The following is a 227,722-nucleotide window of genomic DNA, read 5'->3' on the forward strand; positions in this document are numbered from 1 at the left end:
TGTTGATGACGCCGCTCAAGGGTATCGACGGCAATGTCTACGCCATCGCCCAGGGCAACCTGGTGGTCGGCGGTTTCGACGCCGAGGGTCGCGACGGTTCGAAGATCACCGTCAACGTTCCGTCGGCCGGACGGATTCCCGGCGGTGCCAGCGTCGAGCGCGCCGTGCCCAGCGGTTTCAACCAGGGCAACAGCCTGACCCTGAACCTCAATCGTCCGGACTTCACCACCGCCAAGCGCATCGTCGACAAGGTCAACGAACTGCTCGGCCCGGGTGTCGCCCAGGCTGTCGATGGCGGTTCGGTACGGGTGACCGCGCCGCTCGATCCGGGCCAGCGGGTCGACTACCTGTCGATCCTGGAAAACCTCGAGATCGATCCGGGCCAGGCGGTGGCCAAGGTCATCATCAACTCGCGCACCGGGACCATCGTCATCGGCCAGAACGTCAAGGTGTCGCCGGCAGCGGTGACCCACGGCAGTCTGACCGTGACCATCACCGAAGACCCGATCGTCAGCCAGCCCGGCGCTTTCTCCAACGGCCAGACCGCCGTGGTCCCGCGCTCGCGGGTCAACGCCGAGCAGGAAGCCAAGCCGATGTTCAAGTTCGGTCCGGGCACCACGCTCGACGAGATCGTCCGTGCCGTCAACCAGGTGGGCGCCGCGCCCAGTGACCTGATGGCCATCCTCGAAGCCCTGAAGCAGGCCGGTGCGTTGCAGGCCGACCTGATCGTGATCTGAGGACGCGCGCCCATGGACATGCCGAAAAGCACGACGTTCAGCACCGCCGACAGCGGTGCCTACACCGACCTCAATCGCCTCAACTCGCTGAAGGTCGGTGACCGCGACAGCGAAGGCAACCTGCGCAAGGTGGCCCAGGAGTTCGAGTCGCTGTTCCTCAACGAAATGCTCAAGTCGGTGCGTTCGGCCACCGACGTGCTGGCCAAGGACAACCCGCTCAACACCGAGACCACCAAGCAGTACCAGTCGATGTACGACCAGCAGTTGGCGGTGAGCCTGTCCCGCGAGGGCGGTGGCATCGGCCTGCAGGACGTGCTGATGCGCCAGTTGTCCAAGCAGAAGGCCAGTGCCCCGAACACCAGTCCGTTCCCGCGGGTCGACACCCAGCAGCGCGCGCTGTGGGCGAGCAAGGTGGCCGAGCCGGCGCGCAGCGGCGACGACTCGACCAGTACGCGCAACGACGTCGCCGCGCTCAACTCGCGGCGCCTGGCCCTGCCGGGCAAGCTCACCGATCGCCTGCTGGCCGGTATCGTGCCATCGACGGGCGCGGCGGCGGCCACCACCAACACCGCGGCGATTCCGGGGCGGACCACGGCCATGACCGACGCGGTGGTCAAGGGCGACTGGGAACCGGCACAGACCTTCGCCGCCCCGGGCGCATCGATGCGCATCTACGGCCGTGCCGTGGCCCAGCCGCCACTGGCGCCGGCGAAGAAGGCCTTCGACTCCAGCGACGACTTCGTCGCCACCATGCTGCCGATGGCCGAGCAGGCGGCGAAGCGCATCGGCATCGATCCGCGCTACCTGGTGGCCCAGGCCGCGCTGGAAACCGGCTGGGGCAAGTCGGTCATGCGCGCCGCCGACGGCGGCAGCAGCCACAACCTGTTCGGCATCAAGGCCAGCGGCAACTGGCAGGGCGATTCGGCGCGGGCGATCACCAGCGAGTTCCGCGATGGCAAGTTCGTCAAGGAAACCGCGGCGTTCCGTTCCTACGACTCGTACCAGGACAGCTTCCACGACCTGGTCAGCCTGCTGCAGAACAACGCGCGCTATCAAGATGCGGTGAAGGCTGCCGATAACCCAGAACAATTCGTGCGAGAGCTGCAGAAAGCCGGGTACGCAACCGACCCGGACTACGCCAGCAAGATCTCGCAGATCGCAAAACAGATGAAGTCGTACGAAAGCTACGCGGCGCTCAGCCCAACGACGAAACTATAAGGTTTGAACCATGGCGAGTTTGATCAGCATCGGGATGTCGGGACTTGGGGCCGCTCAGTCGGGCCTGCATACCACAGGTAACAACATTGCCAATGCCGACGTGGCCGGCTATTCGCGCCAGCAGAACGTCCAGACCACGACCGGTTCGATCCGCTATGGCCAGGTCTACATCGGCTCCGGGACCACCCTGGCCGACGTGCGCCGGGTGTACAACGCCTTTCTCGACAACCAGTTGCAGGCCAGCACCTCGCTGAACAGCGATGCCGCCGCGTACCTGAACCAGATCACCTCGGTGGACAACCTGCTGTCGGACGCCAACACCGGCGTCACCGGTGCCCTGAAGAGCTTCTTCAGCGCGCTCCAGGGCCTCTCCGCCAAGCCCAACGACGATGCCTCGCGCCAGCTGCTGCTGACCAACGCCGAATCGCTGGCCAACCGCTTCAACACCATCAGCGCGCAGTTCAAGGAACAGAACAGCAATATCAACGGCAACCTCAAATCGATGACCGAACAGGTCAACAACCTGGCCAAGACCGTTGCCTCGCTCAACGAACAGATCGCCAAGGTCGCCGCGGTCAACGGCCAGCCCAACGACCTGATGGACCAGCGCGATGAAACCATTCGCCAGCTGAACGAGCTGGTCGGGGTGCAGACCACCAACCGCAACGGCAATATCGACGTCACCCTGGCCAACGGTCAGTCGCTGGTCCTGGGTACCAGCGTCAATGCCCTGAGCGTGGTCACCAGCACCACCGACCCGAGCCAGGTCTCGATCAAGCTGGCTTACAACAACTCCACCGTGGACGTGACCAACTCCCTCACCGGTGGCGAGATCGGCGGCCTGCTGCGCTATCGCAAGGACACCCTGATCCCGGCGCAGAACGAGATCGGCCGTCTGGCCCTGGTCATGGCCGACAAGGTCAACTCCCAGCTGGCCCAGGGCATCGACAAGAACGGCGAGTTCGGCGCGGCCCTGTTCAACGACATCAACAGCGCGCTGTCGATGGCCGGGCGCAGCCTCGCCATGAGCGGCAACAGCGCCGGCTCCGGCAACCTCGATGTGGTGATCAAGGACACCAGCCTGCTGAGTACCAGCGACTACCAGGTGACCTTCACCAGCGCCACCGGCTACACCGTGCGCAAGCTGCCGGACAACACCAGCATGGGCAGCTTCGACCTCAACACCACGCCGCAGCCGGTGATCGACGGTTTCAGCCTCAACCTCAGAGGCGGGGCACTCAGCGCCGGCGACAGCTTCAAGATCACCCCGACCCGCAATGGCGCGGCCAACCTCGACGTGGTCATGACCGACTCGAAGAAGCTGGCCATGGCCGCTCCACTGAGCGCCACCGCCGGCGGCAGCAACACCGGTACCGGCGTGATCGGTCAGCCGGTGCTGAAATCGGTGCTCGACATCGCCGATCCGGCCCAGCGCCTGGAACTGCAGAACGGCATCAAGCACTCGACACCGGTGCGCCTGGTCTTCGGTGACGAAAGCGTGACCCCGCAGACCTACCAGATGGTCAACGCCAAGGGCGATCCGATCGGTGCGCCCGGCACCTTCATTCCCGGCCAGGGCAACACCCTGCAGTTGAACATCCCGATGGTGGATGCCAGCGGCGCGCCGGTGCTCGACGGCAGTGGCGTGCAGAAGACCATCGCCGTGCAGATGGATGTCAGCGGCGCGCCGAAGAAGGGGGATAGCTACAGCATCGCCCTGACCGGCGCCTCGTCCTCGGACAACCGCAACGGCCTGAGCCTGCTGGAGCTGCAGAACAAGCAGACCGTCGATGTCGGCAGCGCGACCAAGGGCGTCAGCCTCACCGATGCCTACGGCAAGCTGGTGGAGAGTGTCGGTGCCAAGACCCAGCAGGCCAAGATGGACAGCTCGGCGACCGGGGCGATCCTGACCCAGGCCAAGGCGTCGCGTGACTCCCTGTCCGGCGTGCAGCTGGATGAAGAGGCCGGCAACCTGGTCAAGTACCAGCAGTACTACACCGCTTCGTCGCAGATCATCAAGGCGGCGCAGGAAGTCTTCAACACGTTGATCAGTGCGCTTTAAGGAGTCGTAGACCATGCGTATTTCCACCTCCCAGTACTACGAATCCAGCGCGGCCAACTACCAGCGCAACTACTCCAACGTGGTCAAGAGCGGCGAGGAAGCCAGCGACCTGATCCGCGTGCGCACTGCCGCCGACGATCCGGTGGGCGCCGCGCGCCTGCTGCAGCTCGACCACCAGAGCTCGATGCTGGAGCAGTACGCCACCAACACCACCTCGGTGCGCAACAGCCTGAGCCAGGCCGAGACCGCCCTGAACTCGATCAATACCCTGCTGCAGCGGGTCAACGAGCTGGCCCTCGGCGCGGGCAACGCCACCTTCACCGACACCGAGCGCAAGGCCACCGCCACCGAGCTGGGCAAGCTCGAAGAGCAGTTGCTGAGCCTGATGAACACCCGCGACGAGAACGGCCAGTACCTGTTCTCCGGGTCCCGGGGCGATACCCAGCCGTTCGTGCGCAACGCCGATGGCACCTACGCCTACATGGGTGACGAGGGCGAGCTGCAACTGCAGGTCGGCGACATGCTCACCATGGCGGCCGGCAACAGCGGCGCCACGGCGTTCCAGCAGGCGCTGAACACCAACCGCACGCAGACCACCCTGACCGCGCCGACCCCGGATGACGGCCGCGTGCGCCTGACGGACGGGCAGATGTCCAGTGCCGTGGGCTACAACGACCAGTTCCGCAGTGGCCAGCCGTACACCGTGACCCTGCTCAGCAGCACCCAGTTCAAGATCACCGACAGCGCCGGCAACGACGTCACCACCGAAGCGACCAACTCCGGCACCTTCGACCCGGGCACCATCGGTGGCAGTTCGGTCAGCTTCCGCGGCGTCGACCTGCGCCTGAACATCAACCTGCAGCCGGGCGATACCAACCCCGATGCGGTGGTCGCCGGCCACAGCTTCACCCTGCAGAGCAAGCCGGACACCATCACCGGCATCCGCAGCCCGGGCAACGGCTCCAGCACCCAGGTCAGCTCGACCCAGGTAGTTGACGCCGACAAGTACGCCAAGGCCTTTCCGTCCGGCGGCGCGGTGATCAAGTTCACCAGTGCCACCGACTTCGAGCTGTATGCCCAGCCGCTGACTGCCGACAGCCGTCCGGTCGGCAACGGTACCTTGTCCGGCACACCGCCGACCGCTACCGCGGCCGGTGTGCAGTTCACCTTCAGCGCGGCGCCGGGTGCCAACGACCAGTACAGCGTGCAGGTGAACAAGCACCAGACACAGAACATCCTCGATACCGTCAGCCAGCTGCGCAAGGCCCTGGAAAAACCGATCGACGGCAGCACCGCCGGCCAGCAGCAGTTGCGCGAAGACCTCGATGCGGCCATCTCCAATATCAGCAGCGGGCAGAACCAGCTGGCCTACACCGTCACCTCGATCGGTGCCCGCGGCAAGGCCCTGGACCTGCAGGAGCTGGCCAACGAAAGCCTGAGCATCGCCAACTCCACCACCCAGTCGTCGATCCGCGACTCGGATCCGGCCGAGGTGATGACCCGCCTGACCCTGCAGCAGACCATGCTCCAGGCCTCGCAGATGGCCTTCAGCAAGATCAGCCAGCTGAGCCTGTTCAACCGTCTGTAATACCGCGTTTCCCGCCGCGTCGTCGCTCTGACGCGCGGCGGTTCCATCCGTCATTCCCCGGGCTCCAGGCTGTTCCGATTCACCCGAGAGCAGTCTCCGGCCGAGAGTCTTCGTCGTGAATCCAGCGCCTCTTGTCAGTCTCGTCATTCCCGCCAACAGCGCGCGTTTCTTCCGTGCGACGCTGGTCAGCGCCTTGGCCCAGAACTACGAAAACCTCGAAGTCATCGTCTGCGACGAAGGGCGCGACGACGAGATCAAGGCCATCGTCGACGAACTCGAGCCGCTGTCCCGTTGCCCCCTGTACTACCAGCGCAATCCCCAGCCGCTGGGTCTGCCGCGCAACCTGCTGGCCGGGCTGGAGCTGGCCCGGGGCGACTACGTGCGCTTTCTCTGCGATGACGACCGGCTGCTGGCGGGCTGCATCGACAGCGAGATGCAGCTGTTCCTCGGCAACGATGACGTCAGCCTGGTCGCCACCCGCCGCAACCTGGTGGACGGCGATGATTTCGCCCTGTCCCAGCGTCTGGAGAACAGCTGGTTCACCTGGGGCGACACGGTCTATCACGGCAATGACCTGCTGGATTTCTTCGAGAGCAACCCGCTCAACTTCATCGGTGGTTTCAGCAACACGCTGATGCGCGCCAGCGACCTCGGCGAGCTGTTGCCGGCCCTGGTCGAGGCGGGTTTCCACGCCCATATCGATTTTGCCCTGTTCGTCTGCCTGCTGCGGCGCGGCAACCTGGCGGTCACCGCCCAGGTGCACTGCATCGAGCGCGTCCATGCGCAGCAGTTGCGCCGGCAGGCCGAACTGCAGGGCGCCCGCGCCACCGAACTGCAGTGGCTGCGCAATATGTTCGCCGCGCGTCCGCCGGCCACCGAGACCTTTTCCGGCTGGGTGCGCATCCATGTGCTGCCGGTGGATGGCAGCCGCGTTGCGCGGGTCTGGGAAAACCTGTTCCTGGTCCACGTCCTGCGCAGCCTGCAGGCGATCCAGGAGTCCCACGTCGGCGACGACAGCGACACCTTTGCCGACCTCTACGGCAAGTGGCTCGGTTGTCGCCAGGACCCGCTGGTGCTGCGCCGCCTGATGCGCCTGAGCGAGCACTGGGACTGGCAGCCGCGGATCGCCGTGGTGGTGATCGACGAGGAGGGTGACAGCCCGGCGCGCCAGCGCACCCTGGAGAGCATCGGTCGTCAATGCTATGGCGCCGCGACGACCCTGCTGCTGGCGGCGGGAAAGCTGCCCGCCAGTCTCGACGAAGGCCTCATCAGCCGGGCGCTGCAAGGCGACTGGGCGCAGCAGCTCAACGAGCTGTTGCCCGAGCTGGAAGGCATCGACTGGTTCTGGCTGGTGCGTGCCGGCGACCGCCTCAGCGAGTTCAGCCTGATGCTGCTGGCCGAGCGCGTCGTGCGCCTGGCCGAGATCGCCTGCGTCTACGGTGACGAGGGCGGCCTGGATGACGAGGCGTCGAGCGAGCCGGTATTCAAGCCGGACTTCAACCTCGACCTGCAGCGTGCCTACCCCTTCACCGGGCGGGTCCTGGCTTTCTCCCGCACGGCCTGTCTGGCGGCGGGCGGTTTCGCCGGCGGTTACCAGGAGCTGGCGCCCCATGACCTGCTCTGGCGTCTGCTGGAGAGCCATGGCCCGCAGGCCATCGAACATATCCCCGAGGTGCTGGTGGAGTCCGCGCTCGGCTTCGCCGCCTGGGTTTCCTCGGCCAGGGTGGTCGCGGAAAACCCGCGGGTGCTGGACGCGCACCTGCGCCGTCTGGGGGTGGACTACCGCCTGCACAACGAAGCGGGCGCGGCGATCAACCAGATCCGCTACCTGCATGCCGCGCAGCCGCTGGTGACCCTGGTGGTCAGCTTCCGCGATCAGGTGGCGGTGCTGGAGCGCTGCCTGGAGAGCGTGCTGGGGCGCACCGCCTATCCCCATTACGAAATCCTGGTGATCGACAACGCCAGCGAGGGCGAGGCGTCCCGCGCCTGGCTGGCGGCCATGGCGCAGATGGGCGAGCGCCTGCGCGTGCTGTCGCTGCAGGAACAGTCGTCGTTCCCGCGCCAGGTCAACCTGGCGGCGCAACAGGCACGCGGCGACTACCTGCTGCTGCTCGACCCGTGCACGGTGGTCACCGAGGCCGACTGGCTGGACGAGCTGGTCGCCCATGGCCAGCGCGCGGAAGTCGGCATGGTCGGCGCCGAGCTGTGCAATGCCCAGGGCCTGGTGGTCAACGCCGGCGGCATCCTGGGCCTGCGCGGCGCGGTGTATTCGCCGTTCGTTGGCGAGATGGTCCAGGCCGGTGGCTACATGCAGCGTTTGCAGGTGGCGCAGAACTATTCCGCCCTCGGCGCCGACTGCCTGCTGCTGCGCAAGCAGCTGTACCTCGAGCTGGGCGGGCTGAACGAGGAAGGCTTCAGTGCCGCGTTCAGCGATGTCGACCTGGGACTGCGCATGCGCCAGGCCGGTTACCTCTGCGTGTGGACGCCACGGGCGCGCCTGGTCCTGGATCGTCCGCCCGGTCCGGCGCTGGATGCGGAGCAGGAAGCGCAGCGGCAGACAGTCCTGGTGCAGCAGCACGAGAACTTCCAGCAGGCCTGGATGCCGCTGATCGCCCGCGACCCGGCCTACAACCTCAACCTGGCCCTCAAGGAGTCGGCGTTCCGCCTGGAGCCGGGGCTCAAGGACGGCTGGCTGCCCTTCGTCGGGCGTTCGCTGCCGCACGTCCTGGCCTTGCCGATGAACAAGACCGCGGTGGGGCATTACCGTGTGATCAAGCCGCTGACCGAGCTGGAAGCGGCGGGCTGGGTCACCCAGCAGCAGTATTTCGAGATCCCCAGCAACGTCGAGCTGGCGCGCAGCGCGCCGGACGTGGCGATCCTCCAGGGCCGCTACACCGAGGGGTTCATCAAGGAAATCGAGCGCCTGAAGACCTATTCCAAGGGCTTCGTCATCTACGAGCTGGACGACTACGTGATCAAGGTGCCGAAGAAGAACGGCCACCTCAAGCACACCCCGCGCGACCTCGAGGGCTCGCTGCGCCGCGGCATCGCCCGCTGCGATCGCCTGGTGGTGTCCACCGAGCCGCTGGCCGATGCCCTGAGCGATACCCACCACGACATCCGCGTGCTGCCCAACATGCTCGCCGAGGAACTGTGGGTCGGGCGTCGGGCCCAGCGCCGCACGTCGAGCAAGCCGCGGGTAGGGTGGGGCGGTGGCACCAGCCATACCGGCGACCTGGAAGTGATCGCCGAGGTGATCAAGACCCTGGCCAACGAGGTCGAGTGGATCTTCTTCGGCATGTGCCCGCCGGCGCTGCGCCCGTACATCCACGAATTCCATCCGCCGGTGGGCCTGGGCGCCTATCCGGCCAAGCTGTCCAGCCTCAACCTGGACCTGGCCCTGGCGCCGCTGGAGTTCCACATCTTCAACGACTGCAAGAGCAACCTGCGCCTGCTCGAGTACGGCGCCTGCGGCTACCCGGTGATCGTCACCGACACCGCGGCCTACCGCGGCTACCTGCCCTGCACCCGGGTCAAGAGCAACTCCACCGAGGAATGGCTGGAGGCGATCCGCATGCACCTGGCCGACCCCGAGGCCAGCTACCGCATGGGTGACCAGTTGCATGACGAGGTGATGCGCAACTATGTGCTGCGGCCGGAGCATGTGCAGGTCTGGTATGACGGGTGGATGCCGAGCTGAATTTCTCGAAGCTGCCCACGATCCTGTAGGAGCTGGCTTGCCTGCGAAGGACCGCGTAGCGGTCCCGGTTCCCGATCCGAAGTCGTATAGAGATCATTGGCCTGACTTTAGATCAGGAACCGGGACCGCTACGCGGTCCTTCGCAGGCAAGCCAGCTCCTACAGGCAAGCGGCCTGAACAATCTGGCGCGTTTCCTGCAAGTCCCCCTCCCATCGCCATAAATCCCGCGCCTGCGCGATTTATCAGTACGAGAGGGAAGGACATGAAGGCAGTAATACTGGCCGGTGGACTGGGCACTCGCATCAGCGAAGAGTCGCACCTCAAGCCGAAGCCGATGATCGAGATCGGCGGCAAGCCAATTCTCTGGCACATCATGAAGCAGTACTCGGCCCACGGTATCCACGACTTCGTGATCTGCCTCGGCTACAAGGGCTACGCGATCAAGGATTTCTTCGCCAACTACTTCCTGCACACCTCCGACGTCACCTTCGACATGCGCGCCAACCGCATGGACGTGCATCAGAACTACAGCGAGCCATGGCGCGTGACCCTGATCGACACCGGTGAGGAAACCATGACCGGTGGCCGCCTGCGCCGCGCCGCGCGCTACCTGGAAGACGAGAAGGCGTTCTGCTTCACCTACGGTGATGGCGTTTCCGACCTGAACATCGGGGCCCTGGTGGATTTCCACCTGGGCCACGGCAAGCTCGCCACCGTCACCGCGGTCCAGCCGCCCGGACGCTACGGCGCGCTGGAACGCGACGGCGACGCCGTGCGCGGCTTCGTCGAGAAGCCCCGCGGTGACGGCGGCTGGATCAACGGCGGCTTCTTCGTCCTTTCGCCGAAAGTGCTGCCCTACATCAGCGACGACCACTGCTCCTGGGAATCCGAGCCCCTCGCGCAACTGGCCGCCGAAGGCCAGTTGCAGGCCTTCCAGCACGATGGCTTCTGGCATCCGATGGACACCCTGCGCGACAAGAACCATCTCGAACACCTCTGGCAGAGCGGGGAGGCCCCATGGAAACAGTGGGCCTGAGCGCCGATTTCTGGCAGGGCAAGCGCGTCCTGCTGACCGGCCACACCGGTTTCAAGGGCAGCTGGCTGGCACTGTGGCTGCGTGAGCTGGGCGCCGAAGTCACCGGCTTCGCCCTCGATCCGCAGCCGGGTCCCAACCTCTACGACCTGGCCGCGGTCGGCCGCGACATCAAGGACGCCCGCGGCGACCTGCGCGACCTTGGCGCGCTGCTCGAAGTGGTGGCCGAGGCGCAGCCGGAGATCGTCCTGCACCTGGCCGCGCAACCGCTGGTGCGCGAGGCCTATCGCGATCCGCTGGGTACCTATTCCAGCAACGTCATGGGCACCCTCAACCTGCTCGAAGCGATCCGCCAGGTCGGCGGCGTGCGTTCGGTGGTGCTGGTCACCACCGACAAGGTCTACGCCAACCAGGAATGGCCATGGCCCTACCGCGAGAACGAAGCGCTGGGCGGCCACGATCCGTACAGCAGCAGCAAGGCCTGCTGCGAGCTGCTGGCGCAGTCCTATACGGCTTCCTTCTTCCCGCCGGACAAGCATGCCGAGCACGGCCTGGCCCTGGCCACCGCGCGCGCCGGCAACGTCCTCGGCGGTGGCGACTTCGCCGCCGAACGGCTGATTCCCGATGTACTCAAGGCCTGGGATGCCGGGCACCCGGTGACCCTGCGTTATCCACAGGCGGTACGCCCGTGGCAGCACGCCCTGGAGCCGCTGGCCGGCTACCTGCTGCTGGCCCATCGGCTCTACACCCAGGGCCCGGCATTCTCCGGGGCGTGGAACTTCGGGCCCAACGAGGGCGACATGTGCAGCGTCGGCGAAGTGGTCGCCCACCTGTCCCGGCAGTGGCCGGAGTCGCCGGGAATCCGCGTCGAGCCGAGCGAACTGCATGAGGCCGGCGTGCTGCGCCTGGACAGCGGCCGCGCGCGCCAGCTGCTTGGCTGGCGTACCCGCTGGTCGTTGCGCGAGTGCCTGGAGCACACCCTGCAATGGCACCTGGCCTGGAAGCGCGGCGGCGACCTGCGCGCGGTGACCCTCGACCAGCTCAACCTGTACGCGGAGCTGTCGTGAGCGACCTGCAGCTGCAAGCCCTGCCGCTCGCCGGCCTGTACAGCGTCGTGCACAAGCGCCACGGCGACGCCCGCGGGCAGTTCGCCCGGCTGTTCTGCGAAGGCAGCCTGGCCGGGCTGGGCGTGCCGTTCCCTATCCGCCAGATCAACCATTCGCACACCCTCGGCGCAGGCTCCGTGCGCGGCCTGCACTACCAGCAGGGCGACCAGCCGGAAGCCAAGCTGATCACCTGCCTGCGCGGTGCGGTGTGGGACGTGGCGGTGGATCTGCGCCAGGGCTCGCCGACCTTCCTGCACTGGCACGCCGAACGCCTCGAAGCCGGCGACGGCCGCAGCCTGCTGATCCCCGCCGGTTTCGCCCATGGCTTCCAGGTGCTGGGCGAAGAAGCCGAGCTGCTCTACCTGCACAGCGCCGACTACGCGCCGGGCCGCGAGGGCGGGCTGTCGGTGCACGACCCGCGCCTGGCGATCGACTGGCCGCTGCCTGTCAAGAATCTGTCGGCCCGGGATGAAGCCCATCCCTGGCTGGATCATCATTTCACCGGAGTGTCCGCATGAATTGCCGTGGCTGTGGCGCAGCGCTGAGCCTGCCGCTGATCGACCTGGGCACCGCGCCGCCTTCCAACGCCTACCTGCGCGCCGGGCAACTGGCCCAGGCCGAGGCCTGGGTACCGCTGAAGGTCGGCGTCTGCCAGCAGTGCTGGCTGGTGCAGACCGAGGACTACACCCGCGCCGACGCGCTGTTCGATGCCGACTACGCCTATTTCAGCTCCTACTCCAGTTCCTGGCTGGCCCATGCCCGCCAGTACGTCGAGGACATGAGCGCGCGTTTCGACCTGGCTGAACACAGCCGCGTGGTGGAGATCGCCGCCAACGATGGCTACCTGCTGCAGTACGTCGCCGCCCGCGGCATTCCCTGCCTCGGCGTCGAGCCGACCCGCAGCACGGCCCAGGCGGCGCGGGAAAAAGGCCTGGAGATCCGCGAGCTGTTCTTCGGCGAAGCGAGCGCGCGGGCCCTGGTGGAAGAGGGCTGGGCCGCCGACCTGATGGCGGCCAACAACGTCCTGGCGCATGTACCGGACATCAACGATTTCCTCCGCGGTTTCGCCACCCTGCTCAAGCCGGCGGGTGTTGCCACCTTCGAGTTTCCGCACCTGCTCAGCCTGATGGCCGAGCACCAGTTCGACACCCTGTACCACGAGCACTATTCCTACCTGTCGCTGACCGCGGTGCGCACCCTGTGCCAGCGCAATGGCCTGGAGATCTTCGACGTCGAGGAACTGCCGACCCACGGCGGTTCGCTGCGGGTCTTCGTGCAGCGCGCGGGTGGTCCGCAGGCCGTCTTGCCGGCGGTGCAGGCACTGCTGGAAACGGAAGACAAGGTCGGCGTGACCAGCGCGGACTTCTACGCGACCCTGGCCCCCGCCGCCGAACGCATCAAGCACCAGTTGCTGCGCTTCCTGCTCCAGGCGAAGGCCGAGGGCAAGCGCGTGGTCGGCTACGGCGCCGCGGCCAAGGGCAACACCCTGCTCAACTACGCCGGGGTGCGTGGCGACCTGCTGGCCTGGGTCGCCGACGCCAACCCGCACAAGCAGGGCAAGTTCCTCCCGGGCAGTCGCATCCCGGTGGTGGCGCCGGAGCGCCTGGCCATCGAGCAGCCGGACTACGTGCTGGTGTTGCCGTGGAACCTGCTCAAGGAAGTCAGCGAACAACAGGCGCTGGTGCGTGAATGGGGCGGTCGCTTCGTCATCGCCGTGCCGGAGCTGACCGTCCTGTGATGAAGGTATTGCTCACCGGCGCCAGCGGTTTCGTTGGCCAGCACCTGGTCGCGGCGCTGCTGGAGCGCGGCTGCCAGGTTCGCGCGGTGGCCCGGCGCGAAGAGCCGGCGCGAGCGCTGCCCTGGTTCGACCAGGTCGAATTCGTCAGCGCCGACATCCACAGCCCGGACACCGACGTCGCCGCCCTCTGCGAGGGGGTCGATGCGCTGGTCCATCTGGCCTGGCCGGGGCTGCCGAACTACCAGGGCCTGTTTCACCTCGAACACAACCTCATGGCCGACTATGGCTTCATCAAGCGCGCGGTCGAGGCCGGGGTCGGGCAGGTGCAGGTCACCGGCACCTGCTTCGAATACGGCCTGCAGAGTGGCCCGCTGGCTGAAACGGTGGAGTGCCGCCCGGCCAATGCCTATGGCCTGGCCAAGCACAGCCTGCGCCTGTTCCTCGACACCCTGCGCCAGCAACGGCCGTTCACCCTGCAGTGGGCGCGACTGTTCTACCTGTACGGTCCGGGGCAGAACCCCAACAGCCTGCTGGCGGCACTGGACCGGGCGATCGATGCCGGGCAGGCGCGTTTCGACATGTCCGCGGGCGAGCAACTGCGCGACTTCCTGCCGATCGAGACGGCCACCGCGCACCTCGCGGATCTGCTGCTGCGCCGTGATTTCAGCGGCGTGGTCAATGTCTGCAGCGGCCAGCCGGTGTCGGTCCGCAGCCTGGTGGAACGCCACTGCGCCGCGCGCGCTGCGCGCATCGCCCTGAACCTCGGTCACTACCCTTACCCGACGCACGAGCCCATGGCCTTCTGGGGCGATGCCCGGCGCCTGCGCGCCTTGCTGGGAGCACAACATGAAGCATGAGCTGTACCGCGCCAGCGCCCTGCCGGTGCTGCAGAACCGTACCTTCGCCGATGCCGCCAGCGCCCGCGCCAGTGCCAGCGCCGACATGCGCCTGGTGCAGGACAGCCGCACCGGCCTGGTCTTCAACGACGCCTTCGATGCCGACAAGCTCAGCTACGACAGCGACTACCAGAACGAGCAGGCGCACTCGGGCCAGTTCCAGCGCCACTTGAACGATGTCGAGGCCATCGTCGCCCGGCATTTCAAAGGGCGCAGCCTGATCGAGGTCGGGTGCGGCAAAGGGTACTTCCTTGAGCTGCTGCGCGAGCGCGGCTACGCCGTGACCGGCATCGACCCGGCCTACGAAGGCGACAACGCCGACGTGATCAAGGCGCCGTTCACCCCCGCGCTGGACCTGCGCGCCGAGGCCATCGTCCTGCGCCATGTGCTGGAGCACATCGCCGACCCGGTGAGCTTCCTCCACGAGATCGCCCGGGCCAATGGCGACAGCGGCCTGATCTACATCGAAGTGCCGTGCCTGGACTGGATCATCGAGCACAAGGCCTGGTTCGACCTGTTCTACGAGCACGTCAACTATTTCCGCCTCGCCGACCTGCAGCGTCTGTTCGGTCGCGTGCTGGAAGGCGGTCGCCTGTTCGGCGGGCAGTACCTGTACGTGGTCGCCGACCTCGCCAGCCTGCGTCGTCCGGACGCTGACGGGAGCGAACCGCTGCGCCTGCCCGACGATTTCAGTGCCAGCCTGGAGCACGCGGTGGCCATCGTCCGCCGCGACGCCGACAAGGGCTCGGCGATCTGGGGCGCCTCGTCCAAGGGCGTGATCTATTCGCTGTTCCTGCAGCGCGCCGGGGTGGCGGTCGACCAGGTGGTCGACATCAACCCGGCCAAACAGGGCCGCTACCTGCCGCTCAGCGGCGCGCGCGTGTCGTCGCCGCAGGAGGCCATGGCCGCCTTGCCCGACGGCGCCAACCTGTTCGTGATGAATTCCAACTACCTCGAAGAAATCCGTCGCATGACCGCCGACCGCTTCGTCTACCACGCCGTCGACAGCGCCGCATTTCAATGACTTCCCAGAGAGACAGCACCATGACCGACGTTATCAAAGCCTTCGAAGCCGAATGCGCAGCCGGCATCCAGGCCCAGGGCCAGGACGAGCAACTCAAGGGCCTGGCCCGGGACTTCTTCAACGAGTCGGCCAAGCACAAGTACAGCTACCACTTCTCCTGGATGGGCCGGCCGATCATCCAGCTGCCCCAGGACATGCTGGCGATGCAGGAGATCATCTGGCGGGTCAAGCCGGACCTGATCATCGAGTGCGGCATCGCCCACGGCGGCTCGATCATCTACTACGCCTCGCTGCTGGAGCTGCAGGGCCATGGCGAGGTGCTGGGCATCGACCTGGACATCCGCCCGCACAACCGCGAAGCCATCGAAAGCCATCAGATGGCCAGGCGCATCTCGATGATCGAGGGTTCGAGCATCGATCCGGCCGTGGTCGAGCAGGTGCGCGCCATCGCCGAGGGCAAGAAGGTCATCCTCGTGCTGGATTCCAACCACACCCATGAGCACGTGCTCGAAGAGCTGCGCGCCTATGCGCCGCTGGTGGCGCTGGGCAGCTACTGCGTGGTGATGGACACCGTGGTCGAGGACATGCCGCCGGAATTCTTCCCGGACCGTCCATGGGGACCGGGGGACAACCCGAAGACCGCGGTCTGGGCCTACCTGAAGGAAAACAGCGACTTCGAGATCGACCAGCAGATGCAGGACAAGCTGCTGATCAGCGTCGCCCCGGACGGCTATCTGCGCCGGGTGCGCTGAAACCGTTCATTTGATTGGCCTCATCGCCACCTGATCGGTGGGAGCGGGCGTTGCCCGCGATGAGGCCCTGAAGATCACCGCCGATTTGCCGTCAGGTACCGACATGCCAAGCCCCATCCTGAACACCCAGTTCACCCTGGTCATGCTGACCCACAAGCGCCCGGGCTTCCTGCGTCGTGCCCTGCAGTACTACAAGGACTTCCCGGGGACCCTGCTGGTCCTGGACTCCTCGCCGGAGCCGGCCGCCGGTATCGCCGAACGCTACCCGCGGGTCGACTACCGGCACCTGCCGCAGTTCGACTACCAGGGCTTCCAGGCCAAGATCCAGCACGGCCTGGGCCTGGTGACCACGCCCTACATGGCCCTGGTGGCGGATGACGATTTCATCCTGCCGCAGGCCATCGCCGAGTCGCTGGACTTCCTCGAAGCCCACCCGGACTACGGTATCTGCCAGGGCTACAGCATGATGTACCTGGCCGAAGCCGGGCACATCAACTACTACCGCCGCGACAAGAAGCTCGGCCAGGAAGACTACGCCAGCGACGATCCGCGCCAGCGCATCCTCGATTACCTGTACGCCTTCATCCCGCCGTTCTATGCGGTGACCCGCACCGCGCTGCTGCAGGACTGGATTGCGCAGATTCCGCCGAAACTGCGCTTCGAATGGCTGGAGATCAGCCATGTCTGGTTCCTCCTGGCCAGTGCCAAGGCGCGCCTGCTGCCGATTCCCTACGCGCTGCGCGAAGCCAACTACGGCGCCTCCGAGCACAACACCGAAGTCACCTACGCCCTGGCCCTGCCGGACCCGGTATCGGTGGCCAGCCGTGAGGAGTTCACCGAGGTCCTGGCCGGCCTGGACACGCCGCTCAAGGGTGAGCGCGAGCAACTGCGCGCCTTTGCCCGGCAGAGTTTCGCGCTGACGTACGAGGGCCTGGCGGGCGGACGCTCGCTGACTATCGAGGCGATCTTCTCGTCCATCGTCAACGGTCCGGGTGAGGCACCGACCCGCTCGTTCCTGCCGACGCAGTACGTCAACTTGCCGTTCTACAACCAGGCCTTCTTCGAGCAACTGGACGAGATCGAATTCCTCCTCCACGCCATGCCCGCCGGGCGCCTGCAACAGGAACAACTGGAACCGCTGTGGCTGCAGCAGGAGCGCCTGCTCGCCGAGCGCGGCGACGACCACGCGCACAGCCGCATCGTGCGTGCTCGCCACGCGCTGGAGCTTGCGCCGTACAACCTGACGGTGGTCAGGCATCTTGCCGAACTGCTGCACGACAACGGCGAAACCGAGGAAGCCGACAAACTGCGCGGCTGGGCGCGGCGCCTGGAAGCGGTGGCCAGTGATGGCGGTCGCGCGCTGCTCAGTGCCCAGCCCTCCGGGCGTCTGCTCGACTGGCTGCAAGCGCGTGAGCCCGAGCAGAGTGTGCGCGAGGCGGTCAGCGCATACCTCGGGCAGCATCAGGGTGGGCCGCAGATCGGCATTCTCCTGCTCAACCTGGACCACGACGAAGTCAAATTGCAGGCGACCTTCGACAGCCTGCTCGGCGGGGTCAGCCGCGCCTTCCGCATCGTCGTGTTCACCACCGGCGCGCTGCCGGCGATGACCACCCTGCAGCAGACCCTGCACTTCGTGCGGGTGAGCAAGGACGACTATATCGACAAGATCAACCAGATTGCCGGGCAGATGTCCTGCGACTGGCTGATGCTGGCCGAGGCGGGTGACGAGTTCACCGGCGCCGGTCTGCTGCGTGCCGGCCTGGAGCTGCTCGACGCGCCGGACTGCCGTGCGGTGGCGGTGGACGAGATCCAGCAACTGGGCGGCGGCGCCTGGCGCGAGGTGCTGCGCCCGGGGATCAACCTCGACCTGCTGCAGAGCCTGCCGGTGCTGATGGCGCGGCACTGGCTGGTGCGCCGCGAAGTGCTCCTGGAGGCGGGCGGCTATGCCAGCGAATTCAGCGATGCGCTGGAATACGAACTGCTCCTGCGCCTGATCGAGAAAGGCGGCCTGAGCGGCCTGGCCCACCTCGACGAGCCGCTGCTGATCAGCCGTGCGCCGGAACTCAAGCACAACGAGCATGCCCGCCAGGCCCTGGCCCGGCACCTGTCCGGACGTGGCTACAAGGCCCAGGTCAGTTCGGCGCAGCCGGGTGCCCTGCGCATCGACTACCGCCATCTGGAGCGGCCGCAGGTGTCGATCATCCTGCGCAGCGAGGACAATCAGCAAGCGCTGCAGCGCTGCCTGGAAAGCATCCTCCAGCGCACCCGCTACATGCGCTACGAGGTGCTGATCGCCGACAACGCCAGCCAGTCGCCAGAGCACCTGCAATGGCTGGAGCAACTGCAGAAGCTCGGCGGGCGCGTGCGCGTGCTGCAGAGCACGCAGCGCCTGAGTGGCGCGGCGCTGATCAACGCCGCCAGCGCCGAAGCCACGGGTGAATACCTGGTGCTGTTGGCCGCCGATGCCGAGGTGGTCAACGCCAACTGGCTGGAACTGCTGCTCAACCAGGCGCAGCGTCCGGAAGTCGGTGTGGTCGGCGCCAAGCTGGTGGACGAGCACGGCAAGGTCACCCAGGGCGGCCTGATGCTCGCGGCCGAAGGCGTGCGCGCGGCCCATGTCGGCCTGGCCAAGGGTGACAGCGGCTACCTCGGCCAGGCCGCGGTGGAGCAGAACTACCCGGCGGTCTCGGCGGCCTGCCTGATGGTGCGCAGCGAAGTGTTCCGTGCCCTCGGCGGGCTGGACGAAGCGCTCTTCGCCGACAGCTATGCCGATGTCGACCTGTGCCTGAAAGTCGCCGATGCCGGTCTGCTGACCGTGTGGACGCCACAGGTCCAGGTGGTCCATCCGGGCCTGCTGCCGGACGATGCCGTGGCGCTCGCCGCCCTGCGCCAGAAGTGGAGCGGCCTGTGGCACAGCGCTGCCCACGGGCGCAGCCTGACGCCGGCCAACGCCGCGTTCGACTGGAACGCCCTGATCGGCTGAACCCGCGCGATGGCCAGGGAGTGGCCTGACTCTTGCTTCGGGCTTGGGTAAACAGGGCAGAGGTCAGAAAAACGTTGGTTTTCCGCCCTCCGCCCACTGCGAGTTCCGGTCGTCGCCCCGTCCCCCGGGGCGGCGACCCTGCCAGGATTCAGGCATGTTCGACGACAAGTCCCTCTTTACTTCCAGCGTCATCGGCGCGTTCGGCCGCACGCTGTCCGGCGCGCCGGTGGAACTGGCCGGCAGCCTGGCCGCGGCATTGCCGTCGGCAAGCGTGAGCCGGATGCCGTTGACCGAGAGGTGCCTGCCGGTGGAGCCGGCCACGAACATTCCCTATGGCCGGCAGAACCTCGACCAGGCCGATATCGACGCCGTGGTCGAGGTGCTGCGTTCCGACTGGCTGACCCAGGGCCCGACCCTGGAACGTTTCGAGCAGGCGGTGGCCGAACGCTGCCGCGCCGCCCATGCGGTGGCGGTCAGCAATGCCACCGCCGGCCTGCACCTGGCCTGCCTGGCCGCCGGGCTCGGCGCCGGCGACTGGCTGTGGACCAGTCCCAACAGTTTCGTCGCCTCGGCCAACTGCGCGCGCTACTGCGGCGCCGAGGTGGATTTCGTCGACATCGACCCGCTGACCTGGAACCTCGACGTCCGTGCCCTGGCGCGCAAGCTGGAGCAGGCCCGCGGTGCCGGGCGGTTGCCCAGGGTGCTGGTGGCGGTGGCGTTCTCCGGGCAGAGCTGCGACATGGCCGAGATCGCCCGCCTGGGCCGTGAATACGGTTTCCGCGTGATCGAGGATGCCGCCCATGCCTTTGGCGCCGACTATGCCGGCGAGCCGGTGGGCTGCGGTCGCCATGCCGACATGACGGTGTTCAGCTTCCACCCGGTGAAGATCATTACCAGCGGCGAAGGCGGCATGGTCCTGTGCAACGATCCCGAGCTGGCCCGGCACCTGCGCGGCCTGCGCAGCCACGGCATCACCCGCGATCCGGCGCAGATGAGCGAAGCCACCCATGGCGGCTGGTACTACCAGCAGACCGAGCTGGGTTTCAATTACCGCATGTGCGACATCCAGGCCGCCCTTGGCCTGTCGCAGCTGCGCCGCCTCGACACCTTCCTCGAGCGCCGCCGCCAGCTGGCCGCGCGCTACCAGCGCCAGCTGGCCGGCCTGCCGCTGCAGTTGCCGACGGCGCAGGCCGAGGCGCACTCGGCCTGGCATCTCTACGTGGTGCGCCTGCACGAACACCTCGAAGGTCATCATCGCGCGGTGTTCGACGGCCTGCGCGCGGCGGGCATCAACGTCAACCTGCACTACATCCCGATTCACCTGCAGCCGTACTACCGTGACCTCGGCTTCGCCCCCGGCGACTTCCCCGAGGCGGAGCGCTACTACCGCCAGGCCATCACCCTGCCGTTGTATCCGGACCTCAGCGAGGCCCAGCAGGATCGCGTGGTGGCGATGCTGGCCGGGCTGTTGTCGGAGCTGCGGGCATGAGCGGTGCGGTAGCGATCATCCCGGCGCGCGGCGACAGCAAGCGGATTCCCGGCAAGAACCGCAAGCTGTTCCAGGGCGAGCCGATCATGGCCTACTCGATCCGTGCGGCGCTGGGCAGCGGCCTGTTCGAGCGGGTGGTGGTCAGCACCGACGATCCGCTGATCGCCGACGTGGCCCGCGAGCTGGGGGCCGAGGTGCCGTTCATGCGCCCGGCGAACCTGGCCGACGATCATGCCAGTACCCTTGCGGTGATCGTGCATGCCCTGCGGACCCTGGAAGAACAGGGCTACTGGGCCGAACTGGCGTGCTGCGTGTATGCCACCGCGCCCCTGCTGCAGAAGCGCTACCTGCGCGCGGGCTACGAGACCCTGGTGGCGCAGCCGCACAAGGACTATGCGTTTTCCGTCTGCAGCGTCGGCTTCCCGGTGCAGCGGGCGCTGACCCTGACCGATGACGGCGCCCTGACGCCGCTGTATCCGCAGTACCGCGACACCCGCTCGCAGGACCTGCCCCATGCCTACCAGGATGCCGCCCAGTTCTACTGGGGCCGCAGCGAGGCCTGGGTGCGTGGCGAGCCGCTGTTTTCCGAGCGCAGCCTGCCGGTGATGGTGCCGCGGCACCTGGTCCAGGACATCGATACCGAGGACGACTGGGTACGTGCCGAATACCTGTACAGCGTGCTGCGCGCCGCCGGGGAACTGGACGATTGAACCTGCTGTTTCGCGTGGATGCTGGCAGTTCCCTGGGCATCGGCCATGTCGCCCGCTGCCTGACCCTGGCGGCGGAGCTGGTGGCCGGCGGGGCGAAAGTGGCCTTCGCCTGCCGGGAACTGGCCGGACACCAGATGGCCCGTATCGCCGCGGCGGGGCACGAGGTCTTCGCCCTGCCGCTGGACACAGTGGACGAGATGCTGGCGCTGCGCGCGGTGTTGTCGCCCGGGGCGTTTTTCGACTGGATCGTGGTCGACCACTACCAGCTCGATGCGACCTGGGAAACCGCAGCGCGCCAATGGGCGCGGCGGATCATGGCGATCGACGACCTGGCCGATCGCCCCCACGCCTGCGACCTGCTGCTGGACCAGAACTTCACCGCCAGCGCTGCGCGCTACCAGGCGCTGCTGCCGCCGACGTGCCGCCTGCTCGCCGGACCGCGCTACGCCTTGCTGCGCCCGGCGTTTCGCCGCGAGCGCGAGGCGTCGGCCGAGACCGCCCGGCGCGTGCTGGTCAGCTTCGGCGGTTTCGACCAGGCCGGGATGACCCTGAAAACCCTGCAGGCCCTGGCCGGCATCGAGCAGGTCGCGGTGCAGTGCATCGCCGGCCAGGCCAGTGCCGACCTGGCGGCGCTGCGAGCCCTGGTCGAGCAGCAGCCGGGCTGGCAACTGCTGGCCTTCGTCGACGACCTGGCCGAGCGTATGGGCGCCGCCACGCTGTTCATCGGTGCCGGTGGCGGGACGACCTGGGAGCGTGCGGCCATGGGCCTGCCGAGCCTGTGCGTCAGCGTCGCCGACAATCAGGTGGGCAATGCCGAGGCCCTGGCCCGGGCCGGCGTGCACCTGTACCTGGGCGATGCCGGGCAGGTCACGGTGGACGGGCTGCGCCAGGCCATCGCGGTGCTGCTGGACAATGCGCCGCTGCGTCAACATTTCGCCGCGCGCAGTCGGCAACTGGTCGATGGCCTGGGCGCGCGCCGGGTCGCGGTGGCCTTGCTCGCCCACAGCCTGCGCCTGCGCGCTGCCGAGGTCGCAGACGCGCGCCTGCTGTTCGACGGGCGCAATGCCGAGTCGGTACGGCGCGCCTCGCTGCAGCAGGGCACGCTGGACTGGGGCAGTCATTGCCGCTGGCTGCAGGCGAGCCTGGACAACGACCAGCGCCTGCTGCTGATCGGCGAGGACGCGCAGGGGCCGCTGGGCATGCTGCGCTACGACCTGCTGCAGCCCTCTCGGGCGCGGGTGTCGCTGTACCTGTTCGGCGGGCGTTGCGGCCTGGGCTGGGGCAGGGCGCTGCTCGCTGCCGGGGAGCGTGCCGCGCGCAGCCGCTGGCCGCGCCTGCAGGTCATCGAGGCGCAGGTGCTGGCGGACAATCCGGCATCGCTGACGCTGTTCCGCAGCGCGGGTTACTTACAGGCCGAGTGCCATTTCGAACGGGTATTGAAGGATTCGCAAGATGAGCAGTTTTGACATCGGCCAGCGCCGTATCGGCGTCGAAGTCGCGCCGCTGGTGATCGCCGAGATGAGCGGCAATCACAACCAGTCGCTGGAGCGTGCGCTGCAGATCGTCGAGGCCGCGGCGAAAGCCGGTGCCCATGCGCTGAAACTGCAGACCTACACCGCCGATACCATGACCCTCGACCTGCGCCACGGCGAGTTCTTCATCGAGGACCCCAACAGCCTGTGGGCCGGCTCCTCGCTGTACGAGCTGTACCAGAAGGCCTATACGCCATGGGAATGGCACGAGCCGATTTTCCGGCGCGCCCGCGAGCTGGGCATGCTGGCCTTCTCCACGCCGTTCGACGAGACCGCCGTGGACTTCCTCGAAAGCCTCGATGTCCCGGCCTACAAGATCGCCAGCTTCGAGAACACCGACCTGCCGCTGATCCGCAAGGTGGCCGCCACCGGCAAGCCGATGATCATCTCCACCGGCATGGCCAGCCTCGCCGAACTGGACGAAACCGTGCGCGCCGCGCGTGAGGCGGGTTGTCGCGATCTGGTCCTGCTCAAATGCACCAGCACCTATCCGGCCAGTCCGGAGAACAGCAACGTGCGGACCATTCCGCACCTGCGCGAACTGTTCGGCTGCGAGGTCGGCCTGTCCGATCACACCCTCGGCGTCGGTGGCGCGGTGGCGGCCGTGGCGCTGGGGGCCAGTGTGGTGGAAAAGCATTTCACCCTGGATCGCGCCGAGGGCGGCGTGGATGCGGCGTTTTCCCTGGAGCCGGCGGAAATGGCTGGGCTGGTGCAGGAAACCGAGCGCGCCTGGCTGGCCCTGGGTCAGGTCAACTACGGCGCCAGCCAGGCCGAACAGGCCTCGAAACGCTTCCGCCGCTCGCTCTACGTGGTCCGCGACATGGCGGCCGGCGAGGTGTTCGACCGCAGCAATGTGCGCGCCATTCGCCCGGGGCTGGGACTTGCGCCCAAACACCTGGATTCCCTGCTCGGGCGCAAGGCCCGGCAGCCGCTGAAACGCGGCACGGCACTCGACTGGGCCCTCGTCGAATAGGGCTTGCGCCCCTCTGGCGCGCGCTCTGACTGGGCGCGCCCTAGGAAAATATGCCATTGTCTGGGAAAATCCGTGACCTATCGGTCAGAACGGACATCTGTGTCTCTATCGTTGATGGAAGTAGCGGGCCGTGTCACCGCCATTTCCACTGCCGCCCAGTTCAGCGGGCGGTGGGAATCCCTGTTTTCTGGCGCCTCTCGAATCATGCGAGCGGTGATCTTCAGCAGTTTTTCATTGGGAAGCCATGATGATTGGCATAAAAAGCATTGCGAGCTACGTTCCGGCCGCCGGCCTGGACAACTACGCACAAGGCGCCAAGTTCGGCAAGGATGAAGAGTTCATCCTCGGCAAGATCGGCTCGGCCTTCCTGCCGCGCAAAGGCGACGAGCAGGAAACCTCGGACCTCTGCGTCGAGGCGGTCAACGCGCTGTTCGCCGCCAACCCCGCGCTGTCGCGCGATGCCATCGACGCCCTGATCGTCGTCACCCAGAACGGTGACGCCGAAGGCCTGCCGCACACCGCCGCCATCGTCCAGGACAAGCTCGGCCTGCCGACGCATGTCGCCGCCTTCGACATCTCCCTGGGGTGCTCCGGCTACGTCTACGGCATCTACGCGCTGAAGGGCTTCATGGAGGCCGCGGGCCTGAAGAACGGTCTGCTGGTCACCGCCGACCCGTACTCGAAGATCGTCGACCCGGAAGATCGCAATACCGTCATGCTGTTCGGTGACGCCGCCACCGCCACCTGGATGGGCGAGGATCCGGTCTGGGCCCTCGGCAAGTCGGCGTTCGGCACCGACGGTTCCGGCGCGCCGCACCTGAAGGTGACGGACGGGGTGTTCTTCATGAATGGCCGCCAGGTGTTCAACTTCGCCCTGCTCAAGGTCCCGGCGCACCTGCACGAGCTGCTCGAGCAGTCGCAGCTGACCGCGGACGATATCGATGCCTTCTGCATTCACCAGGGCAGCGCGGCGATCGTCGATGCCGTGGCGCGACGCTTCGAGGACAAGCCGGAGAAGTTCGTCAAGGACATGGTCGAGACCGGCAACACCGTGTCGTCGAGCATCCCGCTGCTGCTGGAAAAGCACGCCCTGGACACCACCTGGAAGCGCGTCGCGATCAGCGGTTTCGGCGTTGGCCTGTCGTGGGGTTCGGCGATTCTTCATCGGCCGTGACCTGAAGCCTTTGCCGAGGTAATCTCGGGCGTTTCGCAGGCACAGGGATGCTCATCGATGAGCGAGTTTTTCCAGGACAACGCCCGGATTCTCCAGGCGCGCTGGCCGGCGCTGTTCGAACGCCTCGCGCGTGAGGACAGCGAGCGGGTCAACGCCGTGCTGGTCGAGGGGCAGGGCTCGACCCTGAGCATCGACGGCATCCAGCTGAGCAGTCGCCATGACCGCGTCGCCGAGGCGCGTTTCCAGGCCGCGAGCCTGCCCGACAGCGCCGTGCTGCATGTCTATGGCAGCGGCCTCGGTGACCTGCAGACGATCCTCCTGGAGCGTCCCGGGCTGCAGCGTCTGCACGTTCATGTGCTCAACGGCGCGTTGTTCGCCCTGGTCCTGCACCTGCTCGACCAGCGCCAGTGGCTGGCCGATCCGCGTATCGAGCTCGACTACGCCGGCGACAGCGCAGAAATCGCCCTGCCGTATTTCGCCCTGCCGGCGGAGCTGGTCCTGGCCGACGATTTCAACGCGAAGATCCGCGACCGCCTGATCAGCGAAACCCACCTGACTTTCAACAACACCCACTTCGACGTGGCCGACCCGCATCTGGTCGAGCTGCTGGAGCGCAGCCTGCCGTTGCTGCGCGCCGATCGCGATGTCGCGCAACTGTTCGGTAGCCGGGCCGGGGAGAGCGCTTTCGTGATCGCCACCGGGCCGACCCTGCAGGGTCACCTGGCGGCCTTGAAGCGCATTCGCGAGCAGGCGCAGCGGCCGCTGTTCATTGCCGTCGACACGGCCTACAAGCCGCTGCTGGCGGCGGGCGTGAAGCCGGACATCGTGGTCAGCGTCGATCACAAGATCCGCCTGCAGCACCTGCCGCCGGAGGCTTCGGCGAGCACCGCGCTGGTCTACATGCCGATGCTCGATGTCGATACCGTGGCGGGCTGGCGTGGTCCGCGCTATGCCGGCTACTCCGACAGCGCGCTGTACGACCCGGTGCGCGAAGCGCTGCCGCGGGGGCACCTGTTCGTCGGTGGCAGCGTCATTCATCCGGCGGCGGACCTGGCGGTGAAGATGGGCGTCAGCCGCATCACCCTGTTCGGCGCCGATTTCGCCTTTCCCGGCAACCGCACCCACACCGGCTGGGACGACGGCGTGCTCGGCCCGCAGGTGTCGATGGCCAGGCACTGGGTGCTCGATGGTCATGGCCAGCGGGTACGTACCCAGCTCAACTTCCGTGGCTACCTGATCGAGCTCGAGCGTTTCATCGCCCGTCATCCACAGGTGGCGTTCTTCAATACCAGTCGTGCCGGCGCCGCGATCGCTGGCACGACCTTCGACGGGGAGTTCTGCCAATGAGCGCTGTGCAGGAGCATCTTCGCCGCTGTGCCGGCCTGTTCCGCCTGGGGCGCGATGTCGAGGCGGCGGTGGCGATGGTCGAGCCGCTGGAGAGCGCCGCGTGCCAGTTCGCCGCGGCGCCGCCGGCCGTGCAGGCGCAGTTCGCGACGCTGTTCGCACAGATGCTGGCGGCCCAGCAGCGCCAGGACTGGATCGCGCTGGCCGACAGCCTGGAGTACGAACTGGTGAATTTGATCGAGCAGGCAGTTTCCGTCTGAAAGCGTGATGCCCGTCACATCGTGCTGACCGTTTGCGCTGCTGGCCATTCCCGGCAAGTGCCTGATTTACAAGGGGTGGCGGTGTGATGGCATTTTTTTTCGAAAAACCCCTAAAGCAACCCGCCAAGCCGACGATAAACATTACGAAGGTTCTCTAGGCCACACCCGGCGGATGCCAGGGCCGGAAGCCGCAGTATCCATCCAACGAGGAATTCGTCATGGCATTAACCGTTAACACCAACACCACTTCGCTGGGCGTGCAGAAGAACCTGAACAAAGCTTCCGACGCTCTGAGCAACTCGATGACCCGTCTGTCGTCCGGCCTGCGCATCAACAGCGCCAAAGACGACGCCGCTGGTCAGCAGATCGCCAACAAGCTGCAGACCATGGTCACCGGCACCACCGTTGCGATCAAGAACGCCAACGACGGTAACTCGATCACCCAGACCGCTGAAGGCGCTCTGTCGGAAATCACCAACATCCTGCAGCGTATGCGTGAGCTGGCTCTGCAAGCACGTAACGACTCGAACGGCACCACTGAACGTGCGGCGCTGAACAAAGAGTTCGCGGCCAAGTCTGACGAAATCACCCGTATCGCCACCTCCACCACCTACGGCACCAGCAAGCAACTGCTGAACGGTTCCGCTGGCACCATGGAGTTCCAGGTCGGTGCGATGACCGGTACCAGCCAGATCCTGAGCGTTTCGATGACCTCCAGCTTCGCGGCTACCGCCCTGGCTGTTGGTACCGGCGCCCTGGCGATCTCCGGTACTTCCGACTCCGCAGTGCACACCGCTGTTGACGGCGCGATCACCGCCATCGACGCCGCCCTGCAGAAAGTTGACGACAAGAAGTCGGAGCTGGGTGCTATCCAGAACCGCTTCCAGAGCACCATCAACAACCTGCAGAGCATGAACGAGAACTCGGCTTCCGCCCTGGGTCGCGTTCAGGACACCGACTTCGCCGCAGAAACCGCTCAGCTGACCAAGCAGCAAACCCTGCAGCAAGCGTCCACCGCAGTTCTGGCCCAGGCCAACCAACTGCCATCCGCTGTACTGAAACTGCTTCAGTAATAGCTACGATGAAGAGCGAGGGGGTGCGCGAGCATTCCCTCGCTTTTTACTTTGGAGGTGATGGGCGATGGACATGAGCGTCAGATTGAGCGCGTCTTACCCGGCTCCAGCGGCAGCTGCGGCCCAGCAGGATAAAACGGCTGACCAGGGTGCGTCCGACAAGGTCAACAACAAGCCGGCCCTCACGGCGGTAGACAAGAGCGAAGAGCGCCCCGCATCCGATCTGCAGTCGGCGGTGAAAGCGCTACAGGATTACGTCCAGTCGTTGCAGCGCAACCTGGAATTTTCGATGGATGATTCCACCGGAACGGTTGTCGTCAAGGTGGTTGCCCGTGACAGCGGCGAAGTGATTCGGCAGATTCCGTCCGAAACCGCGCTGGAACTCGCAAAGAGCCTGCAAGACGTCAACAGCCTGCTTTTCAACGAGAAAGTCTGAAAGCGGTACGAAAATTGATACATCCCTGGTTCGTGCAGTGATGGTCAAGCGTTTGGCGTGAACCAACAAGGAGAGAACAATGGCAAGTCCAATTCTACCGGCCCTCGGTCTGGGCAGTGGTCTGGATACCACCGCGATCGTCAAAGCCCTGGTTAACGCCGAGAAAACGCCCAAGCAGAACCAGCTCGATCGGCAGACCAAGGCCAATACCGCGTCGATTTCCGCCATCGGCAGCCTGAAGAGCGCCCTGGCGACCTACAAGACCGCGCTGGAGAAGCTTGGCAGCTCGACCACGCCGCAGTTCATCGCCTACTCGGCGACCACGTCCGACGACAAGACCGTCAAGGCCACGGCCGGTGCCACGGCGGTGAATGGCAGCTACAGCGTCATCGTCAAAGAACTGGCGACGGCATCCAAGGTGGCCAGCCAGCGTTTCGCCAGCAGCAGCGATGCGATCAGCCAGGGCACCCTGGTGGTGTCGCAGAATGGCACCAACTACAACGTCGAGATCGGTGCCGGTGCCACCCTGCAGTCGGTACGCGACTCGATCAACGGCTCGCTCACCGCCAAGGGCATCACCGCCAACATCATCAACGATGGTACCGGTTCGCGCCTGGTCCTGACCTCGACCACCACCGGTGCGGGTTCGGACATCTCCGTCAGCGGTATCAGCGAGCTGGCGATCAACGGCACGACGGCGATGTCGGGTGCCGGTGCCGGGTTCATTTCGGCGAAGGCGCAGGATGCCTCGTTCTCCGTGGACGGCATGGACCTGACCAGCAAATCGAACAAGATCGACAATGCCGTCAGTGGCCTGACCTTCGAGCTGGTCGCCAAGAGTGCGACGCCGACCACCGCGACCACGGTGACCGTGGGTACCAACAACGATGGCCTGAAGAAGTCGGTGCAGGGCTTCGTCGATGCCTACAACGCCCTGGTGAACACCATCAACGGCATGAGCCAGACGCCGAAGAATGCGGACGGTACGATGGGTACCGCGCCTGCGCTGGCGGGTGACTCCATGGTTCGCGGCATGCTCTCGGCGCTGCGCAACGAGCTGGTGGTGCCCAATGGCAACGGCAATGGTACGTTGAAGGTGCTTTCGCAGCTCGGTATCAACACCGTGCAGAGCACCGGTCTGCTGGAGTTCGACAGCACCAAGTTCACCGCGGCGATCGATACCCAGAAGCTGGGCGGCGAGATTCAGGGCATGTTCTCTGGCGAAAATGGCCTGGCCAATCGCATGACCAAGGCTCTCGAGCCGTTCACCGCGACCGACGGTCTGCTGGCCGACCGCTCGAAGATCCTCGAGAGCGCCAAGAAGAAGCTGTCGTTGCAGCAGTCGAACCTGGATGCGCGGATCGAGGCGATGACCACTTCGCTGACCAAGAAGTACAACACCATGGACACCCTGGTCGGCAGGCTCAATGCCCAGCGTGATAACATCACGTCCATCTTCGACGCGATGTCGGCGCGGCAGAAAAACTCCTGATTCGCCGCGTGACGCCAAAAGCCCGGCAGTGCCATTCCAGCATGTCGGGCTTTTTGCATTTTCCCTAAAGTTTTTTGACGCGGGGCCGATAGCCCTGTCATAGAGACAATCGAGTTTTGGTGAGGTACACGCAATGAATCCGATGTTGGCCCTTCGGCAGTATCAGAAAATCAGTGCACAGGCGCAGACGTCCGAAGCCAGCCCGCACCGTTTGGTGCAGATGCTGATGGAAGGCGGTCTGGACCGTATCGCCCAGGCCAAGGGCTCCCTCGAGCGTAGCGATATCGCCGGCAAGGGTATTGCCATCGGCAAGGCCATCGGCATCGTCGGTGGTCTGCGCGAGGGTCTGGATCGCGACAACATGACGCCGGAACTGGAGCGTCTGGACAACCTCTATCTCTACATGACCCGTCGTCTGACCGACGCCAACCTGAAAAACGATATCGCCGCGCTCGACGAAGTGAGCGATTTGTTGACCACGGTCAAGGAAGGCTGGGACGCGGTTGCCCCACAATAACCAGTTGCGATAGAGGGTATCGTGATGAGTGCTGTGCTCAAGCGAATCGAGGAAACCCGGGAGGCGCTGGTCGGTGCATTGGCCAAGCGCGACTGGGAAGCGGTAGGTGAGCTGGACCAGGCTTGCCGTGCCTGCATGGACGAGGTGATGAGCGCGGAAGTGGTCGACGAGGAAGCCCTGCGGGACAATCTGCAGGATCTGCTCGGGGTCTATCGGCAGTTGATCGATGTGGCGACGGAAGAGCGTCAGGCGATTGCCGACGAGATGTCAAAGATCAAGCAGGCGCAGCAGGCGACAAAGGTATACCATCTGTACCGCTGACGGTTGATCGAAAATCAGTTACGCGCCATAAATTTGACTGTGAAAGGTTTTTTGACTTAACTAGTGGCTGTTTTCTAATTTCAGACGTCGGAACACTGACCGTTCAGTCGGAATGATGTCGAGCATGCCCTTCGAAGGGTCTCGAGTTGACTAGGGAAGTTGCTATTGCATGTGGCGTGAAACCAAAATTCTCCTGATCGATGACGATGCTGCTCGCCGCCGTCACCTGGCGGTGGTGTTGAATTTTCTTGGGGAAGAAAATCTGCCGTGCTCCAGCCATGACTGGGAGCAGGTGGTCGAGTCGTTGTCGTCCAGTCGCGAAGTTCTCTGTGTGCTCGTCGGGACCGTGAATGCCCCGGCCAGTCTTCTGGGCTTGCTTAAGACAGTGGCTGCCTGGGATGAGTTCCTTCCGGTTTTGCTTTTAGGCGAATTTTCTTCGCTGGAGCTGCCGGAAGAGCTGCGCCGTCGCGTCCTCTCCAACCTCGAAATGCCGCCGAGCTACAGCAACCTGCTCGATTCGCTGCATCGTGCCCAGGTCTATCGCGAGATGTACGACCAGGCGCGTGAGCGCGGTCGCCAGCGCGAGCCGAACCTGTTCCGCAGCCTGGTCGGCACCAGCCGGGCGATCCAGCATGTGCGGCAGATGATGCAGCAGGTGGCCGACACCGACGCCAGCGTGCTGATCCTCGGCGAGTCGGGTACCGGCAAGGAAGTGGTCGCGCGCAACCTGCACTATCACTCCAAGCGCCGCGAAGCGCCGTTCGTCCCGGTCAACTGCGGGGCGATCCCCGCCGAGTTGCTGGAGAGCGAGCTGTTCGGTCACGAGAAGGGCGCCTTCACCGGGGCGATCACCAGCCGCGCCGGGCGTTTCGAGCTGGCCAACGGCGGCACCCTGTTTCTCGACGAGATCGGCGACATGCCGCTGCCGATGCAGGTCAAGCTGCTGCGCGTGCTGCAGGAGCGCACGTTCGAGCGGGTCGGCAGCAACAAGACCCAGAGCATCGATGTGCGCATCATCGCCGCGACCCACAAGAACCTCGAAAGCATGATCGAGGTCGGTTCGTTCCGCGAGGACCTGTACTACCGCCTCAATGTCTTCCCCATCGAGATGGCCCCGCTGCGCGAGCGCGTGGAGGACATCCCGCTGCTGATGAACGAGCTGATTTCGCGGATGGAGCACGAGAAGCGCGGCTCGATCCGTTTCAACTCGGCGGCGATCATGTCGCTGTGCCGCCATGGCTGGCCGGGCAACGTCCGCGAGCTGGCCAATCTGGTGGAGCGCATGGCGATCATGCATCCCTATGGCGTGATCGGCGTTGCCGAGCTGCCGAAGAAATTCCGCTACGTCGATGACGAAGACGAGCAACTGGTCGACAGCCTGCGCAACGATCTGGAAGAGCGCGTGGCGATCAACGGTCATTCGCCGAGCTTCCCGACCAGCGCCATGCTGCCGCCGGAAGGCCTGGACCTGAAGGACTATCTCGGCAGCCTGGAGCAGGGCCTGATCCAGCAGGCACTGGACGACGCCAACGGTATCGTCGCGCGCGCCGCGGAGCGCCTGCGGATTCGCCGGACCACGCTGGTGGAAAAAATGCGCAAGTACGGCATGAGTCGTCGCGACGGAGACGAACAGGCGGAGGATTGACGCCTGTTCGGCACTCGCCGTCTTCATCGGCGGCCGATAGACCTTTCTATTTGTACGGTCAAGGCCCATGCCTGCGGGCCTTGACCGGCATTTCCTGCTGATCGTCCGAGATGACGGAAAAATTTCCGGCATGGCTATTGCTATATCGCTCCCAACATACCGTTTTATGACGGTAAGCCATGCGAGAGAGCACGATGCCCCACGCCGCCACTTCTTCCCTTGAGCCGCAACGCGCGGAAGCTGCCGAGCAGCAGAGTCGCGTCGGTCTCGAGCAGGCGTTTGCCCTGTTCGACCAGATGTCCACCCAGCTCAGCCAGTCCTACGACCTGCTCGAAGCGCGGGTCACCGAGCTCAAGGGCGAGCTGGCGGTGGTCAGTGCCCAGCGCATGGCCGAGCTGGCGGAAAAGGAGCGTCTGGCCAACCGCCTGCAGAACCTGCTGGACCTGTTGCCTGGCGGCGTGATCGTCATCGACGGCCATGGCCTGGTGCATGAAGCCAACCCGGCGGCGTGCGAGCTGCTTGGCGAGCCGCTGGTGGGGGAGTTGTGGCGCCAGGTGATCGCCCGCTGCTTTGCCCCGCGCGAAGACGATGGCCATGAAATTTCCCTGCGCGATGGCCGTCGTCTGTCCATCGCCACCCGTTCGCTGGATGCCGAGCCGGGCCAACTGGTGCTGCTCAACGACCTCACCGAAACCCGCCATCTGCAGGATCAGCTCGCCCGCCACGAACGGCTGTCGACCCTCGGACGCATGGTCGCCTCGCTCGCCCATCAGATCCGCACGCCGCTGTCGGCGGCCTTGCTCTACGCCAGTCACCTGGCCGAGCAGGACCTGCCGCTGCAGACCCGGCAGCGTTTCGCCGGCAATCTCAAGGAGCGCCTGCACGAACTGGAACACCAGGTGCGCGACATGCTGGTGTTCGCCCGCGGCGAACTGCCGCTGACCGACCGCCTGACCCCGAAGGCGCTGTTCCAGGCCCTGCAGCAGGCGGCGCAGACCCAGGTCCACGGCCATGCGGTGCGCTGGCAGTGCGACAGCCACCTGGGCGAGCTGCTGTGCAACCGTGACACCCTGGTCGGTGCGCTGCTCAACCTGATCGAAAATGCACTGCAGGCCAGCGACGGTTGCGCCCGCCTGAAGGTTCATCTGTACCGGCGCGACAACAGCCTTCGGCTGTGCGTCAGCGATGCCGGTTCGGGTATCGACGGCGATCTGCTGCAGCGCCTGGGCGAACCCTTCGTCACCACCAAATCCACCGGCACCGGCCTCGGCCTGGCGGTGGTCAAGGCGGTTGCACGGGCGCACCAGGGCGAGTTGCACCTGCGTTCGCGCAAGGGCCGTGGCACCTGCGCCGTGGTCAGCCTGCCGCTGATCGGCGCGGCGCCGGAGGGTGTGGCATGAGCGTGATCAAGGTACTTCTGGTCGAGGACGATCGCGCCCTGCGCCAGGCCCTGGGTGACACCCTGGAGCTGGGCGGTTTCGCCTGGCGTGCCGCCGGCTGCGCGGAAGAGGCGCTGGACATGGTCGGCGCCGAAGGCTTCAGCCTGGTGGTCAGCGACGTCAACATGCCCGGCATGGACGGTCACCAGTTGCTCGCCCGCCTGCGCGCCGTGCAGCCGCAACTGCCGGTGCTGCTGATGACCGCCCACGCCGCGGTGGAGCGCGCGGTGGATGCCATGCGCCAGGGCGCCGCGGATTATCTGGTCAAGCCCTTCGAGCCGCGTGCCCTGCTCGACCTGGTCGCGCGCCACGCCCTCGGTGCCGCCAGCGCCGTCGATGCCGAAGGCCCGGTGGCCTGCGAGCCGGCCAGTGCGCAATTGCTCGAACTGGCCGCGCGGGTCGCGCGCAGCGAGTCCACCGTGCTGATTTCCGGCGAGTCGGGGACCGGCAAGGAAGTGCTGGCGCGCTACATCCACCAGCAATCGCCCCGGGCCAGCCAGCCGTTCGTGGCAATCAACTGCGCGGCGATTCCCGACAACATGCTCGAGGCCACCCTCTTCGGCCACGAGAAGGGTTCGTTCACCGGCGCCATCGCGGCGCAGGCGGGCAAGTTCGAGCAGGCCGATGGCGGCACGCTGCTGCTCGACGAGATTTCCGAGATGCCCCTGGCGCTGCAGGCCAAGCTGCTGCGCGTGCTGCAGGAGCGTGAAGTGGAGCGGGTCGGTGGGCGCAAGCCGATTGCCCTGGATATCCGCGTGGTCGCCACCACCAACCGCGACCTGGCGGGGGAGGTGGCGGCGGGGCGCTTCCGTGAGGACCTGTTCTATCGCCTGTCGGTGTTCCCGCTGGCGTGGCGTCCGCTGAGAGAACGGAGCGCCGATATTCTGCCATTGGCCGAGCGTCTGCTCTTGCGCCACGTCAATAAAATGAAGCACGCCCCGGTCAGGCTCTCGGAGGAGGCCAAGGCCTGCCTGCAGGGCTATCCGTGGCCTGGCAATGTGCGCGAGCTGGACAACGCCATCCAGCGTGCGCTGATCCTGCAGCAGGGTGGGCTGATCGCCGCGGCGGACTTCTGCCTGGCCGGCGTGCTGCCGGTGCTGGCGCCACGACCCGCGCTGCCGCTGGCGCCGCCGTCGCTGGCGGAAAACCAGGAGCCGGGCGGGCTGGGCGACGACTTGCGCCGGCATGAATTCCAGATGATCATCGACACCCTTCGCGCCGAGCGCGGCCGCCGCAAGGAAGCCGCCGAGCGCCTGGGCATCAGTCCGCGGACCCTGCGCTACAAACTGGCGCAGATGCGCGACGCAGGCATGGATGTCGAGGCCAGCCTTTACGCCACGGGGCTTTGAGGACGGCGGGTGAGCGTTTTGCAACATCGTCGGGGCTAGCTGGCACTCTTGTTGCTAAGTCCTGTTCATCCGCTGCAAGAGTGTCAAAAATCTGCGGGCCGTCGGAGAGAGAAGTTCATGAGCCAAGGTGTTGAATTCAATCGGTTGATGCTGGACATGCGCGCCATGCAGGCGGAAGCCATGTCGGCGCCGAAGGCCGTGCAGTCGCCTGCCGAACTGGGGCAGAGCAGTTTCGCCGACATGCTGGGTCAGGCCATCAACAAGGTCAACGACACCCAGCAGGCCTCCTCGCAACTGGCCAATGCCTTCGAGATCGGCAAGAGCGGGGTCGACCTGACCGACGTGATGATCGCTTCGCAGAAGGCCAGCGTGTCGTTCCAGGCGCTGACTCAGGTGCGCAACAAACTGGTCCAGTCGTATCAAGACATCATGCAGATGCCGGTTTAAGGCGGGATTTGATTCATGGCCGATGCAGTCGTCGATAACGTGCCCGCCAAGGGCACCCCGCCAGCGCCCAAGCCGCCGCTGTTCGGCATGTCGTTCCTGGAAAACCTCTCGCAGATGCCGATGCTGCGGCAGATCGGCCTGCTGGTCGGCCTGGCCGCCAGCGTCGCCATCGGTTTCGCCGTGGTCCTCTGGTCGCAGCAGCCGGACTACCGTCCGCTGTACGGCAGCCTCAACGGCATGGACACCAAGCAGGTCATGGAAACCCTGGCCGCCGCTGACATTCCCTACAACGTCGAGCCCAATTCCGGTGCGCTGTTGGTCAAGGCCGACGACATCTCCCGCGCGCGCCTGAAGCTCGCCGCCGCCGGCGTGGCGCCGAGCGACGGCAACGTCGGTTTCGAGATCCTCGACAAGGAGCAGGGCCTCGGCACCAGCCAGTTCATGGAAGCCACCCGCTACCGTCGCGGCCTTGAAGGCGAGCTGGCGCGGACCATCTCGGCCCTGAGCAACGTCAAGGCCGCCCGCGTGCACTTGGCGATCCCGAAAAGCTCGGTGTTCGTGCGCGACGAGCGCAAGCCGAGCGCTTCGGTGCTGGTCGAGCTGTACCCGGGCCGTGCCCTGGAAGCCGGTCAGGTCATGGCCATCGTCAACCTGGTGGCCACCAGCGTGCCGGAACTGGACAAGTCCCAGGTCACGGTGGTCGACCAGAAGGGCAACCTGCTCTCCAGCCAGCTGGAAAACACCGAGCTCACCGTCGCCGGCAAGCAGTTCGACTACTCCCGGCGCATGGAAGGCCTGATGACCCAGCGGGTGCACAACATCCTGCAACCGGTGCTGGGCAACGACCGCTACAAGGCCGAAGTCTCCGCCGACGTCGATTTCAGCGCCGTCGAATCCACTTCCGAACAGTTCAACCCGGACCAGCCGGCGCTGCGCAGCGAGCAGTCGGTCAACGAACAGCGCTCCAGCAGCTCGGGCCCGCAAGGCGTTCCGGGGGCATTGAGCAACCAGCCGCCGGGCCCGGCCTCCGCGCCGCAGACCACCGGTGGCGGCGCCGCCGGCGCGGCCGCGGCGATCCAGCCCGGTCAACCGCTGCTCGATGCCAACGGCCAGCAGGTCATGGATCCGGCCACCGGCCAGCCGATGCTCGCGCCGTATCCGGCGGACAAGCGTCAGCAATCGACCAAGAACTTCGAACTGGACCGCTCCATCAGCCACACCCGCCAGCAGCAGGGTCGCCTGACCCGCCTGTCGGTCGCGGTGGTGGTGGACGACCAGATCAAGATCGACCCGGCCAACGGCAACACCACCACCGCGCCGTGGAGTGCCGAGGACCTGGCGCGCTTCACCCGCCTGGTGCAGGACGCGGTGGGCTTCGACGCCAGCCGCGGCGACAGCGTCAGCGTGATCAACGTGCCGTTCGCCGCCGACCGCGGCGAGGCCATCGCCGAGATTCCGTTCTACTCGCAGCCGTGGTTCTGGGACATCGTCAAGCAGGTGCTCGGCGTGTTGTTCATCCTCGTGCTGGTGTTCGGGGTCCTGCGTCCGGTGCTCAACAACATCACCGGCAACGGCAAGCAGTCGAGCAGCGACAGCGACATGGAACTGGGCGGCATGATCGGTCTGGATGGCGAACTGGCCAACGACCGGGTGAGCCTGGGTGGTCCGCAAAGCATCCTCTTGCCTAGTCCGAGCGAGGGTTACGACGCCCAGCTCAACGCTATCAAGAGTCTGGTGGCAGAAGACCCGGGTCGCGTGGCCCAGGTCGTGAAAGAGTGGATCAACGCCGATGAGTGACAATCGAGCCCTGACTTCCAAGCTCACCCGCGTCGACAAGGCAGCCATCCTGCTGCTGTCGCTGGGCGAGACCGACGCCGCGCAGGTACTGCGGCACATGGGGCCGAAAGAGGTCCAGCGGGTGGGCGTGGCCATGGCGCAGATGGGCAACGTCCATCGCGAGCAGGTCGAGCAGGTCATGAGCGAGTTCGTCGAGATCGTCGGCGACCAGACCAGCCTGGGTGTCGGCTCCGATGGCTACATCCGCAAGATGCTCACCCAGGCCCTCGGCGAGGACAAGGCCAACGGCCTGATCGACCGCATTCTCCTGGGCGGCAACACCAGCGGCCTGGACAGCCTGAAGTGGATGGAGCCGCGCGCCGTCGCCGACGTCATTCGCTACGAGCACCCGCAGATCCAGGCGATCGTCGTGGCCTACCTCGACCCCGACCAGGCCGGCGAGGTGCTGGGCAACTTCGACCACAAGGTGCGCCTCGACATTATCCTCCGCGTGTCGTCGCTGAACACCGTGCAGCCGGCGGCGCTGAAGGAACTCAACCAGATCCTCGAGAAGCAGTTCTCCGGCAACTCGAATGCCGCGCGCACCACCCTGGGCGGCATCAAGCGTGCCGCGGACATCATGAACTTCCTCGACAGTTCGGTGGAAGGCCAGCTCATGGACGCGATCCGCGATATCGACGGCGACTTGTCCGAGCAGATCGAAGACCTCATGTTCGTCTTCAACAACCTGGCCGACGTCGACGATCGCGGTATCCAGGCGCTGCTGCGCGAGGTGTCCTCCGACGTCCTGGTGGTGTCGCTCAAGGGCGCCGACGAGAAGGTCAAGGACAAGATCTTCAAGAACATGTCCAAGCGGGCTTCCGAGCTGCTGCGCGACGACCTCGAGGCCAAGGGCCCGGTGCGTGTCAGCGACGTCGAAACCGCGCAGAAGGAAATCCTCACCATCGCCCGCCGCATGGCCGAAGCCGGCGAAATCGTGCTGGGCGGCAAAGGTGCCGAAGAGATGATCTGACGTGTCGGCGCCGCACCTTCGGGGCGSCCCCGGCCAGGCTTGGCCAGGCAGCCCGCGGTGCGGGACAGCCTGGGCCCGATCATCCGCAACCCGACTTTTGAGCGCATGGAATCATGTCGACCAACGAGCATTTGAGTGAACTGATCCGCGCCCGCGACCTCGAGGGATTCGACCGCTGGGCGCTGCCCAGTTTCGACCCGGAACCCGAACCCGAGCCGGAGCCTGAGCCGGAACCCGAGGAGACCGTCGAGGAAGTGCCGCTGGAGGAAGTCCAGCCGCTGACCCTCGAAGAGCTCGAGAGCATTCGCCAGGAGGCCTACAACGAAGGCTTCGCCACCGGCGAGCGCGAAGGTTTCCACAGCACCCAGCTCAAGGTCCGCCAGGAAGCCGAGGTGGCCCTGAGTGCCCGCCTGGAAAGCCTGGAGCAGTTGATGGGCCATCTGCTCGAGCCCATCGCCGAGCAGGACGCGCAGATCGAGAAGCAACTGGTGCACCTGGTCAGCCACATCGCCCGGGAGGTGATCGGTCGCGAGCTGAAGACCGACTCCAGCCAGATCACCCATGTCCTGCGTGAAGCCCTCAAGCTGCTGCCCATGGGCGCCGAAAACATCCGCATCCACATCAATCCCCAGGATTTCGCCCTGGCCAAGGCCCTGCGCGAACGCCACGAGGAAAACTGGCGCCTGCTCGAAGATGACAGCCTGCAGCCGGGTGGCTGCTGGATCGAAACGGCCCACAGCCGTATCGATGCGACCGTGGAAACCCGTACCGAGAAAGCCATCCAGCAACTGTTCGACCAGTTGCACGACCAGAGCCTGCACCCGGCGACGCCGGACCTGCATGTCGACCTGCAGGACAAGCAGGCTGTCGCGGTCGAGGAAGCGGAAACCAGCGATGCACCTTGACCGCACCAGTTTCGCCAAGCGCCTGGGCAGCTACGCCGAAGCCGTGCGCCTGCCGGGCCAGCCCGTGGTGGAAGGGCGCCTGCTGCGCATGGTCGGCCTCACCCTCGAGGCCGAAGGCCTGCGCGCCGCCGTCGGCAGTCGCTGCAAGGTGATCAACGACGACAGTTATCACCCGGTCGAGGTCGAAGCCGAAGTCATGGGTTTCTCGGGTGGCAAGGTCTTCCTCATGCCGGTCGGCAGCGTTGCCGGCATCGCCCCGGGCGCGCGCGTGGTGCCGCTGGATGACAGCGGCCGCCTGCCCATGGGCATGAGCATGCTCGGCCGGGTGCTGGACGGCGCCGGTCGCGCGCTGGACGGCAAGGGCGGGATGAAGGCCGAGGACTGGGTGCCGATGGACGGTCCGACGATCAACCCGCTGAATCGCGACCCCATCAGCCAGCCGCTGGACGTCGGCATCCGCAGCATCAACGGCCTGCTCACCGTGGGGCGCGGCCAGCGTCTCGGCCTGTTCGCCGGTACCGGTGTGGGCAAGTCGGTGTTGCTGGGCATGATGACCCGCTTCACCGAGGCCGACATCATCGTGGTCGGGCTGATCGGCGAACGGGGGCGCGAGGTGAAGGAATTCATCGAGCACATTCTCGGCAGCGAAGGCCTCAAGCGCTCGGTGGTGGTCGCTTCGCCGGCGGACGACGCGCCGCTGATGCGTCTGCGCGCGGCGATGTACTGCACGCGGATCGCCGAGTATTTCCGCGACAAGGGCAAGAACGTCCTGCTGCTGATGGACTCGCTGACCCGTTTCGCCCAGGCCCAGCGGGAAATCGCCCTGGCCATCGGCGAGCCGCCGGCGACCAAGGGGTATCCGCCTTCGGTGTTCGCCAGGCTGCCCAAGCTGGTGGAACGTGCCGGTAATGGCGAGGCGGGCGGGGGCTCGATCACCGCGTTCTATACCGTGCTCTCCGAGGGCGACGACCAGCAGGACCCGATCGCTGACTCGGCGCGCGGCGTGCTCGACGGCCACATCGTCCTGTCGCGGCGCCTGGCCGAGGAAGGGCATTACCCGGCCATCGACATCGAGGCGTCCATCAGCCGGGTCATGCCGCAGGTGGTCACGCCCGAGCAGATGACCCAGGCCCAGCAGTTCAAGCAACTGTGGTCGCGCCTGTCGCAGAGCCGCGACCTGATCAGCGTGGGGGCCTACGTCGCCGGCGGTGACAAGGAAACCGACCTGGCCATTGCCCTGCAACCGCGACTCGTTGGATTCCTGCGCCAGGGGCTGAACGACAACGTCAGCCAGGAGCAGAGCCGCGAGCAGTTGGCGGGGGTCTTCGCCCCTGTCGCGCCGGGCTGATAGACCATGGCCCAGCTCAGTCGCGCCGCCCGCCTGGCCCCGGTGGTGGAGATGGCCGAGGATGCCGAGCGCAAGGCCGCGCAGCGTCTCGGTCACTTCCAGCAGCAGGTCAACCTGGCCCAGGCCAAGCTCGCCGAGCTCGACCAGTTTCGCGCCGATTACCAGCAGCAGTGGATGCAGCGCGGCAGCCAGGGGGTGTCGGGCAAATGGCTGGTGGGCTTCCAGCGTTTTCTCGGCCAGCTCGATACCGCGGTGGCCCAGCAGCACCAGAGCCTGACCTGGCACCAGAACAACCTCGACAGCGCTCGTGGCACCTGGCAGCAGGCCTATGCCCGGGTCGAGGGCCTGCGCAAGCTGGTGCAGCGCTACATCGAGGAGGCCCGCCTGCTCGAAGACAAACGCGAGCAGAAGCTGCTCGACGAGCTGTCCCAGCGCCTGCCGCGTCATCATCAGTTCTGAGTATCGAGCGCCGGTCGGCGTGCCTTGCCGGTCTGCTGGCCGACTGCTACACCTGTAGGATCCGCCCCCGCGATCTTCGAAGGAAGCGCTAACATGGCCGTTGATACAGAAGTTTCTCAGGATGGGAAAAAGCTGACGATCCGGATCAAGGGTCGTTTCGACTTCGGCAAGCATCAGGAATTCCGCGAGTCCTACGAACGCAGGAACCGTCCCGATTCCGTGGTGATCGACTTGAAAGACGCGACCTACATGGACAGCTCGGCGCTGGGCATGTTGCTGCTGTTGCGTGACCACGCCGGTGGCGATCAGGCGCAGATCAGCGTGATCAACACCAATTCCGACGTGCGCAAGATCCTGGCGATCTCCAATTTCGAAAAACTCTTCGAAATCAGTTGAGTGATCTCATGAACGACCCGCGAGCCCTGACGGTCCTGATCGTCGAGGACGGTGCGACAGACCGTCTGCTCCTGGCGACCATCGTGCGCAAGCAGGGCCACCGCGTGCTGACCGCCGAGAACGGCAAGCTGGCGGTGGCGCTGTTCGCCGAGCAGCGCCCGCAGCTGGTCCTGCTCGATGCGGTGATGCCGGTGATGGATGGCTTCGAGGCGGCGCGACGGATCAAGGCGCTGGCGGGCGAGGAGCTGGTGCCGATCATCTTCCTCACCTCCCTGACCGAAGACGAGGCGCTGGTGCGCTGCCTGGAGGCGGGCGGCGACGATTTTCTCGCCAAACCCTACAGCCCGGCGGTGCTGGCGGCGAAGATCCGCGCCATGGACCGCCTGCGCCGTCTGCAGGCCACGGTGCTGGAGCAGCGCAACGAAATCGCCCGGCACCACGATCACCTGCTCAACGAGCAACGGGTGGCCAAGGCGGTGTTCGACCAGGTGGCGCATGGTGGCTGCCTGAGCGCTTCGAACATCCGTTACCTGCAGTCGCCCTATGCGCTGTTCAATGGCGATCTGCTGCTGGCCGCGTTCACCCCCACCGGCGAGATGCATGTGCTGCTCGGTGATTTCACCGGCCATGGCCTGCCGGCAGCGGTGGGGGCCATGCCGCTGGCCGAGGTGTTCTACGGCATGACTGCCAAGGGCTACGGCCTGACTGAAACCCTGCGCGAGATGAATGCCAAGCTCAAGCGCATCCTGCCGGTCGACATGTTCTGCTGCGCGCTGCTGCTCAACCTGAGTTTCGAGCGGCGCGTGGTCGAGGTGTGGAACGGCGGCATGCCCGATGGCTACTTGCTGCCCGTCGCTGGCGGCGATCCGGTTCCCATGGTGTCCCGGCACCTGCCCCTGGGGGTGTTGCCGCCCGCGCAGTTCGACGAGAGTACCGAGGTCCTGCCGCTGGCGCTGGGCGATCGCCTGTTCCTGTTGTCCGACGGGGTGGTGGAGACCTGTGACGACCACGAGCAGTTGTTCGGGGTCGCTCGGCTGCAGCAGGTATTCGCCGACAATCGCCAGCCGGAAAACCTGTTCGAGGACGTACTGGCGGCCCTGGAGCGCTTTCGTGGGCGCTCGCGGGATGACGTGAGCATGCTGGAAGTCACCGTGGTGCCCCCGGATCACCTGGCGCCGCCGCCGCTGGTGTATTCCGACAGCGGCCAGTCGAGTCCGCTGGACTGGTCGGCGTCGTTCGAGTTTCGCGCACGGACGCTCAAACGCTTCAACCCGCTGCCCTGGTTGATGCAGCTGCTGCAGGAGGTGCATGGCCTGCGCGCGCAGAGCGGGGCCTTGTACAGCGTGCTCAATGAACTCTATGCCAACGCCCTGGAGCATGGCGTACTTGGCCTGGACTCGGCGCTCAAGCGTGATGCCCACGGTTTTGCCGCCTATTATGAAGAACGCAACCGGCGCCTGCTGGCGCTGGACAGTGGCCATATCCGTCTTCACCTGCAGGTGGAACCTCGGGAAGGAGGCGGGCGTCTCATTATTGAAGTCGAAGACAGCGGTCATGGCTTCGATGTGAGTAAGGTACAGGCACCGCCGCTTGTCGAGCAGCGCCTGTGCGGACGCGGCCTGAACCTGGTACGCCGCTTGAGCCGGCATGCCGAATGGACTGACGGTGGACGCCGGGCGCGCGTGGAGTTTGCCTGGGGCGCTCTGGCATAATCCGCCTTGATCAAGGAGTGAACACGTGTCCGATATTCATATTGACCGCAAGGTGTTGAGTGACCTTCAGGAAGTCATGGAAGGCGAGTACCTGAACCTGCTGGAAACCTTCCTCAAGGATTCCGAAGACCGCCTGCGCCAGCTCTACAAGGCCCGGACCGTCGAAGAACTGAGATTGGTGGCGCATAGCTTCAAGGGCAGCAGCAGCAACATGGGTGCGCTCGGCCTGGCCGAGCTGTGCCGGCAGGTGGAGGAGCAACTCAAGCAGGGACCTCCCTGCGGCATCGAGCACCTCATCAACCAGATCGACCGTGAGTACTCCGTGGTGAAACAGCTCTACCGCGCCGAGCGCGAGCGGGTGTTGGTCGGTTGAGGCATCTTTCCCCAGCGCGCCAGGCGCAACCTGGCGCGACTTTTGCGTAGGCTTCGCTATTCGTGATGACGAGCTTCTGTAGCGGAGACCTTTTTCATGCCCGTCGCATCAAACACCTTGCTGCAATCCGGCGTTGCCGCGAAGACCGCGCGCACCCAGAACAGCGCCCTGGACAAAGCCCAGCAGAGCCTCAACGACAAGGGTTCGGACTTTTCCCGGGTGTATGCGCAGCATTCCCGGGACAAGGCCGACAACAAGATCGAGGCGCCGGCGCGGGAGCGTGACGGAGTCGACAAACCGGCGGCAAACAACGGCAAGGCCGATGGCCCGGAAGGCGGCAAGGTTGCCGATGGCGGCAATGATTTGCCTGACGAGCGCGATGTCCAGGCGACGGACGCCGATCAGGGCGGCGACAGTGCCACTGCCGATGCCGACAGCCAGTCCCTCGATGCCAATCTGGTCGCGGGGCAATTGACCGACGCGCCAGAGGGCGCACAACTGCTCCAGGCCCAGGCCGAAGCGGTGGCGCCGGTGCTCCAGGCCGCCAGCCAGCAGGCAGCGCTGGTGACGCCGCCGGCCAGCGAGGAACAGGCCTTCGACCCGGACAGCGACCCGCTGGCCGATCTGCCGGTGCTGCGCCTGGCCCTGGAACAGAACGCCCAGGCCCAGGGCGCCACCTCCACTCATGCCAAGGCTTCCACCACGGACACCGCGCAGGGCCAGCAGCCCGCTGTCAATCCACTGGCGCAGATGCTCGAAGGCGCCGAGGCCGAGGCCGGACAGAGCGAAGGCGGCGACAAGGCCTTCGCCAGCCTGATCGACGACGGTCTCAAGGACACCAAGCGCGCCGGCAGCGATACCCGTGTCGACGACTTCGCCAACCGCCTCGCCAACCTGACCCAGGCCGTCACCGCCAAGACTGCCAATGCCGTGGCGCCCGCGCCGCTGCACCAGCCGCTGGCGATGAACCAGAGCGGCTGGAGCGAAGGCCTGGTCAACCGGGTCATGTACCTGTCCAGCCAGAACCTCAAGTCCGCCGATATCCAGCTGGAACCGAAGGAGCTGGGGCGCCTCGATATCCGCGTGAACATGAGTGCCGACGCCACGCAGATCACCTTCGCCAGCGGCCATGCCGGCGTGCGCGACAGCCTCGAAAGCCAGGTGCCGCGCCTGCGCGAGCTGTTCAGCCAGCAGGGCTTGGCGCAGCCGGACGTGAACGTCGCCGACCAGTCGCGCCAGCAGCACAACGGCAACCAGGATGACACGCCGAAGATGAGCGGCGTTGCCGGACGGCGCAACGCCGAGGGCGGGGAGGGCGATATCGCCGCTGCCGCTGCGGTGGAAACCGTCATTGGCAACAGCACGGTCGACTACGTGGTCTGATCCGCGGACTCCGTAGGAGCTGGCTTGTCGTGTGACGAACCACTGCGAAAGGAGCGCGCAGCGGTCCCAACGGGTTCCGCCAACACGACCCAGGGACCGCTTTGCGGTCCTTTCGCAGGCAAGCCAGCTCCTACGGAAGTCCGTGCAAGAACTGGCATAACACTTGCTCGCCCACTCGCCATAGTGGAACAAACCTCCTGTGAGTGACGGATTATTGGCATGGCGAAGAGCGAAGCAGTCAAAGACCCCGCCGTTAAAGGCAAACTCAAGCTGATCCTGCTGTTGGTGCTGGCCCTGTTGCTGGCCATCGGCCTGTCGGTGGGCGCGACCTGGTTTTTCCTGCACAAGTCCGACAGCAAGCCGGCGGCCGAGCCCGCGGTGGCGGCCGCCAACGTCAAGCAACCGGCCATCTACGAATCGATGTCGCCGGCCTTCGTGGTCAACTTCAACCAGAACGGCCGCCAGCGCTACATGCAGGTGAGCATCACCATGCAGGCCCGCGACCAGGCCGCCCTGGAAGCCCTGAAAGTGCACATGCCGGTGATTCGCAACAACCTGGTCATGCTCTTCTCCGGCCAGGCGTTCGAGTCGCTGGCGACCCCGGTCGGCCAGGAAATGCTGCGTCAGAAGGCCACCGCCAGTGTCCAGGAAGTGGCGCAGAAGGAAGTCGGCAAGCTGGTCGTCGACCAGTTGCTGTTCACCAATTTCGTATTGCAGTAGGAGCCGAAGATGGCCGTGCAGGACCTGCTGTCCCAGGATGAGATCGATGCCCTCTTGCACGGCGTCGACGATGGCCTGGTGCAAACCGAAGCCAGTGCCGATCCCGGCAGCGTCAAGAGCTATGACCTGACCAGTCAGGATCGCATCGTCCGCGGTCGCATGCCGACCCTGGAAATGATCAACGAGCGTTTCGCCCGCTACACCCGCGTCAGCATGTTCAACCTGCTGCGGCGCTCCGCCGACGTGGCGGTGGGCGGGGTGCAGGTGATGAAGTTCGGCGAATACGTGCACTCGCTGTACGTGCCGACCAGCCTCAACCTGGTGAAGATCAAGCCGCTGCGCGGCACCTCGCTGTTCATCCTCGACGCCAAGCTGGTGTTCAAGCTGGTGGACAACTTCTTCGGCGGCGACGGCCGTCACGCCAAGATCGAGGGGCGCGAATTCACCCCGACCGAGCTGCGCGTGGTGCGCATGGTCCTCGACCAGGCCTTCGTCGACCTCAAGGAAGCCTGGCAGGCGATCATGCCGGTCAACTTCGAGTACATAAACTCCGAGGTCAACCCGGCCATGGCCAACATCGTCGGCCCCAGCGAGGCGGTGGTGGTCTCGACCTTCCACATCGAACTCGACGGCGGCGGCGGCGACCTGCACGTGACCATGCCGTACTCGATGATCGAGCCGGTGCGGGAAATGCTCGATGCCGGTTTCCAGTCCGACCTGGACGACCAGGACGAGCGCTGGGTCAAGGCCCTGCGCGAAGACGTGCTGGACGTCAGCGTACCGCTCAGCGCCACCGTGGCCCGCCGCCAGCTCAAGCTGCGCGACATCCTGCACATGCAGCCGGGCGACGTGATTCCCGTGGAACTGCCGGAAGACCTGATCCTGCGCGCCAACGGCGTGCCGGCGTTCAAGGCCAGGCTTGGCTCGCACAAGGGCACCCTGTCCCTGCAGATCCAGTCGCCGGTCGAGCGCCGCTAACCCTTTAACCGAATTGAGTGCCCGTCGAGGACAACATGGCGAACGAAAACGACATTACTTCCCTGGAAGAGCAGGCCCTGGCCGATGAATGGGCGGCAGCCCTGAGCGAAACCGGCGATGGCGGCCAGGCCGATATCGATGCGCTGATGGCGGGCGGCAACTCGGCCTCCTCGGGTGGCGCCAATCGTCTGCCGATGGAAGAGTTCGGCAGCTCGCCGCGGCCCAGCGACCAGGTCAGCCTGGAAGGTCCGAACCTGGACGTGATCCTGGACATTCCGGTGAACATCTCCATGGAAGTGGGCAGCACCGAAATCAGCATCCGCAACCTGCTGCAGCTCAACCAGGGCTCGGTGATCGAACTCGACCGCCTGGCCGGCGAGCCGCTGGACGTGCTGGTCAACGGCACGCTGATCGCCCATGGCGAAGTGGTGGTGGTCAACGAGAAGTTCGGCATCCGCCTGACCGACGTGATCAGCCCGAGCGAACGTATCAAGAAGCTGCGCTGAGTGAAGCGCTTCCTTTCCCGGCTGCTGGCCGCGGCCAGCCTGTGCTGGCTGCCCCTGGCCCTGTCGGCGCAGGTCGGTGCGACGCCCGCGGCCAGCGTGGCGGCGCCGGCCACCTCCGGCAGCGTGGCCGGTCAACTGACCCAACTGGTCCTCGGCCTGCTGCTGGTACTGGGGCTGATCTTCTTCCTCGCCTGGTTGCTGCGCCGCGTGCAGAACGCCGCGCCCAACGCCAACCAGGTGATCCAGGTGGTCGGCAGTCGCCAGGTCGGTCCCCGTGATCGCCTGCTGCTGGTGCAGGTCGGCGACGAACAGGTCCTCATTGGCCACACCCCCGGCAGCCTGACCACCCTGCATGTCATGACCCAGCCCGTCGCGGCGCCGGCCAGCCCCCGCGCGGCCACGCCGGAATTCGCCCAGCGCCTGATGGAGCTGCTGGGCAAGGACCAGAAGGACAAGCCGTGATGGCTGCATTGCGAACACTGTTGACGCTGCTGTTGCTGCTCGCCGCACCGCTGGCGCTGGCCGCCGACCCGCTGTCGATCCCGGCGATCACCCTGTCCAACGGGGCGAACGGCCAGCAGGAGTATTCGGTCAGCCTGCAGATCCTGCTGATCATGACCGCGCTGAGCTTCATCCCGGCGTTCGTCATCCTCATGACCAGCTTCACCCGGATCATCATCGTCTTCTCGATCCTGCGTCAGGCCCTGGGCCTGCAGCAGACCCCGTCGAACCAGATCCTCATCGGCCTGGCACTGTTCCTGACGATGTTCATCATGGCGCCGGTGTTCGACCGGGTGAACAAGGACGCCCTGCAGCCGTACCTGGCCGAGACCCTGAACGCGCAGCAGGCACTGGACAAGGCCCAGGTGCCGCTGAAGGACTTCATGCTGGCGCAGACCCGGCAGAGCGACCTCGACCTGTTCATGCGCCTGTCCAAGCGTACCGACATCGCCGGGCCCGACCAGGCGCCGCTGACCATCCTGGTCCCGGCCTTCGTCACCTCGGAGCTGAAGACCGCGTTCCAGATCGGCTTCATGATCTTCATCCCGTTCCTGATCATCGACCTGGTGGTTGCCAGTGTGCTGATGGCCATGGGCATGATGATGCTGTCGCCGCTGATCATTTCCCTGCCGTTCAAGATCATGCTGTTCGTCCTGGTGGACGGCTGGGCGTTGATCATCGGCACGCTCGCCGGCAGTTTCGGCGGCGTATAGCCCCGGGAGACCCACATGACCCCAGAAGTCGCCGTCGACCTGTTCCGCGATGCCCTGTGGCTGACCACCCTGATGGTCGCCGTGCTGGTGATCCCGAGCCTGCTGGTGGGCCTGCTGGTGGCGATGTTCCAGGCCGCCACGCAGATCAACGAACAGACCCTGAGCTTCCTGCCGCGCCTGCTGGTGATGCTGGTCACCCTGATCGTCGCCGGACCGTGGCTGGTGCAGAAGTTCATGGAGTACATCCTGTCGTTGTACGGCAGCATCCCGCAGCTGATCGGCTGAGCGCGGCATGCTCGAACTGACCGACACGCAGATCTCCACATGGGTGGCCAGCTTCATGCTGCCGCTGTTTCGCGTGGCGGCGGTGCTGATGACCATGCCGGTCTTCGGCACCTCGCTGGTACCGCAGCGCATCCGCCTGTATTTCGCCGTGGCCATCACCGTGGTCATCGCCCCCGGCCTGCCGGCCATGCCGCCGGTCGAGGCGCTGGACCTCAGCGCCCTGCTGCTGGTCGGCGAGCAGATCATCATCGGCGCCCTGTTCGGCCTGTCCCTGCAGTTGCTGTTCCAGGCGTTCGTGATTGCCGGGCAGATCGTCGCGATCCAGATGGGCCTGGCTTTCGCCTCCATGGTCGATCCGGCCAACGGCGTCAACACCACGGTGATCAGCCAGTTCCTGACCATGCTGGTGACCTTGCTGTTCCTGGCGATGAACGGCCACCTGGTGGTGTTCGAGGTGCTCAGCGAGAGCTTCACCACCTTGCCGGTGGGCGGCGGCCTGATGGTCAATCACTTCTGGGACCTGGCCGGGCGCCTGGGCTGGGTGCTGGGTGCGGCGCTGCTGCTGGTGCTGCCGGCAATCACCGCGCTGCTGGTGATCAACATCGCCTTCGGCGTGATGACCCGCGCCGCGCCGCAACTGAACATCTTCTCCATCGGCTTCCCCATGACCCTGGTGCTGGGCATGGGCATCTTCTGGATCGGCCTGGCCGATATTCTTTCCCACTACCAGTCGTTGGCGTCCGAAGCGCTGCAATGGCTGCGTGAACTGGCACGGGCGCGCTGAGCATGGCAGAGAGCGAAAGCGGTCAGGACAAGACAGAAGACCCCACGGAAAAGCGCAAGAACGACGCCCGCGAAAAGGGCGAGATCGCCCGTTCCAAGGAGCTCAACACCGTCGCCGTGATGCTCGCCGGGGCGCTCGGCCTGCTGAGTTTCGGCGGCTTCCTGGCCGGTGCGCTGATGGAGATCATGCGCAGCAACTTCAGCCTGTCGCGGGACGTGCTGATGGACGAGCGCTACATGGGCATCTTCCTGTTGTCCTCGGGCAAGCTGGCCATTCTCGCCACCCAGCCGGTGCTGCTGGTGCTGCTGCTGGCCGCGCTGATCGGGCCGATTGCGCTGGGCGGCTGGCTGTTCGCCGCGGGCACCATGGCGCCCAAGTTCAGCCGGATGAACCCGTTGGCCGGGATCAAGCGGATGTTCTCCATGCACTCGCTGGCCGAGCTGCTCAAGGCCCTGGCCAAATTCTTCGTGATCCTGCTGGTGGCCCTGGCGGTGTTGTCGGCCGATCGCGACGACCTGCTGGCGATCGCCAACGAGCCGCTGGACCAGGCGATCATCCACAGCGTCCAGGTGGTGGCCTGGAGCGCCTTGTGGATGGCGTGCGGGCTGCTGATCATCGCTGCGGTGGACGTGCCGATCCAGCTCTACCAGGCCAAGCAGAAGCTGATGATGACCAAGCAGGAGGTGCGCGACGAATACAAGGACACCGAGGGCAAGCCGGAGGTCAAGCAGCGTATCCGCCAGGTCCAGCGCGAGATCTCGCAGCGGCGGATGATGGCCGCGGTGCCCGAGGCCGATGTGATCATCACCAACCCGACCCACTACGCGGTGGCCTTGAAGTACGACCCGGAGAAGGGCGCGGCGCCGTTGCTGCTGGCCAAGGGCACGGACTTCATTGCCTTGAAGATTCGCGAGATCGCCGTACAGCACAATATCCAGTTGCTCGAGTCGCCGGCGCTGGCGCGCTCGATCTACTACTCCACGGAGCTGGAGGAGGAGATTCCCGCCGGGTTGTACCTGGCGGTGGCGCAGGTGCTGGCCTATGTCTACCAGATTCGCCAGTACCAGGCGGGCAAGGGCAAGGCGCCGGAGCCGCTCAAGGACCTGCCGATTCCGCCGGATCTGCGTCGGGATTCCTGATCCTTCATTGCTTTGAGGGCCCCATCGCAGGCTTCGCCAGCTCCCACAGGTTTCGTGGTGCACGCGATCCTTGTGGGAGCTGGCGAAGCCTGCGATGAGGCCCTTGAACCCCGCGCAAATCCCTTGTTTGAAAAGTTGGAAAGCTTCTTGCACAGGCAGCGCCACACGTCCGTGTGGCGTCAAAAGTTTGCTTGAAGAGGAAGACCGGTGGATCGCTCTCAGTTGATCAATAGCGCGCGCAGCAACCTGACCAGCCTCGGCCGGGGCAATATCGGGGTGCCGGTGCTGCTGCTGGTGATGCTGGCAATGATGATGTTGCCGATCCCGCCGTTCCTGCTCGACGTGTTCTTTACCTTCAACATCGCCCTGTCCATCGTGGTCCTGCTGGTCTGCGTGTACGCCCTGCGGCCGCTGGACTTCGCCGCTTTCCCGACCATCCTGCTGGTGGCCACGCTGTTGCGCCTGGCGCTGAACGTCGCTTCGACGCGGGTGGTCCTGCTCCACGGCCACGACGGCCACGGCGCCGCCGGTAAAGTGATCCAGGCCTTCGGTGACGTGGTCATCGGCGGCAACTACGTGGTCGGTATCGTCGTCTTCGCCATCCTCATGATCATCAACTTCGTCGTGGTGACCAAGGGTGCCGGACGGATCTCCGAGGTGAGTGCGCGCTTCACCCTCGACGCCATGCCCGGCAAGCAGATGGCCATCGACGCCGACCTCAACGCCGGCCTGATCAACCAGGACCAGGCCAAGGCCCGCCGCGCCGAAGTGGCCCAGGAAGCCGAGTTCTACGGCTCCATGGACGGTGCCAGCAAGTTCGTCCGCGGTGACGCCATCGCCGGCCTGCTGATCCTCTTCATCAACCTGATCGGCGGCATGGCCATCGGCATGGCCCAGCACGGCATGACCTTCGGCGACGCCGGCCGGGTCTACGCCCTGCTGACCATCGGTGACGGTTTGGTGGCGCAGCTGCCATCGCTGCTGCTGTCCACCGCGGCGGCGATCATGGTCACCCGGGCGTCCGGCTCGGAAGACATGGGCAAGCAGATCAACCGGCAGATGTTCGACTCGCCGAAGGCGCTGGCGGTCTCCGCGGCGCTGATGATCGTCATGGGCCTGGTCCCGGGCATGCCGCACATCGCCTTCCTCAGCCTCGGCCTGCTGGCCGCCGGTGGCGCCTACCTGGTGTGGAAGAAGCAGAACCAGGGCAAGCTCAAGGCCGCCCAGGAACTCCAGCGCCAGCAGGACCTGCTGCCGTCGCCACAGCGCAGCGCCGAGACCAAGGAGCTGGGCTGGGACGACGTCACCCCGATCGACATGATCGGCCTGGAAGTGGGCTACCGCCTGATTCCGCTGGTGGACCGCAACCAGGGCGGGCAATTGCTGGCGCGGATCAAGGGGGTGCGCAAGAAGCTGTCGCAGGACCTCGGTTTCCTCATGCCTACTGTGCATATCCGCGACAACCTCGACCTGGCGCCGAGCACCTACCGCCTGACCCTGATGGGGGTGATCCTGGCCGAGGCGGAAATCTTCCCCGAGCGGGAAATGGCGATCAACCCGGGCCAGGTGTTCGGCACCCTCAACGGCATCGCCGCGCGCGACCCGGCGTTCGGCCTGGAAGCGGTGTGGATCGATGTCGGTCAGCGCAGCCAGGCGCAGTCGCTGGGCTACACCGTGGTCGATGCCAGTACCGTGGTGGCGACCCACCTCAACCAGATTCTCTACAAGCACTGCCACGAGCTGATCGGCCACGAGGAGGTCCAGCAACTGCTGGCGGTGCTGGCCAAGGGCTCGCCGAAACTGGCCGAGGAGATCGTCCCTGGCGTGCTGTCGCTCTCCGGCCTGCTGAAAGTGCTCCAGGCCCTGCTGGCGGAACAGGTTCCCGTCAGGGATATCCGTAGCATTGCCGAGGCGATCGCCAACAATGCGAGCAAGAGTCAAGATACCGCCGCCCTGGTTGCCGCAGTCCGCGTCGGATTGTGTCGCGCCATCGTGCAAAGCATTGTCGGCACTGAGTCCGAGCTGCCTGTGATCACCCTTGAGCCAAGGTTGGAACAGATTTTGCTCAATAGTCTGCAAAGGGCCGGGCAAGGTCAGGAAGACGGTGTTCTTCTTGAGCCGAGCATGGCTGAAAAGCTTCAGCGTTCGTTGATCGAGGCTGCCCAGCGTCAGGAGATGCAAGGTCAGCCGGCCATCCTGCTGGTTGCAGGGCCGATCCGTCAGATGCTGTCGCGCTTCGGTCGCCTGGCTGTACCGAATTTGCATGTTTTGGCGTATCAGGAAATACCTGACAACAAGCAAGTCACCATCGTTGCCACAGTGGGCCCCAACGGCTGAGGTAGTGGGTTATGCAAGTTAAGCGTTTTTTCGCCGCCGATATGCGTCAGGCCATGAAGCTGGTTCGCGATGAGCTGGGGGCTGATGCCGCCATCATCGGCAACCGACGGATTGCTGGCGGTGTCGAGCTGACGGCTGCGCTGGACTACAAGCTGTCCGCTCTCGCGCCGCGGGTGCCCAACGTCGAGCTGGAAGACGAGCTGCGCAAGACCGAATCGCGCATCGCCACCGCCCAGGCCGAGCTGAGCAGCCGCAACGACACCGATACCGGCAACCGCCAGCTGTTCGCCGGCCTGCCGCTGACCGCCTCCGAGCCGCTGGTCGAGCCCCGTCTCGAAGAGCTGGCGCCGGCCCCGGTCGCCGCCCCGGCGGCCCCGGCCATCGACCAGCGCCTGTTCGATTCGATGCGCTCCGAGCTGTCCGGCCTGCGCGAGCTGCTGGAAGTCCAGCTCGGCTCGCTGGCCTGGAACCAGCTGCAGGGCGCCAAGCCGCACCAGGCCAACCTCTGGCGTCGCCTGCAGCGCATCGGCCTGTCCGGGCCGCTGTCGCGCGACCTGCTCGACCTCACCCAGGACATCGTCGACCCGCGCCACGCCTGGCGCATGCTGCTGGCGCACCTGGCGCGGATGATCCATGTGCCGGAAGCCGAGCCGATCGAGGAGGGCGGGGTGATCGCCATGGTCGGTCCGGCCGGCATGGGCAAGACCACCACCCTGGCCAAGCTGGCCGCGCGCTACGTGCTCAAGTACGGCGCGCAGAACCTGGCCCTGGTGAGCATGGACAGTTTCCGCATCGGCGCCCAGGAGCAGCTGAAGACCCTCGGGCGCATCCTCAATGTCTCGGTGACCCATGTCGATCCCGGCCAGTCCCTGGCCCAGGCGCTGGACCCGCTGCTGCGCAAGCGCGTGGTGCTGATCGATACCGCTGGCCTGCAGGCCAGCGACCCGGCCCTGCGCATGCAACTGGAAACCCTGGCCGGTCGCGGCATCCAGGCGAAGAACTACCTGGTCCTGGCCACCACCAGCCAGAAGCAGGTGCTGACCGCCGCCTACCACAGCTACAAGCGCTGCGGCCTGGCCGGCTGCATCCTGACCAAACTCGATGAAACCGCCAGCCTGGGCGAAGTCCTCAGCCTGGCCATCAGTCACGAATTGCCGGTGGCCTATCTCACCGATGGCCCGCGCATTCCTGACGACCTGCACCTGCCACGGCGGCACCAGTTGGTGAGCCGCGCGGTGAGTGTGCAGATGCAGGACGAGCCGAGCGAAGAGGCCATGGCCGACATGTTCGCCGACCTGTACCACAGTGACGGCAAGCGAGTCGGCTGAGGTGGATATGTATCAGTTGCAAAGTACCTGCATCACAGGGTCCGCGTGGCAGTTCGCGGTTGTAGCCAGCGCGGCCCGTCATGTGGCCTCGGTCTAAGCAAGACAAGGTAAAGAACAAATATGGGTAGCATGCATCCCGTACAGGTGATCGCCGTGACCGGCGGCAAAGGTGGCGTTGGCAAGACCAACGTGTCGGTGAACCTCTCGCTGGCACTGGCCGAGCTCGGTCGTCGCGTCATGCTGCTGGACGCCGACCTTGGCCTGGCCAATGTCGACGTACTGCTCGGGCTCACCCCCAAGCGCACGTTGGCCGACGTCATCGAAGGCCGTTGCGAGCTGCGCGACGTCCTCCTCCAGGGCCCCGGCGGTGTGCGCATCGTCCCGGCGGCCTCGGGCACCCAGAGCATGGTGCACCTGGCTCCGGCGCAGCACGCCGGGCTGATCCAGGCCTTCAGCGAAATCGGCGACAACCTCGACGTGCTGGTGATCGACACCGCCGCGGGTATCGGTGACTCGGTGGTCAGCTTCGTCCGCGCCGCCCAGGAAGTCCTGCTGGTGGTCTGCGACGAACCGACCTCGATCACCGACGCCTACGCCCTGATCAAGCTGCTCAACCGCGACTACGGCATGAGCCGCTTCCGCGTGCTCGCCAACATGGCGCAAAGCCCGCAGGAAGGGCGCAATCTGTTCGCCAAGTTGACCAAGGTCACGGATCGCTTCCTCGACGTCGCCCTACAATACGTCGGTGCGGTGCCCTACGACGAGTGCGTGCGCAAGGCGGTGCAGAAGCAGCGAGCGGTCTATGAAGCCTTCCCGCGTTCCAAGTGCGCGCTGGCTTTCAAGGCGATCGCCCAGAAGGTCGATAGCTGGCCGCTGCCGGCCAACCCGCGCGGACACCTGGAATTTTTCGTCGAACGTCTGGTGCAACCTACCAGCGCGGGACCTGTGCTATGAGCGCGAGCGGCTACCGTATGTACAGCAAGGCCTCCCGTGACGCCCAGTACGAACTGATCGAGCGTTACGCCCCATTGGTCAAGCGGATCGCCTATCACCTGCTGGCGCGGCTGCCGGCCAGCGTGCAGGTGGAGGATCTGATCCAGGCCGGGATGATCGGTCTGCTCGAAGTCGCCAACAAATACGACTCGAGCAAGGGCGCCAGTTTCGAGACCTATGCCGGTATCCGCATCCGTGGCGCCATGCTCGACGAAGTGCGCAAGGGCGACTGGGCGCCGCGCTCGGTACACCGCAATACCCGCATGGTCAGCGACGCGATTCGTGCAATTGAAGCAAAAACCGGCCGTGACGCTAAAGATCACGAGGTTGCTGCCGAACTTCAATTGAGTCTCGATGATTACTACGGGATTTTGAACGATACCTTGGGCAGTCGCCTGTTCAGCTTCGACGACCTGTTGCAGGACGGCGAGCATGAAGGTCTGCACGAGGATGGCGCCAGTGCCCAGCTCGAGCCCTCGCGCGATCTGGAGGACGAACGCTTTCAGGCAGCCCTGGCCGATGCCATCGCCAACCTGCCGGAACGCGAGCGTCTGGTCCTGGCGCTGTACTACGACGAAGAGCTGAACCTCAAGGAAATCGGTGAGGTCCTGGGGGTCAGCGAGTCGCGCGTCAGCCAGTTGCATAGCCAGTGCGCGGCCCGTCTGCGCAGTCGGCTGGGGGAATGGCGGGCGCGTTGAACGCAGGTTCGATGCAGTCGTGACAACGTGGTAGCCGGAATTGATTGAACGCGCGTTCAGCGCTGAGCGCGTTAAAGACTGCTTGGAGGTCTAATTGAACAAAGAAATGAAAATCCTCATCGTTGACGACTTTTCGACGATGCGGCGGATCATCAAGAACCTGTTGCGTGATCTGGGCTTCACCAACACGCACGAGGCCGACGACGGCACTACCGCGCTGCCCATGCTGGAAACCGGCAACTTCGACTTCCTGGTCACCGACTGGAACATGCCTGGCATGACCGGTATCGACCTGCTGCGCAAGGTGCGCGCCGAAGAGCGTCTGAAACACCTGCCCGTGCTGATGGTGACTGCCGAAGCCAAGCGCGAGCAGATCATCGAAGCGGCCCAGGCTGGCGTCAACGGCTATGTGGTCAAGCCTTTCACCGCCCAGGTGCTGAAAGAGAAAATCGACAAGATCTTCGAACGCGTCAACGGCTGAGGCGTGCAACGGGGGCGCTATGGACCATAAAGAATCATCTTTGGGCGACTTCGAGTCGACCCTGAAGAAACATGCCCAGGAGCTGGTCGCGAGCCTCGAACGAGGCCAGTTCGGCGACGCGGTGCAACTGATCCATCAGCTGAACCAGACCCGTGACCGCGGCCTGTACCAGGAAGTCGGCAAACTCACGCGCGAACTGCACAGTGCGATCGTCAGCTTCCAGATCGACACCAACGGCCCGCAGGCCGAGGAAATGTCCCAGATCACCGACGCCACCGAGCGCCTGGCCTATGTGGTCAAGCTCACCGAGGCGGCGGCCAATCGCACCATGGACCTGGTCGAGCAAGGCACCCCGGTGCTCCACGAGCTGGGCGACGAAGCCCGCGCGCTGCAGATCGACTGGCAGCGCTTCATGCGCAAGGAAGTGGCGGCGCCGGAGTTTCGCGAGCTGGTCCAGCGTGTCGACAGGTTCCTCGCACGCAGTGCCGAGGACAGCCACAAGGTCGGCGGTTACCTCAACGACATTCTTCTGGCCCAGGACTATCAGGACCTGACCGGCCAGGTGATCAAGCGCGTGACTTCGCTGGTCACTGAAGTCGAAAAGAATCTGCTCAAGCTCGTGTTGATGGCCAGTCAGGTCGACCGCTTCGCCGGTATCGAGCATGACCGCCAGGAAATGCTTGCCGAGAGTGACCAATACAAAAATCCGACTCGGGGTGAAGGACCACAGATTCATGCCGATAAACGGGAAGACGTCGTGTCCGGTCAGGACGATGTCGATGATCTGCTGTCCAGCCTGGGTTTTTAGGGAGCACGTTTGATGAGCTTCGGCGCCGATGAAGAAATCCTGCAGGATTTCCTGGTAGAGGCCGGCGAAATTCTTGAGCAACTGTCCGAACAACTGGTCGAGCTGGAAAGCCGTCCGGATGATGCCGACCTGCTCAATGCAATCTTTCGCGGTTTTCACACTGTAAAAGGGGGCGCCGGCTTCCTCCAGCTCAACGAGCTGGTGGAGTGCTGCCATATCGCCGAGAACGTCTTCGACATCCTGCGCAAGGGAGAGCGCCGGGTCGATGCCGAACTGATGGACGTGGTCCTGGAAGCCCTGGACACGGTCAACAGCATGTTCGGCCAGGTTCGCGAGCGCAGCGATATCACCCCGGCCACGCCGGAACTGCTCGGTGCCCTGGCGCGCCTGGCCGAGCCTGCCGGCGCCGAAGCGGCCGCCGCACCCGCGCCTGTCGCGGCGGAGCCGGAGCCCGAACCCGCCGCCAGTGCCGCCGGTGACATCACCGACAGCGAATTCGAGCAGTTGCTCGACTCGCTGAGCGCCGTGCATGACGCCGCGCAGGCGCAGGACGAAAACGTCGCCAGCGACGAAATCACCGACGCTGAATTCGAATCCCTGCTCGACCAGTTGCATGGCAAGGGCCAGTTCGCCGCCGACGGCCTGCCGGGTGTCAGCGCCGCCGCTCCGGTGGCCGAGGTGGGCGCCGAACCGAGCGACGAAATCACCGACGCCGAGTTCGAAGCGCTGCTCGACCAGTTGCATGGCAAGGGCTCCTTCGTCGTCGACGGGCTGCCCGCTGCCGGGGCGGCTGCCGTGGTCAGCGAAGCGCCGGTTGCCGCCGGTGATAGCGATCACATCACCGAACACGAGTTCGAAGCGCTGCTGGATCAACTGCACGGCAAGGGCAAGTTCGCCGCCGATGCCGTGGCGAGCGCCGCTCCAGCCGCCGCGGCCGCGCCGGCTGCTGCCGCTGCTGTCGCCAAACCGGTGGCCCGGCCCGCACCGGCTGCCGCGAGCAAACCCGCTGCTGCCGCGCCCGCGCGCCAGGCCGCTGCACCCGCCGCTGCTGGCGACAAGCACCCGCCGGCCAGCGAGGCGGAAACCACGGTGCGCGTCGATACCGCGCGCCTGGACGAAATCATGAACATGGTCGGCGAACTGGTGCTGGTGCGTAACCGCCTGGTGCGCCTGGGCCTGAACAGCGGTGACGAGGCCATGTCCAAGGCCGTGTCCAACCTCGACGTGGTCACCGCCGACCTGCAGACCGCGGTCATGAAGACCCGCATGCAGCCGATCAAGAAGGTCTTCGGGCGCTTCCCGCGCCTGGTTCGCGACCTGGCCCGGCAACTGAAGAAAGAGATCAACCTGGAGCTGGTCGGCGAAGAGACCGACCTCGACAAGAACCTCGTCGAGGCCCTGGCCGACCCGCTGGTCCACCTGGTGCGCAACGCCGTCGACCACGGCGTGGAAACCCCGGAAGAGCGCGAGGCTTCGGGCAAGTCGCGGGGCGGCAAGGTGGTCTTGGCGGCGGAGCAGGAGGGCGACCATATCCTCCTGTCCATCTCCGACGACGGCAAGGGCATGGACCCCGCGGTGCTGCGCGCCAAGGCCGTGGAAAAGGGCCTGATGGACAAGGACGCGGCCGATCGCCTGAGCGAGTCGGACTGCTACAACCTGATCTTCGCCCCGGGCTTCTCGACCAAGACCGAGATTTCCGACGTGTCCGGCCGCGGCGTCGGCATGGACGTGGTCAAGACCAAGATTTCCCAGCTCAACGGCTCGATCAACATCTACTCGGCCAAGGGCCAGGGTTCGAAGATCGTCATCAAGGTGCCGCTGACCCTGGCGATCATGCCGACCCTGATGGTGATGCTGGGCAACCAGGCCTTCGCCTTCCCGCTGGTCAACGTCAACGAGATCTTCCACCTCGACCTGTCGCGGACCAACGTGGTCGACGGCCAGGAAGTGGTGATCGTGCGCGACAAGGCGCTGCCGTTGTTCTACCTCAAGCGCTGGCTGGTCAGTTCCGCCGCTCACGAAGAGCAGCATGAAGGCCATGTGGTGATCCTTTCGGTGGGCACCCAGCGCATCGGCTTCGTCGTCGACCAGCTGGTGGGCCAGGAAGAAGTGGTCATCAAGCCGCTGGGCAAGATGCTCCAGGGCACCCCGGGCATGTCGGGCGCCACCATCACCGGTGACGGGCGCATCGCGCTGATCCTCGACGTGCCGAGCATGCTCAAGCGTTACGCCGCACGGCGAATCTGATCCCGGTGGCGCGGCCTCGCGGCTGCGCCCCGTAATGGAGTGTTTATGTCAGTCAAGGTCCTGGTGGTGGATGATTCAGGTTTCTTCCGCCGCCGTGTCTCGGAAATTCTCTCGGCGGACCCGACCATCCAGGTCGTCGGTACCGCGACCAACGGCAAGGAAGCGATCGACCAGGCACTGGCGCTCAAGCCCGACGTCATCACCATGGACTACGAGATGCCGACCATGGACGGCATCACCGCGGTTCGTCACATCATGCAGCGCTGCCCGACCCCGGTGCTGATGTTCTCCTCGCTGACCCACGAAGGCGCCCGGGTGACCCTGGATGCGCTGGATGCCGGCGCGGTGGACTACCTGCCGAAGAACTTCGAGGACATCTCGCGCAACCCGGACAAGGTCAAGCAACTGCTGTGCGAGAAGGTCCACACCATTTCCCGCAGCAACCGCCGCTTCAGCAGCTATGCCAGCGCGCTGCCGGCGGTGAGCACCACCTCGTCCAGCCCGGTGTCGTCGCTGGGCGCGGCCCGTGCGCCGTCCGCGCTGCCGACGCGCAGCGCCGCCCCGGCAGCGACGCCGGCGGCAAGCCATTCGCCGGCGCCAAAGCGCAAGGCCTACAAACTGCTCGCCATCGGTACTTCCACCGGTGGTCCGGTGGCCCTGCAACGGGTCCTGACCCAGTTGCCGGCCGGCTTCCCGGCGCCGATCGTGCTGATCCAGCACATGCCGGCGGCCTTCACCAAGGCCTTCGCCGAACGCCTCGACAAGCTGTGCAAGATCAACGTCAAGGAAGCCGAGGACGGCGACATGCTGCGTCCCGGCCTGGCCCTGCTGGCCCCGGGCGGCAAGCAGATGATGGTCGACGGTCGCGGCATGGTGAAGATCCTGCCGGGCGACGAGCGCCTCAACTACAAGCCGTGCGTGGACATCACCTTCGGCTCGGCGGCCAAGTCCTTCGGCGACAAGGTGCTGGCCGTGGTCCTCACCGGCATGGGCGCCGACGGCCGCGAAGGCGCGCGCCTGCTCAAGCAGGGCGGTAGCCAGGTCTGGGCGCAGGACGAGGCGAGCTGCGTGATCTACGGCATGCCCATGGCCATCGTCAAGGCCAACCTGGCCGACGCGGTCTACGGCCTCGACGATATCGGTCGGCACCTGGTCGAGGCGTGCATCTGATGGATGTCCTCAGCCTCCTCGGCATCATTCTCGCCTTTGTCGCAATCGTTGGCGGCAACCTGCTCGAAGGCGGTCACGTCGGTGCGCTGCTCAACGGTCCGGCGGCGCTGATCGTGCTCGGCGGGACCCTCGCCGCCGCGCTGTTGCAGTCGCCGCTGAGCGCATTCAAGCGCGCTTTGCAGATCTTCGGCTGGATCCTGTTCCCGCCGCGGGTCGATCTCGCCGGCGGCATCGACCGGGTGGTCAACTGGAGCCTCACCGCGCGCAAGGAAGGCCTGCTGGGCCTGGAAGGCGTGGCCGATGCCGAGCCCGATCCCTATGCGCGCAAAGGCCTGCAACTGCTGGTGGACGGTGCCGAACCCGAAGCCATCCGCAGCATCCTCGAAGTCGACTTCCTGACCCAGGAAGCCCGCGATATCCAGGCCGCCAAGGTCTTCGAAAGCATGGGTGGCTATGCGCCGACCATCGGCATCATCGGTGCGGTGATGGGCCTGATCCACGTCATGGGCAACCTGGCCGACCCGTCGCAGCTGGGCAACGGCATCGCCGTGGCCTTCGTCGCCACCATCTACGGCGTGGCCAGTGCCAACCTGATCCTGCTGCCGGTGGCCAACAAGCTGAAGGCCCAGGTCATGCGCCAGTCGCGTTACCGGGAAATGCTCCTTGAAGGCCTGCTGTCGATCGCCGAAGGCGAGAACCCGCGTTCGATCGAACTGAAGCTTCAGGGCTTCATGGAGTAAGCATGGCCCGTCGTCGCAAGGTCGAGGAACACGAGAATCACGAACGCTGGCTGGTGTCCTACGCGGACTTCATCACCCTGCTGTTCGCCTTTTTCGTGGTGATGTACTCGATTTCCTCGATCAACGAGGGCAAGTACAAGATTATGTCGCAGGCGCTGATCGGCGTGTTCAGCGAGTCCGAGCGCAGCACCCGGCCGATTCCCATCGGCGAGGAGCGCCCGCTCAGCACGCGCCCGGCGCAGCCGCTGGTCAAGGACAGCGAACAGACCGACGCCGGTCTCGCCCAGTCCAGCGCCGATCCGCTGAAGAGCATCACCGACCAGGTGATGGAAGCCTTCGGCGACCTGATCAAGAGCGACCAGATGACCGTGCGCGGCAACGAGCTGTGGATCGAGATCGAGCTGAGCTCGTCGCTGCTGTTCGGCAGCGGCGATGCGATGCCCAGCGACATCGCGTTCAACCTGATCGACAAGGTGGCGAGCATCATCAAGCCGTTCGCCAACCCGGTGCACGTCGAGGGCTTCACCGACGACCAGCCGATCCGCACCGCGCAGTATCCGACCAACTGGGAGCTGTCTTCGGCGCGGGCGGCGAGTATCGTCCGCCTGCTGGCCATGGAAGGGGTCAACCCGGCGCGGCTGGCCTCGGTGGGCTACGGTGAGTTCCAGCCGATCGCCAGCAATGCCACCGCTGACGGCCGGGCGAAGAACCGCCGGGTGGTGCTGGTGATCTCGCGCAACCTGGATGTACGCCGCAGCCTGACCGGCACCGGAACCGCCAACGCGCAGCCGGATGCGGCACTCAAGCGGGCTGGCACACAATCTGCACCGCCTGTGGTAACACCGACGGCCGGGAGCAATCCCGTCAAAACTCCGTCGTCGTCGACCTTTTAATCGATCCCGGCTGACGACCGTCTGACCGGGAGGAAGCAGCGCATGAGAGTCTGGGCAGTAGCCAATCAAAAAGGTGGCGTAGGCAAGACCACCACGTCCATCGCTCTGGCAGGCCTGCTGGCCGACGCCGGCAAGCGCGTGGTCGTCGTCGACCTCGACCCGCACGGGTCGATGACCAGCTATTTCGGGCACAACCCCGATACCCTGGAGCACAGCAGCTTCGACCTGTTCCAGCACAAGGGCACGGTCCCCGACGGCTTGCCCGGGCAACTGCTGCTGCCCACCAGCAATGAAAAGATCTCGCTGTTGCCCTCCAGCACCGCGCTGGCCGTGCTCGAGCGCCAGTCGCCGGGGCAGAACGGCCTCGGCCTGGTGATCGCCAAGAGTCTGGCGCAGCTGTGGCAGGACTTCGACTACGCCCTGATCGACAGCCCGCCGCTGCTCGGCGTGCTGATGGTCAATGCCCTGGCCGCCAGCCAGCAACTGGTGATCCCGGTACAGACCGAGTACCTCGCGGTGAAGGGCCTGGAGCGCATGGTCAGCACCCTGGCCATGGTCAACCGCTCGCGCCGCCAGGCGTTGCCGTACCACATCGTGCCGACCCTGTTCGACCGCCGCACCCAGGCCTCGATGGGCACCCTCAAGGTGCTGCGCGACAGTTATCCCGACAACATCTGGCATGGCTACATTCCGGTCGATACGCGCCTGCGCGATGCCAGCCGGGCCGGGGTCACGCCGTCGCAGTACGACGCCAAGAGCCGTGGCGTGGTGGCCTACCGCGCGCTGCTCAAGCACCTGCTGATGCAGAAATCCGTGGCGCAGGTGGCTTGATGAACCGTCCGCAGATCGCCACCAAGCCGCAGATGGCCCTGCAGTCCTACCTCGATGGACTGCTGCAGGAGGCCACCGAAGAACTCGACGTGAGCGAACCGCTGCCCGTCGCGGCGCCCGCGTCGGTTGCCGTGGTGAGCGTGGTTGCCGAGGTACCGGCGGCGCTCGACAGCGAAGCGCTGGACGAATTCCAGGCCGCGGTCCTCGAAGAGCAGGCCCGTGATGCCCGACGTGACGCCGTGGCCGCGCGCGGCGTGACCACCACCTTCGCCGAACCGTCGCCGATCCGCATGCCGCTGGCGCCGCCGCCGCTGCAGGTCGTGCCGGTGGTCGAAGCGCCGCCGGAGGAAAAGCCGGCCGCAGCGCCGCTGGCCGAGGTCGCAGCGAAGGTCGAGACGCCACCGCGCCTGGAACCGCTGGTCGAGGTTCATCTGCCGGCCTCGCCACCGCCGCCGCGCACCGTCGATGGCCGCCCGGAATGGGCCGCCGAGCCGTTCGAGTGCCTGCTGTTCGATGTCGCCGGCCTGACCCTGGCGGTGCCGCTGGTCTGCCTCGGGTCGATCTACCCGCTGGCCGGCCAGGAGCTGACGCCGCTGTTCGGCCAGCCGGAATGGTTCCTCGGCATCCTGCCGTGCCAGGCGGGCAACCTGAAGGTCCTGGATACCGCGCGCTGGGTCATGCCCGAGCGTTATCGCGACGATTTCCGCGACGGTCTGCAGTACGTGATTTCGGTGCAGGGCTACGAGTGGGGGCTGGCGGTGCATCAGGTCAGCCGCTCGTTGCGCCTGGACCCGAGCGAGATCAAGTGGCGCTCCCAGCGCGGCCAGCGGCCGTGGCTGGCCGGCACGGTGATCGAACACATGTGTGCCTTGCTGGATGTCGCCGAACTGGCCGAGCTGATCGCCAGTGGTGCCGTCAGGAAGATGCAGCTGGGAAACAAATGATCGGTCGCGCCGACTGGCGCGATCGCACTGAGCACTCCGCCGACGGCGGTTTTTGAGGGTTAGGGGAATGAAAAAGACGTCTGGACAAGGTTCTGAAGATCCGATCCTGCAGTGGGTTACCTTCCGCCTGGACAACGAGTCCTACGGCATCAACGTGATGCAGGTCCAGGAAGTGCTGCGCTACACCGAGATCGCTCCGGTACCGGGCGCGCCGAGCTATGTGCTGGGCATCATCAACCTGCGCGGCAACGTGGTCACCGTGATCGACACCCGCCAGCGTTTCGGCCTGGTGCCGAGCGATGTCACCGACAACACCCGCATCGTCATCATCGAGGCGGACAAGCAGGTGGTGGGCATCCTGGTCGACAGCGTGGCCGAAGTGGTCTACCTGCGTCAGTCCGAAGTGGAAACCGCGCCGAACGTCGGCAACGAGGAATCGGCCAAGTTCATCCAGGGCGTGTGCAACAAGAATGGCGAGCTGCTGATCCTGGTCGAGCTGGACAAGATGATGACCGAGGAAGAGTGGTCCGAGCTGGAGAACATCTGAGTTGATCCTGGAGGTAGCGGTTGTATTCCTGGCGTTGCTGTGGGCGCTGAGTGCCTGGCTGTTCGTCGGCTACAGCAAGCGCCAGCGCGAGCTGGCCTCGCAGCAGGCCCAGGGCGATGCGCTGCGTGATCAGCGCATCAAGGACCTGCACAAGCGTCTGGACGATTACCAGAACATGTCGGTGTCCATGGGCGAGGCCTTGCACGAGTTGCGTGCGACGGTCGCGCCGTTGCCGGAAAAACTGCTCCAGCTGGAACAGCGCGACCCCAACAGCCTGTCGTTCGCCCAGGCGGCGCGGTTGGTGGGGATGGGTGCCAGCGTCGACGAACTGACCCAGACCTGCGGCCTGACCCAGGCCGAGGCGGAGTTGATGAGCAAACTGCACAAGAGCTGATCAAGTCTTGCGCCGTCAGTGTGGGAGCGGATTTATCCGCGATCGGCGGCGCAGCCGTCGTAAATCCTGAGTCCCAGGTTTTTCTGACACACCGCGGATACAGGTTTTATGGCCGCTGCGCGGCCAATCGCGGATGAATCCGCTCCCACACGTCCGTGGTCGCCCTCACGAGCGGCTTCACTTCGGCCCTGGCAACCGCTTCAGGTCCGGCGTGACATCCCGCTCCACCGGCCCCTCGTCGCAGAACCCCACCGGCACCTTGCCCTTCAACTGCCAGGCAAAGGCGATGATCTCCGCAATGGTCAGGTACAGCGCCTCGGGAATGCTGTCGCCCAGTTCCATGCGGGCCAGCAGGCGAACCAGTTCGGCGTTCTCGTAGATCGGCACTTCATGCTCGCGGGCGAGGGCGAGGATGGCTTCGGCCAGTTCCTCGTCGCCTTTCGCCGTCAGGGTCGGGGCCTGGGCGCCGTCGTAGCTGAGGGCGATGGCCTGGCGGGGTGTCTTCCTGGTCATGCGTTTTCATCCACCCAGCGTTGTTCGAGATGCGTACGCGAGCCTTGCGGCGGTACGCCCTGATGGCAATGCAGCTCGCCGACATTCACCCCACGGGCCACCAGGCGCGCGCGCAGGTCGCCCAGCTCGCGCTCGATCAGCGCCGCGGTTTCCGGGCGTTCTGCCCACAGCTGGCTGGTCAGGCTGCCCTGGCTGATCTGCGCCTGGACCTGCAGCGGCCCCAGCGGATGCAGGTCGAAGGCCAGTTCCACACGCCACAGCATCTCCAGCGGATCGCGCCGCTGACGCTCCGGGTCGGCCTGCTGCTCGCGGGTTTCCTCACGCTGCACCTTGACCTGCAAGGGCATGAATTCCGGCCCGGTACGCAGGGGAATCTCCGTCTGCCAGGTGGTTTGCAGATTGCCATCCGGGGTCTTGCCGGTCTGCTCCAGGCTGGCCAGTTGATGACTCTGCACCCGCGAGATCGCCGCCGCAGCAAGACGCAGCAGGTGTTGCAGATCGTCCTCGCCGTCGCCGCTCTGCAGCAGGCGCGGCGCCAGGGGAAAGCTGCCGGGCGGGGTGCGCGGCGCCACCTGGCCCAGGGCGCCGAGGGCGCTGCGCAGCATGCCGGGTAGCGCCTGGGCCAGGGTCGCCGCGTTGTTCGGGGTGAACAGGGTGCCACCCGGCACGTTCGGCAGCAGTTGCGCGATCAGGCGCACCACCTGGGCCTTGAGGTCCGGCGCCAACTGCGCGGTGGCGCCATTGAACAGGCGGGCTTCGAGAAAGGCGCCACTGTTGCCCAGGGCCTGGGCCGTCTGGCGCGCATCGCCGAACTGGCGGATATCCGGCAGGCTGCCCAGCAGCTTGTCGAGACTGGCGCGCACCTCCGCCGGCTGGCTGTCGTCGCGGGCAATCCGCTGCATGGCGCTCAACAGGCCTTGCAACGAGGCCTGGCGGTTCTGCTGGGCGCTGAGGTTCTGGGCGATGGCCATCTGGTCCTGGCGCCCGCTCAGCGGCACGAAGTTCAGTTGCTGGTCACCCATCACCCGGGCGCTGAGCAGGCTGCCCAGGGGCAGCGGGCGAGGGGAGTCGATGGCCAGGGTGGCGCCGGCCTGCGCGGTATTCAGCAGGCTGACCAGCGAGCGGTACAGCGGCGGCAGACCGGCACCCTGCGCCTGCAGCTGGGTGGTCAGGACCTTGCCCTGGACCAGCGTGCCCAGCGGCAGCTCGCGGGTATCGAGGCGGGTGAGGGTGGCGACAGTGCTGGCGATGGCCTGCTGCAGGGTGAGGCTGAGCTGGTTGGCGCTGGGCTGGCTGACCAGTACCTGGGTGCCCTGGGCCAGGGGCAGGTTGGCGCTGGTCGCGACCATGGTCTCTCGGCCATTCTGCTGCAGCAGCTTGATCAAAAGTTGAATGTCCTGGCCGACCTGGCGCAGCGAGACTACTTCACCCTTGGCCGTTTCCCCCGGCGCCAGCAGGTCGGGCTGTTCCTGCAGCAGTTGCACCAGCTCGCCGGTCATGGCTGCGCCGCGGGCCTGCTGGGCGGCGGCGACCTGTGGGCCGAGGCTGTTTATTTCGCCTGTCATGGCTGTTGCGACCTGTTCAAATAGCCCTCTTTACCGTAGGACATGGCATGTATAATGCCGGCCGATTTCTTCCAGACCGGTCGGCCAGGTTCCGTTGTCTCTATAACGGCCAGGTCCGTACCGACTTGAGACAGTCCCGAACCAACAAGGCGAATCTGTGACTCCTCATCTCCAAGCCGTGGGCCTGGCCTGCGAGCGCGACTGGCGAATGCTCTTCGAACACCTCGAACTGCGCGTGTGCCCCGGCGACATGCTGCAGATCAGCGGCCCCAACGGCAGCGGCAAGACCAGCCTGCTGCGCCTGCTCGCCGGCCTGATGCAGCCGACCCAGGGCGAGATCCTGCTCGACGGCAAGCCGCTGCGCGAGCAGGGCAGCGAACTGGCGCGCAGCCTGGTGTGGATCGGTCACGCCGCCGGGATCAAGGACCTGCTCACCCCGGAAGAAAACCTCACCTGGCTCTGCGCCCTGCACCGTCCGGCGACCCGCGCGGCGATCTGGCAGGCCCTGGAGGCCGTGGGCCTGCGCGGTTTCGAGGACGTCGCCTGCCACACCCTGTCCGCCGGCCAGCAACGCCGCGTGGCCCTGGCCCGGCTGTACCTGGACAGCCCGCCGCTGTGGATCCTCGACGAACCCTTCACCGCCCTCGACAAACAGGGCGTGGCCCAGCTCGAAGCGCACCTGGCGCGGCATTGCGAGCAGGGCGGCATGGTGGTCCTGACCACCCACCACACGCTGGAGTGCAAGCCCTCCGGTTACCGCGATCTCAACCTGGGGCAGTGGGCGGCATGAGCGTATTCGTCCTGTTGTTGCGCCGCGAAGCGCGCCTGTTGTGCCGGCGTCCGGCGGAGCTGGCCAACCCGCTGGTGTTTTTCGCGATCGTCATCGCATTGTTTCCACTTGCGGTCGGTCCCGAGACACAATTGTTGCAAATTTTGTCTCCAGGATTAGTCTGGGTAGCCGCACTTTTATCCGTGCTGCTCTCGCTGGACGGGCTTTTCCGCAGTGATTTCGAGGATGGATCGCTCGAGCAGTGGGTCCTTTCGCCACACCCCCTGCCACTACTGGTACTGGCAAAGGTGCTGGCACACTGGATGTTTTCCGGGCTGGCACTGGTATTGTTGTCGCCGCTGCTGGCGGTGATGCTCGGATTGCCAGTGGAATGCCTGCCGGTCCTGCTGGCATCGCTCTTGCTCGGTACTCCGGTACTGAGCCTGTTGGGCGCCGTGGGTGCGGCCCTGACGGTCGGTTTGAAACGTGGTGGCCTGCTGCTGGCGCTGCTGATTCTGCCGCTATACATCCCGGTGTTGATCCTGGGCAGTGGCGCGCTACAAGCAGCAGTGCAAGCTATGCCGGCAACCGGATACCTGCTCTGGCTCGGCAGCCTGGCCGCCCTGGCAGTCACCCTTGCACCTTTTGCAATTGCCGCCGGCCTGAAAATCAGCGTCGGCGAATAACGAGGTCTGGGCCACGCCCAGCAAAGACCCTGGATGTACCGTGATGAAAAGCAGCGCAATAAGCTGGACATGGTTTCACAAGCTCGGTTCCCCCAAATGGTTCTACACCATCAGCGGCCGCCTGCTGCCCTGGCTGGCCGTCGCCGCGATCCTGCTGATCGGCAGCGGCGTGGTCTGGGGCCTGGCCTTCGCCCCGCAGGACTACCAGCAGGGCAACAGCTTCCGGATCATCTACATCCATGTGCCGGCAGCGATGCTGGCGCAGTCCTGCTACGTCATGCTCGCGGTGTGCGGGGTGGTCGGGCTGGTGTGGAAGATGAAGATCGCCGACGTCGCCCTGCAGAGCGCCGCGCCGATCGGCGCCTGGATGACCGCGGTGGCGCTGGTCACCGGGGCCATCTGGGGCAAGCCGACCTGGGGCAGTTGGTGGGTCTGGGATGCCCGCCTTACGTCCATGCTCATCCTGCTTTTCCTGTACTTCGGTCTGATTGCCCTCGGCCACGCCATCAGCAATCGTGACAGCGCGGCCAAGGCCTGCGCGGTGCTGGCCATCGTCGGGGTGATCAACATCCCGATCATCAAGTACTCGGTGGAGTGGTGGAACACCCTGCACCAGGGCTCGACCTTCACCCTCACGGAAAAACCGGCGATGCCGGCGGAAATGTGGTTGCCGCTGCTGCTCACGGTGCTCGGCTTCTACTGCTTCTTCGGCGCCGTGCTGCTGCTGCGCATGCGCCTCGAAGTGCTCAAGCGCGAAGCCCGCGCCAGCTGGGTCCGCGAAGAAGTGCTGAACAGCCTGGGAGGCGCACGATGAGCTTCGCATCCTTCGGCGAGTTTCTCGCCATGGGCCATCACGGCCTGTATGTCTGGTCGGCCTACGGCATCTGCCTGGCGGTGCTGGCCATCAACGTCGCGGCGCCCCTGCTGGCGCGCCGGCGTTACCTGCAAGCTGAGGCGCGCCGTCTGCGCCGGGAGAACGCCAAGTGAATCCGCAACGCAAGAAGCGCCTGTTCATCATCCTCGGCCTGCTCGCGGGCGTCGGTGTCGCCGTCGGTCTGGCCCTCAGCGCGCTGCAGGAAAACATCAACCTGTTCTACACCCCGACCCAGATCGCCAACGGCGAAGCACCGCTGGATACCCGCATCCGCGCCGGCGGCATGGTGGAGAAGGGCTCGGTGCAGCGTTCCAGCGACTCCCTGGACGTGCGTTTCGTGGTCACCGACTTCAACAAGTCGGTGCCGATCACCTACCGCGGCATCCTTCCCGACCTGTTCCGCGAAGGCCAGGGCATCGTCGCCCTCGGCAAGCTGAACGGCGAAGGCGTGGTGGTGGCCGATGAAGTGCTGGCCAAGCACGACGAGAAATACATGCCGCCGGAAGTCACCAAGGCCCTCAAGGAAAGCGGGCAGACGGCCTCTGGAGAACCCGCGCAATGAACGCCTCGCTGATCATTCCCGAACTCGGCCAGCTGTCGATGATCCTGGCCATCTGCTTCGCCTGCGTGCAGGCCAGCGTGCCGCTGCTCGGCGCCTGGCGCGGTGACAGCCTGTGGATGAGCCTGGCGCGGCCGGCGGCCTGGGGGCAGTTCGCCTTCCTCGCGTTCGCCTTCGCCTGCCTGACCCATGCCTTCATGACCGACAACTTCTCGGTCGCCTACGTCGCCAGCAACTCCAACAGCGCCTTGCCCTGGTACTACAAGTTCAGCGCGGTGTGGGGCGCCCACGAAGGCTCGCTGCTGCTCTGGGCGCTGATCCTAGGTGGCTGGACCTTCGCCGTGTCGATCTTCTCGCGGCAACTGCCGCAGGTCATGCTGGCCCGCGTGCTGGCGGTGATGGGCATGATCAGCGTCGGCTTCCTGTCGTTCCTGATCGTCACCTCCAACCCGTTCCAGCGCCTGTTGCCGCAGATGCCCGGCGATGGTCGCGACCTCAACCCGCTGCTGCAGGACATCGGCCTGATCGTCCACCCGCCGATGCTGTACATGGGCTACGTCGGTTTCTCCGTGGCTTTCGCCTTCGCCATCGCCGCGCTGCTCGGCGGCCGGCTTGACGCCGCCTGGGCGCGCTGGTCGCGGCCGTGGACCATCGTCGCCTGGGCTTTCCTCGGCATCGGCATCACCCTGGGTTCCTGGTGGGCCTACTACGAACTGGGCTGGGGCGGCTGGTGGTTCTGGGACCCGGTGGAAAACGCCTCGTTCATGCCCTGGCTGGTGGGCACGGCGCTGATCCACTCGCTGGCGGTCACGGAAAAACGCGGGGTGTTCAAGAGCTGGACGGTGCTGCTGGCCATCGCCGCGTTCTCCCTCAGCCTGCTGGGCACCTTCCTGGTGCGTTCCGGGGTGCTGACCTCAGTGCACGCCTTCGCCTCGGATCCCGAGCGCGGCATTTTCATCCTGTTCTTCCTGCTGCTGGTGGTCGGCGGTTCGCTGACCCTGTTCGCCCTGCGCGCGCCGGTGGTCAAGAGCCAGGTCGGCTTTGCCCTGTGGTCCCGCGAGACGCTGCTGCTGGGCAACAACCTGGTGCTGGTGGTGGCGGCCTCGATGATTCTGCTCGGCACCCTGTACCCGCTGGTGCTGGATGCCCTGACCGGGGCCAAGCTGTCGGTCGGCCCGCCGTACTTCGACGCCCTGTTCATTCCGCTGATGGCGCTGCTGATGCTGGTCATGGCGGTGGGCGTGATCGTGCGCTGGAAGGACACTCCCGGGCGCTGGCTGGCCGGCATGCTCACCCCGGTGCTGGTGGGCAGCGCGGTGCTGGCGCCGATCTGCGGCCTGCTGGTGGATGACTTCGACTGGCCGGTGCTGACCACCTTCGCCCTGGCCGCCTGGATCGTCCTCGGCGGCGTGCGCGACCTCCTCGACAAGACCCGGCACAAGGGCCTGCTCAAGGGTATCCGCGGCCTCAACCGCAGCTACTGGGGCATGCACCTTGCCCACCTGGGCCTGGCGGTCTGCGCCCTGGGCGTGGTGCTGTCGAGCAACAACAGCGCCGAGCGCGACCTGCGCATGGCGCCGGGCGAGTCGGTGGAACTGGGTGGCTACCACTTCGTCTTCGAGGGCGCCAGGCACTTCGAAGGCCCCAACTTCACCTCCGACAAGGGCACCGTGCGGATCCTCGAAAACGGTCGCGAAATCAGCGTGCTGCACCCGGAAAAACGCCTGTACACCGTGCAGCAGTCGGTGATGACCGAGGCCGGGATCGACGCCGGCTTCACCCGCGATCTCTACGTGGCCCTCGGCGAACCCCTGGAAAACGGCGCCTGGGCGGTACGGGTGCACGTCAAGCCGTTCGTCCGCTGGATCTGGCTGGGTGGCCTGCTCACCGGCCTCGGCGGTTTCCTCGCGGCGCTGGATCGCCGTTATCGAATCAAGGTCAAGACCAAGGTGCGTGATGTCCTCGGTCTGGAAGGAGCGACTGCATGAAGCGTTGGATCATGGTGCTGCCGCTGGCGGTATTCCTGCTGGTGGCGGTGTTTCTCTACCGCGGCCTGTACCTCGACCCGGCCGAGCTGCCGTCGGCGATGATCGGCAAGCCGTTCCCGGCCTTCGCCCTGGCCAACGTGCAGGGCGACCGCCAGCTGACCGAGGCCGACCTCAAGGGCAAGCCGGCGCTGGTCAATGTCTGGGCGACCTGGTGCGTGTCGTGCAAGGTCGAGCACCCGGTGCTGAACAAGCTGGCCCAGCAAGGCGTGGTGATCTACGGGATCAACTACAAGGACGTCAATGCCGACGCCCTGAAGTGGCTGGCCGAGTTCCACAACCCCTATCTCCTGGATATCCGCGACGAGCAGGGCAGCCTCGGCCTCGACCTGGGCGTCTACGGCGCGCCGGAAACCTTCTTCATCGACGCCAAGGGCATCATTCGCGACAAGTACGTCGGCGTGATCGACGAGACCGTCTGGCGCGAGAAGCTGGCGCCGGTCTACCAGGGCCTGGTCGACGAGGCCAAGCCATGAAGCGCTGGCTCGCAGCCGCGGTACTCGGCCTGAGCCTGTGCGGCGTGGCCAGGGCGGCCATCGATACCTACCAGTTCGCCGACGAGGCCGAACGCGAGCGCTACCGCGAGCTGACCAAGGAACTGCGCTGCCCCAAGTGCCAGAACCAGGACATCGCCGACTCCAACGCGCCCATCGCCGCCGACCTGCGCCGGGAAATCTTCCGCATGCTCGGCGAAGGCAAGAGCAATCAGCAGATCGTCGACTTCATGGTCGATCGCTACGGCGATTTCGTCCGCTACAAGCCGGCCCTGACCGCGAAGACCTGGCTGCTCTGGTTCGGCCCGGCGGCGCTGCTGCTGGGCGGTATCGGCGTCATGGCGGTGATCGTGCGCAAGCGCCGGGTGCCGGCGGGCAATGGCTCGGCCGACCTTTCTTCCGAGGAGCGCGAGCGCCTCGCCAAACTGCTGGACAAAGAACAGAACCATGACTGATTTCTGGCTCGCTGCAGGCCTGCTGTTGCTGGTAGCCCTGAGCTTTCTGCTGATTCCGGTGTTGCGTGGCCGTCGTGCGCAGCAGGAAGAAGACCGTACCGCCCTCAACGTCGCCCTGTACCAGGAGCGCGTTGCCGAACTGCAGGCCCAGGGCGAGGAGGGCGTGCTCAACGCCGAACAGCTGGCCCGTGGCCGCGACGAAGCCGCACGCGAACTGCTGGCCGACACCGAGAACGCCGAGCAGTCGCGCAGCGCCAGGCTGGGCAAGGCCCTGCCGCTCCTTGCCGCGTTCCTCGTGCCGTTGCTGGCGGTGGGGCTGTACCTGCATTACGGTGCCAGCGACAAGGTCGCCCTGACCCAGGAGTTCGCCCAGGCGCCGCAGTCGCTGGAAGACATGACCTCGCGCCTGGAGCGCGCCGTCGCCGCCCAGCCGGACAACGCCGAGGGCCTGTACTTCCTCGGTCGTGCCTATATGGCCCAGGAGCGTCCGGCGGACGCGGCGAAGGCCTTCGAGCGCGCCGTGGGCGTTGCCGGGCGTGCCCCGGAACTGCTCGGGCAGTGGGCCCAGGCGCTGTACTTCGCCAACAACAAGCAGTGGACCGCGCAGTTCCAGGCCCTCACCGACGAAGCGCTGAAGGCCGACCCGAAGGAAGTCACCAGCCTCGGTCTGCTGGGCATCGCCGCCTTCGAGGGCGAGCGTTACCAGGAAGCCATCGACTACTGGAACCGCCTGCTGGCGCAGCTGCCGGAAGGCGACAGCTCGCGCAGCGCGCTGCTCGGCGGCATCGACAAGGCCAGGGAAAAACTCGCCGCCGGGCAGGGCAAGGCGTCCGCGCCGGTGGCGGCTGCGGGTGCGAAGCTGACCGTGCGCGTCGAACTGGCCGATGCCCTGAAAGACAAGGTCAAGCCGGACGACACCGTGTTCATCTTCGCCCGTGCCAGTTCCGGTCCGCCCATGCCGCTGGCGGCCAAGCGGGTCACCGTGGCGCAGTTGCCGATCGAGGTCGAGCTGAGCGACAGCGACGCGATGATGCCCAACATGAAACTGTCGAGCTTTCCTGAAGTCCAACTGATGGCGCGCGTCTCCCGCGCCGGCCAGCCCACCAAGGGCGAATGGGTCGGCAGCGGCTCGCCCCTGGCGAGCGACACCCAGGCGCCGCAACACCTGACCATCGATCGACCGGACCTATAAGAGAGTTTCCATGAACAGCACCGTACGCCTGACCCTGATTTCGCTGGCCCTGGGGTTGAGCGCATGTACGGTGCATCCGCCGCAGCACGAGCGCGAAACGCTGCCGCCGATCGAACCCGCCCCGCGACCGGGCCCGGTGATCAAGCCGGGTCCGAGCGTGCCCAAGCCCACCATCACCCCGACCCCCAAGCCCATGCCGCGGACCTCCGCCAGCTTCGCCCCGCCACCCGGGGGCGCCAGTCACTGGGATCCGAAGCTCGGCGTGTATGTGCTCGAGGGCAAGAAGAACACCTTCTACCGGCAGCGCACCTACTACCGCTGGAACGGCGGCTGGAGCTGGTCGACCCATCCCGAAGGCCCGTGGCAGGAAACCGACTCCAGTGGCGTGCCAGGCGGTCTGGGACGCGCGTTCAGCCAGTAATGCCGGCATAATGCCCCCTCGCTTGTTGCCCGGGAGGCTGAAATGACGAAGACGGTACTGGTGCTGGTGGAAACGGTCGATGACTATCTGCCCCTGCTGGAAGACCACGGCTACCGCCTGATCCACGCCAAGACCCCGACCCTGCGCGCCGCGGCGATTGCCCGGCATGCCGCCGAGATCGACGTGGTGCTGACCCGTGGGCCTCTGGGCATCACCGCCGAGGAAATCGCCGCGTTGCCGGCGTTGCGTCTGGTCTGCGTGATCGGTGCCGGTTACGAGCAGGTCGACCTGGCCGCCGCCGCGGCGCGCGGCATCGTCGTCACCAATGGCGCCGGCGCCAATGCCTCGGCGGTGGCGGACCATACCATGGCCTTGCTGTTCGCCGTGGTGCGCGATATCGCCCGGGCCGACGCCACGACCCGTCTGGGCCAGTGGAACCGGGTCATCAGCCCGTCGCTGGCGGGCAAGCGCCTGGGCATTCTCGGCCTGGGCGCGGTGGGCATGGCCATCGCCAGGCGCGGGGCGCTGGGTTTCGACATGCAGGTCAGCTATCACAACCGTTCGCGTCGTGACGACGTGCCGTATCGGTACTGCGAGAGCGTGCTGGAGCTGGCGCGCGAATCGGATTTCCTCATTGTCGCCACGCCGGGCGGCGCCACGACCCGGGCGCTGGTAGGGCGCGAGGTGCTGGATGCGCTGGGGCCACAGGGTTTCCTGGTGAATATCGCCCGGGCCAGCGTGGTCTCCACCGCCGAGATGGTCGCGGCGCTGCGCGAAGGGCGGATCGCGGGGGCCGGGCTGGATGTGTTCGACGACGAGCCGTCGGTGCCGGATGAGCTGAAGCAGTTGGACAATGTGGTGCTGACTCCGCACGTCGCGGCACAGACTCCGGAAGCGGCGCGGGACATGGTCGCGCTGGTGTTGAAGAACCTGCAGGCGTTCTTTGCCGGGGAGCCGGTGTTGACCCCGGTTCGTACCTGATGGGTTCGGGGCCGCGTAGCGGCGCCAAAAACCCACTGCTAGACTCCAGCGCTCATTCCCTGTGCAAGGTCGGACACATGGCTATCCACCACGGCAGTTGCCTGTGCAACGCCATCCAGCTCAGCGTTACCCTCGACGACAACAGTGTCGGCGCCTGCCATTGCAGCATGTGCCGGAAATGGAACGGCGGCCCGCTGCTCACCGTGCACAGCAGCCAGGCCCCGCAGTTCAGCGGTGCCCAGCCGACGGTGTTCGATTCCTCCGAGTGGGCCGAGCGGGGGTTCTGTGCCAGGTGCGGCAGCCACCTGTTCTACCGCCTCAAGGGCGGCAATTTCTTCGCCATCCCGGTGGGCGTGCTGGACGGCGAGCACGCCTGGGATTTCAACCTGCAGGTGTATATCGACGAGAAACCGTCGTACTACTGCTTCTCCAACCCGACGCAGAACATGACTGGCGCCGAAGTGGTAGCGCAGTTCAGCTAGTGGCCAGAGAGGTCGGTCGATAGCACCAGTGCCAGGGCTCGTATCGATAGCCCATGGCGTTGTCCCGCGGGTAGGACAGGTGGAAGCCGAAGCGTTCGGCATGCTGCTTCAGCCATTCGAAGGCCGCGCTGTGCTCGAACTCCGGTTCCAGTGAATTGATGTCCACCGCCCGGCCGGTGTGGTGCTCGCTGAAGCCGGGAGGGGCGCTGCTCTGCAGGATCTGCTCCAGGCTCTGCTGCTTGCCCAGTTTGTAGCGAATGATCCTGGCCTGGTACTCGATGCTGCGAAACGCCGAGACCAGCCACAGTTCGACATGATCCCGCGCCGCGGCAGCGCGCAACTGGCGCCAGGCCGCGGCCGCTTCCGGTTCCAGCTCGAAACGGCGACCGTCCTCGTCGATCTCGGCGATGGCCAGCACTCGCGCTTCGGGGTATTCGACCAGGCCGCGGGCAATCAGCAGCTCCTCGCCGATCCCCAGCTCCTCACATAGCGCCCTGCTTTTCTCGTTCATTGTTGTGTTCCTTGCGACGCGGTGTCGGGTGATCCTAGCTGATCGCGACTATTTTGCTTTGACGCGGATCGGGTGCGCAGCGTCGCGTCAGCCCGACGCTGCGTGCGCTGTTGTTGCAAATTACTGATATTCCTGCGAAAAGGCTGCGACATACGTCACAGCCCGGGAAAAGAGGCCAAGCATGAGCGAATTGCAGATCACCGACGTCCAGCTGGGCGACGGCAAGGAAGTGGTCAAGGGTGCCCTGATCACGACCCACTACACCGGTACGCTGGCCGACGGCAGCGTGTTCGACTCCTCCCATCAGCGCGGCAAGCCGTTCCAGTGCGTGATCGGTACCGGCCGGGTGATCAAGGGCTGGGACATCGGCCTGATGGGCATGAAGGTCGGTGGCAAGCGCAAGCTGTTCGTCCCGGCGCAGCTGGGCTATGGCGAGCGCAAGATGGGCTCGATTCCGCCGGGATCGGACCTGTATTTCGAGATCGAGGTGCTGGAAGTACTGACCCGCGACGATTGAGGCCGGCGTCTTAATTTGGTAACACCGGGTCGGTAGATTCACTTCCAACTTAAGGACAAGCGCCCCACGGACAGAACCAATCGGGCCTGCTGCACTCCAAGGATGCCCGACTCCATGGAAGGAACGACAGACAGGGATGCCCCGCGGCTACGGCCGCGGGGCAGCACTGGACGGGCCAGCACCACGTCTTCGTTCTCAAGGGTTTCTCATGAAGTTCTCCGTGACCTTCCCCGCGCGCCGCCAGGCGCTGCTTTGCTGCGCGCTCGCCGCGGGTGCCGCGCTGCTCGGATTCACTACCTTCGACAGTTTCGCCAGGCCGGTCGATGGCACCCAGACCCTGGTTTTCCTGCGCCATGCGGAAAAGCCCGGCGAAGGCCTTGGCCAGTTGAACTGCCAGGGACTGAATCGCGCCCTCGATCTGGCCACCCTGCTGCCGGAGAAGTTCGGCAAGGCCGACTATGTCTTTGCCGCCGATCCGACCCGTGAGGTGGAGGAGGGGAGCAGTGACGACAGCTACAGCTATCTGCGGCCGCTGATGACCATCAGCCCCAGCGCGATCAAGCTCGGCCTGCCGGTGAACATCGACTACGGGGCCAATGACACCAATGCCCTCGCTCGCGAACTCACCCGCAACAAGTACCGCAACTCGACGGTGTATACGGCCTGGTCCCATGGCTATCTTCCGGACCTGATCAACGCGGTGGCCGGCAAGGCGCTGGGGGAGGAGCGGGTGATTACCAGGGATTGGGAGAACAGCGATTTCGACTCGCTGTACGTGCTGACCCTGACCTGGCGCGATGGCAAGGCGACCATGCTGAGCCGGAATGTGAAGCAGGGGTTGGATGGGGGGGAGGTGAGTTGTCCGAAGGCAGGGGTTTGATACCGCTTCTCTGGTGGACGCTTGGGCAAAAGAAAATGGAACTGTCGCAAGGGCCGCAATGTGGCCCTTGCTGCTGCGATGATGAAGAAATTATCGGGAAGAAAAATCAGGCACAAAATGTCGCATAAGGCTCTGAAAATTCACCGATCTCCGACTTTCTTGTAGGCAATTTCCCAAGCATACTCTTTCGCCTTTCCAGCTGTTGCGCTCCCGGGCATCGCTGCCTAGTCTGAAACCAGCGATCGGCTTTGACAGGCCGTGATGAAAGTAAGAGCGCTTGGCTGCAGCTATGGCGGCTGTGCGTGTGGGCACCTTCGGGTGCGCCGAGTTCTCTCTTACTTTCTCGGTCTGTCAACCCGCGCACAGCTGCCACCCACCTGTTTGACAGCACGGTCTGTGGCAGTCCCATCGAAAAGTAAGAGATGACTCCCATGAAAAAACTTGTCCCCGATCCCCCTGTCCTCTGCGTCGGTCCCGGTCTGTCCCATGAAGACGCGATCCGCCGTGCCGAGGACCATCTGAAGAAGGCAATCGCCCTTACGTCCTATCTGCCCACCCACACCAGCGTGAAGCATCAGCGAATGCTCAATGATGCGCTGCTGGACATGAGGATCTGCAAGGCGTTGCTGACGGTGGCGTTGTCCCGGTCGACGGTGAGCGTGCCGGTTTGACGTAATGCTTCGCTCTCTTTTGAGCGATCGGCAACTCCCCAAAAAAGCCCCCGATCTCACGGACGGGGACTTCTGTCTGCATCACCCGAGGATCAGAAATCCCCGCGCAGGGGCAGCAGGTAGTTGCGTGGTTCGCCATACAGGCGACGGGATTGCGATCCTGTATGACCACTTCAGTTGATGTTTCACGGCGTTGGTTATTCGTGCTCTCTATGTTTCAGGGAGAAGCAAATATTATTGACCTCGGTGTTTTCCAAATACCCTAGAGTGACCTGTGTATTTGGGTGTCTATGTGCGTCAAGATAAAAAGTATCTGATCCTCCTCGGGCGCCCAAGCCGGCTGGCAGTTTTGCAGGCTCTCTGGAGCTAACCGGGGCACCGAGCAGTCTGCGCACCATGCTCTGGTTCATACCGGGTTTAAAGGGAAGTGGAAGCTCACCCGTGTAGACTTTCTGTCCCACGGTTTGGATCAGGGTGACCATGACCTTTTCCAGCTTCCCGGTTTCCTTTCGAAACCAGAGCTTTACCCCTGGTACAGGATTTTGAATCAGGTCAATGTTATCAGGGGTATCCAATAAGGGTTTCAATTGTTTTGGAGGTATCAGGCCTTCTGCGATTAGTCCGTCGTAAGTTTGTCCGAGGCTGTCTACCAACTTAATCAACGTCATGGCTTTCATGGGTACCACCCTTGTTTCTGATTTATATGGTGCATCCTGCTTCGGGCTTCTTCGAGGGAAGACTCAGTGAGATTTTCTTCCAGCAGGTAGGGTTTTATAGCTTCGAAATTGCTATCCAGCGCATCTCGCAGTGATTTTGAATCGGTGATCTGTTTGTGCTTCGTGTTTCTCCAACCATAGGTTTCACTAAATTTTTGGTGGACTTTTGCGGGGATGGCAATGCAAGCGACAGATTTCATTAGCACTTTGATTTCTTCGTCATCAAGTTGCGCAGTTCGTTGCAGATAGAGCTTCAGTGCGGCTTGGGAAGGCATGTGATCCACATGTAGCCCATTACGTGGACGGCCAGTGAATGCTCCGTAGGTATCAACCTCCAGCACTTCCACCGCCGGCTTGGCAAACACCAGATAAAGCGGCGGCACCCCCGAGTCCGCCGGGAAGGTCAGGATCACATCCTGCCAGGTGATGTCCTCGGCATCGTGCCCGGGGTAGGTGGTGATCTGACTGCTTCGCCCCGTGGGGATGGGGTGAACCAGGATGTTGTCCAGCACATCCGGTCGCGCGCCGGGGTAGGTGGTCGGCGCCGTCACCAGCGGGCCGCTGTTGGGCGTCCAGGTGATGGTCAGGCCGCCGAGGCGCGCCTCTATTGCACTCTTGTCGGCATTCCAGTTGGCTTGTCTGACCGCTACCCGGTCCTCGCCGCCGTAGTGGCTGAAGGTGTGGAAGCCATGGATCTGCACCACGCCCTGGGCATCGCGGCGGAACTGGAAACGCACGCGGGTCAGCGCTTCGCTCATCTGCCGCAGTTGCTCCTCGGTGTAGAGCGTGCCGTCGGCCAGATCGGACGGCCACAGGGCCAGCAGCAACGGGCTGGCCGCGCTGGCGAACGATGAGGCACCGCGTACCGCCCATGTCCCCAGGCCCTCGAGCAGACCGCTGCCAGCGACACGGCCAATCGCCACGCCGCCAAGGGCGGTACCGGCAGCGTTTTCCCGCGCCGTCGGGCCGATGACCGCGACCCGTCCGAAATTCTCGATGGGCTCCTGGGTGCAGGTGGATTTGGTGGTGCCGAGACAGGACCTGGCGAATACCCGGTCATGCAGCGCCACGGTGCTTTCGGAAGCACCGCCCGGGCCCGGCGCCATGTTCGCTGCCGCAGGCGTTTCACGAAAATTCGCGGATTGGCTCCCGGCAACGTTGCCCGGCGGCAGGCTCGTGCTGATCATCCGGGTCGAGCCGTACACCACATGATCCGGACAGCGGCAGGCAACCCGGTCGCCGGTGGCGGCGTAGGGCTGCTTTTCCGACCACTCGAAGGCGGTGCCGATGATGGGAAAGGTCCCGTTGCATTTTTCGCAGTGGGCCAGGTCGCCGGACTGCACGATGGGTTTGTCGCCCTCGCACCAGATTGCCGTGGCCGAGACGACCTGACCGTAGGTGGTCTTGTCGCCCAGGCATGCCAATGGTCTTCCCATAACCCCTCCATAGTCGTGTGAGGGGCGGAATCATTGATGTGAAGGGGAAAGCAGTCAGCAGGGCGTTTCCCAGAGATCTATAGGAAATCTCAGCAGTGCTTCGGAGTTTTCTGTGGAGAGTGCAGGAAATGGTGTAAGTGGTACGTGCATGAGTTAGCAGAGCGGCAGAAGCACTGCATTCCCGCTGAGCTATCGAAATTTCTTACAAACACCTCAGATATAGACTGCATCTTTTGCTCTGATCCAAAGGTTTGATTGCCTGCCCACTACAGCAGGTCCAGATCTATGTCCATATGTCTTTGTTTCCCGGCTAGCGAAGCCTCGATGATGTCACCGAGCGGCACTACCAGGATGCCGTGGAGGTGATCGATGGCGATTCTGTATTTTCGGCTGCTATTCAATATCACCAATGGCGATTTCTTGAAGTTTTTGGAGTGTCTGCCTTTCGTCATCTTTATCATGATAGTGGTGTGGGGCGGTTTGCTAAATAAAGTGGGGGTGGATATCGATTTTTCTACGCCAGATTTTGATTTTGAACGTTTGATTCAAATATGGGTGTGGTGATTTTTTTGTGTTCGGTGCTATGTATTTTATAGATCCGTTGGCGTTACAGCATGGCTTTTTTGTTGTGTCGGTCAGGAAGCTGACCTTGATGAATTTTTTCACATTGGGGCTGTATGGCTTTTATTGGACTCATCGCAACTGGTGTGCCTACAGGATGTACAGCCTGTCTGATATCAGTCCGGCGCTACGTACATGTTTGGCGCCCTTGTTTCTCTACTCTTTGATGAGAAAGATTGATTCGAAAATCAGCGCTACCGGCCGCTATTACTGTTGGTCACCTTTAGCCTTGAGGCTGGGGATGGTGTTTATTTCAGTGGGCACCGTAGTACTTTTGATCATGGTCCCCGAATCTCTTGCGCGCGATAACCCTCCAATCGGCCGTTGGGGAAATGCCCGGGCCAGCTCGGAGGTGCTGTTGTTGTATACGGCCCTGCCGGTGCTCTATTTTTCGATTTGGTTGTGTTTTTTCAATGCTATTCAAAAAGCGGTAAATTTCTGTGAAGGCGATCCTGAGGGTAAGGAGAATTCTGAGGTTTCGGAAGATGAGAAACTGCTTGTGTTTCTCGGCATCATGTTTTGGGTGGCATATGCTTTTGTCCTCCTGTTCATTTGTTTTTTCTGGTCGGGAATGCGAGGTTTCTAGATCGCTGCTTGGCGAGTATTGGTTCGAACCCGAATGGGGCTAGTGATTTTTAGTGATGCGATATCTATTATTGGGGCTTTGACTGATGATCGATTTATTTGAGTATATGTGCTTTGACGTTTTAAGGCAGGGGCCTGGATGGCTCGTCTTGTTTGCTTTTTTGGTTGCCGGCGCTGTATTTTTTTTCAAGTGGCTCAGCGATCTTAGGGCTGCTTCCGGAAAAGTACAGATGTCGGGACTTGATAGGTTTTTTCTGGTTGTTTTTCTCGGGTTTCTCGTTTTTGCCTTTATGGTAGCGGGTTTTTTCACTTGTTACACGTTGGCCTACTAATCAGGAATTCACAAATTTGTCTTTTGATCTGGTTGGGTTAGTGTGTTTTTTTGCCAGGTTTGTGTTGCTTCATCGAGTAGTGGTGAAGGATTTTTGGTTCGATGAATTTAAATTTTTAGTTGTGAGGTGAGGTCATATTACTTGCAAGCTTGTTGATATTTATTTCTTTCATGTCACTGGCAGTCGTCTATTTGATTCTGGGCTTCTTGGTTTGCATCAGTAGTGCTGATGGGCGGTGAAAATTGCAGAAAACATTGTCAGTCGTCAGAACTTCAATAATTGTCCTTCAGGCATTGTCGCTCTAATCTCACACCTGTGTGGGAAAGGAGCGACGTACATGCCCCAGCAAGCAACCGTGATTGGCGGCGGTGTCATCGGACTTTCCACGGCCTACGCCCTGGTCCGCGAAGGCTTCGATGTGGACCTGATCGAAGCCCGCGAACAACTCGCCAGCGGCGCGAGTTTCGCCAATGGCGGACAGCTCTCCTATCGCTACGTGGCACCCCTGGCCGACGCCGGCGTGCCCTGGCAGGCGCTGGGCTGGATGCTGCGCGGGGACTCGCCCCTGCGCCTGCGGCCGCGACTCGATCTGGCGCAATGGCGCTGGCTGCTGGCGTTCCTCGCCGCCTGCCGTGGCTCGGTCAACCGGACCAATGCCGCACGCCTGCTGCGCCTGGCCCTGCACAGTCAGCAGACCCTGCAACAGTGGCGCGAGGAAGACGGACTCGACGGTTTCGCCTGGCGCCGCAATGGCAAGCTGGTGGTCTTTCGTGATCGGCACAGTTTCGCCGTCGCCCGGGAACGTGCGGATTCCCGACATCAGCACATCGTCGAGGGGCGCGCGCTCGACAGCCTGGAGCCTGCCCTGGAGGCGTCTTCGTTCATCGGCGGGATCTTCACGGCAAGCGAGGAAGTCGGCGACTGCCACGCCTTCTGCCTGGTGCTGGCCGAGCGTCTGCAGGCGTCGGGCCGTTGCCGGTTGCATCTGGGCCAAGCCGTGACCCGACTGCTCCCGCGCGGGGAAAAAGTCGAGGCGCTGCAACTGGGCGACAGGACCCTGCCGGTGGAGCACCTGGTCCTCTGCGCCGGCTACCGCGCCCCGCAATTGGGACTGCCGGGTCTGCATCTGCCGGTGTATCCGCTCAAGGGCTACAGCCTGAGCATGCCGGCGGGCCCGCGGGCGCCGCAGCTGAGCATCACCGACTACGACCGCAAGACGGTCTATGCACGGATCGATCAGCAACTGCGCGTCGCGGCGATGGTGGATATCGTCGGCTTCGACGAGACGCCGGACCCGCTGCGCCTGGCCAGTCTGCGACGCCTGGCGCACGCGGCGTTTCCCGACGCCGGGGACCACCATCAGGTTCGGGAGTGGGCCGGCATGCGCCCGGCCACCCCCACCGGCGTGCCGCTGCTGGGAGACAGCAGCTACCGGAATCTGTGGCTCAACCTCGGACACGGCGCCCTCGGCTTCACCCTCGCCAGCGGCAGCGCGCAGCTGCTGGCGGAGCGGATCGCCGGGCGCACCTCCGAGCTCACTCTCTAACGCCCGAAGTGCGCCGGCCAGCCGACGATGCGCTTGGTCCGCGGCGTGGCGTAGGTGCGGCTCTTCGACGTCGACAGTCCCAGTTGCACCAGCGACTCGGCCATCTTCACCGCCGCGCTGACGCCGTCAACCACCGGCACGCCGGTGCGCTGGCGGATCTGTTCGTCGAGGCCGGCCATGCCGCCGCAGCCGAGGCAGATCACTTCCGCCTTGTCCTCGCGCACCGCCAGTTCGGCCTGCTGGACGATGGCTTCGAGGGCGCGCTGCGGTTGTTCTTCCAGCTCCAGCACGGCCATGCCGCTGGCCCGCACGGAGGCGCAGCGGTCGTACAGGCCGGAGAGTTTCAGGCGGTCCTCGATCAGCGGCACGGTGCGGTCGAGGGTGGTGACCACCGAATAGGCGTGGCCAAGGTACATGGCGGTGCTGGCGGCGGCGTCGGTGATGTCCACCACCGGCACCTTCAGCAGCTCCTGCAGGCCTTCGCGGCCGTGTTCGCCGTAGCCGGCCTGGATCACCGCGTCGTAGGGGCCGTCGTAGGCCAGCACGCGGTCCATGACGGCGATGGCGGCCAGGTAGCTTTCGAAATTGCCCTCCACCGAGTCGGCGCCGAAGTAGGGGGTCAGGCCGATGATCTCGGTGCCCGGTGCGGCGACGGCCTGGGCTTCGCGGGCGATGGCCTGGGTGATGGCCTCGGTGGTGTTGACGTTGACGATCAGGATACGCATGCAGAGTTCTCGCGCAGGCAGTGATGGCCCGGCAGCGCCGGGCCGGAAAGGAGTCAGTGGCTGACGCTGTCGACGGCGATGGATTCGCCGCTGACGTCGGCGTAGTGCCGGTTGCGTGGTGCCATCAGCCGGTAGAGCAGGCCGGCGATGCCTGCGCCGATCATCCAGGAGAACGGCGCGAGGGTTTCGAAGTTGGGCACCAGGGCCAGGACGATGGCCAGCAGCGCGGCGGGGATGAAGGCGGCGATCGCCCGCGGGTTGACGCCGCGGCGGTAGTGATAGGCGCCGTTCGGGTCTTCGCTGTACAGCTCGGGCACGTTGACCCGGCCGCGGCGCACCAGCCAGTAGTCGACCATGATCACCCCGTACAGCGGGCCGAGCAGGGCGCCGAGGCCGGAGAGGAAGTACATGATCACCAGCGGGCTGTTGTAGAGGTTCCACGGCAGGATCAGCACGGCGAGGGTGGCGCTGATCATCCCGGCGCGGCGGAAGTTGAGCAGGCGTGGCGCCAGGTTGCTGAGGACGAAGGCCGGGGCGACGAAGTTGGCCATGATGTTCACCGCCACGGTGACGATCAGGAAGGCCAGGCAGCCCAGCACGAGGAAGAAGGTGCTGGGGATGCTGGCGATGATCTGCGTCGGGCTGTCGATGATCTGGCCGTTGATCCTGAACTGCGCGCCGCACAGCAGCACGGAGATCACGGCGAAGGCCAGGATGTTCACCGGCAGACCCCAGAAGTTGCCGGCGCGGATGGTCTTGCGGCACGGCGAGGAACGGGCGAAGTCGCAGAAGTTCAGCACCAGGGTGCCGTAGATCGCCAGCCACAGCGCGCCGCCGGCGAAGATGTTGTGCCACATGGCGGCGCCCGTCAGGGGTTCGCGCACCGACCAGGCGATGTCGAAGCCGGCCTGGGTGTACATCCACGCGGCCAGGCAGGTGACGGTGAGGAGGATCACCGGGCCGGCGAAAGCCTCGTAGCGCCGCACCATCTCCATGCCGTAGGCGAGGATCACCAGTTGCACCAGCCAGATCGCCACGAAGCATACCCAGCCGAGGCTGGACAGGCCGAGGATGGCGTCCTGGTCGTAGGCGGCGAGGCTCGGCGCGATGGCGCTGAGCAGCACCCGCAGGACCACCGAGGCCAGGTAGGTCTGGATACCGAACCAGGCGATCGCGATCACCGCGCGGATCAGCGCCGGGATCTGCGCGCCGTGGATGCCGAAGGCGATCCGGCTCATCACCGGGAGCGGCACGCCGGTCTTCTGCCCCATGTAGCCGGACAGGTTCATGAAGAAGTACACCAGCGCCGCGCCGATCCCCAGCGCCAGGAGGATCTGCCAACCGCCCAGGCCCATGGCGTAGAGCCCCATGGCGAAGGAGTAGTTGGCGATGTTGTGCACATCGTTGGTCCACAGGGCGAAGATGCTGTAGCGGCCCCAGCGCCGACCCTCGGCCTTGGTCGGGGCGAGGTCGTGGTTGTGCAGGCGGGGGCTGAGGCTCACGGGGTGTTGCGGCTGCGTCGACGGTTCGGGGATGGACGAGGAGAAGTCCAGTTCAGTCTTGTTGTAGAGACTCATGCTCATTCCGGCGTGCTCCTGATACTCGTGGCGCGATGAGGCCTGGTTGTTGAACCACGAGAACCAATTAATTAGGGGCATTCCGCTACCCGGCGACGGCAGGTGGGCGGATCTGTGTGTGCTCTGGATTTCGTAAAACTGTATACAAAGCACGAGCACAGGTAAGCCAGTTCCATGCCACGGGAAGTTCGCGAGCTGTTTGTCTATCTCGTTGAAGTTGCTTGGATTTTTTGTAAGTTTATGAAATGGAAAAATTATAAATTGACCGAGTAAACAGGATTTATTTTTTGAAGGCGTTAAATGCTGATCGATTGGTCAAATTAGTTGAGGCGGGGGATGTAACGTTATGGGGCGTGAGTCGGAAAAATTGCACACAAAAATGGCACTTAAAGTTACATTAGTGTGTACAGTTTTCTGATTTGCAGTTTCGGGGACCGCTTTGCGGTCCTTCGCGGGCAAGCCGCGCTCCTACAATGGGCTGGTGTGTACCTGTAAGAGCGTGGCTTGTCGTGTGACGAACCACCGCGAAAGGCCGCAAAGCGGCCACCAGGCACAACATCAATCCATCGGCGGCAACCGCCGCTTCACCGGGGTCTTCTTGACGATCGCGGTGCTCGTCTCGGCATGGCTATTGAGCTTGTCCAGCAAGGTATCCAGCTGTTCCATCGAGCGCACATGCAGGCGCGCGATGAAGCAGTCGTCGCCGGTCACCTTGTCGCATTCGGTGAACTCGGGAATGGCGATGATCTGCCGCTCCACTTCGTGCAACTGCCCCGGCAGCGGGCGAATCCGCACGATGGCCTGCAACTGGTAGCCGAAGCTGCGCGCATCCACCTCCACGGTGTAACCCTTGAGCACCCCGCGCTCCTCCAGGCGGCGCAGGCGTTCGCTGACGCTGGGCGCGGACAGCCCGGTGAGGCTGGCCAGGGCTTTCAGCGAGCGCCGCGAATCCTCCATCAGGGCATTGAGCAGCAGTTGGTCGATGGCATCGGTCATGGTTAACGGCCTCGTCAGGCGAATTGAGGAAATGACCTTGATAACAAAGGTCAGGTCTGACTCCGGCCTTGTTTATCCACTGGAACGGCCCGGAGCACCATCGTCATACTCTGTCACATCTACTGGGAGGTGCGTGATGGACAATTCGCTGCGTCGCGGTTCGCTGGAAATGATCGGCGCCATGCTGATCTCCGGGACCATTGGCTGGTTCGTGCTGGTGTCCGGGCAACCGGTGCTGGATGTGGTGTTCTGGCGCTGCCTGTTCGGCGCCGCCACGCTGTTGCTGATCTGCGCGGCCATGGGTTTCCTGCGCCCGGGCTTGCTGACCCGTACCACTTTCCTGCTGGCGGTGCTCAGCGGCGTGGCCATCGTCGGCAACTGGGTGCTGCTGTTCGCCTCGTACTCGCGGGCGTCCATCGCCATCGGCACGGCGGTGTACAACGTCCAGCCGTTCATGCTGGTGGGCCTGGCGGCGCTGTTCCTCGGCGAGAAGATCACCGTGCCCAAGCTGTTCTGGCTGGCAGTGTCCTTCGCCGGGATGCTGGCTATCGTCAACGCCCATGGCAGCCAGGGTGAAAGTGGCGATGCTTACCTGCTGGGTATCGCCCTGGCCCTTGGCGCGGCGTTTCTGTATGCGGTGGCGGCGCTGATCATCAAGCGTCTGAGCGGCACGCCGCCGCACCTGATCGCGCTGATCCAGGTGTGCACCGGCGTGCTGTTGCTGGCGCCGTTCGCCAACCTTGGCGGCTTGCCGACCACCCAGGCCGAACTGGGCAGCCTGGTCACCCTGGGTATCGTCCACACCGGCCTGATGTATGTGCTGCTGTACGGCGCGATCCAGAAACTGCCGACGGCCCTGACCGGCGCGCTGTCGTTCATCTACCCGATCGCGGCGATCGCGGTGGACTGGGTCGCGTTCGGTCACCGCCTGGAGGCGCTGCAATGGCTGGGTGTGGTGGCCATCTTGCTGGCGGCTGCCGGCATGCAACGGGGCTGGTGGTTCAAATCCGCTGTCCGCGCGAGCGACGCAAAAGCGTAGAATGCGCCGTTTTAGCTCGCCGAAACCCCGCCATGACCGCTGCCATCGACACCTTGCATGATCACCTGCGTGCTGCCCTGAGCGCGCCGCCCAGCGAAACCCGCCGCCTGTTCCACGGTCGCGGGCGCTGCTGGCCGGGGCTGGAGCAGATCACCGTGGACTGGCTGCAGGGTGTGTTGCTGGTGGCGCTGTTCCGCGAGCCGCCCGAAGGACAACTGGCCGAGCTGGAAGCCATGCTGCGCGGGCTGGCGCCGGAAGGCGTGGCGGTATTGATCCAGCACCGCTACCTGCCGGACAGTCCCGGGCACTGGCTGTTGGGCGAGCCCTGCGAGTCCAGGGTGATCGACGAGGACGGCCTGCGCTATCAGCTGGACCTGGGCCTGAAGCAGAACAGCGGCCTGTTCCTCGACATGCGCCTTGGCCGGCGCTGGGTCCGCGAGCAGGCGGCGGGCAAGCGGGTACTCAATCTGTTCGCCTACACCTGCGGGTTCTCCGTGGCGGCGATCGCTGGTGGGGCGGAGCAGGTGGTCAACCTGGATATGTCGAAGGCCGCGCTGTCCCGCGGGCGTGACAATCACCGGCTCAACGGGCACGACCTGGGCCGGGTCGGCTTTCTTGGCCATGAGCTGTTCAAGTCCTGGGGCAAGGTGCGCAAGTCGGCGCCCTACGACCTGATCATCATCGACCCGCCGACCTTCCAGAAGGGCAGTTTCGCCCTGACCCAGGACTACGCGAAGATCCTCCGTCGCCTGCCGGAGTTGTTGAGCGAGGGCGGCACGGTGCTGGCCTGCGTCAACGATCCGGGGATCGGGCCGGAGTTCCTGATCCAGGGGATGGCGGAGCAGGCGCCGGGGTTGAGGTTCGTCGAGCGGCTGGAGAATCCGCCGGAGTTTCCCGAGATCGAGGTGGGTGGGGGGTTGAAGGCCTTGGTCTTCCGTTGATTCCGGGGCTGTGCGATCCCCTGTAGGAGCGAGGCTTGCCCGCGAAGGACCGTGCTAGCGGTCCCCGATACCAGTGAGGTCCGGGACCGCTAGCGCGGTCCTTCGCAGTGGTTCGTCACACGACAAGCCAGCTCCTACAGGGGATCGGCGTCAGGCGCTGGTATCGCCTACTCGCTGCGGCACCGGATTGTACTGGGCAAAACTCACCCCATCCGTCCGGTCCACCAGCTTTTTCAAGCGCTCGTTGAACGCCCGGTTCACCGCATACTGCCCGCCCGAGGTGGTCCTGAACTGCGCGGTCAGGGTCATGCCGTTGAGGTTCATGCTGTCCACTCCGAACACCTGCAGCGGCCCCTGCAGGTTGTGGCGCAGGATCGGGTCCTCGCTGATCGACTGCCCCGCTTCGCGAATCAGCTTGAGCGCCACGTCCACGTCCGAGTCATAGCTGAACTGCACCGAAAAGAACGCATAGGCGAACTGCCGCGACTGGTTGGTGACCGCCTTGATCTGGCCGAACGGCACCGAATGCACGAAGCCCTTGCCGTCGCGCAGGCGCAGGGTGCGGATGGTCAGGCTCTCGACGGTGCCGGCATGCCCGGAGTCGAGGACCACCCAGTCGCCGATGGCGATGGTGTCTTCGATCAGGATGAACAGCCCGGTGATCACGTCCTGCACCAGTTGCTGCGAGCCGAAGCCGATGGCCAGGCCGACCACTCCGGCACCGGCGAGGAACGGCGCGACGTTGATGCCCAGGTTGGCCATGGTGGTGATGGTGCAGATCACCACCAGCACCACTTTGATTGCGTTGCGCAGCATCGGCAGGATGGTCCGCACACGGGTGCTCGGCTGGCGCGAATTGCGTCGGCCCGGCGTGGGTTTCAGGGCTTCCTGGATGGCGGTGTCGATCACCACCCAGAGCAGCCAGGTGACCAGCAGGATCAGGCCGATGCTGCTCAGCGAATCGCTGATCGCCCGACCGAGGGCGTTGCGCAGGGCGAAGTCGAGCACCGAGAAGCCCCAGATGCGCCCCAGCAGTTCGATGAAGGCCACCGCCATGACGATGCGCAGCACGGCGTGGGCCAGGCTGTAGAGCAGCTCCTTGTAGGGACGCAGGCGCTGTTCATGGGCGACCCCGGCTTTGAACAGGTGCTGCAGGGTGATGCTGAGAAACACCGTGCCGATCAGCAGTACGGTGGTCAGCAGGGCTTTCTGCAGGGCGCGCTGGCTTTCCTCGCCAGCGCCGATCAGGTTGATCGCCGAGACCAGGATCATCATCAGGATCGGCAGGTACCACAGCGCCGAGAAGATCCGCAGGGTTTCCTGCACCGCGCGGTGCTGCAGGCGATCCTTGAGGTCGCGGTTGCGGATCAGGTGCGCCACCGGGCGCCGCGAGCGCAGGACCAGCACGGCGAAGCTCAGGGTCGCCAGCAGGCCGGTGATCACCGCGGTGCTGCTGGTCAGGTTGCCACCCAGCTGGCGGGCGATCTGCGGGCTGGTCAGGGCGTCGCTCCAGGCGGCGAGAAAACCCACCAGGAACAGCGGACGCGGTGCCGCCTCTCGGAGAATGCGTACCGCGGCGCGCTTGTGTCCGCTGTCGAAGAGGGTGATCAGGCAGAGGATGATCGAGGTGGAGAAGATCCCGCTGCTGGTGGCATAGGCCAGGCTCATGCCCAGGGCGCGGCCCACCGAAGGGTCGAGCTGGCGGCTGATGAACAGGGCCGCGGGCAGGCTGATCAGGGCCGGCAGGGTGAAGGGCAGCAGGTAGCCGAGCAGCTTGCGCGGTCGTGGTCGCTCGCGCAGCAGGCGCGAGCGCTGCGAGCGTCGGGTGGCGAGGCGGCCGAGGTAGCAGAGCACGGCGAAGGTCGCGGCCCAGGTGGCGGTGAGGAGCAGGAAGTCGCAGGCCATCTGCAGCATGTCCTGCGCGCTGTGGCGGGTGACCAGCTGTCCTGCTTCGCTGGCCGCGCGGTCGGCGCGCAGGCGCCAGGCGTCGACCAGGCGGTTGTCGATGTCGAGTTCTTCGGAGACATCGTCCAGGCCGTTGGCCAGGGCACCGAGCAGACCGCCCTGGACCACCGGTTCCGGCGCCTTGGCCGGCTCTTCCCCGGTGAGGGTGGACAGCGGTCCGGCGGCGAACGCGGAAGTACCCAGCAGGGTCGCGAGGAGGAGGACGGGGAGGGGGCGGATCACGGGGTACTCCTTTCAGCCGTGGGGTGACGGAAAGGGTAGACAATGATCGGTCGGGTTTTTCTGCGGGGGGGCTGGAAAAGGGGACCGCGTTGCGGTCCTTCGCGGGCAAGCCACGCTCCTACGGTGATGCGCGTATCACCGTAGGAGCGAGGCTTGCCCGCGAAGGGCTGCAAAGCAGCCCCGATTACAGATTACTTGCCGGTATAGATCTGGTCGAAGATCCCGCCATCGTTGAAGTGGGTCTTCTGCACGGTGCGCCAGTCACCGAAGGTCTTCTCCACCGAGAGGAAGTCGACTTTCGGGAAGCGGTCGGTGTACTTGGCCAGTACCGCCGGATCCCGCGGGCGCAGGTAGTTGGCCGCGGCGATTTCCTGGGCCTCCGGCGACCACAGGTACTTCAGGTAGGCCTCGGCGGTGGCGCGGCTGCCTTTCTTGTCGACCACCTTGTCGACCACGCTCACCGGCGGCTCGGCCTCGGCGGAGACGCTCGGGTAGATCACCTCGAACTGGTCGCGACCGAACTCGCGGGCGATCATCTCGGCCTCGTTCTCGAAGGTCACCAGCACGTCGCCGATCTGGTTGGTCATGAAGGTGGTGGTGGCGGCGCGACCGCCGGTATCGAGCACCGGGGCCTGCTTGAACAGCTTGCCGACGAAGTCGCGGGCCTTGCTTTCATCGCCGCCGGTCTTGAGCACATAGCCCCAGGCGGAGAGGTAGGTGTAGCGCCCGTTACCCGAGGTCTTCGGGTTAGGCACGATGACCTGCACGCCCTCCTTGAGCAGGTCCGGCCAGTCCTTCAGGGTCTTCGGGTTGCCCTTGCGCACAATGAACACGGTGGCCGAGGTGAACGGCGCGCTGTTGTTCGGCAGGCGCGTCACCCAGTTGTCCGGGACCAGCTTGCCGTTGTCGGCCAGGGCGTTGATGTCGGTGGCCATGTTCATGGTGATGACATCGGCCGGCAGGCCGTCGATCACCGAGCGCGCCTGCTTGCTCGAACCGCCGAAGGACATCTGCACAGTGATCTTCTCTTTGTGCTCGGCTTCCCAGTGTTTCTGGAAGGCGGCGTTGTAGTCCTTGTAGAAGTCGCGCATCACGTCGTAGGAGACGTTCAGCAGCGGAGCCGGGGCGGCCTGGGCGAAGCTGCCCACGGCCAGGCTCGCGGCGAGAAGCGAAGCACTGAAGAGTTTTTTCACTGCATAGTCCTTGTTGGCATTGGTAAGAGGCATTGTGCCAGCGACTATAGCCAATCGCCGCTTAGGCACAAAAAGATTAAAAGGTGCTTTGCTTATTCCAGCTTCTTGAACAGCGCATTGCCGCAGCGCGAGCAGAAGGCGGCGCCATGTTCGTGATGGCCTTTGCGGCAGACCGGGCACTCGTGGCGCAGTTGTTCGCCGCGCATGGCGTTGGCCAGTTCGGCGGTGAAGATCCCGGTGGGCACGGCGATGATCGAGTAGCCGGTGATCATCACCAGCGAGGAAATCACCTGGCCCAGCGGGGTCTTCGGCACGATATCGCCGAAGCCGACGGTGGTCAGGGTGACGATGGCCCAGTAGATGCCCTTGGGAATGCTGGTGAAGCCGTGCTGCGGGCCTTCGACCACGTACATCAGGGTGCCGAACACGGTGACCAGGGTCGACACGCTGACCAGGAACACGATGATCTTCTGCTTGCTGCCGCGCAGGGCGTCGAGCAGGTAGTGGGCCTGTTTCAGGTAGGGGCTGAGCTTGAGCACGCGGAAGATCCGCAGCATGCGGATGACGCGGATGATCAGCAGGTACTGGGCGTCGCTGTAGTACAGGGCGATGATCCCCGGGACGATCGCCAGCAGATCGACCAGGCCGTAGAAGCTGAAGGCGTAGCGCAGCGGCTTGGGCGAGCAGTACAGGCGCAGCAGGTACTCGATCAGGAACACCGTGGTGAAGCCCCATTCGATGCCGGCCAGGAGGCCGGCGTAGTCGCGGTGGACCTCGTCGATGCTGTCGAGGATCACGGTGACCAGGCTGGCGAGGATGATCAGCAGCAGGAGGGTGTCGAAGCGCCGGCCGGCGACGGTGTCGGTTTGAAAGACGATGACGTAGAGCCGTTCGCGCAGGCTCTGGGGGTTTTCCATGGGGTGGGGAGTTCCAGGCGGGTGGTGGTGCAAAGCCTAGGGGCACATCTGGCAGTTGCACAAGTAGGAGCGGGCTTGCCCGCGAGGTGGGCCCGTAGGAGCTGGCTTGCCTGCGAAAGGACTGCGCAGCGGTCCCAAATAGCTGTGAGGTCTGGGACCGCTTCACGGTCCTTTCGCAGGCAAGCCAGCTCCTACGGGGCCGGCGCCAGTCTTGTCAGCCGAACCAACCAGCACGCCACGATGAACGGCGCCGTCAGCCCCGGAATCGGCAGCAGGTTGAACAACGGCTGCACCGCGATCGCCAGCACGATCGCCAGCAACGGTTTCCACGGCTGCGCGCGCGTGCCGCTGAAGGCCAGCGCCGCCAGCGCGGCATTGAAGCCATACAGCCCCATGTAGGCCGCCGTGGCCTCGCCACCGAGCAGCGCGACACTGCCGCCGATGGCCGCGCCAACGAAGGCCCAGGCCGCCGCATAGCGATCCGACAGCAACAACCCCAGGGCAATCAGCATCCCCGCCAGCGGCTGGTCGAGCAGGAAGATCTGCCCCAGCCCCCGCGCCAGCGCATCCAGCGCACTGGCCGGCACCGGCGTGTTGGCCGTCGCCGCCGGCTCGGCCACCAGCAACAAGGCCCAGCCCAGCAGGACGAAGGGCAGGGTATAGGCCGGCAGCAACACCGACCCGCCGCGCTTGAGCCACTGGTGCACGAGCATGCTGCTCAGCCCGGCGGCGGCGATGATCAGCGGCAGCAACAGCGGCGACCAGGGCAGCAGGTAGCTGAACAGCACGCCGATCAGCACGCCGTTGTAGCTGTACAGCCCCGCCTGGCGGTCGCTGCGGTTGTAGCCGCGCCGCTGCGCCGTGAGCAGCCCGGCGAGGGCGCCCAGCAGTGCGCCGCCGATCAGCTGCGGCGCGGTGAGAAGGATGGCCAGCAGGCAACACAGGCCGCACAGCGGATTGCGCTGCAGCAGCACCTGACTGAAACCGTTGAGCAGGGCGGTCGCCCAGTCGGGGCACGGGTTTACGAAATTCTTGGTGTACATGGCAGTAGGTCTGAGTGAAGTGGGTCGCCTCTTTGGGCGAATCTTTTCCCACGGTTGAGAGCACAGCTTTTTTATGTTCTGGATCGCGGAGCACGCTGGCGGCCACGGCTTCACGCGGATGAAGCGATGACCGCCGGCCTGCCCCGCGAAAGGGTCAAAGCAGGGTTTCGATACGCAGCGAATTAGTCGATCCCGGCTGGCCAAAAGGCACACCGGCGGTAATCAGCAGCGTGTCGCCGCGGTTGGCCATGCCCTGGGCCTGGGCGATTTCCAGCGCGGTGGAGCAGACTTCGTCGACCTGGCGCAGGCGGTCGTTGACCACCGAGTGCACACCCCAGACCACGCTCAGGCGCCGCGCGGTGACCAGGTTCGGGGTCAGGTTGAGGATCGGCGCCCGTGGCCGCTCGCGGGAGGTGCGCAGGGTCGAGTTGCCGGACTCGCTGTAGTTGACCAGCACCGCCACCGGGAGGATCCCGCTGATGCGGCGGATGGCGCAGCTGATCGCGTCGGAGACGGTGGCCTCGGCCTTCGGCCGGCCGACATCGAGCTGGGTCTGGTAGTCCGGACCGGCTTCGACCTGGCGGATGATCTTGCTCATCATCTGCACGGCTTCCAGCGGGTAGTCGCCGGAGGCGGTTTCCGCCGACAGCATCACCGCGTCGGCGCCTTCGGCCACGGCGTTGGCGACGTCGGTCACCTCGGCGCGGGTCGGTGCCGGGGAGAAGCGCATCGATTCGAGCATCTGCGTGGCGACCACCACCGGGCGGCCGAGCTGACGGCAGGTGGCGATGATGTCCTTCTGGATCTGCGGCACGGCCTCGGCCGGCACTTCCACGCCGAGGTCACCGCGGGCGACCATGATCGCGTCGCTCAGCTCGGCGATCTCGCGCAGTTGGGTGACCGCCGAAGGCTTCTCGATCTTGGCCATGAGGAAGGCGCGGTCGCCGATCAGCTGGCGTGCCTCGGCGATGTCCTCGGGACGCTGGACGAACGACAGCGCCACCCAGTCCACACCCAGCTCCAGGCCGAAGGTCAGGTCGCGGCGGTCCTTGGCGGTCAGCGGGCTGAGATCCAGCACCGCCTGCGGTACGTTGACGCCCTTGCGGTCGGACAGCTCGCCGCCGTTGAGCACGGTGGTGTCGATGGCGTCGGCGTGCTTGGCGGTCACTTGCAGGCGCAGGCGACCGTCATCCACCAGCAGGTCCATGCCCGGCTCCAGCGCGGCGATGATTTCCGGGTGGGGCAGGTTGACCCGCGCGGCATCGCCCGGGGTCGGGTCGAGGTCCAGGCGCAGGGCCTGGCCGCGCTTGAGCATGACCTTGCCGTCGGCCAGGCGGCCGACCCGCAGTTTCGGGCCTTGCAGGTCCATGAGGATGCCCAGCGGGTAGTTCAGCTGGGCTTCGACCTCGCGGATCCACTGGTAGCGCATGGCGTGGTCTTCATGTTCGCCGTGGCTGAAGTTGAGGCGGAAGATATTGACCCCGGCCTCGACGAGGGCGCGAACGTCGTCGATGCCTTTGATCGCGGGGCCGAGGGTGGCGAGGATTTTGACTTTTTTGTCAGGCGTCATGTTGGGCAGTCTCAAGAATGAGGATGGCGCGGAAATCGTTGACGTTGGTCCGGGTCGGTTCGGTGACGATCAGCGAGTCGAGCGCGGCGAAGTAGCCATAGCCGTTGTTGTTGTCCAGCTCGTCGGCCGCCGACAGGCCCAGGGCCTGGGCGCGGGCGTAGCTGTCCGGGGTCATGAGGGCGCCGGCGTTGTCTTCCGAGCCGTCGATACCGTCGGTGTCACCGGCCAGGGCGTAGACCCCGGGCAGGCCCTTGAGGCTCTCGGTGAGGCTGAGGAGGAACTCGGCATTGCGCCCGCCACGGCCGTTGCCGCGCACGGTGACGGTGGTCTCGCCGCCGGAGAGGATCACGCAGGGCGCCGCCAGCGGCTGGCCGTGCAGCACCACCTGGCGGGCGATGCCGGCATGGACCTTGGCCACTTCCCGCGATTCGCCTTCCAGGTCGCCGAGGATCAGCGGGCTGAAGCCGGCTTGCCGGGCCTTCACCGCGGCGGCTTCGAGCGACTGCTGGGGCCGCGCGATCAGCTGGAAGTGGCTGCGGGCCAGGGCCGGGTCATCGGCCTTGACGGTCTCCGAGTCAGGGTTATGCAGCCAGTCGATCACCGCCTGCGGCGCCTCGATGTCGTAGCGCTTGAGGATCGCCAGGGCTTCGGCGGAGGTGCTCGGGTCGGCCACGGTCGGGCCGGAGGCGATCACCGTGGCGAGGTCGCCCGGTACATCGGAAATCGCGTAGGTGTACACGGTAGCCGGCCAGCAGGCCTTGGCCAGGCGGCCGCCCTTGATCGCCGAGAGGTGCTTGCGCACGCAGTTCATCTCGCCGATGGTGGCGCCGGACTTGAGCAGGGCCTTGTTGATCTGCTGCTTGTCGGCCAGGGTCAGGCCTTCGGCGGGCAGGGCCAGCAGGGCCGAGCCACCGCCGGAGAGCAGGAAGATCACCCGGTCGTCGGCGCTCAGGTCGCTGACCATGTCCAGCACGCGCTTGGCCACGGCCAGGCCGGCGGCGTCAGGGACCGGGTGGGCGGCTTCCACCACCTCGATCTTCGAGCAGCTGGCGCCGTGGCCGTAGCGGGTCACCACCAGGCCGCGGACTTCGCCCTGCCAGGCGCGCTCGACCACTTCGGCCATGGCCGCGGCGGCCTTGCCAGCGCCGATGACGATCACCCGGCCGCTGCGGTCGGCGGGCAGGTGGGCTTCGAGGACCTGACGCGGGTGCGCGGCATCGATGGCCGTGGCGAACAGGTCGCGGAGAAATTGTTGCGGATCGACCGACATCTCAGGCCTCCAAATCTTATTGTTCTTCAAAACCAAAAACGCCCCTGGGACGGCCTCCGTGCAGGCTGAACCAGGGGCGGTGTTGCGCGGTTGCAACTGCCAGCCTCAAGGGCGGAAGAGATCGATGCGCGGTCTCTTCGTTCCGCGGGCTGGCAGGCGTTGCTTACTTGTCGTCGCGGATCGAGAAGTTGGCCATGTGTTCCAGGCCCTTGATCAGCGCCGAGTGGTCCCAGTTCGCACCACCGATCGCGGCGCAGGTGCTGAACACCTGTTGCGCGTTGGAGGTGTTGGGCAGGTTGATGTTCAGCTCCTTGGCGCCTTGCAGGGCCAGGTTCAGGTCCTTCTGGTGCAGGCTGATGCGGAAGCCTGGATCGAAGGTGCCCTTGATCATGCGCTCGCCGTGCACTTCGAGGATCTTCGACGAGGCGAAGCCGCCCATCAGGGCTTCGCGGACCTTGGCCGGATCGGCGCCGTTCTTGGCGGCGAACAGCAGGGCTTCGGCGACGGCCTGGATGTTCAGGGCGACGATGATCTGGTTGGCGACCTTGGCGGTCTGGCCGTCACCGTTGCCACCGACGCGGGTGATGTTCTTGCCCATGGCCTGGAACAGCGGCAGGGTGCGCTCGAAGGCTTTCGGGCAGCCACCGACCATGATGCTCAGGGTCGCCGCCTTGGCACCGACTTCGCCGCCGGACACCGGGGCGTCGAGGTAGGCGGCACCGGTGGCCTTGATCTTCTCGGCGAAGGCCTTGGTGGCGGTCGGCGAGATCGAGCTCATGTCGATCACCACCTTGTTCGGGCCGACGCCTTCGGCGACACCGTTCTCACCGAACAGGACGCTCTCGACCTGCGGGGTGTCCGGGACCATGACGATGATGAACTCGGCTTCCTGGGCCACTTCCTTCGGGTTGGCCAGGGCCACGGCGCCGGCGGCGACCAGGTCGGCCGGAGCGGCGTCGTGGTGGGTGGTCAGGAACAGGCTGTGACCTGCTTTCTGCAGGTTCTGCGCCATTGGGCGGCCCATGATGCCGGTGCCGATGAAACCGATTTTAGCCATGAGAAATTGCCTCTTTTATTTGTGTGTCGCTGGCTGCTGGGGACCTGTAGGAGCTGGCTTGCCTGCGAAGGACCGCGTTAGCGGTCCCCGACCTCACCGCTATCGGGGACCGCCTTGCGGTCCTTCGCGGGCAAGCCACGCTCCTACGGCGAGCAGAGCGTGCAGCGCCTTTAGATAGCGTTATGGGTCTTCAACCAGCCCAGACCTTCCTCGGTGGTGGTCTTGGGCTTGTACTCCGCGCCCACCCAGCCCTGGTAGCCGATGCGGTCCAGGTGCTCGAACAGGAAGCGGTAGTTGATCTCGCCGGTGCCCGGTTCGTGACGGCCCGGGTTGTCGGCCAGCTGGATGTGGTTGATCTGCGCCAGGTTGGCTTCCACGGTCCGCGCCAGGTCACCTTCCATGATCTGCATGTGGTAGATGTCGTACTGCAGGAACAGGTTGTCGCTGCCCACCTCGGCCTGGATCTCCAGGGCCTGCTTGGTGGTGTTCAGGTAGAAGCCCGGGATGTCGCGGGTGTTGATCATTTCCATGACCAGCTTGATGCCCGCGCCCTTCAGTTTGTCGGCGGCGAACTTCAGGTTGTCGACGAAGGTCTTGCGCACGCTGGCGCAGTCCGGACCCTGTGGACGAATGCCGGCTAGGCAGTTGACCTGGGTGTTGCCCAGCACCTTGGCGTAGGCGATGGCCAGGTCGACGCCGGTGCGGAATTCCTCGACCCGCGCCGGGTCGCAGGCGATGCCGCGGTCACCCTTGGCCCAGTCGCCGGCCGGCAGGTTGAACAGCACCTGGGTCAGGCCGTGGGCGTCGAGCAGTTGCTTGATCTCGGTCGCCGGGTAGTCGTACGGGAACAGGTATTCGACACCGCTGAAGCCAGCGTCGGCGGCAGCCTTGAAGCGGGCCGTGAAGTCCTGTTCGGTGAACAGCATGGACAGGTTGGCGGCAAAGCGTGGCATGGTGGTCTCCTTGCTAGGTCGGGGCCCCGCACCCGAAGGGCGGGGCCGCACAGACGATCAGTCGAGCAGCGAAATCGCGGTCGGCGCGTCGTTGCCGACCAGGGCCAGGTCTTCGAATTCGTTGACCGCGTTGATTTCGGTACCCATGGAAATGTTGGTGACGCGCTCGAGAATCACCTCGACCACCACCGGCACGCGGAACTCTTCGGCCATCTTCTGGGCCTTGAGCAGGGCAGGGGCGATCTCGTCCGGGGTGAACACGCGCAGGGCCTTGCAACCCAGGCCTTCGACCACGGCGACGTGATCGACACCGTAACCGTTGACGTCCGGCGCGTTGATGTTCTCGAACGCCAGTTGTACACAGTAATCCATCTCGAAACCACGCTGCGCCTGGCGGATCAGGCCGAGGTAGGCGTTGTTCACCAGGACGTGGACATACGGCAGGTTGAACTGCGCACCCACCGCCAGCTCTTCGATCATGAACTGGAAGTCATAGTCGCCGGACAGGGCCACGACCTTGCGGGTCGGGTCGGCCTTGACCACGCCGAGGGCTGCCGGAATGGTCCAGCCCAGCGGACCGGCCTGGCCGCAGTTGATCCAGTGACGTGGCTTGTAGACGTGGAGGAACTGCGCGCCGGCGATCTGCGACAGACCGATGGTGCTGACGTAGCAGGTGTCCTTGCCGAACACTTCGTTCATTTCCTGGTACACGCGCTGCGGCTTGACCGGGACGTTGTCGAAGTTGGTCTTGCGCTGCAGGCTCGATTTGCGCGCCTGGCAGTCTTTCAGCCATTCGCCGCGGCACTTGAGCTTGCCGGCGGCTTTCCACTCGCGGGCCACTTCGAGGAACACGTCCAGCGCGGCGCCGGCGTCGGAGACGATGCCCAGGTCCGGGGTGAACACGCGGCCGATCTGGGTCGGTTCGATGTCGACGTGAACGAACGTGCGGCCTTCGGTGTAGACGTCGACCGAGCCGGTGTGGCGGTTGGCCCAGCGGTTGCCGATACCGAACACCAGGTCGGATTTGAGCAGGGTGGCGTTGCCGTAGCGGTGCGAGGTCTGCAGGCCGACCATGCCGACCATCAGTTCGTGGTCGTCAGGGATGGTGCCCCAGCCCATCAGGGTCGGTACGACGGGCACGCCGGTCAGTTCGGCGAATTCGACCAGCTTGTCGCTGGCATCGGCGTTGATGATGCCGCCACCGGCGACCAGCAGCGGACGCTCGGCGTCATTGAGCATGGCCAGGGCTTTTTCCGCTTGCTTGCGGGTCGCGGCCGGCTTGGTGACAGGCAGCGGCTCGTAGGCATCGATGTCGAATTCGATCTCGGCCATCTGCACGTCGAACGGCAGGTCGATCAGCACGGGGCCCGGACGGCCGGTGCGCATTTCGTAGAAGGCTTTCTGGAAGGCGTAGGGCACCTGGCCCGGTTCCAGGACGGTGGTCGCCCACTTGGTCACCGGCTTGACGATGCTGGTGATGTCGACGGCCTGGAAGTCTTCCTTGTGCAGGCGGGCACGCGGGGCCTGGCCGGTGATGCAGAGAATCGGGATGGAGTCGGCGGAGGCACTGTACAGACCGGTGACCATGTCGGTGCCGGCAGGGCCCGAGGTGCCGATGCACACGCCGATGTTGCCGGCCTTGGTGCGGGTGTAACCCTCGGCCATGTGCGAGGCGCCTTCAACGTGGCGAGCGAGGACGTGATCGATACCGCCGACTTTCTTCAGGGCCGAGTACAGCGGGTTGATCGCTGCACCAGGGATGCCAAACGCGGTTTCCACACCTTCGCGGCGCATCACCAGAACGGCTGCATCGATTGCTCTCATTTTGCTCATGGCTTTGTGCCTCATTGATGTTGTAATTGTATACAAACTGCTTTTCGCCAGAGTGTATTCACGGGATACGACTCTGGTCAATCCCTTTCATCGCCTCTGGGCGAAATGCCGTAAAAATGGGGTTTGCGCGGGATCAGGCGATCAAGGTCGAATTATTGTATACAAAAAAATTCGCCATTGTGTTCTATTTGGTCTATCAATTTTTCACTTGCCCCCTGGGCTTCCAACAACAAGAGGACCGTTTCATGAACGCATTGAGCTTGAAAGTCGCCGTCGGCCTGGTGAATGGCGCGCTGGCCGCGGGTCGCAAGATCTCCGCCGCGCCGCTGACCGTGGTGGTGCTGGACGCCGGTGGTCACCTGCTGACCCTGCAACGCGAGGATGGCGCCAGCCTGCTGCGGCCGCAGGTGGCGATGGGCAAGGCGTGGGGCGCGATCGCCCTGGGCAAGGGCTCGCGCCTGCTGGCGCTGGATGCGCAACAGCGCCCGGCGTTCTTCGCCGCGCTCAATGGCCTGGGTCAGAGCCCGGTGGTGCCGGCGCCGGGTGGCGTGCTGATTCGCAATGAAGCGGGCGTGGTGCTGGGGGCGATCGGGATCAGCGGGGATACGTCGGATATCGACGAGCAGTGCGCGATCAGTGCGATCGAGGAGGCGGGGCTGCGGGCGGATGCGGGGGTGGCGGCCTGATCTGAATCCTGTGTTGTAAGTACTGGCCTCATCGCGGGCAATGCCCGCTCCCACAGGGTTCGGCGGTGCGCGCGGTCCTTGTGTGGGACGTTGCCGGCGATGAGGCCCTGAAGTCGAAAATCAGTTGTCCGGCGCACACCCCTTGAGCACCAGGCGAATGATCGTCTGCGCCGCCGCCTCGTAGTCGCTGTCATCCATCTTGGCCTTGCCGGTCACCACCGAGATCTGCCAGTCGAAATCGGCGTAGGTCTGGGTCGCCGCCCAGATGTTGAACATCAGGTGATGCGGGTCCAGCGGCGCGATCTGGCCCTTGTCGATCCAGCGCTGGATACAGTCGATGTTGTGCCGGGCCTGGACGTTCAACTGCTCGACCTGGCGCGGGCTCAGGTGCGGCGCACCATGCATGATCTCGCTGGCGAACACCTTGGAGGCGAACGGCAGATCGCGGGAGATGCGCACCTTGGAGCGGATATAGGCGCTCAATACCTCTTCCGGATCACCCTCGGCATTGAATGGCGTCGACGCCTGCATGATCGGCTCGATGATGCTTTCGAGCACCTCGCGGTAGAGGTTTTCCTTGGACTTGAAGTAGTAGTAGACGTTGGGCTTGGGCAGGCCGGCCTTGGCCGCGATGTCGCTGGTCTTGGTGGCGGCGAAGCCCTTGTCGGCGAATTCTTCACTGGCCGCGCGCAAAATCAGTTCTTTGTTGCGCTCGCGAATGCTGCTCATGGTTGGCGCTGTTCCTTGGTCTCGGCCCGCTGCGCGGCAGGCCCGGGCAGGCGGTGGCGCATGGTAGCACCGGCCTCGCGCGCCGCTCAAGGCAAGGCCTGCGCCACATCGACGGCAGCGATAGCAGGTGTTCTGCGCGACGCGAACGGCTATCCTTCTGAAATTATTTCTTACACGAGATTCACCGAACATGGCAGGAAGCAGCCTACTTGTACTGATCGACGACATCGCCACGCTCCTCGATGACGTTTCCGTGATGACCAAGGTGGCGGCCAAGAAGACTGCCGGTGTTCTGGGAGACGACCTGGCGCTCAACGCGCAGCAGGTTTCCGGTGTCCGCGCCGAGCGGGAAATCCCCGTGGTCTGGGCGGTGGCCAAGGGCTCGTTCGTCAACAAGCTGATCCTCGTGCCGGCGGCCTTGCTGATCAGCGCCTTCATTCCCTGGGCGGTGACGCCGCTGCTGATGCTCGGCGGTGCCTACCTGTGCTTCGAAGGCTTCGAGAAGCTGGCGCACAAGTACCTGCACAGTGCCGAGGAAACCGAGGCCGAGCATGCCGCACTGACGGCCGCGGCGGCCGATCCGGCGGTCGACCTGGTGAGCTACGAGAAGGACAAGATCAAGGGCGCGATCCGCACCGACTTCATCCTCTCCGCGGAAATCATCGCCATCACCCTCGGCACCGTCGCCGACGCGCCGCTGACCCAGCAGATCATCGTGCTGTCCGGCATCGCCCTGGTCATGACCATTGGCGTCTATGGCCTGGTGGCGGGCATCGTCAAGCTGGACGACCTCGGCCTGTGGCTGACCCAGACCTCCAAAGGCGTCGGCAAGGCCATCGGCCAGGGCATCCTGCGCGCCGCGCCGTACCTGATGAAGACCCTGTCGGTGGTCGGCACCGCGGCGATGTTCCTGGTCGGTGGCGGCATTCTCGTGCACGGCATCGCGCCGCTGCATCATGCCGTGGAAGCGTTCAGCGCGGACAACGGCGGGGCGCTGACTTCGGCGCTGGCCAACGGCGTGCTCGGAGTGGTCGCCGGTGCCGTGGTGCTGGCCGTGGTCGCCGGCGCCGGCAAACTGTGGAAGGCGCTGCGTGGCTGACTGATATTTTTGTCAGGTTCCACCCAGGCCGCATCAGGCCATACTGGCGTCCACCGAGGACCGGGGGATGCCAGGCATGTCGTCGAGTCGTCAGCTCCATCAGCACACGCCCACCCTGTCGGTGAACGACGCGCGCGGGGCACAGGTGCGCGTCGTCGCTTACTGCCGCGCGCTGGCGCAGGCGCCGGCAGTGGCGCGGATCAGCGCCTACGCATTCGATGTCCAGGGCCGTGATGTCGCCGCTCGCGATCCGCGGGCCTGGGACAACGCTGGCGCGGCCAATCGCACCTCGCTGTATTCCCTCTCCGGACGGGTCGTGCTGGCCGACAGCAGCGATGCCGGCTGGCGGCTGGCGCTGTTCACCGAGGCGGGGCCGGCCAGCCGGGCCTGGGACAGCCGCGGTTCGTCCTTTCACACCGAGTACGACGGGCTGCTGCGGGCAACGGCCCTGCATGAACAGGCCGGCGGCGAGCCATCACGGGTGGTCGAGCGCCTGGCGTACGGCGGTGCCGACCTTGCCCTGCATAATCAGTGCGGGCGCTTGCTGCGCCATGACGATCCGGCCGGGATGCTGCGCTGCGACGACTATGCGCTGGGCGGTCAGCTGCGGCTGCAGTGCCGGCGCTTCCTGCAGCAGCCGCAAACACCGGACTGGCCCGCCGATGTCGCGGCGCGCGATGCCCTGCTCGAACCCGGCGCGGGCTACATCAGCGAGACCCGCTGCAACCCGTTGGGCGATCCGCTGCTGCGCATCGATGCCCTCGGCAATCGCCACCAACTGATCCTCGACCAGACCGGTGCCCTGCGCCGCTCGACCCTGCAAACGCTCGACTGCGAGCAGCCGCGCACCGTACGCGACGCGCTTCGCTACGATGCCATGGGCCGGGTGATCAGCGAGACGGCGGGCAATGGCGTGCTCACCGAGCGCAGCTTCTGCCCCCGCGACGGCCGCCTGCAGCGTCAGGTCGCTCGGCTGCCGGGGCAGGCGGCGCTGCAGGACCTGCACTATGGGTACGACCCGATGGGCAATGTGCTGAGCATCGAGGACCTGTCGCAGCCGATCACCTTCTACCGCAACCAGCGCGTCGCCGCGTTGCAGGTCATGGCCTACGACTCGCTCTACCAGCTGGTCGAGGCGCGTGGCGTGGAAGTCGATCAGCCCTCCCATGGCCCCGGTTTGCCGCCACTGCATGACTTGCCGCTGGACCCGACGCGACTGGTCAACTACCTGCAACGCTTTGCCTACGACGCCGCCGGCAACCTGCTGCATCGCGCCCACGAGCATGCCGCCGGCTTGCACATGGCGGTGGCGAGGAGTAGCAATCGCGCACTGCCGGCGCGTGCGGACGGCAGCCTGCCGGATGAGGCCGAGATCGCCGCCGCCTACGATGGCTGCGGCAATCTGCTGCAACTGGAGGGGGTCGCCGCGCTGCGCTGGAATCCGCGCAACCAGCTGGCTGAAGTCCGCCAGGTCGTGCGCGAGTCCGGTGCCGACGATCGGGAACACTACGTGTACGCGGCCGATGGCAATCGGGTGCGCAAGGTGAGGGTGGCCCAGGCGCGTTCCCGCAGCCTGCTGGCCGAGGTGCGTTATCTGCCGGGGCTGGAGTTGCATCACCGGGTTGGCGGAGAAGTCCACCCTGTGCTGCAGGTCGATGAGCATCTGCGGATCTCGGAGCAACAATGGCGCTACAGCCTTGGCGACCAGTTGGGTTCGATCGCCCTGGAGCTGGACGGCGAGGGCGCCTTGCTCAGCCGCGAAGCCTTCTACCCGTTCGGCGGCACAGCCGTCTGGGCGGCGCGCAGTGCCGTGCAGGGCGAGCGCAAGACCCACCGTTACTGCGGCAAGGAGCGCGATGCCAGCGGCCTGTACTGCTTCGGCCTGCGCTATTACGCGCCGTGGCTGGCGCGCTGGACCAGCAGCGACCCGCTGGGCGAGGCGGACGGACTGAACCGCTACCGGATGGTGCTGAACAACCCGGTGAGCCTGCGCGATGCCGCCGGCGGCTACGCGATACCGGCGGTGCCCCTCCCGGACCTACCGACCCAGGCCCACTTCTTCTGGACAGGCTCGGCGATTCCGCCGGCCAACCTGTACAACGCCCTCATGTTCAAGGAGCAGAACCCCGACTGGCAGGTGAACATCTGGACGCCCAGGCAGAGCAACTACACCGCGACCCTGCTGGCCATGGAGGACAGCCCGCAGCCGGCGGAGCGTGACCTGGCCCGCGCCCATGGCGGCGCGCTGACGGTCAGGCCGCCGGACGAGATGTTCGACGACCTCGTCCACTGGTACCCGCAGGCACACCAGGTCAGGAGTCTGTTTGCCAGGGAAAGCAACGGGGCGTTCTGGAATCCGGCGGCCGCGAGTGATATCGGTCGCCTGGTGAGCACCTATACCTATGGCGGTCTGTACATGGATTTCGATGTGGCCGTGGGGGAGGCCATCGACCTGTCGTCCGCCAATGGTGACTTCTTCCTGCACACCCGGGGCGCCCAGGTCAGCAATGGCGTGATGGCTGCGCTGCCGGGCTCGGGCACCGGGCGCGAACTGCTGGACCGGCTGGTGCACGAGTACTCGCCGCAGTCCGAGAAGAACCTCGGCGGGCTGAACGCGGGCTGGGACACCAAGCGCAGCACGCCCGGCAATGGCCTGTTCTCGCGCTGGCGCCTGACCATGCACATGAGCGGTCCGTCGATGATCCGCCCGGTGCTGGGCGAAGGACGGATCCGCCGCGATCAGGAAGGCTTGCCGACGCAGGCGTTCCACGGCCGCAAAGCCGCTCCCGCGGTGGACAAGGTGCAGACGCGGGATCTGGCGAGCCTGTTTTTCGCTGGCTACGATCCGGCGATCAATGCCGAGGGGCAGTGGACGACGATCCGTCCCGGACGGCGCTCGTCCATCGGTTGAGCGGCGACGGGCGAGCGTACGCACCGCATGCCGCTGGCTTGTGGTGTTGTGCATTGTCGGGGAGGTGTTGCCGGGAGGGGGATCGCGGCGCCAGCGGGAATCGACGCTGGCGCCGCGATCGTCCACCGGGCTGATGGGAGTCAGGCCCGGGGTGGAAGTCGCCGCCGGTGATCCGGCGGCGGACAGACGCTTAGAAGTGCACCTTGACCAGGAAGCTCGCGGTGTTCTGGTTGGTGTCGAAGTAGCGGGTGTCCTGGATCCCGTACTTGTCGCTCCAGTAGTCGTATTCGAAACCGACGTACAACTGCTTCTCGCCGAAGTTCAGCGCCTTGCCCAGGTCGTACTTGACCTGCGGGTTGAAGTGCAGGTTGGCGTGGTAGCTCTTGTCGTTGTCCACCACCCAGTCCATGAAGCCGTCGATCAGGATGTCGGAGTTGCCGACGGGAATGGTGTAGGCCCACACCGGGGTGATCTGCCAGACGTTGTCGCCGTCGCGGCTGCCTTCGGTGTGGCGGTTGTAGAAGTTCAGCTGGAAGTAGTCGAAGCCGGGAATGTCCAGGTCGAAGCCGGGGCCGACCAGGTAGGACTCGGTATCGCCTTCGCCGAACTCGTAGGTCATCGCCAGCAGCACGTCCTTGACCGGGCCGAACGACAGCTTCTGGTCGAAGATCTTGCCGAACGACAGGCGCGGGCTGAACTCGCCGTAGTAGGTGTTGGGGCCGTTGAGCCCGTCTTTCTGGCCGTTGTAGAAGATCTTGTCGATGAACAGGAAGTTGTCACCGTACTTCCAGGCATCGGCGTGCTCGAAGGTGACGGTCTGCTGGATCTCCGGGTTGACGGCGAAATTCTTGCCCCACAGATAGGTCAGGCTGTTGTTCTGCCATTGCAGCAGGTCGCCGGCCATGGCGCCGCTGGCAGCCAGCAGACCGCTGGCGAGAATCAGGCTCTTGGTAAAACGCATCGCGTTGCTCCCTTGGTTCTGTTTGCGACGCTCTTGTAATGGCGTCGTCGGGTTAAGTTTGTTGTCTTTAAAGTCAGGTTTTTTCGATTGGCCACAGCAACATGGCAAGAGCTGGGCCAACCTTCCCGGCTGGATGCAGCACTCCTGCTCGACGTCTTGCTGAACAGATGAAAAACGGTTTTCGTACAGGCCTTACGCCTGCCAACCGCCCGGAATCATTGACTGAGCGGTCAGCAAACGCGGGCGGAATCCTTCCGCCCCGATCGAGGGGGCGCGCAGATTACTGGCTTGCGCGCTGACCCTCAAGTGCTCCTTCCTGGAGCAGGTGGTGCTAAAGCTGTGCATTCGGTCAGGTTCTAGAAATGCACCTTCACCAACGCACTGGTCACGCTCTGGTTGCTGTCGAGACGACTGCTGTTCTCGATGCCGTACTTGTCCTTCCAGTAGCTGTACTCGATACCCACGTAGAGCTGCTTGGCTCCCCAGTTCAGGGCCTTGCCCAGGTCGTACTTGACCTGCGGGTTGAACTGCAGGTTGGCGTGGTAGGTGCCCCGGCGGGTCTGGTCGTTGTCCACCACCCAGTCGATGTAGCCATCGATCAGGATGTCGGACTTGCCCACGGGGATGGTGTAGGACCAGGACGGGGTGATCTGCCAGACGCGGTCACCCGGGCGGCTGCCCTCGGTGTTGCGCTGGTAGAAGTTCAGGTTGAAATAGTTGAAGCCGGGAATCGCCAGCTCGAAGCCGGGGCCGATCAGGTAGGCCTCGTTGTCGCCTTCGCCGGACTCGTAGGTCATGGCCAGCAGGACGTCCTTGATCGGGCCGAACTCGAGCTTCGTGTCGAAGATCTTGCCGAACGACAGGCGCGGGCTGAACTCGCCGTAGTAGGTGGTCGTGCCTTTGTTGCGGTCGGCCTGGCCGTTGTAGAAGATCTTGTCGATGAACAGGAAGGTGTCGCCGTACTTCCACTTGTTGGCGTGTTCGAAGGTAATCGTCTGCTGGATCGACGGATTGACCTGGAAGTCCTTGCCGTACAGGTAGGTCAGGCTTTCGCCGTGCCACTGGATCAGATCCCCCGCTACCGCTGGAAGTGTCGCCAGCAAGCTGCTGCCCAGGAGAAGGGAAGTGGTGGTGCGTTTCATGTTGTGATTCCCGGCTGATTATTATTGTTCGTTGCGGTTTTTTCGGCGCAAAGCGCCCCGGACGACCCGCTCCCACGGGTCGACGGTCCTGCGTATTGCTCGGGGTGGAACCGGGCGGCAAGGGCGCCGCCCAAGGCTCAATGCGAGTGGCTGGCCTGGTTGTGCGCGGCGCGTTCGGCGCCGCCCAGGATGTTGAACAGCAGGTTCAGCACCAGGGCGCTGACCGTGGCCATGGCGATGCCGCTATGGGTGATGGGTTCCATCCACTGTGGCATCTGCGCGAAGAACTCGGGGCGCACCACGGGAATCAGGCCCATGCCCACGCTGACCGCGACCAGCAGCTGGTTGCGGCGGTCGGCGATGTCGGCTTCCTGGAGGATCTTGATCCCGGTGGCGGTGACCATGCCGAACATGGCGATCGATGCGCCGCCCAGCACCGCTGGCGGAATCGAGGCGATCAGGAAGGCTGCCTTGGGCAGCAGGCTGAGCAGGATCAGGAAGGCGCCGGCGACCACGGTGACGTAGCGGCAGCGCACCCCGGTCATCTGCACCAGGCCGATGTTCTGGGCGAACGAGGAGTGGGTGAAGGTGTTGAAGAAACCGGCGACGAAGGAGGCGCCGGCGTCGCACATAAGGCCGCGACGCAGCATGCCGGGGGTGACTTCACGATCGGTCACCTTGCCCAGGGCGAGGAACATGCCGGTGGATTCGACGAAGATGATCACCACCACCAGGCACATGGAAAGGATCGGCGCGAGGCTGAAGGTCGGCATGCCGAAGTGCAGCGGGGTGACCACTTGCAGCCACGGCGCTTCGTCCAGTCCGGACAGGTCGACCATGCCGATGGAGCCGGCGAGGATGTAGCCCAGGCCCATGCCGATCAGCACCGACACGTTGACCCAGAAACCACGCATGAAACGGTTGACCAGGAGGATGGTCAGCAATACCAGGGCGGCGACCGCCAGGTAGATCGGCGAGCCGAAGGTCTCGGCGCTGGCGCCGCCGCCAGCCCAGTTGACCGCTACCGGGAACAGCGACAGGCCGATCGAGGTGATGACCGTGCCGGTCACCAGCGGCGGGAAGAAGCGCACCACCTTGGACATGAACGGCGCGATCAGCATGCCGAAGAAGCCGGCGGCGATGGTTGCACCGAAGATGCCCTGCAGGCCGACGCCGGGCATCCCGGCCATGGCCACCATGCTGCCGACGGCGGCGAAACTGGCGCCCATCATCACCGGCATGCGGATACCGACAGCACCAATGCCGAACGACTGGACCATGGTGGCGACACCGGCGACCAGCAGATCGGCATTGATCAGGAAAGCGATTTCTTCTCGGGAGAGTCCGGCAGCCTGACCGATGATCAGCGGCACCGCGATAGCGCCTCCGTACATCAGCAGCACATGCTGCAGACCGACGAGGATCAGTTGCAGCAAGGGCAGGGGCTGTCGTGGCGGCGCATCGGGGATGTACGCCTGGCGAGACTCGGACATGCAGCACCTCGAGTTTTGTTGTTATTTTTTTGAGCCGCGATCCCTGGCGGCGGGCTTGGAAAAGCCCGTGGTTCCCGCCCGGGATGCGCGTGAAGCTTGCAGCGATGAAGCGATGGATCAGTTGACCGGGGCGCCCTTGGCGATCCAGTCACCGACCAGTTTGCGTTCCTCGGCCGTCATCTGGGTGATGTTGCCCAGTGGCATGATCTGGCTGGCGACGGCCTGGGCCTGGATACGCGGAGCCATGGCCTGGATCTGTTGCGGGGTGTCGAGCATCACGCCGGCTGGCGCGGTGCTGAACAGCGGGCTGGTCGGCTTGGCCGAATGGCACACGGTGCAACGTTCCTGGATGACGCTGTGGATCTTGTCGAAACCACCACCGGCAGCCTGGGCTGCGGCGGTCGCCTGGGCTGGCGCTTCGGCAGGCGCGGCAGGCGCAGCAGGTTCGGCAGGCTTGGCCTGGGCGGCCTGCCAGGCAGCGGCTTGCTCTTCCTCGGCTTTCTCGGCGGCAGTCTTGCCACCCAGTGCGGTTTCCGGCAGCGGCTGGTACTGGATCTTCGCGGCAGCCTGTTCAGGCGCGGTCGGCAACGGCTTGGGACCGGTGACGTAGGCCAGGCTGATCATCGCCAGGGCGCCGACGGGCAGGGCCCAGGCGTACTTGTTGCTGTCGTGGCGGGTGTTGAAGTAGTGGCGGATGAGGACCGCAGCTACCGCGATACCGGCCAGGATCGCCCAGTTGTATTCGCTGCCGTAGGTGCTCGGGAAGTGGTTGCTGATCATGATGAACAGCACCGGCAGGGTGAAGTAGTTGTTGTGACGCGAGCGCAGCAGGCCCTTGGCCGGCAGTACCGGATCCGGGGTGGTGTTGGCTTCGATCGCGGCCACCAGCTGGCGCTGGGCCGGCATGATGATGCGGAACACGTTGCCGACCATGATGGTGCCGATGATCGCGCCGGTGTGCAGGTACGCGCCACGACCGCTGAACACCTGGCTGAAGCCGAAGCACGCCGCGATGATCAGGACGAACAGGACCAGGCCGAGCAGGGCGGGTTGCTTGCCCAGTGGCGAGTCGCAGAGGAAGTCGTAGATGAACCAGGCGGCGATCAGCGAAGCGACACCGATGGTCACGCCTTCGAAGCCGGTCAGGGTGCTGCCCGGTTTCAGCAGGTACAGGGTCGGCTGCCAGTAGAACACCAGGCACAGCAGGGCGATCCCGGACATCCAGGTGAAGTAGGCTTCCCATTTGAACCAGTGCAGGTTCTCGGGCATTTTCGGCGGGGCCAGCTTGTATTTCTCCAGGTGGTAGATACCGCCACCGTGGATCGCCCAGAGGTCACCCGACAGCCCGTCACGCGGGTTGGCGCGGTTCAGGTTGTTTTCCAGCCAGACGAAATAGAACGACGCGCCGATCCAGGCCACGCCAGTGATCATGTGAACCCAGCGCACGCTCAGGTTCAGCCATTCCAACAGATGTGCTTCCACAGTCTTGTACCTCTTGCCGGTCACCGCGGGGCGATGGCCAGCCTTCTCTTATTGGTGGGGATTGAGGATCAGTTGCTCATCCTCGGTAAAGAAATGCTCGTCGCAGTTGTTGCCGGAACCACTGCGATCAACCACCAGGAAGTCATCCCGCTTTTCGATCGTCAGCACCGGGTGGTGCCAGACGCCGCGATGGTAATTGACGCCCTGCCTGCCATTGCTCATGAAGGCACGGACGTGACCTGATACAGGTGCATCGCCAACCGGCGCGACCACGATCAGAAAGGGGTTGCCGAGCAGCGGAATGAAAGCCTGGCTGCCCAGCGGATGGCGTTCCAGCATGCGTACGGTCAGCGGCATGTCCAGCGCGTCGGCGCGGAAGATGCTGATGATCGCCTTGTCTTCCGGCTGCGCGGTCTCGACCGTCGCCAGCTTGTGGAAGCGCATGGTCGAGCCGTTGTTGATCATGAAGTGGTCGCTGCCATCGGTTTCGATCACGTCACCGAACGGGGCGAAGGCTTCTTTGGTCAGGGGCTCGATCACAAGAGTACGCATGCTTTTATTCTCTGAATTCTGTGTTGTTGTCAGGCTACGGGCGCCGGCAGGCCGGCGCGGGTCTTACAGTTGCAGCAGGCGGAACAGGGCGATCAGGTTGATCTGCGCCAGGGCTTCCTTGAACTCGGCCTCGGCATCGTTGTGGATGCGGGTTTCGAAGGAGGCGAGGATCTGGTGCCGGTTGCTGCCCTTCACCGCCATGATGAACGGGAACTTGAATTTCGCTTTGTAGGCGTCGTTGAGTTCGGTGAAGCGGGCGAACTCTTCGGCGGTGCACTGGTGGATACCGGCGCCGGCCTGTTCGTTGGTGCTCGACTCGGTCAGCTCGCCCTGGATCGCGGCCTTGCCGGCGAGGTCCGGGTGAGCGTTGATCAGCGCCAGCTGGGCGGCGTGGTCGGCGCTGAGGAGGATGTCGCTCATGCGCTGGTGCAGGTTCTCGATCTGATCCAGTTCCGCCAGTTGACCCAGGTCGTAGGCTTTTTCGGCGACCCAGGGCGAGTGCTCGTAGATGTCGGCGAAGGCCTCGACGAATGCGGCACGGTCCAGGGTCGAAGGGGTCAGGGTCTTGAAGGCGGTCATTTCGCGGTCTCGGCTTGGAAAGGGTGGGTGGCGTGCCAGTGGCGGGCGATGTCCACGCGACGGGCGAACCAGACCTGGTCGTGGCTCTTGGCGTAGTCGATGAAGCGCTTGAGCGCGGCCAGGCGTGCCGGACGGCCGACCAGGCGGCAGTGCAGGCCGATGGAGAGCATCTTCGGTGCTTCGGCGCCTTCCTCGTAGAGCACGTCGAAGGCGTCCTTCAGGTACTGGAAGAACTGCTCGCCGCAGTTGAAGCCCTGGACCTGGGTGAAGCGCATGTCGTTGGTGTCCAGGGTGTAGGGGATCACCAGGTGCGGCTTGCCGGTCGGGTTGTTCGGTTCCCAGTAGGGCAGGTCGTCGTCGTAGGTGTCGCTGTCGTAGAGGAAGCCGCCTTCCTCCATGACCAGGCGGCGGGTGTTCGGCCCGGTGCGGCCGGTGTACCAGCCCAGCGGACGTTCGCCGGTGAGTTCGGTGAGGATGCGGATGGCTTCGAGCATGTGCTCGCGTTCCTGGGCCTCGTCCATGTACTGGTAGTCGATCCAGCGGTAGCCGTGGCTGCAGATCTCGTGGCCGGCCTCGACCATGGCGCGGATCACGTCCGGGTGACGCTGGGCGGCCATGGCCACGGCGAAGATGGTCAGCGGCACGCCGCTGTCCTTGAACAGCTTGAGCAGGCGCCAGACGCCGGCGCGGCTACCATATTCGTACAGCGATTCCATGCTCATGTTGCGCGCGCCCTGCAGCGGCTGGGCGGCGACCATCTCGGAGAGGAAGGCTTCGGATTCCTTGTCGCCGTGAAGAATGTTGCGTTCGCCACCTTCTTCGTAATTGAGCACGAAAGACAGCGCAACGCGGGCATTCCCCGGCCAGTGCGGATGGGGAGGGGTATTGCCGTAACCGATCAGGTCGCGAGGGTAGTCAGCGCTCACTGCAGTCTTCCTTCTTGTTCGTCAAAGCGGAGGGTGGTGGCGTGCACGAGATTGTGTGGGGCCACGACGATGGAGTGATTGTATACAACTTTATTTACGATTTGTAAGCCTGTTTTTTCCCTTTTCTTTCTCCCTCCGTCTATGGAAGGGTGTGCAAGAAACCTGCCTGATTGGTCAGCTAATGACGGCGACGTCTATATAGGCCATGGCTTTGCGACTAATGGCGTATTTCCAGGGGCGGGTAGAACTGAATCGGAAAATCGCAAGAAAAATTGTGTACAATTTTTCGGGAAAGTGTCTTAATGCGTTCACAGCCGCTTGCTGCCGTGTTTCTCCGAGGTGCAGGCGGGTATTTTCTGCCCATAGAGTGAACAAGAGGCGAGCAAGCAATGGGACGTTTGACCACGCATGTACTGGATGCCGCGCATGGCTGCCCTGGCAGTTCGATCAAGGTCGAGCTGTACCGGGTCGAAGGCCAGCAGCTGGAGCTGGTGACCACTGCCCTGACCAACAGCGATGGCCGCGTCGACGCGCCGCTGCTGCAGGGTGACGACTACCGCAGTGGTGTCTACCAGCTGCAGTTCAGCGCCGGCGACTACTACCGCGCCCGTGGTGTGCAACTGCCCGAACCGGCGTTCCTCGACGTGGTGGTGCTGCGCTTCGGCATCAATGACAAGCAGGATCACTACCATGTGCCGCTGCTGATCTCGCCTTACAGTTATTCGACCTATCGTGGAAGCTAGTTGGTCGCTAGAAGAATCTTCGTAGGTCCTTGGCCCGCTCACACTGGCGGGCTTTTTTTCGTCCGCGGTTTTTGTCCTGCGCTCAGCGGGCGCATCGCTGAGCGCCCCGGAAAGTACTGGCTTGGCACTTCGCCGAGGACGCCCTTGAATACCGTCGAGAAGGCGCTGGGACTGCTGTAGCCAAGCTCCATCGCCACCCGTGTGACGGCGTCGCCGTTGCCCAGCTGGACAATGGCCGCCAGCAGGCAGGCCTGCTGCCGCCATTCGAGGAAGCTGATGCCCGTGTGCTGGCGAAACTGCCGGGTGAACGTGCGGCGACTCATGCCCGCGCGCTGCGCCATGGCGTCGATCCCGATACCCAGCGAGGGCGCGGCGAGAAACTCGCGACAGGCCGTCGCGAGGCGTGGCTCATCGGGTAGGGGGGCATTGAGCGACAGCGATGGCATGCTGGCCATTTCATGAAGCAGCAGCCCCATCAGGTAGCCATTGCGTTCCTCGCTGGGGTCGTGGGTGGGGGCTTCGGTTGCGCTCGCCAGCAACTGCTGCAGCAACGGTGACACGCCGAAGACCTGGCAGGATCGGGGGAGCCCCACGCGCTGCGCGGCCTGTGGACGCACATAGGTATTGAGCATCGTCACAGGGCCACGCATCTGCATGGCGTGAGGAAGACCCGCCGGTACCCAGATCGCCCTCAATGGCGGGACGGCCCAGTTGCCCCTGTCGGTTTCCACGGTGATGACGCCACAGGCGGCGTAGGCAAACTGGCCGCGACGGTGGCTATGTCTTGGAAACAACTCGCCATCGGCGTAGTCCTTCCTGGTCACCACAACATCGCAAGGCGTGTCGGCGTAGATGTCGGTAGCTGTCATGTGCATGGCCCGGTTCTGGCTCTGGTTGACCTTGAATTGAAAGCGGGCCATCCATGGTCGAGGCACATTGGCATGGACGTCAAGGCGCTCCGCCATGACCGCAGAAAAGAACGCCAGACCAATGCACAGAAAACACCTGATTCTCGCCGTGTGCGTCACGGCCGTGTGGGGAGCCAACTTCCCGATCACCAAACTGGGCCTTGCCCGAATCGATCCCCTGCTGCTGACGGCCATTCGCTTTGCGCTTGCCGCCTTTCCCTGGATTTTCCTGGTCAAGCGTCCTCGCATCGCAATCCGCTGGCTCGCCGCTTATGGACTGATCTTCGGCGTAGCCATGTGGGCCCTGATCAATCTGGGAATAGCCCTGGGCGTGCCACCCGGCAGCGCGTCGCTGCTGATTCAGTTCAGTGCGTTCTTCACCCTGGGCTGGGGCGTCCTGTTGTTCCGCGAAGTCCTGACATGGCCGCAGTTGCTCGGCATGGCACTGGCCGCGCTCGGCCTGATCGGAATACTCATGGGAAGTCCGGGAAACGCTACGACGATGGGCTTTCTGCTGGTGATGATCAGTGCCTTGGCCTGGAGCATCGGCAACGTGATCATCAAGGTATCCCGGGTGAAGGAGATCTTCGCCTTCGTGGTGTGGGCCAGTCTTTTTCCGCCGATCCCCTTGCTGTTGCTGACCTGGTATCTGCATGGCCCGGCGCCGTTTTTCACATTGGCGTCCCAGGTGAACGCGGTTGCGGTTTTCTCACTGGCCTTTCAGGTCTATGCCGCCACGCACTTCTGCTATTGGGGATGGAATCTCCTGCTGCGCGAATATCCAGCGTCGAAGGTGGCGCCTCTGTCGCTGCTGATTCCTGTGTTTGGAACCGTCAGTTCGGTCTTCATCGTCCATCAGGCGCCGGGCAGGTGGGAGTGGATTTCCATGGCGCTGATTCTGGCGGCACTCGCCATCGGCATGCGCAAGGGGCGTGCGGTGCAGGGGCGCAAGGCGGCATCCACCACGTCATGACCGGCCATTGGGGGAATGAAAAAGCCCCACCCGAAGGTGAGGCTCCTTGTTCCCGCCAATTCCCGTCAGAGGAAGATGAACTTGGCGATGAAGATCGCGCACAGCACCCACAAGCTGGCGGAAATCTCCTTGTGCTTGCCGGTGAAGGCCTTGAGTACCACGTAGGTGATGAAGCCCAGGGCGATACCATCGGCGACCGAGAAGGTCAGCGGCATCATGATCACGGTGACGATCGCCGGGATGCTGTCGGTGGCTTCGTCCCACTCGATATGCGCCATGCTGCCCATCATCAGCATCGCCACATAGATCAGCGCGCCAGCCGTGGCATACGCCGGAATCATGCCGGCCAGCGGGGCGAAGAACATCGCCGCGACGAACAGCAGGCCCACCACCACCGCGGTCAGGCCGGTACGCCCGCCGGCGGCCACGCCCGCGGCGCTCTCCACATAGCTGGTCACCGGCGGCACGCCGACCACCGCACCGAAGACGCTCGACGCACTGTCGGCCTTCAAGGCGCGGGACAGGTTTTCGATGCGCCCGTCGGCATTCACCAGGTTGGCTCGTTGCGCCACGCCCATCAGGGTCCCGGCGGTGTCGAACATATGCACGAAGAGGAACGCCAGGACCACGGCGATCATGCTGACGTTGAACACCCCGGCCACGTCCATGGCCATCCAGGTCGGTGCCAGGCTCGGCGGCAGCGAGAACACCCCGCCGTACTCCACCAGGCCCAGGCCCCAGCCGGCCAGGGTCACGCTGATGATGCTGATGAGGATCGCGCCGAACACCCGGTGGTAGCTGAGCACCGCGATCATCAGGAAGCACACTGCCGCCAGCAGCGGACCGGCCTCATTGAGGTGGCCGAGCTTGATCAGGGTGGCCGGGCTGTCGACGACGATGCCCGCGGTTTTCAAGCCGATCAGTCCGAGAAACAATCCGACGCCGGCGCCCATGGCGTGACGAAGGCTGACCGGGATGCTGTTGAGCAGCCATTCGCGCACGCGGGAAAGGGTCAGGAACATGAACAGCACCCCGGAAACGAACACCGCGCCCAGTGCGGCCTCCCAGGTGTAGCCCATGGTCCCGACCACGGTGTAGGTGAAGAAGGCGTTCAGGCCCATGCCGGGTGCCAGCCCGACCGGCCAGTTGGCGTAGAGCCCCATCAGCAGGCAGCCGAGGGCGGCGGCGATGCAGGTGGCGACGAAGGCCGCACCGTGATCGATGCCGGCATCGGCCATGATGTTGGGGTTGACGAAGATGATGTAGGCCATGGTGATGAAGGTCGTCACGCCGGCGATCATTTCGGTCTTGATGCTGGTGCCGTGTTGCTTGAGTTTGAAAATCCGTTCCAGCCAGCTCGTTTCGAGCGGTGGCGCGAGATCCAGCGTAGGTGCGTCGGATTTGCGGCTTTCCACAGCGAGTACTCCTCAAGTCTTTCTTGTTTTTTCAGAGCTGGTCCTGCGCTAGTCACTGGGGGCTCTGCGAGGGAAGGTGTTTGGCGAAGCATCCTGATTAGTTGACTCAGAAGTCAGGTTGCTGCCGGTGGATTATCCTTTTGTATACAAAGAATGCAAATACTGTTTTATTAGATGTGCGCACATTCCTGGTCGCAGGGGCTATAACGAACCACCGTGCCTGCAGAAATGCCGATTGCTGTGTACAATGCGGCAATACCTTCTGCCGTTAATTTTCTACCCAGGACTTGCCATCGCCCCACTGGCTGGTATTACAGTCGAGGTCCGATCGGTGAATCTCCGTGCGCGAGTGCCCATGAACGAACAGCTACAACCCCTCAAGAAAACCCCGCGGGCCGGCAAGACCGGTGGCCGCAGCGGCACCCAGGATGACATCGTCTACGCGCATATCTTCGAAGCCATCCTCGAACAACGGCTGGCACCGGGTACCAAGTTGAGTGAGGAAGCACTGGGCGAGATCTTCGGCGTCAGCCGTACCATCATCCGCCGCGCGCTGTCGCGCCTGGCCCATGAAAGCGTGGTCCTGCTGCGGCCCAACCGCGGCGCGGTAGTCGCCAGCCCGACCGTCGAGGAAGCCCGCCAGGTGTTCTTCTCGCGGCGCATGGTGGAGCGGGCGATCACCGAGCTCGCCGTGCAGCACGCCACCGCCGAGCAACTCAACGAGCTGCGCGAGATGGTCCGCGAAGAGCGCGACAGCTTCTCCCGTGGCGATCGTGGCGCCGGTATCCGTCTCTCCGGCGAATTCCACCTCAAGCTCGCCGAAGCCGCCGGCAATGCGCCGCTGATCAGCTTCCAGCGCAGCCTGGTGTCGCAGACCTCGCTGATCATCGCCCAGTACGAAAGCGGCAACCGCTCGCACTGCTCCTATGACGAGCACATGCAGCTGATCGACGCCATCGAGGCCCGCGACGCGGCCAAGGCGGTGGACCTGATGATGCACCACATGGACCACATCGACAGCAAGCTCAACCTCGACGAGGAAAGCGCCTCGGACGACCTCCACGCGGTGTTCTCGCACCTGCTGCAGAGCAAGAAGCGCGGTAGTTCGGTGCCAGCCAAAGGCTGACGCTTTCGGCGCCAGAACGGGGCCGTTGCGCTGTCACCAATGAGGTGGCGGCGCAACGGCCCCGTTTCGTTTGCAGCCCCGGCTGGCGGGCGTTTGCCGCTCTGCTAGATTGATTCTGCTACAGGTTCGCAAACCTTCATCAAGGCAGTTGGGCTTGCGCTTATCGGCGTACCGCTTCTTGAGGATCGACAGATGTCTATGCCCCTTGGCAAACGCATGGCGGCTGAATTGATAGGGACATTCTGGCTGGTGTTGGGTGGTTGTGGCAGTGCGGTGCTGGCGGCGTCGTTTCCGACCGGCACCAATCTGGTCGGCATTGGCCTGGTGGGCGTGTCCATCGCCTTCGGCCTGACGGTCCTGACCATGGCGTTCGCCATTGGTCATATCTCCGGTTGTCATCTCAATCCCGCGGTATCGCTGGGCCTGGTGGTGGGCGGGCGTTTTCCGCCGCGGGAGCTGCTGCCCTACATCGTTGCCCAGGTGATCGGCGCCATCGTCGCGGCAGCGCTGATCTACGTCATCGCCAGCGGCAAGGCCGGTTTCGAGCTGTCGTCGGGACTGGCGTCCAACGGCTACGGCGAGCATTCGCCGCAGGGCTATTCGTTGGCGGCGGGATTTGCCAGCGAGGTGGCGATGACCGCGATGTTCATCCTGATCATCATGGGGGCCACCGATTCGCGCGCCCCGGCGGGCTTCGCGCCGATCGCCATCGGCCTGGCGCTGACGCTGATCCACCTGATCTCCATTCCCGTGACCAACACCTCGGTCAACCCGGCGCGCAGCACCGGGCCGGCCTTGCTGGTGGGCGGCTGGGCGATCCAGCAGCTGTGGTTGTTCTGGGTGGCGCCGCTGATCGGGGCGGTGATCGGCGGCGCGGTGTATCGCGGCGTTTTCGGCGCAGGGAAAACCTAGCGCTGGTGCACGCAGTTACCGGCGGCAAAGGTCTGCCGGATGGTCCGGTCATCGCCCAGGGTAGTCAGCACGAACAGGGTTTCCTCGATGCTGTTGGACTGCTGCAGGCGGTAGTCCAGCAGCGGCGTGGCCTTGTAGTCGAGCACCACGAAGTCGGCATCGTTGCCGGCCTTGAGGCTGCCGATCCGGTCATCCAGGCTCAGCGCCCGGGCACCGCCGAGGGTGGCCAGGTACAGCGACTTGAACGGATGCAGGCGCGCGCCCTGCAGCTGCATGACCTTGTAGGCCTCGTTCAGCGTATTGAGCAGCGAGAAGCTGGTGCCGGCGCCGACGTCGGTGCCCAGGCCGACCTTGACCTTGAACTGCTCGGCCTGGGGCAGGTTGAACAGGCCGCTGCCGAGGAACAGGTTGGACGTCGGGCAGAACGCCACCGCTGAGCCGGTTTCGGCCAGGCGCTGGCATTCGGCGTCGCACAGGTGCACGCCGTGGGCGAACACCGAGCGCTCGCCGAGCAGCTTGAAGTGGTCGTACACGTCCAGGTAGCCGTTCTGCTCGGGGAACAGCGATTTCACCCAGTCGATCTCCTTGAGGTTCTCGCTCAGGTGGGTGTGCATGTACAGGTCCGGGTACTCACCGAGCAGTTGCCCGGCCAGTTGCAGTTGCTCCGGGGTGCTGGTCGGGGCGAAGCGCGGGGTCACCGCGTAGTGCAGGCGGCCCTTGCCGTGCCAGCGCTCGATCAGCGCCTTGCTCTCGCTGTAGCTGGATTCGGCAGTGTCGGTCAGGTAGTCCGGGGCGTTGCGGTCCATCATCACCTTGCCGGCGATCATCCGCAGGTCGAGGCGCTCGGCCTGCTCGAAGAAGGCGTTCACCGACTCCGGATGCACGCTGCCGAACACCAGCGCGGTGGTGGTGCCGTTGCGCAGCAGTTCCTCGATGAAGATCTTCGCCACCTTGTCGGCATGGGCCTTGTCGGCGAACTGCTTCTCGCAGGGGAAGGTGTAGGTGTTCAGCCAGTCCAGCAACTGCTCGCCGTAGGAACCGATCATGCCGGTCTGCGGGAAGTGGATATGGGTGTCGATGAAGCCCGGGGTGATCAGGGCGTCCTGGTAGTGCACCACCTCGATATCGGCGGGCAGGCTCGGCAGCAGCTCGCTGGCATGGCCCAGGGCGCTGATCCTGCCCTGGTCGACCACCAGCAGGCCGTCCTCGAAATACTCGAAGGAGTTTTCCACGCCCACGTCGGCGGGGTCGGCGATGCTGTGCAGGAGGGCGGATCGGTAGGCTTTGCGGGTTGCGCTCATAACGGTCTCGTCAGATGGCGTGGCTGCGCCGGGAGGGCGGCAGCAGTTGGGCGATGGGTTCAGCGTTCACGGCCGGGTTGTGCTGGCCGAAGCTGGCGTTGTAGGTGGCGATGATCTCGGCCGCGATGGACACGGCGATCTCGATCGGCAGCTTGCCCTTGACCTCGGCCAGGCCCATCGGGCAGCGCATGCGTTGCATGCGCTCGGCGTCGAAGCCGCGGTCGCGCAGGCGGTGCTCGAACTTGGCGCGCTTGGTCTTCGAGCCGATCAGGCCGAACCAGGTGAAATCGTTGCGCTTGAGGATGGCGGCGGTGAGTTCCAGGTCGAGCTGGTGGTTGTGGGTCATGACGATGCAATAGCTGCCCGGGGGCAGTTCGTCGACCTCATCGACCGGCTCTTCGCTGACGATCTTGCTGACCCCGGCGGGGAGGGTCGCGGGGAATTCCTGCTCGCGCGAATCGATCCAGCGTACCCGGCAGGGCAGCGCGGCGAGCAAGGGTACCAGAGCGCGGCCGACATGGCCTGCGCCGAACACGGCGATCTGCGCCTGCACCGCGCCCATGGGTTCGAACAGCAGCACCGTGGCGCCGCCGCAGCACTGGCCGAGGCTGGCGCCCAGGCTGAAGCGCTCCAGGTGCGGTGATTCGCGGCCTTCGGCGAGCATCTGGCGGGCGATGTGCATGGCCTTGTATTCGAGGTGGCCGCCGCCGATGGTGTCGAACAGGTCGAAGGCACTGACCACCATCTTCGAACCAGCGTTGCGCGGGGTCGAGCCGCGCTCTTCGATGATGGTCACCAGGACACAGGGTTCGCCCTGGGCCTGAAGGTCGGCGAGGGCGTTGATCCATTGATGCATGATGTGGATCCTCTCCAGGATTCTTGTGTTGCCCTTGAGGGCCTCATCGCTGGCAACGCCAGCTCCCACAATGACCGCGTGCACCGCGAACCCTGTGGGAGCCGGCGTTGCCGGCGATGAGGCCGGCCGGTCGGGCGCCTTATTCGGTCACCACCTCGACTTCGACCGCTGCCTCTCGCTTGGCCACCACCTTCCTCATCTGCTCGCAGCCCCACAGCACCCGCTCCGGGGTCGCCGGCGCATCGATGTTCGGCTGCTCGCGGTAGTCGGCGATGCTCGCCACCGCATCCTTGATCGCGCACCAGGCGGCGATCCCCAGCATGAACGGCGGCTCGCCCACGGCCTTGGAATGGAACACCGTGTCTTCCGGGTTCTTGCGGTTCTCCACCAGCTTCACGCGCAGATCGATCGGCATGTCCGCCACCGCCGGGATCTTGTAGCTGGCCGGGCCGTTGGTCATCAGCTTGCCCTTGGCGTTCCACACCAGTTCCTCGGTGGTCAGCCAGCCCATGCCCTGGACGAAGCCGCCCTCGACCTGGCCGATGTCGATGGCCGGGTTCAGCGAGGCGCCGACGTCATGCAGGATGTCGGTGCGCAGCATCTTGTACTCGCCGGTCAGGGTGTCGACGATCACCTCGCAGCACGCCGCGCCGAAGGCGTAGTAGTAGAACGGCCGGCCGCGGGCCTGGTTGCGGTCGTAGAAGATCTTCGGCGTGCGGTAGAAACCGGTGCTCGACAGCGACACCTGGGCGAAATACGCCTGCTGGATCAGCGTCTCGAAGGTGATGAACTCGTCGCGGATGCGCACATGGTTGTTGCGGAACTCGACGTCTTCCTCGGTGACCTTGTACTGCCGCGCGGCGAACTCGACCAGGCGCTGCTTGATGATCTCGGCGGCGTTCTGCGCGGCCTTGCCGTTCAGGTCGGCACCGCTGGATGCCGCGGTCGGCGAGGTGTTGGGCACCTTGTCGGTGTTGGTCGCGGTGATCTGGATACGCTCGAAATCGACCTGGAACACCTGCGCCACCACCTGCGCCACCTTGGTGTTCAGGCCCTGGCCCATCTCGGTGCCGCCATGGTTCAGGTGGATGCTGCCGTCGGTGTAGATGTGGATCAGCGCACCGGCCTGGTTGAGGAAGGTCGCGGTGAACGAGATGCCGAACTTCACCGGGGTCAGCGCCAGGCCTTTCTTGAGGATCGGGCTGTTGGCGTTGAAGCGGCGGATCGACTCGCGGCGCTCGGCGTAGTCGGCGCTGGCTTCCAGCTCGGCGGTCATCTCCTCGAGCATGTTGTGCTCGACGGTCTGGTAGTAGTGGGTGACGTTGCGCTCGGTCTTGCCGTAGTAGTTGGCCTTGCGCACCGCCAGCGGATCAAGTGCCAGGTGGCGGGCGATACGGTCCATGACCTCCTCGATGGCGACCATCCCCTGCGGCCCGCCGAAGCCGCGGTAGGCGGTGTTCGACGCGGTGTTGGTCTTGCAGCGGTGGCCGTGCACGGTAGCATCGCCGAGGTAGTAGGCGTTGTCCGAGTGGAACATCGCGCGATCGACGATGGAACCCGACAGGTCCGGGGAATAGCCGCAGTTGCCCGCCAGATCGAAGTCGATCCCGTGCAGGCGGCCGTTATCGTCGAAGCCGACGTCGTATTCGACGTAGAAGGGGTGGCGCTTGCCGGTCATGGTCATGTCTTCGACCCGTGGCAGGCGCATCTTGGTCGGCTGGCCGGTGAGGCGCGCGATTACCGCGCACAGGCACGCCGGGCTGGCCGCCTGGGTTTCCTTGCCGCCGAAGCCGCCGCCCATGCGGCGCATGTCGAGGACGATCTTGTTCATCGGCACGTCGAGCACTTCGGCCACCAGCTTCTGCACCTCGGTGGGGTTCTGCGTCGAGCAGTAGACGATCATGCCGCCGTCTTCGGTAGGCATCACCGAGGACACCTGGGTCTCCAGGTAGAAGTGCTCCTGGCCGCCGATGTGCAGCGTGCCCTGCAGGCGGTGCGGGGCGCTGGCCAGGGCGCTGGCCGAGTCGCCGCGCTGGTGGGTGTGGCTGTCGAGGACGAAGTGCTTCTTGCGGAAGGCCTCGACCACGTCGAGCACCGGCTCCAGGTCCTCGTACTCGATGATCGCCGCCATCGCCGCGCGGCGCGCGGTGTCCAGGTCGCGGGCGGCCACGGCGACCACCGGCTGGCCGAAGAACTCCACCTTGTCGATGGCCAGCAGCGGATCGCCGGCGACCACCGGGCCGATGTCCTTCAGGCCGGGGATGTCTTCATGGGTGATGGCGATGCGCACGCCCTCGAAGGCGTAGCACGGGCTGGTATCGACCTTGAGGATGCGCGCGTGGGCGCGGTCTGCGGTGCGCGCGTAGACGTGCAACTGGTTGGGGAATTCCAGGCGGTCGTCGATGTACACCGCTTCGCCGGACACCTGTTTGTCGGCGCTGTCGTGCTTGACGCTGCGACCGACCCCGGTGGTCAGGTCCTGGCTGAACAGCTCGGCCAGTTCCGCCTGGCTCTTGGCGACGTGATGATGGTTAGACATAAGCGGTCACCCGGGTCTCGATGTGCGGTGTTTGCAGTTCGACAAAGTACTTGCGCAGCAGGTTCTGCGCGCCCAGCAGACGGTATTCCTTGCTCGCGCGGAAGTCCGAGAGCGGGGTGAAGTCCTCGCCCAGGGCCAGGCAGGCCTTTTCCAGGGTGGCCTGGTTGAACGGTTTGTCGGTCAGCGCGGCCTCGCAGGCGCGGGCGCGTTTCGGGATCGCCGCCATGCCGCCGAAGGCGACCCGGGCCTGTTCGATCACACCGTTCTCGATGCGCAGGTTGAACGCCGCGCACACCGCGGAAATATCGTCGTCCAGGCGCTTGGACACCTTGTAGGCGCGGAACGCCCAGTGCTCGCGGGGTTTCGGCACGATGATGCGCTCGATGAACTCGCTTTCCTGGCGGGCGGTGACGCGGTAGTCGATGAAATAGTCTTCCAGCTTCAGGGTGCGGCTGTCGTTGCCCTTGCGCAGGACAATTTGCGCGCCGAGGGCAATCAGCAGGGGTGGCGAGTCGCCGATCGGCGAGGCGTTGCCGATGTTGCCGCCGAGGGTGCCCTGGTTGCGGATCTGCAGCGAGGCGAAGCGGTGCAGCAGCTCGCCGAAGTCCGGGTACTCGGCGCTGAGGGCGTCGTAGCAGTCGGTCAGCGGGGTAGCGGCGCCGATTTCGATACGGTCGTCGAAATGCTCGACGCGCTTCAGTTCGGCGACGTTGCCCACGTAGATCATCACCGGCAGGGTGCGGTGGAACTGGGTCACTTCCAGGGCCAGGTCGGTGCCGCCGGCGAGCAGGCGGGCCTCCGGGTGCGAGCCGTAGAGGTCGGCCAGGTCGGCGACGGTCAGCGGCACCAGGCAGCGCTTGTCGCCGCTGTTGAGCTCGCCGGTTTCACTCGGGGCGATGGCCTTGAGGCGCTCGATGGTCTGCGCCTGGGCGGCGTCGAACTGGTCGGGCCTGGCCTGGCAGCAGGCCTGGTCGGCGGCGGCGAGGATCGGCCGGTAGCCGGTGCAGCGGCACAGGTTGCCGGCCAGGGCTTCCTGGGCCTTGTGCAGGTCCGGGGCATCGCTGTTCTTCTGCAGGGCGAACAGCGACATGACGAAGCCCGGGGTGCAGAAGCCGCACTGCGAGCCATGGCAGTCGGCCAGCGCCTGCTGCACGCTGTGCAGCTTGCCCTGGTGCTTCAGGCCCTCGACGCTGATCAACTGCTTGCCGTGCAGCGAGGAAACGAAGGTCAGGCAGGAGTTCAGGCTGCGGTAGCGCAGGCTGTCCTTGCCGTCTTCCTGGGTGAGTTCGGCGACCACCACCGAGCAGGCACCGCAGTCACCACTGGCGCAGCCCTCCTTGGTACCGGTCTTTCCCAGATGCTCGCGCAGATACTCGAGCACCGTCATGTTGGGGTCCAGGGCATGCTCACTGCGCAATTCCTGGTTCAAGAGAAACTGGATCACGGAAGGGCCTCACAAGCGAAATTATTGTTGTTGAGCGGACTGAAGCGGAATGTATTCAGCCTTGACTTTCCGGTCAATGATTTTCTGACTCAAAGGTCAGGAAAATTTCCATGGCTAACTCCGAAGTGCTGTCTTTCAGTGTAGGAGAACACGATGTCTGTCGTAGGCGTGGCCACTTCTTGTAGGAGCGTGGCTTGCCCGCGAAGGACTGCGTAGCGGTCCCATATTGCCTGTTGTCGGATTCAGGACCGCTACGCAGTCCTTCGCGGGCAAGCCACGCTCCTACAGCCTCAACGCCACGACCATCGCGTTTTCAATCTGGAACTCTGCAAGCAGCATGCCGACGATTCGACTAGCCTGAGCGGTACCTTCGTGCAGTTGACGGCGCCTTTCATGCTGGCAGCAGGGCATTTGCGGTACACTTCCGCGTTTTTAGCCGTTAACCGATTTCGAAGGAAAACCATGACGTTCAAGGCGCCGGACAGCCTCTCCGAGCAAATTGCCCATCACCTGGCCGAGCAGATCATCGGTGGGGTACTCAAGCCCGCCGAGCGCATCCAGGAACAGAAAGTCACCCAGGCGCTGAATGTCAGCCGCGGTTCGGTGCGCGAAGCCTTGCTGATCCTTGAGCGGCGTCATCTGGTGACCATCCTGCCCCGTCGTGGCGCCCATGTGACCGAACTCAACGAGCACAACGTGCGCAGCCTGTGCACCCTGATGGGCGAGCTGTACATCCTGCTCGGCAACGCCGTGGCCAGCGGCTACCAGAGCCAGGCCGACCTGGCGCCGTTCCTCGCCATTCAGCAGCGCCTGAGCCAAGCCTGCGAGCGCAAGGACATCCGCGCCTTCGTCGAGGAAAGCTTCGCGGTGATGCGCGCCGCCTATCCGTTCGCCAACAACCCTTACCTGCAGGAGACGGTGGAAAACCTGCAGCCGGCCATGAGCCGTACCTATTACCTGGCCCTGGACCGGCGCAAGGCGGAAATGAACGATTTCCTCGTGCTGTTCGCCCGCCTGCTGCAGGCGGTGATCGCCCGCGACCTGACGCAGATCCGCGACGTGCTCAGCCAGTACTGCCAGCGCAGTTGCGAGCTGGTGTTGTCGGCGTTGGTGACTGACTGACCATGCGCCTCAAGTGCATCCGCCTGGCGGGGTTCAAGTCGTTCGTCGACCCGACCACCGTGAATTTCCCCAGCAACATGGCCGCCGTGGTCGGGCCCAACGGCTGCGGCAAGTCCAACATCATCGACGCCGTGCGCTGGGTGATGGGCGAAAGCTCGGCGAAGAACCTGCGCGGCGAGTCGATGACCGACGTCATCTTCAACGGCTCCACCAGCCGCAAGCCGGTGAGCCAGGCGAGCATCGAACTGGTCTTCGACAACAGCGACAACACCCTGGTCGGCGAATACGCCGCCTACGCCGAGATCTCGATCCGGCGCAAGGTCACCCGCGACGCGCAGAACACCTACTACCTCAACGGCACCAAGTGCCGGCGCCGTGACATCACCGATATCTTCCTCGGCACCGGCCTCGGCCCGCGCAGCTACTCGATCATCGAACAGGGCATGATCTCCAAGCTGATCGAGGCCAAGCCCGAGGAATTGCGCAACTTCATCGAGGAAGCCGCAGGCATCTCCAAGTACAAGGAGCGCCGCCGCGAAACCGAGAACCGCATCCGCCGCACCCAGGAAAACCTCGAGCGCCTCACCGACCTGCGCGAAGAGCTGGAGCGCCAGCTCGAACGCCTGCACCGCCAGGCCCAGGCCGCGGAGAAGTACAAGGAATACAAGGCCGAGGAACGCCAGCTCAAGGCGCAGCTGGCGGCCCTGCGCTGGCGCGCGCTGGATGAGCAGGTGCGCCAGCGGGAAAGCGTGATCGGCGACCAGGAGGTGTCCTTCGAGGCCCTGGTGGCCGAGCAGCGCAATGCCGATGCGAGCATCGAGCGCCTGCGCGACGGTCACCACGAGCTGTCCGAGCGTTTCAACCAGGTGCAGGGCCGCTTCTATTCGGTGGGCGGCGATATCGCCCGCATCGAGCAGAGCATCCAGCACGGCCAGCAGCGCCTGCGCCAGTTGCAGGACGATCTCAAGGAAGCCGAGCGCTCGCGCCTGGAAACCGAGTCGCACCTGGGCCACGACCGCACCCTGCTGGCCACCCTCGGCGAAGAGCTGGAAATGCTCGAGCCGGAACAGGAAATGACCCTCGCCGCCGCCGAAGAAGCCTCGGCCACCCTCGAGGAAGCGGAAACCACCATGCACGGCTGGCAGGAGCAGTGGGACAGCTTCAACGCCCGCTCCGCCGAGCCGCGGCGCCAGGCCGAGGTGCAGCAGTCGCGGATCCAGCAGCTGGAGCACAGCCTCGAACGTCTGGCCGAGCGTCAGCGCAAGCTGGGCGAGGAGCGCGAGCAGCTCAGTGCCGACCCGGAAGACGCGGCAATCCTCGAACTGGCCGAGCAGGTCGCCAGCAGCGAACAGGTCCTGGACGACCTGCACCTGGAAGAACAGCAGACCGCCGAGCGGCTCGACACGCTGCGCGAGCAACTGCAGCAGGCCACCCAGGCGCAGCAACAGGCCCAGGGCGAACTGCAACGCCTGGGTGGCCGCCTGGCCTCCCTGGAAGCCCTGCAACAGGCCGCGCTGGAGCCGGGCAAGGGCGCCGGCGAGTGGTTGCGCGAGCACGGCCTGGAACAGCGCCCGCGTCTGGCCGAGGGCCTGCGGGTCGAGCCGGGCTGGGAGCTGGCGGTGGAAACCGTGTTGGGCGCCGACCTGCAGGCGGTGCTGGTGGATGGCTTCGCCGGGCTGAGCTTCGCCGGCTTCGACCAGGGCGAACTGCGCCTGCTGGATGTCGCCGCCGGTGCGCCGCGGCTGCCTGGCAGCCTGCTGGACAAGGTTGAGGGTGCGGTGGATCTGGCGCCCTGGCTGGGCCTGGTGCGCCCGGTGGAAACCCTCGATCAGGCCCTGGCCCAGCGCGAGCGCCTGGCCGCTGGCGAAAGCCTGGTCAGCCGCGACGGTTACTGGGTCGGTCGGCATTTCCTGCGGGTCAGCCGCGCCAGCGATGCCCAGGGCGGCGTGCTCGCCCGTGGCCAGGAGCTGGAGCGCCTGGCCCTGGAGCAGGACCAACAGGAAGCCCGCCTGGCCCAGCTGGACGAGCAACTGGGCGATCTGCGCGAGCAGCAGCGCCACCTCGAAGACAGCCGTGAGCAACTGCGCCGCCGTGCCCAGGACGAAACCCGCCAGCAGGGCGAACTGAAGGCCAAACTCTCCGCCGGCAAGGCCCGCGCCGAGCAGTTGAACCTGCGGCGCCAACGTCTCGAGGACGAACTGGCCGAAGCCGCCGAGCAGCGCGGCCTCGAACAGGAGCAACTGGGCGAGTCGCGGCTGATCCTGCAGGAAGCGCTGGAACTGATGGCCCAGGACACCGAACAGCGTGAACAGCTGTTGGCCCGGCGCGACGGCCTGCGCGAAAACCTCGACCGGATCCGCCAGGAAGCCCGCCAGCACAAGGATCACGCCCACCAGTTGGCAGTACGCCTGGGCTCGCTGCGCGCCCAGCACGATTCCACCCGCCAGGCCCTGGAGCGTCTGGAACTGCAGTCCGAGCGCCTGACCGAGAAGCGCGAACAGCTCAGCCTCAACCTGGAGGAGGGCGAGGCCCCGCTGGAAGAACTGCGCCTGAAGCTGGAAGAGCTGCTGGAAAAACGCATGAGCGTCGACGAGGAGATGCGCCAGGCGCGTCTGCACATGGACGACGCCGACCGCGAACTGCGCGACGCCGAGAAGCGCCGCAGCCAGGCCGAGCAGCAGTCGCAGCTGCTGCGCGGCCAGCTGGAAAACTACCGCCTGGAATGGCAGGGTCTCAGCGTGCGGCGCAAGACCCTGCAGGAACAACTGCACGCCGACGGCTATGACCTCGACGGCGTGCTCGCCACCCTCACCGAGCAGGCCAGCGAGCCGGAAGCCGAGGCCGAGCTGGAGCGCCTCGACGCGCGCATCCAGCGCCTGGGCGCGATCAACCTGGCGGCGATCGAGGAGTACCAGCAGCAGTCCGAGCGCAAACGCTATCTCGATGCCCAGGATGCCGACCTGGTGGAAGCCCTCGACACCCTGGAAAACGTCATTCGCAAGATCGACAAGGAAACCCGCAACCGCTTCAAGGATACCTTCGATCAGATAAATGCCGGATTACAGGCACTTTTCCCGAAAGTTTTCGGTGGCGGCAGCGCTTATCTGGAACTGACGGGCGAAGATCTACTCGATACAGGGGTGACGATCATGGCGCGCCCGCCTGGCAAGAAGAACAGCACCATTCATTTGCTCTCCGGCGGTGAAAAGGCGCTGACTGCCCTGGCCCTGGTATTCGCCATTTTCAAATTGAACCCCGCACCGTTCTGCATGCTCGACGAAGTCGATGCGCCGCTGGACGATGCCAACGTCGGCCGGTATGCGCGACTGGTGAAAGAGATGAGTCAGACCGTTCAGTTCATCTATATCACCCACAACAAGATCGCCATGGAAATGGCCGACCAGTTGATGGGCGTGACCATGCACGAGCCAGGTTGCTCGCGGCTTGTGGCGGTGGATGTGGAGGAGGCGATGGCCATGGTCGACGCCTGAAACAGGAAAAAGCGCACGATCTTCGAGCAAATTCCCTGTCAGTCGTGACAGACGGTGTAAAGTTATCTTTGGTCGTGCTAGCTTAATGTCAATTTTTCGCGCGTGGGTAAAACGTCAGTCAGAACATAGAGTTGGCGCCACGTTTTAAAGGGTTTTAACCCTTTTATTTTTCAGCATTTTTTACAGAGGCACGGGATTACATGGAAATCGGTCTGCGCGAATGGCTGATCGTCATCGGCATCATTGTCATAGCCGGTATTCTCTTCGACGGCTGGCGCCGCATGCGTGGCGGCAAGGGCAAGTTGAAATTCCGTCTGGATCGCAGTTTCTCCAATCTTCCCGACGACGATAACAACGCCGAAGTGCTTGGCCCGTCGCGCGTGCTCGACGCGCACCAGGAGCCGCAGCTCGACGAAGACGATCTGCCGTCGATGAGCGCCCCGGCGCGCGAGCCCAAGGCGGGCAAGAACAACAAGCGTGGCAAGCGTGGCAACGAGCCGCAGCAGGGTGACCTCAACCTCAGCGCCGAACCGCGCGAGCCCGACCTGTTCAGCGATGCCGACGACGATTTCCCGGCGGACAACACCCGCGCCACCACGACCACCGGCTACGGCACCGCGGCCGAGGGCAAGGAACTGCCGCCGGTCGAGGAAGTCCTGGTGATCAGCGTGATTTCCCGCGACGAAGGTGGCTTCAAGGGCCCGGCACTGCTGCAGAACATCCTCGAAAGCGGCCTGCGCTTCGGCGAAATGGACATCTTCCACCGTCACGAAAGCATGGCCGGCAACGGCGAAGTGTTGTTCTCCATGGCCAACGCGGTGAAACCGGGCGTCTTCGACCTGGACGACATCGACCACTTCAGCACCCGTGCCGTCAGCTTCTTCCTCGGCCTGCCGGGCCCGCGTCATCCGAAGCAGGCCTTCGACGTGATGGTCGCCGCCGCGCGCAAGCTGGCCCACGAACTGAATGGCGAACTGAAGGATGACCAGCGCAGCGTGATGACCGCGCAGACCATCGAACACTACCGTCAGCGCATCGTCGAATTCGAGCGCCGCGCCCTGACCCAGAAGCGCTGAACACCCGAAATACGCAAGAGCAGCCCTGGCCGATGCCAGTCAGTTGAATCCAATGGGGCCTCCTGGCCTGCACGAATCCTGTAGGAGCGGGCCTGCCCGCGAAAGGGCCGCGCAGCGGTCCCCGATAGCGGTCAGGTCTGGGACCGCTGCGCAGTCCTCTCGCAGTGGTTCGTCACACGACAAGCCAGTTCCTACAAGACCCGCGCAAGCCCGAGGGTCTTTGTCCTCGAATGCAGGCCCCCCAACTGACGCCATCCGCCCGGCTGCTCTTCTGCATTGCAAGAGACCCCAAGCATGAACGCCGAAACCCGCATCCTCGAACTGCGTGCCGAACTCGACCAGCACAACTACCGCTACTACGTGCTCGACGAGCCGAGCGTGCCGGACGCCGAGTACGACCGCCTGTTCCGCGAACTCCAGGCCCTGGAGGCCGAGCACCCGGAACTGGTCAGCGACGACTCGCCGACCCAGCGCGTCGGCGGCGCGGCGCTCTCGGCGTTCAGCCAGGTACGCCATGAAATCCCCATGCTGAGCCTGGGCAACGCCTTCGAGGAAACCGACCTGCGCGAATTCGACCGCCGGGTACTGGAAGGCCTCGACCTGCCAGCCGGCGACCTGTTCGGCGGCGGCCAGGCGGTGGACTACAGCTGCGAACCCAAGCTCGACGGCCTCGCCGTCAGCCTGCTGTACCGCAACGGCCAACTGGTGCAGGGCGCCACTCGCGGCGACGGCAGCACCGGCGAGGACATCAGCGTCAACGTCCGCACCATCCGCAACGTCCCGCTCAAGCTGCACGGCGAAGGCTGGCCGGAGGTGCTGGAGGTGCGCGGCGAAGTGTTCATGAGCAAGGCCGGCTTCGACAAGCTCAATGCCGCCCAGGCCGAGATCGGCGCCAAGACCTTCGCCAACCCGCGCAACGCCGCCGCTGGCAGCCTGCGCCAGCTCGACTCGAAGATCACTGCCAGCCGCCCGCTGGAGTTCTGCTGCTACGGCATCGGCCAGGTTTCGGCGCCGGTGGGCGAGACCCATATCGGCATCCTCGAACAGCTCAAGGCCTGGGGCATGCCCATCAGCCGCGAGCTCAGGCACGCCGCCGGCATCGAAGAATGCCTGGCCTACTACCGCGACATCGGCGCACGGCGCAACGACCTGCCCTACGAAATCGACGGCGTGGTGTTCAAGGTCAACAGCCTGGCCGCGCAGCGCGAACTGGGCTTCCGCGCCCGTGAGCCGCGCTGGGCCATCGCCCACAAGTTCCCGGCCATGGAAGAGCTGACCGAAGTCCTCGACGTCGAATTCCAGGTCGGCCGCACCGGCGCCGTCACCCCGGTGGCGCGGCTCAAGCCGGTCAAGGTGGCCGGCGTCACCGTGGCCAACGCCACCTTGCACAACATGGACGAAGTCGCCCGCCTGGGCGTGATGATCGGCGACACCGTGATCATCCGCCGCGCCGGCGACGTCATCCCGCAGGTGATGCAGGTGGTGCTCGAGCGCCGCGATCCCGAGGCCGTGCGCCCGGTGCAGATCCCCACCGAATGCCCGGTGTGCGGCTCGCAGGTCGAGCGCACCCAGCTGGTCAAGCGCAGCAAGGGCAAGGAAACCCTCAGCGAGGGCGCCGTGTACCGCTGCGTCGGCCGCCTGGCCTGCGCCGCCCAGCTCAAGCAGGCGATCATCCACTACGTCTCGCGGCGGGCCATGGATATCGAAGGCCTGGGCGAGAAGAGCGTCGAACAGCTGGTGGACGAAGGGCTGATCGCCTCGCCGGCCGACCTCTACCGCCTGACCTACGAGCAGGTAGTCGAACTGGAAGGCTTCGCCGAGGTGTCCAGCAACAAGCTGCTGGCCGCCATCGAAGACAGCAAGCGTCCGGGCCTGGCGCGCTTCATCTATGCCCTGGGCATCCCCGATGTGGGTGAGGAGACGGCCAAGGTCCTGGCCCGTTCGCTCGGTTCGCTGCAGCGGGTGATGAAGGCGCTGCCGCAGGTGCTCACCTACCTGCCGGACATCGGCCTGGAAGTGGCCTACGAGATCCACAACTTCTTCGAGGACGAGCACAACCGCCAGGTCATCCAGCAGTTGCTGGAGTGCGGCATGCAGTTGCAGGACGAAGGCGAACTGAGCGCCGAATTCGCCGCCAGCACCACCCTGGCCGGCATGATCGCCAAGCTGGACATCGCCTCGGTCGGCCCGACCGGCGCGGAAAAGCTGGTGGCCAGGCTCGACAGCCTGGACAAGATCTTTGCTGCCGACGCCATCGACCTGCGCCAGGCCCTGGCCACCAAACAGGCGGAAGCGGTGCGTGAATTCTTCCTGATCGAAGCCAACCGCGACCTGGCCCGCGCCATCGAAGCGCAGTTGCTGGAATTCGGCATGCACTGGACCAGCGAGAAGAAGCACGCCGAAGGCCTGCCCCTGGCTGGCCAGACCTGGGTCCTCACCGGCACCCTGGAGCGCATGAGCCGCGACATCGCCAAGGACAAGCTGGAAAGCCTGGGTGCGAAAGTGTCCGGTTCCGTGTCGGGCAAGACCCACTGCGTAGTGGCGGGGCCGGGTGCCGGTTCCAAGTTGACCAAGGCCAACGAACTGGGGCTCAGGGTGCTGGACGAGGACGCCTTCGTCGAGTTTCTTGCAGGGCAGGGCATTGCCGTCTGACACCGTGGCGGGACAAGTCATTGAGAAATGATGATTTTTTCTCGCCGCAGAGGTTGTAACTCTGTCTCAGACCGGTACAATGGCGCGGCTCGTCACCTGACGAGCCGCGTTATGGTGGCCCCATCGGTCCCCCCGCAACGATTACCCGTCAACCTGGTCAGGCCCGGAAGGGAGCAGCCACAGCGGGAACATTGTGTGCCGGGGTGTGGCTGGTGGGGCCGCCTCCATTTCTGGGGGCCTTGAATTCTCAAGGGTTTCTTGCTTGCAATTCTCCAAGTACGACATGTAGGTATGCCTAAGGCGGTGGCTCGCGCTGGTTCTTTAATTGGGCAGCTTTAATCGCTACTGCGGATAGAGTTCAAATCCCTATATCTCGTCATGCGCGAGGTCGCGGAAGCCCCTAAAAACGTTAAAAACCTCAGGGGCTTCATACGGAGTCTTATTCAGGCTAGGCAAGCGAGCTCATCGACATTCATCAAGCGTTTCCAGTCGATTCCCCACGGACTGAAGCCGTAATAGCGTCCGCCGCGACTTGCAGCAGTTGCTGCAAACTCCACTAATTCGGTTTTTCCGGTTATGTTGAGTAGCGGCTTTATCTTCTCAAAAAAATGCGCCGATGCTGACCTTGTGAACACTTCGAATGCACCAGAATAGTTTCCGAGGTAGACAAGGGTTTTTGGCCACCAATGTGCAGCTTTGAGTTCGCACCTCAAAAACAGAAGGAAATCAGTTTGCATCAGTAGTGAGAAATCTATACTGCTGGTGTGGTTGTTCGCTTTCGATATGTCTGCACTTAGCGAGGCTCTATTGAGTCCAAGTCTTTGATTTCTTAGGTTAAGGCTTCCTGGGTCTTTGTAGAAGCACTCAAATCCAGCTAGGTATGGTTGGGTACGTCTTGATGTTATATAGTAATGGTTGTTTAAAAGAGTTGTGGATATATCAAATTTGTTATGTTTTATGCAGATTGCAATTGTATATAAGAAGATTTCGTGGATGATGAATTTGAAGTTGTCAAAATCGTTATCGCTCCAACTATTTACACCGTTGGGTGCGTCTAGATATTTAATGGTCGATTCTAAGAATTTGTGTAGACGTTCAGCGCATTCTTGGCTTTCCATGTATCTGACGGCGTTTGTAATGACCTGTAATAACTCGTTTCGAGTGCTGGTGAACTCGTTGATGCTGTTGAAGACTTGCTCGTCAAATAGAATGCTTTTTTCGGGCTTTATTCTGATGCGCTCTAGGTTTTCAGAAAATGTACTTAAGTACTCTTCTAGGGCGGCGCCGGCATTCGATTTATTATCGCGTATTAGCATCGTCGCTCGTTTTGCTTGAGGGGATGTGCCGAGACTAATAGTGACCTCATTTGTTAAAAAGTCTGGTTTTTTACCTAGCTGTGGTTTTTTATGTTGAGGTTGGTCATAGATGGTTCGAATCAGCTCTTCAAAGCCCTCGTGGTAGCTGTCTGGGCTGCTTAAATCGATATAGAGCCGGGAGTGATAGAAGGTGGGGGTATAGGCTTTTCCCGCTTCGTCTTTTTCGGCTATGACAGCAATAAATTTGTCTTGCTTAATCTTGTCGTAAACTTGCTTTGAGATTATCTGTGTTTCTGTTCCGACACCACCATTTCGATCATCTGCTTTCGCGGAGTAAATTTTGTCACATATAATAAGTACCTTGTCGATGCTGGGGTCGGTAACCATAGATTCCATGAATGCCAATGCGTCATGACCCGGTTTAAGATCCCACTTGTCCAGTGTGACTTCAATTCCTGATGCCATAAGTTGTTCGCCCAGATCCAGGACCCATCGTTCATGAGTTGGATTTGACCAGCTATATGAAATAAATATTTTTGGGGTTTTCATATGTGTCACTTTATTGGTCGATGTATTTTTGGGAGAAGGAGGGAGGCTGAGGGTAGGTCGGCTGTGAGTGCGGTTGAAAATAGGCTTTTCACTTTTTGCCCTCCTTTTATTTTTCCTTAAGTGGTGTTATTCCAGGGTTCAGTATTTTAGCTTCTCGTTTGATGGCATGGATGGCAGCAGGCTCTCCCATTTCTTGGAATGGCTCTTGGTCTGGCGAAAACTTTGTTGCAATGTACGCATAGATACACGTTATCTCCTTGCAACAGGTTTTGTGCATTTTCTTCGAGATAAAATGGTGGGATTGAGTAGTCGAAGTCTGCAAGGGCGAAAGAGGTTTGGCGAGACTCTGCTTTTAGTTGGTCTGGGTGGGTTGTGGCCACAAAGACATTTTTTGAGTATTCTGGGTAAGCAACACGGATAGCCGGTAGAATGTCAGAGTCACCCGTGATTATGACGTGCACATCCTCAGGGTTGGTAATTGCATATTTAACTAATAGGGCGACGACTGTTGCATCAACTTGCTTTTCTTGAAAACGTCTCTCTCTAAGTTTGGATAGCATCCAGCCTTTTAGTTTTGGACGAAAGATTGCTTTGTCAGAGTAACCTGCTTGTAGCGCATTTGTTGTGAATCGCTCTCTGGCTAGAGTGCTGCGCTTGACCGTGTCAACGTCAGCAAGAGTGACATCCTCATGTTCGTTGGGCCAGTCGTCTATATGCTCTGGGAGTTCGAATATGCTGGTTGAGAAAAATAGGTCCCCTAGATTATTGCATTCGGGTATATGGTTTTGTGCGTGCGCGAGCAAAGAGTTGAGTAGTCTACTTTGATCCAGTGCGAACAACTTGTCTGGGTATTCCAAACGATAGGATAGTGCGCGTTCTGGGGCGCAGGCTTTGAAAAGCCAAGAGCCATCAACAAAAACGTTTAATCTCGACATGTAATTCACCCTTGAGTGACGTGGTAAGAAGGTGAAAGCTATCATCTAAAACGAAAGTACGAAAATTAGGTGAGTATGTTTTTCAGGTTGACCGTAACTGACAGAAAATATATTTATTCTCTATTGCGGTTGAGCATCACTCGGAACGAAAAGCCTCGAGAGACTTCAATAGTTTCTCAAGATCCGTCAGTCTAGCCGTTTTGATGATATCGTACTCACCTCTGCTGCTCAGTCTATAAACCTCCCGAGCTTTCTTTACTCGTTCTAGCAATGGGACAATAACTCCGGATGCCATTTCTAGGAAGTCATTAATGTCAGCTCGAGTGTGGGGGATTTTATATCCTTTGGATGTACTCGTGATAATGACGTCAGCGTCGCGAAGTTTAGCGATGCCGCTTGATCTGACGCGCTGTTCTGAAAGATCACCAAAGCCCCTGTTACCCAAGTGAGTCAGGATGTCCCCGGTTGGAATATAGTCTTTTGTGACGAATTCACTCTGAAATCTCAGATAATCCAAGATGCTGATCTGTAGCCACTCGTCTTCATCAGGGTGCTGTCCGACTTGATCAATGAACCGATCCGCTTGACGAAGGGCCTCTTGATGTACTTGGTAGTCAGCATAGTTGGGCTCATCCATTGGCGGAGGAATCAGAAGTTTAAACTTAGGTGGCCATTCCAATAGGCCCAGCGTCTGTTCGCTCAGGATGCTCTTGTAGACCTCAGAGACGTCCTCAGCAACCTTATTTTCGTAGATCTGAGCAACCGACCCGGCGAAGAAGTCTGCGACCTGAATCAGTACATCTTCTTTACTGGATTTGGTTTGGAATGCATGCTCGTCACCAAAGAGGTCATCGACATAACGATCTTGTGCGTAGGCCTTTAAGCTTTCTTGAAAGTCAATGCCACCATGCTCATCAACGGTCATCTGAAGGTCGCGGCAATTTCTGAAAAGCCGGCTATAAAGTATTCCGTTAATATGCTTTACAAACGATGTTTTGAATTGAAGTCCTCCATCCTTGTAAATGCGCTCCTTGTCCACGACCACGAAATATAGCTTGATTGGAAGCTCTGCAAGATCTTTCAGAATACGAGCCCGTCGATTTGTATCTTTAGGTCGTAACTTACTGGATTTGATTTCACCTGTTTGGAAGTGCTTTTGCCGAAGCTCCTCTGCGCGCTGGTAAGCGATTTTAAGGTCTTTTTCAGCGACGAGGACGGAGCACACTACGAAGAAGCCAGAGCTTCCCGTCTTGGATGTATCTAGGTCAGAGTTACCCGACTCATCCACATAGGCATACGTTCTGTCCAATCATGAACTCCCGCCAGATTTTGTGTTCGATGCTGGCTTCATCACCAGCACGGCGACCTATCAATACGTAGCTGTACTCGTCCCCGGGGCAGATCCTTCGCTGAAGGTATAGTTGATTACTACATCATTGCGAATCAGGACATCCAGGGTCTTCTGTGTACCGGTTGTGGTGGCCTTCATCGTCACCACGTAACTCTGGGCATGGGCAGAGCTATTCGTGTAGGTATAGAGCCACTTCTCGTCGGTTTCGCTCACTGCACTCTTCGTGTAGGGCTCACCGAAAAGTGCTTTCAGCTCTTTAGTTGTGGTCTTTCCTTTGGTGATGCTAGCCACGCTTGCCGAAGGGAAATCACGGCCAGCGGTGAAATGAGAGGTGGCACAAGCACCGAGCAGAAGGCATATCCCAATGACAGAAATGAACTTGTTCATAATCTTCCTTGAGTATCGTGAAGTCTGAGCTTATCTCGCTACAAGGCTAAATGCCACCACCCCCTTTACTGCTAGATGTCGCGCTGCAACGACCTCATTCATCAAGCTCGGCAAGAATGGCCTCCTGACTCGTTTTCCCCTTCGCCAAATATGTCCCGTCCTTCATTCGTTCCTGAATGATCCTGGCCAGCTTTTCAGCTGCCGGTTTCTGCTCCGCGCTGGGTTCCTGTCCGGCCAGTGCACGTTGTCGGGCATCCATGATCTGGGTGAATTCGGCATCAGTGAAGTTCTTCTCGCTGTAGAGCTCAAGCAAGTCCTGTCGCCCTTGTTCGAAGGTGCGGTGTTTCTTGATCGTTTCCCTGACTCTGTCCTTCGGAACGTTCTGGCGCAGGCTTGAGATCAGTGTCACGGAGCGCTCGATCTGTTCCTCATACAGCGTGTGAAAATCCAGCCGCGACTCGACCAGTTTTTCCCGATCGCTTTTGCAGCCCGCCAATGCCGCGGCCAGTGTCAGTGCCAGGCCAATCCGATACAGCGACTTCATCACCACTCCTGTTGGTCGACTGATTAATCCGGGCAAATTCTAGCCGGATACCGGCGAATAGATGGTGCTTTGGCAGAGTATTTGAAGTCAGGTAAAAGCCGCGGAGACAAGCTCCGCGGCCTTCATTCACACCGGTACGGCCACCGACGAAGCCGACAGCGCAACCGACAGCAATGCCTTGGAAATTCTCATGTCCAGCAGGGCATCGCTGAGCATCATCTGATGCCTTTCGGTGGGCAGGTCGGGGAGGGAAGAGGCGTTGTGGATGGCCCGCTTGAGGTGTTCTTCGGCTTTGCGGACCGCCTCTTCATGGTGAAGGCCGGGGCCGACGCAGAGGACGGGCGGGTCGGGGACGAGCTTTTTCATGGCTTGAATCCTACGTGATTGAGGGGGAAGCCACGCTTCGCTGCTAAACGAGATGGGTGGCGACTGTATGCGGGTTAGCAGACCGGACACGTAGGAACCCGGCGCACCCGAAGGTGCCCACACATACAGCCGCCATGAAAGGTTGCTGGAGGTTCTTACGTGGTTCGGACTGCTAATCCGGTCGTTGATTTGGCAACGACCGGCGAAGAGTAGGTACCGTTTCCAGAGGGCGCAACCGCCAGGCGGGGTTGCGGAGTATGCTTGGGAAATTGCCTACAAGAAAGTCGGAGATCGGTGAAGTTTCTGGGTAAATGCAACATCTTGTGATGCCGCATGAGAGGGCCGGCGGCGTCGATCCGCCGGCTTGAGGGGGAAGGGAACTCAGTTGCTCGCCGGCAAACACGCCGCAATCAGCTCGCCATCGATGTTCTTCGTATAGATGTAGTTGCAGTACGCCTGCGCCACCGGGATATCCACGCCGCCTGGGGGCGAGTCGTTGCTGGGGGCGGCCCGTCCGGCCGCGGCCTGGGCCTTGGCCAGGGTGCAGGGCACGCCGTTGCTCGCCGGCAGGTCGAGGGCGGCGAGGTTGCTGCCGAAGGTCATCAGGTAGCCAGCCACCGCCGCGCCCGTGCGGTTCACGCCCGAATCGCAGTGAACATAGATGATCGCGTTGGTGATCGCCTGCAGCGCCGCAGGCGCGCCGGGCAGGTTGGCGGCCTGGTTCTGCAGGGCATTCCAGATCGCCGGGACCAGTGCGCTGTAGTTGAAGCCTTTATTGCTCGTCCCCGGGCCAATGGAGTTGGCCGGGGACGGACTCCAGGTCGCGCCGACGCTCTGCAGCAGCGCACTGCCCAAGGCCTGGATCGGCCAGTACATCATCGTGGTGCCGGCGGCGACCCCGTCGTTGGTGGCGCTGAAGTAGACGGGATAAGGACCCGAGTTGCCGTTGGGGGTGGGGCTGCCCTCGGCGAACCAGGCGATCTCGGACTCGACGATCTTCTGGTCCTTCTCGCTGCCGAAACCGATCAGGCAGAAGTCGATCACCATGGGGTTGGCGCTGAGGGTGATGCCGGTGCTGGCGAAGTTTTCATCGCTCTGGATGGCCGCGATCAGGTCGGCGATGACGAAGGGATCGCCCGCTTCCGTCTTGGCACCGAAGGCAGAACTGCCACGGACCAGGATGTTGTTGAAGTAGCTGTTGTAGTCCACAACCCGAACTGAACCGGGGATGAAGTTGCCGTGCCCATGAATCTTTTTGTCGTTGGTCGTCATGACAGCTCTCTTGCTTACGGAAGGGTAAGGGGAGGTGGCGGTGGCGCATCGATGTGGCCGGAGCCGCTTGAAGAGTGGCACATTGCTAGCGGATGGCATGACTATGTTTTGCGGATTCGGGGAGAGGCACGCGATCTGCGGTTGAAGCTAGCGCTTCGCCAGCGACACCTTCATCAATCGCCGAAAGGTCGGGCAGGTCAGGTGATCCTTCTCCGGGCACTGCGCTGCATGCCGCAAACCCTTGCTCATCGCCTGCAGGCGCTTGACCTGTGCATCGATCTCGTCCGCCCGGGTCAGCAGCTTCTGCCGGTCGACCTGCAGGTTGACCAGCATCGTGCCGACGTCCTCCAGGGAAAACCCCGCGGCCTGGCCCAGCGCGATCAGCGCCAGGCGGTCTTCCACGTCCGCGGCGAACTGGCGCCGCTGGCCCGCCCCGGCCAGTGACTGGAGCAGGCCGATCTTCTGGTAGTAACGCAGCGTCGAGGCCGGTACTCCGGTACGTTTGGCGACGTCGGCGATGTCCATGGGGATGTCCTTGACTTGAAGTTGACTTCAACTTCTATGGTGCTCGGCATGTTCCGCTTTCGTCAACGTGCCGAGGAATTCGCCATGTCCCTGTTGCTTTCAATCCTGCTGATCGGTGTCGCTGCCACTGTGCTCATGGATGGCTGGACGCTGCTGCTCAAGCGCCTGGGTGTTGCCACGCTGGACTACGCCATGCTCGGGCGCTGGGCCGGGCATCTGCTGCGTGGGGAGGTTTATCACGCAGGTATTGCCAGGGCTGAGCCCGTCAGCCATGAACGGGCCTGGGGCTGGGCGCTGCATTACGCCGTTGGCCTGCTGTTCGCCACCGGCTTGCTGCTGGTGGCGGGGGAGGGCTGGTTGCAGGCGCCGACGCCGGGGCCGGCGCTGGTCTTCGGCCTTGTCACGGTGCTGCTGCCGTGGTGCGTGATGCAGCCGGCCATGGGCGCGGGGTTCTTTGCCAGCCGGACGCCGACGCCCTGGAGGAATCGGCTGCGCAGCCTGGGGACTCATGGGGTGTTCGGGGTTGGGTTGTATCTGGGGGCGTGCCTGGTTCCGTAGGAGCTGGCTTGCCTGCGCGCTCCTTCGCAGGCAAGCCAGCTCCTACACAGGGCGCGCGCGGGGGGGCGTTGAATGGCAGGATGCAATTTCCCCCCCGCTCCGCTAGCATTAGCGGTCTTCTCCCCGCTCGTTCAGGTTGCGACGTTTTTCATGAGTTATCAGGTTCTTGCACGTAAATGGCGTCCGCGCTCGTTCCGCGAAATGGTCGGCCAGACCCATGTGCTCAAGGCCCTGATCAACGCGCTGGACAATCAGCGCCTGCACCACGCCTATCTGTTCACCGGCACCCGCGGGGTAGGCAAGACCACCATCGCGCGCATCATCGCCAAGTGCGTCAACTGCGAAACCGGCATCACCTCGACCCCCTGCGGCACCTGTTCGGTGTGCCGGGAGATCGACGAGGGCCGTTTCGTCGACCTGATCGAGATCGACGCCGCGAGCCGGACCAAGGTCGAGGACACCCGCGAACTGCTCGACAACGTGCAGTACGCGCCGAGTCGCGGGCGCTTCAAGGTCTACCTGATCGACGAAGTGCACATGCTCTCCAGCCACTCGTTCAACGCCTTGCTGAAGACGCTCGAAGAGCCGCCGCCCTACGTAAAATTCATCCTCGCCACCACCGATCCGCAGAAACTGCCGGCGACCATCCTCTCGCGCTGCCTGCAGTTCTCCTTGAAGAACATGACCCCCGAGCGCGTGGTCGAGCACCTGAGCCATGTGCTGGGTGTGGAGAACGTGCCGTTCGAGGATGATGCCCTGTGGCTGCTCGGCCGCGCCGCCGACGGCTCGATGCGCGATGCCATGAGCCTCACCGACCAGGCCATCGCCTTCGGTGAAGGCAAGGTCCTTGCCGCGGATGTCCGCGCCATGCTCGGCACCCTCGATCACGGCCAGGTCTATGGCGTGCTCCAGGCCCTGCTCGAAGGCGATGCCCGGGCGCTGCTGGAAGCCGTGCGCCATCTGGCCGAGCAGGGGCCGGACTGGAACGGCGTGCTCTCGGAAATGCTCAACGTGCTGCACCGCGTCGCCATCGCCCAGGCCCTGCCGGAAGCGGTGGACAACGGCCAGGGCGACCGCGAGCGGGTGCTGGCCCTGGCCCAGGCGCTGCCGGCCGAGGATGTGCAGTTCTACTACCAGATGGGCCTGATCGGCCGCCGCGACCTGCCGCTGGCGCCGGATCCCCGTGGCGGCTTCGAGATGGTCCTGCTGCGCATGCTGGCGTTCCGTCCGGCGGATACCGGCGATGCCCCCGGCACGACACTAAAGCCGGTGGGAATCAGCCAGGCCACGACTGATTCCCCGGCGCCGGTGGCCCCGGTTGCGGTCGCCGCGCCAGCTCCCGAACCTGTCCCGGCTCCAGTTCCGGCGCCAGCTCCAGCTCCGGTCGTCGAGGCTGTGCCCGAACCGACGCCGACGCCGGCGCCACAGCCCGAGCCGGAACCCGAACCTGTCGTCGAAGCGGTAGCCGAGCCGGTCGAGGCCGTGATCGATCTGCCGTGGGAAGACCCTGTCCCCGCACCGGTCGCCTTACCCGAGCCTGCCCCGGCTCCGGCGTCAGCCCCGCCTGCCGCACAGGCGGCCGCTCGCGACGATGAACCGCCGCTCGACGACCAGGCCTACAGCCCGGCCGGCATGGACCGTGACGACGAGCCGCCGCCGGACGACGACTACTACCCGAGCGACCTCGACCCGGCTGGTTTCAGTTACCTGGACGAACTGGCCACCGAGCACGCCGCCGAACTCTCCGCCGAGCCCAAGCCGGAGCCGGAACCCGAGCCTGCCGCGCAGCCGGCCTCCGGCCTGGCCCTGCAGTGGCTGGAGATGTACCCGCACTTGCCGATCTCGGGCATGACCGGCAGCATCGCCGCCAACTGCACGCTGATCGCCGCCGATGGCGACAACTGGCTGTTGCACCTGGACCCGAACCACAGCGCGCTGTTCAACGCCACCCAGCAGCGGCGCCTGAACGAGGCGCTGAACCAGCATCTGGGCCGTACCCTGACGCTGAGCATCGAGCTGATCCGTCCCGAGCAGGAAACCCCGGCCCAGGCCGCGGCGCGCAAGCGCGCCAACCGTCAGCGCGAGGCGGAGGTGTCGATCGAGAACGACCCGTTCATCCAGCAGATGATCCAGAAGTTCGGCGCCACCGTGCGCCACGATACTATTGAACCTGTCGACGTCCTGGTGACCCAGGGCGAATAACCGGATACCCAGCGCCGTGCGCAAGACGCGGCGCCCCCGACAACTTGATACCGAGGTGATTCCCATGATGAAAGGTGGCATGGCCGGCCTGATGAAGCAGGCGCAGCAGATGCAGGAAAAGATGGCCAAGATGCAGGAAGAACTGGCCAACGCCGAAGTGACCGGTCAATCCGGCGCCGGTCTGGTCAGCGTGGTCATGACCGGTCGTCACGACGTCAAGCGCATCAGCCTGGATGACAGCCTGATGCAGGAAGACAAGGAAGTGCTGGAAGACCTGATCGCCGCCGCCGTCAACGACGCCGTGCGCAAGGTCGAGCAGAACAGCCAGGACAAGATGAGCGGCATGACCGCGGGTATGCAGCTGCCACCTGGCTTCAAGATGCCTTTCTAAAGCTTTGGAGGATAAGTGCCTGCGCGACGATCAGGCTGCGTTGAAGACAGGCTCGGAATGCTCATTGACAATCAGTCAACTCCGCTTCCGAGCCTGTCTTCGCCTTGCCTGATCGCCGCACAGACACTTCTCCTCCAAACCTTGCCGGTTTGTTTTACCCCGGTGGGAGCACGGCCGCGAGGCTGTCGCTCCCATCGTCGTTTCTCCCCATTCGTTGATTTGCCAGGCCCATTACCATGAGTTTCAGCCCCCTGATCCGCCAGTTGATCGACGCCCTGCGCACCCTGCCGGGCGTGGGTCAGAAAACCGCCCAGCGCATGGCCCTGCAGTTGCTCGAACGCGATCGCAGCGGTGGCACGCGCCTGGCCGAAGCGTTGACCCGGGCCATGGACGGGGTCGGGCATTGCCGTCAGTGCCGCACCCTGACCGAACAGGAACTGTGCCCGCAGTGCGCCGATCCGCGGCGTGACGACACGCTGCTGTGCGTGGTGGAGGGGCCGATGGATGTGTATGCGGTGGAGCAGACCGGCTACCGCGGGCGCTATTTCGTGCTCAAGGGGCATCTGTCGCCGCTCGATGGCCTGGGGCCGGAGGCGATCGGGATTCCGCAGCTGATGGCGCGGATCGAGGAGCAGGGGACCTTCGTCGAAGTGATCCTGGCGACCAACCCGACGGTGGAAGGCGAGGCGACCGCGCATTACATCGCGCAGCTGCTGGTGGACAAGGGCCTGGTGGCGTCGCGGATCGCCCATGGCGTGCCGCTGGGTGGGGAGTTGGAGTTGGTGGATGGCGGGACGCTGGCTCACTCGTTTGCGGGAAGGAAGCCGATTTCCCTCTGAGAGCTGTGCTGTTGCCGAGGGCCTCATCGCGGGCAACGCCCGCTCCCACAAGTTTCGCGAGCGCCGCACAACCTTGTGGGAGCGGGCGTTGCCCGCGATGAGGCCCTGAAGCCGATCAGTATTCGCTCAAGGAAAACTCGGTCAGGCAGAACGTCGGCACCCCAGCCTCGACCAGTTTCTGCGAGCCACCCAGTTCCGGCAGGTCGATGATCGCCGCCGCTTCGAACACCGCCGCGCCCATGCGCCGGACCAGGCTCGCCGCCGCCAGCAGGGTGCCGCCCGTGGCGATCAGGTCATCGAAGATCAGCACCTGGTCACCCTCGCACAGGCTGTCCGCATGCACTTCCAGGAACGCCTCGCCATATTCGGTCTGATACGCCTGGCTGATCACATCCGCCGGCAGCTTGCCCTGCTTGCGGAACAGGATCAGCGGCTTGTTCAGTTCATGGGCGATGATCGAGCCGATCAGGAAGCCACGGGCATCCATCGCGCCGATATGGCTGAACTCGGCCTCGACATAGCGTTCGATGAACTGGTCGGTGACATGGCGCAGGCCCCGTGGCGACTGGAACAGCGGGGTGATGTCACGGAAGATCACGCCGGGCTTGGGAAAGTCCGGAACCGGGCGGATCAGGGATTTGAGGTCAAAGCTTTCGCTTGGCATGGAGCGGGTATCCTGATGGGCAAAACGCCCGTCAGTATACCCGTTTAACGCGCGGATCAGGCTTCCAGCGCACCACCGGCCAGGGCGCACAGCTGGATCGGGTCGACGATCCGTACTTCCTTGCCTTCCGCTTCGATCAGGCCGTTCTGCTGGAAGCGGGTGAACACGCGGGACACGGTTTCCACTGCCAGCCCCAGGTAGTTGCCGATCTCGTTGCGCGACATGCTCAGGCGGAACTGGTTGGCCGAATAGCCACGGGCACGGAAACGCGCGGACAGGTTGACCAGGAAGGTGGCGATGCGCTCGTCGGCGGTTTTCTTCGACAGCAGCAGCATCATCTGCTGGTCGTCGCGGATTTCCCGGCTCATCACCCGCATCAGCTGGCGACGCAATTGAGGCAGTTGCACCGACAGCTCGTCCAGGCGCTCGAAGGGAATCTCGCAGACCGAGGTGGTCTCCTGGGCCTGGGCCGACACCGGGTAGGCCTCGGTGTCCATGCCGGACAGCCCGACCAGTTCGCTGGGCAGGTGGAAGCCGGTGATCTGCTCTTCGCCACCGTCGCTCAGGCTGAAGGTTTTCAGGGCGCCGGAACGCACCGCGTAGACAGAGCCGAAATTGTCACCCTGCCGAAACAGAAACTCGCCTTTTTTCAGCGGACGACCGCGTTTGACGATTTCATCCAGTGCATCCATGTCTTCCAGGTTCAGCGACAGGGGCAGGCACAGGGGCGCCAGGCTGCAATCCTTGCAATGGGCCTGGTTGTGAGGGCGCAGTTTAACTGGCTCAGACATTTCATCGATCCTTGTGGGAAAGCACACATAGAACGCAAGGGTAACCCAGCCGGGCTACTGTAGGCCAGCTTGCTCTGTTTTGGTGCGACTTTCGCTCAAGTTCGCGGCTTTGCCGCCGATGAAACGTCATGAATCTTTCCCCGGGCAGGCCCGCGCCATGCTGACCGTCGATAGTAGAAGTACTCGCCAGACCCTTCTCGCCACACCGTCCGACTCCCCTGGGAGTCCGGCGGACAAGGCCGTCCAGCGCGCCTCGGCGCTGTCCGAAGGGGTCAAGGTGAACCTGTCCCTCAAGGGCCTGGAAGTCTCCGGCAAGCAGCAAGCTGATGCCGATATCGACGAAAGCGGGCTGCCGGAGTCCGTTCGTCAGTTGCTGAAGATGATTCGCAAACTGCAAAAGGAACTGGCCGAGGCCGACCGCCAGCTCCAGGCGTTGATGCGCGATCGTTCCCTCGATCCGGTTGAAATGCAGAAGAAGACCGCGGCCCTGCAGGCCCGGGTCAGTGCCTTGTCGGCCTCGCTCAACACCCTCAACTTCGGCCTGGTCCGGGCGATGAGCCAGGCCGAGTTCAGCCCTGATGATGTGAACAAGGCGATGAAATTCCTGGCCGCTTGAGTCCAGCAGTCGACACGAAACCTTGTGGGTGCGAGCTTGCTCGCGAACGGCGGCGCAGTCGTCGTAAAACCTGAGTCCCGAGTCTGCCGGACACACCTGGGACTCAGGTTTTGTGGCCGCTTCGCGCCCATTCGCGAGCAAGCTCGCTCCCACAAGTTCTGCTGCCAGGCATCCGGGGCCTAGATCACCCGCGAGAAACGCTGGCGATTGTTCAGGTCCAGGTAGGCGTCGAACACCATGCACACCGACCGTACCAGCAGACGGCCGGCCGGCAGCACGCTGATGCCGTCGCTGCGCAGTTCGATCAGGCCGTCCCTGGCCATGCCTTCCAGCGCCGGCCAGAGGTCCTTGAAGTAGCCGCGAAAGTCGAGGGTGAACAGGCTTTCGATGCGCTCGAAACTCAGCTCGAAGTGGCAGATCAGGTCCTGGATCACGGCGCGCCGGATGCGGTCGTCCTGGTTGCAGATCAGGCCGCGGCTGGTGGCCAGTTGCGAGCCATCCAGGGCGTTCTGGTATTCGGTGAGGTCGCTGCTGTTCTGGCAGTACAGGTCGCCGATCTGGCTGATGGCCGAGACGCCCAGGCCGATCAGGTCGCAGTGGCCATGGGTGGTGTAGCCCTGGAAGTTGCGCTGCAGGGTGCCTTCTTCCTGGGCGATGGCCAGTTCGTCGTCGGGCAGGGCGAAATGGTCCATGCCGATGTAGCGGTAGCCGGCGCGGGTCAGCTGTTCGATGGTGTTGTGCAGCATCTCCAGCTTGGCGGCCGGGGCCGGCAGGTCGCTGGCGTCGATGCGCCGCTGCGGCATGAAGCGTTCCGGCAGGTGCGCGTAGTTGAACACCGAGAGGCGGTCCGGCTGCAGCTTGATCACTTCGTCGACGGTGCGGGCGAAGGCGTCCGGGGTCTGCTTGGGCAGGCCGTAGATCAGGTCGAGGTTGATCGAGCGAAACTGCAGGGTGCGCGCCGCCTCGATGATCGCGCGGGTCTGTTCCAGGCTCTGCAGGCGGTTGATCGCCCGCTGCACGGCCGGGTCGAGGTCCTGCACGCCGAGGCTGACGCGGTTGAAGCCCAGCTCGCGGAGCAGGCCCATGGTCGACCAGTCGGCCTCGCGCGGGTCAATCTCGATGCCGTAGTCGCCGGAGTCATCGTCCAGCAGGTTGAAGTGCTGGCGCAGGTGGGCCATCAGTTCGCGCAGTTCGACATGGCTGAGAAAGGTCGGGGTGCCGCCGCCGAAGTGCAGTTGTTCCACGGTCTGGCCGGGGTCGAGGTGGCAGGCGATCAGCTGGATTTCCTGTTCCAGGCGCTGCAGGTAGGGCTGGGCGCGGGCGCGGTCCTTGGTGATGACCTTGTTGCACGCACAGTAGTAGCAGATGTTCGCGCAGAACGGCACGTGCACGTAGAGGGACAACGGACGCGCCGCGCGGCGGCTGTCGCGCAGGGCGTGGAGGAGGTCGAAGGAGCCGATCTCGCTGTGCAGTTGCACTGCGGTCGGATAGGAGGTGTAGCGCGGGCCGGCCAGATCGTAGCGACGGATCAGGTCAGCGTCCCAGTGGAGGGCGTCGTGCATGGTGGCGGTCCCAGGAATTGCGGCAGTATCCGGAGTCTAGGGAGCCGTCCGTCCATCCGTGTTGATTTGCATCAAGCGTGCTTCAGTGACCCATCAGCCAGTGCTGGTGCGGGCCGGGCAGGGTCCACAGGCCGAAGAGCATCACCAGCAGGCCACCGGCGACCCGCACACCGCGTTTTCGCAGCAGGGCGGTGACGCGCTCGGCGGCCATGCCCGTGGCGAGCAGGATCGGCCAGGTGCCGATGCCGAAGGCCAGCATCAGCAGCGCGCTGTGCAGCGCGTTGCCCTGGCTGGAGGCCCAGAGCAGGGTACTGTAGACCAGGCCGCAGGGCAGCCAGCCCCACAGCGCGCCGAGCAGCAGCGCCCGCGGCAGGCTGGAGACCGGCAGCAGGCGCGTGGCAAACGGCTGGATGTGTCTCCACAGGCCGCGGCCGAGGCTTTCCACGCGGGTCAGGCCGCTCCACCAGCCGGCCAGGTAGAGCCCCATGCAGATCAGCAGGAGTGCGGCGATCACCCGCAGCGCCGTGGCCAGCGGGCTGCCGGCCATGGCCCAGCCGGCGAGGCCGAGGAGCAGTCCGGCGCTGGCGTAGCTGAGCACCCGGCCGAGGTTGTAGGCCAGCAGCAGGCGCAGGCGCCGGGCGCGCTGCTCTGGCGGGATGGCCAGGGTCAGGGCACCCATCAGGCCGCCGCACATGCCCAGGCAGTGGCCGCCACCGAGCAGGCCGAGGATCAGTGCGGAACTCAGCAGGGGCAGCAGTTCAGGCACGGGCAGGGGGCTCTGGTTTGTCGTCTTCGCGGGTTTCCTCGCCTTTCACCGCGGCCTGGTGCTTCGGGTCCTGGTCGTCGAACAGGATGCTGTGGGCCGGGCCGTCGAGGTCTTCGTACTGGCCGCTGTCCACGGCCCAGAAGAAGATGTACACGGCGATGCCGACCAGGACCAGGGCGGCGGGAATCATCACATAGAGCGCGGGCATGGCATCTCCTCAGACCGTCGCGAGTTGCCGGGGGCCGGGCGCGGGGTGCGCCGCCAGCGCGCCGCGCAGCCGGGTCAGGCGCAGGGCATTGAGCACCACGATCAGCGAACTGACCGACATGCCGACCGCCGCCCACACCGGGGTGATCCAGCCGAGGGCGGCGAATGGCAGCATGAGGCCATTGTACAGCGCGGCCCAGCACAGGTTCTCGATGATGATCCGGCGCGTCCGCCGGGCCAGCCCGAAGGCCTGCACCAGGCTGTCCAGGCGGTTGGACAGGAGCACGGCGTCGGCGCTGGTCTTGGCCAGATCGGTGGCCGAGCCCATGGCGATGCTGATATCGGCGGCGGCCAGTACCGGTACGTCGTTGACCCCGTCACCGAGCATCAGCACCTTGCGTCCTTCGGCCTGCAGGGCTTTCAGGCGTTGCAGCTTGTCGTCCGGCCGCAGGCCGCCGATGGCCTGGTCGATCTGCAGTTCGGCGGCGACGCTGGCGACCATCGGCGAGCTGTCGCCGGACAGCAGCAGGGTCTGCCAGCCGCGCGCGCGGCAGGCCTCGAGCAGGTCGGCGGCATCCCCGCGCAGGCGATCGTCGAGGACGAACCAGGCCAGCGGGCCCTGGGTGTCGCCGAGGAGCAGCCACTGGCCGGGCTCGTCCAGCATGGCCGGCAGCGCCGCGCCGCTCAACTGGCAGACGAAGGCCGGCTGGCCGATGCGCAACTGGCGGTTTTCCACCTGGCCTTCCAGGCCCAGGCCGGGACTGCTCTGCACCGCTTCGGCCACCGCCACGGTGCGGCCGAAGGCGCGGGCGATGGGGTGTTCCGAACGGTTTTCGAGGGCGGCGGCGAGGCGCAGGCAGTGGTCGGCGTCGAGCCCGCCCAGTGGGCGGATGGCGCGCAGGGTCAGACGGCCTTCGGTGAGGGTGCCGGTCTTGTCGAAGATCACCGTGTCGATCTGGTTCAGGCCTTCCAGCACATGGCCGCGGGTCAGCAGCAGGCCGAGGCTGTGGAGGGTGCCGGTGGCGGCGGTGAGGGCGGTCGGGGTGGCCAGGGACAGGGCGCAGGGGCAGGTCGCCACGAGCATGGCCAGGACGATCCAGAAGGCCCGCCCGGCGTCGATCTGCCACCACAGCAGGCCGATGCCCAGGGCGGCGACCAGGCTGAACAGGAGAAACCATTGCGAGGCGCGGTCGGCGATTTCCGCCAGGCGCGGTTTTTCCGACTGGGCCCGCTCCAGCAGGCGCACGATGGCCGACAGCCGGGTGTCATGGCCGAGGGCCTGGACTTCCACGGTGAGCACGCTTTCCACGTTGAGGGTGCCGGCGGTGACGGTGTCGCCGGTCTGCCGTGGGTGGGGCAGGTATTCGCCGGTGAGCAGGGATTCGTCGATGCTCGACTGGCCGTCGACGATGCGCCCGTCCGCCGGCAGCACGGCGCCGGGCTGGACCAGGACGCGATCGCCGATCTGCAGCTCGCGCAGCAGGATACGTTGGCTGTTGCCGGCGGCATCGACGCGCAGGCACGAGGCCGGCAGCAGGTTGACCAGTTGTGCGGTGGCCGCCGCGGTGCGCTCGCGGGCGCGGCGTTCGAGGTAGCGGCCGGCGAGGAGGAACAGGGCGAACATGCCCACCGCGTCGAAATACAGCTCGCCGCTGCCGGTGATCGCGGTCCAGATCCCGGCGACATAGGCCAGGCCGATGGCCAGGGACACCGAGACGTCCATGGTCAGGTGGCGGGTGCGCAGGTCGCGGGCGGCGCCCTTGAAGAACGGCGCGCAGCTGTAGAACACGATCGGCGTGGTGAGGAACATCGCCACCCAGCGCAGGATGGTGTGCATCTCGGCGCTGAGGTCGATGTTGAATTCCGGCCAGGTGGCCATGGTCGCCATCATCGCCTGGAACCACAGGAGGCCGGCAACGCCCAGCTGGCGCAGGGCGGTGCGGTTTTCGCTGGCCAGTTGCTCGGCGGCGCGGTCGGCCTGGTAGGGGTGGGCGGCGTAGCCGATCTGGCGCAGTTCGGCGAGCAGTTGCGACAGCGGCAGCTGGCTGTCGGCCCAGCTCACCAGCAGGCGGTGGTTGGACAGGTTCAGGCGTGCTTCGGCGACACCGGGCAGGGCGCGCAGGTGTTTCTCGATCAGCCAGCCGCAGGCGGCGCAGCTGATGCCTTCGATCAGCAGGGTGGTTTCGGCGAGGTCGCCGGCGTGACGGACGAAGGGTTGCTGGACGTCGGCGCGGTCGTACAGGGCCAGTTCGTCCACCAGTTGTCGGGGCAGGGCCTCGGGGTTGGCGCTGGCTTCGCTGCGATGCTGGTAGTAGCTCTCCAGTTTGCCGGCGACGATCGCCTCGGCCACGGCCTGGCAACCGGGGCAGCAGAATTGCCGCGGCTCGCCGAGGACGACGGCGCTGAAGCGGCTGTCGGCGGGGACGGGGAGGGCGCAGTGGTAGCAAGGCGTGGGGGTGGTCATGACTGTCTTATCGCAGGTTTGTTTTGGGACCGCTTGGCGGTCCTTTCGCAGGCAAGCCAGCTCCTACGGGGGGCGGTGTGTGTAGGAGCTGGCTTGCCTGCGAAAGGGCCGCAAAGCGGCCCCATGGGCTTCACTTGTCCAGATGCTCGGCACCCTTGAGCTCTTCATCCCCAAGCACCAGGGTCGCGTCATGCTTGACCTCTTCCTCCTCGAACAAACGCCAGGTCTGCCCATTCTCGCTCCCCAGCAGCTCGACGAAGCGCCGGCCTTCCACCCGATCAGGCAATTGCCCGACATAGCGACCTTCGCCGCTCAGCGTCAGGGCCACCTTGCGGTCCTTCTCCGGCTGGGTCGGCGAGATCAGGTTCAGTTCCAGGGCCTGTGGCTGGCTGTCGCCGCTCAGGCGCAGTTCGACTTCGCCGGTGACCTCGTCCAGGTGCACGCTGGCCTTGAGCTTGAGGGTCTGGCCCAGCAGCTCGCGGTCCAGTGAGCGGTTGATGCCCTTGCCGGCCTCGTAGTAGTTGTCGTTGACCAGGTTGTCCGGGTTGTTCACCGCGATGCTGACCATGGTCAGGCTCAGGGTCACCGAGGTGGCCAGGATGCCGATGATGATCCATGGCCAGAGGTTCTTGTACCAGACGCTGTGAGCAGGGTTCGCTGCAGGCATGGGAATGCTCTCTTAACGGATTTGCGGGCCGATGAAGCGGCTCTTGGCTTCGACTTCGGAGCCACTGTCGTCGGCGTCGCGAAGCACGAAGATGACTTCGTTGGTGGTGGACGGCAACTGTTCCGGGGACACCGACAGTTGCACCGGCAGGCTGACGATGTCGCCGGCGGCCACGCGGATTTCCTTCGCGCCGTCCAGGCGCAGGTTCGGCAGGCCCTTGGCCTCCAGGACGTAGACGTGGTCGTGCTGGTCCTTGTTCATGACCTTCAGGCTGTAGACGTTCTCGATCCAGCCCTGGGCGTTTTCGCGGTACAGCACACGGTCCTTGCTGACGTCGAAGCCCACCAGCGAGCGCATGAAGAAGGCGCTGACCAGCAGGCCGATCATCACCAGCAGGACGATGAAGTAGCCGATCAGGCGCGGACGCAGCATGTGGGTCTTCTGCCCGGACAGGTTGTGCTCGGTGGTGTAGCTGATCAGGCCGCGCGGGTAGTTCATCTTGTCCATGATGCTGTCGCAGGCGTCGATGCAGGCGGCGCAGCCGATGCACTCGATCTGCAGGCCGTCGCGGATGTCGATGCCGGTGGGGCAGACCTGGACGCACATGGTGCAGTCGATGCAGTCGCCGAGGCCCTTGGCTTTGTAGTCCACGTCCTTTTTACGCGGGCCACGGCTCTCGCCGCGACGCGGGTCGTAGGACACGATCAGGGTGTCCTTGTCGAACATCACGCTCTGGAAGCGCGCGTAGGGGCACATGTACACACACACCTGTTCGCGCAGCCAGCCGGCGTTGCCGTAGGTGGCGAGGGTGAAGAAACCGACCCAGAAATAGGCCCAGCCGTCGGCCTGGCCGGTGAAGAAGTCGACCATCAGGTCGCGAATCGGCGAGAAGTAGCCGACGAAGGTCAGGCCGGTGACGAAGCCGATCAGCAGCCACAGGCTGTGCTTGGCCAGCTTGCGCGCGAACTTGTTGGCGCTCATCGGCGACTTGTCCAGCTTCATGCGCTGGTTGCGGTCACCCTCGGTGACTTTCTCGCACCACATGAAGATCCAGGTCCACACGCTCTGCGGGCAGGTGTAGCCGCACCAGACGCGGCCGGCGAACACGGTGATGAAGAACAGGCCGAAGGCGGCGACGATCAGGATGCCGGAGAGGAGGATGAAGTCCTGCGGCCAGATGGTTGCGCCGAAGATGTAGAACTTGCGCTCCGGCAGGTTCCACCAGACCGCCTGGTGACCTCCCCAGTTGAGCCAGACGGTCCCGAAGTAGAGAAGAAAGAGGAACGCGCCGCCGGCCATGCGCAGGTTGCGGAACAGGCCGGTGAAGGCCCGGGTGTAGATCTTTTCCCGGGCGGCATAGAGGTCGACGCCCTCGTCTTTCTTGTTCTTGGCAGGCGGGGTGATGTCGTGTACAGGAATCTGCTTGCTCATCGTTACAGTCCCACGGCAGTGGAAAAACGCCGCGGCCAGTGCATGCCGACCGCAGTCAGAAGTGTTGCTGCTCTGGTCCGCATCATACGCCTGTGCAGGGGCTCCCGGACGCAGGTGCGACACTGGGTCGCGTTGGTTGAAGGCCGGCAATGGTGTAATGGCGGTGTCAATTGATCCAGGTCATGCCCTCGCAATTTATCGCCTTCCCTCGGTAGGAGCGTGGCTTGTCGTGTGACGAACCACCGCGAAGGACCGCAAAGCGGTCCCAATACATCGTGCCATGGTGTCTGCGTTGATCGGGGACCGCTTTGCGGTCCTTCGCAGGCAAGCCAGCTCCTACAGATGTTCGGTATTGCAAGCCGGAAGAAAAAAGGCCCCACCAGTCTGCACTGACGGGGCCTCGGGTCAGCCGCGCGGCTTACTGCGCCTCGGCCGTTTTCTCTTCCTTGTGCGACAGGCTGTAGACGTAGGCCGCCAGCAGGTGGACCTTGTCGTTGCCCTGGATTTCCTGCTGCGCCGGCATCTGGCCCTGACGGCCGTAGCGGATGGTCTGCTGCAGTTGGGCGAAGCTGGAACCGTAAATGAACGCCTGCGGGTGGGTCAGGTTGGGCGCGCCCATCGCCGGGGTGCCTTTGCCTTCCGGACCGTGGCAGGCCACGCAGTTGGCGGCGAAGATCTTCTGCCCGTTGGCCGGGTCGGCCTTGGTGCCTTCCGGCAGGCTGCGGCCGTCGAGGTTGGTCAGGACGAACGCGGCGACATCCGCCACGCCCTGCTCGCCGATCACTTCGGCCCACGCCGGCATCACGCCGTGACGACCGGCCATGATGGTCTGCTTGATGGTTTCCGGTTCGCCGCCCCAGCGCCAGTCGTTGTCGGTGAGGTTGGGGAAGCCGTAGGAACCCTTGGCGTCGGAGCCGTGGCAGACCGAGCAGTTGGAGGCGAACAGGCGACCGCCCATCTTCAGCGCTTGCGGGTCTTTTGCCACTTCTTCGATCGGCATGGCGGCGAACTTGGCGAAGATCGGTCCGAACTTGGCGTCAGCCCGAGCCATTTCCTTTTCCCACTCGTGGACGCCGGTCCAGCCGGCCTGGCCGTTGGCGAAGTCGCTCTTCTTCTCGGTGTCCAGGTACTGGTAGCCGGGCAGGATGCCCTTCCAGTTGCCCAGGCCCGGGTAGAGGGCCAGGTAGCCCAGGGCGAAGATGATGGTGCCGACGAACAGCATGAACCACCACTTCGGCAGCGGGTTGTCGTATTCCTCGATGCCGTCGAAGGAATGGCCGACGGTTTCCTCGGTGGTTTCGCTGCGCTGGCCCTTGCGGGTGGACAGCAACAGCCAGGTCAGGGCGAAGATGGTGCCCAGACTCAGAACGGTGACGTACAGACTCCAGAAGGTAGTCATTCGTTGTTACTCCTAGACGCTTTCGCTTGCGCTTGCTCGACGTGCTTGCTGGCCTCGGGATCATCCGCGAAGGGCAGCATGGTCGCTTCGTCGAACTCGGACTTGCGCCGAGAACTGAACACCCACAACGCCAGGCCGACGAAGGCCACCATCACCACGACGGTGCCCAGGCCTCGAATCATCCCGATATCCATCGCAGTCACCGTTTGCTTTTGATGATGGTGCCGAGGCCCTGGAGGTACGCGACCAGCGCGTCCATTTCGGTCTTGCCCTTGACCGCGTCGCGGGCACCGGCGATATCCGCGTCGGTGTACGGCACGCCCAGGGTGCGCAGGACCTCCATCTTCTTCGCGGTGTCCTTGCCGTCGAGCTTGTTTTCCACCAGCCACGGGTAGGACGGCATCTTCGACTCGGGAACGACGTTGCGCGGGTTGTACAGGTGCGCGCGGTGCCAGTCGTCGGAGTAACGACCGCCGACGCGGGCCAGGTCCGGACCGGTACGCTTGGAACCCCAGAGGAACGGATGGTCCCAGACGCTTTCACCGGCCACCGAGTAGTGGCCGTAGCGCTCGGTCTCGGCGCGGAACGGCCGGATCATCTGCGAGTGGCAGCCGACGCAGCCTTCGCGGATGTACACGTCGCGGCCTTCCAGTTCCAGCGCGGTGCGCGGCTTCATGCCTTCGACCGGCTTGTTGGTGACGTCCTGGAAGAACAGCGGGACGATCTGGGTCAGGCCGCCGATGCTCACGGCGATGACCATGAAGAAGGCCAGCAGGCCGATATTCTTCTCGACTACTTCGTGCTTCATCAGTGCGCTCCCACGACGACGATCTGTTCGGCGGCCTTGGCTTCGGCCGAGTTCGCTGCGCGTACGGTGCGCAGGACGTTCCAGGCCATCAGCAGCATGCCCGAGGCGAAGAACGCACCGCCCAGGGCACGGACGATGTAGCCAGGGTGGCTGGCCTGCAGGGCTTCGACGAAGGAGTAGGTGAGGGTGCCGTCATCGTTGATCGCACGCCACATCAGGCCCTGGGTGATGCCGTTGACCCACATCGAGGCGATGTAGAGCACGGTGCCGATGGTGGCGAGCCAGAAGTGCGCGTTGATCAGGCCGACGCTGTGCATCTGCGCGCGGCCGTAGAGTTTCGGAATCATGTGGTACACGGCGCCGATGGAGATCATCGCGACCCAGCCGAGGGCACCGGCGTGTACGTGGCCGATGGTCCAGTCGGTGTAGTGGGACAGCGAGTTGACGGTCTTGATCGCCATCATCGGACCTTCGAAGGTCGACATGCCGTAGAACGCCAGGGAGACCACGAGGAAACGCAGGATCGGGTCGGTGCGCAGCTTATGCCAGGCGCCGGAGAGGGTCATCATACCGTTGATCATGCCGCCCCAGCTCGGTGCCAGGAGGATGATCGACATCACCATGCCCAGCGACTGCGCCCAGTCCGGCAGGGCGGTGTAGTGCAGGTGGTGGGGACCGGCCCAGATGTACAGGGTGATCAGCGCCCAGAAGTGGACGATGGACAGGCGATACGAGTAGATCGGGCGCTCGGCCTGCTTCGGTACGAAGTAGTACATCATGCCGAGGAAGCCGGTGGTCAGGAAGAAGCCTACGGCGTTGTGGCCGTACCACCACTGGATCATCGCGTCGGTAGCGCCGGAGTAGGCCGAGTAGGACTTGAAGAAGCTCACCGGCAGCGACATGTGGTTGACGATGTGCAGCATCGCGGTGACCAGGATGAAGGCACCGTAGAACCAGTTGCCGACGTAGATGTGCTTGGTCTTGCGCTTGACGATGGTGCCGAAGAACACCACGGCGTAGGTCACCCAGACGATGGCCAGCAAAATGGCGATCGGCCATTCCAGCTCGGCGTATTCCTTGGTGGTGGTGTAACCCATGGGCAGGGTGATCAGCGCGCCGACGATGACCGCTTGCCACCCCCAGAAGGTGAAGGCCGCGAGGCTGTCGGAGATCAGTCGGGTCTGGCAGGTTCGCTGCACGACATAGTAGGAGGTGGCGAACAGTGCACAACCGCCGAAGGCGAAGATCACCAGGTTGGTGTGCAGGGGGCGCAGGCGTCCAAAGCTCGTCCACGGCAGGTCAAGGTTCAGGTGTGGCCAGACCAGTTGCGAGGCGATGAAGACACCGAGGCCCATGCCAAGGATCCCCCAGACCACCGTCATGATGGCGAACTGGCGGACGACCTTATAGTTATAAGCAGTCGGACTGATTGCTGTGCTCATTTCCAAGGTTCCACGGTTTTTAGGTGTTTTTGTAGGTAGAGAAATCGGCGCAAGTATCTACAGGCAGTGTGGGTATTGCAACGCAAGGGGGCCTGCCCCACACCATGCCAGAGCCTTTGTTCCGGCTCTTCCGATCAGTCTGCCGCGAAAATTGTACACAATAATCAATTCTTTATGTGCACCATTTTTATTGTGGATTGCACGCCAAACAAGGCTCTCGAAGCCGGCGGGGCGCCGCGTTGTCGCCCCGTGAAAAACAGGGTGACGCAGGCAGACATCGGCTTTGCGCCAGGGCGACGAGGGCTATGGACCAGACACCGGTGCATGCGCGACATCGCTTCCCGCCACATGAGGAAACAAGCTTAGTCTCGTTCGAAGGGGGTGCAAGGCAGGGGGCACAAGGGGTGCGACACTCTGTCGCAAGGGGAGAAGGGAACCGCCGCGCCCAGGTTGGCGCGGCGGTTTCAGTCAATGCTCAGATGGACTGATGTATCACTGTGCAGAAGTCTTGTCGCCTTGCTGCGAAAGGCTGTAGACGTAAGCGGCGAGCAGGTGGACCTTGTCGTTGCCTTGAATGTCCTGCTGGGCAGGCATCTGGCCCTGACGACCGTAGCGGATGGTCTGCTGCAACTGGGCGAAGCTGGAACCGTAGATGAACGCCTGCGGGTGGGTCAGGTTCGGCGCGCCCATGGCCGGGGTACCTTTGCCTTCGGCTCCATGGCAGGCCACGCAGTTGGCAGCGAAGATCTTCTCGCCGTTGGCTGCATCGGCCTTGGTGCCTTCCGGCAGGCTGCGACCATCGAGATTGGTCAGGACGAAGGCGGCCACGTCGGCCACGCCCTGCTCACCGATGACTTCCGACCAGGCCGGCATCACCCCGTGACGACCGAGCATGATGGTGGTCTTGATGGTTTCCGCCTCGCCGCCCCAGCGCCAGTCGCTGTCGGTCAGGTTGGGGAAGCCGTAGGAGCCCTTGGCGTCGGAGCCGTGGCACACGGCGCAGTTGGAGGCGAACAGGCGACCGCCCATCTTCAGCGCCTGCGGATCCTTGGCCACTTCTTCCACCGGCATGGCGGCGAATTTGGCGAAGATCGGTCCGTACTTGGCGTCGGCGCGCTCCATTTCCTTCTGCCACTCGTTGGTCCCGGTCCAGCCATTCTCATAGCCGGGCAGGATGCCTTTCCAGTTGCCCAGGCCCGGGTAGAGCACCAGGTAGCCGGCGGAAAACACCAGGGTGCCGACGAACAGCCAGAACCACCAGCGCGGCAGCGGGTTGTCGTATTCCTCGATGCCATCGAAGGAGTGGCCCATGGTCTGGTCGGTGCTGCCGGGTGTCTCGCCCTTGCGGGTGGACAGCAGCAACCAGGTCAGGCCGATCAGGCTGCCGATGGTCAGTACGCTGATGTACGTACTCCAGAAGGTGGTCATTGCCGGTTACTCCTCAAGGCTTTTTCTTTTTCGGCGCTTGGCAGGCGCTCGTCGGCGAAGGGCAGCAGGGCCGCTTCGGCGAATTCACGGTCACGGCGACGGTTGAAGACCCAGAGCGACAGGCCGATGAAGGCGATCGCCACCACCAGGGTGCCGAGACCGCGCAACTGGCCGATATCCAGGGTGAAATCCATGGCGCTTACCTCTTGTTCTTGATCGCGGTGCCGAGCACCTGCAGGTAGGCGACGAGCGCGTCCATTTCGGTCTTGCCTTTCACCGAGGCGACGGCACCGCTGATGTCGTCATCCGTGTAGGGCACGCCGAGGCTGCGCATGGCTTTGATCTTGGCTTCGGTGTGGCTGGTATCGACCTGTTGCGCGACGAGCCACGGGTAGGATGGCATCTTCGACTCCGGCACCACGTTGCGCGGGTTGTACAGGTGCGCACGGTGCCAGTCGTCGGAGTAGCGGCCGCCGACGCGGGCCAGGTCCGGACCGGTACGCTTGGAACCCCACAGGAACGGGTGGTCCCAGACGCTCTCGCCGGCCACCGAGTAGTGGCCGTAGCGCTCGGTCTCGGCGCGGAACGGCCGGATCATCTGCGAGTGGCAGCCGACGCAGCCTTCGCGGATGTAGATGTCGCGGCCTTCCAGTTGCAGCGCGGTGTAGGGCTTCATGCCTTCCACCGGCTTGTTGGTGACGTCCTGGAAGAACAGCGGGACGATCTGGGTCAGGCCGCCGATGCTCACGGCGAAAACCATCAGCAGCACCAGCAGGAAGACGTTTTTCTCGATCACTTCGTGTTTCATGTCCTACTCCTCAGGCCAGCTGCGCGGTTGCGTCTGCGGTTGCCGGCGCCGGGGCACGCACGGTGCGCCAGGTGTTCCAGGCCATCAGCAGCATGCCGGTCAGGAAGATCGCACCGCCGACGAAGCGCACGATGAAGCCTGGGTGGCTGGCCACCAGGGTTTCCACGAACGAGTAGGTCAGCGTGCCGTCGGCGTTGACCGCGCGCCACATCAGGCCCTGGGCGATACCGTTGACCCACATCGAGGCGATGTAGAGCACGGTGCCGATGGTGGCGAGCCAGAAGTGCGCGTTGATCAGGCCGATGCTGTGCATCTGGGTCCGGCCGAAGACTTTCGGAATCATGTGGTACAGGGCGCCGATGGAGATCATCGCGACCCAGCCGAGGGCACCGGCGTGTACGTGGCCGATGGTCCAGTCGGTGTAGTGGGACAGGGCGTTGACGGTCTTGATCGCCATCATCGGACCTTCGAAGGTCGACATGCCGTAGAACGCCAGCGAGACCACGAGGAAGCGCAGGATCGGGTCGCTGCGCAGCTTATGCCAGGCGCCCGAGAGGGTCATCATGCCGTTGATCATGCCGCCCCAGCTCGGTGCCAGCAGCACCAGGGACATGATCATGCCCAGCGACTGTGCCCAGTCCGGCAGCGCGGTGTAGTGCAGGTGGTGCGGACCGGCCCAGATGTACAGGGTGATCAGCGCCCAGAAGTGCACGATGGACAGGCGATACGAGTAGACCGGACGTTCGGCCTGCTTGGGCACGAAGTAGTACATCATCCCGAGGAAGCCGGCGGTGAGGAAGAAGCCCACGGCGTTGTGGCCGTACCACCACTGCACCATGGCGTCGGTGGCGCCGCTGTACAGCGAGTAGGACTTGGTCAGGCTGACCGGCAGTTCCAGGTTGTTGACGATGTGCAGCATCGCCACGGTGAGGATGAACCCGCCGAAGAACCAGTTGCCGACGTAGATGTGCTTGGTGTTGCGCTTTATCAGCGTCCCGAAGAACACCACGGCATAGGCCACCCAGACGATGGTGATCAGGATGTCGATCGGCCATTCCAGCTCGGCGTATTCCTTGGAGCTGGTGTAACCCAGCGGCAGGGTGATGGCGGCCAGCAGGATCACCAGTTGCCAGCCCCAGAACGTGAACGCCGCGAGGGCGGGCGCGAACAGGGTGGTCTGGCAGGTACGCTGCACCGAGTAGTACGAGCTGGCGAACAGCGCGCAACCACCGAAGGCGAAGATCACCGCGTTGGTATGCAGCGGGCGCAGGCGCCCGAAGCTGGTCCAGGGAAGGTCGAAGTTGAGGGCTGGCCAGACGAGTTGCGCGGCGATGAAAACGCCGAGCCCCATCCCGACGATTCCCCAGATCACCGTCATAATGGCGAATTGGCGGACCACCCTGTAGTTGTAGGGGGTACTGCTGGTTGTGTTCATGTATGGGTTCCCATCCACGGTTATAGGCAGGCTAAACAGCGAGGCAAGCATGATTAATGGGCAGGTCGCCGGTATTGACGGGGATCAATTGGCGGCAAGGGCGAACGTGCGGGGGTGGTTGTGGAATGCCCCGCAAAATCAGGCAGATGGCGGTTTGCGGGGTTGTCTGATCCTGGCCCACGGCGCGGGGGCGCCGATGGACAGCGGGTTCATGCAGGACATGGCGCAAAGGCTTGCCGGGCAAGGGCTTGGCGTGCTGCGCTTCGAGTTTCCCTACATGGCCGACCGGCGGGTCACGGGTGGCAAAAGGCCGCCAAATCCGCAGGCGGTGCTGCTGGAGTGCTGGCGCGAGGTGTGGCGGGAGGTGCGACCATTGGTCGCTGGGCCGCTGGCCATCGGTGGCAAGTCCATGGGCGGGCGCATGGCCAGCCTGCTGGCGGATGAACTGGCGGCGGATGCGCTGGTGTGCCTGGGGTATCCGTTCTATGCCGCGGGCAAGCCGGAGAAGCCGCGGGTGGCGCATCTGGCGCAACTGAAGACGCCGACCCTGATCGTCCAGGGCGAGCGCGATGCGTTGGGGAATCGGGAGACGGTGGAAGGGTACGAACTATCGCCGGCGATCACGCTGCGCTGGCTGACGGCGGGGGACCATGACCTCAAGCCGTTGAAGGCTTCGGGGTTTACGCATGAACAACATCTGCAGACGGCGGCACAGCAGGTGGCGACCTTCCTGGGCCCGCGAAGGGCCTGATTCTGCGTTGTACTTTGGGACCGCTATGCGGTCCTTCGCGGGCAAGCCACGCTCCTACGGGATGGCGCGTTGCCTTTGTAGGAGCTGGCTTGTCGTGTGACGAACCACTGCGAAAGGACCGCAAAGCGGTCCCAAAATCTACGATCAGTCGCGGTACTCGCACAGGTAAGCGGTATCCACCGCCACCTTCAGCTGGAACTTGGCATTGGCCGGTACATTGAACTGGCTGCCGGCGGAGAAGGTTTCCCAGTTGTCGCTGTCCGGCAGCTTGACGGTCAGGGCGCCGGCGACCACGTGCATGATTTCGCGCTGGGAGGTGCCGAACTCGTATTCGCCCGGGGCCATCACGCCGACGGTAGCCGGGCCTTCAGCGGTGCCGAAAGCGATCGATTTGACCGTGCCATCGAAGTACTCGTTGACTTTGAACATGGGCGACTCCTGAAAAGAAAGGGACCAAAAAGGCCGGCCAGTATGCCCAAGCCCGTTGGCCCCGTCATCCGCTTTCAGGAGCCCTGCAACGGCAGTGTCAGCGGTAGCAGACGCGCGGTGTTGCGCGCGTCTTCCAGGGCTCGGTGCTGCTGGCCGCTGAACTGCAGGCCAGCCAGTTGCAAGGCCCCGTTCAGGCCCAGCGGTCGCTGCAGATGGCGGGCCTTGGCGAAGCGCTGCTTGAGGTTGAGATGGGGCAGTTGCGCCAGCAGGCTGTCGAGGCCGTTGGCCTGCCATTCCTGGAGCAGTTGCTTGCGGTCGTAGTCGCCCCAGCTGGTCCAGCCTTCCAGGCGCGGCTGGTAGTGTCCGAGCCAGCGCTCGAACTGCGCCCAGACTTCGCCGAACGGCGCCGCCGCATCGACGTTGGCCTGGCTGATGTGGGTCAGCTCGCGGCAGAAGGGGGTGAGCTGCGGACGCCGGCGCGGTTTGACGAAACGCTGGAAATGATCGACTTCGCGCCCCTCGCGATTGACCAGGCTGGCGCCGATTTCGATGATTTCCATATCCGTGATCGGCCAGCCGCCGTCGTCGGTGGTGGCTTCCAGGTCGATGACCAACCAATGGCCCATAACTGATTCCCTGACAAGATGTCGTCCAAGCGTAGCCAAACACGGTCGATGGCGATATCCCATGGCATTTTGCCCAGATGCTGGAAAATGGCGCATGCAACGGGTTGTACTACCCTGGGAAAACGCCTAGCTTAGTCGGATCCAGGTCCGAATCCTTGAGAGTGTTGCCTTGATTCCAGCGCCAATACCGCGGGTATTGCCTTCGTTGTTGTGTTTTGTCCTGGCCTGGCAGGCCGATGCGGCTTTCGCCGTCGATACCGTCGAAATCAGGATCGGCGCGGCGCACTTTCCGCCTTATACCGTGCGTCCCGAGCAGGGCGCCGATACCGGTTTGCTGCCGCAGTTGGCCGAAGCGCTGAACCAGGCGCAGAACCGTTTCCATTTTGTCCTCGTGCCCACGTCGATCCCGCGGCGCTTCCGCGATTTCGAGCAGGGCCGGGTGGACATGGCGATCTTCGAGAATCCCGAGTGGGGCTGGCAGAGCATTCCCCATGTGGCTGTCGACATGGGGCTGGAGGATGCCGAGGTATTCGTCACCCGCCGCATCGCCGGACGTGACCAGCGCTACTTCGACGAGCTGAAGGGCAAGCGCCTGGCGCTGTTCAGCGGTTACCACTACGCCTTCGCCGATTTCAATCCCGACCCGCGCTACCTGGCCACCACCTACAACGCCACGCTGACCTATTCCCACGACAGCAACCTGCTGATGGTGCAGCGCGAGCGTGCCGATATCGCGCTGGTCACCCGCTCGTACCTGAGCGACTACGAGGTGCGCAACCCGGACAGTGTCGGGCAGTTGCTGGCCTCAGAGCGGATCGATCAGGTCTATCACCACTACGCGCTGCTGCGTCCGCAGGCGAAGATCAGCGGGCAGGAGTTCGCCGCGCTGCTGAATCAACTGCGCCAGAGCGGCGAGTTGCTGAAGATCTTCAAGCCCTATCAGATCCAGGTGATCGAGCCCCACGGTCACTGAGCGGGCGCCGCGGCAGCTCAGTTCGCGTGGCCGGCGCTGCGGGCGCTGGAGACCTTGCGGCAATGCACCAGGGCATCGCGGATCATGAAGTTGACCAGGGTCGGGGAGACGCCGAGTTCCTTGGCGATGTCCTTTTGCGGCACGCCATGCAGGCGGTACATCTCGAAGGCGTAGCGGGTCCGCGGTGGCAGTTCGCCAAGGGCCTCGGCGATATGTTCGAGGGTGGCGAAGTTGATATGCGCGGCCTCGGGCGAAGCGCCCTGGACGACCACGTTCAGACCTTCCTCTTCACTGCCCGAATATTTCATCTCCATCGCCTGCTTGCGGTAATGGTCGATAGCCAGGTTGCGCACGATCTGGAACAGATAGCTCAGCTGCGCCTTGAACGAGGAGGTGATCTGGGGCGCTGAATTGAGCCGGAAGAAAGCGTCCTGCACCACATCCTCGGCGCGTGAGCGGCAGCCGGTGATGCGCGCCGCGATCTTGACGAGAATGCTGCGGTTGTCGACGAACGCTTGGAGTAACGGTGAATCGCACTTACCTGTGGATAGTTGTTCCGCCATGGAAATCACCTTTTCTCTAAGTGGATAGCGAACCTTGCCGTGTGGGGCGGTTCGCTGCGACGTGCGACAAACTAGTATTAATGATAATTATTGTCAATTGCGAAAGTTAATAAGTCCCTATGTGATTTTGTTCTAAGCCAATAACTGTGAACGCGCGCACCAAACCATGGGTGCTCTGCTCTGGCGAAGAGCCGCGTCATAGAGGCGTTGCGCTGCTGGTGCGGGTAGGGCGCTCCGTTATCGCACAGGCAGGTGACGAATCTGTGCCATCACCGGCGATGCGGGACGAAGGGAAAAAAATGCCGCCTGGACGGCGGCCAAGCAACCCGGAGCGAAGCTGAGTTCGCTCCGGGCGGGAGGAGGGGGTCAGCGCTTGCCGAGGATTTTGCCGAGCATGTCCGGACGCGGCGCGCCCTGTTGCTGCTGCAGATGCTGCTGGTCGTCGAGGTAGAAGATCGCCGGGGTGGCGGACAGGCCCAGTTCTTCCATCAGTGCCTGGTTGGCGGCGAGTTTCGCCTCGACCTGCGCCGGGATGCTCTGCAGTGGCTTGAGCGTGCTGGCCTTGCCGGCCTTCTCGTGCTCGAGCAGGGCCTGTTGCGGGTCCTTGGCCGCGAGCAGGGCGGCGGACTTGCCCGGGCTGTCGGCGCGGATGATGCCGACCATGATATGGCGCAGTTGCACCTTGCCCGACTCGACCCAGGGCCGCGCCTGTTCCCAGAACATATTGCAGTACGGGCAGTTGGGATCGCTGAACAGGTAGACGATGCGTGGCGCGTCGGCCTTGCCATCGGCGATCCAGGCGGATTTCTCCATCTTCGCCCAGACCTCCTTGGCCATCGGCGCGTAGACCAGTTGCTCCAGCGGCTTTTCGCTGAGGTCCTGGCCGTTTTCGTCGAACAGGCTGCCGACCAGCACATGCTTGCCATCCGGCGTCAGGTACAGGGCCACGCCACGGTTCTGGAACTGCGCGGCATAGCCTTTCAGGCCATTGGGGGCATCGAAGCTGCCGACGACCTTGGCGCCCTTGGCTTCGATCTGGCGCACGGCATTCGGCAGTTCTTCGGCCTGCAGCAGCGGGCTGGCGAACAGGCCCAGGGCCAGGCTCAGGGACAACGGGATTCTCATGGTGCATTCCTTGTGGCGGGCGTGGTGAGCGGCTGCAGCTCGTCATCCAGGGACTGCAGCGCGTGACGCAGGCTGGCACGGGACAGCTCGCCGAGATGGCTGCCGACCAGACGGCCATCGGCGTCGTAGAACAGGGTGGTGGGCAAGGCCATCGAGCCGACCTGGGCGGCCAGCTGGCCGCCGGCATCGAACAGCACATGGGACAGGTTGAGGCCGGTGGTGGCGAGGAAGTTGGTGACGATCTGCGGCGTCTCGCCCTGGTTGACGAACAGGAAGGTCACGTTCGGGTATTCGTGCTGGGCCTGTTGCAGCACCGGCATTTCCCGCCGGCACGGCGGGCACCAGGTGGCCCACAGGTTGACCACCAGCGGCTTGCCGCGATGACTGTCGAGCGCCACTTCCTGGCCGCGGGCATCCTTCAGGTTGAGTGCCGGCAGTTGCGTGCCCTGTTCATAGAGGTGGCTGGCCCAGCTGGCCAGGATCCAGAACAACGCGCCACTGCCCAGGCCCCAGCCCAGCGGCCGGCGGCGCGCCGGTTTGCGCCAGGCGGTCCACAGCGCGCCGAGGAGTACGGTGAACAGGCCGACCCAGGGCAGGAAGCCGCCGTCGCGGATATCGACGATCTGCAGCAGGTCGTCGCGGTACATGGGCCAATAGGCGATGACGAAGCCGACACGGGCGCTGACCAGGCCGACGATGAACAGGTTGAACAGCGAGGACTCGGGATTGTCGCCGCCGCGCCTGGCCACGCGCCAGCCGACCAGGGTCGCCAGGCCCAGGGCCAGGAGCAGCAGCAGGTGATCCAGGGCCAGGGCGATCGGGCCGATATTCACTGTCAGCATCAGCCTTCGCTCCGGACTGCGTTCCAGTGTTTCAAGAAGGTCGCGGCATCCACCTCGCCGACCAGGCGCCGCGTGCGGCGTTCTTCGCCGTCCGGGCCGATCCACAGCATGCTCGGCGGCCCGGGGACCTGGTAGCGCTTGAGCAGTTCGCGGGCGGGCGTGGCATCGGCGGTGACGTCCAGGCGGATCAGGCGTACTCCGTCGAGGGCGTCAAGGACATCGGTACGGGCGAACACCTGCTGCTCCATGACCTTGCACGACACGCACCAGTCTGCGTAGTAGTCGAGGAACACCCACTGGCCCTGGCTGCGCGCGGCGTCCAGTTCGGCCTGCAGGGCTTGCGGGGTGCTGACGGTGGTGAAGGCGTCATGGCTGGCCGCAGCGCTCGCGCCGGGGCCACCACCACCGGTATAGGGCGCCAGTGGCCGCCACGGATCGCTGCCACCGCCGGCCGCGCCGACCAGCGCCAGCGCGCCCCACAGCCCGGCGACCAGCAGGACCGGTTGCACGGCGCGCCAGCGGCTCAGTGCCGGCCAGGCGCTCCAGGCCAGGGCCAGCAGCCAGGCGCCGGCAAGCGCCAACCACAGGCTCGGCGCGAGCACCACGCGCAAGGTGTACAGGGCCATGGCGAGGAAGACGAAGCCGAAGAACGCCTTGACCAGGTTCATCCAGTTGCCGGGACGGGGCAGGTAGCGGTTGCCCAGGGTCACCAGCAGCAACAGCGGCAGGCCCATGCCCAGACCGAGGCTGAACAGCACCAGGCCACCGTGTACGGCATTGCCGCTCTGGGCGATATAAAGCAGGGCGCCGGCCAGCGGCGCGGTCATGCACGGCCCCATGAGCAGGCCGGACAGTGCGCCGAGCAGCGCCGCGCCAAGCAGGTTGCCGCCGCGGGTGTGGCTGCCGGCACGCTCCAGGCGGTCGCGCAGGAACATCGGCAACTGCAGCTCGAACGCGCCGAACATCGGCAGCGCCAGCAGGACGAACAGCGCCGCCAGGCTGCCCAGCAGCCAGGGTTGCTGCAGCCAGGCCTGGAGGTTGGCGCCGAGCAGGGCGGCGATCACCCCGAGCGCGGCATACACCAGCGCCATGCTCAGCACGTAGGTGCCGGCCAGGACCCAGCCGCGCCGGCTGCTGGCGTTGTTGCCCATGACCAGCCCGGCGAGGATCGGCAGCATCGGCAGCGAGCAGGGGGTGAAGGCCAGCAGCAGGCCGAGGCCGAAGAACACCAGCAGGCCCCAGCCCAGATGCTGCTGTTGCAGGGTCCCGGCCAGGGCCTGGTCGTCGGCCTGGGCGCTGGCGTCGGGGCTGGCGCCGCCGAGCTCGACCACGTTGGTTTGCGGCGGATAGCACAGGCCGGCATCGGCACAGCCCTGCCAGCCCATGCGCAGGGTGCCGCGGGCCGTGGCGGGCAGCAGCAGTTCGAGTTCGCCGCGGTAGACCGGCTGGTCGCCGAAGAATTCGTCGTGATGGTCCTGGGCGACCGGCAGTGGCGGGAGCTGTTCCGGCGTCAGGCCGTCGAACTTCAGGCGCTTCTGGTACAGGTAGTAGCCGTCGCTGATCGCCCAGTGCAGGCGGGTCTGGCCGGAGGGCAGGCGTTCGCTGGAAAAGACGAAGGCCTTCTCCACTGGAAGAAAGTCGCTCTGGGCGAATGGATTGGCGAAGGTCTGCGCCAGGCTCAGGGAACTGAACAGGCAGAGCAAGCCCAGGATCAATGCACGCATATCGAAGCCTTGGAATGTCATCAGCGGCCAAGGCTGAACAGCCTGGATTAACCCAGGGTTAAGCCGTCGGCCGGCAGGCGACGGGGCCCGCGGGGCAGGGCATAATCCCGGGTTAATCCTGTTCTGGCCCAATGCGGGCTTTCCCGCCGATGACCGACTCCGCCCATGCATGTACTGCTCTGTGAAGACGATGACCTGATCGCCAGCGGCATCATTGCCGGCCTCAGCGCCCAGGGTCTGACCGTGGACCGCGTGGCCAACGCCAGCGCGGCGCGGGCGATGCTCCAGGCCGCGCATTTCGATGTGATGGTGCTCGACCTCGGCCTGCCCGACGAGGACGGTCTGAAGCTGCTGCAACGCCTGCGCCAGCAGGGCCACAGCCTGCCGGTGCTGATCCTCACCGCGCGCGACGCGGTGACCGACCGCGTCGACGGCCTGCAGGCCGGCGCCGACGACTACCTGCTCAAGCCGTTCGACCTGCGCGAACTGGCGGCGCGCCTGCACAGCCTGGTGCGGCGCATGGCCGGGCGCTGCGTCAACATCATCGAGCACGGTCCGCTGAGCTTCGATCCGAGCAGTTGCGAAGTCAGCCTCGGCGGCCAGCCGGTGGACCTGTCGCGGCGCGAGCAGGCACTGCTCCAGGCCCTGCTCAACAACCCCGGACGGGTGCTGTCCAGCGAGCAGCTCAAGGACAGCGTCTACGGCTTCAGCGACGAAGTGGAAAGCAACGCCCTCAACGTGCATATCCACCATCTGCGGCGCAAGCTCGGCAACGGCATCGTCGAGACCGTGCGCGGCCTCGGCTATCGCCTGGGCCCGGCGCAATCGCCGGAGGAGGCCCGGCAATGAGCCTGCGCCTGCGCCTGAGTCTGATCCTCGGCACCGCCTTCGTGCTGATCTGGGCGCTGGCGGCGGCCTGGATGCTGCGCGACCTGCGCCAGCAGATGATGTTCTCCCTCGACCAGCGCCTGGTGGCCTCGGCGCGGATGGTCGCCGGGCTGATCGACCAGTTGCCGCAGCCACTGACCAGCCAGGGCGAGGGCACCCGTCTCAGTGCCGACCAGTTGAGCGTGCCGGATGGCATGGCCTGCCAGGTCACTTCCCTGCGCGGCGAGATCCTGGCCCGAAGTCACCACAATCCCGACCAGCACCTCGACGATGGCCAGGGCGGTTTCCATGACCAGATGATCGACGGTGCGCGCTGGCGCAGCTTCACCTTCGTCCATGACGACATTCGCATCACCACGGCGGACCGTCATCTGGAGCGCGAAGCGCTCAACCGCTCGATCCTGCTGGCCGCCTCGGCACCGGTGCTGGTGGCCTTGCTCGGCAGCCTGGGGCTGCTGTGGATCGGTATCGGCAAAGGCCTGGCGCCGCTGAACTGGATGCGCGAGGCCCTGCGCCGACGCAGCCCGGATTCGGTCGAGCCGTTGCAGATCAAGGCGGTGCCCAGCGAGCTGCAGCCGTTGCTGGATACCCAGAACCAGCTGTTCCTGCGCATCGGCCAGACCATCGAGCGCGAGCGGCGCCTGACCGGCGACGCGGCCCACGAACTGCGCAGCCCGCTGACCGCGATCAAGACCCACCTGCAGGTGGCGCGGATGACCGACGGCCTGGTCCGTGAACAGGCACTGGCCCATGCCGAGGAGGGTGCCGACCGCCTGCATCGGACCCTGGAGCAGTTGCTGTTGCTGGCGCGGGTCGAGGGCAGCCTGTCCTTCGACGATGGTGTGCAGTGCAGTGCCGACCAGGTGGCCAGGCAGGCCATCCAGGACACCGGCGACGACCGGCGCATCGTCCTCCATGCGCCACCGCGGGCCGCCGAGGTGTTGCTGGACATGCCCGGCGCCCTGGCCGTGGCGGCGCTGCGCAATCTGCTGGACAACGCCCTGCGCCACAGCAGTGGCGAGGCGCCGGTAGAGCTGGAACTACAGGTGGAGGAGACACGGGTCGGTTTCCTCGTGCGCGACCATGGCCCGGGGATTCCCGAGCAGGACCTGCAGCACCTGACCCAGCGTTTCTGGCGCAATGGGCATAGCGAGGGCAGCGGCCTGGGCCTGGCCATCGTCCAGGCCATCGTGCAGCGCTGTGCCTGTTCGTTGAACTTCGAAAGCCGCGCCGATGGCCTGCGGGTGTTGTTGCAGATGCCGTTGAAGACAGCCTCCTCGTAGGCGCGCCAGCCCTAAATTTCCTCGCCAGCCCAACGTTCTAGCTTGGACATAAGCAGTTTCCATGGCTGGCACGGGTGGGGAATGACGATATCGCGGCGAGGGTTCATAGCAGGGTTGGCGGTGACGGGCGCAGCGGTGCCGGCGGTGTATTACGCCCACAAGAAGCTGACCCACGACCCCGAGGATGATGTCGTCACCCCCGGCGAAGCCAGCGTCGAGCTTGCGGACATCGCCGGCCAGCAACTGGCCAACCAGTTGCGCGGTGTCTGGGACATCCGCTTCACCGGCGCCGACGGCGGCCTGCCCGACCAGCCCCGTGAAGGTGTGCAGCTCTACCTCGATATCGCCGCCAAGGGGCGCGGCCTGCGTGGCGTGCTCGGCACCCGCGAGAACCTCGAACAACCCGGTCCGGCCGCCTACCGCGTGCTCGGCGACCTGGTCGGCGCCTCGACCGCCCAGGTGCGCTGGCGCCTGTTGAGCAACCTGGGCGGGGTGGGCTTCGAATGCGTCGCCACCCTCGACGAAGTCTGGGGCGAGTTCGGCAATGCCGGCAGCGGCACCCTCAGCGGGCGCCTGCAGCGTCTCGATCGCTCCATGGCCCTGCCGCTGCAGGACAGCCATTTCGTCGCGGTGAAGCGGATGTTTCCCGAGGCCCGCGAGCGCATTGCCTACACCCCGGAACTGCGTGCCTGGCTGATCGACGCCGAGCACCGGCTGTTCCATCAGCTCTGGCATGCGACCCGGGACAAGTGGCACAACCTTTCCGAGGAAAAGCATGGCGCCCTGCGCGGTCTTGGCTGGCAGCCCGGTCCGCGGGACAAGGAGCGCGACGCCCGTGGTCCGCGCAAGCACCGCAATGGCTCCGGGGTGGACTTCCTGTTCATGCACCGGCATATGCTCAACGCCGCGCGGACCTTCCAGCCGCTGCCGTCGTGGCCGCACTTTCCGCTGCCGCAGCCGAACGTGGAGTACGACCGCCACGGCTTCGCCCGTTACTTCGACAACCATGATGGCTACAGCGTCCCGCCCACCTGGTTGGCGCCAGGGGACGACGACTACAGCCAGTGGGTTGCGGCGATCAAGGCGCGGGAGACGTTCTGCAGCAACTTCCAGGTCTGGGAGTCGCAGTACCAGGACCCGCTGTACCTGTCGAAGATGACCCTGGGTCAGTTGGGCTCGGAACTGGAGATGAACCTGCACGACTGGCTGCACATGTGCTGGGCTTCGGTGCCGCGTGACCCGTCGAACAGCGCCCCGGTGCCGTTCGCCCGCGACCCTTCGGACTTTGCCGCACGCTGGTACGGTGCGTCGAACGACTTTCTCGGCGATCCGTTTTCATCCCATGTGAACCCGGTGTTCTGGGGCTTCCATGGCTGGATCGACGACCGTATCGAGGACTGGTACCGCGCCCACGAGCGGCACAATCCGGGGCAGTTGCAGCGCTTGCAGGTCAATGGCGTGCAGTGGTTCGCGCCGGGGCGCTGGAATGAAGTGGAGGATCCGTGGCTGGGCCCGAGCACCCATGGCTGCAGCACCACGCCGGGGATGTTCCCGGGCAAGTCGGTGGAGATGGATATCGAGACCATGAAACTGGCGCTGCGCATCGTCTTTGCCGAGGAGGACGTTCTCGCGCCGCTGTTCAAGCGGGTGCCGCAGCGGCCCTGGTATGCGCGGCATCTGTCGATGAAAGGGATTGTCTAGGGGGCCGCAAAGCGGCCCCAATCACCGACTGACCCGCCATCCCCCTCCCAGCGCCTTGTACAACGCCACGCTACCCTGCACCCGCGCCAGGCGCAGTTGCACCTGCTGGTCCTGGGCCTCGTACAGCGTGCGCTGAGTTTCCAGCACCGTCAGCAAGGTCTCCGCGCCTGCGCGATAGCGGCTTTCAGCCAGTTCGAAGGCAGTCCGTGCCTGCCGTACTTCCTCGTCCTGCCACTGGCGCTGGCGATCCACGCCGCCGATGCTGTTCAGCGCCTTCTCCACATCGCCAAAGCCGGCGACGATGCTGCCGCGGTAGACCTGCAGCAATTCCTCCTGCTCGGCCCGCGCGCGGTCGCGCTCGGCGCTGAGCCGGCCGTTGTTGAAGATCGGTGCGGCGAGGCCGGCGGTCAGGCTGTAGTAGGGGCTGCGCAGCAATTCGTCGAACACTTGCGCGCCGGAACCGAGGTTGGCGCCCAGGGTCAGGCTCGGCAGCATCGCCGCGCGTGCCACCTGCACATTGGCCTTGGCTGCCGCCAGGCGTGCCTCCGCCGCGGCGATGTCCGGGCGACGGCTGAGCAGGTCGCTGGGCACGCCACTGCCGATGTCCGGCCAGAGGATGGCGGCGAAGGCTTCACGGGTAGCCGGCAGTTGCTGCACCGGTTCGCCGAGCAGGGTCGCAAGGGTGATGCGGGTGTCCTGCAACTGCTGTTCGAGCAGCGGGATCTGCCGTTCCTGGGCCGCCACCAGGCTGCGCTGCTGGGCCAGCTCCAGGGCGGTGGCCGAGCCTGCGTCATGGCGGGTCTGCACCACCTGCAGCACATCCCGGGCATTGGTCAGGTTGAGCCGGGCGATGCTGATCTGCTCGGCCAGGGCCAGGCTTTGCAGGTAGCTGCTGGCGACGGCGCTGAACAGCGTCAGCTCCACCGTCTGGCGATCGAAGCGGCTGGCGTCGAGGCTGTGCAGGGCGCTGTCGCGGGCCGCCGCCTTGCCGCCCCAGAAGTCCACTTCATAGCTGGCGCTGAGGGTGGTGCCGTAGGAGTTGTAGGTGCGCTGGCTGTCGCTGGCGTCGATGCCGTTGTAGCCGTTGCCGCGCAGCAGGCGCTGGCGGCTGGCGTCGAGGCCGAATTTCACTTCCGGTAGCAGCGGCGCGCCGGCGATCACTGCACGGGCCTGGGCCTGACGCACCCGGGCCATGGCCGCGGCAAGGTCGAAGCTGTTGCGCCGCGCCTGTTCGATCAGGCTGTCCAGTTGCGGGCTGGCGAAGGCCTGCCACCAGGGGCCGTCGGCGATCGCGGCGGATTGTGCTGCGCCTTGCCACTGCGCTGGCGCGGGTGGCGGTGCGCTGTCGGGCTCCTTGCCGGCGCAGGCGGCGAGCAGGATGCAGAGGGACATAAGACTGAGACGGCTGGGCAATGTCATCGATTATTCGCTTGTCAGGGCTTTGACCGGATCGAGCCGGGCCGCTTTGCGTGCTGGCATGAAGCCGAACACCACGCCGGTCATCACGGCGCAGGTGAAGGCGCCGAGCACGGCACCGAGGGAGAAGGCCACGGCGATATCCATCAGCATCAGGCCGCCGCCGATCAGCGCGGCGACGACGATACCGGTGACGCCGCCGACCATCGACAGCAGGATCGCCTCGGTGAGGAACTGGCGCAGGATGTCGCGCTGGCGCGCGCCGGTGGCCATGCGGATGCCGATTTCGCGGGTTCGCTCGCGCACGGTCATGAGCATGATGTTCATCACGCCGATCCCGCCCACCAGCAGGGAAATCGCCGCGATCGCGCCGAGCATCAGCGACAGGGTGTTCTGCGTGCGTGCCTCGGCCTGGATCAGCGCGGCGAAGTTGGTCAGTTCGTAGTCGTGCTTGCCGCGATGCAGCTTGCGCATCAGGCGGTCGATCGCCACTTCGGTTTCCTTGACCCGACTGGAGTCGATCGCGGCGATGGTCACGTATTCCGGATCGCGGCTGCCGAACAGGCGGATCGATGCGGCGGAGTAGGGCACCACCACCCGTTCGTCGCTGTCCGAGTCACCGGAACTGGCGCCCTTGGCGGCGAGGATGCCGAGCACCTGGAACGGCACGTTGCCGATCAGGATGTACTGGCCGATGGGGTTGCGTTCGGCGAACAGCTTCTCCTTGACCTTCTGCCCGATCACCGCCACCGCGGTGCCGGCGCGTTCGTCGGCCTCGGTGAAGAAACTGCCTTCGACCACCGGCCAGTTGAAGATCTGCGAGAACTCGGTGTTGTTGCCGCCAACGTAGAACTCGTGGCTGGCGTTGCCGTAGCGCACCGTCATCTGGTTGCCGATCACCGGCATGATCTTCTTCACCTGGGGCAGCCCGGAAACCGCTTCGACATCCTCGAGGGTGACGATCCCGGCCGGCTCGTGCAGGCTTGCCGGCTTGCCGCTGAGGTAGAGGATGTTCGAGCCGAAGGCGGCCATCTGCGCCACGACCTGGCGCTTGCTGCCTTCGCCGACGGCGAGCATGACCACCACCGAGGCCACGCCGATGACGATGCCGAGCAGGGTCAGCGCGGTGCGGAAACGGTTGATCCACATGACGCGCCAGGCCGCCTGCAGGGCTTCCAGCAGTTCGCCTTTCCAGGCCCCGGTCTGGGTTGCGCCACGGTCCAGGTGCTGGCGCAGTTCGTCGGCCCGCGGGCCGGTCTTCTGTGCCGGTTGGCGTTCGTGCTGCTCATTCACCGAGTCGCTGATCACCAGGCCATCGCGGATCTCGATGACTCGCTGGGCGCGGGCGGCGACCTCTCGGTCGTGGGTGATGAGGATGATCACGTGGCCCTGGCTGGCCAGTTCGTCGAGCAGGGCCATGACCTCGGCGCCGCTCTGGCTGTCGAGGGCGCCGGTGGGTTCGTCGGCGAGGATGATGTGGCCGCCGTTCATCAGCGCGCGGGCGATCGACACCCGCTGCTGCTGGCCGCCGGACAACTGGTGCGGGCGGTTGCCGGTGCGCTCGCCCAGGCCCAGGCGTTCGAGCAGGGCGGCGGCGCGGGCGTGGCGCTCGCTGGCCGGGGTGCCGGCATAGATGGCGGGCATCTCGACGTTTTCCTGGGCCGAGCCGGAGGCGATCAGGTGGTAGCCCTGGAACACGAAGCCGAAGGCTTCGCGGCGCAGCCAGGCCAGTTCGTCACTGTCCAGCTCGGCGACGTCCTTGCCGGCGAACAGGTACTGGCCGCTGGTGGGGCGGTCGAGGCAGCCGAGGATGTTCATCAGGGTCGACTTGCCGGAGCCGGAGGCGCCGACGATGGCGACGAACTCACCCGGGTGGATGGCCAGGTCGACGCCGCGCACCACCTCGACTTTCGGCGTGTCGATGCCGCCGTAGGATTTGCGGATATCGCGCAGTTCGATCAGGGGCGTGCTCATTCAACCCCCGCTGGCGGCGGGCGCGCCGATCACCAGGTGCTCGCCCTCGGCCAGGCCGTCGAGGATCTGCACACGCAGGCGGTCGCTGATGCCGGTGCGCACATGCCGCAGCTCCACCTTGCCGTTGCCGCCGACCACCTGGGCCAGGCGCTGGTCCGGTTTGTCGCCGTCGTCCTCGAGGGCCGCCAGCGGCGCGGTGAGCACGTCGTGGGCTTGACCGGCGACGAAGAAGACCTGGGCGGTCATTTCCGCCATCAGGCTGTTGTCCGGGTTGTCCACGTCCAGCAGCACGGTGTAGAGCACCACTTTGCCGCCGCTGCTGCCACTGCCGCTGCCGGAACTGCTGCTACTGCTCTGCATGGACGGGTCTAGCGGCTTGGGCGGGATCGGCAGGATCTGCCGCACGGTGCTGATCCAGCGCCGCTTGCCGCCGGCCAGGGTGGTGAAATAGGCATTCATGCCGGGTTTGACGGCGCCGATGTCGGCCTCGGACACCTGGGCCCAGACGGTCATCGGCGACAGCTTGGCGATGCGCAGGATCAGCGGGGTCTGCTGCTGCGCGTTGAGGGTCTGGCCCTCGCGGGCGTCCACCGCCACCACGGTGCCGGACATCGGCGCATAGATCCGCGTGTAGCCCAGTTCCGCCTCGTCGCTGCGCAGGTTGGCCTGGGCCTGGAGAATCTGCGCGCGGTACATGTCGATGCGGGCCTGGGTCACCTTGAGCTGGGCCTGGGCGGTCTGCACGTCTTCCTCGCGGGTGGCGCCGCCGGCGGCCAGGCTCTGCTGGCGCTTGAGCTGTTGTTCGGCGAGCTTGTACTGCGCCTGCTGTTCGGCCAGTTGCGCCTTGAGGTTGTCGATGGAGAAGCGACCGGCGTCGAGCCTGGCCTGCTGGGTCGAGGGATCGATTTCCACCAGCAACTGACCTTCCTTGACCTGGTCGCCGGGCTCGACGTGCAGCTTGCGGATCTGCCCGGACGCCTGGGCACCGACATCCACGTAGCGACGGGGCTGCAGGGTACCGAGGGCGGTCACGCTGCTTTCGATGTCGCCACGGGTGACCGCGACAGTGCTCAGTGGATCGTTGCCCGGCAGGGCTTTCCAGGCAACCAGGGCGCCGAGGCTGACCAGGCCGAGGGCACAGATCAGCAGGCGGCGTTTGAAAGTCGGACGTCTCATGCAGGGTTCCAGCCAGAGGGATTCGGTCCGTGCGGCGTGAGAGCGTCCGCCCGGGAGACTCCCATTTAAACGAGAGGAGTGCGCGGTAATTTACCCAGCCCCGGCGCGGGCGGCTGCGGGGCGTGGGGGCGCCATACTATGCTGAATCGGCCAAATACGTGTGAGAACCATTTCCACTCGCGCGATATAATCCGCCGTTCACGGAACGAAGGGCGGGATCGCTACTTCAACAAAATATTGACGGTCCCTTGATTTCCGACGGTTTCCCGTCAACTATCAAATGAAGCTCTTACGGAAACACTGCCCGGTGCGTCGGCGCGGTGACGTTGACCAAGGATCGTTCCCGAAAACCTTTGCCCGTGGTCACTGACGATGCCCGACAAATCCTTGCGAATCCTGCTCGCCGACGCACACCCGATGCAGCTCCTGCAACTGGAGAAGATGCTCAATGGCATGGGCTACTTCCGCATCGCCCCGGTGCAGTCCTTCGACGATCTCCAGCACCTGGTGCAGAACGCGCTGCTGCCGTTCAACCTGCTCATCGGCAACATCGACCTGGCCAGCCACGCCGGGGTCGACCTGGAGCGCTTCTGTCGGGTCAATGTGCAGATCCAGCACGCGCTGCTCTATGAGTCGCAGCACCTGAAAATCCCCACGGTGCCGCCGGGCCAGCGCCAGGCGGTGAGTATCAGCCTGCCCAAGGTGCCGGACGACGAGACCTTGCACGCCTTCATGGCGCTGGTCGATGCGCCGCGGCTCATCGGCCAGTTGCCTCATCCGTCCGGCAAGGGCCTGCGCGGGCCTTCCAAGCGCTGGCAGAACCTGGCCCACACGGTATTTTCCCGGCCTTCCTGATCCGCCTGCGATCATTCGTTTGTTATGCTCGTGCCTTCGTTCAGGCGCGCCGGATGGCGCGCGGTCCCGTTCATTCCCGCGGAAACCCCTATGACTGCCAACGATTGCGCGCGGCTCTCGCGCAGCGACCACAAGACCCTCGGCCTGGCGGCCCTGGGCGGTGCGCTGGAGATCTACGACTTCATCATCTTCGTGTTCTTCGCCCTGACCCTGAGCCAGTTGTTCTTCCCGCCGGAAATGCCCGAGTGGCTGCGCCTGCTGCAGAGTTTCGGGATTTTCGTCACCGGTTACCTGGCGCGGCCGCTGGGCGGCATCCTCATGGCCCATTTCGCCGATCACCTGGGGCGCAAGAAGGTCTTCAGCCTGAGCATCCTGATGATGGCGCTGCCCTGCCTGCTGATCGGCCTGATGCCGACCTACGCCGATATCGGCTATGCGGCGCCACTGATCCTGCTGGCCCTGCGCATCCTCCAGGGTGCGGCGGTGGGCGGCGAAGTGCCGAGTGCCTGGACCTTCGTCGCCGAGCACGCTCCGCTGGGGCGCCGTGGTTACGCGCTGGGCTTTCTCCAGGCGGGATTGACCTTCGGTTACCTGCTCGGCGCGCTCACCGCCACGGTGCTGGCGCAACTGTTCACGGCGCAGGAGATTCTCGACTACGCCTGGCGTTATCCGTTCCTGCTCGGCGGCGTGTTCGGCGTGATCGGTGTCTGGCTGCGGCGCTGGCTCAGCGAGACGCCGGTATTCCTCGCGCTGGCGCGCCAGCGCAATGACAGGCCGGTGGAGTTCCCCCTGCGCGCTGTACTGCGCGAGCATCGCCGGGCATTGATTCCGGCGGCGCTGCTGACCTGTGTCCTGACCTCGGCGGTGGTGGTGCTGGTGGTGATCACTCCGACGGTGATGCAGCAACGCTTCGGCATGACGGCCGCGCACACCTTCGCCCTGAGCAGCCTTGGCATCGTCTTCCTCAACATCGGTTGCGTGCTGGCCGGCATGCTGGTGGACCGCATCGGTGCCTGGCGTGCGCTGATCCTGTACTCGCTGCTGCTGCCGCTGGGCATCGCCGCGCTGTACGGCAGCCTGGTGGCGGGCTGGGATACGGTGGGCGTGGCCTATGCCCTGGCTGGCCTGGGGTGCGGGGTCGTCGGCGTGGTGCCGTCGGTGATGGTCGGGCTGTTCCCGGCACGGATTCGGGTGTCGGGCATTTCCTTCACCTACAACGTCGCCTACGCGCTGTGGGCGAGCACCACGCCGCTGCTGCTGATCGCGCTGATGCCGTGGAGTCCGTGGGTGTGCGTGGGGTTCTGTGCGTTGATGGGGCTGGTTGGGGTGCTGACGGCGCTGTATTTCAGTGGGCGCGAAAGCCTTGTCAGTGAAGAGGACTTGGCCTTGGCCAATGGCTGAGGCTTGAACGCCTCGGCAATCGTTGTGTTGTAAACGAAGGCCCTTAAATGCAGGTAGCTGCTTTTGCTTTTCGCAAGCGCAGCACTTTCACGTCCTTGCTTGGGATTTTTCCTATATCCCCACCATTGATCGGCATGCAGGATCTCTGCGGAATTTTTTCCCCCAGAATCCCACCAGCGGAAGCCCTGCATGCCCGTCCAATCCGACCTCCGCTTCACCTTCACTGCCGGCCCCGACGCCTTCGAAGTCGTCGAGTTCCGCCTCAGTGAAGGCCTCTCCGAAACCTTCCTCCTCGACGTCGACCTCAGTTGCAGCAACCCCGCCGTCGACTTCGGCGAGGTCCTCGACCGCCCGGCGCTGTTCACGATTTGGCAAGGTGGCCAGCCCGTGCGCTACGTGCATGGCTCGGTCAGTTCGTTCCAGCAGGGCGAAACCGGTTTTCGCCGCACCCGCTACCGCGCCGTGGTCGAGCCGCGCCTGGCCCGCCTGCGCCTGGCCTCGGACTGGCGCATCTTCCAGACCCTGAGCGTGCCCGACATCGCCACTGCGGTCCTGAAGAAGCACGCCCTTACCCTGGACTACGAGCAGCGCGTCACCAACCCCCATGCCCCGCGGGAATACTGCGTGCAGGCTGGCGACAGTGACTACCACTTCGTCGAACGCATCCTGCGCGAGGAAGGCTTTTTCTACGGCTTCCGGCACAGTGCCGAAGGCCATCGCCTGATCCACTGCGACCGCCTGTGGATCTTCGGCAAGCAGCCCGGTGCGCCGGTGGAGTACAACCCCAAGGCCGGCGGCGACCGCCCTGGCCCGGCGCTGCACAGCTTCACCTACAGCGAAAACGTGCGCAGCGCCCGCCAGACCCAGCGCGACTACAGCTTCAAGAACCCCAAGTACGACCAGCAGACCCGGCGCGAGGCCGCGGACCTGCAGCACCAGGCCAACAGCTACGAGCGCTACGACTACCCTGGTCGCTACAAGGGCGAGACCGGCGAGGCCTTCACCCGCGACCGCCTGCGCGGCCTGCGTGGCGATGCCTGCCAGGCCATCGCCATTGGCGACGATGCGCGCCTGGTCCCGGGCGTGTCCTTCGACCTGCTCGGCCACCCGCGCGAAGACCTGAACCGTGGCTGGCGCCCGGTGCGCCTGGAGCATCACGGCAAGCAGTACACCAGCCAGGCCGAGGACAGCGCCGATGCAGGGCAGGGCAGCCATTATGAATGCACCGCCACCCTGGTCCTGGACGACGCCGAATGGCGCGCCGAAGCGCTGCCCAAACCGCGCATCGACGGCCCGCAGCCGGCCCGGGTGGTGGGCCCGCCGGGCGAGGAGATCTACTGCGACGAATACGGTCGGGTGAAGGTGCAGTTCCCCTGGGACCGCGAGGGCAAGGGTGACGAGCACAGCTCCTGCTGGATCCGCGTGTCGCAGAACATCGCCGGGGCGCTATGGGGGCACATGGCGATCCCGCGCATCGGCCAGGACGTGATCATTTCCAATTTCGACGGGGACCCTGACCAGCCGATCATCACCGGCCGTGGCTACACCGCCTTGCAGCGCCCGCCCTATGAACTGCCCAAGCACAAGACGCGCATGACCCTGAAGAGCCAGACGCACAAGGGCGACGGCTTCAACGAGCTGCGTTTCGAGGACGAGGCGGGGCAGGAAGAGGTGTTCATCCATGCGCAGAGGGACCAGAACAATGTGGTCGGCAACGATGAAACCACCTTTGTCGGGCATGACCGCAGCGAGCAGGTGGAAAACGACGAGACCCTGACGGTCGGTCACGATCGCAAGGACACGGTGGGCAACGACGAGGAGGTGCTGATCGGTCGGCACCGGCGCCACCGGATCGGCGAGGACGATGTGCTGACCATCGGCCGCAATCACACCATCAGCACTGCCAAGGACCGCACCGAACAGGTAGGCCATAACCGTCTGGACAAGACTGCCGTCGATCACCGGGTGGAGATCGGCGCGAATCTGGAGCAGCAGGTGCAAGGAGCAGTGAGGCTGCAGGCAGGGCAGAGCATCACGCAGCACACCAAGGTATTTGAAATCCATGCGTCCGATTCGTTGGTCATCAAGGGCCCTGGCGGCACGCTGCGCATCGACGGTGCGGGGATCACGCTGGACGGTATTCAGATCACGCTCAAAGGCCCCATGAACAAGCTGGGAGGAGGTGTCGGCAACAACCTGTCGCTGGCCTCCCAGGTGCTGGAAGGACAGGAAGGGAAGTGCGTGAGGAAAAACAAATGACGACAGAGCGCGAAGCCAACTTCGTCGAGCGGGAGCGTTCTCCGGGTGATCATGTCTACCTGCTGGTGGATGGACTGGCCGCCTGTGAGACTGATCATCCGCTCAGCGTACCGTCGCTCATCCGGTCGTTCGGGAGCGCGGCTGTCACGCGCGTACTACGGCCTGACCTCGCACACAGCCCCGAGGACTGCCCGGCGCTGATCCAGTTGGCGGGGCCTGGCGAACTCACGCCGGAGCGCTACCTGATATACAGCGCCAGCTACTCCATACGGGACCTTCACTACAACAAGCGCTACATCTGTGGTTGGCTGCTCAGTCCAGAACCGCTTGACGTCATCGCCACCCAGATCGCGGCCCGGTGCCACACAACTGCGCCAGTGGGAGAACAGGCCTCGCCCTGGTTCGAACCGTTGAGGCTGGAGCTATTGGCCATTGCACTGGGCGGCCGCGTGGGTGACTTGCTGGGTCCGATCAGGGTCTGGCTGTGTCCGGCCAGCTGGGACGGGCATACCCTGGTACGCGGTGCCCGTTATCCCGTCGATGAGGAACTGCTCCAGACGTGTCGGGAAACCCAGCAGTTGGCGCCACTGATCAGCCACTTCCTGAGCGCATGGCGGCATACCCTGAAGCAGCCCTTCGGTTTTGCCCCATGGCGCTGGAAAGGTTCTACCGTCCTTCCTCCCAAAGCTGCCTGCCATGGCCTGAACCTGGTGCAGGACGCCAGAAGGCTCGGACTCCGCGACAGCCGCACGATCACGTCCTTCTGTCTGCATCGAGTGTTCCTCCATCCTCATTTGCCGAAACACCCTGAAATCCAGGGGCTCATCGCTCAAGCGAGAGCGGGCAGCATCGACTTGAAAGATCATTTCGCCAGCCACTACAGCGAAAACCAATGGCAGCGCATCGTCGCCGACTTGCCCCATGCGAAGGATTACTCATGACTCTCAGCTTCAGCGTCGCCGCCGACATTGCCACCCGCGAAGCCTGCCCGGTTCCCATCGGCATGTGCGCTACCTGCGAGCGCGTCGGCCTGCCCATCCTGCCCTTGCGCATGGCCTGTGCCCCGAGGCCCCTGGACACCCAGGAACTGCCCCTGACTCCCGGCTCCGACGTCAGGGCCTTGCGCCTGCGTGATAATCAGCCGCGCCTCCTGCGCCGCGGCTACCTCTATGTGATGCTCGACAGGCAGATCTGGCAAGCCTACGAGGTTGGCCCCGAGGGTGCGTTGCATCAGTTCCCTGCTTTCCAGGTGCCGCGTGAAGAGCCACGGCCCCTGAACGAACGCTGCGTCAGGCACGACCACGACATCCCCGCGTCCTTCCTCAATATCGATACCGACAAGTACACCACCGCCTGGCTGGCCATCGCCAACGACCCCTGGCCCAGCGACGTACTGGACCGCTACAAGCGCGGTGGCACGGTCGATGGCCTGAACCTCGACGAGCGCTTCTACAAGCTCGACCTCAAGGCTGCCCGCGAGAATCCCGCCAGTGTCGGCATCGCCATGACCGAGAACGACCTGCAGATCTACAGCGTCCTCGAATACGGCCAGCCCATGGCCGGCGATTTCCACAGCGTGCACGGCTTCTACCCGCGCAATCACCGCCTGCGTGCTCTGGCGGGGCATGTGCGGGCGATGACCGAGAAACATGCGCTGCCCAACGGCGTATTGGCATTGGTTCTGCCCGACCCCATCGGCATGGTCCAGGAGCTCAATGCTCAGCGCCTGTTCCGTTACCAGGCCATGCAGGAATGGTGCGCGGAACCGCAGCGGCGTTTCGAGCATTTCACCTCGCAGGCGTTGCTCGGGATTCGCGAATTCCAGGCGTCGAAGGCGGCCACTGCGGCAGCCGATGAGGCCAGGGAAGAGGAGAAGTATCGCCGCGAGCGCAACGAAGGCCCCCTCGGCGCCAGGATCGCAGTGCCGAATCTCGATATCGAGGCAGAAACGCAGCGCCTGACCCCCATCCGCCAAGCCGAGGCCTACGAACGGCTTGGTGACCGCTACGACGAGAAAGCCCGCGCGGACTTCGAGGCCAGCTACAACAAGACCCTGGCCGGCTGGCAGAAGATCGTCGACGAGGCCGCCGAGCCCTACGCCCGGCATTACCAGGGCGCTGCGTTCCAGCTGGCGGCGCGGCATGACTACAGCGCCACCGATGTGCGCTCGGTGGAGCTGTTCATCCGCATGATGTCGGTGTGCCTGAGCGGCGGGCCGACCGAGCGCATCGAAGACGGCACGCTCGGCCATAGCCAGTCGCTCTGGAAGAACGAACTGGAAAGCCGCAACAGCCTGTACTACCAGGCCATGCATGCCAGGAACAAGACGCTGCTCGAGCAACTCGGCGACGACCTGCTGCAGGACGAACGAACCCGCATCTACCACGGCCTCAAGACCTTCATCGGTACCGAAGAAGGCCAACAGCTCATGGTTGCGCCCGTCCAGCACGCCATCGGCGAGTTGCTCGCCGCCGGCGCCACGGCCAGCAATGCGCTGGGCAAGCAGCTGTCGGAGCACGCCTGCGCGCTGGTAGGGCATCTGCACCGGGAGGCCTTGTTGCGCTACTCCGGCATAGAGGTCACGCAGGTCACCATCGCCCTCAAGGTCGGTGAATACCTCACGCTGCTCAACGAGATCCTTCACGAAGGCACCGAGCGTTTCATCGCCCAGCTCGACCGGGAATTCCGCAATCCGATCGAGCGCAAGGTGCGCGCGATGCTGCTGAGCAACCCGTTCACCCCGGCGCTGGCGGGGAATCATGCAGCGCTGATCGAGATCAAGGTCTGGTCGCTGGAGAGCGCCGAGGCCTTGCAGGCCCGACTGGACACCTTGCGGGCCGGCGTGGGTGACGGTGTCGGCGATGCGCTGCGCTACGTCCGGGTGGGTACCGAAGCCTTTGCCGGCACAGTGGGCGACATGGCGCGCCACTTCACCGTCAATGCCGAGGTGGCCCGGTTGCTGGCCCGGGATTCGATGCACGGCCTGCTCGGTGCCGGAAAGGCCGCCGGGCCTGGAGCGTTCAATCTGGGGCTGGTCCTGGGCAGCCTGTGGTTCCAGCAGGACAGCCTGCGCCGAAGCTACGCCAACCTGCTCAAGGCGGTGGGCGATGGCCATGCCGAGGCGGTGGCGGCAGTGATGTCGGCGTCGGTCGGGGTGATGGGGGCGACGGTTGAAGGTGTCGGGATGGCGGTGCAGATTCTGCGGCCTGATCTGACCACCAAGGTTCGGGAGATGGGGCAGGTACGACCGGTTGGGGTGGGGGTTCGGATCGTGCAGTACGGTGGCGCTGTGGTGTCGTTGGCGAGTGCGGTGGAGGGGGTGCAGTATGCGTTGGCGGCGGGGCGTGTGGGGAAGGCCGGTGATAAAACGGCAAGACAGGCTTATGTGGGGGCGACTGTCTTGGCAGCTGGCTCAGCACTGGCTGGAGTTTCAGGCTCCTTGGCTCCAGCAGCATTCGCACTCGCTCCACTCGCGTTTGCGGTATTGGCAGGCCTTGCCGCCTATGGGCTTGCGATGAGGGCAAAAAGACTGGAGTCACAACCGATGGAGTTGTGGGCACGTCATTCCCGTTGGGGGCTCCCAGAGACACACCGTCGCTGGACGAGCTCGCCGGATATGAATACGGCCATTGGCGCCTTGAATGCGGCGTTGCTGGGGCTGACCGCAGAAGCAGGGATGAATGTGCGTGCCGAGCAGACCGGTGGTATCCCCATCGGCGATGCGGTTCCTGCCGGAATGTTCCTCGACTACAGGCTCGTCCTGCCTGGGTATGCCGCAGATGCTTCGCGCTATGAATGGACATTGTGGGCATACCGGCCAGGTGAAACACCGGGAGGCATCATAGCTGCTGGACGTACCGGTGGAACGAATGGTCCGTTGCCGGCTCCAGTTGCATGGAGGCTACCGGGCTATCACCCGGAAACCACGGCCCCCGTCATTCGCCACGATGCCGAGGCAAAGACGCTCGAGATCAGTGGTGCCATCAGCTTTTTTGGAAAACTCGATATCCATGCCTTTGAACTTGAGGTGTCCTACTGGCCCGATAAAAGTGACGAAGCGGGGGTAGCCCGGTTGATCGTGAAGGAAGACAAGATTGATAGGCTGTGGGAGTGGGGCTCCGCATGAAAAAACCTACTCTTGTTCCGCCCTGCCCAGGTTGGAAGGAGGACTTACCGGGTCCCGACGAACTGCCAGTACTAGTTGCAAGCCTAGGGTTCGATACCCCTAATCATCAGAATGAAGTGTTTTTGGAGCTACCACGAGCATCGGCGCTTATCAGAGGCTTGGTGATCTGGTTTTCCCCCGTTTTCAGCGTTTTATTGGTCGTGGTGTTGTGGCTTTTTCTATCAGACTGGCGCGTATTGAGTGTTGAGGCGTGGGGGATATTCTTCTGCTCTTTACTTATTTCTATTTGGTCTCTCTGGTTTTGTGTGAAGTTTGATGTGGCCCCGCCCCGAGATTTACCCCTTCGCTTCAACCGTGCCCGCCAGCGCCTTTACGCCTACAACTTCAAGTACCGCTGGTGGAACCCTTTCGAACGCTGGCGAGTGGTCCCGGTAGCCTACGACTGGTCGCAGGTCCGAGCTGAACGCTGGAGCAGACGCCACTTCACGGCCCAGGGCGGGATCATCCTGCAACGTGGTGTCGAGTTGTCCATCGTCAAGCCGGGCACCAACGAAGTCATCGACCGCTTCCCCCTGACCGCCATGGGTGCTGACGAGCACGCCTGGGCCTATGTCTGCACCTACATGCAGCAGGGCCCCGAAGCACTGCCTCCCCCCGGCCCACCTTGGGACCACAACGATGTGCTGTGGTGCAACGTCGCCATGCTCCTGGCACCGAAGGTCGAATGGCCTGCCGAGATGGACAGGGAATCGAGGACGGCGCCGTGAATGCGGCGTTGCTAGGGCTGACCGCAGAAGCAGGGATGAATGTGCGGGCCGAGAAGACGGGTGGTATCCCCATCGGCGATGCGGTTCCTGCCGGAATGTTCCTCGATTACAGGCTCGTCCTGCCTGGGTATGTCGCAGATGCTTCGCGCTATGAATGGACATTGCGGGCATACCGGCCAGGTGAAACACCGGGAGGCATCATCGCTGCTGGGCGTACCGGTGGAACGAACGGTCCTTTGCCGGCTCCGGCTGCGTGGAGGCTACCGGGTTACCACCCGGAAACTACGGCCCCCGTCATTCGACACGATGCCGAGGCACAGACGCTCGAGATCAGCGGCGCCATCAGCTTTTTCGGAAAGCTCGATATCCATGCCTTTGAACTCGCGATCTCTTACTGGCCCGACAAGAGTGATGAAGCGGGTGTTGCTCGAGTGGTCGTGAAGGAGGACAAGATTGGTGGACTGTGGGAGTGGGGCTCTGCATGAGCGGACCTAAACTCACTCCCCCGTGCCCAGGTTGGCAGGAGGACTTGCCCGGTCCCTATGAGTTACCAACTGTGGCTCCGGCGCTTGGTTTCGACACTCCAAACTATCAGGATGATGTCTTTCTGGAGTTGTCGCGCGCATCTGCTCTTATCAGAGGCTTGGTAATATGGTTTGTACCGGTTTCAAGCATTCAAATGCTTTATATTTTGTGGGGTTATTTGTCGGCCGAGCAGACTTTAATCTTCGAAGAGTGGCTGTTGTTTGTTTCCACATTGCTCCTTGGCGTTTGGCTAATTCCAATCTTCTGGAAGTTCGATGTGGCCCCCCCCGGGATTTGCCGCTCCGTTTCAACCGCCCCCGCCAACGCCTCTACGCCTATAACTTCAAGTACCGCTGGTGGAACCCATTCGAACGCTGGCGAGTGGTCCCAGTAGCTTACGACTGGTCACAGGTCCGAGCTGAACGCTGGAGCAGACGCCACTTCACGGCCCAGGGCGGGATCATCCTGCAATGTGGTGTCGAACTGTCCATCGTCAAACCGGGCACCAACGACGTCATCGACCGCTTCCCCCTGACGGCCATGGGGGCTGACGAGCACGCCTGGGCCTATGTCTGCACCTACATGCAGCAGGGCCCCGAGGCACTGCCGCCACCCGGCCCACCGTGGGACCACAACGATGTGCTGTGGTGCAACGTCGCCATGCTCCTGGCACCCAAGGTCGAATGGCCTGTCGAGATGGACCGGGAGTCGAGGACGGCGCCATGACCGCCAAAACGCCTTCAAGACTGTTCACCCAAACCCATATACAACCAAAGGACGCAATCCATGCAGCCAATCGTTCTTCTGGGGCACCAGCACGACTGTCCGATACACGGCAAAGGCATCGTCACCAGCGGCGCAACTGACGCAACCGTCAACGGCAAACCCATCGCCCGTGTCGGCGACTCGATCAGTTGCGGGGCTGTTATCCAGACTGGCTCTGCTGACACTTTCATCGAGGGGCAGACCGTGGCCCGTGTGGGCGATACCACCAGTCATGGCGGAATACTGGTTGAGGGGGATGCAGGATGGTTGGTCGAGTGAACCAGCCTGTCTTCAGAGGGGAGTCCGCGTTTGTTATCCAGTAGGCCTTCGCCTGTTCTGGCTGTTTCCATTACGAAGCAGTGAAAGAAAAGACGCCCGAGGCGGAGCTTCGGGCGTCTTGGGATTTACGCTTTGACTGAAAGGGCGCAGACCAATTTCAGCACCACATATTGATCGACTTACATGTTCGGGTAAGTCGGACCACCCGCACCTTCCGGGGTCACCCAGGTGATGTTCTGCGAAGGATCCTTGATGTCACAGGTCTTGCAGTGCACGCAGTTCTGGGCGTTGATCTGGAAGCGCTTGCTGCCGTCTTCCTGGGCGATCACTTCGTACACGCCAGCGGGGCAGTAGCGCTGCGCCGGTTCGTCGTACAGCGGCAGGTTGGTGCCGATCGGGATGCCGGCGTCGGCCAGCTTCAGGTGGCACGGCTGTTCTTCTTCGTGGTTGGTGCTGGAGAGGAACACCGAGCTCAGCTTGTCGAAGCTCAGCTTGCCGTCGGGTTTGGGGTAGTCGATCTTCTTCGAGTCGGCGGCCAGCTTGAGGCAGGCGTAGTCCGGCTTGGTGTCGTGCAGGGTGAACGGCAGCTTGCCGCCGAACCAGTTCTGGTCGACGTAGTTGAATGCACCACCGAGCAACGGGCCGAACTTGTGCAGTGCAGGGCCGAAGTTGCGGCTGGCGAACAGCTCTTCATGCAGCCAGCTGGCCTTGAACGCATCGACGTAGCTGTTCAACTGGTCGCCGCCTTCGCTGCCGGCGAGCAGGGCATCGGCCACCGCTTCGGCGGCGAGCATGCCGGATTTCATCGCGGTGTGGCTGCCCTTGATCTTCGAGAAGTTCAGGGTGCCGAGGTCGCAGCCGATCAGCGCGCCACCGTTGAAGACCATCTTCGGCAGCGAGTTCAGGCCGCCCTTGCAGATGGCGCGGGCGCCGTAGCTGATGCGCTTGCCGCCTTCCAGGTACTGCTTGAGGACCGGGTGGTGCTTGAGGCGCTGGAATTCGTCGAACGGCGACAGGTAGGCGTTGGAGTAGGACAGGTCGACGATCAGACCGACCACCACCTGGTTGTTTTCCAGGTGATAAAGGAAGGAACCGCCGGTGTTCTCCTTGCGGGTCACGTCCAGCGGCCAGCCGGCGGTGTGCACCACCAGGCCCTGCTCATGCTTGGCCGGATCGATTTCCCAGATTTCCTTGAGACCGATGCCGTAGTGCTGGGCGTCGGCATCGCTGTCGAGGTTGAAGCGCTTGATCAGTTGCTTGCCGAGGTGGCCACGGCAGCCTTCGGCGAACAGGGTGTACTTGCCGCGCAGTTCCATGCCGGGGGTGTACATGCCGTCCTTCGGATGGCCTTCGCGGTCCACGCCCATGTCGCCGGTGATGATGCCGCGGACCACGCCGTTGTCGTCGAACAGCACTTCCTGGGCGGCGAAGCCCGGGTAGATTTCCACGCCCAGGTTCTCGGCCTGCTGGGCCAGCCAGCGGCACAGGTTACCCAGGGAGATGATGTAGTTGCCCTGGTTGTGCATGGTTTTCGGCACGAACAGGTCAGGGACCTTGATCGAGCTGTCACCGTTCTTGAGCACGTAGATGTCGTCGCGCTTGACCTCGGTGTTGAGCGGCGCGCCGAGTTCCTTCCAGTCGGGGAACAGTTCGTTCAGGGCACGCGGCTCGAAGACCGCGCCGGAGAGGATGTGTGCGCCGACTTCGGAGCCTTTCTCGACCACGCAGACGCTGATTTCGCTACCGGCTTCGGCGGCCTTCTGCTTCAGGCGGCAGGCGGCGGACAGGCCCGCCGGGCCTGCGCCGACGACGACCACGTCGAATTCCATGTATTCGCGTTCCACAGGTTCTCTCCTACTCAAGGCTCATCGGTTTTTCTTTGTAGTGGGTGCAATGCGGTCACGTCGAAGGGGGCGATTCTGTAGCTTCGGGGGATGACGTACTACACCGCTTTCTCTTGGCCGCGCATTATATCTACACCACTTGCGCGGTCCAATACAAACGTTTGTTTGAATTTGCCGGAGCCCAGTAAAATCAAAGAGGCACGGCTAGAGGCTGGCGGTTTTGCCGTATTGACCGGATTGGGCGTTACGGTCAAGATACGGGCGGTTTTACGCTCGCCGTAGGCTGACCGTCGGATGCAGGAGCACCCCTAAAGACCTGGCTAAAAGCAGGGCAGTTATGCCAAACCCCGCTTTGTAGTGGAGTTTACACGCCACGACAAAAAATGACTGCGTGGTTTTGCGATGAAGGGTCGGATCAGGACTGCCCAGTCAGTTTAAATTCGTCCGGCTGCAATCGTTTTTAGAGGTGCCCTTGTACCCACGCGCAATCGCCGGCTTCGGCCCAGGCGACATTCTTTTCACCGGAGAGTAACGAGGAATCCATGAAGGTTCTTGTAGCTGTCAAACGAGTGGTCGACTACAACGTCAAGGTTCGCGTCAAGGCGGACAACTCCGGCGTCGACCTCGCCAACGTCAAAATGTCCATGAACCCCTTCTGCGAGATCGCCGTCGAAGAAGCCGTACGCCTGAAAGAAAAAGGCGTGGCCAGCGAGATCGTCGTCGTTACCGTCGGCCCGGCCACGGCCCAGGAACAACTGCGTACCGCCCTGGCTCTGGGTGCCGATCGCGCCGTGCTGGTGGAGGCCGCCGAGGAGCTGAACTCCCTGGCCGTCGCCAAGCTGCTGAAAGCCGTTGTCGACAAGGAGCAGCCACAGCTGGTCATCCTCGGCAAGCAGGCCATCGACAGCGACAACAACCAGACCGGCCAGATGCTCGCCGCGCTGACCGGTTTCGGCCAGGGCACCTTCGCCTCCAAGGTCGAGATCGCTGGTGACAAGGTTAACGTCACCCGCGAAATCGATGGCGGTCTGCAGACCGTCGCGCTGAACCTGCCGGCGATCGTCACCACCGACCTGCGTCTGAACGAGCCGCGCTATGCGTCGCTGCCGAACATCATGAAGGCCAAGAAGAAGCCGCTGGAGACTGTCACTCCGGACGCGCTGGGCGTTTCCACCGCCTCGACCAACAAGACCCTGAAAGTCGAAGCGCCGGCTGCACGCAGCGCGGGTATCAAGGTCAAGTCGGTTGCTGAACTGGTCGAGAAACTGAAGAACGAGGCGAAGGTAATCTAAATGACTATCCTGGTTATCGCTGAACACGAAAACGGTGCCGTTGCACCCGCTACCCTGAACACCGTTGCCGCCGCCGCCAAGATCGGTGGTGACATCCACGTCCTGGTCGCTGGCCAGAACGTTGGTGGTGTAGCCGAAGCCGCCGCGAAAATCGCTGGCGTGGCCAAGGTCCTGGTAGCCGATAACGCCGCCTACGCCAACTTCCTGCCGGAAAACGTCGCGCCGCTGGTAGCCGAACTGGGCAAGGGCTACAGCCACGTGCTGGCGCCAGCCACCTCCAACGGCAAGAACGTCCTGCCGCGCGTTGCCGCGCTGCTGGACGTCGACCAGATCTCCGAGATCATTTCGGTCGAATCCGCTGACACCTTCAAGCGTCCGATCTACGCTGGCAACGCCATTGCCACCGTGCAATCGAGCGCCGCGGTCAAGGTCATCACCGTACGTGCCACCGGCTTCGACGCCGTTGCCGCCGAAGGTGGTTCGGCTGCCGTGGAAGCCGTCGCTGCCGCGCACAACGCTGGCAAGTCGGCCTTCGTCGGTGAAGAGCTGGCCAAGTCCGATCGTCCTGAACTGACCGCTGCCAAGATCGTCGTTTCCGGCGGCCGCGGCATGCAGAACGGCGACAACTTCAAGCACCTGTACGCCCTGGCCGACAAGCTGGGCGCGGCGGTCGGCGCTTCCCGCGCCGCGGTCGACGCAGGCTTCGTACCGAACGACATGCAGGTCGGCCAGACCGGCAAGATCGTCGCGCCACAGCTGTACATCGCCGTCGGTATCTCCGGCGCGATCCAGCACCTGGCCGGTATGAAGGACTCGAAAGTGATCGTCGCGATCAACAAGGACGAAGAAGCACCGATCTTCCAGGTGGCCGACTACGGCCTGGTGGCGGATCTGTTCGAAGCCGTTCCTGAGCTGGAGAAGCTGGTTTAATCCAGTCGCTTCACTTATAAAGGGCCCGGTTGTCGCGGGCTGTGCGTTGATGCTTCGCCATCGCCGCACAGCCCGGGCAACCGGGCTTTTTGATTTTTGCCGGTCGATGAAGGGGCGTGTGCATGACGGGTTTTGCGCGAAAGGGAATGCTGGCGATGCTCGGGCTGGCGTGTCTGCCATCGCTGACGATGGCGGCCGGCAAGTGCGAGCGCCTGGTGGCCACCGGCAGTCCGGACGCGCCACCGTATTCCTGGCGTGACCCGCAGGACCCGCGGCACCTGATCGGCGCCAATGTCGACCTGCTGCAGCAGGTGGCCGGCGAACTGGGGCTCAAGGTCGAGGTGCTGTATGGCGGCAAGCGCGCCGATGCCCAGGCCGAAGTGCGCAGCGGTCGCATGGACCTGCTGGTGGATGCACCGCTGACGGTCGCCGAGCTGACCTCCGTCGACTACATTCATCCCGCCCTGTCGCACAACGAGTACGTGGTCTGGACCCGCCATGATTCCGCGCTGGTCTTCGACAATCTCGCCGATCTGCACAAGCACCAGGGCGCGATCTCCGAGAAGGCGCGGCTGACGCCGGAATTCGAGGCGTTCAGCAAGGCCGAGCTGAAGCTGGCACCGCTGCCGAACCTGACCCAGGCCTTCCAGAAACTCCTGCTGGGCCAGGTGGACTATGTCCTCGCCGGGCGCTATGCCGGCATGGCCATGGTGCGGAGCCTGGGGATGGCCAATGATCTGGTGGCCCGTGGCCTGACCCTGGATCATCCGGGGCTGTTTCTGGCTCTGTCGCACAATTCCGCCTGCAACGATGCCTGGTTGCGCGGACAGTTGGCGAAAAAACTGACAGAATTGCCGGCCTCTGGCGTAGTCCAGGCGGCTTTGCAACGCAACGTCGAGCGCTGGCAGGCGCAGTTGCAGGCGCCGCTCGACGCCCCCAAACAGTAGGAAAACCGTGTGAGAACTCAACCGCTATTCGTTGTTCTGGCGCTGCTGGCCCTGGCCGGTTGCGCGAGCGATCCGGCCCCCCATGAACAGATGCGCCTGACCGAGCAGGCACTGGAGCAGGCCAAGGCCGTCGGTACCACCGACGACGTGGCGGAGTTCAAGCTGGCCGAGGAAAAGCTGGCGCGCGCCCGCTCCAACATGGCCAGCGAGTCGTTCCGCGATGCGCGCATGCGTGCCGAGCAGGCCGAACTGGATGCACGTCTGGCCGAGGCGAAAGTGCTGACCCTGAAGAGCCAGGAGCAACTGACCCTGCTGCAGTCGCGAGTGGATCGTCTGCGCAAGCAACTGGGAGAGCAGCGGTGAGTTCGATCAAGCCTTTGGCATTGCTGGCCATTGCCGGCGTTCTCGGATTGCAGGGCTGCGCCAGCGAGCGCAGCGAAGTAGCGCTGGATCAGGCGGCGGTCGCCTTCCAGTCGGTCAAGGACGATTCCAGTGTGCTGCGCAGCGCGCCGCGGGATGTCATTCGTGCCGGTGAGTCGCTGGCCAAGGCCGAGCGCCTGGCGACCTACTGGGGCACGGGCTCCGACGTGCGTCACTACGCCTACCTGAGTCAGCGTTACAGCGAAATCGCCCGCGAGCACAGCAACCTGGTCCTCAACCAGGAGAAGCTGACCAAGCTCGAGCTGGAGCGCCAACGCCTGCAACTGGCCTTGCGCGAAGCCAAGTTGTCCAGCGTGCAGCAGCAGGGCAAGTGGCTGGAAGAGCAGATCGTCAGCCTCGCCACCACCCAGAGCGACCGCGGTCTGGTGATGACCCTGGGCGATGTGCTGTTCGATACCGGTGAGGCCGAGCTGAAGAATTCTGCCAGTCGCACGGTGCTGAAACTGGTGCAGTTCCTTCAGCTGAATCCGAAGCGTGTGGTGCGCATCGAGGGCTACACCGACAGTACCGGCAGCTCCGACGACAACCTCAAGCTGTCCCGGGATCGCGCCCAGTCGGTGGCCGACATGCTGGTGGACCTGGGTGTCGATGAAAAACGCATCAAGGTGATCGGTTATGGCGATCAGTATCCGGTCGAGGTGAATGCCTCGGAGCGGGGCAGGGCGAAGAATCGTCGGGTGGAAATCGTCTTTTCCGATGAAAAGGGCCAGCTCGGCGCCGAGCGTTGAGTCAAGCGCGGTGAAGAACCCGGCAATCGAAAGATGCCGGGTTTTTTTATGCATGCCGTTCTGCTTATAACCACTCAGCGCTTTGCATCGCTGTCACGCAACTGTATTGTCGTCTAATCTGCAATCTGTCCCAGTACACTTGCCAACTGTTCCGGTATTCTTCGCCGGATGGGACATCAACTGGATTGCCTGTGCGTGTCGAGAGTGGATCATGACCAACCTGTTGCTTTATCAGCGTATCGCCCATCAGCTTGCCGAGGACATCCGGCGCGGCGTCTATCAGCCTGGCGAGCGTGTGCCTTCGGTGCGCAAGATGAGTTCGCAGTTGAACGTCAGTCATGCCACGGTGCTGCAGGCCTATGCCAATCTCGAGGACCAGGGCCTGATCCGCGCCCGGCCGCAATCCGGTTACTACGTCCACCAGACCCCCGCACTGACCGCTTCGACGCCCGATATTGCCCGGGTCGAACGGCCAGGCCTGGTCACCCGTGCCAGCATCATCCAGCAGGTACTCACCGAGGCCCGGCGCGATGGCGTGTTTCCGCTCGGGGCGGCGGTGCCGCATGTGGATTACCTGCCGGTGCGGGCCCTGCATCAACAGTTGGCCAAGGTCACGCGCTTCCAGAGCCCGCGGGCATTCAGCTACATGTTCAGTCCCGGGTTCGAGCCGCTGCGCAGGCAGGTGGCGATTCGCATGCGCGATGCCGGCGTGGTGGTCGATCCGTCGGAAGTGGTCATCACGCATGGTTGCGTCGACGCCCTGCAGATGTCGCTGCGGGTGCTGACGCGGCCCGGCGACCTGATCGCCGCCGAATCGCCGACCTATTACGGCTTGCTGCAACTGGCCGATCTGCTCGGTCTGAAGGTGATCGAGATTCCCAGTGATCCGTCCACCGGCATCAGTCTCGAAGCCTTGCAACTGGCGGCCAACCAATGGTCGATCAAGGCCCTGGTGCTGACCGCGCGGCTGAGCAATCCGCTGGGTGGCACCATTCCGGAGGATCGGCAGAAGCAACTGCTGCGCCTGGCCTCGGACTTCAATATCCAGATCATCGAGGACGATATCTACGGCGAGCTGATGTTCGAGCAGGGCAAGACCAAGTCGCTCAAGGCCCATGATCGCCTGGGGCGGGTGATCTACTGTTCGAGTTTTTCCAAGACCTTGTCGCCGGGGGTGCGCATCGGCTGGATGATCGCCGGCAACTACCAGCAGGAAATCCAGCGTCTGCAGACCTTCAGTACCCATTCCGCCTGCAGCGTGACGCAGATGGGGGTGGCGGCCTATCTGGAAAACGGCGGTTACGACCGTCATCTGCGCTTCATTCGCCAGGAATACCGCAAGAACCTCAGTGCCTATCAGTTGGCGGTCCAGCAGTATTTCCCCGAAGGTACGCAGATGACCCGGCCGACCGGTGGTTTCATCCTCTGGGTCAGCCTGCCGGGGCGGGTCAATACCCAGGAATTGCATGTGCGGGCGTTGCAGCAGGGCATCAGTATCGCGCCGGGGCTGATCTTCAGTAACACCGAGCAGTTCAATCACTGCATTCGCCTCAATTGCGGCATTCCGTGGAATCGCGAGGCGGAAAGGGCGCTGATGACGTTGGGCATGCTGGCGAGCCAGTTGTGCCAGGAAACGGCCAGTACTGGCTATCTGTAACCTGCACCTTGTCAGGGGTGTCTGGAACAGGGACCATAGCGACTTTTCCCGGGTTTTCTGTTGCTGCCTATGACTCTATTGCGTTGTGTCGGTCTGGTGTTGGCGGGATTGGCTTTGCTGCCGTTGGTCGGCCCGGCCTTGGCCGATCCCGCGGCAAGCCCTGTGCTGCTCGCGGAGGCCAAGGTGCCGGCACAGAAACCTGCCGCTGCCAAGGCCAGTCCGCCGGTAAAGAAGCAGACCGCCGCCAAGTCCGCTCAGCCGGCCAGGAAACAGCCCGCCGCCAAGCAGAAAACCGTGAAAAAGCCGGCAAAGGCCAGCAAGACGGCCAGTCGCAAGAAGGCTGACGCGATTGCCGCGCCGTTGCCCAAGGTCAAGCTTGACCTGAGCCTGCCACCGGACATGGTCAAGGACCTGCAGCCGGTGGAGGAGATCGAGGCGCATGTACGCAAACCGCTGCTGCCGGCGATGTTCGGCGAGAAGCCGGAAGTTCAGAGTCCGTTCCAGCTCAATGGCCGCCTGCTGAGCAACGAAATGCAGCTGCAATTGCGCAATGACAGTCGCCAGCAGGAGATCGAGGGCGCCGCCATCGACTTCGAGTTCAAGCAATAACCGTTCAGAACGAGAACCGAGCAGTCAGCGTTATTTCATCCTGTCGGTAATTTCAAACGATTGTTTTAGTCGTTACTATCCTTCAATCCGCACTATTTGCTTCCCCGAGGTTCCGATTTTCATGAAATGCCGTGAAGGCTGCGGTGCCTGCTGCATTGCGCCATCGATCAGCTCGTTCATTCCCGGCATGCCTGATGGCAAGCCGGCTGGCGAGCGCTGTATCCATCTTTCCGTGGTCAATCTGTGCAACCTGTTCGGCAAGCCGGAGCGTCCCGCGGTGTGTTCGGGTTTCAAGGCGGATATCGAGGTGTGTGGCAGCGATCGCGACGAGGCAATCAGGATCATCGGTTGGTGGGAGCAAGTGACTGCGGCCTGAAGGTTGATCTTCGACAACAAGGAAAACAAGCGGATGAGATCGTTCAAGCGTGTAGCAGTAATCGTGGGTTTGACTGCCTTGTCGAACATGGCGTTTGCCGAGGAATGGAAAGTCGCCAAGGACGAGGACGGTATCAAGGTCTCTCTCAGCGTGGTGCCGGGCTCCGACTACAAGGCCTATCGTGGTGTCACGCTGATCAAGGCGCCGGTGGCGACCATCACCCGGTTGCAGGAAGACGTGGCGGGTTCCTGCGCCTGGATTCATGAATGCAAGGTGCAGAAGCTGCTCAAGCATGAAGGCGACCAGAGCTGGACCTATGCCCAGTTCAATACGCCATGGCCGGTGACCCCGCGGGATTCCATCCTGCATGTCACCACGGTGCAGGAGGCCGATGGCAGCGTGACTCGCAAGATCAACGCCGAGCCGAAATACCAGGCGGAAGAGAAGGGCTTCGTCCGCGTGGCGGCGGCCGATGGCTACTGGAAGCTGGTGCCGAAGGGCGATGCCACCGAAGTGACTTATGAGCTGCACACCAATCCGGGGGGGAGCGTGCCGTCGTGGCTGGCGAACAAATTCGTGGTCGAGGCGCCTTTCAATACGCTGAAGGGGCTGAAAGAGCGGGCCGAGAAGGCCAAGTGAAGCGTTACAGTTGCGGATGATTCGATAGTTCTTTCAACTGTGATTGTCGCGCTCAATAAAAAAAGGCTGCCATTCGGCAGCCTTTTTTGCATTCGGCCGAAGCTTACTTGCGGTCTTCCAGCTTGACCAGGTCGCGGGACTCGTAGCCGGTGTACAGCTGACGAGGACGGCCGATCTTGTAAGGGCTGGAGAGCATTTCCTTCCAGTGCGAGATCCAGCCGACGGTGCGCGCCAGGGCGAAGATCACGGTGAACATGCTGGTCGGAATGCCGATCGCCTTCAGGATGATGCCCGAGTAGAAGTCGACGTTCGGGTACAGCGAGCGCTCGATGAAGTACGGATCGGTCAGGGCGATCTCTTCCAGGCGCATCGCCAGTTCCAGTTGCGGGTCGTTGGTGATGCCCAGCTCGCGCAGAACTTCGTCGCAGGTCTGTTTCATCACGGTGGCGCGCGGGTCGCGGTTCTTGTAGACGCGGTGACCGAAGCCCATCAGCTTGAACGGATCGTTCTTGTCCTTGGCCTTGGCGATGAACTTGTCGATGTTCGAGACATCGCCGATTTCATCCAGCATGGTCAGCACGGCTTCGTTCGCACCGCCGTGGGCAGGGCCCCACAGTGCGGCGATACCGGCGGCGATACAGGCGAACGGGTTGGCACCCGAGGAGCCGGCCAGGCGCACGGTGGAGGTGGAGGCGTTCTGCTCGTGGTCGGCGTGGAGGATGAAGATCCGGTCCATTGCCTTGGCCAGTACCGGGCTGATCGGTTTGATCTCGCACGGGGTGTTGAACATCATGTGCAGGAAGTTTTCCGCGTACGACAGGTCGTTGCGCGGGTACATCATGGGCTGGCCCATGGAGTACTTGTAGACCATTGCGGCCAGGGTCGGCATCTTGGCGACCAGGCGCACGGCGGAGATTTCCCGGTGCTGCGGGTTATTGATGTCCAGCGAGTCGTGATAGAACGCCGACAGGGCGCCAACCACGCCGCACATGACGGCCATCGGGTGGGCGTCGCGGCGGAAGCCGTTGAAGAAGGACTTCAACTGCTCGTGCACCATGGTGTGGTTCTTCACGGTGCTGACGAACTGGGCCTTCTGCTCGGCGTTCGGCAGTTCGCCGTTGAGCAGCAGGTAGCAGGTTTCGAGGTAGTCGGATTGTTCGGCGAGCTGCTCGATCGGGTAGCCGCGATGCAGCAGGATGCCCTTGTCGCCGTCGATGTAGGTGATCTTCGACTCGCAGGATGCGGTCGCCATGAAACCAGGGTCGAAAGTGAAGTGACCCGTGGCCCCCAACCCTCTAACGTCGATAACATCTGGACCAACGGTGCCGGTTAAAATGGGCAGCTCGACGGGGGCAGCGCCCTCGATGATCAACTGCGCTTTTTTGTCAGCCATGTGGCCTCCTATTAATGCTTGAAATCATCTGACAGACCCCCCACGCAGGGCCCGCACCACTATAGTGAGATAAATTCGAAAGTCAATTTGCCTAAAGCACGGTTGTAACGGGCTTTGGGCCCTGTTTTTCCTCGAAAATGCGGCCCATTTACGCCTTTTGTTCGGTAAAGGCAATGCGCTATTTGGGCTAGCCCTTCACGTTGTCATTAGTAGCCTAACTGTCTATACTCGGCACCCGACCGCCAGGGGCATCCGCGCCCGTCTCACTGGGGGTCGCCGCTCCCTGGGTGGTGGGTACCTGACCAGTACACTTACCAACAACTTTGCCCTGCTTGCTAGGGGCTCTTCAGTGTGAAAAAAGCCGTGAAAAGCCAACGACCTGTAAACCTAGACCTAAGGACCATCAAACTCCCGATCACCGCTTACACGTCCATTCTCCACCGCATCTCCGGCGTCATCCTGTTCCTGGGCCTGGCCATCATGCTTTACGCATTGGGCAAATCCCTGGGTTCCGAGGAAGGCTTTGGAGAGGTGAAGGCGTGTCTGACCAGTCCGCTGGCCAAGTTCGTGTTCTGGGGCCTGCTGTCCGCCTTGCTGTATCACCTGGTGGCCGGTGTGCGCCATCTGATCATGGACATGGGCATCGGTGAGACGCTGGAAGGCGGCAAACTGGGCTCGAAAATTGTCATCGTCATCTCCGTGGTGGTGATCGTTCTGGCGGGAGTTTGGATATGGTAACGAATGTCACGAACCTTTCGCGTTCGGGCCTCTATGACTGGATGGCGCAGCGCGTTTCTGCGGTCGTTCTCGCGGCTTACTTCATTTTCCTGATCGGCTACCTGGTAGCGCACCCTGGCATCGAATATGCCCAGTGGCACGCTCTGTTCTCCAATAACGCGATGCGTATCTTCAGTCTGCTGGCACTGGTTGCCCTGGGCGCTCACGCCTGGGTCGGCATGTGGACCATTGCAACCGACTACCTGACCCCTATGGCGTTCGGCAAATCGGCGACTGCGATTCGTTTCCTGTTCCAGGCGGTATGTGGTGTCGCGATGTTCGCGTACTTCGTCTGGGGTGTGCAGATTCTCTGGGGTATCTGATTCATGGCTATCATTCCAACGATTTCTTTCGACGCCATCATTGTTGGTGGCGGCGGTGCCGGCATGCGCGCTGCGCTGCAGCTGGCTCAGGGTGGTCACAAGACAGCCGTGATCACCAAGGTCTTCCCGACCCGTTCGCACACCGTATCCGCCCAGGGTGGCATCACCTGCGCCATCGCTTCGGCCGACCCGAACGACGACTGGCGCTGGCACATGTACGATACCGTCAAGGGTTCCGACTACATCGGTGACCAGGACGCTATCGAATACATGTGTCAGGAAGGTCCGGCCGCGGTCTTCGAGCTGGACCACATGGGCCTGCCGTTCTCCCGTACCGAAACCGGTCGTATCTACCAGCGTCCGTTCGGCGGTCAGTCCAAGGACTTCGGTAAAGGTGGCCAGGCCGCCCGTACCTGCGCCGCTTCCGACCGTACCGGTCACGCGCTGCTGCATACCCTGTACCAGGGCAACCTGAAGGCAGGCACCACCTTCCTCAACGAGTACTACGCAGTCGACCTGGTGAAGAACCAGGATGGCGCGTTCGTCGGTGTGATCGCGATCTGCATCGAAACCGGCGAAACCCAGTACATCCGTTCGAAGGCAACTGTACTGGCTACCGGCGGTGCCGGTCGTATCTACTCGTCGACCACCAACGCCCTGATCAACACCGGTGACGGCGTGGGCATGGCCCTGCGTGCTGGCGTTCCGGTGCAGGACATCGAGATGTGGCAGTTCCACCCAACCGGCATCGCCGGCGCAGGTGTACTGGTCACCGAAGGTTGCCGCGGTGAGGGTGGCTACCTGATCAACAAGCACGGCGAGCGTTTCATGGAGCGTTATGCTCCTAACGCGAAGGACCTCGCCGGTCGTGACGTCGTGGCCCGTTCGATGGTGAAAGAGATCATCGCCGGCAACGGCTGTGGCCCGAATGGCGACCACGTGATGCTGAAGCTCGACCACCTCGGCGAGGAAGTGCTGCACAGCCGCCTGCCAGGTATCTGCGAACTGTCGAAGACCTTCGCCCACGTCGACCCGGTCGTTGCTCCGGTTCCAGTGGTTCCTACCTGCCACTACATGATGGGCGGCGTTGCCACCAACATTCATGGCCAGGCGATCACCCAGGATGCCAACGGTCAGGATCAGATCATTCCAGGCCTGTTCGCGGTCGGTGAAGTCGCTTGCGTATCGGTTCACGGTGCCAACCGTCTGGGCGGCAACTCGCTGCTCGACCTGGTGGTCTTCGGTCGCGCTGCCGGCCTGCACCTGGAAAAGGCGCTGACCGACGGTATCGAATACCGCGACGCCAGCGACACCGACGTCGAAGTTGCCCTGAACCGCCTGAACAAGCTCAACGAGCGCACCACTGGCGAAGACGTCGCCAGCCTGAAGCGCGAGCTGCAGAGCTGCATGCAGAACTACTTCGGTGTATTCCGTACCGGCGAATACATGCAGAAAGGTATCGCGCAACTGGCCGATCTGCGTGAGCGCATCGCCAACGTCAAGATCAACGACAAGTCCCAGGCCTTCAACACCGCGCGTATCGAAGCGCTGGAGCTGCAGAACCTGCTGGAAGTCGCTGAAGCAACCGCCATCGCGGCCGAACACCGTAAAGAGTCCCGCGGCGCTCACGCCCGTGAAGACTACGAAGACCGTGACGACGAAAACTGGCTGTGCCACACCCTGTACTTCCCAGGTGAGAAGCGGGTTGCCAAACGTGCAGTCAACTTCGCGCCGAAGACCGTACCGGCGTTCGAACCAAAAGTCCGGACTTACTAAGGGTGGCCGCCATGTTGCAAGTTGAAGTTTATCGTTACAACCCGGATACCGACTCGGCACCCAAGACCCAGGTGTTCCAGGTCGATACCGGTGGCAAGGACCTGATGGTTCTGGACGTACTGGCGCTGATCAAGGAACAGGACGAAGGTTTCTCCTACCGTCGTTCCTGCCGTGAAGGCGTTTGCGGCTCCGACGGCATGAACATCAACGGCAAGAACGGCCTGGCGTGCATCACGCCGCTGTCCTCTGTCGTAAAAGGTAACAAGTTGGTCGTGCGTCCGCTGCCTGGTTTGCCGGTTATCCGTGACCTGGTCGTCGACATGAGCATCTTCTACAAGCAGTACGAGAAGGTGAAACCCTTCCTGCAGAACGACACGCCGGCTCCGGCCATCGAGCGTCTGCAGTCGCCGGAAGAACGTGACAAGCTGGACGGTCTGTACGAGTGCATCCTGTGCGCCTGCTGCTCGACCTCCTGCCCGTCGTTCTGGTGGAACCCTGACAAGTTCCTCGGCCCAGCCGCTCTGCTGCAGGCCTATCGCTTCCTGGCCGACAGCCGCGACACCAAGACCCAGGAGCGTCTGGCATCCCTGGATGACCCGTTCAGCGTATTCCGCTGCCGCGGGATCATGAACTGCGTGAACGTCTGCCCGAAAGGTCTGAACCCGACCAAGGCAATCGGCCACGTACGCAACATGCTGCTGCAAAGCGGTACCTGATTTGAAAGTGTTGTACCCGTAGTACGCCAAGGTGCGGGCGCGTAGCCCGCACCGAGGTGAAACCCGAGCGAGGGTCATAAGCCCGAGCTTTACCTATGAAGATATGATACCAGCAGGGGCATCCGGGCTGGTACCCGGTAAATCCGCGGGATCTTGCAGGCCTGGTTTTGTTGGGAAGACTCCAGGCTTACGTGGTTCTGCTGATCGAGGCCCCTAACCGAGGGTGACCAAGCATGCAAGAAAGCGTGATGCAGCGCATGTGGAACAGCGCCCACCTGTCAGGTGGTAACGCTGCATATGTGGAAGAGCTTTATGAGCTCTACCTGCACGACCCTAACGCTGTGCCAGAAGAGTGGCGCACCTACTTCCAGAAGTTGCCCGCCGAAGGCAGCACTGCTACCGATGTATCGCACTCGACGATCCGCGACCATTTCGTACTGCTGGCGAAGAACCAGCGCCGCGCCCAACCGGTATCCGCCGGGAGCGTGAGCAGTGAACACGAGAAGAAGCAGGTCGAAGTGCTGCGACTGATCCAGGCCTACCGTATGCGCGGCCACCAAGCCGCGAAGCTCGACCCGTTGGGGTTGTGGCAGCGCCCTGCGCCAGTAGACCTGTCGATCAATCATTACGGCTTGACCAATGCCGATCTTGATACGACCTTCCGTGCCGGCGACCTGTTCATCGGCAAGGAGGAAGCGAGCCTACGCGAAATTTTCGAAGCGTTGCAGCAGACATATTGTCGCACCATCGGCGCCGAGTTCACCCACATCGTCGACTCCGAGCAGCGCAGCTGGTTCCAGCAGCGTCTGGAGAGCGTGCGTGGCCGTCCGTCCTTCTCCGCCGACATCCAGAGCCACCTGCTCGAGCGCGTCACCGCGGCCGAGGGCCTGGAGAAATACCTGGGCACCAAGTACCCGGGCACCAAGCGTTTCGGCCTGGAAGGTGGCGAGAGCCTGATCCCGATGCTGGACGAAATGATCCAGCGTTCCGGCTCCTACGGCACCAAGGAAGTCGTGATCGGCATGGCCCACCGTGGCCGTCTGAACGTGCTGGTCAACACTTTCGGCAAGAACCCGCGCGAGCTGTTCGACGAGTTCGAAGGCAAGAAGAAGGTCGAGCTGGGCTCCGGTGACGTCAAGTATCACCAGGGCTTCTCCTCCAACGTGATGACCGCCGGTGGCGAAGTTCACCTGGCCATGGCGTTCAACCCGTCCCACCTGGAAATCGTCTCGCCAGTGGTGGAAGGTTCGGTACGCGCTCGCCAGGATCGCCGCAACGACACCGTTGGCGACAAGGTTCTGCCTATTTCCATCCACGGTGATGCCGCGTTCGCGGGTCAGGGCGTGGTCATGGAAACCTTCCAGATGTCGCAGACCCGCGGTTTCAAGACCGGCGGTACCGTGCACATCGTGATCAACAACCAGGTTGGTTTCACCATCAGCAATCCGCTGGACTCGCGTTCCACCGAGTACTGCACCGACGTCGCCAAGATGATCCAGGCGCCGATCCTGCACGTGAACGGCGACGATCCGGAAGCGGTGCTGTTCGTGACCCAGCTGGCGGTCGACTACCGCATGCAGTTCAAGCGTGACGTGGTCATCGACCTGGTCTGCTACCGTCGTCGCGGCCACAACGAGGCCGACGAGCCGAACGGCACCCAGCCGCTGATGTACCAGCAGATCTCCAAGCAGCGCACCACCCGTGAACTGTACGCCGACAGCCTGGTGCAGACCGGTCGTCTGGATGCCGAGCGCGTTCAGGCCAAGGTCGACGAGTACCGCAATGCCCTGGACAACGGCCTGCACGTGGTGAAGAGCCTGGTCAAGGAGCCGAACAAGGAGCTGTTCGTCGACTGGCGTCCGTACCTGGGCCACGCCTGGACCGCGCGTCACGACACCCGCTTCGACCTGAAGACCCTGCAGGAACTGTCCGCCAAGCTGCTGGAACTGCCGGAAGGCTTCGTGGTTCAGCGCCAGGTTTCGAAGATCTACGAAGATCGCCAGAAGATGCAGGCCGGTGGCTTGCCGATCAACTGGGGTTATGCCGAGACCATGGCTTACGCCACTCTGCAGTTCGAAGGTCACCCGATCCGCATGACCGGCCAGGACATCGGCCGCGGCACCTTCTCGCACCGCCACGCGGTGTTGCACAGCCAGAAGGACGCAAGCACCTACATCCCGCTGCAGAACCTGTTCCCGGGTCAGCCACGTTTCGACCTGTACGACTCGTTCCTGTCCGAAGAAGCGGTCCTGGCCTTCGAATACGGCTACTCGACCACCACGCCGAACGCGCTGGTGATCTGGGAAGCCCAGTTCGGTGACTTCGCCAACGGCGCGCAAGTGGTCGTCGACCAGTTCATCACCAGCGGCGAGCACAAGTGGGGCCGTCTGTGCGGTCTGACCATGCTGCTGCCTCACGGTTATGAAGGTCAGGGCCCCGAGCACTCCTCGGCACGCCTCGAGCGCTACCTGCAGCTGTGCGCCGAGCACAACGTCCAGGTCTGCGTACCGACCACCCCGGCACAGATCTACCATCTGCTGCGTCGCCAGGTGATCCGTCCGCTGCGCAAACCGCTGATCGTACTGACGCCGAAGTCGCTGCTGCGCCACAAGCTGGCCATCTCGACCCTGGAAGATCTGGCCGAAGGCTCGTTCCAGACCGTGATCCCGGAAATCGATAGCCTCGATCCGAAGAAAGTCACCCGTCTGGTCCTGTGCAGCGGCAAGGTCTACTACGATCTGCTGGAAAAACGCCGTGCCGAAGGTCGTGAAGACATCGCCATCGTGCGTATCGAACAGCTGTATCCGTTCCCTGAGGACGATCTGGTCGAAATCCTCGCGCCATACACCGAGCTGAAGAACGTCGTGTGGTGTCAGGAAGAACCGATGAACCAGGGCGCCTGGTACAGCAGCCAGCACCACATGCGTCGGATCCTCGGCCGCCACAACAAGGCCCTGGTCCTCGAGTACGCCGGTCGCGATGCGTCCGCCGCGCCAGCCTGTGGTTACGCTTCGATGCACGCCGAGCAGCAGGAAAAACTGCTGCAAGATGCCTTCACCGTTTAATGCCTCGCGCACCTGAAACCGAATTAAGGAACCACTGATAATGGCTATCGAGATCAAAGCCCCTACCTTCCCGGAATCGGTTGCCGACGGCACCGTTGCCACCTGGCACAAGAAACCGGGCGAAGCCGTCAAGCGTGACGACCTGATCGTCGACATCGAGACCGACAAGGTCGTCCTGGAAGTGCTGGCCACCGCTGACGGCGTGCTGGGCGCGATCGTCAAGGCCGAGGGCGACACCGTCCTGTCCGACGAAGTCCTGGGTTCGATCGAAGCCGGTGGCGCTGCCGCCGCTGCTCCTGCCGCCGCCCCGGCTGCCGCACCTGCCCAGGCCGCTGCCGCCGCCGACGCTGGCGAAGACGACCCGATCGCCGCTCCAGCCGCGCGCAAGCTGGCTGAAGAGAACGGCATCGACCTGGCTGCCGTCGCCGGTACCGGCAAAGGCGGTCGCGTGACCAAGGAAGACGTCGTGGCCGCCGTTGCCGCGAAGAAATCCGCTCCAGCCGCTGCACCTGCCGCCAAGCCGGCCGCTGCCGCCGCTGCTGCCGTGGTCACCGCCGCTGGCGACCGCACCGAGAAGCGTGTGCCGATGACCCGTCTGCGCGCCAAGATCGCCGAGCGTCTGGTCGAAGCACAGTCGAACATGGCCATGCTGACCACCTTCAACGAAGTCGACATGACCGAAGTCATGGCCCTGCGTTCGAAGTACAAGGACCTGTTCGAAAAGACCCACAATGGCGTGCGCCTGGGCTTCATGTCGTTCTTCGTCAAGGCTGCCACCGAAGCGCTGAAGCGTTTCCCAGCGGTCAACGCCTCGATCGACGGCAACGACATCGTCTACCACGGTTACGCGGACGTCGGCGTTGCCGTTTCCAGCGATCGTGGCCTGGTGGTACCGGTTCTGCGCAACGCCGAGTCGATGAGCCTGGCGGAAATCGAGAACGGCATCGCCACCTTCGGCAAGAAGGCCCGTGACGGCAAGCTGGCCATCGAAGAGATGACCGGTGGCACCTTCACCATCACCAACGGCGGTACCTTCGGTTCGATGATGTCGACCCCGATCGTCAACCCGCCGCAAGCCGCGATCCTCGGCATGCACAACATCATCCAGCGTCCTATGGCCGTGAACGGTCAGGTCGTGATCCGTCCGATGATGTACCTGGCGCTGTCCTACGACCACCGCCTGATCGACGGTAAAGAAGCCGTGACTTTCCTGGTGACCATCAAGAACCTGCTGGAAGACCCGGCGCGTCTGCTGCTGGATATCTAATACGCAGTCCCGGGGCGCGGGCGACGGACTTCATCTGAAGTCCTCGCTGCGCGCCCTGTGGCTAGCCGCTTGAAGCTATAAAGGAATCTTTTATGAGCCAGAAGTTCGACGTAGTAGTAATTGGTGCAGGTCCTGGCGGTTACGTGGCCGCCATCAAGGCCGCGCAACTGGGCTTCTCCACTGCCTGCATCGAGAAATACACCGATGGCGAAGGCAAACTGGCCCTGGGCGGTACCTGCCTGAACGTTGGCTGCATTCCATCCAAGGCGCTGCTGGACAGCTCCTGGAAGTACAAGGAAGCCAAAGAGAGCTTCAACGTCCATGGTATCTCCACCGGCGAAGTCAAGATGGACGTCGCCGCGATGGTTGGCCGCAAGGCTGGCATCGTCAAGAACCTGACCGGTGGCGTCGCCACCCTGTTCAAGGCCAACGGCGTCACCTCGATCCAGGGCCACGGCAAGCTGCTGGCCGGCAAGAAGGTCGAAGTCACCAAGCCTGACGGCACCACCGAAGTCATCGAAGCCGAGAACGTGATCCTCGCTTCCGGCTCCCGTCCGATCGACATTCCGCCGGCTCCGGTCGACCAGAACGTCATCGTCGACTCCACCGGCGCCCTGGAATTCCAGAGCGTGCCGAAGCGCCTGGGCGTCATCGGTGCCGGCGTCATCGGTCTGGAACTGGGTTCGGTCTGGGCTCGCCTGGGTGCCGAAGTCACCGTTCTGGAAGCGCTGGACACCTTCCTGATGGCCGCGGACACCGCGGTTTCCAAGGAAGCCCTGAAAACCCTGACCAAACAGGGTCTGGACATCAAGCTGGGCGCTCGCGTCACCGGTTCCAAGGTCAACGGCGAAGAAGTCGAAGTGACCTACACCGACGCCAACGGCGAACAGAAGATCGTGTTCGACAAGCTGATCGTCGCGGTCGGCCGTCGTCCGGTCACCACCGACCTGCTGGCCGCCGACAGCGGCGTGACCATCGACGAGCGCGGCTTCGTGTTCGTTGACGATCACTGCGCCACCAGCGTTCCGGGCGTATTCGCCATCGGTGACGTGGTTCGCGGCATGATGCTGGCGCACAAGGCGTCGGAAGAGGGCATCATGGTCGTCGAGCGCATCAAGGGCCACAAAGCCCAGATGAACTACGACCTGATCCCGTCGGTCATCTACACCCACCCGGAAATCGCCTGGGTCGGCAAGACCGAACAAGCCTTGAAGGCCGAGGGCGTTGAGGTTAACGTGGGCACCTTCCCGTTCGCGGCCAGCGGCCGTGCCATGGCTGCCAACGATACCGGTGGTTTCGTCAAGGTCATCGCCGATGCCAAGACCGACCGCGTCCTGGGCGTACACGTGATTGGCCCGAGCGCTGCCGAACTGGTGCAGCAGGGTGCAATCGCAATGGAATTCGGCACCAGTGCCGAAGACCTGGGCATGATGGTCTTCTCCCATCCGACCCTGTCCGAAGCGCTGCATGAAGCCGCGCTGGCCGTGAATGGCGGTGCCATCCACGTAGCCAACCGTAAGAAGCGTTAATTATAAGAAACCACGGCGGGCGGCCCGTCGTGAGTCTTGCGTGCATGACTCACCGCGGAAAGTCCGCCGGACTCGAACCCCCGGAGCATACCGGGGGCAAGCGGTCACAGGTGGCGCGGCACCCCTCACGGGCGCAGCGCCGAAGCGCAGTACCTAACGAAGACGGTAAAAAGCATGAATCTTCACGAGTATCAGGGTAAGCAGCTGTTCGCTGAATACGGCCTGCCAGTTTCCAAGGGTTTCGCAGTCGACACCCCTGAAGCTGCAGCAGAAGCCTGCGACAAGATCGGCGGTTCCGAGTGGGTTGTGAAAGCCCAGGTCCACGCGGGTGGTCGCGGTAAAGCGGGCGGCGTCAAGCTGGTTCGCAGCAAGGAAGACGCCAAGGCGTTCGCTGCGCAGTGGTTGGGCAAGAATCTGGTGACCTACCAGACTGACGCCAACGGTCAACCAGTTTCCAAGATCCTGGTCGAATCCTGCACCGACATCGCCAAAGAGCTGTATCTGGGCGCTGTGGTCGATCGTTCGAGCCGCCGCATCGTGTTCATGGCTTCCACCGAAGGTGGCGTGGACATCGAGAAAGTCGCTCACGACACTCCCGAGAAGATCCTCAAGGCAACCATCGATCCGCTGGTCGGCGCTCAGCCGTTCCAGGGTCGTGAGCTGGCGTTCCAGCTGGGTCTGGAAGGCAAGCAGGTACAACAGTTCGCCAAGATCTTCGTTGGCTTGGCCAAGCTGTTCAAGGATCACGATCTGGCCCTGCTGGAAGTGAACCCGCTGGTGATCAAGGCCGACGGCGATCTGCACTGCCTCGATGCCAAGATCAACATCGACGCCAACGCCATGTACCGTCAGCCGAAGCTGAAGACCTTCCACGACCCGTCCCAGGACGACGCCCGTGAAGCCCACGCCGCCAAGTTCGAACTGAACTACGTTGCCCTCGAAGGCAACATCGGCTGCATGGTCAACGGTGCCGGTCTGGCCATGGGTACCATGGACATCGTCAACCTGCACGGTGGCAAGCCAGCCAACTTCCTCGACGTTGGCGGCGGCGCGACCAAAGAGCGCGTTACCGAAGCCTTCAAGATCATTCTGTCCGACAGCAATGTCGCGGCCGTTCTGGTCAACATCTTCGGCGGCATCGTTCGCTGCGACATGATTGCCGAAGGCATCATCGGCGCGGTGAAGGAAGTCGGCGTGAAAGTACCGGTCGTCGTTCGCCTCGAAGGCAACAACGCCGAACTGGGCGCTAAAGTACTGGCAGAAAGCGGTTTGAACATCATTGCGGCCACCAGCCTGACCGACGCTGCTCAACAAGTTGTAAAAGCTGCGGAGGGCAAGTAATGAGCGTCCTGATCAATAAAGACACCAAAGTCATCTGCCAGGGCTTCACCGGCTCGCAAGGTACTTTCCACTCCGAACAAGCCATCGCCTACGGCACCAAGATGGTCGGCGGCGTTACCCCAGGCAAGGGTGGCACCACCCACCTGGGCCTGCCGGTGTTCAACACCGTCAAGGAAGCCGTGGAAGCTACCGGCGCCGATGCTTCGGTGATCTACGTTCCTGCTCCTTTCTGCAAGGACTCGATCCTGGAAGCGGCCTTCGGCGGCATCAAGCTGATCGTCTGCATCACCGAGGGTATTCCTACCCTCGACATGCTGGACGCCAAGGTCAAGTGCGACGAGCTGGGCGTTACCCTGATCGGCCCTAACTGCCCAGGCGTCATCACTCCGGGCGAGTGCAAGATCGGCATCATGCCAGGTCACATCCACCTGCCAGGCAAGGTCGGTATCGTTTCCCGTTCCGGCACCCTGACCTACGAAGCGGTCAAGCAGACCACTGACGCCGGTTTCGGTCAGTCCACCTGCGTCGGTATCGGCGGTGACCCGATCCCGGGCTCGAACTTCATCGACATCCTGAAGCTGTTCCAGGAAGACCCGAAAACCGAAGCCATCGTCATGATCGGCGAAATCGGTGGTTCGGCCGAAGAAGAAGCGGCTGCCTACATCAAGGCCAACGTGACCAAGCCAGTGGTTTCCTACATCGCCGGTGTGACTGCCCCAGCGGGCAAGCGCATGGGCCATGCTGGCGCCATCATCTCTGGCGGCAAGGGCACTGCGGACGAGAAATTCGCAGCCCTGCAGGACGCTGGCGTGAAAACCGTGCGTTCGCTGGCTGACATCGGCAAGGCCCTGGCCGAGCTGACCGGTTGGGAAGCGAAGAACTAAGATTCTTCGCTGATCCAGCAGAGAGAGGCCACCTTCGGGTGGCCTTTTTCGTTTCCGTGGCTCCCATACGGGCCGCGTGGCTTGATATGGCGCAACCGTTTGCGACATTCGGGTTCACTCATCGGACAAACCGCCCTGAAACCGTGCGCCAGAGCGGCAAATTGAGTACCATGCGCGTTCATTTCGTGTCCGCTGCCCAAAAGGAAGCGCCACGCTATAAAAGTCCGCCTCAATCAGGGCGGAAAAAACATTTCCCTAACCCAAGGGGAAATCCCTCTCTAAATTCCGATTTACGCAGTGTGGTATTTCCTTAAATGAAAGTTTTGAAAGGCCAGGACATCCTGGCGCTTGGCTTCATGACGTTCGCGTTGTTCGTCGGGGCCGGCAATATCATTTTCCCGCCTATCGTTGGTCTGCAATCCGGTCCGCACGTATGGATGGCGGCCCTCGGTTTCCTGGTGACCGCGGTTGGTCTGCCGGTGATCACCGTGGTCGCCCTGGCCAAGGTTGGTGGCGGCATGGACGAGTTGAGCAGCCCGATCGGCAAGATCGCCGGTGGTCTGCTGGCCGCGGCGGCTTACCTGGCGGTGGGCCCGTTGTTCGCCACCCCGCGTACCGCGACCGTGTCCTTCGAAGTCGGGGTCGCGCCACTGACCGGCGAGAGCCCGCTGGCGCTGTTCCTCTATAGCCTGGTGTACTTCCTGGTGGTGCTGGCGGTGTCCATGTATCCCGGCAAGCTGCTCGACACGGTCGGTCGCTTCCTCGCACCGCTGAAGATCATCGCGCTGGCCGCCCTTGGTATTGCTGCGTTCGCCCTGCCAGCCGGAACCATCGGCGATGCGCAGCCGGCATACGTCGCCGCGCCGTTCTCGCAGGGCTTCATCCAGGGTTACCTGACCATGGATACCCTGGGGGCGCTGGTGTTCGGCATCGTCATCGTCAACGCGATCCGTTCCCGCGGCGTCGAATCGCCACGCCTGATCACCCGCTACGCGGTGATCGCCGGCCTGATCGCCGGTGTCGGCCTGACCCTGGTCTACGTCAGCCTGTTCCGTCTGGGCGCCGGCAGCCATGACATCGCCGCGACCGCCACCAATGGCGCGGTGGTCCTGCATGCCTATGTGCAGCACACTTTCGGCTCCCTGGGCAGTGGCTTCCTGGCTGTACTGATCGCCCTGGCCTGCCTGGTCACCGCGGTCGGCCTGACCTGCGCCTGCGCCGAGTACTTCAGCCGTCTGCTGCCGCTGTCCTACCGCGCGCTGGTGGTGCTGCTGGCCGGATTCTCGCTGCTGGTGTCGAACCTCGGCCTGACCAAGCTGATCATGTTCTCCGTGCCGGTGCTCACCGCCATCTACCCGCCGTGCATCGTGCTGGTCGGCCTGAGCTTCTGCAAAGGCATGTGGCATTCGCAGACCCGCATCATGGCGCCGGTGATGGCCGTTTCGCTGATCTTCGGTGGCATCGACGCACTCAAGGGTGCCGGCTTCAACATGCCGGAATCCCTGGCCCACCTGCCGCTGAGCGAGCAGGGCCTGGCCTGGCTGGTGCCGTGCGTGGCGACCTTGTTCCTCGCGGTGGTCTGCGACCGCCTGCTGGGCAAGCCGCGCCAGGTCATCGCCTGACGGAAACATCCCGCGAGAGGGCAGGGCCACAAGCCATCGATGCCCCCTCGCGAATGCTTCTTCGAGCCCTGTCTCCGATCCGGAGGCGGGGCTTTTTCATGGGCGTGGGAAAATCGTGTCTTTTTTTGCCGCCTGGCGTCGAAACCCGGTCACTGCGCTTAACTGTGCAGGCCAACTTCGACCGGAACTGTCCATGAGCTTCATTGAAAACAACCTGACCAACCTGCTCGCCGCGCTGTGGTTCATCGTCTGCTGGGGCGGTTACACCCGCTACGCCACCTGGAAAGGCCGCGACACCGCCTGCCTGGCCAGTGTCATGCACCTCTACCGCGAAGACTGGATGCGCCGCATGCTCCTGCGCGACAACCGTATCGCCGACGCCAGCGTGATCGGCAACCTGGAGCGCAACGCTTCGTTCTTCGCCTCCAGCACCCTGATCATCCTCGCCGGCATCCTGACCGTCCTCGGCGCCTCGGACCGCGCCCTGTCGTTGCTGGCCGACCTGCCGCTGGTGCAGCAGACCTCGCAGAGCATGTCGGAGATCAAGCTGCTGTGCCTGGCGATCGTCTTCGTCTATGCCTTCTTCACCTTCAGTTGGTGCATGCGCCAATACAACTTTGCCGCGGTGCTGGTGGGGTCGGCGCCGATGATCGGCGAACGCCAGGTCAGCGAACTGGAGCGCAAGGCTTTCGCTTCGCGGGCGGCGCGGGTGATTTCGCTGGCGGCCAACCAGTTCAACTTCGGTCTGCGCTCCTATTACTTCGGCATGGCCTTGCTGAGCTGGTTCATCAGTCCCTGGGCGTTCATGGGGATGAGTGCGGGGGTAGTGTTGATTCTCTACCGTCGGGAATTCCATTCCGACGTTCTCGAGGTGATGGTCTATACCCCGACGGAGGCCTTGGTGGCTGAGCCGGGCAAAGAGACGCAAACATAATTGCGACGTGGAAGTATTCTCGTATAAATAAAAAACCCGACCGAAGTCGGGTTTTCTTATTCCAGCAGTAATTACTGCTTGGCTGGCTCGGCCGGAGCGGCTGGGGCAGCCGGTGCGGCTTCTGGGGCCGGAGCAGCAGGAGCAGCTTCTTCAGCGGCTTTTTGTTCAGCTTCGGCGGAGTCTTTGGCGGCTTCGGCGTTTTCTTTCGCGGCCTCGTTCACTTTATCCTGAGCTTCGTCCATCTTCTGCTGGGCTTGCTCGGCATGTTTTTGAGCGTCCTGAGCCTTGTCTTCGCTGGCTTTGTCGCAAGCGGCGAGGCCCAGAGCGGCGGCGAGCATGACGGCATAAGCAAAAGGTTTACGCATGGGGTGTTTCTCCTTGTGGAATAACATTACTTAAACCGTTTGAGTTGTCCCTGGGGGTTTAAGTTCCGCGCACGATACACATATATAAGTTACGGATCCATATAGACTTTTTTCTTGGCTTGTGCAGGTCCGCACAATTATGGAGAAATCTTCGCGAATGAATGAATCGTCGCTGCTGGAACGGGCCAGGCGCTTCCTTGGGGCATTGCGTCATTGCCAGAAACTGAACATGCAAGTTCATTCGGTGGACGCAGAGGGCATTGTCCTGCGTTTGCCCTATTCTTCTTCGATCGTCGGCAACCCGCAGACTGGAGCCATTCACGGTGGTGCCATCACCACCCTGATGGACACTGCGCTGGGCATGGCCACGCTGTGCGCGCTGCCGGAGTTCGAGGTCTGTCCGACCCTGGACCTGCGCATCGACTACATGAGCCCCGGGCTCGCCGACCAGGATGTGTTCGGTCATGCCCACTGCTACCGGGTCAGCCGCGATGTGATCTTCATCCGCGGTACCGCTTATCAGGCCGATCCGGCACAACCCATCGCCCAGGTGGTGGGCACCTATATGCGCCTGGGCAAGGACATCAAGGGCGGCATCAATTTCGCCCGCAAGCTCAAGGGAGAAGGGCAATGATCCCGGACGACATCCACCAGCAGCTGCGCGAGGCGCACAGTCGCGGCGACTACTCTGCCTTGCTGCAACTGATCCCCTATGCAGGCCTCATCGGCATCGAATGCAGCCGCGACGGCGACGACCTGCTGTTTCGCCTGCCGGCCAACCCGGACAACATCGGCAATCCGTTGCTGCCGGCGATCCACGGCGGGGTGATCGCCGGGTTTATGGAACTGGCTGCTGCGCTGTACCTGCTGATCTTCAGCGAAAGCGCGAGCATTCCGAAGATCATCGACTTTTCCATCGACTACCTGCGCGCCGGGCACTTCCGCGATACCTATGCGCGCTGCCAGTTGTGGCGGCAGGGGCGGCGGGTGACCAACGTGGCGATCACCGCCTGGCAGGGCGATGCCGGCGAACCCATCGCCACCGCCCGCGCGCATTTCAAGATCAAAGAGGCGGGCGTGCCCTTGAAATAGTCCGTCACGTCCCCATCTGCTGTTCATCCCGCTGCGACTGGCGAGGTGTGGCCCGGAAGGCCTGCCTGCCAGCGTGAACAATGCCATCAGATCGGAGTTTTGAAGACCATGAGTGTGGAGACTCAAAAACAAACCCTGGGCTTCCAGACCGAGGTGAAGCAACTGCTGCACCTCATGATCCATTCGCTGTACTCGAACAAGGAGATCTTTCTCCGCGAGCTGATTTCCAACGCCTCCGACGCCGTGGACAAGCTGCGCTTCGAAGCGCTGGCCAAGCCGGAGCTGCTCGAAGGCGGTGCCGACCTGAAGATCCGCGTCAGCTTCGACAAGGATGCCAACACCGTCACCCTCGAGGACAACGGCATCGGCATGAGCCGCGATGAAGTGATCGCGCACCTGGGCACCATCGCCAAGTCCGGCACCGCCGACTTCATGAAGAACCTCACCGGCGACCAGAAGAAGGACTCGCACCTGATCGGTCAGTTCGGCGTGGGCTTCTATTCCGCGTTCATCGTCGCCGACCAGGTCGATGTGTTCAGCCGCCGTGCCGGCCTGCCTGCCGCTGAAGGCGTGCACTGGTCGTCGAAAGGCGAGGGCGACTTCGAGGTCGCCACCGTCGACAAGGCCGAGCGCGGTACCCGCATTGTCCTGCACCTGAAGAAGGGCGAGGAAGAGTTCGCCGACGGCTGGCGCCTGCGCAATATCGTCAAGAAGTACTCCGACCACATCGCCCTGCCGATCGAGCTGCCCAAGCAGGCCGAAGCCGCCGAAGGCGAGGACAAGCCGGCCGAGGAATGGGAAACCGTTAACCGCGCCAGCGCCCTCTGGACCCGTCCGCGTACCGAGATCAAGGACGAGGAATACCAGGAGTTCTACAAGCACATCGGCCACGATTTCGAGAACCCGCTGGCCTGGAGCCACAACAAGGTCGAAGGCAAGCTCGAGTACAACTCGCTGCTGTTCGTCCCGGCCCGCGCACCGTTCGACCTGTACCAGCGCGAAGCACCGCGCGGCCTGAAGCTGTACGTGCAGCGCGTGTTCATCATGGACCAGGCCGAGTCCTTCCTGCCGCTGTACCTGCGCTTCATCAAGGGTGTGGTCGATTCCAACGACCTGTCGCTGAACGTCTCCCGCGAGATCCTGCAGAAAGACCCGATCATCGACTCGATGAAGTCGGCGCTGACCAAGCGCGTGCTGGACATGCTGGAGAAGCTGGCGAAGAACGAACCCGAGCAGTACAAGGCGTTCTGGAAGAACTTCGGCCAGGTGCTCAAGGAAGGCCCGGCGGAAGACTTCGCCAACAAGGAGAAGATCGCCGGCCTGCTGCGCTTCGCCTCGACCCATGAAGAGGGTGGCGAGCAGAGCGTGGCCCTGGCCGACTACCTGGCCCGCGCCAAGGAAGGTCAGGACAAGATCTACTTCCTCACCGGCGAGTCCTACGCGCAGGTCAAGAACAGCCCGCACCTGGAAGTCTTCCGCAAGAAAGGCATCGAAGTGCTGCTGCTGACCGACCGTATCGACGAGTGGCTGATGAGCTACCTCAACGAATTCGATGGCAAGAGCTTCGTCGACGTCGCCCGTGGCGACCTGGACCTGGGCAAGCTGGACTCGGACGAGGACAAGAAGGCCCAGGAAGAGATCGCCAAGGACAAGGAAGGCCTGGTCGAGCGCCTCAAGGCCGCGCTGGGTGACAGCGTCAGCGAGGTGCGCGTGTCGCATCGCCTGACCGATTCGCCGGCGATTCTCGCCATCGGCGAACAGGACCTCGGCCTGCAGATGCGCCAGATCCTCGAAGCCAGCGGGCAGAAGGTGCCGGATTCCAAGCCGATCTTCGAATTCAACCCGAGCCACCCGCTGATCGAGAAGCTGGACAACGAGCAGAGCGAAGACCGTTTCGCCGACTTCTCGCACATCCTCTTCGATCAGGCCGCCCTGGCCGCCGGCGACAGCCTGAAGGACCCGGCTGCCTATGTGCGCCGGCTGAACAAGCTGCTGGTCGAACTGTCAGTCTGATCTGATGCACGAAAAGCCCGCCTCGGCGGGCTTTTTTCATGGTCCAAGGAGAATCCGATGAGCAAGGTGACAATCGAATCGCTGGTCTATCACCTCGGCGGCAAGGCCTATGAAAGCCGCCTGCTGTACACCCACGGCGCAGCGCAGCAGCCGGCGCTGATCATGGCGCCGAACTGGATGGGGGTGACCGAGGGTGCCGAGCGCATCGCCCGTGCGGTGGCCGAGCAGGGTTATGTGGTGTTGATCGCCGACCTCTACGGTCAATCGCTGCGGCCGCAGAATGCCGAGGAAGCCGGTGCGGCGATGATGCCGCTGAAGAACGACCGCGCCGAGCTGCGCAAGCGCATGCAGGCGGCGCTGGCCCAGTTGCTGGGGCAGTCGAAGGCCGTCCTGACCCCGGGCAAACTGGCGGCGTTCGGTTTCTGCTTCGGTGGTTGCTGTGCCCTGGAGCTCGCCCGCGCTGGCGCGCCGCTGCAGGCCGCGGTGTCGTTCCACGGCACGCTGGATACACCGAATCCGGCGGACGCGAACAACATCAAGGGCGCGGTGCTGGTGCTGCACGGCGCGGCCGACCCGCTGGTGCCGAAGGAGCAGTTGCCGGCGTTCGAGGCCGAGATGAATGCCGCCGGGGTGGACTGGCAACTGACCAGCTATGGCGGTGCGGTGCACTCGTTCACCGACCCGGGGGCGAATGTGCCGGGCAAGATGATGTATGACGCACGGACCGCCAAGCGGGCGTTCACGGCGATGCACAATCTGCTGGAAGAAGTGTTCAAGGCTTGAGGGCCTCATCGCGGGCAACGCCCGCTCCCACAGGGTCCGGTGTCCGCCGATTCGTTGTGGGAGCGGGCGTTGCCCGCGATGGCTGACTTCAGGGCAACTCGATCCTCCCTGTCTCCCCCGCAACCACCGGCCAATCCCCGGCCGCCCAGCGTTCCCGGGCTTTCTCGATCAAGGCCGGATCACTCGCCACGAAATTCCAGTTCATCCGCCGCGGCCCATCCAGCGGCGCGCCGCCAAAGATCACCAGGTGAGACTCACCTTCGGCATGCAGGCTGAATTCCTCGCCCTCCGCCAGCACCACCAGGGTCTGCGGCTCCAGCACCTCGTCATCCAGGCGAACCTCGCCGGACAGCACATACACCGCCCGCTCCCGATGTTCGGGCGGCACGCACAGGGTCGTCGCCGTTTCCATGAACACTTCGGCATACAGAGTCGGGGAGAGCACCGGTACCGGCGACGCCAGGCAGAACCCGCTGCCGGCGATCATGCGGATCCGCACCCCCAGCGCCTCGCTCAGCGGCAGGCTGGCGGCGGGGTGATGGCTATAGTGCCCGGCACCCTGTTCGTGCTCCCTGGGCGACGCCAGCCACACCTGCAGGCCGTGCAAGCGTGAGCCACGCTGCAGCAGGTCCGCCGGCGTGCGTTCGACATGCGCCACCGCCGCCCCGGCGGTCATCCAGCTCACCTCTCCCGGCCCGACCCGCTGCTCCGAGCCGAGACTGTCCTTGTGCAGCAGTTCGCCTTCGAACAGGTAGGTCAGGGTGGACAGGCCGATATGCGGATGCTGGCGGATATCCATGCCATGGCCGGCGGCGTAGTCCGTTTCCAGCATATGGTCGAAGAACACGAAGGGCCCGACGCTGCGGCATTTCGCCGAGGGCAGCGGGCGCAGGATCGGTTGGCCCTCGATCGATTCGGCGCGCGGGCGGATTACCAGGGGCGAGGTCATGGGCGGGCTCCAGCAAGAACGACGTCGGCCTAGCATAGCGAACCGGTGTAGGCAGCGCGCGGTCTACCCTGTCCGAGGCATGACGAATGAGGGTGGGAATGCTTGCCAGAACTCTGGGCGGACTGCTGTTCGCCGGCGTGCTGATCGCCGAAACCCAGGCGCGGGAATATCACTACAGCGACGCGCATCTGCACTACGTCGATTTCTTCCAGGAAAGCGAGGGTATGCCCGCATTGCTGGAGGCCATGGACAAGGCGCGGGTCGATCAGGCGATGATCAGCGGTATTCCGGTGGCCAAGAAATGGCATGAAGACGAACCCAAGCGCCCGCGCTACTACGCCGGCGACGATGCCGATGCCTACTGGTACAGCGCCACCGATCTCTACGTTGCCGCGGCCCTGGAAAAGCTCGCGCCCCAGCAGCGCAGGCGCTTCCACCCGTTTCTCTCCGGTTTCAACCCGGTGGACAAGAATGCGGTGACCCATATCGAGCGCATGCTGGAGCTGTATCCGGGGCTGTGGCAAGGCATCGGCGAGGTGTTCACCCGTCACGACGACCTCACCGCCCTGACCAGCGGCGACACGCCGCGGGCCAACAACGAGGCGATGACGCGCATCTATCACCTCGCCGCCGAGCAGGACCTGCCGGTGCTGCTGCACTCCAACATCACCTCCAAGCGCGAGCGCAACCCGCTGTACCTGGCGGAAATCGAGGAGCCGCTGCGCAATCATCCGCACACCCGCTTCATCTGGGCCCACGCCGGCAGCAGCATGGAGATCCACCGCCACCAGACGCAGATGGACTTCCTCTTGCCGACCCTCGAACGCCTGCTGGAGGACTATCCGAACCTGTATGTCGACCTCTCCTGGAGCGTGCTGCAGCCTTACCTGCTCGATGACCAGGGCAAGCCGCGGGCCGAGTGGCTGGCCCTGGTCAAGCGTTTTCCGGAGCGCTTCATGCTCGGCTCCGACGTGGTCGGGCGCTTCTCCAGCCTCGGCGAGCAACTGCATGGCTTCGACCCGTTCCTCGACGCCTTGCCCGAGGACGTCGCGCGCAAGGTGGCCCGGGAAAACTTCCTCGCGGTACTGCCGAAGCCGCGTTGAGCGGGATTGTCATCAGCCTGTCATGCCCGAGTCATAGTCTGCCGCGATCCACAACAGAGGAAGCGCAGTATGTTGACTAGCCGTTTTAGCGCCCTGGTCGGGCTGATGTGCATCACCGGCCTGGCCCATGCCGAGGTGCGCGTGCAGGGACCGGTGGAATATGGCGTGTTCGAGACCAACCTCAAGAATCCCCAGCCCGGTGAGCGGGTGATCACCATGAACAGCCAGAAGATCGACGTCACCGACGTGGTGCCGGCCAGGCTCGGCAGCAAGTTCGGCATCCGTTATCGCCTCGAGGGCAAGACCGCCGACGACACCCCGCTGACGCTGCTGTACCTGACCCCGGGCATCGTCACCCCGGACGGCAAGCGCCACGACAAGTTCGAAGTGGTACAGAAGCTGGTTCCCGGTGCGCCGCAGGACGTCATGGCCTATGAATTCACCGAGCATCACGAAGCCGTGCCGGGCGAGTGGCATTTCATGGTGTTCCAGGGCGACCGGCTGCTCGCGGAGAAACGATTCACCGTTCGTTGAGGCAGGCGCTGATTGTGCTGTCGCAATGACCAGGCAATTTGATATCGCCCATTCTTCTTACGCAAAAAATCAACGGTCCGATACCTTCTAAAAAGAATGTCAGCTGCCGACCTGCGCAGCACTTTCGGAAGGAACCGTTCGATGAGTCTGAGAAGCTTGAACATAGCGCCGCGGGCTGGTTTGGGGTTCGGCTTGCTGGCGTTGTTGGTGGTGACCCTGGGCCTGTTCGCGCTGTCGCAGATGGCCAGCATGCGCGAGCAGTCCGATCAGGTGGAGAGCAACTGGCTGCCCAGTGTGATCAATGTCGGCACCATGAGTCAGGACATGCTGCGGATCCGTGCGTTGACCCTGCGCTTGCTGGTCAACCGCGATCCGGCGGCGCAGCAGCAGAACGTCGCCCGCATCGAATCGCTCAAGCAAGGCTTGGCCAAGGCGCAGAACGATTACAACGCGCTGATCGTGCTGCCCGAGGAGCGCACCCTGTTCGACCGTTACCTCGACCTGCAGAAGCAGTACCTGGACATGCAGGCGCAGGTCATGAGGCTGGCGACCGGCAATCAGGTCGAGGCGGCGCAGACGCTGGTCAACGGTGAAATGAACCAGGTGGCCGACACCCTCACCGCGACGCTCAATCAACTGATCGAGCTCAACAACCAGCATGCCCATCTGTCCACCGACAAGGCGCAGGCGGTGTATGTCAGCGCGCGGCTGTGGGTGATGGTCCTGCTCGGCGGGGCGCTGGTGCTGACGGTGATCCTCGCCCTGGTGCTGACCCGCAGCATCGTCCATCCGCTGGCGCAGTCGCTGCAGGTCGCCGAGGTGGTCGCCACCGGCGACCTGACCCCGCAGATCAGTATTCAGGGTCGCGATGAGCCGGCACGCCTGCTGGTGGCGCTGAAGAAGATGCAGCAGAGCCTGCGCGACACCATCGGGCGCATTTCCGACTCGTCGAACCAGCTGGCCTCGGCCTCGGAAGAGCTCAGCGCGGTCACCGAGGACGCCACCCGCGGCCTGCAGCAACAGACCCAGGAAATCGAGCAGGCGGCCACCGCGGTGAACCAGATGACCGCGGCGGTGGAGGAGGTGGCCAGCAATGCCGTGGCGACCTCGGAAGCGTCGCGCGAGTCCGACCGCATTGCCCGCGAGGGCCAGGCCCGGGTGCAGCAGACCGTGGTGTCCATCGAAGAGCTGGCGGCGGGGGTGAGCACCAACGTCGACGAGGTCGGGCAACTGGCCGAGCAGGTGCACGGGATTTCCAAGGTACTCGACGTGATCGGTTCGATCGCCGAGCAGACCAACCTGCTGGCGCTCAATGCGGCCATCGAGGCGGCGCGGGCCGGTGATGCCGGGCGTGGTTTCGCCGTGGTGGCGGACGAGGTGCGGGCGCTGGCCCATCGTACCCAGCAGTCGACCCGGGAAATCGAGCAGATGATCGATGGCATCCAGCAGGGCACCGACCGTGCGGTGGGTGGCATGCAGCAGACCCGCGAGCGGGCGCGCAACACCCTGGAGGGCGCGCATGCGGCGGGGGCGGCGCTGGAGGAGATCGCGGCGGCCATCAGCCGGATCAACGAGCGCAACCTGGTGATTGCCAGCGCGTCGGAGCAGCAGGCGCAGGTGGCGCGGGAGGTGGACCGCAACCTGACCAATATCCGTGACCTGGCGCTGCAGAGTTCGGCGGGGGCGAGCCAGACGGTGGAGGCGAGCCAGGCGCTGTCGCAGTTGGCGGTGGACCTGAACACCCTGGTGCGGCGTTTTTCGGTGTGATCCAGACGGCTCGGTCCCTTGTAGGAGCTGGCTTGTCGTGTGACGAACCACTGCGAAGGAGCGCGCAGCGGTCCCGGTTCCCGATCTACAGCCGGAGGGAGAGGATTAGCCTGACTGTAGATCGGGAACAGGGACCGCTCTGCGCCCCTTCGCGGGCAAGCCACGCTCCTACGAGACAGCAGTGTCTGATCCTGGAAACAAAAACGCCCCGAACCAGTCGGGGCGTTTCTTTACCAGTAAGGCCTGAGCCTTACTTGCCTTGCCAGCGCTTCAGCACCAGGGTGGCGTTGGTGCCGCCGAAGCCGAAGCTGTTGCTCATCACGGTGTCGATCTTGGCGTTCTCGCGGGTTTCGCGCAGAACCGGCAGGTCGGCGACTTCCGGATCCAGCTCGTCGATGTTGGCGGAACCGGCAATGAAGTTGCCTTCCATCATCAACAGGCAGTAGATCGCCTCGTGCACGCCAGCGGCGCCCAGGGAGTGGCCGGACAGGCTCTTGGTCGAGCTGATGGCCGGGGCCTTGTCGCCGAACACTTCACGCACGCCCTTCATTTCCGCGACGTCGCCGACCGGAGTCGAGGTGCCGTGGGTGTTCAGGTAGTCGATCGGAGTGTCGACGGTGGACAGCGCCTGCTGCATGCAGCGGATCGCGCCTTCACCGCTCGGGGCGACCATGTCGTAGCCGTCGGACGTGGCGCCGTAGCCGACGATTTCCGCGTAGATCTTGGCGCCACGGGCCAGGGCGTGTTCCAGCTCCTCGACCACCACCATGCCGCCACCGCCGGCGATGACGAAGCCGTCACGGTCGGCGTCGTAGGCGCGGGAGGCTTGTTCCGGGGTGTCGTTGCGCTTGCTGGACAGGGCGCCCATGGCATCGAACAGGAACGACTGGCTCCAGTGCTCTTCTTCACCGCCACCGGCGAAGACCACGTCCTGCTTGCCCATCTGGATCTGTTCCATCGCGGTGCCGATGCAGTGCGCGGAAGTGGCGCAGGCCGAGGCGATGGAGTAGTTCAGGCCCTTGATCTTGAACGGCGTGGCCAGGCATGCGGAGACTGTGCTGCTCATGGTGCGGGTCACGCGGTACGGACCGACGCGCTTGACGCCTTTCTCGCGCAGGATGTCCAGCGCTTCCATCTGGTTCAGGGTCGAGGCGCCGCCGGAGCCGGCGATCAGGCCGGTACGCGGGTTGGAAACCTGCTCTTCGCTCAGGCCGGAGTCCTTGATCGCGTCCTGCATCGCCAGGTAGGCGTAGGCCGCGGCGTGGCCGACGAAGCGGTAGACCTTGCGGTCGATCAGTTCTTCGAGGTTGAGGTCGATGGAGCCGGAAACCTGGCTGCGCAGCCCCATTTCCTTGTATTCCGGGTTGAAACGGATGCCCGGACGGCTTTTACGCAGGTTTTCGGAGACGGTCTCTTTGTCATTGCCCAGGCAGGAAACGATGCCCAGACCGGTGATTACGACGCGGCGCATGCGAATAACCCTTAGAAATTGTCAGTGGAGGTGAAGACACCGACGCGAAGACCTTCGGCGGTGTAGATCTCGCGACCGTCGACGCTGACCGAACCATCGGCGATGGCCATGTTCAGCTTGCCCTTCAGGACGCGCTTGATTTGAATGTTGTAGGTGACCTTCTTCGCTTCCGGCAGTACCTGGCCGAAGAACTTCACTTCGCCCGAGCCCAGGGCGCGGCCGCGGCCCGGCAGACCCTGCCAGCCGAGGAAGAAGCCGACCAGCTGCCACATGGCGTCGAGGCCCAGGCAGCCCGGCATCACCGGATCGCCTTCGAAGTGGCAGGCGAAGAACCACAGGTCCGGATTGATATCCAGCTCGGCGACCAACTCACCTTTGCCGTACTTGCCACCCTCGGCACTGATGTGGGTGATGCGATCCACCATCAGCATGTTGGGGGCGGGCAGTTGCGCGTTACCTGGGCCGAACAGCTCACCGCGACTGCAGCGCAGCAGGTCTTCCCGAGTAAAGGCGTTTTGTTTGGTCATGCGAGCTCCTCAATAATCCTCGTGCGGCAGGGGCAGTTCTTCCCGACCGTCCCAGAACCCTTGGTCTGAGGCGGCAGCCTACTCATAGACTATTGCGTTGTAGTGAAAGTCACAGCACAGCGGACGAAGATGTACACTTGTGCACTGAAATTTTTCCGACAGACCTTTCTTAGGTCAGTTCCGGCCTCTAAGACTGCCGCAATTTAGCATTATTCGCCAGTCGCGACTGCCTGACCGGGCACCCAACGCTGCAGAATTTGCTGCAAATCAGTCCGTTTGAAGGGCTTTGCCAGGTAATCGTTCATTCCGCTGGCCAGACAGCGCTCGCGGTCGCCCTGCAAGGCGTTGGCGGTCAGGGCGACGATCGGCAGATCGCGGCACTGGGGCATCTGCCGGATGCGCCGGGTGGCCTCGTAGCCATCGACGATCGGCAGGCGGCAATCCATCAGCACCGCGGCGAAGCGCTGCCGGGCCACCAGGCTGATGGCCTGGGCGCCGTCGGCGGCGACACAGACCTCGAAACCCAGGCTGCGCAGCATGGCCTGGATCACCGCCTGGTTGACCGGATTGTCCTCCACCAGCAGGATCGCCTGGCCGCTGGCATCGCCGTCGGCCTGGCCGTTGTCCGGCAGTGCTTGCGCCAGGGCGGGCAGGCGCAGGGTCAGGGGCATTTCCAGGGTGAAGGTCGAGCCCTCGCCCTCGCGGCTTTCCGCGCGCAGGCTGCCACCCATGCGTTCGGCCAGGTTGCGCGCGATCGACAGGCCCAGGCCGGTACCGCCATAACGCCGGGAAATCGAGCTGTCGGCCTGCTGGAAGGCGACGAACATGGTTTCCAGGCGGGCATTGTCGATGCCGATGCCGGTGTCGCGTACCGCGCAGGTGAACCAGATCAGCTGGCGATCCAGAACCTGCCAGCGCGGCAGCACCTGGACGCTGCCGTGCTCGGTGAATTTCAGCGCATTGCCGATCAGGTTGACCAGCACCTGGCGGATCCGCGTCGGATCGCCGCACACCTGCAACTGCTCCAGGCCCTCGGGCATTTCCAGCTGCAGCGCCAGTTGGCGTTGCTGAGCGGTGTGGAGGAACGATTGCACGCAGTTGCCGATCAGTTCGGCGAGGTTGAAATCGATCTGCTCCAGCTGCAGCGCGGTGCGCTCGATGCGCGAGAAGTCGAGAATGTCGTTGATGACCTTGAGCAGGTGCCCGGTGGACTCGCTGGCCACCGTGCTGTACTCGGCCTGTTCGTCGCTCAGTTCGGTGGTCTGCAGCAGTTGCAGCATGCCCAGCACGCCGTTCATCGGGGTGCGCAGCTCGTGGCTCATCATCGCCAGGAAGTCCGACTTGGCCTTGTTCGCCTGTTCGGCCTCCTCGCGGGCCTGGATCATCTGCGCCATGGCCTGCTGCTGTTCGCGCGAGGCCTGGGCCAGGGCGCTGGCGAGGTTGTTGATGTGCCGCGCCAGGTGCCCCAGCTCGCTGTCGTCGACTTCCGGCAGCGGCGTGTCGAAATCGCCTTTCTGGATCGCCTTGACCGCATGCCCCATGTCGCTGATCGGGGTCGACAGGCTGCGCGCCAGGCGCCGGGCGAGGAGGAAGGTGAACAGCAGGGCGAACAGGGCGAGGATCGCCGCCTTGATCACGATTTCCTGCTGGCGCTGGCTGAAGGCGTCGTTGGACATGCCGACGATGACCCGTCCCAGGTAGTCGTCGGCGGCAATGTTCGACGGCTGCTCGGGGTTGTGCAGGAAATCGCCGTCGAGGCTGATGCGCTGCAGGCGGATCGGCGCCTGGAACACTTCCACCTGCTGCGCCCGGTTGACGTGCTCGTCGGGCTGCTCGACGTAGACCAGGATGTGGTTGGCGTTGTCCTGCACTTCCAGGAAGCGTACGTGGGGGATGGTCAGGGTGGCGCGCATCAGGCCTTCCAGCACTTCGTCGTTGCCGGAGATCACCCCGTATTCCGAGGCAGGCGCCAGCTGGTTGGCGATCAGCTGACCGGTGTGGTTGAGCTCCTGGCGCAGGTCCTGGATGCGCACGAAGGTGAAGAAGCTGATCAGCAGCAGGGTCAGGACCAGGGCCGGGCCCAGGCTGATCATCTGGGTACGGGTACTGATGTCCCAGGCTTTCATCGAATGGGTTCTCCTGCTGACACGGCCTGGCCGGCGGCACGCGGGTCGATCGGCTCGATGCCCAGGGCACGGGCGACCTGCTGGTTGCCGGAAACGCTGAAGTGTTCGGGGTAGTGCGTGCGCGGCCATTGCTCCGCGGGCTGGTCGAGCAGGCGGTCGAGCACTGCCAGCCAGTCGTTCTGGTCGCTCAGGGTGCTGGCCAGGGCGCCGGCGCGGACGAAGCCGACATTCGGGCCGATCAGCGCCATCTGCCGGGCATAGGCGCTGAGCAGCAGGTTTTTCGCGGTCTTGGGGTTGTACAGCAGCGGATCGTCGAGGCCCAGGAGCACGTCGGTGTCCTTGAGCAGGGTCTGCAACGGCCGGTTGTCGCGCAGGTCGGGCCAGGGCTCGGCGTCGATCTCCAGGCCCAGCGGGCGCGCCGCCTGGCGCAGTTCATCGAGGAGGAAGCGGCTCTGTTCGCCATACAGCACGCCGACCCGCCGGGCCTGCGGCAGCAGGTACTGGATCAGGCGCAACTGCCTGGCCAGCGGCGGGTCGCTCCACAGCAGGCTGAGGTAGGGCGGACGCAGCTCGCCCAGGCGTTGCTGGGCCTGGACCCGGCTGATGCGCAGGACCAGGGCCGGCGGCCCGGCCGGCTCGCGCAGGCGCCAGTCGAGAGCCTGGGGGTCGAGCAGGATCAGCCGGGTAGTGGCCGGCAGCTGGCTAGGGGGCGGCAGTTGCGCCAGCGGCAGGAAGCGCACCTTGTCCTTCGGCCGGCGCTCGCTCAGGGCCTGGACGAAGTCGCGCACGCCGCTGCTGTCCTGGGCGCCGGTGAGGAGAATTTCCCCGCCGGCGAAGGACACCAGGGGCCACAGCAGGACCAGCAGCAGGCAGCGCCGCCACAGGCGCATCAGAATTCCAGCTCCGCGCTGAGGTACAGCAGGTGGCGGCTGTCGTAGCGGTTGTCGATGTTGCTGGTGGGTTCGTCGTCGAGACGCTGCTGCAGGGTGCCGGCCAGTTCCAGGCTGCCGCCGGGCAGGGTGAAGCGCTTGGCCAGGCGCAGGTCGATGCGCTCGAAGCGGTACTGGTTCAGGGCATCGTCTCCGTAATAGAAGAGGGCGCTGGACCAGCCTCGTCCCCAGTCGCGCATCCAGCCGGCGGAACCGCTGTTGCGCGCGCTGAGGCGCTGGTCGTCGGGGTTGCTGGCCGCGGCGTCGACGTAAGCGTAGGTCAGGCGCAGGCGGTCGGCGGGACTCAGGCGCCAGTCCAACTGCGCCTCGCTGCCGCTGAAGCGGGCATTGTTGCTGTTGCTGGCAATGTACTGGTTGTTGCGCAGTGGCTCGCTGATCATCCCGGTGATTTCGTCGTAGAACAGCTTGACGTCGACACTCAGGTCGAGATCGGCGAAGTAGCCGTTGTAGCCCAGCTCCCGCGAGCGCATCCGTTCCTGGTCGAGATTGCCCGGGCCGCGGGTCTTGACGAAGTACTCGGCGGTGCGCTGGCCGAACGCCGGTGGCGTCAGGTTGCTGACCCGATAGCTCCAGTTGACGTTGTTCTCGAACATGTCCGGCGAGCGCACTGCCTCGGAGTACACCGCACGCAGGCCGTGGCGCGGGGTGATCAGGTAGTTGAGCGCCAGGCGCGGGGTCAGCGAGTCGCCGGCCAGTTGCGAGTTCTCGTACATGGCGCCGCCCTGGACGATCCAGTGCTCGTCGACCCGCCATTCGAGCTGGCCGAACAGGCGCCAGGTCTGGTCGTCGAGGCTGCCGTTGAAGTAGGTCTCGGAGTCGGCGCGGTCGTAGCGGTAGTTGATCCCGCTGAGCAGGCGCAGGTTGTCGGCCAGGCTCAGGGTGTCCTGGATCTCCAGGTCGTAGCGGGTTTCCCGGGTGCTCTGGTCGACGTCGCCGCAGACCACGTTCCTGCCGCCGTTGTTCCACTGTTGGCCGACCTGGGTGGCCAGGGCCTGCAGCACCGGGTCGGCATTGGGCGGCGGGCGGTTGGCGTTGCGCGCCACCTGTTCGG

At 64.0% G+C, this 227,722-nt stretch carries 210 protein-coding genes, 1 other RNA gene and 1 pseudogene (2 of these 212 cut by a window edge); 139 read left to right on the plus strand and 73 right to left on the minus strand.

Features of this window, described 5'->3' with window-relative positions; translation table 11 throughout:
* The 60 genes from RTI28_RS01010 to RTI28_RS01305 form a co-directional block, all read left to right on the plus strand.
* Window positions 1–737: the 3' portion of a flagellar basal body P-ring protein FlgI gene (locus RTI28_RS01010; protein WP_316918723.1), read on the plus strand. It extends 373 nt beyond the left edge of the window; only the last 737 of its 1,110 coding nucleotides appear in the window; its start codon lies beyond the left edge, outside the window; it ends in the stop codon at window positions 735–737.
* 12 nt (window positions 738–749) lie between these two features.
* Window positions 750–1,955, plus strand: a complete 1,206-nt coding sequence (gene flgJ, locus RTI28_RS01015) for a flagellar assembly peptidoglycan hydrolase FlgJ (protein ID WP_316918724.1) — start codon at window positions 750–752, stop codon at window positions 1,953–1,955.
* Between the two features lie 10 nt (window positions 1,956–1,965).
* A complete protein-coding gene (gene flgK / locus RTI28_RS01020) occupies window positions 1,966–4,017 on the plus strand; it encodes a flagellar hook-associated protein FlgK (RefSeq protein ID WP_316918725.1) in 2,052 nt (683 codons plus the stop codon).
* A 13-nt stretch (window positions 4,018–4,030) separates the two neighbouring features.
* Window positions 4,031–5,605 (plus strand): flagellar hook-associated protein 3, encoded by a 1,575-nt coding sequence (locus RTI28_RS01025; protein ID WP_316918726.1) that lies wholly within the window; start codon window positions 4,031–4,033, stop codon window positions 5,603–5,605.
* A 115-nt stretch (window positions 5,606–5,720) separates the two neighbouring features.
* Entirely contained in the window at window positions 5,721–9,305 is a 3,585-nt protein-coding gene (locus tag RTI28_RS01030; protein WP_316918727.1) for a glycosyltransferase, read from the plus strand.
* 262 nt (window positions 9,306–9,567) lie between these two features.
* On the plus strand, window positions 9,568–10,341 hold the full coding sequence (gene rfbF, locus RTI28_RS01035) for a glucose-1-phosphate cytidylyltransferase (RefSeq protein WP_316918728.1): 774 nt from the start codon (window positions 9,568–9,570) through the stop codon (window positions 10,339–10,341).
* The gene (gene rfbG, locus RTI28_RS01040) at window positions 10,323–11,405 is read left to right on the plus strand and encodes a CDP-glucose 4,6-dehydratase (protein ID WP_316918729.1); all 1,083 of its coding nucleotides are present in this window, start codon (window positions 10,323–10,325) and stop codon (window positions 11,403–11,405) included. Before rfbF ends, rfbG begins: the two co-directional genes overlap by 19 nt.
* Window positions 11,402–11,962 carry a dTDP-4-dehydrorhamnose 3,5-epimerase gene (locus tag RTI28_RS01045; protein WP_316918730.1) on the plus strand — a complete coding sequence of 187 codons (561 nt, stop codon included), beginning with the start codon at window positions 11,402–11,404 and terminating at the stop codon, window positions 11,960–11,962. The genes rfbG and RTI28_RS01045 overlap by 4 nt, the downstream gene beginning before the upstream one ends.
* Window positions 11,959–13,182 (plus strand): class I SAM-dependent methyltransferase, encoded by a 1,224-nt coding sequence (locus RTI28_RS01050; RefSeq protein WP_316918731.1) that lies wholly within the window; start codon window positions 11,959–11,961, stop codon window positions 13,180–13,182. Before RTI28_RS01045 ends, RTI28_RS01050 begins: the two co-directional genes overlap by 4 nt.
* Complete coding sequence (locus RTI28_RS01055) at window positions 13,182–14,039, plus strand: NAD(P)-dependent oxidoreductase (RefSeq protein WP_316918732.1); 858 nt, start codon at window positions 13,182–13,184, stop codon at window positions 14,037–14,039. Before RTI28_RS01050 ends, RTI28_RS01055 begins: the two co-directional genes overlap by 1 nt.
* Entirely contained in the window at window positions 14,029–15,102 is a 1,074-nt protein-coding gene (locus RTI28_RS01060) for a class I SAM-dependent methyltransferase (protein WP_316918733.1), read from the plus strand. The genes RTI28_RS01055 and RTI28_RS01060 overlap by 11 nt, the downstream gene beginning before the upstream one ends.
* Before the next feature lie 20 nt (window positions 15,103–15,122).
* Window positions 15,123–15,854, plus strand: coding sequence for a cephalosporin hydroxylase family protein (locus tag RTI28_RS01065; RefSeq protein ID WP_316918734.1), 732 nt, complete (start codon window positions 15,123–15,125; stop codon window positions 15,852–15,854).
* 103 nt (window positions 15,855–15,957) lie between these two features.
* On the plus strand, window positions 15,958–18,837 hold the full coding sequence (locus tag RTI28_RS01070; protein ID WP_316918735.1) for a TIGR00180 family glycosyltransferase: 2,880 nt from the start codon (window positions 15,958–15,960) through the stop codon (window positions 18,835–18,837).
* Between the two features lie 280 nt (window positions 18,838–19,117).
* Complete coding sequence (gene pseC / locus RTI28_RS01075) at window positions 19,118–20,326, plus strand: UDP-4-amino-4,6-dideoxy-N-acetyl-beta-L-altrosamine transaminase (protein WP_316919101.1); 1,209 nt, start codon at window positions 19,118–19,120, stop codon at window positions 20,324–20,326.
* Complete coding sequence (gene pseF, locus RTI28_RS01080; protein ID WP_316918736.1) at window positions 20,323–21,036, plus strand: pseudaminic acid cytidylyltransferase; 714 nt, start codon at window positions 20,323–20,325, stop codon at window positions 21,034–21,036. The genes pseC and pseF overlap by 4 nt, the downstream gene beginning before the upstream one ends.
* A complete protein-coding gene (gene pseG / locus RTI28_RS01085) occupies window positions 21,033–22,502 on the plus strand; it encodes a UDP-2,4-diacetamido-2,4,6-trideoxy-beta-L-altropyranose hydrolase (protein WP_316918737.1) in 1,470 nt (489 codons plus the stop codon). The genes pseF and pseG overlap by 4 nt, the downstream gene beginning before the upstream one ends.
* Window positions 22,489–23,541 (plus strand): pseudaminic acid synthase, encoded by a 1,053-nt coding sequence (gene pseI / locus RTI28_RS01090; protein WP_316918738.1) that lies wholly within the window; start codon window positions 22,489–22,491, stop codon window positions 23,539–23,541. The genes pseG and pseI overlap by 14 nt, the downstream gene beginning before the upstream one ends.
* A gap of 247 nt (window positions 23,542–23,788) precedes the next feature.
* The gene (locus RTI28_RS01095) at window positions 23,789–24,715 is read left to right on the plus strand and encodes a ketoacyl-ACP synthase III (RefSeq protein WP_316918739.1); all 927 of its coding nucleotides are present in this window, start codon (window positions 23,789–23,791) and stop codon (window positions 24,713–24,715) included.
* Window positions 24,716–24,772: 57 nt separating this feature from the next.
* Window positions 24,773–26,062, plus strand: coding sequence for a motility associated factor glycosyltransferase family protein (locus tag RTI28_RS01100; RefSeq protein ID WP_316918740.1), 1,290 nt, complete (start codon window positions 24,773–24,775; stop codon window positions 26,060–26,062).
* A complete protein-coding gene (locus RTI28_RS01105) occupies window positions 26,059–26,319 on the plus strand; it encodes a hypothetical protein (protein WP_316918741.1) in 261 nt (86 codons plus the stop codon). Before RTI28_RS01100 ends, RTI28_RS01105 begins: the two co-directional genes overlap by 4 nt.
* A gap of 218 nt (window positions 26,320–26,537) precedes the next feature.
* Entirely contained in the window at window positions 26,538–27,392 is an 855-nt protein-coding gene (locus tag RTI28_RS01110) for a flagellin domain-containing protein (RefSeq protein ID WP_042124605.1), read from the plus strand.
* Between the two features lie 67 nt (window positions 27,393–27,459).
* Entirely contained in the window at window positions 27,460–27,828 is a 369-nt protein-coding gene (locus RTI28_RS01115; protein WP_316918742.1) for a flagellar protein FlaG, read from the plus strand.
* Window positions 27,829–27,907: 79 nt separating this feature from the next.
* Window positions 27,908–29,320, plus strand: coding sequence for a flagellar filament capping protein FliD (gene fliD / locus RTI28_RS01120; protein WP_316918743.1), 1,413 nt, complete (start codon window positions 27,908–27,910; stop codon window positions 29,318–29,320).
* A 133-nt stretch (window positions 29,321–29,453) separates the two neighbouring features.
* Window positions 29,454–29,837, plus strand: a complete 384-nt coding sequence (gene fliS, locus RTI28_RS01125; RefSeq protein ID WP_316918744.1) for a flagellar export chaperone FliS — start codon at window positions 29,454–29,456, stop codon at window positions 29,835–29,837.
* Between the two features lie 24 nt (window positions 29,838–29,861).
* Entirely contained in the window at window positions 29,862–30,158 is a 297-nt protein-coding gene (fliT, locus tag RTI28_RS01130) for a flagellar protein FliT (RefSeq protein WP_316918745.1), read from the plus strand.
* 169 nt (window positions 30,159–30,327) lie between these two features.
* Complete coding sequence (locus tag RTI28_RS01135) at window positions 30,328–31,803, plus strand: sigma-54 dependent transcriptional regulator (RefSeq protein ID WP_316918746.1); 1,476 nt, start codon at window positions 30,328–30,330, stop codon at window positions 31,801–31,803.
* 194 nt (window positions 31,804–31,997) lie between these two features.
* Window positions 31,998–33,203 (plus strand): sensor histidine kinase, encoded by a 1,206-nt coding sequence (locus tag RTI28_RS01140; protein ID WP_316918747.1) that lies wholly within the window; start codon window positions 31,998–32,000, stop codon window positions 33,201–33,203.
* Complete coding sequence (locus RTI28_RS01145; RefSeq protein WP_316918748.1) at window positions 33,200–34,591, plus strand: sigma-54 dependent transcriptional regulator; 1,392 nt, start codon at window positions 33,200–33,202, stop codon at window positions 34,589–34,591. Before RTI28_RS01140 ends, RTI28_RS01145 begins: the two co-directional genes overlap by 4 nt.
* Before the next feature lie 117 nt (window positions 34,592–34,708).
* Entirely contained in the window at window positions 34,709–35,038 is a 330-nt protein-coding gene (fliE, locus tag RTI28_RS01150) for a flagellar hook-basal body complex protein FliE (protein ID WP_042124620.1), read from the plus strand.
* Window positions 35,039–35,053: 15 nt separating this feature from the next.
* On the plus strand, window positions 35,054–36,835 hold the full coding sequence (gene fliF / locus RTI28_RS01155) for a flagellar basal-body MS-ring/collar protein FliF (RefSeq protein ID WP_316918749.1): 1,782 nt from the start codon (window positions 35,054–35,056) through the stop codon (window positions 36,833–36,835).
* Window positions 36,828–37,847, plus strand: a complete 1,020-nt coding sequence (gene fliG, locus RTI28_RS01160) for a flagellar motor switch protein FliG (RefSeq protein WP_042124624.1) — start codon at window positions 36,828–36,830, stop codon at window positions 37,845–37,847. The genes fliF and fliG overlap by 8 nt, the downstream gene beginning before the upstream one ends.
* Window positions 37,848–37,960: 113 nt before the next feature.
* Window positions 37,961–38,752, plus strand: coding sequence for a flagellar assembly protein FliH (gene fliH, locus RTI28_RS01165; RefSeq protein WP_316918750.1), 792 nt, complete (start codon window positions 37,961–37,963; stop codon window positions 38,750–38,752).
* Complete coding sequence (gene fliI / locus RTI28_RS01170) at window positions 38,742–40,100, plus strand: flagellar protein export ATPase FliI (RefSeq protein ID WP_316918751.1); 1,359 nt, start codon at window positions 38,742–38,744, stop codon at window positions 40,098–40,100. Before fliH ends, fliI begins: the two co-directional genes overlap by 11 nt.
* 6 nt (window positions 40,101–40,106) lie before the next feature.
* Window positions 40,107–40,559 carry a flagellar export protein FliJ gene (gene fliJ, locus RTI28_RS01175; RefSeq protein WP_316918752.1) on the plus strand — a complete coding sequence of 151 codons (453 nt, stop codon included), beginning with the start codon at window positions 40,107–40,109 and terminating at the stop codon, window positions 40,557–40,559.
* A gap of 93 nt (window positions 40,560–40,652) precedes the next feature.
* On the plus strand, window positions 40,653–40,955 hold the full coding sequence (locus RTI28_RS01180; protein ID WP_316918753.1) for an STAS domain-containing protein: 303 nt from the start codon (window positions 40,653–40,655) through the stop codon (window positions 40,953–40,955).
* An 8-nt stretch (window positions 40,956–40,963) separates the two neighbouring features.
* Window positions 40,964–42,667 (plus strand): fused response regulator/phosphatase, encoded by a 1,704-nt coding sequence (locus RTI28_RS01185; protein ID WP_316918754.1) that lies wholly within the window; start codon window positions 40,964–40,966, stop codon window positions 42,665–42,667.
* A gap of 25 nt (window positions 42,668–42,692) precedes the next feature.
* The gene (locus tag RTI28_RS01190; RefSeq protein ID WP_316918755.1) at window positions 42,693–43,040 is read left to right on the plus strand and encodes an Hpt domain-containing protein; all 348 of its coding nucleotides are present in this window, start codon (window positions 42,693–42,695) and stop codon (window positions 43,038–43,040) included.
* Window positions 43,041–43,136: 96 nt separating this feature from the next.
* The gene (locus RTI28_RS01195; RefSeq protein WP_316918756.1) at window positions 43,137–44,423 is read left to right on the plus strand and encodes a flagellar hook-length control protein FliK; all 1,287 of its coding nucleotides are present in this window, start codon (window positions 43,137–43,139) and stop codon (window positions 44,421–44,423) included.
* 219 nt (window positions 44,424–44,642) lie between these two features.
* On the plus strand, window positions 44,643–45,143 hold the full coding sequence (gene fliL, locus RTI28_RS01200; RefSeq protein ID WP_316918757.1) for a flagellar basal body-associated protein FliL: 501 nt from the start codon (window positions 44,643–44,645) through the stop codon (window positions 45,141–45,143).
* 9 nt (window positions 45,144–45,152) lie between these two features.
* Entirely contained in the window at window positions 45,153–46,121 is a 969-nt protein-coding gene (gene fliM, locus RTI28_RS01205) for a flagellar motor switch protein FliM (protein WP_042124642.1), read from the plus strand.
* Between the two features lie 35 nt (window positions 46,122–46,156).
* Complete coding sequence (gene fliN / locus RTI28_RS01210; RefSeq protein ID WP_316918758.1) at window positions 46,157–46,627, plus strand: flagellar motor switch protein FliN; 471 nt, start codon at window positions 46,157–46,159, stop codon at window positions 46,625–46,627.
* On the plus strand, window positions 46,628–47,089 hold the full coding sequence (fliO, locus tag RTI28_RS01215) for a flagellar biosynthetic protein FliO (protein WP_316918759.1): 462 nt from the start codon (window positions 46,628–46,630) through the stop codon (window positions 47,087–47,089).
* Complete coding sequence (gene fliP, locus RTI28_RS01220; RefSeq protein WP_042124650.1) at window positions 47,089–47,841, plus strand: flagellar type III secretion system pore protein FliP; 753 nt, start codon at window positions 47,089–47,091, stop codon at window positions 47,839–47,841. The genes fliO and fliP overlap by 1 nt, the downstream gene beginning before the upstream one ends.
* A gap of 15 nt (window positions 47,842–47,856) precedes the next feature.
* On the plus strand, window positions 47,857–48,126 hold the full coding sequence (fliQ, locus tag RTI28_RS01225) for a flagellar biosynthesis protein FliQ (protein ID WP_042124652.1): 270 nt from the start codon (window positions 47,857–47,859) through the stop codon (window positions 48,124–48,126).
* A gap of 7 nt (window positions 48,127–48,133) precedes the next feature.
* Window positions 48,134–48,910, plus strand: coding sequence for a flagellar biosynthetic protein FliR (gene fliR, locus RTI28_RS01230; protein WP_316918760.1), 777 nt, complete (start codon window positions 48,134–48,136; stop codon window positions 48,908–48,910).
* A 2-nt stretch (window positions 48,911–48,912) separates the two neighbouring features.
* Window positions 48,913–50,049, plus strand: coding sequence for a flagellar biosynthesis protein FlhB (gene flhB / locus RTI28_RS01235; RefSeq protein ID WP_316918761.1), 1,137 nt, complete (start codon window positions 48,913–48,915; stop codon window positions 50,047–50,049).
* Window positions 50,050–50,256: 207 nt separating this feature from the next.
* Window positions 50,257–52,386: a flagellar biosynthesis protein FlhA gene (gene flhA, locus RTI28_RS01240; protein ID WP_316918762.1), complete on the plus strand. Its 2,130-nt coding sequence runs from the start codon at window positions 50,257–50,259 to the stop codon at window positions 52,384–52,386.
* Between the two features lie 11 nt (window positions 52,387–52,397).
* Complete coding sequence (gene flhF / locus RTI28_RS01245) at window positions 52,398–53,714, plus strand: flagellar biosynthesis protein FlhF (protein WP_316918763.1); 1,317 nt, start codon at window positions 52,398–52,400, stop codon at window positions 53,712–53,714.
* A gap of 120 nt (window positions 53,715–53,834) precedes the next feature.
* Window positions 53,835–54,668 carry a flagellar synthesis regulator FleN gene (fleN, locus tag RTI28_RS01250; RefSeq protein ID WP_009399964.1) on the plus strand — a complete coding sequence of 278 codons (834 nt, stop codon included), beginning with the start codon at window positions 53,835–53,837 and terminating at the stop codon, window positions 54,666–54,668.
* Window positions 54,665–55,405, plus strand: coding sequence for an RNA polymerase sigma factor FliA (gene fliA, locus RTI28_RS01255; protein WP_042123134.1), 741 nt, complete (start codon window positions 54,665–54,667; stop codon window positions 55,403–55,405). Before fleN ends, fliA begins: the two co-directional genes overlap by 4 nt.
* 106 nt (window positions 55,406–55,511) lie before the next feature.
* Complete coding sequence (locus RTI28_RS01260; protein WP_316918764.1) at window positions 55,512–55,886, plus strand: chemotaxis response regulator CheY; 375 nt, start codon at window positions 55,512–55,514, stop codon at window positions 55,884–55,886.
* 19 nt (window positions 55,887–55,905) lie between these two features.
* Window positions 55,906–56,694: a protein phosphatase CheZ gene (locus RTI28_RS01265; RefSeq protein ID WP_316918765.1), complete on the plus strand. Its 789-nt coding sequence runs from the start codon at window positions 55,906–55,908 to the stop codon at window positions 56,692–56,694.
* A 12-nt stretch (window positions 56,695–56,706) separates the two neighbouring features.
* Complete coding sequence (locus RTI28_RS01270; protein WP_316918766.1) at window positions 56,707–58,941, plus strand: chemotaxis protein CheA; 2,235 nt, start codon at window positions 56,707–56,709, stop codon at window positions 58,939–58,941.
* 45 nt (window positions 58,942–58,986) lie between these two features.
* A complete protein-coding gene (locus RTI28_RS01275) occupies window positions 58,987–60,111 on the plus strand; it encodes a chemotaxis response regulator protein-glutamate methylesterase (RefSeq protein ID WP_316918767.1) in 1,125 nt (374 codons plus the stop codon).
* Window positions 60,111–60,851 carry a flagellar motor protein gene (locus RTI28_RS01280; protein WP_042123143.1) on the plus strand — a complete coding sequence of 247 codons (741 nt, stop codon included), beginning with the start codon at window positions 60,111–60,113 and terminating at the stop codon, window positions 60,849–60,851. The genes RTI28_RS01275 and RTI28_RS01280 overlap by 1 nt, the downstream gene beginning before the upstream one ends.
* 2 nt (window positions 60,852–60,853) lie before the next feature.
* Window positions 60,854–61,744, plus strand: coding sequence for a flagellar motor protein MotD (gene motD / locus RTI28_RS01285; RefSeq protein ID WP_316918768.1), 891 nt, complete (start codon window positions 60,854–60,856; stop codon window positions 61,742–61,744).
* Between the two features lie 42 nt (window positions 61,745–61,786).
* Window positions 61,787–62,575 carry a ParA family protein gene (locus RTI28_RS01290; protein ID WP_316918769.1) on the plus strand — a complete coding sequence of 263 codons (789 nt, stop codon included), beginning with the start codon at window positions 61,787–61,789 and terminating at the stop codon, window positions 62,573–62,575.
* Window positions 62,575–63,519, plus strand: a complete 945-nt coding sequence (locus RTI28_RS01295) for a CheW domain-containing protein (RefSeq protein ID WP_316918770.1) — start codon at window positions 62,575–62,577, stop codon at window positions 63,517–63,519. The genes RTI28_RS01290 and RTI28_RS01295 overlap by 1 nt, the downstream gene beginning before the upstream one ends.
* A gap of 67 nt (window positions 63,520–63,586) precedes the next feature.
* On the plus strand, window positions 63,587–64,066 hold the full coding sequence (locus RTI28_RS01300) for a chemotaxis protein CheW (RefSeq protein ID WP_042123150.1): 480 nt from the start codon (window positions 63,587–63,589) through the stop codon (window positions 64,064–64,066).
* A gap of 1 nt (window position 64,067) precedes the next feature.
* Complete coding sequence (locus tag RTI28_RS01305) at window positions 64,068–64,460, plus strand: DUF2802 domain-containing protein (RefSeq protein WP_316918771.1); 393 nt, start codon at window positions 64,068–64,070, stop codon at window positions 64,458–64,460.
* Between the two features lie 177 nt (window positions 64,461–64,637).
* On the opposite strand, the gene RTI28_RS01310 is transcribed toward RTI28_RS01305, so the two are convergent.
* Complete coding sequence (locus RTI28_RS01310) at window positions 64,638–64,973, minus strand: EscU/YscU/HrcU family type III secretion system export apparatus switch protein (protein WP_316918772.1); 336 nt, start codon at window positions 64,971–64,973, stop codon at window positions 64,638–64,640.
* Window positions 64,970–66,538 (minus strand): flagellar hook-length control protein FliK, encoded by a 1,569-nt coding sequence (locus RTI28_RS01315; RefSeq protein WP_316918773.1) that lies wholly within the window; start codon window positions 66,536–66,538, stop codon window positions 64,970–64,972. The genes RTI28_RS01310 and RTI28_RS01315 overlap by 4 nt, the downstream gene beginning before the upstream one ends.
* Before the next feature lie 157 nt (window positions 66,539–66,695).
* Here RTI28_RS01315 and ccmA point away from each other — a divergent pair, with 157 nt between their 5' ends.
* The 12 genes from ccmA to RTI28_RS01375 all read left to right on the plus strand — a co-directional run bounded on the left by ccmA (window position 66,696) and on the right by RTI28_RS01375 (window position 75,496).
* The gene (gene ccmA, locus RTI28_RS01320; RefSeq protein WP_316918774.1) at window positions 66,696–67,328 is read left to right on the plus strand and encodes a cytochrome c biogenesis heme-transporting ATPase CcmA; all 633 of its coding nucleotides are present in this window, start codon (window positions 66,696–66,698) and stop codon (window positions 67,326–67,328) included.
* Window positions 67,325–67,993, plus strand: a complete 669-nt coding sequence (gene ccmB / locus RTI28_RS01325) for a heme exporter protein CcmB (protein ID WP_042123161.1) — start codon at window positions 67,325–67,327, stop codon at window positions 67,991–67,993. Before ccmA ends, ccmB begins: the two co-directional genes overlap by 4 nt.
* A gap of 43 nt (window positions 67,994–68,036) precedes the next feature.
* Complete coding sequence (locus tag RTI28_RS01330) at window positions 68,037–68,807, plus strand: heme ABC transporter permease (RefSeq protein WP_167335846.1); 771 nt, start codon at window positions 68,037–68,039, stop codon at window positions 68,805–68,807.
* Window positions 68,804–68,980 (plus strand): heme exporter protein CcmD, encoded by a 177-nt coding sequence (gene ccmD, locus RTI28_RS01335; RefSeq protein ID WP_009399925.1) that lies wholly within the window; start codon window positions 68,804–68,806, stop codon window positions 68,978–68,980. The genes RTI28_RS01330 and ccmD overlap by 4 nt, the downstream gene beginning before the upstream one ends.
* Window positions 68,977–69,429 carry a cytochrome c maturation protein CcmE gene (gene ccmE / locus RTI28_RS01340; RefSeq protein ID WP_316918775.1) on the plus strand — a complete coding sequence of 151 codons (453 nt, stop codon included), beginning with the start codon at window positions 68,977–68,979 and terminating at the stop codon, window positions 69,427–69,429. The genes ccmD and ccmE overlap by 4 nt, the downstream gene beginning before the upstream one ends.
* Before the next feature lie 11 nt (window positions 69,430–69,440).
* On the plus strand, window positions 69,441–71,414 hold the full coding sequence (locus RTI28_RS01345; RefSeq protein ID WP_316919102.1) for a heme lyase CcmF/NrfE family subunit: 1,974 nt from the start codon (window positions 69,441–69,443) through the stop codon (window positions 71,412–71,414).
* Entirely contained in the window at window positions 71,411–71,947 is a 537-nt protein-coding gene (locus RTI28_RS01350; RefSeq protein ID WP_316918776.1) for a DsbE family thiol:disulfide interchange protein, read from the plus strand. Before RTI28_RS01345 ends, RTI28_RS01350 begins: the two co-directional genes overlap by 4 nt.
* The gene (locus RTI28_RS01355) at window positions 71,944–72,420 is read left to right on the plus strand and encodes a cytochrome c-type biogenesis protein (protein WP_316918777.1); all 477 of its coding nucleotides are present in this window, start codon (window positions 71,944–71,946) and stop codon (window positions 72,418–72,420) included. The genes RTI28_RS01350 and RTI28_RS01355 overlap by 4 nt, the downstream gene beginning before the upstream one ends.
* Window positions 72,413–73,612: a c-type cytochrome biogenesis protein CcmI gene (gene ccmI / locus RTI28_RS01360; RefSeq protein WP_316918778.1), complete on the plus strand. Its 1,200-nt coding sequence runs from the start codon at window positions 72,413–72,415 to the stop codon at window positions 73,610–73,612. The genes RTI28_RS01355 and ccmI overlap by 8 nt, the downstream gene beginning before the upstream one ends.
* Before the next feature lie 10 nt (window positions 73,613–73,622).
* Window positions 73,623–74,033, plus strand: a complete 411-nt coding sequence (locus tag RTI28_RS01365) for a hypothetical protein (protein ID WP_316918779.1) — start codon at window positions 73,623–73,625, stop codon at window positions 74,031–74,033.
* 42 nt (window positions 74,034–74,075) lie between these two features.
* Window positions 74,076–75,014 (plus strand): 2-hydroxyacid dehydrogenase, encoded by a 939-nt coding sequence (locus tag RTI28_RS01370; RefSeq protein WP_316918780.1) that lies wholly within the window; start codon window positions 74,076–74,078, stop codon window positions 75,012–75,014.
* A 77-nt stretch (window positions 75,015–75,091) separates the two neighbouring features.
* Window positions 75,092–75,496, plus strand: coding sequence for a GFA family protein (locus tag RTI28_RS01375; protein ID WP_316918781.1), 405 nt, complete (start codon window positions 75,092–75,094; stop codon window positions 75,494–75,496).
* Here the strand turns inward: RTI28_RS01375 and RTI28_RS01380 are convergent.
* Window positions 75,489–76,007: a D-alanyl-D-alanine carboxypeptidase family protein gene (locus RTI28_RS01380; protein WP_316918782.1), complete on the minus strand. Its 519-nt coding sequence runs from the start codon at window positions 76,005–76,007 to the stop codon at window positions 75,489–75,491. The genes RTI28_RS01375 and RTI28_RS01380 overlap by 8 nt on opposite strands.
* A gap of 181 nt (window positions 76,008–76,188) precedes the next feature.
* Here RTI28_RS01380 and RTI28_RS01385 point away from each other — a divergent pair, with 181 nt between their 5' ends.
* From RTI28_RS01385 to RTI28_RS01395, 3 genes are all read left to right on the plus strand, one after another.
* Complete coding sequence (locus tag RTI28_RS01385) at window positions 76,189–76,524, plus strand: FKBP-type peptidyl-prolyl cis-trans isomerase (RefSeq protein WP_316918783.1); 336 nt, start codon at window positions 76,189–76,191, stop codon at window positions 76,522–76,524.
* Between the two features lie 208 nt (window positions 76,525–76,732).
* Complete coding sequence (locus tag RTI28_RS01390) at window positions 76,733–77,404, plus strand: histidine phosphatase family protein (RefSeq protein ID WP_316918784.1); 672 nt, start codon at window positions 76,733–76,735, stop codon at window positions 77,402–77,404.
* A gap of 431 nt (window positions 77,405–77,835) precedes the next feature.
* Complete coding sequence (locus RTI28_RS01395) at window positions 77,836–78,075, plus strand: hypothetical protein (RefSeq protein ID WP_316918785.1); 240 nt, start codon at window positions 77,836–77,838, stop codon at window positions 78,073–78,075.
* A 197-nt stretch (window positions 78,076–78,272) separates the two neighbouring features.
* Here RTI28_RS01395 and RTI28_RS01400 read toward each other — a convergent pair whose 3' ends face one another.
* Together RTI28_RS01400 and RTI28_RS01405 are read right to left on the minus strand one after the other, a co-directional pair.
* The gene (locus tag RTI28_RS01400; RefSeq protein WP_316918786.1) at window positions 78,273–78,752 is read right to left on the minus strand and encodes a DUF6392 family protein; all 480 of its coding nucleotides are present in this window, start codon (window positions 78,750–78,752) and stop codon (window positions 78,273–78,275) included.
* Window positions 78,749–80,227, minus strand: a complete 1,479-nt coding sequence (locus tag RTI28_RS01405) for an S-type pyocin domain-containing protein (RefSeq protein ID WP_316918787.1) — start codon at window positions 80,225–80,227, stop codon at window positions 78,749–78,751. Before RTI28_RS01405 ends, RTI28_RS01400 begins: the two co-directional genes overlap by 4 nt.
* Window positions 80,228–80,596: 369 nt before the next feature.
* On the opposite strand from RTI28_RS01405, the gene RTI28_RS01410 reads away from it, so the two are divergent.
* From RTI28_RS01410 to RTI28_RS01420, 3 genes are all read left to right on the plus strand, one after another.
* A complete protein-coding gene (locus tag RTI28_RS01410; RefSeq protein ID WP_316918788.1) occupies window positions 80,597–80,791 on the plus strand; it encodes a hypothetical protein in 195 nt (64 codons plus the stop codon).
* A 7-nt stretch (window positions 80,792–80,798) separates the two neighbouring features.
* Window positions 80,799–81,434, plus strand: a complete 636-nt coding sequence (locus RTI28_RS01415; protein WP_316918789.1) for a hypothetical protein — start codon at window positions 80,799–80,801, stop codon at window positions 81,432–81,434.
* A 668-nt stretch (window positions 81,435–82,102) separates the two neighbouring features.
* Window positions 82,103–83,311 carry a D-amino acid dehydrogenase gene (locus RTI28_RS01420; RefSeq protein WP_316918790.1) on the plus strand — a complete coding sequence of 403 codons (1,209 nt, stop codon included), beginning with the start codon at window positions 82,103–82,105 and terminating at the stop codon, window positions 83,309–83,311.
* Here RTI28_RS01420 and RTI28_RS01425 read toward each other — a convergent pair.
* The 3 genes from RTI28_RS01425 to RTI28_RS01435 all read right to left on the minus strand — a co-directional run bounded on the left by RTI28_RS01425 (window position 83,308) and on the right by RTI28_RS01435 (window position 86,609).
* Window positions 83,308–84,036, minus strand: coding sequence for an aspartate/glutamate racemase family protein (locus RTI28_RS01425; RefSeq protein WP_316918791.1), 729 nt, complete (start codon window positions 84,034–84,036; stop codon window positions 83,308–83,310). The two genes, RTI28_RS01420 and RTI28_RS01425, sit on opposite strands and share 4 nt — an antisense overlap.
* Before the next feature lie 53 nt (window positions 84,037–84,089).
* Complete coding sequence (locus RTI28_RS01430) at window positions 84,090–85,619, minus strand: NCS1 family nucleobase:cation symporter-1 (protein ID WP_410478937.1); 1,530 nt, start codon at window positions 85,617–85,619, stop codon at window positions 84,090–84,092.
* A gap of 552 nt (window positions 85,620–86,171) precedes the next feature.
* A complete protein-coding gene (locus tag RTI28_RS01435; protein ID WP_316918792.1) occupies window positions 86,172–86,609 on the minus strand; it encodes an Lrp/AsnC family transcriptional regulator in 438 nt (145 codons plus the stop codon).
* A 136-nt stretch (window positions 86,610–86,745) separates the two neighbouring features.
* On the opposite strand from RTI28_RS01435, the gene RTI28_RS01440 reads away from it, so the two are divergent.
* Together RTI28_RS01440 and RTI28_RS01445 are read left to right on the plus strand one after the other, a co-directional pair.
* Window positions 86,746–87,648, plus strand: a complete 903-nt coding sequence (locus RTI28_RS01440; RefSeq protein WP_316918793.1) for a DMT family transporter — start codon at window positions 86,746–86,748, stop codon at window positions 87,646–87,648.
* A gap of 32 nt (window positions 87,649–87,680) precedes the next feature.
* Window positions 87,681–88,589 carry a class I SAM-dependent methyltransferase gene (locus RTI28_RS01445; RefSeq protein ID WP_316918794.1) on the plus strand — a complete coding sequence of 303 codons (909 nt, stop codon included), beginning with the start codon at window positions 87,681–87,683 and terminating at the stop codon, window positions 88,587–88,589.
* A gap of 150 nt (window positions 88,590–88,739) precedes the next feature.
* Here RTI28_RS01445 and RTI28_RS01450 read toward each other — a convergent pair whose 3' ends face one another.
* The 9 genes from RTI28_RS01450 to gcl all read right to left on the minus strand — a co-directional run bounded on the left by RTI28_RS01450 (window position 88,740) and on the right by gcl (window position 100,612).
* Window positions 88,740–90,776: a mechanosensitive ion channel family protein gene (locus tag RTI28_RS01450; RefSeq protein ID WP_316918795.1), complete on the minus strand. Its 2,037-nt coding sequence runs from the start codon at window positions 90,774–90,776 to the stop codon at window positions 88,740–88,742.
* A 191-nt stretch (window positions 90,777–90,967) separates the two neighbouring features.
* Window positions 90,968–91,969, minus strand: coding sequence for a sulfate ABC transporter substrate-binding protein (locus RTI28_RS01455; protein WP_316918796.1), 1,002 nt, complete (start codon window positions 91,967–91,969; stop codon window positions 90,968–90,970).
* Between the two features lie 92 nt (window positions 91,970–92,061).
* Window positions 92,062–92,886, minus strand: coding sequence for an ion transporter (locus tag RTI28_RS01460; RefSeq protein ID WP_316918797.1), 825 nt, complete (start codon window positions 92,884–92,886; stop codon window positions 92,062–92,064).
* Between the two features lie 191 nt (window positions 92,887–93,077).
* A complete protein-coding gene (locus RTI28_RS01465; RefSeq protein ID WP_316918798.1) occupies window positions 93,078–93,929 on the minus strand; it encodes an urea transporter in 852 nt (283 codons plus the stop codon).
* Between the two features lie 154 nt (window positions 93,930–94,083).
* A complete protein-coding gene (pyk, locus tag RTI28_RS01470) occupies window positions 94,084–95,499 on the minus strand; it encodes a pyruvate kinase (protein WP_316918799.1) in 1,416 nt (471 codons plus the stop codon).
* Complete coding sequence (locus RTI28_RS01475; protein WP_316918800.1) at window positions 95,489–96,769, minus strand: glycerate kinase; 1,281 nt, start codon at window positions 96,767–96,769, stop codon at window positions 95,489–95,491. Before RTI28_RS01475 ends, pyk begins: the two co-directional genes overlap by 11 nt.
* Window positions 96,770–96,932: 163 nt before the next feature.
* Window positions 96,933–97,826, minus strand: a complete 894-nt coding sequence (locus RTI28_RS01480) for a 2-hydroxy-3-oxopropionate reductase (RefSeq protein ID WP_316918801.1) — start codon at window positions 97,824–97,826, stop codon at window positions 96,933–96,935.
* A gap of 170 nt (window positions 97,827–97,996) precedes the next feature.
* Window positions 97,997–98,779, minus strand: a complete 783-nt coding sequence (gene hyi / locus RTI28_RS01485; RefSeq protein ID WP_316918802.1) for a hydroxypyruvate isomerase — start codon at window positions 98,777–98,779, stop codon at window positions 97,997–97,999.
* A 57-nt stretch (window positions 98,780–98,836) separates the two neighbouring features.
* Window positions 98,837–100,612, minus strand: a complete 1,776-nt coding sequence (gcl, locus tag RTI28_RS01490) for a glyoxylate carboligase (RefSeq protein ID WP_316918803.1) — start codon at window positions 100,610–100,612, stop codon at window positions 98,837–98,839.
* A gap of 245 nt (window positions 100,613–100,857) precedes the next feature.
* Here gcl and RTI28_RS01495 point away from each other — a divergent pair, with 245 nt between their 5' ends.
* Window positions 100,858–101,298: a GlcG/HbpS family heme-binding protein gene (locus RTI28_RS01495; RefSeq protein WP_316918804.1), complete on the plus strand. Its 441-nt coding sequence runs from the start codon at window positions 100,858–100,860 to the stop codon at window positions 101,296–101,298.
* Between the two features lie 120 nt (window positions 101,299–101,418).
* Here RTI28_RS01495 and RTI28_RS01500 read toward each other — a convergent pair whose 3' ends face one another.
* Window positions 101,419–102,027 (minus strand): TetR/AcrR family transcriptional regulator, encoded by a 609-nt coding sequence (locus RTI28_RS01500; RefSeq protein ID WP_316918805.1) that lies wholly within the window; start codon window positions 102,025–102,027, stop codon window positions 101,419–101,421.
* A 190-nt stretch (window positions 102,028–102,217) separates the two neighbouring features.
* Here RTI28_RS01500 and RTI28_RS01505 point away from each other — a divergent pair, with 190 nt between their 5' ends.
* Both RTI28_RS01505 and RTI28_RS01510 read left to right on the plus strand, forming a co-directional pair.
* Window positions 102,218–103,126 carry a DUF808 domain-containing protein gene (locus RTI28_RS01505; protein WP_316918806.1) on the plus strand — a complete coding sequence of 303 codons (909 nt, stop codon included), beginning with the start codon at window positions 102,218–102,220 and terminating at the stop codon, window positions 103,124–103,126.
* Window positions 103,127–103,202: 76 nt separating this feature from the next.
* Window positions 103,203–106,037: an RHS repeat-associated core domain-containing protein gene (locus tag RTI28_RS01510; protein WP_316918807.1), complete on the plus strand. Its 2,835-nt coding sequence runs from the start codon at window positions 103,203–103,205 to the stop codon at window positions 106,035–106,037.
* Window positions 106,038–106,227: 190 nt separating this feature from the next.
* Here the strand turns inward: RTI28_RS01510 and RTI28_RS01515 are convergent, their stop codons facing one another.
* From RTI28_RS01515 to puuE, 7 genes are all read right to left on the minus strand, one after another.
* Entirely contained in the window at window positions 106,228–106,998 is a 771-nt protein-coding gene (locus RTI28_RS01515) for an outer membrane protein OmpK (protein ID WP_316918808.1), read from the minus strand.
* 356 nt (window positions 106,999–107,354) lie between these two features.
* Window positions 107,355–108,140, minus strand: a complete 786-nt coding sequence (locus RTI28_RS01520; RefSeq protein ID WP_316918809.1) for an outer membrane protein OmpK — start codon at window positions 108,138–108,140, stop codon at window positions 107,355–107,357.
* Between the two features lie 137 nt (window positions 108,141–108,277).
* Window positions 108,278–109,633, minus strand: a complete 1,356-nt coding sequence (locus RTI28_RS01525; protein WP_316918810.1) for a nucleobase:cation symporter-2 family protein — start codon at window positions 109,631–109,633, stop codon at window positions 108,278–108,280.
* Between the two features lie 117 nt (window positions 109,634–109,750).
* Window positions 109,751–111,115: a urate hydroxylase PuuD gene (locus RTI28_RS01530; RefSeq protein ID WP_316918811.1), complete on the minus strand. Its 1,365-nt coding sequence runs from the start codon at window positions 111,113–111,115 to the stop codon at window positions 109,751–109,753.
* Window positions 111,116–111,163: 48 nt separating this feature from the next.
* A complete protein-coding gene (locus tag RTI28_RS01535) occupies window positions 111,164–111,667 on the minus strand; it encodes an ureidoglycolate lyase (RefSeq protein WP_075802579.1) in 504 nt (167 codons plus the stop codon).
* A 63-nt stretch (window positions 111,668–111,730) separates the two neighbouring features.
* Complete coding sequence (uraD, locus tag RTI28_RS01540; RefSeq protein ID WP_316918812.1) at window positions 111,731–112,246, minus strand: 2-oxo-4-hydroxy-4-carboxy-5-ureidoimidazoline decarboxylase; 516 nt, start codon at window positions 112,244–112,246, stop codon at window positions 111,731–111,733.
* Window positions 112,243–113,172, minus strand: coding sequence for an allantoinase PuuE (gene puuE / locus RTI28_RS01545; RefSeq protein ID WP_316918813.1), 930 nt, complete (start codon window positions 113,170–113,172; stop codon window positions 112,243–112,245). Before puuE ends, uraD begins: the two co-directional genes overlap by 4 nt.
* A 389-nt stretch (window positions 113,173–113,561) precedes the next feature.
* On the opposite strand from puuE, the gene uraH reads away from it, so the two are divergent.
* Window positions 113,562–113,915, plus strand: a complete 354-nt coding sequence (gene uraH / locus RTI28_RS01550; protein ID WP_009396156.1) for a hydroxyisourate hydrolase — start codon at window positions 113,562–113,564, stop codon at window positions 113,913–113,915.
* 38 nt (window positions 113,916–113,953) lie between these two features.
* Here the strand turns inward: uraH and RTI28_RS01555 are convergent, their stop codons facing one another.
* Window positions 113,954–114,790, minus strand: coding sequence for a helix-turn-helix transcriptional regulator (locus tag RTI28_RS01555; protein ID WP_316919104.1), 837 nt, complete (start codon window positions 114,788–114,790; stop codon window positions 113,954–113,956).
* A gap of 115 nt (window positions 114,791–114,905) precedes the next feature.
* Between RTI28_RS01555 and RTI28_RS01560 the strand changes: the two genes are divergently transcribed.
* Complete coding sequence (locus tag RTI28_RS01560) at window positions 114,906–115,796, plus strand: EamA family transporter (protein WP_316919105.1); 891 nt, start codon at window positions 114,906–114,908, stop codon at window positions 115,794–115,796.
* Window positions 115,797–115,861: 65 nt separating this feature from the next.
* On the opposite strand, the gene RTI28_RS01565 is transcribed toward RTI28_RS01560, so the two are convergent.
* Window positions 115,862–117,097, minus strand: coding sequence for an NCS2 family permease (locus RTI28_RS01565; protein ID WP_316919106.1), 1,236 nt, complete (start codon window positions 117,095–117,097; stop codon window positions 115,862–115,864).
* A gap of 469 nt (window positions 117,098–117,566) precedes the next feature.
* Between RTI28_RS01565 and RTI28_RS01570 the strand changes: the two genes are divergently transcribed.
* A complete protein-coding gene (locus RTI28_RS01570) occupies window positions 117,567–118,337 on the plus strand; it encodes a GntR family transcriptional regulator (RefSeq protein ID WP_042123248.1) in 771 nt (256 codons plus the stop codon).
* 192 nt (window positions 118,338–118,529) lie between these two features.
* Window positions 118,530–119,249 carry an aquaporin Z gene (aqpZ, locus tag RTI28_RS01575; RefSeq protein ID WP_316918814.1) on the plus strand — a complete coding sequence of 240 codons (720 nt, stop codon included), beginning with the start codon at window positions 118,530–118,532 and terminating at the stop codon, window positions 119,247–119,249.
* On the opposite strand, the gene guaD is transcribed toward aqpZ, so the two are convergent.
* The 4 genes from guaD to xdhA all read right to left on the minus strand — a co-directional run bounded on the left by guaD (window position 119,246) and on the right by xdhA (window position 125,389).
* On the minus strand, window positions 119,246–120,550 hold the full coding sequence (gene guaD / locus RTI28_RS01580) for a guanine deaminase (RefSeq protein ID WP_316918815.1): 1,305 nt from the start codon (window positions 120,548–120,550) through the stop codon (window positions 119,246–119,248). The two genes, aqpZ and guaD, sit on opposite strands and share 4 nt — an antisense overlap.
* Before the next feature lie 10 nt (window positions 120,551–120,560).
* Complete coding sequence (gene xdhC, locus RTI28_RS01585; protein WP_316918816.1) at window positions 120,561–121,406, minus strand: xanthine dehydrogenase accessory protein XdhC; 846 nt, start codon at window positions 121,404–121,406, stop codon at window positions 120,561–120,563.
* Between the two features lie 139 nt (window positions 121,407–121,545).
* Window positions 121,546–123,945 carry a xanthine dehydrogenase molybdopterin binding subunit gene (gene xdhB / locus RTI28_RS01590; protein WP_316918817.1) on the minus strand — a complete coding sequence of 800 codons (2,400 nt, stop codon included), beginning with the start codon at window positions 123,943–123,945 and terminating at the stop codon, window positions 121,546–121,548.
* On the minus strand, window positions 123,938–125,389 hold the full coding sequence (xdhA, locus tag RTI28_RS01595) for a xanthine dehydrogenase small subunit (protein WP_316918818.1): 1,452 nt from the start codon (window positions 125,387–125,389) through the stop codon (window positions 123,938–123,940). Before xdhA ends, xdhB begins: the two co-directional genes overlap by 8 nt.
* 462 nt (window positions 125,390–125,851) lie before the next feature.
* On the opposite strand from xdhA, the gene RTI28_RS01600 reads away from it, so the two are divergent.
* The 5 genes from RTI28_RS01600 to ffs all read left to right on the plus strand — a co-directional run bounded on the left by RTI28_RS01600 (window position 125,852) and on the right by ffs (window position 133,948).
* Window positions 125,852–126,511 carry a GntR family transcriptional regulator gene (locus RTI28_RS01600; RefSeq protein ID WP_316918819.1) on the plus strand — a complete coding sequence of 220 codons (660 nt, stop codon included), beginning with the start codon at window positions 125,852–125,854 and terminating at the stop codon, window positions 126,509–126,511.
* Between the two features lie 2 nt (window positions 126,512–126,513).
* Entirely contained in the window at window positions 126,514–130,002 is a 3,489-nt protein-coding gene (smc, locus tag RTI28_RS01605; protein WP_316918820.1) for a chromosome segregation protein SMC, read from the plus strand.
* A gap of 200 nt (window positions 130,003–130,202) precedes the next feature.
* Window positions 130,203–131,078, plus strand: a complete 876-nt coding sequence (zipA, locus tag RTI28_RS01610) for a cell division protein ZipA (RefSeq protein ID WP_316918821.1) — start codon at window positions 130,203–130,205, stop codon at window positions 131,076–131,078.
* A 294-nt stretch (window positions 131,079–131,372) separates the two neighbouring features.
* Entirely contained in the window at window positions 131,373–133,730 is a 2,358-nt protein-coding gene (gene ligA, locus RTI28_RS01615; RefSeq protein WP_316918822.1) for an NAD-dependent DNA ligase LigA, read from the plus strand.
* A 121-nt stretch (window positions 133,731–133,851) separates the two neighbouring features.
* Window positions 133,852–133,948, plus strand: an RNA gene (ffs, locus tag RTI28_RS01620) — signal recognition particle sRNA small type.
* A gap of 225 nt (window positions 133,949–134,173) precedes the next feature.
* Here ffs and RTI28_RS01625 read toward each other — a convergent pair.
* The 8 genes from RTI28_RS01625 to RTI28_RS01660 form a co-directional block, all read right to left on the minus strand.
* Window positions 134,174–135,595, minus strand: a complete 1,422-nt coding sequence (locus tag RTI28_RS01625) for an SEFIR domain-containing protein (protein WP_316918823.1) — start codon at window positions 135,593–135,595, stop codon at window positions 134,174–134,176.
* Between the two features lie 146 nt (window positions 135,596–135,741).
* Window positions 135,742–136,530, minus strand: coding sequence for an NYN domain-containing protein (locus RTI28_RS01630; RefSeq protein WP_316918824.1), 789 nt, complete (start codon window positions 136,528–136,530; stop codon window positions 135,742–135,744).
* Window positions 136,531–136,666: 136 nt separating this feature from the next.
* The gene (locus RTI28_RS01635; protein WP_316918825.1) at window positions 136,667–137,839 is read right to left on the minus strand and encodes a DUF3800 domain-containing protein; all 1,173 of its coding nucleotides are present in this window, start codon (window positions 137,837–137,839) and stop codon (window positions 136,667–136,669) included.
* Between the two features lie 60 nt (window positions 137,840–137,899).
* Window positions 137,900–138,268 carry a hypothetical protein gene (locus RTI28_RS01640; protein ID WP_316918826.1) on the minus strand — a complete coding sequence of 123 codons (369 nt, stop codon included), beginning with the start codon at window positions 138,266–138,268 and terminating at the stop codon, window positions 137,900–137,902.
* A gap of 94 nt (window positions 138,269–138,362) precedes the next feature.
* Window positions 138,363–138,812: a hypothetical protein gene (locus RTI28_RS01645; protein WP_316918827.1), complete on the minus strand. Its 450-nt coding sequence runs from the start codon at window positions 138,810–138,812 to the stop codon at window positions 138,363–138,365.
* Window positions 138,813–138,938: 126 nt separating this feature from the next.
* Window positions 138,939–139,178, minus strand: a complete 240-nt coding sequence (locus tag RTI28_RS01650; protein ID WP_316918828.1) for a hypothetical protein — start codon at window positions 139,176–139,178, stop codon at window positions 138,939–138,941.
* 381 nt (window positions 139,179–139,559) lie between these two features.
* On the minus strand, window positions 139,560–140,450 hold the full coding sequence (locus RTI28_RS01655) for a hypothetical protein (protein WP_316918829.1): 891 nt from the start codon (window positions 140,448–140,450) through the stop codon (window positions 139,560–139,562).
* A gap of 147 nt (window positions 140,451–140,597) precedes the next feature.
* A complete protein-coding gene (locus tag RTI28_RS01660) occupies window positions 140,598–140,975 on the minus strand; it encodes a helix-turn-helix domain-containing protein (protein WP_316918830.1) in 378 nt (125 codons plus the stop codon).
* Between the two features lie 48 nt (window positions 140,976–141,023).
* Between RTI28_RS01660 and RTI28_RS01665 the strand changes: the two genes are divergently transcribed.
* The 4 genes from RTI28_RS01665 to recR all read left to right on the plus strand — a co-directional run bounded on the left by RTI28_RS01665 (window position 141,024) and on the right by recR (window position 144,965).
* Complete coding sequence (locus RTI28_RS01665; protein ID WP_316918831.1) at window positions 141,024–141,533, plus strand: DUF2938 domain-containing protein; 510 nt, start codon at window positions 141,024–141,026, stop codon at window positions 141,531–141,533.
* Between the two features lie 150 nt (window positions 141,534–141,683).
* Window positions 141,684–143,735 (plus strand): DNA polymerase III subunit gamma/tau, encoded by a 2,052-nt coding sequence (dnaX, locus tag RTI28_RS01670; protein WP_316918832.1) that lies wholly within the window; start codon window positions 141,684–141,686, stop codon window positions 143,733–143,735.
* A 64-nt stretch (window positions 143,736–143,799) separates the two neighbouring features.
* Window positions 143,800–144,126 carry a YbaB/EbfC family nucleoid-associated protein gene (locus tag RTI28_RS01675; protein WP_009396198.1) on the plus strand — a complete coding sequence of 109 codons (327 nt, stop codon included), beginning with the start codon at window positions 143,800–143,802 and terminating at the stop codon, window positions 144,124–144,126.
* A 236-nt stretch (window positions 144,127–144,362) separates the two neighbouring features.
* Window positions 144,363–144,965, plus strand: a complete 603-nt coding sequence (gene recR / locus RTI28_RS01680; RefSeq protein WP_316918833.1) for a recombination mediator RecR — start codon at window positions 144,363–144,365, stop codon at window positions 144,963–144,965.
* A 115-nt stretch (window positions 144,966–145,080) separates the two neighbouring features.
* Here recR and RTI28_RS01685 read toward each other — a convergent pair whose 3' ends face one another.
* Window positions 145,081–145,629: an adenine phosphoribosyltransferase gene (locus RTI28_RS01685; protein WP_316918834.1), complete on the minus strand. Its 549-nt coding sequence runs from the start codon at window positions 145,627–145,629 to the stop codon at window positions 145,081–145,083.
* A 56-nt stretch (window positions 145,630–145,685) separates the two neighbouring features.
* Window positions 145,686–146,420 (minus strand): Crp/Fnr family transcriptional regulator FnrA, encoded by a 735-nt coding sequence (gene fnrA, locus RTI28_RS01690; RefSeq protein WP_316918835.1) that lies wholly within the window; start codon window positions 146,418–146,420, stop codon window positions 145,686–145,688.
* Window positions 146,421–146,538: 118 nt separating this feature from the next.
* On the opposite strand from fnrA, the gene RTI28_RS01695 reads away from it, so the two are divergent.
* Window positions 146,539–147,036 carry a chemotaxis protein gene (locus RTI28_RS01695; protein WP_316918836.1) on the plus strand — a complete coding sequence of 166 codons (498 nt, stop codon included), beginning with the start codon at window positions 146,539–146,541 and terminating at the stop codon, window positions 147,034–147,036.
* A 179-nt stretch (window positions 147,037–147,215) separates the two neighbouring features.
* On the opposite strand, the gene hemN is transcribed toward RTI28_RS01695, so the two are convergent.
* The 14 genes from hemN to ccoN (RTI28_RS01765) form a co-directional block, all read right to left on the minus strand.
* Window positions 147,216–148,598, minus strand: a complete 1,383-nt coding sequence (gene hemN, locus RTI28_RS01700; protein ID WP_316918837.1) for an oxygen-independent coproporphyrinogen III oxidase — start codon at window positions 148,596–148,598, stop codon at window positions 147,216–147,218.
* A gap of 82 nt (window positions 148,599–148,680) precedes the next feature.
* Window positions 148,681–149,364 carry a sulfite exporter TauE/SafE family protein gene (locus RTI28_RS01705; RefSeq protein WP_316918838.1) on the minus strand — a complete coding sequence of 228 codons (684 nt, stop codon included), beginning with the start codon at window positions 149,362–149,364 and terminating at the stop codon, window positions 148,681–148,683.
* Complete coding sequence (gene ccoS / locus RTI28_RS01710) at window positions 149,357–149,572, minus strand: cbb3-type cytochrome oxidase assembly protein CcoS (RefSeq protein WP_316918839.1); 216 nt, start codon at window positions 149,570–149,572, stop codon at window positions 149,357–149,359. The genes RTI28_RS01705 and ccoS overlap by 8 nt, the downstream gene beginning before the upstream one ends.
* A gap of 9 nt (window positions 149,573–149,581) precedes the next feature.
* The gene (locus RTI28_RS01715; protein WP_316918840.1) at window positions 149,582–152,035 is read right to left on the minus strand and encodes a heavy metal translocating P-type ATPase; all 2,454 of its coding nucleotides are present in this window, start codon (window positions 152,033–152,035) and stop codon (window positions 149,582–149,584) included.
* A 130-nt stretch (window positions 152,036–152,165) separates the two neighbouring features.
* Window positions 152,166–152,702: a FixH family protein gene (locus tag RTI28_RS01720; protein WP_316918841.1), complete on the minus strand. Its 537-nt coding sequence runs from the start codon at window positions 152,700–152,702 to the stop codon at window positions 152,166–152,168.
* A 12-nt stretch (window positions 152,703–152,714) separates the two neighbouring features.
* The gene (gene ccoG, locus RTI28_RS01725; protein WP_316918842.1) at window positions 152,715–154,133 is read right to left on the minus strand and encodes a cytochrome c oxidase accessory protein CcoG; all 1,419 of its coding nucleotides are present in this window, start codon (window positions 154,131–154,133) and stop codon (window positions 152,715–152,717) included.
* A gap of 418 nt (window positions 154,134–154,551) precedes the next feature.
* Window positions 154,552–155,532: a cytochrome-c oxidase, cbb3-type subunit III gene (ccoP, locus tag RTI28_RS01730; protein ID WP_316918843.1), complete on the minus strand. Its 981-nt coding sequence runs from the start codon at window positions 155,530–155,532 to the stop codon at window positions 154,552–154,554.
* Window positions 155,529–155,726, minus strand: a complete 198-nt coding sequence (locus RTI28_RS01735) for a CcoQ/FixQ family Cbb3-type cytochrome c oxidase assembly chaperone (RefSeq protein ID WP_028945389.1) — start codon at window positions 155,724–155,726, stop codon at window positions 155,529–155,531. Before RTI28_RS01735 ends, ccoP (RTI28_RS01730) begins: the two co-directional genes overlap by 4 nt.
* Window positions 155,727–155,731: 5 nt before the next feature.
* Window positions 155,732–156,340, minus strand: coding sequence for a cytochrome-c oxidase, cbb3-type subunit II (ccoO, locus tag RTI28_RS01740; protein ID WP_042123307.1), 609 nt, complete (start codon window positions 156,338–156,340; stop codon window positions 155,732–155,734).
* Window positions 156,340–157,782 (minus strand): cytochrome-c oxidase, cbb3-type subunit I, encoded by a 1,443-nt coding sequence (gene ccoN, locus RTI28_RS01745; protein ID WP_316918844.1) that lies wholly within the window; start codon window positions 157,780–157,782, stop codon window positions 156,340–156,342. Before ccoN (RTI28_RS01745) ends, ccoO (RTI28_RS01740) begins: the two co-directional genes overlap by 1 nt.
* A gap of 492 nt (window positions 157,783–158,274) precedes the next feature.
* A complete protein-coding gene (ccoP, locus tag RTI28_RS01750; protein ID WP_316918845.1) occupies window positions 158,275–159,210 on the minus strand; it encodes a cytochrome-c oxidase, cbb3-type subunit III in 936 nt (311 codons plus the stop codon).
* Window positions 159,207–159,404 carry a cbb3-type cytochrome oxidase subunit 3 gene (locus tag RTI28_RS01755; RefSeq protein ID WP_042123314.1) on the minus strand — a complete coding sequence of 66 codons (198 nt, stop codon included), beginning with the start codon at window positions 159,402–159,404 and terminating at the stop codon, window positions 159,207–159,209. The genes ccoP (RTI28_RS01750) and RTI28_RS01755 overlap by 4 nt, the downstream gene beginning before the upstream one ends.
* A gap of 5 nt (window positions 159,405–159,409) precedes the next feature.
* Complete coding sequence (gene ccoO, locus RTI28_RS01760; protein ID WP_042123315.1) at window positions 159,410–160,018, minus strand: cytochrome-c oxidase, cbb3-type subunit II; 609 nt, start codon at window positions 160,016–160,018, stop codon at window positions 159,410–159,412.
* A 10-nt stretch (window positions 160,019–160,028) separates the two neighbouring features.
* Complete coding sequence (ccoN, locus tag RTI28_RS01765; protein ID WP_316918846.1) at window positions 160,029–161,453, minus strand: cytochrome-c oxidase, cbb3-type subunit I; 1,425 nt, start codon at window positions 161,451–161,453, stop codon at window positions 160,029–160,031.
* A gap of 49 nt (window positions 161,454–161,502) precedes the next feature.
* On the opposite strand from ccoN (RTI28_RS01765), the gene RTI28_RS01770 reads away from it, so the two are divergent.
* On the plus strand, window positions 161,503–162,204 hold the full coding sequence (locus RTI28_RS01770) for an alpha/beta family hydrolase (RefSeq protein WP_316918847.1): 702 nt from the start codon (window positions 161,503–161,505) through the stop codon (window positions 162,202–162,204).
* A gap of 144 nt (window positions 162,205–162,348) precedes the next feature.
* Here the strand turns inward: RTI28_RS01770 and RTI28_RS01775 are convergent, their stop codons facing one another.
* Entirely contained in the window at window positions 162,349–162,633 is a 285-nt protein-coding gene (locus RTI28_RS01775; RefSeq protein WP_316918848.1) for a pyrimidine/purine nucleoside phosphorylase, read from the minus strand.
* A gap of 74 nt (window positions 162,634–162,707) precedes the next feature.
* Window positions 162,708–163,259 (minus strand): exonuclease domain-containing protein, encoded by a 552-nt coding sequence (locus RTI28_RS01780; RefSeq protein ID WP_316918849.1) that lies wholly within the window; start codon window positions 163,257–163,259, stop codon window positions 162,708–162,710.
* A 169-nt stretch (window positions 163,260–163,428) separates the two neighbouring features.
* On the opposite strand from RTI28_RS01780, the gene RTI28_RS01785 reads away from it, so the two are divergent.
* The gene (locus RTI28_RS01785) at window positions 163,429–164,232 is read left to right on the plus strand and encodes a substrate-binding periplasmic protein (protein ID WP_401257297.1); all 804 of its coding nucleotides are present in this window, start codon (window positions 163,429–163,431) and stop codon (window positions 164,230–164,232) included.
* Between the two features lie 17 nt (window positions 164,233–164,249).
* Here RTI28_RS01785 and RTI28_RS01790 read toward each other — a convergent pair whose 3' ends face one another.
* The 4 genes from RTI28_RS01790 to dsbD all read right to left on the minus strand — a co-directional run bounded on the left by RTI28_RS01790 (window position 164,250) and on the right by dsbD (window position 168,486).
* A complete protein-coding gene (locus RTI28_RS01790) occupies window positions 164,250–164,795 on the minus strand; it encodes an RNA polymerase factor sigma-70 (RefSeq protein WP_042123324.1) in 546 nt (181 codons plus the stop codon).
* A 366-nt stretch (window positions 164,796–165,161) separates the two neighbouring features.
* Window positions 165,162–165,920 (minus strand): thiol:disulfide interchange protein DsbG, encoded by a 759-nt coding sequence (gene dsbG, locus RTI28_RS01795; RefSeq protein ID WP_316918850.1) that lies wholly within the window; start codon window positions 165,918–165,920, stop codon window positions 165,162–165,164.
* The gene (locus RTI28_RS01800) at window positions 165,917–166,762 is read right to left on the minus strand and encodes a TlpA disulfide reductase family protein (RefSeq protein WP_316918851.1); all 846 of its coding nucleotides are present in this window, start codon (window positions 166,760–166,762) and stop codon (window positions 165,917–165,919) included. The genes dsbG and RTI28_RS01800 overlap by 4 nt, the downstream gene beginning before the upstream one ends.
* Window positions 166,762–168,486 carry a protein-disulfide reductase DsbD gene (gene dsbD, locus RTI28_RS01805; protein WP_410478938.1) on the minus strand — a complete coding sequence of 575 codons (1,725 nt, stop codon included), beginning with the start codon at window positions 168,484–168,486 and terminating at the stop codon, window positions 166,762–166,764. Before dsbD ends, RTI28_RS01800 begins: the two co-directional genes overlap by 1 nt.
* Before the next feature lie 165 nt (window positions 168,487–168,651).
* On the opposite strand from dsbD, the gene RTI28_RS01810 reads away from it, so the two are divergent.
* The 3 genes from RTI28_RS01810 (at window position 168,652) to RTI28_RS01820 (ending at window position 172,358) form a co-directional block, all read left to right on the plus strand.
* Entirely contained in the window at window positions 168,652–169,335 is a 684-nt protein-coding gene (locus RTI28_RS01810) for a response regulator (RefSeq protein WP_316918852.1), read from the plus strand.
* Window positions 169,332–170,657, plus strand: a complete 1,326-nt coding sequence (locus RTI28_RS01815) for an ATP-binding protein (protein WP_316918853.1) — start codon at window positions 169,332–169,334, stop codon at window positions 170,655–170,657. Before RTI28_RS01810 ends, RTI28_RS01815 begins: the two co-directional genes overlap by 4 nt.
* 81 nt (window positions 170,658–170,738) lie before the next feature.
* The gene (locus RTI28_RS01820) at window positions 170,739–172,358 is read left to right on the plus strand and encodes a PvdJ/PvdD/PvdP-like protein (protein WP_316918854.1); all 1,620 of its coding nucleotides are present in this window, start codon (window positions 170,739–170,741) and stop codon (window positions 172,356–172,358) included.
* 21 nt (window positions 172,359–172,379) lie between these two features.
* On the opposite strand, the gene RTI28_RS01825 is transcribed toward RTI28_RS01820, so the two are convergent.
* Genes RTI28_RS01825 through RTI28_RS01835 form a run of 3 tightly spaced genes read right to left on the minus strand, consistent with a single transcriptional unit; the run spans window position 172,380 to window position 176,924 of the window.
* Window positions 172,380–173,777: an efflux transporter outer membrane subunit gene (locus tag RTI28_RS01825; protein ID WP_316918855.1), complete on the minus strand. Its 1,398-nt coding sequence runs from the start codon at window positions 173,775–173,777 to the stop codon at window positions 172,380–172,382.
* Between the two features lie 3 nt (window positions 173,778–173,780).
* A complete protein-coding gene (locus RTI28_RS01830) occupies window positions 173,781–175,748 on the minus strand; it encodes a MacB family efflux pump subunit (protein WP_316918856.1) in 1,968 nt (655 codons plus the stop codon).
* Entirely contained in the window at window positions 175,749–176,924 is a 1,176-nt protein-coding gene (locus RTI28_RS01835; protein WP_316918857.1) for an efflux RND transporter periplasmic adaptor subunit, read from the minus strand.
* Window positions 176,925–177,296: 372 nt separating this feature from the next.
* Between RTI28_RS01835 and RTI28_RS01840 the strand changes: the two genes are divergently transcribed.
* From RTI28_RS01840 to RTI28_RS01880, 9 genes are all read left to right on the plus strand, one after another.
* Window positions 177,297–177,779 (plus strand): histidine kinase, encoded by a 483-nt coding sequence (locus tag RTI28_RS01840; protein WP_316918858.1) that lies wholly within the window; start codon window positions 177,297–177,299, stop codon window positions 177,777–177,779.
* 90 nt (window positions 177,780–177,869) lie between these two features.
* Complete coding sequence (locus RTI28_RS01845) at window positions 177,870–179,180, plus strand: MFS transporter (protein ID WP_316918859.1); 1,311 nt, start codon at window positions 177,870–177,872, stop codon at window positions 179,178–179,180.
* 189 nt (window positions 179,181–179,369) lie between these two features.
* Complete coding sequence (locus tag RTI28_RS01850; protein WP_316918860.1) at window positions 179,370–181,439, plus strand: type VI secretion system Vgr family protein; 2,070 nt, start codon at window positions 179,370–179,372, stop codon at window positions 181,437–181,439.
* Window positions 181,418–182,380 (plus strand): hypothetical protein, encoded by a 963-nt coding sequence (locus RTI28_RS01855; protein ID WP_316918861.1) that lies wholly within the window; start codon window positions 181,418–181,420, stop codon window positions 182,378–182,380. Before RTI28_RS01850 ends, RTI28_RS01855 begins: the two co-directional genes overlap by 22 nt.
* Window positions 182,377–185,565: a T6SS effector BTH_I2691 family protein gene (locus RTI28_RS01860; RefSeq protein ID WP_316918862.1), complete on the plus strand. Its 3,189-nt coding sequence runs from the start codon at window positions 182,377–182,379 to the stop codon at window positions 185,563–185,565. Before RTI28_RS01855 ends, RTI28_RS01860 begins: the two co-directional genes overlap by 4 nt.
* A complete protein-coding gene (locus tag RTI28_RS01865; RefSeq protein ID WP_316918863.1) occupies window positions 185,562–186,332 on the plus strand; it encodes a DUF6708 domain-containing protein in 771 nt (256 codons plus the stop codon). Before RTI28_RS01860 ends, RTI28_RS01865 begins: the two co-directional genes overlap by 4 nt.
* A complete protein-coding gene (locus tag RTI28_RS01870) occupies window positions 186,329–186,817 on the plus strand; it encodes a hypothetical protein (RefSeq protein ID WP_316918864.1) in 489 nt (162 codons plus the stop codon). The genes RTI28_RS01865 and RTI28_RS01870 overlap by 4 nt, the downstream gene beginning before the upstream one ends.
* Window positions 186,818–186,983: 166 nt before the next feature.
* The gene (locus RTI28_RS01875; RefSeq protein WP_316918865.1) at window positions 186,984–187,583 is read left to right on the plus strand and encodes a DUF6708 domain-containing protein; all 600 of its coding nucleotides are present in this window, start codon (window positions 186,984–186,986) and stop codon (window positions 187,581–187,583) included.
* A gap of 60 nt (window positions 187,584–187,643) precedes the next feature.
* Window positions 187,644–187,901: a PAAR domain-containing protein gene (locus tag RTI28_RS01880; protein ID WP_316918866.1), complete on the plus strand. Its 258-nt coding sequence runs from the start codon at window positions 187,644–187,646 to the stop codon at window positions 187,899–187,901.
* A 179-nt stretch (window positions 187,902–188,080) separates the two neighbouring features.
* Here RTI28_RS01880 and RTI28_RS01885 read toward each other — a convergent pair whose 3' ends face one another.
* Window positions 188,081–189,745 (minus strand): electron transfer flavoprotein-ubiquinone oxidoreductase, encoded by a 1,665-nt coding sequence (locus tag RTI28_RS01885; protein ID WP_316918867.1) that lies wholly within the window; start codon window positions 189,743–189,745, stop codon window positions 188,081–188,083.
* A 542-nt stretch (window positions 189,746–190,287) separates the two neighbouring features.
* Here RTI28_RS01885 and RTI28_RS01890 point away from each other — a divergent pair.
* The 9 genes from RTI28_RS01890 to RTI28_RS01930 all read left to right on the plus strand — a co-directional run bounded on the left by RTI28_RS01890 (window position 190,288) and on the right by RTI28_RS01930 (window position 197,364).
* Window positions 190,288–191,037 (plus strand): electron transfer flavoprotein subunit beta/FixA family protein, encoded by a 750-nt coding sequence (locus RTI28_RS01890; protein WP_316918868.1) that lies wholly within the window; start codon window positions 190,288–190,290, stop codon window positions 191,035–191,037.
* Window positions 191,038–191,967: an electron transfer flavoprotein subunit alpha/FixB family protein gene (locus RTI28_RS01895; protein WP_316918869.1), complete on the plus strand. Its 930-nt coding sequence runs from the start codon at window positions 191,038–191,040 to the stop codon at window positions 191,965–191,967.
* 146 nt (window positions 191,968–192,113) lie between these two features.
* Window positions 192,114–192,914: a substrate-binding periplasmic protein gene (locus tag RTI28_RS01900; protein WP_401257318.1), complete on the plus strand. Its 801-nt coding sequence runs from the start codon at window positions 192,114–192,116 to the stop codon at window positions 192,912–192,914.
* Between the two features lie 9 nt (window positions 192,915–192,923).
* Window positions 192,924–193,277: a DUF4398 domain-containing protein gene (locus RTI28_RS01905; protein ID WP_042123351.1), complete on the plus strand. Its 354-nt coding sequence runs from the start codon at window positions 192,924–192,926 to the stop codon at window positions 193,275–193,277.
* Entirely contained in the window at window positions 193,274–194,083 is an 810-nt protein-coding gene (locus RTI28_RS01910) for an OmpA family protein (RefSeq protein WP_316918870.1), read from the plus strand. The genes RTI28_RS01905 and RTI28_RS01910 overlap by 4 nt, the downstream gene beginning before the upstream one ends.
* A gap of 211 nt (window positions 194,084–194,294) precedes the next feature.
* On the plus strand, window positions 194,295–195,740 hold the full coding sequence (locus RTI28_RS01915; protein WP_316918871.1) for a PLP-dependent aminotransferase family protein: 1,446 nt from the start codon (window positions 194,295–194,297) through the stop codon (window positions 195,738–195,740).
* A gap of 69 nt (window positions 195,741–195,809) precedes the next feature.
* The gene (locus RTI28_RS01920) at window positions 195,810–196,349 is read left to right on the plus strand and encodes a translation initiation factor 2 (RefSeq protein ID WP_316918872.1); all 540 of its coding nucleotides are present in this window, start codon (window positions 195,810–195,812) and stop codon (window positions 196,347–196,349) included.
* A gap of 121 nt (window positions 196,350–196,470) precedes the next feature.
* The gene (locus tag RTI28_RS01925; protein ID WP_316918873.1) at window positions 196,471–196,725 is read left to right on the plus strand and encodes a YkgJ family cysteine cluster protein; all 255 of its coding nucleotides are present in this window, start codon (window positions 196,471–196,473) and stop codon (window positions 196,723–196,725) included.
* Window positions 196,726–196,758: 33 nt separating this feature from the next.
* The gene (locus RTI28_RS01930) at window positions 196,759–197,364 is read left to right on the plus strand and encodes an START domain-containing protein (protein WP_316918874.1); all 606 of its coding nucleotides are present in this window, start codon (window positions 196,759–196,761) and stop codon (window positions 197,362–197,364) included.
* Between the two features lie 103 nt (window positions 197,365–197,467).
* Here the strand turns inward: RTI28_RS01930 and gltA are convergent, their stop codons facing one another.
* Complete coding sequence (gltA, locus tag RTI28_RS01935; protein WP_316918875.1) at window positions 197,468–198,757, minus strand: citrate synthase; 1,290 nt, start codon at window positions 198,755–198,757, stop codon at window positions 197,468–197,470.
* A gap of 351 nt (window positions 198,758–199,108) precedes the next feature.
* Here gltA and sdhC point away from each other — a divergent pair, with 351 nt between their 5' ends.
* The 11 genes from sdhC to RTI28_RS01990 all read left to right on the plus strand — a co-directional run bounded on the left by sdhC (window position 199,109) and on the right by RTI28_RS01990 (window position 212,991).
* Window positions 199,109–199,495 carry a succinate dehydrogenase, cytochrome b556 subunit gene (gene sdhC, locus RTI28_RS01940; protein WP_170946391.1) on the plus strand — a complete coding sequence of 129 codons (387 nt, stop codon included), beginning with the start codon at window positions 199,109–199,111 and terminating at the stop codon, window positions 199,493–199,495.
* A complete protein-coding gene (gene sdhD, locus RTI28_RS01945) occupies window positions 199,489–199,857 on the plus strand; it encodes a succinate dehydrogenase, hydrophobic membrane anchor protein (protein ID WP_009396297.1) in 369 nt (122 codons plus the stop codon). Before sdhC ends, sdhD begins: the two co-directional genes overlap by 7 nt.
* Window positions 199,858–199,860: 3 nt before the next feature.
* Window positions 199,861–201,633, plus strand: a complete 1,773-nt coding sequence (gene sdhA / locus RTI28_RS01950) for a succinate dehydrogenase flavoprotein subunit (protein WP_316918876.1) — start codon at window positions 199,861–199,863, stop codon at window positions 201,631–201,633.
* Window positions 201,634–201,644: 11 nt separating this feature from the next.
* A complete protein-coding gene (locus RTI28_RS01955) occupies window positions 201,645–202,349 on the plus strand; it encodes a succinate dehydrogenase iron-sulfur subunit (RefSeq protein ID WP_009396299.1) in 705 nt (234 codons plus the stop codon).
* Between the two features lie 233 nt (window positions 202,350–202,582).
* The gene (locus RTI28_RS01960) at window positions 202,583–205,414 is read left to right on the plus strand and encodes a 2-oxoglutarate dehydrogenase E1 component (protein WP_316918877.1); all 2,832 of its coding nucleotides are present in this window, start codon (window positions 202,583–202,585) and stop codon (window positions 205,412–205,414) included.
* A gap of 40 nt (window positions 205,415–205,454) precedes the next feature.
* Complete coding sequence (odhB, locus tag RTI28_RS01965; protein WP_316918878.1) at window positions 205,455–206,681, plus strand: 2-oxoglutarate dehydrogenase complex dihydrolipoyllysine-residue succinyltransferase; 1,227 nt, start codon at window positions 205,455–205,457, stop codon at window positions 206,679–206,681.
* Between the two features lie 92 nt (window positions 206,682–206,773).
* The gene (gene lpdA, locus RTI28_RS01970; protein WP_316918879.1) at window positions 206,774–208,210 is read left to right on the plus strand and encodes a dihydrolipoyl dehydrogenase; all 1,437 of its coding nucleotides are present in this window, start codon (window positions 206,774–206,776) and stop codon (window positions 208,208–208,210) included.
* Between the two features lie 174 nt (window positions 208,211–208,384).
* Window positions 208,385–209,551: an ADP-forming succinate--CoA ligase subunit beta gene (sucC, locus tag RTI28_RS01975; RefSeq protein ID WP_023629628.1), complete on the plus strand. Its 1,167-nt coding sequence runs from the start codon at window positions 208,385–208,387 to the stop codon at window positions 209,549–209,551.
* Window positions 209,551–210,435 (plus strand): succinate--CoA ligase subunit alpha, encoded by an 885-nt coding sequence (sucD, locus tag RTI28_RS01980; protein ID WP_316918880.1) that lies wholly within the window; start codon window positions 209,551–209,553, stop codon window positions 210,433–210,435. The genes sucC and sucD overlap by 1 nt, the downstream gene beginning before the upstream one ends.
* Before the next feature lie 314 nt (window positions 210,436–210,749).
* Window positions 210,750–212,057, plus strand: coding sequence for a branched-chain amino acid transport system II carrier protein (gene brnQ, locus RTI28_RS01985; protein ID WP_316918881.1), 1,308 nt, complete (start codon window positions 210,750–210,752; stop codon window positions 212,055–212,057).
* A gap of 193 nt (window positions 212,058–212,250) precedes the next feature.
* The gene (locus tag RTI28_RS01990) at window positions 212,251–212,991 is read left to right on the plus strand and encodes a DUF599 domain-containing protein (protein ID WP_316918882.1); all 741 of its coding nucleotides are present in this window, start codon (window positions 212,251–212,253) and stop codon (window positions 212,989–212,991) included.
* A gap of 71 nt (window positions 212,992–213,062) precedes the next feature.
* Here RTI28_RS01990 and RTI28_RS01995 read toward each other — a convergent pair whose 3' ends face one another.
* Window positions 213,063–213,356: a hypothetical protein gene (locus RTI28_RS01995; protein ID WP_084702638.1), complete on the minus strand. Its 294-nt coding sequence runs from the start codon at window positions 213,354–213,356 to the stop codon at window positions 213,063–213,065.
* A 157-nt stretch (window positions 213,357–213,513) separates the two neighbouring features.
* Between RTI28_RS01995 and RTI28_RS02000 the strand changes: the two genes are divergently transcribed.
* The 4 genes from RTI28_RS02000 (at window position 213,514) to RTI28_RS02015 (ending at window position 217,244) form a co-directional block, all read left to right on the plus strand.
* Window positions 213,514–213,990, plus strand: a complete 477-nt coding sequence (locus RTI28_RS02000) for a PaaI family thioesterase (protein ID WP_316918883.1) — start codon at window positions 213,514–213,516, stop codon at window positions 213,988–213,990.
* A complete protein-coding gene (locus RTI28_RS02005; RefSeq protein WP_316918884.1) occupies window positions 213,987–214,448 on the plus strand; it encodes a PaaI family thioesterase in 462 nt (153 codons plus the stop codon). The genes RTI28_RS02000 and RTI28_RS02005 overlap by 4 nt, the downstream gene beginning before the upstream one ends.
* Window positions 214,449–214,556: 108 nt before the next feature.
* Window positions 214,557–216,461, plus strand: a complete 1,905-nt coding sequence (gene htpG / locus RTI28_RS02010; protein ID WP_316918885.1) for a molecular chaperone HtpG — start codon at window positions 214,557–214,559, stop codon at window positions 216,459–216,461.
* Between the two features lie 57 nt (window positions 216,462–216,518).
* Window positions 216,519–217,244: a dienelactone hydrolase family protein gene (locus RTI28_RS02015; RefSeq protein WP_316918886.1), complete on the plus strand. Its 726-nt coding sequence runs from the start codon at window positions 216,519–216,521 to the stop codon at window positions 217,242–217,244.
* 88 nt (window positions 217,245–217,332) lie between these two features.
* Here the strand turns inward: RTI28_RS02015 and RTI28_RS02020 are convergent, their stop codons facing one another.
* Window positions 217,333–218,193, minus strand: a complete 861-nt coding sequence (locus RTI28_RS02020; RefSeq protein WP_316918887.1) for a pirin family protein — start codon at window positions 218,191–218,193, stop codon at window positions 217,333–217,335.
* Window positions 218,194–218,291: 98 nt separating this feature from the next.
* Between RTI28_RS02020 and RTI28_RS02025 the strand changes: the two genes are divergently transcribed.
* The 4 genes and pseudogenes from RTI28_RS02025 to RTI28_RS30210 all read left to right on the plus strand — a co-directional run bounded on the left by RTI28_RS02025 (window position 218,292) and on the right by RTI28_RS30210 (window position 221,597).
* A complete protein-coding gene (locus tag RTI28_RS02025) occupies window positions 218,292–219,296 on the plus strand; it encodes an amidohydrolase family protein (RefSeq protein WP_316918888.1) in 1,005 nt (334 codons plus the stop codon).
* 69 nt (window positions 219,297–219,365) lie between these two features.
* Complete coding sequence (locus RTI28_RS02030) at window positions 219,366–219,830, plus strand: DUF3859 domain-containing protein (protein ID WP_316918889.1); 465 nt, start codon at window positions 219,366–219,368, stop codon at window positions 219,828–219,830.
* A 141-nt stretch (window positions 219,831–219,971) separates the two neighbouring features.
* A pseudogene (locus tag RTI28_RS30205) lies at window positions 219,972–220,742 on the plus strand (MCP four helix bundle domain-containing protein); the annotation flags it as partial.
* The gene (locus RTI28_RS30210; RefSeq protein ID WP_410478944.1) at window positions 220,734–221,597 is read left to right on the plus strand and encodes a methyl-accepting chemotaxis protein; all 864 of its coding nucleotides are present in this window, start codon (window positions 220,734–220,736) and stop codon (window positions 221,595–221,597) included. The pseudogene RTI28_RS30205 and the gene RTI28_RS30210, both read left to right, overlap by 9 nt.
* 250 nt (window positions 221,598–221,847) lie before the next feature.
* Here RTI28_RS30210 and fabB read toward each other — a convergent pair whose 3' ends face one another.
* The 5 genes from fabB to RTI28_RS02060 all read right to left on the minus strand — a co-directional run.
* Window positions 221,848–223,068 carry a beta-ketoacyl-ACP synthase I gene (gene fabB / locus RTI28_RS02040; protein WP_042123396.1) on the minus strand — a complete coding sequence of 407 codons (1,221 nt, stop codon included), beginning with the start codon at window positions 223,066–223,068 and terminating at the stop codon, window positions 221,848–221,850.
* Between the two features lie 11 nt (window positions 223,069–223,079).
* Window positions 223,080–223,595: a 3-hydroxyacyl-[acyl-carrier-protein] dehydratase FabA gene (fabA, locus tag RTI28_RS02045; RefSeq protein WP_042123398.1), complete on the minus strand. Its 516-nt coding sequence runs from the start codon at window positions 223,593–223,595 to the stop codon at window positions 223,080–223,082.
* 209 nt (window positions 223,596–223,804) lie between these two features.
* Complete coding sequence (locus RTI28_RS02050; protein ID WP_316918891.1) at window positions 223,805–225,721, minus strand: response regulator; 1,917 nt, start codon at window positions 225,719–225,721, stop codon at window positions 223,805–223,807.
* Window positions 225,718–226,611, minus strand: a complete 894-nt coding sequence (locus tag RTI28_RS02055) for an ABC transporter substrate-binding protein (protein ID WP_316918892.1) — start codon at window positions 226,609–226,611, stop codon at window positions 225,718–225,720. Before RTI28_RS02055 ends, RTI28_RS02050 begins: the two co-directional genes overlap by 4 nt.
* Window positions 226,611–227,722, minus strand: the 3' portion of a protein-coding gene (locus RTI28_RS02060; RefSeq protein ID WP_316919110.1) for a TonB-dependent receptor plug domain-containing protein. 934 nt of this gene lie beyond the right edge of the window; 1,112 of the gene's 2,046 nt are visible here — the last part of the coding sequence; its start codon lies off the right edge, out of view — the gene reads right to left on this strand; the stop codon is at window positions 226,611–226,613. Before RTI28_RS02060 ends, RTI28_RS02055 begins: the two co-directional genes overlap by 1 nt.

Origin of the sequence: Pseudomonas sp. zfem002, assembly GCF_032621685.1 — a bacterium.
Lineage (GTDB): Bacteria > Pseudomonadota > Gammaproteobacteria > Pseudomonadales > Pseudomonadaceae > Aquipseudomonas > Aquipseudomonas japonica.

Excerpts from the sequence above, each read along its gene's own strand:
- flgJ (WP_316918724.1), top strand. The coding sequence starts at position 750 with ATGGACATGCCGAAAAGCACGACGTTCAGCACCGCCGACAGCGGTGCC.
- flgK (WP_316918725.1), top strand. The coding sequence starts at position 1,966 with ATGGCGAGTTTGATCAGCATCGGGATGTCGGGACTTGGGGCCGCTCAG.
- RTI28_RS01025 (WP_316918726.1), top strand. The coding sequence starts at position 4,031 with ATGCGTATTTCCACCTCCCAGTACTACGAATCCAGCGCGGCCAACTAC.
- rfbF (WP_316918728.1), top strand. The coding sequence starts at position 9,568 with ATGAAGGCAGTAATACTGGCCGGTGGACTGGGCACTCGCATCAGCGAA.
- rfbG (WP_316918729.1), top strand. The coding sequence starts at position 10,323 with ATGGAAACAGTGGGCCTGAGCGCCGATTTCTGGCAGGGCAAGCGCGTC.
- RTI28_RS01050 (WP_316918731.1), top strand. The coding sequence starts at position 11,959 with ATGAATTGCCGTGGCTGTGGCGCAGCGCTGAGCCTGCCGCTGATCGAC.
- RTI28_RS01055 (WP_316918732.1), top strand. The coding sequence starts at position 13,182 with ATGAAGGTATTGCTCACCGGCGCCAGCGGTTTCGTTGGCCAGCACCTG.
- RTI28_RS01060 (WP_316918733.1), top strand. The coding sequence starts at position 14,029 with ATGAAGCATGAGCTGTACCGCGCCAGCGCCCTGCCGGTGCTGCAGAAC.
- RTI28_RS01065 (WP_316918734.1), top strand. The coding sequence starts at position 15,123 with ATGACCGACGTTATCAAAGCCTTCGAAGCCGAATGCGCAGCCGGCATC.
- RTI28_RS01070 (WP_316918735.1), top strand. The coding sequence starts at position 15,958 with ATGCCAAGCCCCATCCTGAACACCCAGTTCACCCTGGTCATGCTGACC.
- pseC (WP_316919101.1), top strand. The coding sequence starts at position 19,118 with ATGCCGTTGACCGAGAGGTGCCTGCCGGTGGAGCCGGCCACGAACATT.
- pseF (WP_316918736.1), top strand. The coding sequence starts at position 20,323 with ATGAGCGGTGCGGTAGCGATCATCCCGGCGCGCGGCGACAGCAAGCGG.
- pseI (WP_316918738.1), top strand. The coding sequence starts at position 22,489 with ATGAGCAGTTTTGACATCGGCCAGCGCCGTATCGGCGTCGAAGTCGCG.
- RTI28_RS01095 (WP_316918739.1), top strand. The coding sequence starts at position 23,789 with ATGATTGGCATAAAAAGCATTGCGAGCTACGTTCCGGCCGCCGGCCTG.
- RTI28_RS01100 (WP_316918740.1), top strand. The coding sequence starts at position 24,773 with ATGAGCGAGTTTTTCCAGGACAACGCCCGGATTCTCCAGGCGCGCTGG.
- RTI28_RS01105 (WP_316918741.1), top strand. The coding sequence starts at position 26,059 with ATGAGCGCTGTGCAGGAGCATCTTCGCCGCTGTGCCGGCCTGTTCCGC.
- RTI28_RS01110 (WP_042124605.1), top strand. The coding sequence starts at position 26,538 with ATGGCATTAACCGTTAACACCAACACCACTTCGCTGGGCGTGCAGAAG.
- RTI28_RS01115 (WP_316918742.1), top strand. The coding sequence starts at position 27,460 with ATGGACATGAGCGTCAGATTGAGCGCGTCTTACCCGGCTCCAGCGGCA.
- fliD (WP_316918743.1), top strand. The coding sequence starts at position 27,908 with ATGGCAAGTCCAATTCTACCGGCCCTCGGTCTGGGCAGTGGTCTGGAT.
- fliS (WP_316918744.1), top strand. The coding sequence starts at position 29,454 with ATGAATCCGATGTTGGCCCTTCGGCAGTATCAGAAAATCAGTGCACAG.
- fliT (WP_316918745.1), top strand. The coding sequence starts at position 29,862 with ATGAGTGCTGTGCTCAAGCGAATCGAGGAAACCCGGGAGGCGCTGGTC.
- RTI28_RS01135 (WP_316918746.1), top strand. The coding sequence starts at position 30,328 with ATGTGGCGTGAAACCAAAATTCTCCTGATCGATGACGATGCTGCTCGC.
- RTI28_RS01140 (WP_316918747.1), top strand. The coding sequence starts at position 31,998 with ATGCCCCACGCCGCCACTTCTTCCCTTGAGCCGCAACGCGCGGAAGCT.
- RTI28_RS01145 (WP_316918748.1), top strand. The coding sequence starts at position 33,200 with ATGAGCGTGATCAAGGTACTTCTGGTCGAGGACGATCGCGCCCTGCGC.
- fliE (WP_042124620.1), top strand. The coding sequence starts at position 34,709 with ATGAGCCAAGGTGTTGAATTCAATCGGTTGATGCTGGACATGCGCGCC.
- fliF (WP_316918749.1), top strand. The coding sequence starts at position 35,054 with ATGGCCGATGCAGTCGTCGATAACGTGCCCGCCAAGGGCACCCCGCCA.
- fliG (WP_042124624.1), top strand. The coding sequence starts at position 36,828 with ATGAGTGACAATCGAGCCCTGACTTCCAAGCTCACCCGCGTCGACAAG.
- fliH (WP_316918750.1), top strand. The coding sequence starts at position 37,961 with ATGTCGACCAACGAGCATTTGAGTGAACTGATCCGCGCCCGCGACCTC.
- fliI (WP_316918751.1), top strand. The coding sequence starts at position 38,742 with ATGCACCTTGACCGCACCAGTTTCGCCAAGCGCCTGGGCAGCTACGCC.
- fliJ (WP_316918752.1), top strand. The coding sequence starts at position 40,107 with ATGGCCCAGCTCAGTCGCGCCGCCCGCCTGGCCCCGGTGGTGGAGATG.
- RTI28_RS01180 (WP_316918753.1), top strand. The coding sequence starts at position 40,653 with ATGGCCGTTGATACAGAAGTTTCTCAGGATGGGAAAAAGCTGACGATC.
- RTI28_RS01185 (WP_316918754.1), top strand. The coding sequence starts at position 40,964 with ATGAACGACCCGCGAGCCCTGACGGTCCTGATCGTCGAGGACGGTGCG.
- RTI28_RS01195 (WP_316918756.1), top strand. The coding sequence starts at position 43,137 with ATGCCCGTCGCATCAAACACCTTGCTGCAATCCGGCGTTGCCGCGAAG.
- fliL (WP_316918757.1), top strand. The coding sequence starts at position 44,643 with ATGGCGAAGAGCGAAGCAGTCAAAGACCCCGCCGTTAAAGGCAAACTC.
- fliM (WP_042124642.1), top strand. The coding sequence starts at position 45,153 with ATGGCCGTGCAGGACCTGCTGTCCCAGGATGAGATCGATGCCCTCTTG.
- fliN (WP_316918758.1), top strand. The coding sequence starts at position 46,157 with ATGGCGAACGAAAACGACATTACTTCCCTGGAAGAGCAGGCCCTGGCC.
- fliP (WP_042124650.1), top strand. The coding sequence starts at position 47,089 with ATGGCTGCATTGCGAACACTGTTGACGCTGCTGTTGCTGCTCGCCGCA.
- fliQ (WP_042124652.1), top strand. The coding sequence starts at position 47,857 with ATGACCCCAGAAGTCGCCGTCGACCTGTTCCGCGATGCCCTGTGGCTG.
- fliR (WP_316918760.1), top strand. The coding sequence starts at position 48,134 with ATGCTCGAACTGACCGACACGCAGATCTCCACATGGGTGGCCAGCTTC.
- flhB (WP_316918761.1), top strand. The coding sequence starts at position 48,913 with ATGGCAGAGAGCGAAAGCGGTCAGGACAAGACAGAAGACCCCACGGAA.
- flhF (WP_316918763.1), top strand. The coding sequence starts at position 52,398 with ATGCAAGTTAAGCGTTTTTTCGCCGCCGATATGCGTCAGGCCATGAAG.
- fleN (WP_009399964.1), top strand. The coding sequence starts at position 53,835 with ATGGGTAGCATGCATCCCGTACAGGTGATCGCCGTGACCGGCGGCAAA.
- fliA (WP_042123134.1), top strand. The coding sequence starts at position 54,665 with ATGAGCGCGAGCGGCTACCGTATGTACAGCAAGGCCTCCCGTGACGCC.
- RTI28_RS01260 (WP_316918764.1), top strand. The coding sequence starts at position 55,512 with ATGAAAATCCTCATCGTTGACGACTTTTCGACGATGCGGCGGATCATC.
- RTI28_RS01265 (WP_316918765.1), top strand. The coding sequence starts at position 55,906 with ATGGACCATAAAGAATCATCTTTGGGCGACTTCGAGTCGACCCTGAAG.
- RTI28_RS01270 (WP_316918766.1), top strand. The coding sequence starts at position 56,707 with ATGAGCTTCGGCGCCGATGAAGAAATCCTGCAGGATTTCCTGGTAGAG.
- RTI28_RS01275 (WP_316918767.1), top strand. The coding sequence starts at position 58,987 with ATGTCAGTCAAGGTCCTGGTGGTGGATGATTCAGGTTTCTTCCGCCGC.
- RTI28_RS01280 (WP_042123143.1), top strand. The coding sequence starts at position 60,111 with ATGGATGTCCTCAGCCTCCTCGGCATCATTCTCGCCTTTGTCGCAATC.
- motD (WP_316918768.1), top strand. The coding sequence starts at position 60,854 with ATGGCCCGTCGTCGCAAGGTCGAGGAACACGAGAATCACGAACGCTGG.
- RTI28_RS01290 (WP_316918769.1), top strand. The coding sequence starts at position 61,787 with ATGAGAGTCTGGGCAGTAGCCAATCAAAAAGGTGGCGTAGGCAAGACC.
- RTI28_RS01295 (WP_316918770.1), top strand. The coding sequence starts at position 62,575 with ATGAACCGTCCGCAGATCGCCACCAAGCCGCAGATGGCCCTGCAGTCC.
- RTI28_RS01300 (WP_042123150.1), top strand. The coding sequence starts at position 63,587 with ATGAAAAAGACGTCTGGACAAGGTTCTGAAGATCCGATCCTGCAGTGG.
- RTI28_RS01310 (WP_316918772.1), bottom strand. The coding sequence starts at position 64,973 with ATGACCAGGAAGACACCCCGCCAGGCCATCGCCCTCAGCTACGACGGC.
- RTI28_RS01315 (WP_316918773.1), bottom strand. The coding sequence starts at position 66,538 with ATGACAGGCGAAATAAACAGCCTCGGCCCACAGGTCGCCGCCGCCCAG.
- ccmB (WP_042123161.1), top strand. The coding sequence starts at position 67,325 with ATGAGCGTATTCGTCCTGTTGTTGCGCCGCGAAGCGCGCCTGTTGTGC.
- RTI28_RS01330 (WP_167335846.1), top strand. The coding sequence starts at position 68,037 with ATGAAAAGCAGCGCAATAAGCTGGACATGGTTTCACAAGCTCGGTTCC.
- ccmD (WP_009399925.1), top strand. The coding sequence starts at position 68,804 with ATGAGCTTCGCATCCTTCGGCGAGTTTCTCGCCATGGGCCATCACGGC.
- RTI28_RS01350 (WP_316918776.1), top strand. The coding sequence starts at position 71,411 with ATGAAGCGTTGGATCATGGTGCTGCCGCTGGCGGTATTCCTGCTGGTG.
- RTI28_RS01355 (WP_316918777.1), top strand. The coding sequence starts at position 71,944 with ATGAAGCGCTGGCTCGCAGCCGCGGTACTCGGCCTGAGCCTGTGCGGC.
- ccmI (WP_316918778.1), top strand. The coding sequence starts at position 72,413 with ATGACTGATTTCTGGCTCGCTGCAGGCCTGCTGTTGCTGGTAGCCCTG.
- RTI28_RS01365 (WP_316918779.1), top strand. The coding sequence starts at position 73,623 with ATGAACAGCACCGTACGCCTGACCCTGATTTCGCTGGCCCTGGGGTTG.
- RTI28_RS01370 (WP_316918780.1), top strand. The coding sequence starts at position 74,076 with ATGACGAAGACGGTACTGGTGCTGGTGGAAACGGTCGATGACTATCTG.
- RTI28_RS01375 (WP_316918781.1), top strand. The coding sequence starts at position 75,092 with ATGGCTATCCACCACGGCAGTTGCCTGTGCAACGCCATCCAGCTCAGC.
- RTI28_RS01380 (WP_316918782.1), bottom strand. The coding sequence starts at position 76,007 with ATGAACGAGAAAAGCAGGGCGCTATGTGAGGAGCTGGGGATCGGCGAG.
- RTI28_RS01385 (WP_316918783.1), top strand. The coding sequence starts at position 76,189 with ATGAGCGAATTGCAGATCACCGACGTCCAGCTGGGCGACGGCAAGGAA.
- RTI28_RS01390 (WP_316918784.1), top strand. The coding sequence starts at position 76,733 with ATGAAGTTCTCCGTGACCTTCCCCGCGCGCCGCCAGGCGCTGCTTTGC.
- RTI28_RS01395 (WP_316918785.1), top strand. The coding sequence starts at position 77,836 with ATGAAAAAACTTGTCCCCGATCCCCCTGTCCTCTGCGTCGGTCCCGGT.
- RTI28_RS01400 (WP_316918786.1), bottom strand. The coding sequence starts at position 78,752 with ATGAAAGCCATGACGTTGATTAAGTTGGTAGACAGCCTCGGACAAACT.
- RTI28_RS01405 (WP_316918787.1), bottom strand. The coding sequence starts at position 80,227 with ATGGGAAGACCATTGGCATGCCTGGGCGACAAGACCACCTACGGTCAG.
- RTI28_RS01410 (WP_316918788.1), top strand. The coding sequence starts at position 80,597 with ATGGCGATTCTGTATTTTCGGCTGCTATTCAATATCACCAATGGCGAT.
- RTI28_RS01420 (WP_316918790.1), top strand. The coding sequence starts at position 82,103 with ATGCCCCAGCAAGCAACCGTGATTGGCGGCGGTGTCATCGGACTTTCC.
- RTI28_RS01425 (WP_316918791.1), bottom strand. The coding sequence starts at position 84,036 with ATGCGTATCCTGATCGTCAACGTCAACACCACCGAGGCCATCACCCAG.
- RTI28_RS01430 (WP_410478937.1), bottom strand. The coding sequence starts at position 85,619 with ATGAGCATGAGTCTCTACAACAAGACTGAACTGGACTTCTCCTCGTCC.
- RTI28_RS01435 (WP_316918792.1), bottom strand. The coding sequence starts at position 86,609 with ATGACCGATGCCATCGACCAACTGCTGCTCAATGCCCTGATGGAGGAT.
- RTI28_RS01440 (WP_316918793.1), top strand. The coding sequence starts at position 86,746 with ATGGACAATTCGCTGCGTCGCGGTTCGCTGGAAATGATCGGCGCCATG.
- RTI28_RS01445 (WP_316918794.1), top strand. The coding sequence starts at position 87,681 with ATGACCGCTGCCATCGACACCTTGCATGATCACCTGCGTGCTGCCCTG.
- RTI28_RS01460 (WP_316918797.1), bottom strand. The coding sequence starts at position 92,886 with ATGGAAAACCCCCAGAGCCTGCGCGAACGGCTCTACGTCATCGTCTTT.
- RTI28_RS01465 (WP_316918798.1), bottom strand. The coding sequence starts at position 93,929 with ATGTACACCAAGAATTTCGTAAACCCGTGCCCCGACTGGGCGACCGCC.
- pyk (WP_316918799.1), bottom strand. The coding sequence starts at position 95,499 with ATGACGCCTGACAAAAAAGTCAAAATCCTCGCCACCCTCGGCCCCGCG.
- RTI28_RS01475 (WP_316918800.1), bottom strand. The coding sequence starts at position 96,769 with ATGTCGGTCGATCCGCAACAATTTCTCCGCGACCTGTTCGCCACGGCC.
- RTI28_RS01480 (WP_316918801.1), bottom strand. The coding sequence starts at position 97,826 with ATGGCTAAAATCGGTTTCATCGGCACCGGCATCATGGGCCGCCCAATG.
- hyi (WP_316918802.1), bottom strand. The coding sequence starts at position 98,779 with ATGCCACGCTTTGCCGCCAACCTGTCCATGCTGTTCACCGAACAGGAC.
- gcl (WP_316918803.1), bottom strand. The coding sequence starts at position 100,612 with ATGAGCAAAATGAGAGCAATCGATGCAGCCGTTCTGGTGATGCGCCGC.
- RTI28_RS01495 (WP_316918804.1), top strand. The coding sequence starts at position 100,858 with ATGAACGCATTGAGCTTGAAAGTCGCCGTCGGCCTGGTGAATGGCGCG.
- RTI28_RS01500 (WP_316918805.1), bottom strand. The coding sequence starts at position 102,027 with ATGAGCAGCATTCGCGAGCGCAACAAAGAACTGATTTTGCGCGCGGCC.
- RTI28_RS01505 (WP_316918806.1), top strand. The coding sequence starts at position 102,218 with ATGGCAGGAAGCAGCCTACTTGTACTGATCGACGACATCGCCACGCTC.
- RTI28_RS01510 (WP_316918807.1), top strand. The coding sequence starts at position 103,203 with ATGTCGTCGAGTCGTCAGCTCCATCAGCACACGCCCACCCTGTCGGTG.
- RTI28_RS01515 (WP_316918808.1), bottom strand. The coding sequence starts at position 106,998 with ATGCGTTTTACCAAGAGCCTGATTCTCGCCAGCGGTCTGCTGGCTGCC.
- RTI28_RS01520 (WP_316918809.1), bottom strand. The coding sequence starts at position 108,140 with ATGAAACGCACCACCACTTCCCTTCTCCTGGGCAGCAGCTTGCTGGCG.
- RTI28_RS01525 (WP_316918810.1), bottom strand. The coding sequence starts at position 109,633 with ATGTCCGAGTCTCGCCAGGCGTACATCCCCGATGCGCCGCCACGACAG.
- RTI28_RS01535 (WP_075802579.1), bottom strand. The coding sequence starts at position 111,667 with ATGCGTACTCTTGTGATCGAGCCCCTGACCAAAGAAGCCTTCGCCCCG.
- uraD (WP_316918812.1), bottom strand. The coding sequence starts at position 112,246 with ATGACCGCCTTCAAGACCCTGACCCCTTCGACCCTGGACCGTGCCGCA.
- uraH (WP_009396156.1), top strand. The coding sequence starts at position 113,562 with ATGGGACGTTTGACCACGCATGTACTGGATGCCGCGCATGGCTGCCCT.
- RTI28_RS01555 (WP_316919104.1), bottom strand. The coding sequence starts at position 114,790 with ATGCACATGACAGCTACCGACATCTACGCCGACACGCCTTGCGATGTT.
- RTI28_RS01560 (WP_316919105.1), top strand. The coding sequence starts at position 114,906 with ATGCACAGAAAACACCTGATTCTCGCCGTGTGCGTCACGGCCGTGTGG.
- RTI28_RS01565 (WP_316919106.1), bottom strand. The coding sequence starts at position 117,097 with ATGATCGCCGGCGTGACGACCTTCATCACCATGGCCTACATCATCTTC.
- RTI28_RS01570 (WP_042123248.1), top strand. The coding sequence starts at position 117,567 with ATGAACGAACAGCTACAACCCCTCAAGAAAACCCCGCGGGCCGGCAAG.
- aqpZ (WP_316918814.1), top strand. The coding sequence starts at position 118,530 with ATGTCTATGCCCCTTGGCAAACGCATGGCGGCTGAATTGATAGGGACA.
- guaD (WP_316918815.1), bottom strand. The coding sequence starts at position 120,550 with ATGAGCGCAACCCGCAAAGCCTACCGATCCGCCCTCCTGCACAGCATC.
- xdhC (WP_316918816.1), bottom strand. The coding sequence starts at position 121,406 with ATGCATCAATGGATCAACGCCCTCGCCGACCTTCAGGCCCAGGGCGAA.
- xdhB (WP_316918817.1), bottom strand. The coding sequence starts at position 123,945 with ATGTCTAACCATCATCACGTCGCCAAGAGCCAGGCGGAACTGGCCGAG.
- RTI28_RS01600 (WP_316918819.1), top strand. The coding sequence starts at position 125,852 with ATGACGTTCAAGGCGCCGGACAGCCTCTCCGAGCAAATTGCCCATCAC.
- smc (WP_316918820.1), top strand. The coding sequence starts at position 126,514 with ATGCGCCTCAAGTGCATCCGCCTGGCGGGGTTCAAGTCGTTCGTCGAC.
- zipA (WP_316918821.1), top strand. The coding sequence starts at position 130,203 with ATGGAAATCGGTCTGCGCGAATGGCTGATCGTCATCGGCATCATTGTC.
- ligA (WP_316918822.1), top strand. The coding sequence starts at position 131,373 with ATGAACGCCGAAACCCGCATCCTCGAACTGCGTGCCGAACTCGACCAG.
- RTI28_RS01625 (WP_316918823.1), bottom strand. The coding sequence starts at position 135,595 with ATGAAAACCCCAAAAATATTTATTTCATATAGCTGGTCAAATCCAACT.
- RTI28_RS01630 (WP_316918824.1), bottom strand. The coding sequence starts at position 136,530 with ATGTCGAGATTAAACGTTTTTGTTGATGGCTCTTGGCTTTTCAAAGCC.
- RTI28_RS01640 (WP_316918826.1), bottom strand. The coding sequence starts at position 138,268 with ATGAACAAGTTCATTTCTGTCATTGGGATATGCCTTCTGCTCGGTGCT.
- RTI28_RS01645 (WP_316918827.1), bottom strand. The coding sequence starts at position 138,812 with ATGAAGTCGCTGTATCGGATTGGCCTGGCACTGACACTGGCCGCGGCA.
- RTI28_RS01650 (WP_316918828.1), bottom strand. The coding sequence starts at position 139,178 with ATGAAAAAGCTCGTCCCCGACCCGCCCGTCCTCTGCGTCGGCCCCGGC.
- RTI28_RS01655 (WP_316918829.1), bottom strand. The coding sequence starts at position 140,450 with ATGACGACCAACGACAAAAAGATTCATGGGCACGGCAACTTCATCCCC.
- RTI28_RS01660 (WP_316918830.1), bottom strand. The coding sequence starts at position 140,975 with ATGGACATCGCCGACGTCGCCAAACGTACCGGAGTACCGGCCTCGACG.
- RTI28_RS01665 (WP_316918831.1), top strand. The coding sequence starts at position 141,024 with ATGTTCCGCTTTCGTCAACGTGCCGAGGAATTCGCCATGTCCCTGTTG.
- dnaX (WP_316918832.1), top strand. The coding sequence starts at position 141,684 with ATGAGTTATCAGGTTCTTGCACGTAAATGGCGTCCGCGCTCGTTCCGC.
- RTI28_RS01675 (WP_009396198.1), top strand. The coding sequence starts at position 143,800 with ATGATGAAAGGTGGCATGGCCGGCCTGATGAAGCAGGCGCAGCAGATG.
- recR (WP_316918833.1), top strand. The coding sequence starts at position 144,363 with ATGAGTTTCAGCCCCCTGATCCGCCAGTTGATCGACGCCCTGCGCACC.
- RTI28_RS01685 (WP_316918834.1), bottom strand. The coding sequence starts at position 145,629 with ATGCCAAGCGAAAGCTTTGACCTCAAATCCCTGATCCGCCCGGTTCCG.
- fnrA (WP_316918835.1), bottom strand. The coding sequence starts at position 146,420 with ATGTCTGAGCCAGTTAAACTGCGCCCTCACAACCAGGCCCATTGCAAG.
- RTI28_RS01695 (WP_316918836.1), top strand. The coding sequence starts at position 146,539 with ATGAAACGTCATGAATCTTTCCCCGGGCAGGCCCGCGCCATGCTGACC.
- hemN (WP_316918837.1), bottom strand. The coding sequence starts at position 148,598 with ATGCACGACGCCCTCCACTGGGACGCTGACCTGATCCGTCGCTACGAT.
- ccoS (WP_316918839.1), bottom strand. The coding sequence starts at position 149,572 with ATGCCCGCGCTCTATGTGATGATTCCCGCCGCCCTGGTCCTGGTCGGC.
- RTI28_RS01715 (WP_316918840.1), bottom strand. The coding sequence starts at position 152,035 with ATGACCACCCCCACGCCTTGCTACCACTGCGCCCTCCCCGTCCCCGCC.
- RTI28_RS01720 (WP_316918841.1), bottom strand. The coding sequence starts at position 152,702 with ATGCCTGCAGCGAACCCTGCTCACAGCGTCTGGTACAAGAACCTCTGG.
- ccoG (WP_316918842.1), bottom strand. The coding sequence starts at position 154,133 with ATGAGCAAGCAGATTCCTGTACACGACATCACCCCGCCTGCCAAGAAC.
- ccoP (WP_316918843.1), bottom strand. The coding sequence starts at position 155,532 with ATGACTACCTTCTGGAGTCTGTACGTCACCGTTCTGAGTCTGGGCACC.
- RTI28_RS01735 (WP_028945389.1), bottom strand. The coding sequence starts at position 155,726 with ATGGATATCGGGATGATTCGAGGCCTGGGCACCGTCGTGGTGATGGTG.
- ccoO (WP_042123307.1), bottom strand. The coding sequence starts at position 156,340 with ATGAAGCACGAAGTAGTCGAGAAGAATATCGGCCTGCTGGCCTTCTTC.
- ccoN (WP_316918844.1), bottom strand. The coding sequence starts at position 157,782 with ATGAGCACAGCAATCAGTCCGACTGCTTATAACTATAAGGTCGTCCGC.
- ccoP (WP_316918845.1), bottom strand. The coding sequence starts at position 159,210 with ATGACCACCTTCTGGAGTACGTACATCAGCGTACTGACCATCGGCAGC.
- RTI28_RS01755 (WP_042123314.1), bottom strand. The coding sequence starts at position 159,404 with ATGGATTTCACCCTGGATATCGGCCAGTTGCGCGGTCTCGGCACCCTG.
- ccoO (WP_042123315.1), bottom strand. The coding sequence starts at position 160,018 with ATGAAACACGAAGTGATCGAGAAAAACGTCTTCCTGCTGGTGCTGCTG.
- ccoN (WP_316918846.1), bottom strand. The coding sequence starts at position 161,453 with ATGAACACAACCAGCAGTACCCCCTACAACTACAGGGTGGTCCGCCAA.
- RTI28_RS01770 (WP_316918847.1), top strand. The coding sequence starts at position 161,503 with ATGATTAATGGGCAGGTCGCCGGTATTGACGGGGATCAATTGGCGGCA.
- RTI28_RS01775 (WP_316918848.1), bottom strand. The coding sequence starts at position 162,633 with ATGTTCAAAGTCAACGAGTACTTCGATGGCACGGTCAAATCGATCGCT.
- RTI28_RS01780 (WP_316918849.1), bottom strand. The coding sequence starts at position 163,259 with ATGGGCCATTGGTTGGTCATCGACCTGGAAGCCACCACCGACGACGGC.
- RTI28_RS01790 (WP_042123324.1), bottom strand. The coding sequence starts at position 164,795 with ATGGCGGAACAACTATCCACAGGTAAGTGCGATTCACCGTTACTCCAA.
- dsbG (WP_316918850.1), bottom strand. The coding sequence starts at position 165,920 with ATGAGAATCCCGTTGTCCCTGAGCCTGGCCCTGGGCCTGTTCGCCAGC.
- RTI28_RS01800 (WP_316918851.1), bottom strand. The coding sequence starts at position 166,762 with ATGCTGACAGTGAATATCGGCCCGATCGCCCTGGCCCTGGATCACCTG.
- dsbD (WP_410478938.1), bottom strand. The coding sequence starts at position 168,486 with ATGCGTGCATTGATCCTGGGCTTGCTCTGCCTGTTCAGTTCCCTGAGC.
- RTI28_RS01810 (WP_316918852.1), top strand. The coding sequence starts at position 168,652 with ATGCATGTACTGCTCTGTGAAGACGATGACCTGATCGCCAGCGGCATC.
- RTI28_RS01815 (WP_316918853.1), top strand. The coding sequence starts at position 169,332 with ATGAGCCTGCGCCTGCGCCTGAGTCTGATCCTCGGCACCGCCTTCGTG.
- RTI28_RS01820 (WP_316918854.1), top strand. The coding sequence starts at position 170,739 with ATGACGATATCGCGGCGAGGGTTCATAGCAGGGTTGGCGGTGACGGGC.
- RTI28_RS01825 (WP_316918855.1), bottom strand. The coding sequence starts at position 173,777 with ATGACATTGCCCAGCCGTCTCAGTCTTATGTCCCTCTGCATCCTGCTC.
- RTI28_RS01830 (WP_316918856.1), bottom strand. The coding sequence starts at position 175,748 with ATGAGCACGCCCCTGATCGAACTGCGCGATATCCGCAAATCCTACGGC.
- RTI28_RS01835 (WP_316918857.1), bottom strand. The coding sequence starts at position 176,924 with ATGAGACGTCCGACTTTCAAACGCCGCCTGCTGATCTGTGCCCTCGGC.
- RTI28_RS01840 (WP_316918858.1), top strand. The coding sequence starts at position 177,297 with ATGCCCGACAAATCCTTGCGAATCCTGCTCGCCGACGCACACCCGATG.
- RTI28_RS01845 (WP_316918859.1), top strand. The coding sequence starts at position 177,870 with ATGACTGCCAACGATTGCGCGCGGCTCTCGCGCAGCGACCACAAGACC.
- RTI28_RS01850 (WP_316918860.1), top strand. The coding sequence starts at position 179,370 with ATGCCCGTCCAATCCGACCTCCGCTTCACCTTCACTGCCGGCCCCGAC.
- RTI28_RS01860 (WP_316918862.1), top strand. The coding sequence starts at position 182,377 with ATGACTCTCAGCTTCAGCGTCGCCGCCGACATTGCCACCCGCGAAGCC.
- RTI28_RS01865 (WP_316918863.1), top strand. The coding sequence starts at position 185,562 with ATGAAAAAACCTACTCTTGTTCCGCCCTGCCCAGGTTGGAAGGAGGAC.
- RTI28_RS01875 (WP_316918865.1), top strand. The coding sequence starts at position 186,984 with ATGGTTTGTACCGGTTTCAAGCATTCAAATGCTTTATATTTTGTGGGG.
- RTI28_RS01880 (WP_316918866.1), top strand. The coding sequence starts at position 187,644 with ATGCAGCCAATCGTTCTTCTGGGGCACCAGCACGACTGTCCGATACAC.
- RTI28_RS01890 (WP_316918868.1), top strand. The coding sequence starts at position 190,288 with ATGAAGGTTCTTGTAGCTGTCAAACGAGTGGTCGACTACAACGTCAAG.
- RTI28_RS01895 (WP_316918869.1), top strand. The coding sequence starts at position 191,038 with ATGACTATCCTGGTTATCGCTGAACACGAAAACGGTGCCGTTGCACCC.
- RTI28_RS01900 (WP_401257318.1), top strand. The coding sequence starts at position 192,114 with ATGCTGGCGATGCTCGGGCTGGCGTGTCTGCCATCGCTGACGATGGCG.
- RTI28_RS01915 (WP_316918871.1), top strand. The coding sequence starts at position 194,295 with ATGACCAACCTGTTGCTTTATCAGCGTATCGCCCATCAGCTTGCCGAG.
- RTI28_RS01920 (WP_316918872.1), top strand. The coding sequence starts at position 195,810 with ATGACTCTATTGCGTTGTGTCGGTCTGGTGTTGGCGGGATTGGCTTTG.
- RTI28_RS01925 (WP_316918873.1), top strand. The coding sequence starts at position 196,471 with ATGAAATGCCGTGAAGGCTGCGGTGCCTGCTGCATTGCGCCATCGATC.
- RTI28_RS01930 (WP_316918874.1), top strand. The coding sequence starts at position 196,759 with ATGAGATCGTTCAAGCGTGTAGCAGTAATCGTGGGTTTGACTGCCTTG.
- gltA (WP_316918875.1), bottom strand. The coding sequence starts at position 198,757 with ATGGCTGACAAAAAAGCGCAGTTGATCATCGAGGGCGCTGCCCCCGTC.
- sdhD (WP_009396297.1), top strand. The coding sequence starts at position 199,489 with ATGGTAACGAATGTCACGAACCTTTCGCGTTCGGGCCTCTATGACTGG.
- sdhA (WP_316918876.1), top strand. The coding sequence starts at position 199,861 with ATGGCTATCATTCCAACGATTTCTTTCGACGCCATCATTGTTGGTGGC.
- RTI28_RS01955 (WP_009396299.1), top strand. The coding sequence starts at position 201,645 with ATGTTGCAAGTTGAAGTTTATCGTTACAACCCGGATACCGACTCGGCA.
- RTI28_RS01960 (WP_316918877.1), top strand. The coding sequence starts at position 202,583 with ATGCAAGAAAGCGTGATGCAGCGCATGTGGAACAGCGCCCACCTGTCA.
- odhB (WP_316918878.1), top strand. The coding sequence starts at position 205,455 with ATGGCTATCGAGATCAAAGCCCCTACCTTCCCGGAATCGGTTGCCGAC.
- lpdA (WP_316918879.1), top strand. The coding sequence starts at position 206,774 with ATGAGCCAGAAGTTCGACGTAGTAGTAATTGGTGCAGGTCCTGGCGGT.
- sucC (WP_023629628.1), top strand. The coding sequence starts at position 208,385 with ATGAATCTTCACGAGTATCAGGGTAAGCAGCTGTTCGCTGAATACGGC.
- sucD (WP_316918880.1), top strand. The coding sequence starts at position 209,551 with ATGAGCGTCCTGATCAATAAAGACACCAAAGTCATCTGCCAGGGCTTC.
- brnQ (WP_316918881.1), top strand. The coding sequence starts at position 210,750 with ATGAAAGTTTTGAAAGGCCAGGACATCCTGGCGCTTGGCTTCATGACG.
- RTI28_RS01990 (WP_316918882.1), top strand. The coding sequence starts at position 212,251 with ATGAGCTTCATTGAAAACAACCTGACCAACCTGCTCGCCGCGCTGTGG.
- RTI28_RS01995 (WP_084702638.1), bottom strand. The coding sequence starts at position 213,356 with ATGCGTAAACCTTTTGCTTATGCCGTCATGCTCGCCGCCGCTCTGGGC.
- RTI28_RS02000 (WP_316918883.1), top strand. The coding sequence starts at position 213,514 with ATGAATGAATCGTCGCTGCTGGAACGGGCCAGGCGCTTCCTTGGGGCA.
- RTI28_RS02005 (WP_316918884.1), top strand. The coding sequence starts at position 213,987 with ATGATCCCGGACGACATCCACCAGCAGCTGCGCGAGGCGCACAGTCGC.
- htpG (WP_316918885.1), top strand. The coding sequence starts at position 214,557 with ATGAGTGTGGAGACTCAAAAACAAACCCTGGGCTTCCAGACCGAGGTG.
- RTI28_RS02015 (WP_316918886.1), top strand. The coding sequence starts at position 216,519 with ATGAGCAAGGTGACAATCGAATCGCTGGTCTATCACCTCGGCGGCAAG.
- RTI28_RS02020 (WP_316918887.1), bottom strand. The coding sequence starts at position 218,193 with ATGACCTCGCCCCTGGTAATCCGCCCGCGCGCCGAATCGATCGAGGGC.
- RTI28_RS02025 (WP_316918888.1), top strand. The coding sequence starts at position 218,292 with ATGCTTGCCAGAACTCTGGGCGGACTGCTGTTCGCCGGCGTGCTGATC.
- RTI28_RS02030 (WP_316918889.1), top strand. The coding sequence starts at position 219,366 with ATGTTGACTAGCCGTTTTAGCGCCCTGGTCGGGCTGATGTGCATCACC.
- RTI28_RS30210 (WP_410478944.1), top strand. The coding sequence starts at position 220,734 with ATGCAGCAGAGCCTGCGCGACACCATCGGGCGCATTTCCGACTCGTCG.
- fabB (WP_042123396.1), bottom strand. The coding sequence starts at position 223,068 with ATGCGCCGCGTCGTAATCACCGGTCTGGGCATCGTTTCCTGCCTGGGC.
- fabA (WP_042123398.1), bottom strand. The coding sequence starts at position 223,595 with ATGACCAAACAAAACGCCTTTACTCGGGAAGACCTGCTGCGCTGCAGT.
- RTI28_RS02050 (WP_316918891.1), bottom strand. The coding sequence starts at position 225,721 with ATGAAAGCCTGGGACATCAGTACCCGTACCCAGATGATCAGCCTGGGC.
- RTI28_RS02055 (WP_316918892.1), bottom strand. The coding sequence starts at position 226,611 with ATGCGCCTGTGGCGGCGCTGCCTGCTGCTGGTCCTGCTGTGGCCCCTG.